Consider the following 230,686-nt stretch of genomic DNA (forward strand, 5'->3'; position numbering starts at 1 on the left):
TGCTCCGCCCGCTGCTGACCCATCGCCCCCGGCACCTGCTCCGCGTGCCGGTCGAGTGGCTGATGCGCGCGTCGGTGGTGAGCCGCGCCATCTGGACGATCATCGATCGCTTCATCTTCGACGTCACGCGCCCGTACGTCGATGAGCTCATGGGCTACATGTTCTTCATGGACGGCAACGTCCTGGCGAAGCGCATCGCGCAGGGCTTCGGGATGCGCATGTTCACGGTGCAGCAGTCCTTCATGATCCCGTACGACGCGGGCGCCCGGGAGGAGAGCCTGCGCCGGCTCGCCGACTTCCTGCGCACGATCGAGGAGATCGCGGCCCGGGACGGGATCCCGCCGCTCATGTTCGACGTGCTCCACATCCAGGGAGATCGGTTTCTCCTCTCCGCCAACCACGGGACCGACGGGTTCGCTGTGACGCTCGCGTTCGAGGCCTGGGATGAAGACAGCGTGTGCCGTATCCGCCTGCGGCTCAGCGAGCTGAGCGCGCACACGCTCGAGCTCGGCGGCCGGGTCTACCTGGTGAAGAACGTCTACGCGACACCGGAGCAGATCGAGGCGATGTACGCGCACGCGCTCCCGGAGTTCGTCCGTCTGAAGCAGCTCGCCGATCCGGACGGGCTCCTGCGCAACGAGTTCCTCGAGCGGGTGTTCCCCGCGCACTTCCGTCCGGCGCCACGGCTCGCCCGCCGGTGAGCACGGCGCGCCGGGATCGCGGGCGTCTTCCCCGATTTCCGGTCCTCTCGGGCGCGCGCCGATGTCCCGGGCTCACGGGGGTGTGGAGCGCGGAGGCGCAGCGCGCGCGGAGATGCAGAGATGACGAAGATCGTTCTCCGCGCCCGCCGCGCTCCGGCCCTCGCAGCGCGCTGACGACGGTCCGGACAGCGGGCGGAGATCGCTGGTGGAGATCTTGCACCACCTTGCGCCGATCGGAGTGCGGGGGCCATGCAAAGCGGTCAGCAGCGAGAACAACCTGTCCGAGCGCGCGGCGCGCACGGGTGGGCACGGCGGCTATCGGGCGTGCTCACCCCGCTGGTGCCGCTGGCGTTCGCCGCGTGCCGCGGCGATTGCTCGCGCGCCGAGGCCACGCAGCAAGGAGCCGACGCCGCGCAGCAGGGCGCCGAGGCCGCGCAGCGGCGCGTCCACGCGCCGGCAAGCCCGGCGCAGACAGCGACTGCAGAGGAGCGGCCGGGGCCCGCGCCGACGATGACGTCCATCCCTGCGCCGTGGTACCTCACGGTCCAGCCGACCTCGGGTCCTGGCGTGAGGATCGCGACCATGGATGTCCGCAGCTTCACGGCCCCGCTGCTGGAGCCGGGCGACGTCATCCTCGCGGTCGACGGGCGGCCCGTCCACTCGATGGCAGCGCTGGAGGGTTACCTGACCGCCTGCGCGCCCGGAGATATGGTGGTGCTCACCGTGCTGCGCAACGAGACCACCATCAACTACGCGATGCTCCAGGTGCCGGCCGGCGATCCGCGGCCGACCCCGCCGGCCGGCGCCGCGGAGCGCGCCGGGAGAGCAGACGGCGGCTGACCGCGCTCGCGACGGCCGCCGCCCGGGCGCCCCCTCATCGCGGTCGAGCTGCGAGCCCGCGGCCAGGCTTCTTCGCGCCGCCCCGCTTCCCGATCAGGAACTCGAACGCCTTGTCGACCTGATCATCGGTCATCGCGTGCCCCGCGCGCGGCTTGCCGAGCGCCTTCGAGGGCCATTTCAGCCTGCGGAGCATCCTGGCGAGCGCGACCTGATCCCCGTGCGCCGGGTCCTTGCCGCCCCAGCCCACGAAGAGGGGCACGCGCGCCCGGGTCTGCGCGCCCGCGCGCTCGAGATAGCGCGCGCCGGATCCGCCGGCGAACGCCGCGTAGCCGTCGACCGGCAGCCGCCCGCGCATCGCCAGCGACGTCGCGTAGTACGCCCCGTTCGAGAAGCCGAACACGAGCACCCGCTCGAAGCGCCCGCCCGCGCGCCGCTCGAGCTCCGCGCGCGCGGCGTCCCACGCGGCGAGCAGCGCGTCCTCGTGGGATGCCTGCGCGGCCGTGGCTGTGGGCCAGCACCACCAGTCTTCCATCGTCCTTGGCCCGATCCCTCGGCGTCCGCGCGGCATCATCACGACGACGCCGTGCCGGGCGCCGGCGCGCGCCGCGCCCCGCTGCTGCGCCCACTGCCACCCGGAATCGGGCTGAACGACGCCGTGCAGGAAGATCATCAGCACGCGCGGGCCAGGCGCTTCCTTGGCCGGCAAGAAGGCGCACACCTCGCCGGGCAGCGACGCGAGCTCCGGCGCGCACCACCCCGCTGCTGCCGGCGCGGCCTGCGGGGGCGCCGGCGCGTCCGCTGCCAGCGGCGCGGCCTGCGGGGGCGCCGGCGCGTCCGCTGCCAGCGGCGCGGGCGCGGATGCGCCGGCCGGGCGCGCGCTGGCCTCGTCGCCCTCGGCCGAAGCGGGCGCGCCCGCGGCCAGGAGCGCGGCCAGGGACAGCACCATCGCGATCGAGCGCATGAGCGCGCAGTACCATTTCCGCGCTGCCGCCGGAAAGCGCGGGCATGCCCCATGTGCGCGCCTCTCGCGGCTCGCGCCCGCGCGTCGAGCGCTCGCGTCCAGCACGAGGGCCTGACGCGGGCCCCCGCGCCGTCAGAGCTGCATCTCGATGCCTGCGCCCGACGCGCCCAGCCACGGCCTCACGCTTCCCGTCTCCGGCGCGCTCGGCGCTGGCTGGTTGAGCAGGAGGTACAGCCCGACACCCACTGTCGCGAGACCGACGCCGCCGAGGACATCACCGACGATCCCCTTCGCGCGCGCGGCGCTCGCGTCCGCGCCCGCGCTCGTGCGCGCGGCGCTCGCCTGCTTCACGCCGGAGATGCCGAGCACCGCGCCCCCGGCGAACAACGCGCCGCCCACGCCCATGACGACGATCGGGAGCGTCCGGCTCGGCGAAGCGTCGGAGGGATCGGCCACGGGAGGCAGACCGCCGGCCGCCGAGGCGTGCGCGGCCACCGCCGTGCGAGGCGCCAGCGCGATCGGGACCTCGACCGAGCCGCCCGCGTCGACGGTGAACCGAGCCGAGGCGGCGCGGTACCCCGGAGCGCTCGCCACGACCTCGTGATCTCCCGGGTCCAGCTCGACGACGTGCCCGGGCCCCCCGCGCGCCGGTTTGCCGTCGACGACAAGCGTGAGCCCCTCCACGTTGCCGGGCCTGACGGCGATCGTCGCCCGGCCGACGCGCGCCTCGAGCGCGGCGACCGCGTCCCGCGCCGGCCCGACGTAGGGCGCGGTCGCCGGCGTGGACGGCTCGGCGAGGAACGCGCGGAAGCAGGCGAGCGCACCGGCGAGCTGCCCCAGCTCCTTTTGCGCGACGCCGAGGCTGTACCGCGTGAGGGGCGCCGGCTTGATCTCGAGCGACCGGGAGTACAGCGCCCGCGCTTCCTCCCAGCGCCCCTGTCGGGCCAGCTTCGCCCCCTGGACGAACAGCACGCGCGCCGACTCCACATCGCCCGGGCCCTGCGCGGACGCGGACGACGGGGCCGCGGCCGCGAGCAACGCCACGACGAGGAAGGCGCCAAGCCGCCTGGATCGAGCAGGAGAGCGGGCCATCACTGACATTCTCCCTGCTGGCAATGCGTGCGGTCCAGGCACCGGTTGCCGCAAGCTCCGCAGTGGTTGTCGTTGCTCCACAGGTTCGTCTCGCAATGGTGCGCGGCGTCCCCGTCGCAATCGGCGAAATGACCATGACAGACCGCCCCGCCGCCAGCGCCGCTGCTCCCGCCTCCGCCCTCGTCGCCGCTCCCGCTGCCCGGGCCGCCGGGGCCGCTCCCGCTGCCCGGGCCGCCGGGGCCGCTCCCGCTGCCCGGGCCGCCGGGGCCGCTCCCGCCGCCTGGACCGCCGTCGCCGCTCCCGCCGCCCGGACCGCCGTCGCCGCTCCCGCCGCCTGGGCCGCCGTCGCCGCTCCCGCTGCTGGTCGCGCTCCCGCTGCCACCGCTGCTCGCGCTGCTGGTCGCGCTCCCGCCGCCGGCGCCGCTCCCGCTGCTGGTCGCGCTCCCGCTGCCACCGCTGCTCGCGCTGCTGGTCGCGCCCTCGCCACCGCCGCTGCTCGCGCCCTCGCCACCGCTGCTCACGCTGCTGGTCGCGCCCTCGCCACCGCCGCTGCTCGCGCTCTCGCCACCGCTGCTCGCGCTGCTGCTGGCGCTCTCATCCCCGCCGCTTCCGACGCTGATCCGGTGGAGATCGCCGCCGCCGCTCCCGTCGCCTGTGTCGCCGACGCCCTCGGCGTCCTCCGTCTCGTCGGGCTTGTCGGACAGCTCGGCGCCGATCAGCGCGGAGCAGCCTCCCGGCCCGAGCGCCGCCGCGGCGAGCGCGGCCACGAGGAGCAGCAGGTCGCCACGGCCGCGAAGGGAGCGAAACGTCACCCGAGAATTGCGCATGACCACCTCAGAAATCCGGCGTCGCCGGGAGCGGCATCGACGTTGTTCGGGGCCTCGAACGCGACGGCGGCTCGCCGGGCCGGGCCGTCGGCTCGGTGCGGGGAGCGGGCGCCCTGACGCGCTGGACGGGCGCCTCGACCGGTTGAGCAAGCGGCTCGGCCCCCTCGGCGGGCGGGTCGTCGTCCCACGGATAGGGCTCCTCGTCCCCCGGATCGGGCGCCGCGAGCGGTGACGCGGGCCGCGCGGCGCGCGGCGTGAGCGGCTCGTCCCCCGGCGCGCTCCTCACGACCGTGCCAGAGGCTGCCGCGCGCGGGGCCCCCGTGTCCGCAGAAGCGATGTCCGCATCGGGCGCCGCCGGGGCCGCCGCCCTGGGGGCCAGCGCGGCGCCCGGATGGACAGCGGGGACACCGGCTGCCGCCACCTGCTCCGCGGCGCCGGCGCTTCTGCCCCGCGCGTTCAGCCCCATCACGACGACCACCGGCGCGACGAACGCGGCGAGGACCCCGATCAGGAGCGCCTTCTGCAGCCGCAGCGCGGGCGAGAAGCCGAGCGACCTGCCGTTCGGCGCCTCCGCCATCACGACCGTGCCGCCCCGACGCCCGCCAGGCGTGACCGCCGGCGCGGGGGACGCCAGCAGCGTCCCCCGCGCGCCGGCCCGGCGCTGCGCCGCCGGCAGACCGGAGACGGCGCTGGCCCTCGTGACGCCCGGCGCAGGCCGCTCCGCCGTGCCCGGCGACTCCGCCCCTCGCGCGAGCCACTGGTGCTCGAGCGACGTGCCCGCCGCATCCGCCGTGATCCCGCGCTCGACAGCCCAGGACGCCAGCGCGCGGCCGAGGGCGCGCATGGTGGGCCACCGCTCGGCGGGCGACTTGGCGAGCCCTCGCCGGAGGATCGCCCAGAGCGCCTCGTCGCCCGCGCCGAGCTGCGTCGTCGGCACCGGCTCCTTGCTGAAGATCGCCGAGATCACCGCGCTGAGCGTCTCGCCGCTGAACGGCCGCCGCCCGGTGATGAGCTCGTAAAGCACCACGCTGAACGCCCAGACGTCGGTCTGCTCGCCGACCTCGGGCTGCCCGTCGGCCTGCTCCGGCGACATGTACTCCGGGCTGCCGACGATCATCCCTCGCTGGGTGATCGAGGGGCTCGCCGCGTTGGCGAGCTTGGCGATGCCGAAGTCGACCACCTTGGGGACATGGCCGCCCGCGCCGTCGGGCACGACGAGGATGTTCGCGGGCTTGATGTCGCGATGGACGATGCTCTGCGCATGCGCGGCCGCGAGGGCGCACGCGACAGGCAAGAGCATCTGGACCGCCTGCCCCACCGGCATCGGGCCGTTCGCGTCCAGCCAGTTCGAGAGCGACGTGCCCTCGAGCAGCTCCATCACCAGGAACGGCTCGCCCGAGTCGGTCTCGCCGAAGTCGAACACGCGCACGATCGCCGGGTGGCCGAGCCGCGCCGTCGCGCGCGCCTCGCGGAGCAGCCGCTCGGCGGCGTGCGCGTCGAACTGCTCCTCGTGGAGCACCTTGATCGCCACGTCGACGTCGAGCCACAGGCTGCGCGCCCTCCACACGGTGCCCATGCCGCCCGCGCCCAGCCGGCCCACGATCTGGTACTTGCCAGCGAGGACCTCGCCCACGGCGCGCTCCTTCCGCGGCAACCCGCGGACGCACGACGAGACACCGCCGGTGCTCGCATCGCCTCTCCTGGCGAACGATCTGCTGTGTCCGGGGTCCTGAGGCTCGTGCTTCATGGGTCGTCCATCCCGAAAGCAAGCAACGAACCACCGCCCATCGCCCGGCCAGCGCCGGCCCCCGCGCGGCAAAACACGGGGCTCACGCCCCATCGCGGCCGGGACCTCTGGCGAGCTCGGCGCTCTTCCGCCCGGTCTCACGGCCGCAATGGAAAGAGCCGTTACTCCCGGAGGAGAATCGTCCACGCGCATCGGTCACGCTGAGGCAATTCGCAACAAGCGATTTCGAAGGAGCAAGGCGCGCTCCGCGGCTGTGGCCGGAGCGCCCCTCTCCCCGTTCCACGACGTGACAGGCGGCGATCCTCGTCAGGAGGATCCTCATCGCTTCAGGTCCGCGCTAGACTCGCCAGCAACGTGGTGCCCACTGCACCCAGGACAACCCTGGACGACTCCTTCGGTGCGGCCTCGGAACGCCTGCGTTCCAGGAGGCCGATGCCCGGGCTGGTGCTCGTCTTCTCCGTGGACAGCCCCCGCTGCGATGTCCTCCCGCTGAAGGACGGCGAGCTCGAGCTCGGGCGCGGCGAGGTCGGAGGCGTCCCCCTCGACGACCTGAAGATGTCGCGCAGGCACGCGCGCGTGCGCTGGCGCCAGGGCCAGTGGGAGGTCGAGGACCTTGACAGCCGTAACGGAACGTCGCTCGACGGCGCGCCGCTGACAGGCGCGCGCGCGGGCAGCGAGCTGCGGATCGTGCGCACGGGCTCGTCGGTGTTCGTGATCCAGGCCGATGTGGAGCCGTTCCGGGCGGGGATCTCGAGGACCGGGGGCACGATCCTCGGGCCGACGCTCGCGCGCGCGTGGGACGCGATCGACCGCGCGGCGCGCTCGGGGACGGTGCTGCACATCACCGGCGAGAGCGGGACCGGCAAGGAGCACGCGGCGCGGGCCTTCCACGCCCTCGGCCCGCGGCGCGGGGGGCCGTTCGTCGCCGTGAACTGCGCCGCCATCCCCGACGGCCTGGCCGAGCGGCTGCTCTTCGGCGCGCGCAAGGGCGCGTACTCGGGCTCCGCGGCGGACGCCGAGGGGTACGTGCAGGCCGCCCAGGGTGGGGTGCTCTTCCTCGACGAGGTGGCCGAGCTCGATCTCGGGGTGCAAGCGAAGCTCCTGCGGGCGCTGGAGGCGCGGGAGGTGCTCCCCCTCGGCGCGTCGCGGCCCATCCCGGTGGATTTCGCGATGGTGTCCGCGACCCACAAGGACCTGCGCGCGCAGGTGGCCGCAGGGAAGCTCCGCGAGGATCTCTTCTTCCGCATCGCGCAGCCGGCGGTCCGCATCCCGCGGCTGTACGAGCGGCCGGAGGAGATCCCGTGGATCGTGGACGCGACGCTGCGCAGCGCAGGCGCGGCCGTCGAGCGCGGCGCGGAGAGCGCGAGCGCGCCGCCGGTGGCCCACGCGTCGTTGATCGAGGCGTGCCTGCTGCGCGCGTGGCCCGGCAACGTGCGGGAGCTGATGGCGGAGATCCGCGCGGCGGCGCAGGAGGCGCAGCTCGCGAAGAGCCACGTGGTCCAGGCGCGGCACCTGTCGCCCTCGGCGGGGCACGCCTTCGCCCCGGCGCGGTCGAGCGCGCCGGAGCAGCCTGCGGCCGGCACGACGGCGACGGATCGCGGCTCGCTGCCGCCGGCGAGCGCGCAGCACGGCGAGCGCGCGGCGCGGCGCGCGGCGTCGCTGCCCGCGGACGAGGTGATCGAGGAGGCGCTGCGCCGCGAGGAGGGGAACGTGGCGCGCACGGCCCGGGCGCTGGGCGTGCACCGCACGCAGCTCCGCCGCTGGCTCGGGCGGCGCTCGGCGAGCGACGAGCCCGCCGAGGACGACGACGCCGAGGGGTGAGGCCCGGCCGCCCGGAGCGGCGCGGCCTCAGGGCTCCAGGCCTCAGGGCTCCAGGATCACCACCGCGGCCTGCCGGGTCAGGACGGTGGCCGAGTGTCCGGCGTGCAGCGTGAACGCGCCGGGCTCGACCTGCCAGCCGCCCGACGCCCAGTGCGCGAAGGCCCGGGGCGCGACGGGAATGACGACGTCGACCGCCTGCTCGGGCTCGGCCTCGACGGCGGCGAAGCCGGCCAGCCAGAGCACGGGGCGCTCGACCTCGGAGCCGGGCCGCGACAGGTACAGCTGGACCACGTGACGCCCGCGGCGGGGCCCCGTGTTGCGCACGCGCACCCGCGCCTCGACGGGCGCGCCGGCCGCGACGCTCGCCGGGGCGTCGATGTCGAGGATCTCCCAGCGCGTGTAGCCCAGGCCGTGCCCGAACGGGTACGCCGGGGCGACGCCGGCGCGGGCCCAGGCCCGGTAGCCGATGTGCAGGCCCTCGGCGTAGACGAGCTTGCCGTGCTCGGGCTTCGTCGACAGCACGGGCACGTCCTCCTGCCGCGACGGCCACGTGGTCGGCAGGCGGCCGCCGGGCTCCGCGGCGCCGAGCAGCACGTCGGCGACGGCGTTGCCCATCTCCTGGCCCGGGAACCACGCGAGGAGCACCGAGTCCACCTCGTCGCGCCAGGGCATGGTCACCGGGCCGCCGGAGTTCACCACCACGATGGTGCGGCGGCTCACGGCCGCGATCGCGCTGACCAGCTCGTCCTGGCGGCCGGGGAGCGCGAGCGAGCTCCTGTCGAAGCCCTCGCTCTCGATCGCCTCCGTGGTGCCGACGACAACGATCGCGACGTCGGAGGCGCGCGCGAGCGCGACGGCGCGCGCCAGCTCCTCGTCGTCGGGCAGCGCGGGGATCTCGACGCCGAGCGAGAACGCCACAGCGAACGTGTCGGGGGCGACAGCGTGCGTGAGGGCGAGGTCGATCTCCTGGCCCGCGGCGAGGGTCAGCTCGGCCGCCCGCTGCGGCGGGGCGAGGAGCATCGCGGCCATGTCGTCCTTGTCCGGCGCGACAGTCTCCTCGAAGAGGACCTGCCCGCCCGCTGTGAGCCGGTAGGCGCCCACGCCGGCCACGCCGATGCTGTAGCGGCCCGCCTCGGCGGCGCGGAACCGCGCCGTCACCTCGATGGTCGCGGCCCGGTTCGCGCGGAAGTCGCCGATGAACGTGAGCTTCCCGACGGCCCGGTGCTCCTCGTGGAAGGCGTCGCCGCTCGCGTCGAGGAGGCGCACGTGCACGCCGTGCTCGCCGGTCACGGGGTCGGTCACCTGGTCGCCGGCCACGGGCACCAGGCCCTCGAGGCTGCGGGCGCCGAGCGCGTGGCGCACCTCGACGCGCTGGCCCAGCGCGGCGCGCAGGCCCTCGAGCGGCGAGACGGCGTAGTGCGGGTGCACGCTGGCGCTGCCGCCGCCCTGGATCCGCCCCTGCGCGGCGTTGGGGCCGATGACGGCCACGCGCTGCAGGGTGGACGCGTCGAGGGGGAGCGCGTCGCCCTGGTTGCGCACGAGCACCATGCTGGCCGCGGCGACCTCGCGGGCGAGCCGGGCGGCCGCGTCGGCGGGGAGCTGCGCGGGGGCGGGGGCGGCCGGCGCGACCCCCTCGAGCGCGCCGACGCGCGCGGCGAGGCGCAGCAGGCGGCGGACCTTCTCGTCGATGGCCTCCTCGGGCACCTCGCCGCTGCGGACGGCGGCGACAAGCGCGTCGCCCCACGGTCCGATCGGGCCTGGCATGGCGAGGTCCATCCGCGCGCGCGCCGCGGCCGCGGTGGAGCGGGTCGCGGTCCAGTCCGAGACCACGACGCCGTCGAAGCCCCACGCGTCGTCGAGCGGCGAGGCGAGCAAGGGGCTCTCGGTCATGGTCGCGCCGTTGACCGCGTTGTAGGCGGCCATGACGAGCCACGCGCGCGCGTCGACGATCGCCCGCTCGAAGGGCGCGAGGTAGAGCTCGCGCAGCGTCCGCTGGTCGATCCGGACGTCGACGGTGAAGCGCTCGGTCTCCGAGTCGTTGCCGACGTAGTGCTTGGGGGTGGCGCCGACGCCGTGGGCCTGCAGCCCGCGGACGTAGGCAGCGCCGATCCGGCCGGTCAGCAGCGGGTCCTCGGAGAAGCACTCGAAGTGCCTGCCGCCGAGCGGGCTGCGGTGCAGGTTGATCGTCGGCCCGAGGACGACGTCGACGCCCTTGCGCCGCGCCTCCGCGGCCAGCAGGGCGCCGACGCGCTCGATCAGGGCCTCGTCCCACGTGGCCGCGAGGGCGGTGGGGGAAGGGAGGCTCACGGAGGGATCGCGCTCGTCCCACTGCTCGCCGCGCACGCCGACAGGGCCGTCCGAGACAACGATGCGGCGCAGGCCGATGGCGGGCTCGGGGTGCGTGCTCCAGACGTCGGCGCCCGTCAGCAGGCGGACCTTCTGCTCGAGCGACAGCGCGGCGAGGGCCTCCTCCACGCGCCGTTCCACGGCCTCGGGCTGGTGTTCGATCCGGTTCCCATGAAGAGCAGCGTGCGAGTCGGCGGCCATGAACCCTCCTGAAGCGCGGACGCCGCCCCCCGAGGCGGCGAGCCAGAACGGTACGTACGACGTCGAGGAAACACCAGGTTCACAGGAGAGCCGCGATCGCGCTGTGTGAGCGAGCGCCCACGCGCAGGCGCTGAGCTCGCCGGGCGCGAGCAGCGCGCTCACGGGCAAGCGCAGACGCCGCCGTGGTGCGAGCAGCAACCCCGCTTCACGCGGGTGCACGTCGGCGAGAGCGTGCCGTCGCAGCAGCAGACGCGGCCCTCGGACGCCGGCCGCTGTGGCTCCTGCGCGCCCGATCGGCCGCCGGGCGGCGCGGAGGCGGGCGTCTCGGCGGCCTCCCGGGCGCGCTGCTCCTCGCCGGCCCTCGCGGCCTCGCGCTCCGCGGCGGCCCTCGCGGCCTCGCGCTCCGCGGCCTCTCCGGCCTGCTGCTGCGCCGCGATCTGCGCCTGCCGCGCCTCGCGCTGCTGCCGGTGGCGGGCGACGAGGGCCCTCGACGCGCGCAGGTCGGCGTCGGCCGCCTCGCACGCCGACACACACCGGTCGGCGCGGGCCTGCGCGTCGAGCTCGAGCACGAGGCAGTCGGGCTCGCTCCGGCAGCCGCGCGCCAGCCGGCTGCGGAATCCGTCGTCGTGGAGGGCCCCGTCGCCGTGATGGCAGCCGGCCGCGAGGGCGACGAGGGGAAGCCAGGCGACGGCGAAGCGGATCACGAGGCCATTCTCCCGCCGCGCGCCGGGGCACGTCGAGCCCCAGCGCGCGGAAGACGGGAGACGTGGGAGGGACGACGCGGCTTCGTTGCGCGGCGCCGGCGACGGCGCAAGGCTAGCGGGCCCCCTCGCCGCGAGGCATCGGATGAGCCTGTCGACAGTTCTCCGCGTACTCGGCCGTGCAGACGGCGAGGTCCACAGCGCGTACCGCATCGGGTCGCGCGTATACGGCACCGCGACCGCGACGTCCGACGAGGATTTCGTCGCCGTCCTCGCGCGCCGCGACGCGACGCAGGACCTCGCGTTCGCGCCCGGCGTCAACGTGGTCGTCCACGGGCTCGACGCCTTCCGCGGCGCCCTCGCCGATCACAGCGTCTTCGCGCTCGAGTGCCTGTTCCTCCCGCCGGAGCACCGGATCAAGGAGGCGAGGCCGCCGTTCCCGTTCAAGCTCGACAGGAAGAAGCTCGCCGCGTCGGCCGCGGGCCGCTCGGCGTCCGACTTCAAGAAGGCCGGCGCCCGCTTCGACGAGGCGCCGGAGGCCTCGAAGAAGAAGCTCTTCCACGCGATCCGGGTGCCGCTCTTCGCTGTCCAGATCGCCGAGGCGGGGGCCATCCACGACTACGGCGCGGCGAGCCCGATCTGGCGCGAGATCGTCGCGGACGAGCGCATCGACTGGGAGGATTACCGCACGACCTACGGCCCGCTCCGCGAGCGCCTCTGCGACAGGCTCGCGGCGCTGGCCTCACGGCGATAGGCCCTGTGCCGGCGCCGGGGCGAGCCGCTGCGCCCGGATCTCCTGGTGCATCCAGTGCTCGTCCGTCTGCACGTGCCCGCGCCGCACCCACTTGGCGAGGCACCGCTGGAACGAGGCGTCCGGGAACTCGCGCGCGACCCGCGCCACGACCCCCTCGCGGGGGCCGCCGAACGCGGACGGCTCGCGCGCGAGCGCGCTCGTCAGCGCCTCGAGCTCGCGCTCGCTCGCGACGACGCCCCGGAACAGGACAGGCACCGTGGGGAGCGACAGATCCTTCGCCTGGGCGACGACCATGTCCCATTCCCAGAAGAGCCCCCGCGCGTCGTCGCGCACGCCGAAGACAAGCGAATAGCCCGGCAGCGCGTCGTATTCGATGGAGTGGACCGCGTAGCAATATTCGCAGAAGAGCGACATGCCCTCCGAGAGGAGGTGAGCGATGCTCGCGTGCGTGGCCTTCGCGAGATCGAAGCTCGGGTGGGACGGAGGGCCCGAGTGCGAGCGCGAGAAGACGCTCTTCCGCGTGTAGGTGAGGTTGCTCCCGTCGCACTTCTCGGTGATGACGATCTCGACGCCGAGCAGCCCCGACACGTCCGCCATCCGCTTGTCGTCGGACGTGCCGCCGGGCGACCATGGCAGGTGGAACGAGCGAGGGTATTTGGCGGACATGGCGGCGCCAGCGTAGCACCGCCGCCCCGGACCGGACATGCTACGTTCCCGCGCCGCGCGCCGTCGGAGACGGCCCGCGCTCGCCAGGGGGTGTTCGTCATGTCCTCGTCATCGCTGCTCGACCTCCTCACGCCCGATCCGGCGCGTGTCCCCTGGGATGCTCTCCAGGTCTTCGACTGGGTGCGTGCGCTCGAGGCCTGCCCGCAGGACCCGATCCACCACGCGGAGGGCAACGTGTGGATTCACACCCGCATGGTGCTGGAGACGCTCCTCGGGCTGCCCGCGTGGCAGGCGCTGCCCGCGGAGGAGCAGCGCGCCGTGTACCTCGCGTGCCTGCTGCACGACGTGGCCAAGCCGGCGACCACCCGCGAGGAGGACGGGCGGATCACGGCGAAGGGCCACTCGCGCGCGGGGGAGCTCCTCGCGCGCCGGCTGCTCTGGGAGCTCGGCGCGCCGTTCGCGCTGCGCGAGCAGGTGTGCGCGCTCGTGCGCTACCACCAGATCCCCTTTTACCTCATCGAGCGCGACGACGCGCGGCGCGTCGCCGCCGAGGTCAGCCTCCACGCGCGCTGCGACCTGCTCGCGCTCGTGGCCGAGGCCGATATCCGCGGTCGCGTCTGCGCGGACATGGCCCGCGTCGTCGACAACATCGAGCTCTTCCGCGAGTTCTGCCGCGAGGAGGGGTGTTACACGGCGCCGCGCTCCTTCGCGTCGGCTCACACGCGCTTCGTGTACTTCCGGTCCGACCCCGCCAGCGGGCGGCACCCGGACGTGGAGGTGTACGACGACACGCGCGCCGAGGTCGTGGTGATGAGCGGGCTCCCGGGCGCCGGGAAGGACACGTATGTTCGCGAGCACCTCGCGGGCTGGCCGGTCGTCTCCCTGGACGCGCTGCGGAGCGAGCTCGAGATCGATCCGACCGACACGCAGGGGCAGGTGGTCCAGGCCGCGCGCGAGCGGGCGAAGGAGCACCTCCGGCGCGGCGAGCGGTTCGTGTGGAACGCGACGAACCTGTCGCGGCAGCGGCGCGGGCCCTTGCTGCAGATGGTGGCCGACTACGGCGCGAGGATCCGCGTCGTGTACGTGGAGGCGCCGGCGGCGGTCCTGTTCGCGCAGAACCGCGCGCGCGAGGCGGCGGTGCCGGAGGCGGTGATCCGGCGGATGAGCGAGCGGTGGGAGATCCCGGCGAGGACCGAGGCGCACGAGGTGGTGCTGGCGGTGCGCGGGGCGGGGTAGAGCGCTGGATCCGAGCTGACCGGCCCTCGGAGGGGGCCTGCCGCGATGCGTGGAGACGAGCACGTCGTGGTGGCGCGACGCAGCCTCGACCGCTCGCCCAGGTTGGTTTTCCCTGACGGAGAAGGATTTGAACCACAGAGGGCACAGAGGGCACAGAGGGCACAGAGGGAGAATTGTTGATTCTCTCCTCTTGCCCTCTGTGCCTCTGTGGGTCCCTCTCTCATGAACCAGGGATGAACCTGGGCGGCGCGGGACTAGCCGGTGGACCCGCCGTCGATACGCGCTTCGCTCCGCCGCGCAAGGATCTGATCCACGGTCTCCGCGACAGAGAGGCCCGATGTATCCAGCCAGAGGCCCAGCCGCGGCGTCTCCGCGCGCAATACACGGTCGAAATCGAGGACCGCGGAGGGGTCTCGATAGCCGCGCTTCGCTCGGCCCGCCTCGCGCGCCGCGACAACGGCTGGGTCCGGGCAGAGGACGACGACGTGCAGAGGACGAGGCGCGTAGTGCTGCACCACCTCGGCCAGCGAGGGTCCAAGGATGATGTCCTGGTGCACGACGGTGAACCCGGCCTGAAAATAGAGCTCGCCCGCCGCCGCCGCGATGCTGTAGCGGAGCCGCAACTGCCGCTCCGCCTCCTCGGAGAGCTCGAAGCCCATCTCGGCGCGTCCGCCCGCGATCATGCGGCGGAACACGTCACCCCGCAAATGCACGCTCCTCGGCAGGCGCTCGGCCAGCGCCTGGGCAACCGTCGACTTTCCAGCAGCCATGAGGCCCGTGATCAGGAAGATCGCGGGAGATTCAGGCAAGCTCACATACGCCGTCACGATGGCCGATCCTCCCGCGTATCCCGGAGCGCTGCTCCGCTACCTCCGACCGAACCCCGGCGCCAGCATCGCCGCCCACCGCGCCGGGCTCTTGATCTTCTCCCGCGCCATCACGGCGTCCGCCACGAGCAGCCGCTGCAGCCCCTTCTCCCCGCCGAGCAGCTCGCCGGCCTGGCGCCGCGCCGCGGCCGCGTAGAGCGACATGTCCGCCTCGTCGAACCCGGCCGCCGACGCCTCGAGCTGCGCGATCGCCGCGTCCCTGTCGCCCCGCAGCGCGGCCGCGCCGGCGCGGATCAGCGGCACGAACGGGTCCGACCACGACGTCTTCTCCCGGGCGAGCGCGGCGGCGTCCCTGAGCGCCGCCTGGAGGAGCGGCTCGGGGTCGACAGCGCCCTCGGCCGCGGCGAGCGCCGTGCTCGCGCGCTCCACGTGCGCCATCACGCGGCTGTTCTGCATCATCAGCAGCATCGAGCCCTCGAGCGCCGGCCACGCCGCCGTGAGCCGCTTCAGCGCGGCGCCGGCGCGGCCGGCGTACCGGTCGGCGTAGGTCTCGCCGAGCAGCCCCACGAAATGCTCGAGGTGGAACCCCGAGGTCGTCCACCGCGACAGCGCCCCCGCGATCGCGCCCCGCGCGCCCGCCACGTCGTCCGCCGCGAGCGCCACCCACGCGGCCTGCGCGCCGAAGATCGCCACCGCGTAGCGATCGCCCCGCTGCTCGGCGCCCCGGAGCACCGCCGGCATCGTCCGCCCGAGCGCGCCGATCTGCCCGCGGTAGTACCGCACCCACGACGCCATGAGCTGCGTCGTCACGAGCTCCCAAGCGACGCCGGCGCAGCGATCGCGCAGCAGCTCGTCCGCCTTCTCGTACCACGCGGCCGCCTCCTTCCAGCGCCCGGCCGTGAACGCCTCGAGCATGCCGGAGACCATCATCGACAGGCCGAGCAGGTGCGGGCTGTCGAGCCGCTCGGCCAGCGCGCGCACCGCCGCGACGAGCTCCTCCGCGCGCGCCCGGTTCGGCGACCCCATCATGCACGCGGACGAGGCCTCGAACGCGAGCGCGCGGCCGACGCGGTACGGCTCGCCGGCGCGCAGCGCGAGCAGGAGGGCGCGCGCCGAGAACTCGGCCGCGCGGACCATGTCGACGCCGGAGAGCCCCACCGTCACCGTCCAGCACGCGTCGATGCGCGCGAGGTCCTCCGGGCGCACCTCCCGCTCGGGCCGCTCGCGGAACCGCAGGCCCCGCAGGCGCAGCTCGGCGCGGTGCAGCAGCAGCGACACCAGCGCGCGCCGCGGCGTCTCCGGGAGCGGCAGGCCGACCGCCTTCAGCACCGCGCGGATCAGCTCGAGCCCCTCGTCGATGTGCCCGCTCCGCAGGTACTGCTCCGCGGCGCGGCGGCGGAGCTCGAGCCCGGGCCCGCTCTCCGCCCCCTCCGCGGCCGCCGCGTAGAGCGCCGCGGCCGCCGCGCCCTCGCCCGCGTTGACGAGCGCGTCGGCGCACAGGACCTCGAGCGCGCGCCGCTCCGCCTCGGGGAGCCCCGCCTCGCGCGAGAGCAGGCCGAGCGCGCGCTCGTAGAGCCGCGCGGCGCGCTCGAACGCGAGCGCCTCGGCCGCCTGCTCGGCCGCGCGCGCCGCGAACCGCCCCGCCCTCGCCGGCTCACCCGCGCCGAGCCAGTGCCGCGCCAGCGTCTCCGCGTCCGCCGTCCCGAGCGCCTCGAGCGCCCGGCCGAGCCGCCGGTGCCGCGCCGCGAGCTGCTCCGGGGCGAGCCGGCCGACCACGGGCGCGCGCACGAGGTCGTGCGACACCTCGACGAGCTCGCCCTCTCCGGCCGGCCGCGCGGCGATCAGGTCCTCCGCGAGCAGCAGCGCGAGCGCCGGCGCGCGCTCCTCGTCGTCGAGCTTCGCCGCGCGCGCGGCGACCGCCGCCTCGATCGGCTCCCGGGCGACGGCGATCACCTCGAGCAGCCGGCGCGCCAGCTCCGGAAGGCGGTGGAGCCGCGCCTCCAGCGCCCTGGCGAGCGCGGCGTCGCCCCGCGCGGCGCCCTCCCCCGCCGGCTCCTGCGCGTCGCGCGCGAGCTCGCCGAGCAGCCGCGGATCGCCCCGCGACGCGCGCGCGACGGCGTCCGCCCGCGCCCGCGTGCCTTCGCCGCGCGCGAAGAGGAGCGCGAGCGCGAGCTCCTCGGCCTCGATCGGCGACAGCGGACCGACCGCGATCTCGCGCAGCGCGCCGTCCCGGTGCTGCCGCTCGACGCGCTCCGGCGCGCCGGGCGCGGCCTCGCCCTCCCCGGCGGCGCGGTGATCCAGCCCCATCCCGTCGAGCAGCGCGCGGAGCGGCGCGCTCGCGGCGACGTCCTCGGTCCGGTAGCTGCCGAGGAACATCATCGCGGGCGCGTCGGGCGGCCGCGTGACCTCGAGCAGGAGCGCCGCGCTGTCGATGTCGCTCCACTGGAGGTCCTCGATCGCCACGATGAGCGGGCGGCGCTCGGCGATGCGCCAGAGGAGCTGCCGGAGCGCGGCGAAGCTGCGCCGCCGCAGCTCCTGGGCGTCGGGCGCCTCGCTCACGCGCGGCGCCGCGGCCACGGCGGGCACGCGCCCGAGCGCCGGGAAGAGCCGGGCGAGCGCGCGGACGTCGCGCGGCAGGAGGCGCGCCGCCTCGTCGGCCGGGATGCGCCGGAGGTGGCGGCTCAGCGCCTCCATGAGCTCCCCGAGCGCGTTGTAGGACTCGGTCGCGCCGAGGGCGCAGCGCCCGCGCAGGACCACCGGCCCCTTGTCGCGGCGGAGCCCCATCAGGAAGTGGTGGATGAGCGCGCTCTTGCCCATGCCCGCGCCGCCGTGCACGAGCACCGAGACGGGCCGCTCCACGAAGAGCGACTCCGCGGCGCGGTGCAGGGCGCGCAGGTGCGGGCGGCGGCCGATGAAGTGCTCGATCGTCGGCGGCGCGACCGGGGGCAGCGCGCTCTCCGGAGCGCCCGGCCCGGCGTCGCTCGGGTCCTCCGCTCCGCGCCCCCCGCCCTGCGCCACGGTCACTTCTTGCTCAGGAACGCATCCATCGCCCGCCGGTGCTCGGGGCCGTTCCACTGCTCGACGAACGCCTCCCGCTCGACCTCGACGGCCGCGGCGCGCAGCGCCTCGCGCACCCGGCGCAGCGACCGCTTCATCGCGGCGACCGAGGCGCGCGGGCTGTCGGCGATGCGGTTCACCTGCGCGATCGCGCGGCTCCGCGCCGCGCCCGTCGGGACGACCTCGCTCACGAGGCCGATCCGGAGCGCCTCGGCGGCGTCGATCCGCTCCGCCGTCAGCAGCAGCCGCGCCGCCTCGAGCGGGCCCACCCGCTCGCAGAGCCGCGTCAGGCCGCCCCAGGCCGGCGACAGCCCCATCTTGACGTGGCGGAACGAGAGCCCCGCGTGCTCCTCGACGATGACGAAATCGCAGAGCAGGAGCAGCTCGCAGCCGCCGCCCAGCACGTCGCCCTGGACCGCCGCGACGATCGGCACCTCGCTCTCCTCCAGGGCCGCGAGGCCCTCGAACATCGCGAGGATCTCGCCGCCCGCCGCGCCGCCGCTGGCGAGCGCGTGGAGCTCGCGGATGTCGCCGCCCGCCACGAAGACGTCGCCGCCCGCCGCGATCACGACGCCGCGCACGCGCGGATCGGCGCCCGCGAGGCGGATCGCCTCGCCGAGGCGCCTCGCGAACGCGCTGTCGATGGCGTTCCTGCGCTCGGGGCGATCGATGGTGAGGACGACCGCGTCGCCGGCCGCCTCGACCCCGAGGGTCATGAGACAGCCCTCCGGGCGCCCCTCCCGTTCGTGAGGATCGCCGGCTTCCGGCGGCCCGCGCCCGCCCCGTTCTCCGCCGCGCGGCTGAGCCGCCGCGGGACGGGCATGCGCTCGTCGTGGATCACCTCGGCGATCCGCGCCTCGAGCGTGCGGCGGCTCAGCCCGCGCTGCTCCTCCGCGTACCGCTCGGCGTAGCTGATGATCGCGCCCGCGACGTCGACGCCGCTCGCGCGCTCGATGCCCTCCAGCCCGGGCGAGCTGTTGATCTCGAGGATCTTCGGCCCGGAGCGCGCCTCGAGCATGTCGACGCCGGCGACCTCGAGGCCCATCGCCTTCGCGGCGCGGATCGCGACGCTGCGGTAGAGGCGCGGCAGCTTCACCCGGTCGCCCTTGCCGCCGCGGTGCAGGTTCGAGCGGAACTCGCCCGGCTTGGCGACCCGGCGCATCGACGCGACAACGCGGCCGCCGACGACGATGACCCGGATGTCGCGCCCCTTCGACTCGCGCACGTACTCCTGGAGCACGATGTCCTGGCCCATGGCCCAGAACGTCTCGAGCAGCGCGTGCACCGCGTGCGGCGTCTCGGCGAGCATCGTGCCGATGCCCTGGGTCCCCTGCTGCAGCTTCACGATCGCGGGGCAGCCGCCGACGAGCGAGAGCGCCGCCTCGACGCCGGCCGGGTTCCGGGCGCACACGGTGATCGGCACGTTGAGCTTGCGACGCGTGAGGAGCTGGAGCGCGCGCAGCTTGTCGCGGCTCCGCGCGATCGAGACGGCGCCGTTCAGGACGGGGACGCCCATGAGATCGAACTGCCGGACGACGGCGAGGCCGTAGTTCGTGATGCTGGCGCCGATGCGCGGGATCACGATGTCGAAGCGGGGCACCGCCGAGCCACCGACGAGCAACGAGGGGCGACCGCGCGACACGACGATCTGGAAATCGAGCGGATCGATGACGCTGACTTCGTGGCCGCGCGCGCGCCCCGCGAGCACGATGCGGCTCGTCGAGTAGAGGGACGCGTTGCGCGACAGGACGAGGAATCGCATGTGGCCGGGAGGCTAGCAGAGCCCGCAGACTGCGTGGATGGGTCGCGCGTCGATCGACGTTCTGGCGACGTTCTGCCGACGTTCTGCTCGCCGCCGCCCAGCCGGCGCTGCGCTTACGCGGCGGCGCTCGCGGTCGTGCGCCGCGCCATGTGCCCGCCTTTCCAGGGGCGCGCTCGACGGGGGCGGAAGCGCGGGAAGGCGCGGCGCTTGCGCTGAAAAACGTTTCGTGTACGAATTATTTTCATTCTGGCGGCGAGGAGGGGTTCGCGATGTGGCAGCCGTTCACGGAGGAACATCAGCAGTTCAGGAAGACGGTGCGGGCCTTCGCAGAGAAGGAGCTCGCTCCTCATGTGGAGGAGTGGGAGGCGGAGGAGTGCTTCCCGAGCTGGGTGTTCAAGCGCGCCGGCGAGCTCGGGATCCTGGGCGCGCACTTCCCGGAGGAGCACGGCGGCGCCGGGCTCGACTACTGGTTCTCGGCGGCGAAGGCCGAGGAGCTCGTGCGCTCCACGATGGCGGGCGTCTCGATGGGGCTGCTCGTGCAGAGCGACATGGCGACGCCGGTGATCAGCGACATCGGCACGAAGGAGCAGATCGAGGAGTTCCTCAGGCCTGCGCTCGCGGGCGACAAGATCGCCGCGCTCGGCGTCTCCGAGCCGGCGGCCGGCAGCGACGTGGCCGGCATCCGGACGACCGCGCGCAAGGACGGCGACGACTACGTGCTGAGCGGGCAGAAGACGTTCATCACGAACGGGACGCGCGCCGACTTCGTGACGCTGCTCGCCAAGACCTCGCCGGACAAGGGGGCCCACGGCTGCTCGTTCTTCCTCGTGCCGACGGCGCTCCAGGGCTTCAGCGTCGCGAAGAAGCTGAGGAAGATCGGCAACAAGTCCTCGGACACGGCGGAGCTCTTCCTGGACGACGTGCGGGTGCCGCGGCGCTACCTGCTCGGCGAGCCGGACCAGGGCTTCGCGTACCTGATGCAGAACTTCCAGACCGAGCGGCTCGTCGCCGCGGTGGGCGCGATCGCGAGCTCGTTCATGACGCTCGACAACACGGTCGAGTACGGGCGCGAGCGGGTGGCGTTCGGCAAGCCGATCATCAAGCGCGAGTCGTGGCAGCACAAGTTCGTGGACCTGTACACGCGCTGCGAGGCGGCGCGCGCCTTCGTCTACAAGTGCGTCGACCACTACAACGACGAGCGGTACGTGCGGAAGGTGCCGATCAGCTTCGACACGGTGAAGCTCATCTCGATGGCGAAGATCCTGGCCGGCGACGTGGCGAACGACGTGGTGGACACCTGCCTGCAGTTCCACGGCGGCTGGGGCTACATCGAGGACTTCCCCATCGCGCGCGCCTGGCGCGATCAGCGGCTCCTGCGCATCGGCGGCGGGACGACCGAGACGATGAAGTACTACCTGGCGAAGCTGATGAACTTCTGAAGGCCCCCCGCGGCCGGCAGCGCCTCGCCGGCGCGGCGCCACAGCCCGCGCCGGCGAGGCGCGGAGCCCCGCCGGCGAGGCCAGGACCGGAAACCAACCGTCGACTGAAAAAAAATAGAGACAAGCGGCGCGAGGGGCTGTAGATATCCCGCTCCCAACGACCGGGGCTGTAGCTCAGCTGGGAGAGCGCATGACTGGCAGTCATGAGGTCAGGGGTTCGATCCCCCTCAGCTCCACAAATAGGACCGAAGGACTCCCTCGGGAGTCCGGCACGCCGCGCCCGCCCGCCGGCGTGCTCCTTCAGAACGCGCCGAGGTAACGCGGCGGCAGACCCACCCGCGGGTCGACGTGGAAGGCGCCAGCGTGCACGAGCGCGCGGCTGCCCCCGCCGGCGCCCACGTCGAAGCGGTGCACGACGCCGCCTTCGGTCTCGGCGTCCGCGACGAGGCACCGCCCGCACGCGGCGGCGCAGCGCACCTCGCCGAGGGAAAACGGGAGCTCCTTCGAGCGCAGCAGGACGCGGGGCGCGCCGCCGGAGAGGTCGGCCGCCGTCAGGGTGTCGTGGACCGGGCGCACGCCGCCGATCGCGTCGTGCCCGAGCGTCGTGAGGAGGACCGTGTCCTCGGACGCGAACGCGACGGAGAAGCCGGGCGACCCCTCGCCGAGCTCGGCGGCGGTCCAGCGCCGCTCCTCGACGAGGCCGCCCTCGCCGCGGGCCAGGATCACGACCCCCGCCTCGGCCAGGTTGGCGGTGGCGTCGCCGCCGAACGACCCGGAGCACACGACCGCGAGCCGCGCGCCGCTCGGGGACACGGCGAGCCCCGCGCAGCCGTGCAGCCCGTCGAGGAGGGTGACCGCCTTGATCGCGTCGTCGCGCGCGTCGATCTCGACGAGGCGCGACGCGGCCGTCTCCAGGAACGAGAGCGTGGACGCCGTGAGCAGCACGTAGAGGCTGTCCTCGACCAGCGCCGCCCGGCTCGGCCGCGGGTGGAACTCCGGGTCCTCCCCGGCCATCGCGGGCGCGAGGTCGACGCGGCCGACGAGGGCGCGGGCCTCGGGATCGACGACGAGCACGTCGCTGCCGCCGTCGAGCGGCTGGGCGCCCGGGGCGAGGTTCGGCTCGAGGCGCGGGACGTACGCCTTCACGGGCGAGACCTCGATGTAGTCCTGCGGGTTCGCGGTGAAGCCGGTCGCCACCGAGAGCTGCCCGGTCACCTCGCCGCGCCGCGCGTCCAGCCAGGTGAGCGCCGAGGCGGAGCGATCGACCAGCGCGAGGCGGCCGCCGCGCAGCGGCATCGTCGACGCTGTCACGTCGCCCGAGAGCGGCGCCGAGAGCACGAGGGGCGCCGAGGCCGACGACGCGATCGACGCGGACAGGACCGCGCCGTCCCAGCTCAGCAGGCCGACGCTCGTGGACTGGTAGTCGCTGCTGATCACGACGGCGCCGATCCCGCACGGCCCCTCGGGCGCGTCGGTGCCGCCCGTGTCCTCGGGCGGCGCCGGCGCGTTGCACCCGAGCAGCGCGCCGGCCGCGCCCGCGACCAGGGCCGTCCACGGCGGGGACCAGCGCGCGGGCCGGCGAGGGCCCCGATCGAACGACGACGTCATCACCCTCATCACCACCACACCTCCATGGCCGCGTGGACGCTCCGTCCGGGGAGCGGGAAGCCGACCGCATCGAGCATGCGCGCGCCCGTGGCGTTCTCCACCGCGAGGCGCGCCGACAGGCGCCCGTCGAGCGCTAGCACGGCGAGGTCCACGTCGACCGCCGCCTGCTCCGGTAGCACGAGGAGCCCCGCGCTGTCGGCGACGCGCGAGGACCTGTAGAGCAGCCGCGCGCCCAGCGAGGCGCGGCCGCCGCCGAGCCACGCGGGCTCCGCGTACACCTCGAGGGACGGCGCCGCGACGAGGCGCGACTGGAAGGGCAGGAGATCACTCACGATTCCGCGATCCGGCGACGCGTCCCGCGGGTCGAGCGCGGTGAGCGTCAGCGCCGCGCGCACGTGGTCGAGCGCCGAGGCCGAGGCCGTGAGCTCGAGCCCGAGCACGCGCGCGCCCCGTACGTTGTACGGCCGCACGGCGCCGATGCCCGCGCGGCGGTACGCGACGAGCGCCGACGCGAGGCGCGCGAAGCCGAGGAGCTCGAGGGAGGCCTCGGCCCGCGCGCGCGGCAGCGCGGCGGACGCGCGCGCCCCGAGCTCGGCGGTGACGCCCTGCTCGGGCTCGAGCTCCGGGTTGCCGCGCACGATCGGCGAGATGCCGTGGAGCTCGCCGAGCGCCGGGACGCGCACGTAGCGGCCGACGTTGGCGAAGAGCGCGGCGCCGTCCGCGAGGCGCAGCCGCGCGCCGAGGCGGCCGCTCGGCTCGACGAGCCCGCGCGCGCCGCCGTCGCCGTCGACGCGCGTCGCGTGGTGCTCCACGGCGCCGAGCGCGTAGCCTTCCAGCCAGGGGGCCGGCGCGAGCGACGCGCTCGCCGACGCGCGGGACGTCGCGCGGAGGGCGCGGAGCGGCGGCGCGCTCGCCTGGTCGATGCCGAGGCGCTCGACCTCGACCGCCGCGGAGGCCGACACGGTCACCCCCGCGGCGACGCGGAGGCGGACGGTGCCCTGCTCCGCCGCGCGCTCGCCGGCGCTCGCGACGAGCGGCGAGGGCAGGCCGTGCCGCATCAGGGGGTCGCGGAGGATCTGGCGCGTGAGGATCGCCGAGCTCTTGAGCTCGAGGCGGCACCGCTCGACGCCGCCTGCGCGCGGGCCGGCGCAGGGGACCACGGCGGCGACCGCGCCGAGCCAGCGCTGCACGCGGGATCGCGCGGCGCCCGCGGGGCTCGCGGGCGCCGCGGCCCTCGCCGAGAGGTCGCTCAGGCCCTGATCGCGCGCGAAGCCGTTGAACAGGGCGGTGACCCCGCCGCCGCGCGGCAGCCGGTAGCGGGCGACGCTCCAGAGATCGTAGGCCTCGAAGTCGGCGTTCTGCCGGATCCGGGTGCTGTCGTCCGCGGCGTTGAGCCCCGTGTCCCCGTCGTCGAGGTACGGGTAATCGTTGTCGGCCGCGCGCCGGCCGAGCGCGAGCAGGACGCTGGCGCGCTCGTCGCCGAGGCTCGCCGAGGCCGACGCGGAGCGCTCGCCGAAGCTGCCCGCGCCGAGCCCCGCGCCAACGCGGGGGCCGCGCGGCAGCGCTGGCTCGAAGAAGATGGCGCCGCCGATCCCGAGGCGGTCGGCGTCGGCGGGCGCGTTGCCCCGGTAGACCTCGACCCGGTGGAGCATCCAGAGCGGCACGAGCGAGAGGTCGGCCGTCCCCGTGACGTCGTCGTTGAGCCGCACGCCCGCGAGGTAGACCGGGGTCTCGGCGCTGCTCGCGCCGCGGATCGAGGCGGTCGCGAGGTCGGCGCCGGCGCCGGTCCGGACGACCTGCAGGCCGGGGACGCGCCCCAGCACCGAGGAGGCCGTCGCGCCGGGGGCGCGGAGCTCGTCGCCGCGGATCACGTAGGACGCCGCGGTGGGATCGCGCGCGGCGGCCGTCGCGGTGCGCTCGCCCTGGACGCGGACCTCGATCGCCGGCCGGCGCGCCGCGGGGGCCTCCTCCGGCGCGGCGGGCTCCGGCGCGGCCCCCTCCGGCCCGCCCTGCAGCCCGGCGGCTCGCGGCCCGGCCGCCCTCGGCGCGTCCTCCGGCGTGGCGCTCCCGGCGCGGGCGCCGCGGCCCGCCTCCTCGGCCCGCGCGCGCGGCGCGAGGCCCGCGGCCACGAGCGCCGCGCAGGCGAGCGCCCCCGCGCGCCTCACGGACACAGCGCGTGGACGATGCCCACCGCGTCGAGGTCGAAGACGTCGGGCGTGCCGGCGCGGTCGGTGATGCGTACGTAGCGGGCCAGCGGGACCCCGACGTCGGCCAGATCGAACGGATCGCCCCCGGCCGACGACGGATCGAGCGGGTCGACGTCGTTCTCCCCGGGGTTCGCGTGCACGGGGTGCCACCCGGCGCAGCCGTCGTAGGGGTAGCGTTCCGCGGCGCAGGGGAAGGCCGACCACGCGAGGCCGTCCTCGCTCACCTCGACAGCGGCCAGCTCGGCGAAGACGCTCTCGGCGTCGTCGCCGCGCTCGAAGGCGTTCTCGAACACCAGGAAGTCGGCGCCGGGCCCGTCGACGATCGCGTTGCCCTCGAAGGCCACGACGATCGACCCCCCGTCGCCCAGCGAGAGCACGTCGAGCGAGCCGCCGCAGCATCCACCGCCTCGCGGCGGGCCGAGGACGACGTCCGGGAACCTGTCCTCACCGAACCCCTGCCGTGCCCCGAGGCAGGCGGACACCACGCGCGTCGCGAACCGCGCGCCCGGCCCGGCGCACGACGCCGCGCCGTCGCCGGCAGCTCCGCCGTGGCCGCCCGAGAGGCACGAGCCGCCCGCGCCCTCCGCGGCGGAGGGCTCACCGGAGCCGCCGTCATCCCGGGGCGCGTCGACGCCCCCGCACCCGGACAGGGCAGCGGCGGCGGCGCCGAGGCAGACGGACCAGACGAAGAGGACACGCAGCGACATCCTGACCCCTGTTCGAGCGAGCTCGCGCGCCGCGGGGGCATCCCGCCTCGGCGGCGCTCGGTCTGTCCCGGGGGGGACGCCATGTCCCCTCGTCCCGCGAGGGACCTCTTCGGCCGGACGGGCGGCTATCACGGCCTACCGACACGGTCAACGCGCTTCCCCGGCCTGGCGCGCGGGAGTAGAGAACGCGGACATGGCTTCTCCGCCTCCCTGGGTGTTCCCGGAGCTCGACGCGAGCGCGGCGGACGCGGCGCGCGCGCGGCAGGACACGCTGACCAAGCCGCGCGGCAGCCTCGGCGCGCTCGAGGAGCTCGCCGTCGCGCTCGCCGGCATCCAGGGCGGTCCGCCCGCGAGCCGGCCGGCGGCGGCGGTGCTGTTCGCCGCCGATCACCCCGTCGTCCGGCACGGCGTCTCGGCGTACCCGGCCGAGGTCACCGCGGCGATGGTCGCGAACTTCGCGCGCGGCGGCGCGGCCGCCAGCGTGCTCTGCCGGCACCTCGGGGTCGAGCTGCGGGTCGTCGACGTCGGCGTCGCCCACCCGTACGAGCGCGTCGATCGCGACGCTGCCGGCGCGCACGCACGGCTGCGGCGCGATCCGGTCGCCGACGACCCCATCTTCGACCTGCGGGTCGAGGACGCGCTCCCGGAGGCGGTCTACGAGCGCGCGCTCCGCGCCGGCGCCGCCGAGATCGACGCGCTCGGGGGCGACACGCGCGTCGTCCTCCTCGGCGAGATGGGCATCGGCAACACCACCGCGGCCGCCGCCATGACGGCGCTGCTCCTCGGGCTCGCCCCCGAGGACGTCGTCGGGGCGGGCACCGGCGTCGCGGGCGACGCGCTGTCGCGGAAGATCGAGGTCGTGCGCGACGCTGTCCGCCGCGTCCAGAGCGCCGACCCGCGCCGCGTGGTGCGGGCGGTCGGCGGGAAGGAGATCGCCGCGCTCGTAGGCGCCGCGGCGCGGGCGATCGAGCGGCGGATGGCGGTGCTCGTCGACGGCTTCATCGTCTCGGCGGCCGCGCTCGCGCTCGTCCGGATGGCCCCGCGGGCGCGGGCGGGCATGCTCTTCGCCCACCGCTCCGCCGAGCGCGGCCACGCCAGCATCCTCGCGGCCCTCGACGCCCGCCCGCTGCTCGACCTCGGGATGCGCCTTGGCGAGGCGAGCGCCGCCCTGGCCGCGCTGCCGCTCCTCGACGCCGCGTGCGCCCTCCACGCCGGCATGGCGACGTTCGCGAGCGCGGGCGTGCCCGATCGCGCCTCGCCCGGGCCCTCATGACGATGCCGCCGGTCCTGCGCGGCGCCCGGGCAGCGACGACCTTCCTCACGCGCGTCCCGGTCGGCGGCTTCCCTTACGCCGAGTCGGACTGGCGCTGGGCCTCGGCCTGGTTCCCGTTCGTGGGCGCCATCCTCGGCGCCGTCCAGGCCGCGGCGTGGCTTCTCGTCGACCGGGGCGGCGCGCTCGTCGCGGCCAGCGTCACCGTCGCGCTGGGCCTGCTCCTCACCGGGGCGTTCCACGAGGACGGCCTCGCGGACACGGCCGACGCGCTCGGCGGGGCCTTCGACAGGGCGCGCATGTTCGAGATCCTGAAGGACAGCCGCATCGGCTCGTTCGGCGCCGCGGCGCTGATCGTGGTCCTCGTGCTGCGCATCGCGCTGCTCGCGCGGCTCGACGCCGCGGCGCCTGTCGCGCTGGTGCTGACGCAGTGCCTCTCGCGCACCCCGCCGATCTGGCTGATGGTCGCGCTGCCCTACGTCACCCAGGGCGGCTCGCGCAGCCGGCCTGTCGCGCAGGCAGCGCTGCCGCAGGCGCTCCTCGGCTCGGCCTGGCCGGCGCTCGCGCTCGCCGCCGCGCACGCCGCCGGGGCCGTCTCGGCCGCCGAGGCGGCGGCCATGGTCGGCGCGGCGGCCTCCGCCTCGGCGATCTGCGGCCTCCGCTTCCGCGCGCGGGCCGGCGGGATCACCGGCGACTTCCTCGGCGCGACGCAGCAGATCGCCGAGTGCGCGGCGCTGCTCGCCCTCGCGATCGCGCGGGGCGGCTGAGCCGGGGGCGCCGCGCGTGGATCCCCTCCCCTGCGGCCTCATCGCGTTCCGCCACGCCCCCGTCCCGCTCTCCGGCGTGTGCTACGGCCGCCTCGACGTCGCGGCGGAGCTCTCCCCCGAGGGCGCCGCGACTACGATCGAGCGCGCGCTCCGCGACCTCGCCCTCCGCCCCGGCGTGGTCTGGTCGTCGCCGCTCTCCCGCTGCGCGCTCCCCGCGGTCGAGCTCGCGGCGCGCCTCGGGGCGCCGCATGCGGTCGACGAGCGCCTCGTCGAGATCGCCTATGGCGCCTGGGAGGGGCGCGCCTGGTCCGACATCGAGCGCGACGATCCGATCGCGTATGCCGCGTGGCTCGACGGCTGGGAGCGCGCCGGCCCGCCGGGGGGCGAGTCGGCGATCGAGGTCGAGGCCCGGGTGCGATCGTTCTGGTGCGCGCTCTCTCCGGCGTGCGGGGCGTCCCCGCACCTCCTGGTCGCGCACGCGGGCGTGCTGCGGGCGCTCCGCGTCGTGGCCTGCGGCGCGTCGTGGCTCGAGGCGATGAGCGCGCCTGCCCCACACCTTGCGGCCGAGCGCTTCCCTCTGCCGGCGTCCGCCGTCTCGCTGGAAGCCCGCTAGTCGCCCATTCCGCGCATCAGAAATCCTGGCAGGACCGTTCCGCGGGGGCGAACCGTCGCGATCCGTCGGATCCTCCGGGGTTTTGCAACCACGATCGCGAGCGCGTCGGCAAGAGCCAGCTCAAGTTCAGCCACGGGGTGGCGAAGCGCGTGATCGAGCGCGGGGAGGCGGTGCTCACCGTGGAGGCTCTCTCGGACGAGCGCTTCCGCAGGAGCACGTCCGTCCACGGCCTGCGGCTGCGGTCGATCGTGTGCGTGCCGATCCGCGCGCACGACGCGGTGCTGGGCTCGGGTCGGACCGGAGCGTCGCCGTGGCCGACGTCCGGGTTGTGTGCTCGACGGACCGGGACCTGCGAGAGGAGGTCGCCCGCGGGCGGTTCCGCGAGGACCTCTACTATCGCGTCAGCGTCACCGAGATCCGCCTGCCGCCGCTACGCGGTCGCCCGGACGACATCCCCGCGATCGCGCAGGCGCTCCTGGAGAAGCTCGCGGCGCGCCAGGGCCGCCCGGCGTTCCGGCTGTCGCGGGGCGCGCTCCGGCGGCTCACGTCCTACGGCTGGCCCGGCAACGTGAGGCAGCTCGAGAACGTCCTGTCGCGCGCGCGTGCTCGCGCCCGACCGATCTCGACCCACCGCCGGATCGAGGAGGAGCGGATCCGCGCCGCGCTGGAGCTCGCCCACTGGAACGTGTGCGAGGTCCCGAGGGCGCTCGGCATCCCGAGGACGACGCGCTACCGCAAGCTCGCGCGCTACGGGCTGCTGCGCCGCGCGTGAGCGGTGAGGCGTGGAGGCGGCTCTGCGTCGCCCTGCAGGGGGCGAATTCGCCCGCCTTGGATGAGCTCCCGCTCGGAGCTCACGAGAGCAGGCGCCGCATCTCGCCAGAATCCTCGATCCACCCGCTCCCGTCGGGTGAGAGGATCTTGATGTAATCCAGCAGGTCGTTGAGCGACTTCGCCTGCTTCGACGTGAAGCCGAGATTATAGCCCTTGTAGGCGTCGAGCACCCTGCGGACGCCGCTGTCGGACGACAGGTTCCCGGGGTCCCCGAAGCCCTCCCGATGCAGGGCGACCACGTTGACGTCATGCTGCACACCTTGCTCCTGATGCGCCTTGATCGTGAAGCTGGGCAGGATGTCCTGGGTGAATTCGAACAAGACGACCACATCACTGGACGACGAGACATCGACGTTGGAGAAACCCCTCACCTTGACCAATGAGGTGGAGACCCAGAGGCGATGGTAGTTGCCGCTGTTGTATTTGAAGTACTCCTGAAAATCGTACTTCGCCGAGCCGCCGATCTTGACCGCCTTCTTCAGCTCCGCCAGTCCGGTTCGTCGGTAGTAGGTCGTCGTGCGGCCTTGATGGATGTTCCCCTTGTAGTTCTCGACAAAGAGCGAGGTGTCGTCCAGATTGCTCGAGCTCGCCTGAACCGTGCTCGGCGTCCCGGCGTCGCGCCGCCCTCCCGCTCCCACACCCGGCACACACGACGCCGCCGTCCAATCGCGCAGCGTGACCGTCGCCGGATGTGATGAGGGCACCACGGCATCGGGCAGTGTGTGCGGCGCCTTCGGCTGCGCCACCGTCGCCGGATGCGGCGGAGTCGAACGAGCCCCTCCAAACGGCCGCTTCGGCTGCACCACCGTGGCCGGGTGAGGCGGCCTCGAAGGAGCCCCTCCAGACAGCCGCTTCGGCTGCGCCACCGTCGCCGGATGCAGCGACCGCGTCCTCTGCGGCTCGTTGGGCTTTTTCGGCGGGCTCGGCGGCATGATCATCGAAGGATCGGCCCCATGCTCCCGGAGCGCCAAATTTTTGGCTGTTCCCCGCCCCACCGGCGGCACCTCTGCTGTTGCCCGCAATCCGGCTACTGCGGCAGATAGATAGAAGCGATCAAGATACGCTAACAGCGGTTCGCCAGGGCGGCGGATCACGCCTACATCCTTTGCCTCGCCGTACATTCTCCACATGTCTGCATGATGGCGCTCCGGCCGCTCTCCGGGGGGCTTCTGGCATCCGTCCCATTCCAGCCCGCATGTCTCACACGTGTCGAGCGACGGGTCGATCTCGATAAGCTCGGCGGCAAACCGCTGGCTCGGTCTGCGCGCGCACGGCTCGACGTCGGGCACGAGCTCGGCTGGTTGCCTCTGAAATTCCACGTGAACACCAGCAGATCGCGCACGAGCGAGGGCTACGCCGCGCCCTCGCGAACCGCAAGCGCGCACCGCGAGCAACGAACCAGGGACGGACTCGGACGACGACGTGCTGGCCCCTCACCTCGCGCCCGAGCGCTTCCCGCTCCCCGCGCCCGCCCTTTCGCTGGCGGCCCCTTGAGGGGCGCGTACCCTCGTCGAGCATGACCCCGCACGAAGAGCTCGCGCTCCTGCTGCGTCCGGCGGCCGGAGGCCTCTACCTCGTCTCGACCGGGCGCGCCCAGCAGCTCGAGGTCCAGCGGCGGCTCTACGGCGCCACGACCCAGGACGAGGTCGCCGCCCGGTTCCGCGCGTCGCTCGACCGGATCGCCGGCGCGCGCGCCATCCTGCTCGGCATCCCCTCCGACGTCGGCGCGGGGTTCCTCCGCGGGTCCAACATGGGCCCGCAGGCGATCCGGACCGCGCTCCTCGACGCCTTCCCGGACTTCCCCGAGCGGGCGCGCGACGTCGGCCTCGTCGACATCGGCGACGTGTTCGTCGTGCCGCAGCTCCTGCACGACGACATGCTCTCGGAGGGCCAGAAGGCCGCGTCGCGCCGCGCCCTCTACCCTGGCGTGCCCGAGCCGGCGGCGTCCCGGCTGCCCGTCGCCCCGCTCTCCATCGCCGAGCGCGCGCTGGATCTCGTCTTCTCGATCAACCCGCGCGTGGCGCCGATCGTGCTCGGCGGCGATCACTCCACGGCCCTCCCCGTCGCTCGCGCGCTCGCCCGCGTACGCAGCGCGCAGCAGAGGCCGTGGGGCATCGTGCAGCCCGACGCGCACACCGATCTCCTCGAGGAGCGGCTCGGGGTCGCGTACTGCTTTGCCACCTGGTCGTACCACGCGAACGAGCTGGTCGGTCGTGGCGGCCGGCTGACCCAGGTGGGGGTCCGCGCCTCGCAGAGGCCGCGCGAGCACTGGGAGAGCCGCTACGGCGTGCGGCAGTTCTGGGCGGCCGAGTGCCGCGCCGATCCCGCGGCGGCGCTCGACGCCATCGTCGCCCACGTGAAGAGCACCGGCGTCGAGGGCGTGTACTTCTCGAACGACATCGACGGCACGGACGCCGCGTACGCCGACGCCACCGGGACCCCGGAGCCGGACGGCCTCACGCCCGACTTCGTTGTCGCGCTGATCCGCCGCCTCGGCCGCGAGGTCGGCCTGATCGGCGGCGACGTCATGGAGGTCGCGCCGGCGCTCCAGCCCACGCCGGAGAGCTCGGCGCGCACGCTCGCGCTCGCTGTGCGCTACCTGCGCGAGACGATCGAGGCCACGCTCGGCCGCGCGCTCGCCTGACGCTCGAGGAGACGCTCGGGGCGGGGCGAGGCGCTCCGGGCTCGGCGCGAGGTGCTCACGGCTCGGACCCCTTCGCCGCGGGCAGGCTGGCGTCCCTGGCCCAGTCGCTCCACGACCCCTCGTAGAGGATCGCGTCCGCGCGGCCGATCGTCGCCAGCGCGAGCAGGTCGTGGCAGGCGGTGACGCCGGAGCCGCAGTAGCAGACCACGGTGGTCGCCTCGAGCGCGCCGATGTCGCGGTAACGCCGCTCGAGCTCCGCGCGCTCGCGGAAAGGCCCGGAAGGCGCGCGGAGGTTCTCCGCGAACGGCGCGGAGCGCGCCCCGGGGATGTGGCCCGGGCGCGCGTCGACGGGCTCTGTCTGCCCCTCGTAGCGCTCGCGGGCGCGCGCATCGAGGATCACCGCCGCGGGATCGCGGCGCAGCCGGTCGACCGCCGCCTTGTCGGCGACCGGCGCGCCCCCGGCGGCGAGCTCCATCCGCGGCGCCTCTGCGACGGCGGGCGCGTCGGTCGAGAGCGGGTGCCCCGCCGCGGCCCACGCCTGGAGCCCGCCGTCGAGCACGCGCCCGCCCGGGTGGCCGAAGTAGCGCAGCAGCCACCAGAGCCGCGCCGCGATGGCGCCGCCCGCGTCGTCGTAGCCGACGACAAGCGTCTCGGGGCCGACCCCGATCCTGGCAAGCGCGCCCGCGAACGCCGCCGCGTCGGGCAGCGGGTGGCGCCCTGGCCCTCCCTGCGCCGGGGCGGAGAGGTCGGCGTCGACGTCGAGGTGCACGGCGCCCGGGATGTGCCCGCGGGCGTACTCCTCGGCGCCGCGGCGACCGCTGAGGTACCAGCGGCAGTCGACCACGCGGACGCGGGGGTCGGCGGCGTGCGCCGCGAGCCAGGGGACGTCGACAAGCGGGCCCGTGGGCACGGAGAGGGGATCGCGCATGCGAGGGAGGGTAGCAGCGCGCGGCTGTCGGCGGATTCCCGGCGCGTCCGGGGCTCGTTGCGGCTCGTCCTCTCCCGGATCGCGTCCTGCTTCTGCCACTCCCCCGGGGCGCCCCACGTCGGCGCGTTCGGCGCCAGCATGCCCCGTCCCGCCACGGTCAGCAGGCCACGCCCCTCTCCCCCTGCCTCCCCCTCCGCGCCTGGCCCGCGCCTCCCTGGCGACGCGACCCTGCTCGGTTCGCACACGCCGACGCGCTCGCCTACAGTCCGCCGTCGCGCGCGATCCGCCCCGAGCCCCACGGGAGGCACCCCTTTGAGCCCCATCCTCTCCCTCTGCGACGGCTACCGACTCGACCTCTCCGACTACGCGCGCACCGGCCTGCGCGTCGGCATCTGGGCCTCGTCCGGCCGGGGCAAGAGCTTCGGCGTCGGGGTGCTCTGCGAGGAGCTGCTCGCGGCCGGCATCCCCGTCGTCGCGATCGACCCCGAGGGTGAGCTCTACACGCTGCGGGAGCGCTTCCGCCTGCTCGTCCTCGGCGGCGCCCACGCGGACCTGCCGCTGCCGTCCGGCGAGCGCGCGGCGGCGCTCGCGCTCGCGCGGGTGCTCGACGAGGGGCTCGGCCTCGTCGTCGACCTCTCCGATCAGCCGACGAACCGCGCCCAGCAGGAGGCCGCGCTCCCGTTCCTCGAGCGGCTCTGGGTCCTCCTGTCCGAGCGCCGCGCGCCCGCGGCCCTCGTGGTCGAGGAGGTGCACATCTTCGCGCCCCAGTCCGGCGCGTCGCTCACCTCGGACATCCTGCACCGCTTCGCCAAGCAGGGCCGCAAGCGCGGCGTCCTCCTCGCCGTCGCCAGCCAGCGCACGCAGGCCGTCTCGAAGGAGCTCATGAGCCAGCTCAACTTCCCGGCGATCGGCGGGTTCGAGATCGAGCGCGACTACGACGCGGTGAAGGCGCTCGTCGACGGCCACACGTTCGAGGAGTTCCGCGCCCTCCCGGCCGGCGAGTTCTTCCTGCCCGCCGCCGGGCGCTTCGCGCGCTGGCGCGCCCGCCACACCGCCCATGGCGGCGACGCCCCGAGCTGGACCGGCGAGGCCGCCGGCCCGCCGCGCGCCGCGGACTCGAAGCTGAGCACGCTGATCGACGAGCTGCGCGAGGCGCTCGCGGACGAGATCGCGGGCGCGAAGGCGCCCGATCCGAGCGCCGCGCTGCGCGCCGAGATCCGCCGCCTCCGTCAGCAGCTCGAGCAGGCCGACGAGGCGCGCAGGGCCGCCGAGGCCGAGGCCGAGCGGCTGCGCGTCGCGCTGCAGGTGGCCGGCGTCGTCAAGGTCGTCATCCAGAGCGAGATCGTGGCGCGCGTCGGCCAGCCCGACGCCGCGCGCCCGCCGGCGGCGCTCGCCCCCGCCGCGCCGCGGGCCCCCGCCCCGGCGGCGCCCGCGCCCGCGCCGATCGGCGCGGCCGTGAAGGTCGTCGCGCGGCCGGCCTCCCCGTCGCTCCGGGATCTCGCGCTGCCGGCCGGGGCGGTGCTCGAGGCGCGCGGCGTCAAGCAGATGGTGAACGCCGCGAGGAGCCACGCGCGGCGGCGCTCACCCCGGTCGGTGACGCACGTCGCCCTGGCCGCGAAGCTGCTCGCCGGCGGCGCGGCGCTCACCGCGGAGGAGCTCGCCGCGCGCGGCGGCTCCCGCAGCCAGGTCGAGATCCGGCGCGCCGTGCACGCGCTCGCCGGGCTCGCCCGCGCGGGCTTCGCGCTGGTCCAGGGCGGCCGCCACGCGCTGAACGAGGCGGCCGTGCTCCGCGCGATCCAGCTCGGCTGATACGGCCTAGCAGCCGGCCACGAACACCAGCCGGACCGTCGCGAGCGTCCCCAGCACGAGCAGCCCCGCGTAGAAGATCCGCCGCTTGCGCCGCATCTGCTCGGGGCTGAGCCCGGTGTCGCCCGGCTCCTCGACGGGCGCCGCCCCCGCGCCGGCGCCCGCCGCCGGCAGCATGCCGGCCGCGAGCGCCGCGCCGGCCGCGCCGGCCGCTGACGGCTTGCCGGCCTTGGGCCCCGCCTCGCCTTCGGCCTCGGCCGCGACGTGCCTCCGCAGGAGCTCTCCTTCCGGCGTGAGCGGCGTCGCGAGCGCGCGCGGGCGCGGCGGCGCGTCGTCCGGGCCGTCGAAATCGAGGTAGTTCACCGACAGCGAGCCCGGGGCCGCGCCGGACGGCCGCGGCGCGCCGCTCCGGCGCGCGGGAGGCGCGCTCCGCCGCGGCTCGGGCGACGACGGACGGCCCGAGGGGCGGTCGGCCGACACGCCGCCCGCCGGTGCCCCCTTCCACGAAAGACCCGGCGAGCTCAGCCCCGGTCCGCTCGCGGGGGGGATCGACGGCGCCGCGTGGCAGCCCGAGCCGCTCGTGGAGCGCGCCTTCGCCAGGTAGCTCTCGATGAGCTCCTTCAGCTCGCGCCGCGCCTCCTGCTCGGCGTCCGGGCCCATCCCGAGGAGGACCTGCTCCAGCGCGTCCGCCAGCGCGCCCGCGCTCGCGGTCCGCTTGTCGACGGAGAACTCGGTCGCCGCGTCGAGCGCGTCCGCGAGCGGCGCGCTCAGCTCGGGCAGCAGCGTCCGCGCGCGGGGGATGGGCGTCGACGCGACCCGCAGGATGAGCTGCGTCTGCGTCTCGGCCTTGCGCACGCGGCTGCCGAGCAGCGTCTCCAGGAGCGTGATCCCCAGCGAGAACACGTCCGCGCGCCCGTCGAACGGCTCGCCGCGCGCCTGCTCCGGCGGCATGTACGGGAGCTTCCCCTTGAACACGCCGCTGTCGGCCTGCTCGCCCCCGCCGCCGGGGACGCGCGCGACCCCGAAATCGGTCAGGCACACGCGGCCGTCCCGCGCGATCAGGATGTTGGAGGGCGAGACGTCGCGATGGACAACCGCGTAGCGCCGCCCGTCCTCCTCGCACAGCGTGTGCACGGCCTCGAGCGCCCTCGCCATCTCCCGGCCGATGTACGCCACGACGCGCGGCGGGAACGCGCCCACCTTCCTGAGCACGCGATCGATGGCCGGGCCGTCGACGTAGTCGAGCGCGAGGTACACCGAGCCCTCGAAGCTCCCGAGCTCGATCAGCCGGACCACGTTCGGGTGGTCGAGCCGCGCGATCACCTGCGCCTCGGCGAAGAACGACTCGCGCGCGTACGCGCCGAGCTCGGACCTCGGCGCCAGCCGCTTCAGCGCGACGAGGCGCCTCGCCTCGAGCGGCCCGTCCTCCTCGGCGAGCCACACCTCCCCCATCGCGCCCTTGCCCAGCATCCGGATGAGCCGGTACTTGCCGGCGAACAGCTCCCGCTGCGGATCGGGCTCGGCGCTCTTGGGGTGGGGGCGTGAGGCGGCCATCTCGTGGGTCTGCGGCGCTCGACCTCGACGACCGTCGAGGCTAGCCCTCCTGCGGCGGGTGGAGAGGGTGCAGGGGAGGCATGCCCGATCCTATCGCCGCCCGCGCGCCGCAGGAATCACCGCGTCCATGCCCGGCGCAGATTCGTCCCGCGCCGGCGCCCACCCCAGCGCACCTGCGGGCGCGCCGCTCACTCCTGCGTGTGCTCCTCGCGGATCGGCTCCCGCATGGTCGTCGCCGGGAACCACTCGAAAAAGCGGTGGATGAGCAGCCGCCGCTCCGGCTCGATGTACTCGAACACGGCGCCCCGGTCGTTGATCTCCCAGAACTCGTTGCTCGTCACGGCCAGGAGCTCCGCCCGGATCGAGCGCAGCCGGTCGGGCCGCTCGTCGCGCATGTCGCGGTAGATCTTGCGCGCGAGCGCCTCCTCGCCCCGCTGCAGGTAGTACGTGGCCAGCTTGACCTGCGCCTTGCGGACGCCGCGGAGCGAGCGCTCCTGCTGGTCGAGCTCGGCCTCCTTGTCCACCTCGAGGAAGATCCGGAGCAGCTCGTCCCGGGCCGGCGCGTGGACGTCGTACGCGCGCTCGTTGAGCACGCACAGGTCGAACGCGACAGTCTCGGTGAGGAACGCGAGGCCCATCGCGTGCGCCGTCTGCGCGTAGTACTTGAAATAGTGGGCGATCTCGAGGACCTGATCCCCCCACCCCGCCTTGAGCAGCTCCTCCGCGAGGTAGCGGTACTGGTTCAGGTTGTTGTAGGCCGCGGCGATGTCCTTCGCGTTGAGCGCCCGGCGCATGTAGGTGTTGAAGAACTTCACCACCACCGCGACGGCCGCCTGGTCGCCGGCGGCGATCGCCGTCTGCCCGATGTAGCGGGTGTCGATCGCGATGCGCGTGATGAGGTCGGGCATCGCGGTGAGCGCCTCGCGGTAGACCATCAGGAACTGGCGGAGCGCCTTGTATTCGAGCCAGGTCCGCGTGGTCGAGAGCTTGCCGAGCGCCTCGGCGTTCATGCTCACGAAGTCGGTGTCCTTGGCGAGGCGGTCGCGGATCTGGAACCAGCGCTCGTCGAGCGTCGCCTTGTGGGGCAGGTACGCGACGACGAGCTCCGACAGCGAGTCGACAGTCTTCGACGCGATCCCCTTGTCCTTCTGGTCGATCGCGTTGAGCGCCACGTCGGCGAGCTGCTCCAGCGCCGAGAGCGCCATCACCCGCCGCTCGTCGATCGCGTCCTCGCCCTCCCCGCCCGCGGGGCGCAGCGCCTGCTCGACGCCGCTCCGCTTGATCCGCCCGACCACGTTGTCGGGCTCGACGAAGTCGAACACGTACCCGAAGTAGGGCGCCATCATGAGCAGGCTCGCGGTGAGCAGCCCCATGGTGACGAGCACGCCGTAGTACGGGACGAACCCGGGATCGGGCGGGCTGTCGCCGCGGATCGAGAAGTTGATCCACAGCGAGAACACCGCGCTGACGACGAAGAAGCCCATCACGAGCATGTTCGTCCGGTCGCGGAAGAACATCTCGGTGATCCGCGGCGTGTACCGGTTCGCCGCGAGCTGCACGATGATGGAGGCGACCGTGATCACGATGCCGAGGATCGCGGCGATCACCTCGCCGATGCCGCCCATGATGTGCTCGGCGTCGCCCGGCGACATGCGCGCGAACACCTCCCAGAACGGCAGCCCCGTGTCCCCGCGCCGCGCGAGCTCGAGCAGGTAGACGCCGGCCAGCGTCGCCATGCTGACGCCGAGCGGATACGTCATCGGCCGCAGCCAGATGCGGACCAAGGCCGCGCCCCTGCGGCGCTGCCCGTCGCCGTCGGCGTCGGCGGCGGTCCGCCCCAGGCTCATGAGGTACTCGCCTGTCGATCGACGCGCCTGACCGCGCGCTTGATCACCACGCAATGGATCCCCCCGCCTGCTCACGCGCTCGCCCCGCCAGGCGGCAGCCCGCCTATTTCTTCTCCGGGGGGCTGTCGAGATCTTCCGCGAGGTAGCTGAGGATCACCTCGTCCAGCGACTTCTCGCTGATCAGGTCCTCACCGAAGATCGAAGCGCCCTCCGCGGGCCGGTTGGTGGCGAAGATGCTGGCCGGGCGCGAGGCCGCGTAGCGCCCGGAGCCGGGGCCGCCCGCGTAGTGCTCGACGGCGACAGTGGCTGCGGGCGGCGCCACGGGCTGCTCCGGGTGGACGTTGCTGTACACCCCGGCGCCCGAGGACGCGGACTCCGTCCGCCGCCCGATCACGGACGCAGGCGGCGGGGGGAGGTCCTGGATCTGCTGGAAGAACGGCGTCTGCGCCTCGGCCGCGGCGCGCTCGAGCGCGTCGAGATCGAGATCGATCGACGGCTGCTCGTGCTTGATCTCCGGGGGCGCCGGGCGCACGGCCCTGCTGCCGGCGAGCGGGCTGGCCTGGCGCCCGCCGCCGACGTTGCCGAGCCCCTGGAGCGCTGCCGGATCCAGATCGAGCCGCGGGCGCGAGCTGGCCGACGCGGGCGCCGGCTCGGCGGCCGGGGCGCGCGGCGGCGCGGCGGCGACGGGCGCGGCGGCCGGCCTGGCCGCCTGCGCGGCGGGCCTCGGCGGCGGCGTCGGCGCCGGGGCGGGCGTCGCGGCGGGCCTTGGCCGCGGGGCCTCGGGCGTGAGGGGCCGCGACGGCGGGGGCACCTTCGGCGCCACCTCGGGCGACGACGGCGCCGGCGGCCGCGCCGGCTTGCTCTGCTCGGCGGCGGGCGGCGCCGCGGCGGCCGCCGACACGGGCGGGGCGGCCGAGTCGTCGAAGAGGTAGTCGAAGTGGCCGTCGCGCAGGGCGATGAACATCGCCTTGTGTTGCTCCTTCATCATCCCGCGCACCGTATCGGCGAGCGTCGCCTGACCGATGTGCTCGGCGTACGACGTCTTCGTCGTCTTCAGGATGCGGCCGCCGTCGGCGAAGAGGTGCGTGATGATGTGAGGATGGCGAATGCCCGAGTCCTCGGTCTGTATGTGGAACAACCGCCCCTTGTGCCGGACGTTGTTGTTGAAGCCGAGCAAGGGCGACGGGGCTTTCACGACAGGCAATCCGAGGGTGGGGAGGTGAGGAGATCGCGCCAGAGCGGAGCGCTCGCCACGGCCGAGACTATCACAGCGCGGCGCGCCCGGAACGATTCGCATCGCGCGTCGTCTCTTCGCCCAGCCCAGCGTCCACGCTGGTCGACGGCCGGGCCGCGCGGGTCCGCGCAGGGTTCACGCCGGGGGCGCACGTCGGAGCCGGCCGGCCGCCGGCCGCGGGCCCGTCATTTCAGGGCAGACAGCGCTCCAGGTCGTCCGCATTGCCTGCCTGGAGGGCGCACGCGACCTCCGCCTGCGTGAGGTCGGCTTCGCAGCGGACGAACCCGCGCTCGCCGGCCGCCTCCCGCGCCAGCGCCTGCCGCTCGGCGACCAGGGACGCGGCGGGCTCAGGCGTGGCCGCGCGCAGGACGAGCTCGACGTAGCGATCGAGGAGCGCGGCGCACGCGTCCGGAGAAGGACGCGGGGCCAGACCGCGGAGCACGACGCGCCCGGCGACCACGCCGACAACGAGCAGCACGACCGCCAGCGTCGCCACGACGTCGGCGCGCGTCGCCGGGCGCGTCACTCCAGGCATCGATCGACCTGCTCCGGGGTCGTCGCCTGCCGGACGCACGCCATCGCCGAGTCCGTGATCCGCCGCCCCACGCACCTGTCGATGAGGTCCTTGCGGGCGTCCCGCACCGCCGCGATGCGCTCCTCGACGATCTTCGGATCCACGATGTTCTGGGCCCGGAGCTCGATCTCCGCGCTCCGATCGAAGATGGCCTCGCACTCCTCGCGGCCCGCCGGGTGCCCGCACCCCGCCGCGAGCGGCAGCCCGACGAGCAAGGCGAGGAACGACGCGAGCCCGAGGGCCGAGCCCCGATCCCGGCGGCCGGAGACAGTGGAGACGGAATGCCGCCTCCTTTGAAGCGAACTGAAGCCAGGGCGGCGACGCATGGCCGCGACGATGGCGCCATGCCTGTCAGGGCGCAACTGTCAGGGCGAGTCGGGGCGGGACCGTGTTCACCGGCCAGGGCGCAACCGTCAGGGGCCAGCCGCGCCCCCCGGCCGGCCGAGCCTGAGTCAAGCCTGGAAAGCTCGCGTCTTGCTGGAACGCCTGTCCAGGTCTGTTAGGATTGCTTTCTGTGCGCAAGGCGAGCGAGCACGGTGACAGCGTGGGCGGCGCTCGAACCGTCCGTGGGGGCTCCGGCGGTGCGTCGCGGCGCACGAAGCCGGGGGCCGTTGCTGGCAGCGGGGGCGAGGTGGGCCTGGAGGACGTCCCACGAAAGAAGCGGCCCAGCAGCGCGCCGCGGCGGCGGACGCCGGCGGCGGCGCTGACGGCCGAGGAGATGCTGCGGCGCGCGCTCGGCGCGGAGACGCCGCGCTCGCGCGCGCTGTGGGCGCGGCGAGGCCTGTCGCTCCGGGGGCCGCTCGACAGGACGACGCAGGCGATGCTGCTGCGGCAGCTCTACCTCGCGTACTTCGAGACGCGCCGCTTCGAGCGGGCGTCCGAGGTGGCCGAGCAGATCGTGGCGCTCGGCGTGCTGAGCGACGTCGCCCACCAGGACGCCGCGCGGGCGAAGCAGGCGCGCGGCGACATCGAGGGGGCGGTGGGCCACCTCCGGCTCGCGGCGCGCACGGGGCCGGCGAGCCGCCGGGCGTTCCACTGGTGGACGCTGGGCAGCGTGTACCACCTGGCGCGCCGGTACGACGACGCGATCGGCGCGCTCACGCGGGCCGCGCGCTGGGGCACGCGGGACAAGCCGCTTTACCAGGGGCACCTCGCCGTCGTGCAGTGCGAGAGCGGCAGGATGGTGGAGGGGCTCGGCGCGCTGATCGACAGGCTCTCCGAGGTCCCGGCGGGCCAGGGATACGGCCGGTTCGTGCTGGGGCAGATGGCTTACTTCGACCGTCGCTGGGACGAGGCCAAGAAATACCTGGAAGCCTTCGTACAGCGGAGCACCTCGGGCAGGGCGGCGGTCGCCATCGCGCTCGGCGGGGAAATCGAGGCGGCGCGTCGGACGCTGGCGGCGATGGCGAAGCGCTGACGGCGGTCCGAACGGAAGACGGGAGGGAGCGCGCCGCACGAGGGCGATCGCTTTGCTATAGAACCTCCGTCATGACCGCTTCGACTCGTCTCCAGGGGAGCGCCGGCGCCGCGCCGGCGGGTCTTCAGCGCGCCGCTCGCGGCGCGCGCGGTACGCTCGGCGCGTCGGATCGCGCGCTTGTCGCGCTGATCGCGCTCGCGGTGCTCGCGTCCCCGGGGCTCGCGCTGGCCGCCGACGAGCCGGATCTGTTCACCCGCGGCCTCCAGGCCGGCCCGCTCTTCGCGGGGCTCGCCGCGCTCGCGGGCGGCCTGCTCACGTGCCTCACGCCGTGCGTCTACCCGATGATCGCCATCACGGTGAGCATCTTCGGGGCGCGGGAGGCGAAGTCCCGGCGCGAGGCGATGCTGCTCTCGACGAGCTTCGTGCTCGGCATCGTCGTGCTCTTCACGGCGATGCTCGTGATCGCGGCGCTCACCGGGAGCCTGTTCGGCAGCGTGCTGGCGAACCGGTGGGTCATCGTCGGCATCGCGATGGTGTTCATCGCGCTCTCGCTGTCCATGTTCGGCGCCTTCGACATGACGCTGCCCGACACGCTGATGCAGCGGCTCTCGCAGGTCGGCGGCATCGGCTACGGCGGCGCGTTCCTGCTCGGGCTGGTGAGCGGCCTTGTCGCCGCGCCGTGCACCGGGCCCGTCCTCACCGGCATCATCCTGTGGATCGGCAAGACCCAGAGCATCGGCCTCGGCGCGCTGGTCGGCGCCACGTTCTCGATCGGGCTCGGCCTGCCGTTCTGGCTGGTCGGCACGTTCGCTGTCGCGCTCCCGAAGGGCGGCAAGTGGATGCTCGGGGTGAAGTCGTTCTTCGGGATCGTGATGCTGATCGTCGCGCTCTATTTCCTGAAGACGACGTTCCCGGCGCTGTCGTCGCTCGCGCGGCCCACGCCGCAGTTCATGGCGGTGATGGCGGGCCTCGTGGCGCTCGGCCTCGCGCTCGGCGCGGTGCACCTGTCCTGGGACGACGGCGGCCTCGGGGTGAAGGTCCGCAAGGGGCTCGGGATCGCGCTCACGGTCGCCTGCGGCTTCCTGCTCGTCGCGAGCCTGGACCTGCCGCGCCTCGCCTCGCCCGTCCCGGCGGCGGTGGCCGGCGAGGCCGCGCCGCGGCAGCTCACGTGGCTGCACGAGGAGCCGGTGGCCGTCGCGAAGGCGAAGGCGGAGAAGCGGCCGCTGCTCGTGGATTTCACCGCGGAGTGGTGCGGCGCCTGCAAGCAGCTCGACAAGGACACCTTCTCGGATCCCCGCGTGATGGCCAAGGCGGGGCACTTCGTCGCGGTGAAGGTCGACGCGACGGACGACGAGGATCCGCAGGTCGACGCGGTGAAGGGCAAGTACCGGGTCGTCGGCCTGCCCACGGTGGTGATCTACGACTCCACCGGGGCCGAACGGAAGCGCTTCAACGACTTCGTCGGCCCGGACGTGTTCCTGGCCGCGCTCGAGGGCATCGAGTAGCGCCGCGGCCATGCGCCCCTCCCTGCCCGCCGCCCTCGCGCGCGGCTTCCTCTGCGCCCTCGGTCTCCTGCTGGTCGTCTCCGGCTGCAGCGTCGGGGCCCCGCCGACCGGCACCGTGGTTGTCGGGGTGACGAGCGAGCTGCTCCCGGGGGTCGACATCGACCGGATGCGCGTGGTCCTGCGCGCGGCGGGCGAGCTCGTGCGCGACGACGTGATGACGCACCGGAGCGGGCAGCTCTTCTTCCCCCGGGAGTTCGCCTTCAAGGACCTCGACGACATGACGGCGGTGGAGGTCTCGCTGGAGGCGTTCGGGGCCGAGGACCCGGACAGGCCGGTGCTCGTCCGCACCGCCATGACCCAGGTGATCGGCGGCCGCACGACGCTGCTGGAGCTGCGCCTCGAGCGGGAGTGCGTCGTCGCGCCCGGGGCCGCCACGTGCCCGGCGCCGCAGACCTGCGTCGCCGGCGGCTGCAGCGCTCCCTTCGTGGATCCCCGGCAGCTCGACCCGTACGACCCCTCGTGGAAGGCGGACGCGGAGCCGGACCTCTGCAAGCCGGGAGGCGCCGGGGCGCCGGTGGTTGTCGTCGGCGAGGGGCAGGCCGACTACTTCCCGCTCGAGGAGCTCGACGAGGTCCAGGTGGAGGCGGGGCCGCAGGGCGGGTACCACATCTTCATCGCCACCCGGGTCAAGAACCTCCGCCGGTCCGGCTCGACCACCGTGGTGAGCGGCGTCGTGCCCGAGCTCGACTACGAGATCGAGCCGCTCAGGGTGATCTTCACCCTGGACCAGGACGAGGGCGGCTTCTGCAAGCTCTCGGGGCTGCGGTTCCGGCTGGACGGGGAGCGGGAGATCGAGGAGCTGCTCGGCAAGGTCGTGGACGTCGAGGTGACCGTCACCGATGCCGACGGGGACACCGGGACCGGCAAGCGCAAGGTGACGCTCTCGCAGACAATCCTGTAGCCGGGGTCACTCGCGCGCGGCGCGCCAGCGCGTCATCCAGCCGCCGGTGAGCAGATCGAGCGACGCCTCGGCTTCGAGCGCCTCCAGCGTCGCGGCGCGGTGCTCCTCGGGGCTCCGGCCCGGGTCGGCAGCGAGCGCGACGGCGCGCTGCCACGCGAAGAGCAGCTCGATCACGCGCGCCGTGAGCTTCGTTTGCAGCTCGGTGCGCTCGCGGCGGAGGCGCTCCAGGGCGATCTCCTCATCGACGAAGACCAGGCGGTCGAGCCGCCAGGTCGCGCGCGCCTCGAGCCAGAGGCTCGTGCCGCCGGAGGCCGTCCTGCGCGCCGGGTCGTACTCGGTGGGCGCCAGGTTCTCCGCCTCGTCGACGAGGCGCGAGACGCGGAGCCGGAGCTCCGGGAGCAGCGACGACGTCCGGGCGCGCGAGGCGAGCGCGTCGATGCGCGCCCCGGGGTCGAGCAGGCGCGCCTGCCGCAGCGCCGCCTCGACGGCCGCGCGCGCCATCGCCGGCGTCACCCGGACCGGCAGCGGGAGCTGCGGCTCCGCCTCGGCGGGCGGCGCGGGAGGCGCCTCGGGGAGCTCGAGCGCCGGCGCGGCGCGGGGCGCGCCCGGGGCCTCGGCGGCAGGCTTCAGCCGGGGCGCTTCCGGCTCGGCGACGGCGGGGGAAGGCGGCGCGCGCGGGCGATCGGACGTCCGCTCGAGGGGGATGCTCGCGAGCAGCATGCCGCTGACGGAGCGCTCGCCGCGCTCGAGCCGAGCGACCCCGAGCTGGACCGCGATCCAGAGCGGCTGCGCGCGCCCCGGGGACGCAGCCCAGAGCTCGTGGGGCGCGGTGTCGAGGCGGTCCATGCGCGCGTCGAGCGCGGTGGGCTCGTCGTCGGAGGGGAGGTCCGCGCGCGCCTGCGGCGCGGGCAGGGCGCACGCGAGCGCGCCGAGGAGGAAGAGGGCGGAGCGGTGGAGGGATCGGTGGTTCGTTCGCACGCGAGCTGGGTCGACCGCCGCGCGCCGCCAGTTGCGTGCGGCGCGCTGCGCGGTTCGCTCAGCGGCCCCCGGACGGCGCGCGCGCCCCGGTGGCGAAGCTTCGCCAGAGCCCGGTTCCGCCGCCCAGGGGGCGTGCCCATCCCGCGCCCGAGCGCAGCTCGCTGCCGCCGCCCACGCCTCGCAGCTCGCTGCCGCCGCCCACGCCTCGCAGCTCGCTGCCGCCGCCCACGCCTCGCAGCTCGCTGCCGCCGCCCAGGGACCGAGCCCCCTCGGCGCCGATGCGCCGGAGCGCCTCGCTCGCGTGGGGCGGACCGCCGGGCCCGAGCCCGGGGCCGGCGCCCCCGCCGCCCCGCCGACCGAGCTCGCTGGCCCCGCCGCGGGTCGCCGCGACAGCGTGCGCGATCGCCTCCGGGGTGGGCACCGTCCCCGAGGGGAAGCGGGGTGGGCCCTCGCTGGTCCCGCCGCGGGTCGCCGCGACAGCGCGCGCGATCGCCTCCGGGGTCGGCGCCGTCCCCGAGGGGAAGCGGGGAGGCTCCGCGCTCGGGGAGAGGCGCCCCGTCCCCGCGGCGCCGCCCGGCGCGCCGTGGCTGGTCGTGCCCACGTCGACAGCGGGGCCCTGGAGCGGCGCCCATGCGGCGGTCTCGGGTGCGGCGCCGTGGGGCGAGGCCGATGCGGTGGCCTCGGTGCGCGCGTCGCCCGCCTCGAACGCGACCGCCTCCGCCGATGCGCCGGGACTCGCGGAGGGCGCAGCCGCCGCCTCGTCGCGGCTCGCCGCCGGCGTGGCAGCGTGCGGAGCGGCGTCGCGGCCCCGGGCCGGCGCGGCGGCCTCGGCGACAACGTCGCCACGCGCGACGGACGCAGCCGCCTCCGCAGCGACGTCGTCGCCGCTCGCGGCCGGCGCGCTCGAAGGCGGCGCAGGCGCGATCGGCGGCGCTGCGTGCGGCGCCGCTCCTGCCACGGCGGCAGGCGTCCCGCCCCCGCCGCTGACCCCCGAAGGTTCCTCGGACACCGTGACAACGTCGAGCGCACCGGACGCCGGGGAGCACACATCGCCGGCGGCCCCCTCGACGTGCGGCTCCGGATCGCTCGCGGCGATGAGGCTGCCCGACGGGATCTCGTCCGGCAGCGCCGCGGGCCCGGAAGCAACGGGCTCTGCTGGAGACGGCCTCGGCGCGACCGGCAGCGCGCGTGGCGCGGCGACCTCGAGGCCCACCGCGAAGGGCTCGAACACGTCGCCAGCGAGCCAGCCTGTGCACATCCGGAGGTGCGCGCCGGCCGGGATGTCGCGCACGAACATGTCCCCGAAGAGCGCGTCGATCGCGAGGTCGCGCTGCTCGACCACGGGCCTCTCCCAGCTCGGGAGCACCGCGACCACGCGGACCACGAGCTGCCCATCCGACCGACGCGCGCGCGCTCGCGCGAGCGTCCTGGGGCGCACCTCCCAGTAGAGGTAGAGCGTCTCCGGATCGACGGCGAGGCCGACGATCTCGTCGACGTCGTACCGCGCCGGCATCTCCGCCCGCTCGTCCTGCACGATGGCCGCGAGGCTCAGCGCCGCGCCCGCGCGGCTGTCCTCCGCGACCGGCGATGCCTGCGCCGGAGCCTCCGCGGGCGGCAGGTCTCGCGGCGACGGCACCGGAGCGACGGCGGGCGCTTCGGAGACCGCCTCGGGCTCTCCGGCCTGCCCGTCGGCGGCCGGGGCCTCGACCAGCGCGACAGGGCCGGGTGCCTCCGCGCCCGCGACGTCGGCGGCCTCCGGAGCAGCGCCTTTCGTGGCCTCCGCGCCCGCGGCCTCTGCGTCTGCGATCTCCTCCGCGGCCTCTGCGTCGGCGATCTCCTCCGCGGCCTCTGCGTCGGCGATCTCCTCCGCGGCCTCTGCGTCGGCGATCTCCTCCGCGCCGACGTCCTCGTCCGTCTCCTCCTCGTCCTCCTCGTCCGTCTCCTCCTCGTCCTTCGCCCCCGCCGCGCCCGTCCCCTCCTCTTGTTCGCGCTGCGCCTTCTCGATCAGCCGCGCGCGGAGCTGCCGCGCCTCCTCGTGCTGCGGCGCGCGCGCCAGGATCTCGTCGAGCACCGCGATGGCGCGGGCCGTGTGCCCCTGCGAGGCGTAGATCTCGGCCAGCGTCGTCGTGGGCAGCGGCGTCGGCGCGGGCGGCGGCCACTGCTCGGGCGGGGGCTCGCCGCGCAGCGCGCGCGCGGTCTCCGGCATGTGCAGGCCGCGCTCGACCACGCGCGAGAGCAGATCCCGCGCCCGCCCGAGGAAGCCGCGCAGGCGCGCCCGCTCCGGCTCGCTCTGCGCGGCGCGCGCCAGGATCTCGTCGACGAGCTCGGCCTTCGTGAGCACGCGCGGCCGCGGCACCCCGAGCCCCTCGGCGCGCGCTATCAGCTCCTCCCGCGTCAGCCCGTCGAGCTCCCGGCGCTCCATCGCCGTGGACGCTACCACATCCGACGCGCGACCACCGTCGCGCGCCGCCGGGCGCCGCTCAGCGAAACGCGCCCTCCGCCGCCGGATCCTCGACGAGCGACGCGAGCCGCGCGCGCGCGGCCTCGGCGTCGCGCGCGATCTGCTCCTTGAGCTCCGGGAGCCCGGAGAACCGCCGCTCCTCGCGCAGCCGGGCGATCAAGTGCACGCGCAGCGAGGCGCCGTAGAGATCCTCGTCGACGCCGAAGAGGTGCACCTCGAGGTTCGGCCGCGCCTGCTTCGACGCGTCGACCGTCGGCCGCACGCCGAGGTTCGCCACGCCGCGGGCGAGCGCGATCGCGCGGCCCGACGGGGTCACCCGATCGACGAGCGTCGCGTAGACGCCGAACGGCGGGAGCGCCTCCGCGATCTCGTCGATGTTGCACGTGGGGAAGCCGATCGTCCGGCCCCGCTTGGCCCCCTGCGCGACGACGCCGGACAGCATGTGCGGGCGGGACAGCATGTGCTCGGCCGCGCCGAGGTCCCCGCGCGCGATGGCCGCGCGGACGCGGGTGCTCGACCACGCCCCCTCGGCGTCGCCGACGAGCGGGTGCGACCGCGTCTCGAAGCCGAGATCCTCCCCGAGGCGCCCCAATGTCGTGAAGTCCCCGGCGCGCCCGTGGCCGAACCGGAAGTTGGCGCCGACGAGCACCACGCGCGCGGCGAGCCGGTCGAGCAGCACGCGCCGCACGAACTCCTCCGGCGTCTGCGCCGCGAACGCGCGGTCGAACGTCACCACGTCGACCCGGATCGCCGGCTGCACGCGGCGGATCAGCTCGATCTTGCGCGGCAGCGCCGTCAGCGTCGGCGGCGGGGTGCGGCCAAGGACGCTCGCCGGGTGCGGCGCGAACGTCAGCGCCACCGGATCGAGCCCCCGCCGCTCCGCGTCGAGCGCCGCGTCGGCGAGCAGCGCCTGGTGTCCCCGGTGAACGCCGTCGAAGTTGCCGATGATGACGAGGCTGCCCCGCGGCTCGACCGCGGCGCGCCCACCCTGCCCGCCCGCGGCGGCAGCGAGATGCTCCACAGCCGCTACCTAACCCGAAGCCACGCCGAACGAAAAGCGGTGGGAAGCGAGCCGGGAAAGAAGCCGCGGGCACGATACGCCCGTACAGCCGAGCGTCCGGTGGACGGAGTCGCTTGACGGCCCCATGCCAGGCTGATAGAGCCGCGCTCCCGCAAATGGGCTGGAGGCGCGCCGTGTTCAAGAGAGTCAGTATCTTCTCCGGCAACGCCAATCTCGCGCTGACCCAGGAAATCTGTCAGGTCCTCGAGCAACCGATGGGGAAGTCGCGCGTGTCGCGCTTCTCGGACGGCGAGACGTTCTGCGTCATCCAGGAGAACGTCAGGGGCGTCGACACCTATGTCGTGCAGCCCACCTGCTCGCCGGTGAACGACAGCGTGATGGAGCTCCTGATCATGGTCGACGCGCTCCGCCGCGCCTCGGCCGGCTCGATCACGGCGGTCATCCCGTACTACGGCTACGCCCGCCAGGACCGGAAGGTCGCGCCGCGGACGCCGATCACCTCGAAGCTCGTCGCCGACCTCATCGTCGCCGCCGGGGTGAACCGGATCGTCGCGCTCGACCTGCACGCCGGGCAGATCCAGGGCTTCTTCAACATCCCGTTCGACCACCTGTTCGCGATGCCGGCGCTGCTCGACCACCACCTCCGCGAGAACTACGGCAAGGACGTCGTCATCGTCTCGCCGGACGCCGGCGGCGTGGAGCGGGCCCGCGCCTACTCGAAGCGCCTCCAGGGCACGCTCGCGATCATCGACAAGCGCCGCGAGCGCGCGAACGAGAGCGAGGTCATGAACATCATCGGCGAGGTGGCCGGCAAGAACTGCCTCATCCTCGACGACCTCATCGACACCGCCGGCACCCTGGTCAACGCCGCCAACGCCCTGATGAAGCAGGGCGCGAAGAGCGTCGCCGCCTGCGCGACGCACCCGGTCCTGTCCGGCCCGGCGGTCGAGCGCATCAAGGAGTCGCCCCTCACCGAGGTGGTTGTGACGAACTCGATCCCGCTCACCGAGGAGGCGAGGGCCTCCGGCAAGTTCAAGGTCGTCTCGGTGGCGCGGCTGCTCGCCGAGGCGATCCGCCGCATCCACCACTCGGACTCGGTGAGCTCGCTCTTCGTCTGACCGGCCGAGCGCGCCCGGCGGCCGCCTTGGGCCTCCGGGGTGACAGGTGCGCAGGCGACGCAGGTCGCCCCCGCGCCCCTGCCACAAAACGCGCCCACCGGCGACGAAGACTCGACTTTCTCTTCTCCGTTTTGCTATAGCGCCGCACCCTACGCCGGAGCGGACCGCGCGTCGCGAACCCCCCGGGTCACTTCTGGAGCCGTCGTCATGGAGATCATCAAGCTCAACGCCACGAGGCGCGAGGAGAGCGGCAAGAGCGCGTCGAGCCGCCTGCGCCGCGCCGGACAGATTCCCGCCATCGCCTACGGGCGCGAGCTCGCGCCGATTTCGGTCGCCGTCTCGCCGAAGGCGCTCCTTCAGGTGCTCGGCTCCGACCACGGCAAGAACTCCGTGGTCGAGCTGGCCGTCGAGAACGGCGAGACGCTCACCGTCATGGTGCGCGATTACGACTACCACCCGGTCTCGCGGGAGCTCGTCCACGCCGACTTCATCCAGGTGAAGCTCGACCAGCCCGTCGACGTCCACATCCCGTTCCGCTGCGTCGGCAAGCCGAAGGGCGTGGTCACCGGCGGCGTCCTCCAGCAGATCTTCCGCACCATCCCGGTGCGCTGCCTGCCGGAGAAGATCCCGTCGTTCATCGAGATCGACGTGACCGAGCTCGACATGGGCGAGTCGTACAAGGCCAGCGGGCTGAACCTCCCCGAGGGGGTGAAGACGCTGCTCGCCGACGAGCAGACCATCGCCGTGATCAACGCGCCCGAGAAGGCCGGCGCCGAGGAAGAGGCGAAGCCGGCTGCCGGCGCGCCCGCCGCGGCGGCTGCTCCGGCCGCTGGTGGGGCCGCTCCCGCGAAGGGCGGCGCCGCTCCGGCCGGCGACAAGAAGGACAAGAAGTAAACCCGGGAGCGGGCCGCGCGGCGAGACGCGAGCGGCCCGCTTCGCGGCGAGACGCGCGCGGCCCGCGTTGCCTGCCCGCGCGCGGCGCCCCGTCCTCGTTCCTTTCAGGACTCAGCAGAACCCGCCCGTCATGCTGCTCGTGGTCGGCCTGGGAAACCCGGGCAAGGAATACGCCGCTCACCGGCACAACGTCGGCTTCATGGCCGTCGACGCGCTGGCCGAGGAGGTCCGGGCCGACCCGTTTCGCGAGAAATTCTCGGGCGTGCACGCGAAGGCGGAGATCGCCGGCCAGCCGGCGATCCTGCTCAAGCCCATGACCTACATGAACGAGTCGGGGCGGAGCGTTCAGCCGGCCATGGCCTTCTTCAAGATCGCGCCGTCCGGGCTGATCGTGCTCCACGACGAGCTCGATCTGCCCTTCGGCACGGTCCGCCTGAAGGTCGGCGGCGGCCACGCGGGGCACAACGGGCTGCGCTCGATCATCGCGCACTGCGGGACGGGGAACTTCGGGCGCGTCCGCCTCGGGATCGGCCGGCCGCCCGCCGGCTTCCGGGGCGAGGTCGCGGACTACGTCCTGTCGGGGTTCGACGCCGTCGAGCGCGCGGGGCTGCCCGACTGCTTGAAGCAAGCTGTCCAAAGTGTGCTAGAAGTCGCCGCCCGCGGCTTCGACGCCGCGATGAATGTTCGAAACACCCGGCCGAAGCCGGGCAAGAGGCAGAAGGGCGAAGGGGACGGGTCGACAGACCCAGCCCCGGCCGCGAAGGGAGAGAGGGGACCCCTCCCCCCGACGCAGAAGCCCTGATCCTCGACGGAGTCAGCGTGTCGCGCGCGCCGGTGCGTCGCTCGACACGCTGCTCCTTTCCTCGCTCCGGGGCGCCGCCCCGGGGCCGTTGTCCGAGAGGGAAGACGGAATGAGCCGACAGGTAACGGCGCCCGGGCGCGCCAGAGAGTACGAGACGATTTACATCCTGCGACCCGACATCGACGCCGACGGCGCCGAGCGGATCGGGTCGCGCCTCGCCGAGGTCGTCGGCCGCGAGTCCGGCCGGCTGACCAAGGTCGAGACGTGGGGGCGCCGCCGCCTCGCCTACGACATCGCCAAGCACCGCCGCGGCGTGTACGTGTACCTGAAGTACCTCGGGGGCGGGAAGGTCGTCTCCGAGATCGAGCGCAACCTGCGCCTGTTCGACGGCGTGCTGAAGTACCAGACGGTGCTCGTGCGCAACGACGTCGAGGCCGAGGGCGTCACGATCGCCGACGAGGACGTGAAGTTCGAGCGCCTGGAGCTCACGCCGCTGGAGGACGACCGCGACGACTCGCGCGAGCGTCAGCTCGGCCTGATCGAGCCGGAGCGCCGCGTCGACCGGAGCTCCGAGGCCGCCCCGCCGGATCTCGAGGACGGCGAAGAGGCCGAGGCTGAAGGCGCGACCGACGAGGAGGAGAGCTGAGCAATGAACGGCCGCAACAACGACATGGGCCGCAACGGCGGCGGTGATTACGACGATCGCGACTTCGGTCGCACGCCCGACCTGAACGCGGACGCCCCCGGGCGCCGCCGCACGGGCCGGAAGCGCGTTTGCCGCTACTGCGCGGACAAGGCGCTGGTCATCGACTACAAGGACCCGCAGGCGCTCAAGTACTTCATCTCGGAGCGCGGCAAGGTCGTCCCGCGCCGCATCAGCGGCAACTGCGCGCGCCACCAGCGCAAGGTGACCCTCTCGATCAAGCGCGCGCGCAACATCGCGCTCTTGCCGTTCACCGTGACGGCGTAGGAGGTCGATCATGGCAACCCACATCCATGTGGTCCTCACCGAGGACCTCCACAACGTCGGCAAGAGCGGCGAGCTCGTGAAGGTTCGCCCGGGCTTCGCGCGCAACTACCTCATCCCGCGCGGCCTCGCGGTGGGCGCCACCGCCGAGAACGTGTCCCGGATCGAGCACGAGAAGCGGGTCGCCGAGTCGCGCGCCGCCAAGACGCGCTCCGAGGCGGAGCAGCTCGCGGGCAAGCTCAGCCAGGTCAAGCTCACGATCAGCCGCCCTGTCGGCGAGGGCGACAAGCTGTACGGCTCGGTCACCGCGCGCGACATCGAGGAGGCGCTCGCCGCGCAGGGCTTCAGCGTGGACCGGCGCCGCATCGAGACCGACACGATCAAGTCGCTCGGCGCCCACGCCGTCACGATCCGCCTCGCCCCGTCCATCACGGCGTCGGTCGAGGTCACGGTCGCCGCCAAGTAGCCGCCCGGAAGCGCGGGCGAGCCCGCGCTTCCACCCGTCCCCCAAGCGCGGGCTCGCCCGCGCTTCCACCCCGTCCCCCCAAGCGCGGGCTCGCCCGCGCTTCCACCTCATCCCCGCTTTCGCCTCACCCACGCCCGCGCGACGTCGTGCCCCCGCGCCACGGCGCGCAGCATGAGCGTCGCGTCCGCCCACGCCGCTCGCTCTTGCCACACGAGGCTCGCCAGCATCCCGGCGCAGAACGCGTCGCCCGCGCCCGTCGGATCGAGCGGACGCACAGGGCGCGGCGCGACCGAGCGCTCGCCGCCCGGGCCGAGCACGAGCGTCGCCCGCGCGCCGTCGGTGACGACGAGCGTCGCGTCCGGGCGCAGGCGGTCGCGGAGCGCGCACGCCGTCGTCCCCAGCACATGGAGATCGCCGGCGCTGCACTTCACGAGATCGGCCTCGCCGAGGAGCCGGAACCAGCCGCGCACGCCGGCGCCTGGCTCGCCCGCGGCGCGCTCGGCGCGCGGCCACATCCGCGGGCGCGCGTTCGCGTCGACCGAGATGGCGCACCCCTCGCGCCGCGCGCTCGCGGCCGCCCGCACGACCGCGCCGACCGCCCCGCGCGCCGGCGCGATCCCGGTGAAGTGCACGACCCGGGTCTGCCATCGCGCCGGCATCGCCGCGGCGAGCGCGCGCGCCTCGATGTCGCCTTGCCTGTACCCGAGGAAACGCGCCTCGCCTCGCTCGATCGCGACGAACAGGAGGCCGGTGCGCGCCGCGCCCAGGGCAAGCCGGCTCACGTCGACGCCGGCCGCGGCGACCTCATCCCTCAGCCCGCGCCCCAGCGCGTCGTCGCCCACCGGGGCGCACAGCCCCGACGGCACGCCGAGCCGGGCGAGCGCCGTCGCTGTGTTCACCGCGCCGCCGCCGGGAACGCGGCGCAGCAATTTCGCCTGCTCCAGCGGAACGCCCTCCGGCGCGATCAGGTCCCACAGCGCTTCACCAACGCAGACCACCTCGGCGGGTTCAATCCTTGTTTGACGCGTTTTGTGATCCACAATGGCGGCTCCCGTGATGGTTCATGGCCGGGCGCAAGGCGCCATCGCAGCTCAGTCAAGCGCGAAGGGAAATGGCGACGAGACCGGGGTTGCGCGATTTCCATGCCTCGCCGCCCGCGGCGCCTCGCCTGGACGCGCGGCGTCTCCGCCGCGATTGGAGGGGCGCCCCATGAACGTGGAGCCTGCATTGGGATGGCCACCGCACGAACGCTCACTGCGATGCAAACAGAAACCCTTCTCAGGGCTGCCCATGTTCTGATAGACGGAAATCGACCCTGCACCCGACGCCCCGAAGGACCGTTGCGCCTTCGGGGCGTCGCCCATTTCGGCTCCTGTGGAAAAGCTCGGGGCGGGATGGGGGGAATCGGTGGGGAGGAGATGCACGGATGATGAGAATGATGGAGCGCCGCGGCCAGCGGCCTCAGAGGGTCGAGCCCCCCATCGTCGCCGGGCGTGTGCCGCCGCACGACCTCGACGCCGAGGCGGCGGTGCTCTCCGCCATCCTGCTGCACCGCGACGCGCTCGATCGGGTGCTCGAGATCCTGAAGGCGGAGCATTTTTACAGCGAAGCGAACAGCCGCATCTACGAGGGCGCGCAGGAGCTCGCGGCCGCCGGCACGCCGATCGACATCGTGTCGGTCGCGTCCTGGCTGCGCGACCGGGAGCGCCTTGCCCAGGTCGGCGGCGCGGCGTACCTGGCCCAGCTCGCGGACGCGACGCCGGCGGTCGCCCACGTCGGCGCACACGCGCGGGTCGTGTACGAGAAGTGGCGCGTACGCCAGCTCATCGCGACGTGCCAGCGCGTCGCGGCCGAGGGGTACGGCGACGTCGGCGTCGTGCAGGAGTTCATCGACGGCGCGGAGCAGTCCGTCTACCAGCTCGCGCGCACGCCGCAGGGCACGTCGACGCAGCCGATCGCCCAGGTGCTCAAGGCCGCGTTCGAGCAGATCACAGCGGCCGCCGAGCGCGGCGACAGGATCACGGGCATCTCGACGGGGTACGAGAAGCTCGACGCGAAGACGGCCGGCTTGCACGACGGCGACCTGACGATCGTCGCGGCGCGCCCCGGCATGGGCAAGACGTCGTTCGTCCTCAACCTCGCCGTGAACGTCGCGTCGCCGCGCACGGTGAGCTCGCCCGGCCCCGACGACGCGAGGCACGGCGTGGAGCGGCACGACCCCGGCTTCGGCGCGGCCGTCTTCTCGCTCGAGATGCCGCGCGAGCAGCTCGCGACACGTATGGTCTGCAGCGAGGGCCGCGTCGATGTCGGCAAGCTCCGCCAGGGCTTCCTGCAGCCCGACGACTGGCGCCGCCTGACCGAGGCGGCGTCCTTCCTGTCGACCTTGCCGATCTGGATCGACGACACGCCGGCGATCTCGCTCCTCGAGCTGCGGGCCAAGGTGCGGCGCATCCAGGCCGAGTACGACCGGGCGCCGAGCGACGGCCACCCGGGGCGGCGCGTGGGGCTCGTCGTCATCGACTACCTGCAGCTCATGAAGGGGCGGGACGGCGTGAACAGCCGCGAGCAGGAGATCAGCGAGATCTCCCGCGGGCTGAAGCAGCTCGCGAAGGAGCTCAAGCTGGCGGTCATCGCGCTGTCGCAGCTCAACCGCGCGGTCGAGACCCGGACCACCAAGGACAAGCGCCCTCAGCTCTCCGACCTCCGCGAGTCGGGCGCGATCGAGCAGGACGCCGACAACATCATCTTCATCTACCGCGACGAGTACTACAACGCGGAGACCACCAACCAGAAGGGCATCGCGGAGCTCATCGTCGCCAAGCAGCGCAACGGGCCGACGGGCAAGGTGCTGACGCGGTTCACCTCGTCGTGCACCCGGTTCGACAATCTCGCGCCCGGCGACTACCCGGAGCTGATGGACGACGAGTAGGGGGCGCCGCCTGCGCCTCCCCGCGCCCGCGCGCTCCGGACCCAAGCCGCGCGGCGCTCGCGCATCGGAACAGCACCGATGATCCGCCCGCCCGAGAGGCCGCCCCGTCCCACCGCCGTCCCGGCGCGCGCGCGTCGCCCCTCGAGCCGCGCCGGCCTCGCCGCGCTGGCGCTCGCCTGCGCGACGTGCGCGCCGCCCGCGCAGAACGGCAGCGTCGTCGTGTCGTCCGGCGCGGCCGAGCGCCTCGGTATGCTGTGCCGGTGGGGGCACGGCGGCGCGGAGCAGGGCGCGCTCTGCCCGAGGGCCGAGGGCGCGGCGCGGCCCGCGCGCGTCCGGCGGATCGCGGGGCCCGCGGACGCGCTCTCCGGGCCGCTCGCGGCGGGGCGGCCCGGCGACCACGTGCTCGAGAACGACGAGATCGCCGTCGTCGTCGAGCAGCTCGGCCCCGGGGCGGGGCTCGCCGAGAGCGGCGGCCACGTCATCGACGCGGCGGACGCGCGGGCGCGGCGCGACGAGCTCGGGCAGATCGTCGCGCGGCTCGGCGCCCCGGCGCGGCAGGCTGTCTACAGCGAGCTCGCGACGGGCGCCGGCGAGGGCGGCGCCGCCTGGATCGAGGTGCGCGGGCGCGGCGGCGCGGGCGGCGCGCTCTCGGTCACGACCCGCTACACGCTCGGGCCGCGCGATCGGGCGCTCGTGATCGCGACGTCGATCCGGAACGACGGCAGCGCGCCGATCGAGGGGCTCGACCTCGGCGACGTCGTCCACTGGGGCGCGGCGGCGCCGATCGCGCTGGCCAGCGCGCCAGCGTCGCGCGGCGAGCGCGAGGCGCCCTACGTGGCCGGCGTGGGGACGGGCGTCGCGTACGCGCTCGCCGCGGCGGACGGCGCGCCGCTCCGCGCGCGCAGCGGCGCCGGCTTCAGCGACGCGACGTTCGCCCGGCCCGCCGCGCTGCCGCCCGGCGGTCGGGTCGAGTACCAGCGGATCCTCGCTGTCGCGCCGCGCGGCGATCCGCTCGCCGTCGCGACGGAGCTCTTCTTCCTCGGCGGCGGCGCGCCCGGCGGCGTCGCGCTCGAGCTCGTGGACGCCCGCGGCGCGCCGCTCCCGTCGCTCGCCGGCAAGGTGACGCTGACGCCGGTCGCCGAGGGCGGCGCCGCGCCGGCGGCCGGGGCGATCGACCTGTGGCTGCGGGCGACCGCCGGCGGCGGACCGCTCGGCGCCGAGGCGCCGCCGGGGCTCTACGAGGTCGGCTTCGAGGGGAGCGGCCGCCGCGCGCTCGGGAGCGCTCGCGTGAGGATCCGGGCCGGCGAGGTCGCCCCGGCGCGGCTCGCGCTCTCCGGCGCCGGCCGGCTCGCGCTGTCGGTGCGCGAGCGCGTCGGGCCGGCGCCCGCCGCGGGCACGGCGCTCCCCGGGCGGCCCACGCCGGCGAAGATCAGCCTCTTCGACGCCAGGACCGGCAGGGCGGCGGCCCCGCCGCTGTTCACGCTGTCCGGCGACCTCGAGATCCCGCTGCCCCCGGGGCAGCTCCGGGTCGTCGCCTCGCGCGGGCCGGAGTTCTCGATCGCCGAGGCGGCGGTCGACATCGTCGAGGGCGGCGAGGCGCGGATCGAGCTCGCGATCGCGCGGGTTGTCGACACGTCGGGGTACGTCGCCTGCGACCTCCGGCAGCACACAGCGCGGAGCGCCGACGCGGGCGTGTCCGCGGCCGCTCGGGTCGCCTCGAACGCGGTGGAGGGCGTCGAGTGCGCGGTGGCGAGCGAGCACCACCTCGTCGCGGACCTCGCGCCGGCCGTGGCCGAGCTCAAGCTGGAGGGGCGGCTGCGGCTGATCCCGGGCGACGAGCTCACGAGCGCCCGCGGCGGCGCGGGGCTCGGGAGCGTCAGCGTGTTCCCGCTCGACGCGGCCGCGCCGGCCGGGGGCGCCCTGCGGTGGGGCGACCAGACGGCGGAAGCGCTCCTCGGCGAGGTGCGCGCGTTGCCGGGCGAGCGGGTCCTCCAGGTGAGCCGCGCGAGCGGCGGCGGCTCGCCCCTGCACGCGCTCGAGGCGCCGCGCGGCGCGTCCGGGCAGGGTCCGGACCTCGCCGCGCTCGTCGGGGACGGCGCGGGCGCCGACGCCCTCGAGGTCTGGACCGGGCGCGAGATCGCCGCGCGCGACAGCGCCCTCGAGGAGCTCTGGGGGCTGCTCCGCGCGTCGCGCCCGGTCACGCCGACGGCGACCAGCGACACGCACGGGCTCCTCGGCGCGGAGCCGGGCTACCCGCGCACGTACGTCGGCGTGGCCGGCGACGATCCGGGCCGCCTCGACGTGGCCGACCTCGTCGCGGGCCTGCGGCGGCGGCGCGACGTGGTGATCACGAACGGCCCGTTCGTGACGATGCGCCTCGGCGAGGCGCGCCAGGGCGGCGTCGCCTCCGCGCGGCGCGGCGCCCGCCGCGAGGAGCTGTCGCTCTCGATCCGGGTCGAGCGCGCCCCGTGGGTCGACGCGAGCGAGCTCCACGTGCTCGTCGGCGGCGTCGCGCATGGCGCGCCGATCCCCCTGGAAGGCGCGCGCACCACCCCCGCGGGGGCGCTCGTGGACGAGATCGCGATCCCCGTCATCCTCGGAGGCGGCCGGAAGCCGAACCACGTTGACGCTGCCGGCGAGCGCCGCCCCGGGAAGAGCGCGCCCCGGGCGCTCTTCCTCGCCGAGGACACCTTCGTTGTCGCGATCGTCCGGGGGCACCGCCCCCTCGAGCCTGTGCTCGCCGGCGAGCCGCACGAGATCCTCCCGTTCGCGATGACGGCGCCGCTCTGGATCGACGCTGACGGCGACGGCCGTTCCCTCGGCCGCGCCGCAGCGCCGTGAGCGCCGCGGGCTCCTTGGCGCCCGGCCCGAACAGCGAGAGTTACCGGGGGTCGGCTCAGCTCACGATCTCGCCGTCCGCCGCGCCCGCCTCCTCTTCTTCACCGACCGCCGGCTGCCCCGGCTCCCCCACGCTCGGCCCCTCGGCCGCGGGCGCCCCGCCATACCGCTTTCCCGCCCGCTCCGAGGCCTTGAGCACGGGCCCGCGGATCGTCTCGATCGCCTCGGCGGGCGCGTCGGAGAGCTCCAGGTTGGAGAGCACCGCGGACACGACCCGGAACCACTGGCTGCGCGCCGCCGCGACCGTCGCCTTCGTCACCGGCGCCGTCTTCTCCTTGGCGGCGAGCTCGTCCCGCCGGTGCTCGATCGCCTCGAGCTCCTTGCCCGTCTTGATCCACCGCTGCGTCGTGTGGAGCAGCGTCGTCTTCCCGGGCGCCGGGATCCCCTTCAGGAGCTCGCCTATCGACGGCTCCTCGTCGAGGAGCCGGGCGACGCGCGCTGTATTGCCCGCCTCCGCGGTCGGCGACGCCTTGATGATGTTGAGGCCGCTCGGGAACAGCTTCGGCTGCACCTTGTCGCAGGCCGCGGCGCGCTCCCTTTCCGGAGGATCCGCGCCGAGGCAATGCGCGCGGTGCGCGTCGATGCCCCAGCAAACGGCCCTGGCGAGGTGATCGTGGCGCTCGTCGACGCGCCCGAGCTCGTCGTTCAAGGCGCTCATCGCGGCCGACGACCCTGCCTTGCTCGGGCGCACAGCGAGCACGGACTCATGGGCCGCGACGACCTTCGGGTGCAGGCCGGCGATCTCGGGGATCGAGAGGAACAGCCGCTTCCGTTGCGCGTTCTCGACCCACGGGGACACCAGCGCGACCATCTCTTCGATCATCAGGTGTTTCAACATCGCAATAGACCTCCTTGACCGGGGTACAGCGTGTCCGGCCAGGAGACGGCGACGCGTCAGAGCCCGTCAAGCGGCCCGCCGGTTTGCGACGGCTCGAGACCAACCCGGCCCGTCGAAAAGATGCTGTTCCGGAGGTCGCGATCAACGCCGACGCTCGTCACGAGCCCAAGGCGAGGTCGCGACCGATCGCGGGGGATCTTTTCAGGCCGCGACGAGGTCCCGATCAAAAGAAATGGATCTTTTCATACAAATCGAGAGGTCGCGACCTCTCTGCCGGCTCCTGGAGAGCCTCCGCGTTGGGTCGAGACCCCGCGGGGGGCGTCGCAGGGACGGGCCGGGGAGGTGGAGACCGCTCGGCGGCGTCGCCCCGCCCATCGAGCGAGCAGCGCACGGGCAGCCGCGATCTCCGCCGCGGAGGGCGCAGTGCCTGCCACGGCCCGCGCCTCGAGGATCGAGATCGCTACATTTGCACGTTGGGGCGCGCTCCGAGCCGCTGCAGGCGCGCCCCCGAAGGGCCCTCCACGACGACCCAGGGGGCCGCCGGGTCGTACGCCGTGACCCCCCACATCGGCAGCGGCGGCCCTTGAGCGATTTCAGCAAGACCGTGTCGCTTTATTTCATCGCCGACAGCCGTCAGCCTATAGCGAGCTTCCAGCATAGGTGGTCTGTCCGTCCTGTAGGGCACACTCTCCAGCGCGGCCTCCGCCCCACGGTGCTCGGCCCACTGGCGCAGCCGCATGGCGATAAAGAAATCGCCGATGCGTGCTCCCCAACCATTACGCAGCTCTTCGCCAGCCGATGAACGGTGCATGAATACGTCAGCGGGCGTCAGCCAGTCTTTGCCTAGACACGCGAACAAGAGCTGGTCAACCCAAGACAGGGTGAGCGCGTTACCGTCCATGCGAGGAAAGAATGCGGCTTGGTGGGTGCCCAGCTCTACGAGCTCCTTCCGCGCACGATCTGCGCGCCTCCCCTCGGTGGACAGGATCGGAGACCGACCGGATAGCTTTCGCCATGAGCGCGCCATGTGCTGGACGCGCGTCCGAGATAGAGCGCGCGCGTCGTCCAGACCGCGGCGCGCGTCGGCCGGCTTCACGCGGATGAATCCACGGCTAAACCCGTCCTCCGGCGCATCTCCCAGGACGACAATGTCGAGGTCCGGGTGCTCGGGCCGATAGCGGAGCCTCCACGCGCAGAGCGCCCACAGCATCAGCCTATCCCTCCACAACCCGGACGTCCACAGGACGATTCGTCCGACGCGATTTCACCGCGCTGATAACATCATCGAACGACGAACAAAAACGTGCACGTTCTCGACCGCGAAGGCTCCAATAATCGCACCGCTGCTCACGATGGTCTTCGGGATCGGACGCACACGGCCCCTCCAGCACGTTATCGCGCATGAGGCGCACGGGAAGGCGAAGCCCGCGCCGGACCGCTCTCCGAATGTCCTCATTTGTAGTGACGTGAATAGCCATTGGGACCTCAGAACAATCCGCCATGTCGCGGCGACGATGATGCCGCCGGCACCGTTCTCGCCGTCACGCCGGAGGTAGCAGTGTCCGACATCGATGGACGCCCTGCATCCTCATGGGCTCTTGCGTGAACGTCAATGCGGAAAGCCGGCGACTCGGTCGCAAGTCCATCTTCAACCGTCCCGCGCGTGCGCTGGCGCGTCCGGGATCTCCGCCGCGCTGGGGTTCGTCAGCCAGCGAGTCCGCAAACGGTCCTCGCCCCAGCGACCCGCTGCGCCGCGACGGTTCCGCTCGACCACGGCGACACCCCCTGCTCGCCGGCGCATGCTCCGCGCCCCCCCCCCCGCATGCTCCGCGCCCCCCGCGGCGAGCTCGCCCCGCCGCCCCCCGCGTCGGTTTTCGTTTGCCTCCCGCGCGCCCGGGCAACATGGACGGCGGCGCATGCAAACCGAGCGGCTCGCCGCGGACGCGGCCTCCATCGCACGGGCTGCCGAGATCCTCCGGCGCGGAGGGCTCGTCGCCTTCCCCACCGAGACGGTGTACGGGCTCGGCGCGCGCGCGGACGACGGGCGCGCGGCGCGCGGCATCTTCGAGGCCAAGGGAAGGCCGCCCGGCAACCCGCTGATCGTCCACGTCCCCGACGTCGCCTCCGCCCGCGCGCTCGCGGCGAGCTGGCCCGACGACGCCGAGCGGCTCGCCCAGGCGATGTGGCCAGGGCCCCTCACGCTGATCGTCGCGCGCCGCCCCGACCGCGTCGCCGACGAGGTGACCGCCGGCGGACCCACCGTGGCGATCCGCGTGCCCGTGCACCCGGTCGCGCGCGCCCTGCTCGACGCCGTCGGCCTGCCGATCGCCGCCCCGAGCGCCAACCGCTCCACCGCGATCTCGCCGACCGCCGCCGAGCACGTCGAGAAGAGCCTCGGCGGGCGCATCGACGCGATCGTCGACGGCGGGCCGACAGCCGTGGGCATCGAGTCGACGATCGTCGACGTCTCGCGCTCGCCCGCGCGGCTGCTTCGCCCGGGGCACGTGGCGGCCGAGGCGATCGCCGCCCTCGTGCCGCTCCAGACCTCCGCCGGCCTGATCACCGCCCCGGGCGAGCGCGCGCCGTCCCCGGGGACGCACGCGCGCCACTACGCCCCGCGCGCGCGCGTCGCGCTGGTCCCCGCGGCCGCCGTCCGCGACGAGGTCGCGCGCGCCGCGCAGGCCGGGTCGCGCGCCGGCGCCGTCGAGCGCGGCAGCCGCACCGCGCCCGGGCCGCACGCCGAGCTCCTCCCCGCAGATCCCGCCGGCTACGCGGCGGCGCTCTACGCCGCGCTGCACCGCCTCGAGGACGCCGGCTGCGACGTGATCGTCATCGCCGCCGTCCCCGAGGATCCGGCCTGGGACGCCGTGCGCGACCGGCTGGCGCGCGCGTCGGCGCCCGCCTGAACGGCTGGCGCGCGCGTCGGCGCCCGCCTGAGGAGCGCCGCGACGGGCGCCGCAAAGGGGGCCCGGCCAGGTCCGAGGTGTGTTTTCATCCCCCGCGCGGGCGGTTTGTGGCAAACCAGGGTCGCCCGCCCGCCGGGTGAGCCACCTTCCCCCCGTCCGGTTCGTCCGCCCCGTCGATCCCATGCCGGCACCGTTCCGCGCCGCCCTCCAGAGCCTCGCCGCCGCCCTCGGCCTCGCCGCCGCGCTCGTCGTCGCCCCGCCGGGCGCCGACGCGAGCCTGCTCGACGAGCCGCCGAGGCGCGCGACCTTCAACCTGGACGAGACGGTCGCGCCGGAGCTGCCGCTCCTCCGCGCCTTCCGCAACGCCGCCGTGGAGCGCCCCGGTCCCCTCCGGCTCTACATGAGCAGCGCCTACGGCAAGTGGCAGCAGCAGCCGTGGTGGCAGCTCGCCTGGGGCGGCGCGCGGCCGGACGCCGGGGACATGCTCGGCGAGCGCGGGCTCGCCGGCGCCGTCCCCGGGACCTCTGTCTTCGCGAACGCGTACGCCCCCTTCTCGCCGTTCTCGCCGTTCGAGCCGCCCGCCCCGCTCCACCTCGATCCGGCCACGCCGGCGTGGCTCCGCCAGCTCGATCCGATCGCCAGCCCGCCGCTCCTCGCGACAACGGGGCCGAGCCTCTCGTCGAACGGCTTCGACCTGATCTGGGACCCGCCGAAGAAGCTGCCGCCCGACTGGCGCTGCCGCCGCGGGCCGGTCCACTTCGCCCGGTACGGCGGCCAGCACGACGCCTTCGAGCTGGTGCGCTGCGACGGCTCCGTCGCGCCCGGCGCGCTCGATCGCCTGTCGATCATGGCCCGCCCGCCCGACGCGCCGGACCCGGGCGAGGTGCTCCCCGACGAGCCGGACGCCGACACATGGCAGCGGGCGCACGAGTGGGTGCCCCAGGTCCGCCTCGTCCACCCGCGCCTGCTCTGGCTCCTCCAGCAGATCGCCGACGCCTTCCCGCGCCGCGGGATCCACATCTTCAGCGGGTACAGGCCGCGCCCGCCCGGCGACGGGCCGGCGGCGCGCGGCAAGGGCTCGGGCGGCCACCACAGCCAGCACGCCGAGGGGCGCGCCATGGACGTCCTCGTCAGGGGGGTGCCCAACGCGGCGCTGTTCCAGTTCTGTCGCACGCTCGACGACGTCGGCTGCGGGTTCTACCCGAACAGCAAGTTCGTTCACGTCGACGTGCGCCGCCCCGGCGCCGGGAAGGTCTTCTGGATCGACATCTCCAGGCCCGGCGAGCCGTCGGAATACGTCGACTCCTGGCCCGGCGTCGTCGAGAGCGGAGCGCCCTCGTCGGGGACGCGCGGGGCGTCCTCCGGCGTACACGCCCCGCGCTGACGTCGCCTGCCCGCAGGCGCCCTCGCACCTCGTCGTAGCTCGCGGTCACCAGGCACGCTGCGACGCGCCCCTGCGCGACGGAGCGCGCCGCACCGCGCCCCCTGCGCGACGGAGCGCGCCGCACCGCGCCCCTGCGGGGACAGGGCGCGCGCGGCGCGGCGGGGCGCGGTGCCGTTCCGGATGGAGGACGCTCCAGGGCGCCGCGAGCTTGCAGTTCTGGGATCGGTGTTAAGCTTGGCTTCCCCCTGGGCGCGCGGCGCAAGACGAGGGCGGAGCTCGGCGAGCCGAGCGCTGCTCGCGCACCTCCGGCGGCCATGGCCGCCCCGCGATCGACCCGGAGAAAAAGGTGCGAAATGGGCGAGATGCGGACAGGGATGGTTGAAAAGATCGCGGCGATGCAGGACTTCGCGCTCTACCGCGATCTCGCGTGGGAGGGCTCGTTCGAAGAGTACCTCCAGGTCGTTCGCCAGAACCCGCAGGTGACGCGCAACGCGTTCCAGCGGGCGTATGACATGATCATCCGCTACGGCATCGAGGAGTACACGGACAACAAGAAGAAGCTCATCCGGTACAACTTCTTCAAGGACGAGATGCACGGCGGCGCCGACGCCGTGTACGGGCTCGACATCCCGCTGATGCGGCTTGTCCATGTGCTCCGGGCGGCCTCGGAGGGGTTCGGGCCGGAGAAGCGCGTCATCCTGCTGCACGGCCCGGTCGGCTCGTCGAAGTCGACGATCGCCCGGCTCCTCAAGAAGGGCATCGAGCACTACTCGACCACGCCCGACGGCGCGCTCTACACGTTCGACTGGGTCAACCTCGACGACGTCGGCATGGCCGGGACGGAGAGCGCCCGCTTCAAGTGCCCGATGCACGAGGAGCCGCTGCGCCTCATCCCGCCGTCCTGGCGCGACCGCGCGTTCCGCGAGCTCGGCCTGTCGAGCCCGCAGTTCCAGGTCCGCACCGAGGGCGACCTCGACCCGGCGTGCCGCTTCATCTTCAACCGCCTCATGGACAAGTACGGCGGCGACTGGTCGAAGGTGATGCAGCACGTGCGCGTGCGCCGCCTCGTGCTCAGCGAGAAGGACCGCGTCGGCATCGGCACCTTCCAGCCGAAGGACGAGAAGAACCAGGACTCGACCGAGCTCACCGGCGACATCAACTACCGCAAGATCGCCGAGTACGGCTCGGACTCGGACCCGCGCGCCTTCAACTTCGACGGCGAGTTCAACATCGCGAACCGCGGCATCGTCGAGTTCATCGAGGTCCTGAAGCTCGACGTCGCCTTCCTCTACGACCTGCTCGGCGCGTCGCAGGAGCACAAGATCAAGCCGAAGAAGTTCGCCCAGACGGACGTCGACGAGGTGATCATCGGCCACACGAACGAGGCCGAGTACAAGAAGCTCCTGAACAACGAGTTCATGGAGGCGCTCCGCGACCGCACGATCAAGATCGACATCCCGTACATCACGAAGGTGTCGGAGGAGATCCGGATCTACGAGAAGGACTTCAACAAGGAGAAGATCCGCGGCAAGCACATCGCCCCGCACACGCTCGAGGTCGCCGCGATGTGGGCCGCGCTCACCCGGCTCGAGGACCCGAAGAAGCACAACCTCTCGCTCGTCCAGAAGATGAAGCTCTACGACGGCAAGGTCCTGCCCGGCTACACGCAGGACACCGTGAAGGAGCTCCGCAAGGAGGCGTCGCGCGAGGGCATGGAGGGCATCAGCCCCCGCTACGTGCAGGACAAGATCTCGAACGCGCTCGTCAACGACCTCGGCGAGGGGACGATCAACCCCTTCATGGTCATGAGCGAGCTCGAGAAGGGCCTCCGCCACCACTCGCTCATCACGAACGAGGAGCAGCGCAAGCGGTTCACCGAGTGCATCGGCATGGTGAAGCGCGAGTACGAGGACATCGTCAAGAACGAGGTCCAGCGGGCGATCAGCGCCGACGAGGACGCGATCCAGAAGCTCGCCGCGAACTACATCGACTCCATCAAGGCCTACACCCTGAAGGAGAAGGTGAAGGACCGCTTCACCCGCGAGGACATCGAGCCGGACGAGCGGCTCATGCGCTCGATCGAGGAGAAGATCGACATCCCCGAGAACCGCAAGGACGACTTCCGCCGCGAGATCATGAACTACATCGGCGCGCTCGCGGTCGACGGCAAGAAGTTCGAGTGGCACACGAACGACCGGCTCCGCCGCGCCCTCGAGCTGAAGCTGTTCGAGGACCAGAAGGACGCGATCAAGCTCCAGACCCTCGTGTCGAGCGTCATCGACAAGGAGACGCAGGAGAAGATTGACATCATCAAGACCCGGATGATCAAGTACTTCGGGTACAACGAGGTCTCGGCGCGCGACGTGCTCGACTACGTCGCCAGCATCTACGCGCGCGGCGACACGAAGTAGCCGGCCCCAGGGCGCGGCCTCGCGCCGCGCCCGTTCGTCAGAGCGCGGCGCGGCCTCGCGCCGCGCCCGCCGCTCACCCCCGCGTCAGCCTTCCCGCCTGAGCCGCGCGATCTCGCGCTCCAGCGAGGCCACCGTCCGCTTGAGGTCGCGGACCTCCTCGGCGGTCGCCAGGCCCATCGCCTTGGCGAACGTCTCCTTCTGCTCCGCCGTGAACGAGGAGACCCGGCCCGGCACGCTCATCGCCGTCATGAACAGCCGCATGAAGCGCTCGTCCTGCATCAGCTTCGCCACGTTCGGGTTCGCGGCGAGCTTCATCCCCTCGGATACCAGTTTGTCCTTCAACGCCATGCGCGCAGCCTAGCCGACTTCGGCGCGGCCGCGTCAGCCCACCTCGACCAGCACCGCGGTGATGTTGTCCCGTCCCCCGCGGCGATTCGCGAGCTCGATGAAGAGGTCGACCGCCGTGTCGCCGCCCTTCGAGGCGATGCTCGCGATCTCCTCCTCGGCGTGCAGGTACCCGTGCAGCCCGTCGGAGCAGAGCAGGTATCGATCGCCCTCCTCCACCGCGACGATCGAGGTGTCTACCTCGACATAGTCCCTGTTGCCGACCGCGCGCGTGATCACGTTGCGGTGAGGCGAGCTCTTCGCCTCGTCCGGCGAGATGAGCCCATTCTTGATCTGCCAGGCGATGAGCGTGTGATCCTCGGTCATCTGCACCGCGGTCCCGTTGCGGACCTGGTAGATGCGGCTGTCGCCCACCTGGCCGGTCACGAGCGCGCCGCCGACGACGAGCGCCGCGCTGATGGTCGTGCCCATGCCGCTCTTGTCGCGGTCGAGCTCGGCGATGGCGAAGACCATGTACGTCGCCGCCTGGATCGCGCCCTCGAGGATGCGCAGCACCGCGCGCGCCTTGGGCTGCGTCAGCGGCTCGTCGGGGTCGCCGATGGCGGGCAGGCCCCGCTTCACCATGCCGTAGATCGTCTCGACCGCCTCGGCGCTCGCCACCTCGCCGGCGGCGTGTCCGCCCATGCCGTCCGCGACGATGTAGAGGCGGAGCTCGTCGTCCCGGAAGAAAGCATCCTCATTGGCGCGCCGGTGGCGCCCGACGTCGGTGCGCCCAAATGATTGGATCCTCATCGAGCTTGCCCGGTCCTTCGATCGCCGCCCGTGGGGAGAGCCCCGAGTCGTCGGCGCGACTGTCGCACGATAAACTCCTTCAACGGGGCCTGTCGAGTGGGCGACGGCTCGGTTAGGATGGGCAGGCCAGCCATGGCACGAAGCTTCTCCGCGACCTGTGGGCCGGATGGCCTTGTCCACCACCTGGCCGACCTGCGCAGCGCCGTCCCGTCGGCCTCGGGCGGCGTGGTCTTCGTCTCCGGCCAGCTCGCCCAGCGCGCCTCGAGCGTCGCCGAGCTCGTCCGGAGCACCTGGCGCGGCATCCCCGCCTGCGTCGTGCCGGCCGCGGGCGTGCTCAGCGAGCGCGGCGAGATCGAGGGGGACACCGGCGCGAGCGGCGTGCTCTGGGCCGGCGGGCGGGTCACGCCGTTCGCGCTGCCCGAGCGCGCCGAGGACCCGGGCCGCCTCCTGCGCGAGACGCTCGCCCGCACCATCGGCCACCGCGCCGCGACGGCCATCCTGTTCGCCCGCCCCGGGGCGCTCGCGCCCGGGATGCTCGATGGGCTTGGCTCCTGCGCGCCGGGCGCGTGCCTGTTCGGCGCCGGGACGGCGTCCGGCGCCGCCCTCGGCGTGACGCCGCAGGGCGAGCTGATCGAGGGCGCCGTGACGGGCCTCGCGATCACCGGGTTCGCCCCGCCGATCGTCGACGCCTCGCCCGCCGCCAGGCTGCTCTCCGCCTTCCACCCCGTCGAGGAGGTGAGCGGCGGCGTCGTGCTGCGCGCCGGCGGGCGCTCGGCGCTCGACCTGCTCTCCGCCGCGACCGCGACGCTCGGCGAGCAGGCCAGCGCGCAGCCGCTCGTCCTCGCCGCGCTGGCCGATCCGCCGCGCGGCGACGAGGCCGATCCGGCGGCGCTCGGTCGCGCACATTCCGCGCCCCCCGTACGCTACGCGCTGCGGCCGATCCGCGGGATCGATCCGTCGCGGCGCGGGCTCCTGCTCGACGACGCGCGGCCCGGCGTGCGCCTCGCCTTCGCCGTGCGCGACGCCGCCGCCGGCCGCGCCGGGCTCGACGGGATCGCGCGGCAGGTGTCCCGGAGCGCGCTCGGGTCGGCCCCCCGCTTCGCGCTCTACCTGAGCTGCGCCGGGCGCGGCCAGGGGCTGTACGGCGTGCCCGACGTGGAGTCGCGCATCCTGCGCCAGCGCTTCGCCGACCTGCCGATCGCCGGCATGCACTCGAGCTTCGAGATCGCCCCCTGGGCGCCGGGCGAGATCAAGCTCGCCCTCTACACCGGCGTGCTCGCGCTCTTCCGCGCGCCGAGCTGACGGCCCGGCGCGCCACCGGGGGCGTCAGCGCTCGTGGTACACCGCGACGACGGCGGCGGCGCGCCGCTCCACCTCGGCCAGGATGGCCCTGAAGCGGGGGTCGCCGCGCAGGGGATCGAGGACGGGGCAGCGATCGAGCCAGCTCAGATCGAAGAGGCCGTCGGCCAGCGAGCGCTCGAGCGCGGCCAGCGCGAGCTCCGTGTTGCCGAGGAAGGCGGCGAACTCGGCCTGGACCTGCCACAGGAACGACGTGCGGCGCAGCGCCGCGACCGGCGGCGCGCCCGCGCCCGGCGGCGCGACCTGGATGTCGATGAGCCGGCCGTCGAGGACCTCGGCGGCGATCTGCGCGAACGGCGGGGAGATGCCCGGGAACGCCTCGCTCACGCGCCTCTTCGCGAGCTCCTCGACCACCCTCGGGTCCCGCTGCCAGAGCGCGCGGCGGATGTGGAGGACGGCGCGGCCCGAGCCGCTGCCCGTCGGCGGGAGCACCCTGATCACGTCGTCGGCCTCCGGCCACCTGCCGAGGAGCGCGTACGCGCGCGCCAGCGCGTACGCCGCGAGCGCCACGTCCGGGTCGCGCGCGAGCGCTGACCGCGCGCGCCGCACCCCCTCCTCGAAGGCGTCGCACTCGAGCAGGATGGTGCCGATGAGGCCCTCGGCCTCGGCGTGCCCGGAGCGCGTCGCGAGCGCGGCCCTGAGCTCCCGCATCGCGCCGACCACATCGAGGCGCTGGAACTTCACCGAGGCCATCGCGAGCCGCGCGTCCGGGAGCCCGGGCGCCGCGGCGGCGGCCCGCGCCGCCGCCTGGATGGCGAGGTCGCCGCCCTGGTCCGTGAAGAACCAGAAGCGCGAGCGCGCGAGCGCGTAGGACGACAGGATCATCGGGTCGTCGGGCTCGCGCGCGAGCGCCTGCTCGAAGAGCGCGATCGCGCGCTCCTGGTGCTCCGGCCAGAACCGCCGGTACTCGTGGCGGCCGCGCAGGAACAGGTCGAGCGCGATCGGATCGCTCGGCGCCGCGCGGCTCGGGGCCGATCCGGCGAGGGTCAGCGCCTCCGCGACCGCCTCGGCCACCTCGTCGTTGATCCGCAGCACCTCGGCCTCGGGGCGGTCGAAGCGCTTCGCCCAGAGCTGGAACCCGTCGGTCACGCAGAGCAGCCGCGCGCTGATCCGCACCGTGCCGTCGCGCCGCCGCACCGAGCCGCCGACGACCACCTGCACCCCGAGCTCGCGCCCGATCTCGCGCGGATCGGGATCGCTCCCCTGCCACCGCGCCATCGCGACGCGCGGCCGCACCCGCAGGCCCGGGGTCATCGAGAGCGTGTCGATGAGATCGTCGGTCAGCTCCTCGGCCAGGTATGCGTCGGCGGGGGAGCCCTGGTTCGTGAACGGGAGGACCGCGACGCTCTTGCCGGCGTCGCCCGTCCCGGAGATCGACCCCGAGATCGGCAGCCGCTCGTTCGGCGGCGTGATCGCCGGGGAGACGACGGTGGCCGGGCGCGTGAGCGAGGCGAGCTCCTGCGCGACCATCTCGACCGACGCGTACCTGTCGCTCCGCTCGCGCGCCATGCAGCGGAGCACGACGCGCACGAGCGCGTCGGGCAGGTCGGCGCGCCGGTGCCGCGGGTCGGGGGCGTCGGCGATGAGCCGCGCGGCGGCGACCGCGAGCGGCGCGTCGCCCTGCCACGCGCGCTCGCCTGTGAGCATCTCGTAGAGCATCGCCCCGAGCGCGTAGAGGTCGGCGCGCGCGTCGACGTCGGCCGCGCCCTGCACCTGCTCGGGCGCCATGTAGGCCGGCGTCCCGAGGACGGCGCCCAGCGTCTTGCCCGCCTCGCCTTCGAGCGCGAGCGCGCGCGCGATCCCGAAGTCGGTCAGGATCACGCGCCCGTCGCGCCCGAGCAGCACGTTGTCCGGCTTGAGATCGCGGTGGATGACGCCGGCCCGGTGCGCGGCCCCGAGCCCCGCGCAGACGCTCTCCACGATGTCGATGGCGCGGCTCACGCCGAGCCGCCGCTCGCGCGCGAGGAGCCCGGCGAGCGCCTCGCCGTCGACGAACTCCATCGTCAGGAACCGGTCGCCTTCGTGCTCGCCGATGTCGAAGACCCGCGCGACGTTCGGGTGCGTCACCTTGCGCGCGAGCCGCACCTCGCGCCGGAACCGCTCGATCACCTCGGGGGCGCCGCTGAGCTCGCGGCGCAGCACCTTGACCGCGACGACCTCCTCGAGCTCCAGGTCGCGCGCGCGGTACACGCTCCCCATGCCGCCGATGCCGACCAGCCCGAGGAGCTCGTACCGGCCGGCGAGGACCTGCCGCGGGCCGGTCGCCGCCGCGTCCCTGGGCTCGGACACCGCGCGGGTGCCGCTCGCCGAGAACGAGAGGTCTTGAAGCGTGTCGTCCTTGAAGCTCTGCGGCATAGGGGAATCCCGGGCGACCGTTGCCCCTCAACTACCCCGAGAGGCTAGCGCAGGATCGGCGGGGCGAGCACCCGTCGTCGCGGGAGGTCCGGCGCGGAGGTGCTAGTCTCCGCCGCCCATGGCAGAGGCGTCGAGCGCCATCGCGGTGGAGTCGCTCTCCAAGACGTACCAGGTCCACGAGCGCGCGGCCGGCTTCGCGGCCACGGTGCGCTCGGTCTTCCGGCGCCGCTACCGGGTCGTCCACGCGGTCGAGGACCTCTCGTTCTCGATCGCGCCCGGCGAGCGCGTCGGCTTCCTGGGCCCGAACGGCGCCGGCAAGACGACGACGCTGAAGGTGCTCGCCGGGCTCCTCCACCCGTCGGGCGGGCGGGTCCGGGTCGCGGGCTTCGTGCCGCAGCACCGCGAGGCCGACTTCCTGAAGCGGATCACCCTCGTGATGGGCCAGAAGCAGCAGCTCCTCTGGGACCTGCCGCCCGCCGAGACCTTCGCCCTGAACCGCGCCATCTACGGGATCGGCGACGCGGAGTTCCGGCAGACGATGGGTGAGCTGGAAGACCTGCTCGGGATCGCCGCGATCGCCACGAAGCCGACGCGGCAGCTCTCGCTCGGCGAGCGCATGAAGTGCGAGCTCGCGGCCGCGCTGCTGCACCGGCCGGAGGTCCTGTTCCTCGACGAGCCGACGATCGGGCTCGACGTCGCGATGCAGCTCAGCGTCCGCGAGTTCGTCCGCCGCTACAACGAGCAGCGGCGGGCCACTGTCGTGCTCACGTCTCATTACATGGACGACGTCGCGGCGCTCTGCCCGCGCGTCATCGTCATTGACAAGGGCAAGCTGCGTTACGATGGCGACCTCGCCTCGCTCGTGCGCAGCGTGCGCCCGCACAAGCGGATCGCGTTGCGCCTCGGCGGCGCCGTCGACCGGGCGATCCTCGAGCGGGTCGGGGCGGTCGTCCTTCTCGAGCCGGGCCGCGCCGTGCTGCAGGTGCGCCAGGAAGCGCTGCGCGAGGCGATGTCGTGGCTGCTCAGCCAGACCGACATCGCGGATCTCACCGTCGAGGACCCTCCCCTGGAGGAGGTGATGCGCGAGCTCTTCGCGGGCGAGCAGCCCGCGGGCGAGCAGCCTGCAGGCGAGCCGGCGAGCGCCGCGGGCGAGCCGGCCCGCGCCGCGGACGGGGGCGCGTCGTGAGCGCGCTGTCCGGGGCGATCCGGGCGTTTCCGACGCTGCTCCGCGTCGGGGTCGCGGCCGCGATCGCGTACAGGGCCGAGATGCTGATCTGGATGCTCACGACGACGATGCCGCTCGTGAGCCTCGCGCTCTGGTCGGCGGTGGCCGAGGCCGCGCCTGTCGGCCGCTTCGGGGCGAGCGACTTCACCGCGTACTTCCTGGCGATCCTCATCGTCCGCCAGATGACAGGGTCGTGGCTCGTCTGGGAGATGAACATGGAGATCAAGAGTGGCGCCCTCTCCCAGCGCCTGCTCAAGCCGATCCACCCGCTCATCGCCTACGCCGCCGACAACCTCGCCGCGCTCCCGCTGCGGGCGCTGCTCTGCTTGCCCATCGCTGTCGTCGCGCTCCTCGTGACCTCGGGCGAGCGGTTCCACCCGACGGCCTTCGAGCTCGGGATCTGGGCGGCCTCGCTCGTCGGCGCCTGGGCGATCAACTTCTTCACGATGGCGCTGATCGGCTCGCTCGCGTTCGTGATCGAGAGCTCGACCGCCGTGTTCGACATCTACCTCGCGGCCTTCATGGTCTTCGCCGGCTACCTCGTCCCGATCGAGCTGTTCCCCCCGTGGCTCGGCGACGTCGCGCGGGTCCTGCCGTTCCGGTACAGCCTCGCCTTCCCGGTCGAGCTGATCACGGGCCTGCTCGACCCGGGCCGCGCGCTCGCCGAGCTCGGCGTGCAGTGGGCCTTCGCGGCCGGCACCGCCGCCGCGGCGATCGTCGCGTGGCGCGCGGGGGTCCGGCGGTTCTCGGCGTTCGGCGGGTGAGCGGCGTGCGTTACCTCCGGTTGCTCGCGACGCAGCTCCGGGTGTCGATCGCGCTCGGGATGCAGTACCGGTGGGACTTCCTGCTCGGCGCCGTGATGACGGTGGTCTGGACGCTCGTCGGGCTCGTCCCGCTCCACATCGCGCTCGTCGGCCGAGGGCCCATCGAGGGCTGGACGTACGACAGGGCGCTCGTCGTCGTCGGGTGGTTCACGCTGCTCAAGGGCGTCCTCGAGGGGGCCGTGAACCCGTCGCTCATCAGCGTGGTCGACCAGATCAGGAAAGGCACGCTCGACTTCACGCTGCTCAAGCCGGCTGACGCGCAGTTCCTCGTCTCCACGGCCCGCTTCGAGATCCGCAAGGTCGTGGACGGCCTCGCCGCGGCGGCCATCTTCGTCTACGCCTTCACGCGGATCGGCCGCGCCCCAGCGCCCGCCGACGTCGCGCTCTCGCTCGGCCTGCTCGTGACGGCGACGCTGGTTCTCTACTCGATCTGCATCCTCGTGATCTCGGCCGCGTTCTGGGTCGTGCGCCTCGACAACCTGGCGTATCTGTTCAACTCCCTCTTCGATTTCGCGCGCTGGCCGGTCACGCTCTTCAAGGGCTTCTGGCGCGTCGCCTTCACCGTCGTCGTCCCGCTCGCGCTGATGACCACCTACCCGGCGCAGGCGCTGCTCGGCACCCTCGCCCCGCGCACGGCCGCCGCCGCGGCGCTGGGCGCGCTCGCGTTCGGCGCCGTGGCCCGCGCGGTGTGGAAACGGGCGATAGGGCGGTATACGTCGGCGTCGAGCTGAGCGGCGCGGGGGCTTCCGACGGGCAGCGCCGCGCGTTAGGCTCGCGATCTTGACCTCCGCCGCGAGGAGGGAGAGCGAGCATCTCAGAAGGAGACATGGTGAACAACGGAGGGCTCACGCTCGAGGACCTGGGCCGGAGCGTCGTCGATCTCGTGGTGACGGAGGACCTGATCCGCCGCCGGGCGACAGCCCTCTTCCCCGCCGCGCGCCGCGAAGAGCGGGAGCTCAAGGTCCTCGGGAAGGTGTCGCGCCTCACGCTCGATGTGCAGCCCGGCGAGGCGGCGGTGACGCGCGGCACGAGCGGCGCGTTCGACGTCGCGATCGCGCACGCGCTGACGGTCCGGGTCGAGACGGCGGGCGAGGCCGAGGCCGCGGTGCACCAGCTCGGCGCGACGGTCACGCTGCGCGTCACGCCGAGGCCGTGCGCGCCGCTCGGGATCTTCCTCGACGTCGCGGAGCCGGCCGCGGAGTCGATCCTGTTCGCCGAGCCGCAGGCCGGCGCGAGCGACTTCCTGCGCGGCCGCATCGAGGAGGAGGTCCGGAGAGAGCTCCTCCGCCTGGTGCGCGCCCGGCTCGCCGAGAGCCACGCCGAGCGCACCGTCGATCTGGAGGGGCCGCTCGCGCGCGCGCTCGGGGTCGCCGGCGACGCCGAGCGCGCGCGCGACGCGCCCCCGCCGAGCCGCCTGCGCGGGGCCGGCGTCCAGGCCGGCGGCGCCGCGACGCAGCCGGGCGCGCTGGCCAGCGAGCTGGACGCGCAGCTCCGGGCCCTGGGGGACGCCATGCCGCTCCAGGTGTGGAGCGCGCGCCCGGACGGCAAGCTGGACTTCGTGAACCGAGTCGTCCTCGACTACTCCGACCGCACGGAGGCGCAGATCCTCGGCGAGGGGTGGCTCGCGATGGTGCACCCGGACGACGTCGAGAAGACGGTCGCGGCGTGGACCCGGAGCCTGGAGACGGGGGAGCCGTACTACACGGAGTTCCGCCTGCTGCGCGCGAGCGACCAGACGTACCGGGAGCACGTGGTCAGGGCGCTGCCGCAGCGCGACCGGGCGGGGAGCATCGTCCGGTGGCTCGGGGGCACCACCGACGTGGCCGACGCGCGCAAGGTCGAGGCCGCCCTGCGGCGGAGCGAGGCGCGCTACAGGCTCTTCGCGGAGGCGTCGAACGAGGGGATCTGGTTCTGGAACATCCGCGAGGACACGGTCGAGTGGAGCGACCGCCTGCTCGAGCTGGTGGGCGTCCGCCGCGAGGCGTGGGGCGAGACGTTCATGAGCTTCTTCGAGCGCGTGCACCCCGACGACCGGGGCGCCCTCCAGGCCGCGCTCAAGGCGCACCTGGAGCAGCGGCGGCCGTTCAGGGTCGAGTACCGGCTACGGCACGAGGACGGGTCGTACCGCGACGTGTTCACCCGCGGCATGGCCGACTGGGACGACAAGGGGGTGCCGTTCCAGATGGCCGGCGGCGCGACCGACATCACCGAGCGCAAGCGGCACGAGGCCATGCTGCAGGAGCGGCTCGAGATCATCGAGCAGCAGCAGGAGGCGATCCGGGCGCTGTCGACGCCGATCATCGAGGTCTGGAAGGGGGTCCTGACCATGCCGGTGCTCGGCGTGCTCGACGAGCAGCGCTCCCAGCAGATGATGGAGGTGCTGCTCGAGGCCGTGGCGCGGACCCGCTGCCGTCACGCGATCATCGATCTGACCGGGGTGAGCGCCGTGGACGCGGCCACGGCCGATCACGTGCTGCGGCTCATCGACGCTGTCGCGATGCTCGGCGCGCAGGGAATCGTTGTCGGCATCCGGCCCGAGGTGGCGCAGACGGTGGTGTCGCTGGGGCTCGATCTGTCGAACATCAAGACGCTCTCGAACCTGCGGGAGGGGCTCCGCTTCGCCATGCAGTCGAGCGGGATGTCCGTCCGGCGGCGGCGCAGGCGGCGGGCGCGCCGCGAGGACGCGGACGACGCGCCGGCGCCGCCCTCGGAGCGCGAGGGGTGATCGCGCGCCGGCGGAGGTGAGCGGGCCCGGGGCTCAGCTCAGCCACGCCTCGGACCGCAGCCGCTCGACGAGAAAATCGACGAAGGCGCGCACCCTCGCCGCCGCGCGCGGGCCCTCGGGGTGGACGACGTGGACGGGGACCGGCGGCGGCTCGAATGCCGGGAGCACGATCCGGAGGCGGCCGGCGCGCAGCTCCGGGCCGACCTGGTAGGAGAGCACCCGCGTGAGCCCCCGCCCGGCCACGGCCGCCGCGATGGCGACGTCGGCTGTGTTGACGAGCAGCTGCGACGGCGGGAGGACCTTCTCGACCCGCGCGCCCGACGAGAACGCCCACTCCACGGGCGAGGCCGCCTGCGAGAAGGCGATCGTGTCGAGCTGCGCCAGGTCGGCCGGGGTCTCGGGCGCGCCGCGCGCGGCGAGGTAGTCCGGCGAGGCGCAGACCACCAGCCGGACCGAGCCGACGCGGATCGCGGTCAGCGACGAGTCCGGCAGGTGGGCGATCCGGACCGCGACGTCGAGCCCCTCGTCGAGCATGTCGACGACGCGGTCGACGAGCAGCGTCCGCGCCGACACGCGCGGATGGCGCGCCAGGAAGTCGAGGACGACAGGCGCGACGAACATCCGCCCGAACATCACGGGCGCCGTCACCCCGATCTGCCCCCGCAGCTCGGCGTGGGACCCGGCCGCCGACGCCTCGGCCTCCTCGATCTCGCCGAGGATCCGCTTGCAGTCCGTGAGGAACCGGGCGCCCGCCTCGGTCAGGCGGACGATGCGCGTGGTGCGGTGCAGGAGCCGCGTGCCGATCCGCTCCTCGAGCGCGGCGATGGCGCGCGTCACCGCCGGCGGCGACATCGACAGGCGCCGCGCCGCGGGCGCGAAGCCCTCCTCCTCGGCGACGGCGATGAACACGCGCAGGGTGTCCAGGCGATCCATCCGATTATTTCATTTCCTGGAATAGTTCATTGTCAAGGACGGGCATTCCCGTCGGCCACAGCAACGATCATGGTTCGTTGGCGAGCGAGGGGGGCACGCGCTGTCTGTGCCGCCTCGCCCTGACCCTCCCGCCGAAAGGACACGTCGATGACCACTCCTGCCAGCCCTATCCGCCTTTACCGACACCCGCTCTCGGGGCACTCGCACCGCGTGGAGCTGTTCCTGTCGCTCTTGCGGCTCCCGTTCGAGCTCGTCGACGTCGACCTCAGGAACGGCGCCCAGAGGTCGCCCGAGTTCCTCCGCAAGAACCCGTTCGGTCAGGTGCCGGTGATCGAGGACGGCGACGTGACGCTGGCCGACAGCAACGCGATCCTCGTCTATCTGGCCCTGCGGTACGACCCGTCGGGGCGCTGGCTCCCGCGCGATCCCGTGGCGGCGGCGCACGTGGAGCGGTGGCTGTCGGTCGCCGCGGGGCGGCTGTTCGCGGGGCCCGGGACGGCGCGCCTCGCGCACGTGTTCGGCCTCAAGGTGGATCGCGAGCAGGCGAAGGGGATCGCGGTCCAGCTCCTCACCGTGCTCGATCAGCACCTGGCGACGCAGCGCTTCCTGGCCGGCGACGCGCCGACGATCGCGGACGTCGCGATCTACACCTACACGGCGCACGCGCCGGAGGGCGGCGTGTCGCTCGACCCCCATGACAACGTGCGCGCGTGGCTCGCCCGCGTGGAGGATCTGCCCGGCTTCGTGCCCATGCAGCGGACGCCGGCCCCGGCGGGGGCGTGAGGGTGACGCCCCTGCCTGGCTGGCCCGGTGACGGCTCGCCCTATCACCCGGGCGAGATGGCCGTGCAGACACGGGCCGGCGCGCGGGAGCGGGCCGAGAGGGCCGGGCGCCGGGTCATCCGGGACTTCATGCCCGACCAGCACCGCGAGCTGTTCGCGAAGCTGCCGTTCCTGCTCGTCGGGGGCCTCGACGCGCAGCGCCGGCCGTGGGCCACGATCCTCGCGGGGCAGCCGGGGTTCATCGCGTCGCCGGATCCGCGGACCCTGGCGGTGAGCGCGCGCCCCGGGCCCGGCGACCCGCTGGGCGCGCACCTCGTGGCCGGCGCGCCCGTCGGGCTGCTCGGCATCCAGCTCGAGACCCGCCGTCGGAACCGGATGAACGGCACGATCGTCGAGGCCGGCGACGGCGGGCTCGTCGTCGAGGTCGGGCAGAGCTTCGGCAACTGCGCGCAGTACATCCAGGCGCGAGAGCCGGTGTTCGCGAGGGCGCCGGAGGCGGCCGTCACGCCGCGCCCGGCACAGGCGGAGGGGCCGGCCCTGTCCGACGGCGCGGCGGCGCTGATCCGCCGCGCGGACACGTTCTTCATCGCGACAGCCGCGCCGGCCGCGCGCGGCGGCGACGCGATCGAGGGGGCCGACGTCTCCCACCGGGGCGGCAGGCCCGGCTTCGTGCGCGTCGCCGAGGAGGACGGCCATACCGTCCTGACCTCCCCGGATTTCACCGGCAACTCCGCGTTCAACACGCTCGGCAACCTGGCGCTGAACCCGCGCGCCGGGCTGCTCTTCGTCGACTTCGCGTCCGGCGGGCTGCTGTCGCTCACCGGAGAGGCCGAGGTCGTCTGGGACGGCCCGGAGCTCTCGGCCTTCGCCGGCGCCCAGCGGCTCCTGCGGTTCCGCGTGGCCGAGGGCGTCTGGATCGAGGACGCTGTGCCGCTGCGCTGGTCGGCGCCGGTGGTGGCGCCGCAGCTCGCGGCGACCGGGACCTGGGAGGACGTGGAGCGCGCGACGGCGGCATGAGCCGCGGCCCCCCGGGCCATGGCGCTCGGCACCTGGCGGGCCGCCCGGCCCCCGCCCTGCGCCCCGCGCGCGCCGCCCAGGGGAGTTTTGCCCCACCCGGGGAGCTCCGGGGCGCCCTGATATCGACGCGCGCCGCGCCGCGGCCCCTTGAGAACGCGCACGCGTCCTGCATGCTCCCCCAACCACCTCCATGCGGCTCGCCAGCAAGCTCACCGTCGCCCTCGTCCTCGTCATGTGCGCCGTGCTGAGCCTCTACGGCTACCTCTCGGTGCGGCGCGAGCGGGCGCTGTTCGAGGCGGACATGCGGCGCGACGAGCACCTCATCGGCAGCGCCCTGAGCGTGGCGATGGTCGAGATCTGGCACCGGGATGGGATGGACGAGGCGCTCCGCGTGCTCAGCAAGGCGAGCGAGCGCCAGGACGGCGTGAGCTTCCGCTGGGTGTGGCTCGACGCGCCGGCCGGCGACCGCTTCGCGCCCGCGCTGCCCGCCGCCGAGATCGCCGAGCTCTCCGGGGGGGCCGAGGTGTTCCGCCTCCAGCGCGAGGGCGACAGGAGCGGGCGGTTCTACACGTACGCGCCCGTCGCCGTGGACCCGGCGCGCGTCGGCGCCATCGAGATCTCCGAGTCGCTCGGGGAGGAGGAGTCCTACGTCCAGGCGAGCGTGGTCAACACGGTCACCACGATCCTCGCCCTCGCGGCGCTGAGCGGCCTGCTGGCGATGATCTTCGGGCAGCTCCTCGTCGGGCAGCCGACGCAGCGGCTTGTCGACAAGACCCGGCGCATCGGCAAGGGCGACCTCGGCGGCCCGCTGCTCCTGCCGCAGCGCGACGAGCTCGGGGAGCTCGCCCGCGAGATCAACGCGATGTGCGATCACCTCGCCGAGGCGCGCGAGCGCGCCGCCCGGGAGGCGTCCGCGCGCATCGCCGCGATGGAGCAGCTCCGGCACGCCGACCGGCTCGGCATCGTGGGCAAGCTCGCCTCGGGGCTCGCGCACGAGCTCGGCACGCCGCTCAACGTTGTCGGCGGCCGCGCCAAGATGATCGCCCGCGGCCTGCCGCCGGAGGAGGCGGCGGACAGCGCGCGCATCATCGCCGAGCAGGCGGACCGGATGACGAAGATCATCCGGCAGCTCCTCGACTTCGCGCGCCGCCGGGTCGCGCAGAAGGCGCCGCACGATCTCGCGCACATCGCGCGCCAGACGCTGCAGCTCCTCGATCCCCTCGCCCGCAAGCGCGGCGTGGCGCTGCGCCTCGACGACGTGGGCCCGGCGCCGGCGCGCGCCGAGGTGGACGCCGGGCAGATGCAGCAGGTGCTCACGAACCTCGTCATCAACGGCATGCAGTCGATGAAGCGGGGCGGCGAGCTCATCGTGCGCGTCGAGCGGGCGCGCGCGTGCCCTCCGGCCGATCACGGCGGCGCCGAGGGCGAGCACCTCGCCGTCCGGGTGATCGACGCCGGCGACGGGATCGAGCCCGCCAACGTCCACCGCATCTTCGAGCCGTTCTTCACCACGAAGGACGTCGGCGAGGGCACCGGCCTCGGGCTGAGCGTCTCGTACGGCATCGTGCGCGAGCACGGCGGCTGGATCGACGTGGAGAGCCAGCTCGGCGAGGGCTCGACGTTCACTGTGTACCTCGCCCCGAGCGGCGAGGAGGCCGCGCGGCCGGCGGCCAAGGGCGAGGGCGCGCCCGCGGCGGAGCGAGGCGGCGCGGCCGGGGCGGCGGCGTGGCCGCGGGCGAGCGTCATGGTGCGCGGGGAGAGCGAGGAATCATGGGCAGGCGAGCGCTGATCATCGACGACGACGAGGCCATGTGCGCGTGGCTCGCGGCGGACCTCCGCACGCGCGGCGTGGGGGCGACAACGCGCACGTCGCCTGTCGAGGCGCTCGCGTTGCTCGAGGAGGACGAGGGCTTCGACGTCATCCTGACCGACCTGAACATGCGCGGCATGAACGGGATCGAGGTCTGCGGCCGGGCGGCCGAGATCCGGCCGGACGTGCCCGTCGTGGTGATCACAGCGTTCGGCAGCATCGAGACGGCGGTGGAGGCGATCCGCGCGGGCGCGTACGACTACGTGACCAAGCCGGTCGACATCGAGACGCTGGCGCTCGCGCTGGAGCGGGCGATCGCGCACCACGCGCTCAAGGCCGAGGTGCGGCGGCTGCGCCGCGCGGTGGCCGGGCCGGGGGCGTTCCCGGACCTGGTCGGCCGGAGCACAGCGATGCGGCGGGTGCAGGACATGATCGAGCGCATCGCCGACGCGGAGGCGACGGTGCTCATCACCGGCGAGAGCGGGACGGGCAAGGAGGTGGTCGCGCGGGCGCTGCACGAGCGGAGCCGGCGCAAGGGGGGGCCGTTCGTGGCGATCAACTGCGCGGCCGTGCCGGAGTCGCTGATCGAGAGCGAGCTGTTCGGCCACGTGCGGGGGGCCTTCACCGACGCGCGGGTGGCGCGCCCCGGGCTGTTCGTCGAGGCGAACGGCGGGACGCTGCTGCTCGACGAGATCGGGGAGCTGCCGCTCGGGATGCAGCCGAAGCTGCTGCGCGCGCTGCAGGAGCGCCGGGTGCGCCCGGTGGGCGGCAACGCCGAGGTGGCCTTCGACGCGCGCATCGTGGCCGCGACCAACCGCGACCTCGACGCGGCGGTGGAGGAGCGGCGGTTCCGGGAGGACCTGTACTACCGCATCAACGTGCTCCACGTGGATCTGCCGCCGGTGCGGGCGCGCGGGAGCGACGTGCTGCTGCTGGCGCAGCGGTTCGTGGAGGACTGCGCGGCGCGCTCGGGCAAGGAGGTGGTGGGCCTCTCGCCGGCGGCGGCCGAGCGGCTGCTCGCGTACTCGTGGCCGGGCAACGTGCGGGAGATCCAGAACTGCGTGGAGCGGGCGGTGGCGCTCACGCGGTACCAGGAGATCACGGTGGACGACCTGCCGGCGAAGATCCGGGAGCACCGCCCGTCGCATGTCATCGTGGCGGCGGACGATCCGTCGGAGCTCGTGCCGCTCGAGGAGGTGGAGCGCCGGTATATCCTGCGGGTGCTCGAGGCGGCGGGCGGCAACAAGACGCTGGCGGCCAGGATCCTGGGGCTCGACCGGAAGACGCTGCACCGCAAGCTGGAGCGGTGGGAGCCGGCGGCCGCGGGCGCGGCGAAGGGCGGCTGAGGGCGAGGAGGAATACCCCGGGCGGGGAATGGCGCCCCGACATGGGTCGGCCCTGGCCCCCAACCTCGGTCGGTTCCGGCCTCGGGGACGGCACGATGCCTGCATTGGGACCTCCCAAAGGAGAAAGCCCGATGCCAGCCGAGCAGTTACGCGACCTTACCTCGTTCCACGATGCGCCCCCTGGACCGGTGCCGAGCGCTCAGCTCGGCGCGTCGCCCGTTCGCGTGCTGCTCGCCGAGGACGACCGCGAGCTGCGGCTCCTGCTCGCCACCGTCCTCCGCCGCGACGGCTACGAGGTCCTGGAGGCGCGCGACGGCAACCACCTCCTCGAGATCATGGGCGCGTCGCTGGCGTCCAGGGGCGGCGCGCCGCTCGACATCGTGGTGAGCGACATCCGCATGCCCGGCAAGAGCGGCCTCGAGCTCCTGGCCGGCCTGCGCCGGGACGACTGGTCCATGCCCGTGGTCCTCATCACCGCGTTCGGCGACCCGGAGACCCACGCGGAGGCCTACCGCCTGGGCGCCGACGCGGTGCTCGACAAGCCGCTCGACCTCGACGATCTGCGCGTCGTGGTCCATTCCCTCGTCGCGATGCGCCGCTGACGCGCCGCGCGGCAGCGCGCTCCCTCGCGCCGCCGCGCCCGCCCGACCTCGCTCGGCCAGGGTGACGGCGCGCGGCCATGAAGCGGGCATTGTGGCTCCGATACGCGTCGTTCCATCGATGCCCTCGACGCTCACGCCGCGTCGACCGGCAGCCGGCGCGGCTCCCCCGCGCGCTGCGCCTTCAGCCGCTCCCGCCGCATCTTGTGCCAGGCGAGGATCCCCGCGTCCGCGCGCACGAAGCGGCACGCGCTCGGGTCCGCGTGGCGCGGCTCCGACGACGCGAGCATCCGCGCGTCGCCCGGCTGGATCAGCAGGAACTCCAGCGCGAGCCCGAGCCAGGCGAGCGCGCGGCCGACAACCGGCACCGGCACGTAGTACCGCCCCACGATCGCCGTCCGCTCCGCGTCGATCGGCGCGCACCCGACAACGCCCACCATGCGCCCGCCCATCGTCAGGCGCAGCACCCCAGGAAACCGCAGCTCTATCGTAAATTTCCACCCTCGACGCCCGTCCCACGGCCTCCCGTCGTCGTGGCGGAGCACCCCTTCGGCGTGGATCGTGTCGCCCTCCGCGCGGACATCGAACGGGTCGAGCAGCGCGCCGACGCCGACGGCCCACGGGCGGTGCGCGAACGGCAGGTGGTGCACGTCGAGCATGCCCTCCATCGCGCGCTCGAACGGCACGTCCCACTCCATCGTGGCCGTATGGGCGTGCCGCTCGTCGGGCGGCAGGCCGTCGAACCAGGGCAGCGGCGGCAGCTCGGCGGGCCGCTCGCCCCAGTAGAGCCACACGAGCCCCCGGTGCTCGCGCACCTCGTAGCGCGTCAGCGCGAGCGTGATGCCGCCGCCGCCCGCGCCGGCCACCCTCGCCACGCCCGCCGCCCCCGTGGCCTCGCGGCCCTCGCACGGGATCGCGACGCAGCGCCCGTCCCCGGCGTACCGGAAGCCGTGGTACGGGCACTCGATCGCCCCGTCGACGACGCGCCCGAGGCCGAGATCCGCGCCGCGGTGCGGGCAGCGCGCCCGCGCCGCGACGAGCGCGCCGCGCTCGTCGCGGAACAACACGATGCGCGTCCCGAAGCGCTCGACGGTGACCGGCCGCTTGCCCACGGTGGACCCGTCCGCGATGATGTACCAGGCGCCCTCGACGAACGCGCCGCGCCCTTCCTCGATGCTGTCCCTTCGCATGTCGCTCCTCCGATTGCCTGCAATCCTGGGGATTGCTCGGCTGGACAGCAGTGACAGCGCGCGCCACAAGGGCTGACATGCGGCGCCAGGCGACCCGGGCGCCGGAGCGCGCGCCGACGATCTGGGCCCGCCTCGCCGGGCAGCTCGCGGACCACGCCGCGCAGCGCGGGGCCGATCGCGCGGCGCTGCTCGACGCCGCGGGCCTCTCGACCGCGGCGCTCGACGACCCCGACGCCCGCGTGCCGCTCGCGGCGTTCTACGCGCTCCTCGAGGACGCCGTGGCGGCGATCCGCGATCCGCACCTCGGCCTGGACTTCGCGGCCCGCTTCCACCCGGAGCAGCTCGAAGCGCTCGGCTTCCTGGCGATGAGCAGCCCGAACCTCGGCGAGGCGCTCGGCCGGATGCTCCGCTACCAGCAGCTCTGGAGCGAGGGGGAGCGCTACACGCTCGAGCTCCGCGGGGGGCGCGCGCACCTCGGCTTCACGCCGTTCGGGCCCGATCGGCCGGCCCACGGCCAGGTGGCGGAGATGTTCGCGTTCGACGTGCTCGTGAACGGCGGGCGCATGAGCGGCGCCCCGATCGAGGCGGCCGCGGTGAGCTTCCGCCACGCGGCAGCGGGGGATCCGGAGGAGAAGGCGCGGCGGCTCGGCGCGCCGGTGCGGTTCGAGGCGCCGCAGACCGAGCTGGTCCTGCCGGCGGAGGTGCTGGCCCGGCCGCTGCCGCAGGCGAACGACGCGCTCGCCGCCTTCCTCGAGCGCCAGGTGGGCGCCCTCGCGGCGCGCCTGCCGGGCGCGGCGCCGTCGGGGCGGGCGCTCGCGGACCGCGTGCGGGCGCTCCTCGCCGAGCGGCTGCGCGAGGGGGCCGACCTGGGCGCGCTCGCGGCGCGCCTGCGGATGAGCCCGCGCACGCTGCAGCGCCGGCTCGGCGACGAGGGGACGTCGCTGCACGCGCTGCTCGACGAGGTCCGGCGCGGCCGCGCGGCGGCGCTCCTGGAGGCGGGCATGGCGATCGGGGAGGTGGCGTACCTGCTCGGCTACTCGGAGCCGAGCGCGTTCCACCGGGCGTTCCGGCGCTGGACGGGCGAGACGCCGGAGGCGTTCCGCGCCCGGGCCAGGGGCGCCGCGCCGCGCTGAGCGCCCCTGTCGGGGCTCAGGGCGAGGTCCGGACGAGCAGCAGCTCCTCGAGCGTCGCGGTCAGCTCGTCGACCCGCACCGGCTTCGTCAGGTAGCGGTAGAACCCGGCCTCCTCGGCGCGGCGGGTGTCCCGCGGCATCGCGGCCGCGCTGAGCGCGATGACCGGGATGGCGCGGGTCTCCGGCCACCCCTGCAGATGGCGCTGCGCCTCGTAGCCGCTCATGCCGGGAAGGTTGATGTCCATGATCACGACGTGAGGCCGCCGCGCCCGCGCGAGCTCGATGCCGATCTCGGCGTTCGGCGCCGTGATCAGGTCGATCCGGTCGAACTCCGAGATGAGCGCCTCCATGAACGCGATGTTCGACGGGTTGTCCTCCACGTAGAGCACCGCGTAGCGCGCGCCGCCGGCCTCCGCGAGCGGCGACGCCTCGGCGCGCTCGCTCGGCTGCCCCGCCACCTCTTCCGGCCTCACCTCGTGCGCGGGCAGCTCGATCCAGAACTCCGACCCCTCCCCCGGCGCGCTGCGGAAGCCGACGCCGCCGTCCATCATCTCCGCCAGCCGCTTCGTGATCGCGAGCCCGATCCCCGTCCCCTCGATCGGCCCCGTCTCCTGGCCGGCGCGCTGGAAGGGCTGAAAGATCTTCGCGTGCTGCTCGCGCGCGATGCCCATGCCGTCGTCCGCCACGCAGATCCGCACGCGCCCGCCCGCCGTCACCGACACGGCGAACGTCGCGCGCCCGCCCTTCCGGCCGTACTTGATCGCGTTCGACCCGTAGTTCATGAGGATCTGCGAGAACCGCGTCCTGTCCGCCATCACCTCCGGGATGTCCACGGGGACGGGCGTCATGGCGAGCTCGACGCCCGCGCGCTGGGCCATCGGGTCCAGCGTCGCCTTCACCTCGGCGAGCACCTCGGGGACGCTCACGGGCTCGAGCGAGACCGCCACCCGCCCGGCCTCGATGCGCGAGAGGTCCAGCACGTCGTCGATGAGCTTGAGCAGGTGCTCGCCGCCCTTCAGGACGTACTCGATCCGCTCCGTCTGGCGCTCGGTGAGCGGCGTCTTCCTGTCGCGCTGGAGGAGCTGCGCGAAGCCCAGGATCGCGTTGAGCGGCGTGCGCAGCTCGTGGCTCATCGAGGCGAGGAACTCGCTCTTCGCGCTGCTGGCGGCCTCGGCGAGCGCGCGCGCCTTGCGGAGCTCCTCCGCGCGCTGCACGTCGCCGGTCATGTCCCAGATCGTGCACACGGTCGCCCCCTCGGCCGTGCGGCGCTCGGTCACGCGCAGGCTGCGCCCGTCGCTCGAGCCGAGATCCAGCGCGCTGCTCGGGCTCGCGTGGTAGGCGAGCATCCTCGCGCGGAGCGCGGCCGCCGGCTCGCCGTCGAGCGTGAAGAGCCCCGCGGCGAGGCCCTCGTCGAGGAGCTCGACGTAGCTCCGCCCGACGACGGGGCCGCTCCCCCGCCCGCCGAGCCACTGCCGGTACGCGCTGTTGCAGAGCGCGAGCCGATCCTCCGCGTCGAACACGGCGAACGCGCCCTGGGCGCTCTCCACCGCGCTCCGCAGGAGATCGCTGGAGCGCTGCGCCACGGCCTCCAGGCGCTTGCGCTCGCTGATGTCGCGGATCGCGCTCGAGACGAGCGTGCCCCCCGCGGTCTCCAGCGGGCTGAGGCTGATCTCGATCGGGAACTCGCCGCCGTCCTTCCGCCGCCCGAACAGCTCCAGCCCCGATCCCATCGGGCGCGCCTTGGGCGCGCCCGTGAACGTCGAGCGGTGGCCCACGTGAGAGCGCTGGAACCGCTCCGGGAGCAGGACCTCGACCAGCCTGCCGAGGAGCTCGCCGCGCCCGTAGCCGAACATCCGCTCGGTCTGGACGTTGACGAACACGATGCGCCCCCGCTCGTCGACGACCACCATGGCGTCGGGCGCCGCGTCGATGAGCTGGCGGAACTTCTCGTCGTCGAGCTGCGGCGCGCCGAGCCCGTCCTGCGCCGGCTCCCGCGATGACGCCCGCTCGCCGGGGGATCGTTCATTCGTCATCGGGGAGCCTCACACAGAAGATCGCGCCGGGCGCGTTGTCCTCGATCCAGATGCGGCCGCCGTGCGCCTCGACAGCCATCTTGCAGAACGCGAGGCCGAGGCCGCGGCCGGCCCGGTGGAGGTCCTCCGCGTCGCCGCCGAGCTGGGTGAAGCGATCGAACACCCGCGCGCGCAGCTCGGCGGGCACGCCCTGCCCCGCGTCCGCCACGCGGATCTCGACCGCGGCGCCGTCCTTCACGGCGCTCAAGACCACCGCCGTCCCGACAGGGGCGTGGTGGATCGCGTTCTCCAGGAGGTTCTCGACGGTGCGGCGGAGCAGGTCCGGGTCGGCCCGGACCGCGGGCGCCTCGACGGCCTCGCGCAGCGCGATCGACCGGGAGCTCGCGCGCAGCTCGAGCGCGGCGAACACCTCGAGGACGAGCGCGCGCAGGTCGACGCGCGCGCGCTCGGGGGCGAGCCGCCCCTCCTCGCTCTTGCTGATGTCGAGCAGGTTGTAGATGAGCCGCAGGAGCGACCGCGCCTGGTCGCGGATGTGCCGGGCGGAGTCGCGCGCCGGCTCCGGGAGCGCGCGGTCCCGCAGCAGGAACTGCGCGTGCAGATCCATGCTGCTCACCGGGTTCTTCAGATCGTGCACGACGAACGCCGTGAGCTGCTCCTTCTGGAGCTGGAGGCGCATGAGCGCGTCCCGCTGCTGCCTGACCAGCTCGACGTGCTCGCGCAGCTCCGCCCCGAGCCGGCGCAGCCGGAGCGCGGCCTGCACCCGGACGAGGAGCTCCGACGGGCGCACGGGCTTCGTCAGGAAATCGTCGCCGCCGGCGCGCAGCGCGCTGTCGAACGTGTCGACGTCGCGGAGCGCGGTCAGGAACACGATCGGCGTGCCCGCGCCGCCGGGCAGCGCGCGGATCCGGGCGCACACGGCGAAGCCGTCCATGCCCGGCATCCGCACGTCGAGCAGCACGCAGTCCGGGCTACAGCGCTCGAACTCCCGGATCGCCTCCTCGCCCGACGTGGCGAGCACGACCTCGTAGCCGTCGTCCTCGAGCGTCGCCCGGGCCAGGGCGCGGTTCTGCTCGTTGTCATCGACGACGAGCACCCTGGATCGCACCCCCTGCTGCTCCATGCGCGCTCGGCTCCGGCAGCAGAGTACACGAGGGTCGGCGACCCCACCATACGCCGCGACGCGCGCCGGCGTCGATCGCGGCGAGGCGCCTCTGGCGGCGCTGAAAACAGCGACGGCCGGGGCGAGCGCTCGCAGCGCTCCGCCCCGGCCGGCCCTCGTCATCGCGCGCGGATCCCGCGTGGATCCGGCTCGATCACGCGCGCCCGGCAGCGGCCCGCGCCGCCGCCAGGCCCGCGCTCACTGGCGGGGAGCGATCTCCAGCTTGGCCATCACGTTGGCGCTGGCCGTGAGGCTCGCGTCGATGTTCTCGACCGCCTGCGTGATCGCGTTGGTGGCCGGGATGATGCAGGCCCCCGCCTTCATGCTGCCGGTGACCGCGCCCTCGAGGGTGCCCGCGGCCTCGACCACCGCCTCGGCGTTGGCGAGGAGGAGCTTGCCGCGCGCCTGCGCGACGACAAGGAGCCGCGGCAGGTTCGCCTGGAGCGTCGAGATCACCGCGTCGGCGTCGGCCGCGCCCGCGATGCTGACCGCGGGCTCCTTGCAGCTCGCCCGCGCGCTCGCGCTCGCCTCGCAGGAGCCGCTGCACTCCGCGCTCCCCTGGCACTCGGCCGACGGCGGCTTGAGCTGGGCCTTGCACTTCGGCGCCTTGAACTGGACGTCGCACGAGCCCGAGCAGTCGGCGTTGCACTGCACCTGCGCGTCGGCCGCGAGCTCGCACGAGCCGCGGCACTGGCCCGTACAGGTGCCCTCGCACTGACCGCGGCAGTCGCCGCCCTCGGTCGTCGCCGAGCAATCGCCGTCGCACGCGCCTTCGCAGGTGCCCTGGCACGTGCCCTCGCAGTTGACGGCGAGGTTGGCCGAGCCCTCGCACGAGCCGGTGCACTGCCCCTCGCACCGGCCCGAGAGCTCGCCGGGATCGCAGCGCGCGACGATCTCCGCCGGGGTGAGCTGGCACTCGACGTTGGCGCTGCACCGCGCCTCGCAGTTCGCCTGCACGCTCGCGTCGACCGTGCAGCTCGGCGGCTGGAAGGAGATCGACAGATCGGCCGTCGCGTCCCCGAGCTGGTCGATCGCGAGCTCGCACCACGCCGACGCCCGCTCGCTCGGCTTGGTCGCCGTGATCGTCGCCGCGTCCGCGCCGAGATCCAGCGCGATCGCCTGACAGGCGGCGCTCACGTCGGCCACCATGGCGCCCGCGGCGCCGGTGAAATCCGACACGGACTGCATGAACGCACCGTAATTGAGCTCGGCTTCGCCCTCGAGCCCCCACTCGACCGTGGCGAGATCGGCGCCCGGCGTGAAGTCGCGACAACAGAGGTCATTCTGCAGCTCCGACGCCTTGTCACACCCCATCACCGGAAGGACGGAGAGCCCCGCCAGCGCCAGAGAGAATGTCGCGATTCGCCACGTCACACGGATGTTCATCAGGAAACTCCTTGGTTCTTTGTCGGGAGCGCCGCTGGCGACCGGATCGCCACGGAGAGCGGCGACGGCCATGAGGGCGCCGCGCTCCTTGCGAAATCGGCGGCCACCGCCGAAGCAGGGCGACAATAACTCATAAAGCGCCCCGGCTGACAAGGGCCACTCTGCGGAATTGTTACCGCGATCAACACCACCCTAGGGCGCGGCCCGTCAGCGAGGCCGCAATGCACGACGAGATCTGTTGTTGGCTGTCTCGGCGCCGTGCGCCACGCCCGGATGCGGGCGTCGCGATCGCCGCGCCGTCCAAGCAACGATGGCGACGCGCCATGACACGGCACGTCGTGGGCTCACACAGCCATCATCGAATAACCGTTGCAGAGCTCGCCCGGGCCGTAGGACAATGGCCCGGTGAAGACGCTCGGCCCCCCGCTCGCCCGACTCGCCCGGTTAGCCCGGCTCGCCCGGTTAGCCCGGCTCGCCCGACTCGCCCGGTTCCCTCTCGCGCTCGCGCTCACCGCGGGTTGCGGCTCGTCCGACGACGAGCCCGCGACGGGCGGCCAGGCGGGCGAGCCGCCCCGGATGAGCGGGATGACATGGGCCCACAACCGGGCGCGCGCCGCGGTCGAGCCGCCCTCCGACCCGCCGCTGCCCGGGCTCTCGTGGTCGCCCGAGATCGCGGCGGCGGCGCAGGCCTACGCCGAACGGTGCGAGTTCAGCCATAGCGAGAGCAACTACGGAGAGAACCTCTACGCGTCGAGCGGCGCGTCGACGCCGGAGGACGTCGTGGCCGCCTGGGTCGACGAGGCGGCGAACTACGACCTCGCGACCAACGCCTGCAGCTCGACGTGCGGCCATTACACGCAGGTGGTGTGGGCCGACTCCGCGCGGCTCGGCTGCGGGGTCGCCGATTGCACGGACGGCTCGCCGTTCGGCGGCGGCTCCTGGCAGATCTGGGTGTGCAACTACGATCCTCCCGGCAACTTCGTCAACGAGCGCCCCTACTGAGCCGCGCCCCGGCGGCGATGACCGCGCAGGCGGCGCCGGCGGCGATGGCCCGCGCGCCGCCCTCCGGTCCTCCCCGCCCCTCGCCCGCTCTGGTATCGCAGCCGCGATGGACTTCGGATGGACCCCCGCCCAGCGCGCCGTCCACGACCGCATGCGCGCCCTCGGCGCCGAGGCCGACGCCGCGGCCCCTGACGATCGCATGCGCGTCCTCGCCCGGGGCGGCGCCCTCGGCCTGCCCATCGCCCGCGATCTCGGCGGCGAGGGCCTCGACCTCGTGACGACGGCGCTCGCCTACGAGGGCCTCGGCGCGACGCTGCGCGACGGCGGCGTGCTGCTCGCCGCGGGGGCGCACCTCTTCGGCGTGGCGCTCCTGCTCGCCCGGGTGGGCACCCCGGCGCAGCAGCGCGCGTGGCTGCCGCGGATGGCCACCGGCGGCTGCATGGCCACTGTCGCGGCGACCGAGGCCGGCGCCGGCTCGGACGTCGCGTCGGTGCAGGCCAGGGCCGACCGCACCGCCGCCGGCTACCGGGTCACCGGCGAGAAGCGGTACGTGACCTGGGCCGACCGGGCCGACGTCTACTTCACTGTCGCGCGCGACGGCGGCGGCGCCGGCGGGGCGCCCGCGCGCGGCCTCACGGCGCTGCTCGTGCCCCGCGCCGGCGCGGCGGACGCCGGCGCCGCCGCCGCGGACACGGCCGACGCAGCGGGCGTCCGCGTCGGCGCGCCGCTCGCGACGGCGGGCCTCCGCGGCGCGCGGCTCGCGCCCGTGTCGTTCCGCGGCTGCGAGGTCGGCCCCGACGCGCTCCTCGGCCGCGCCGGCGCCGGCCTCGCCGTCTTCCAGATCGCGATGACCTACGAGCGCGCGCTGATCCTCGCCTTCCGGCTCGGCGCCATGGAGCGCGCCCTCGGCGAGGCCGTCCGCTTCGCCCGCGAGCGCGAGATCGGCGGCCAGGCGATCGCGCGCCACCAGGCCGTCGCGCACCGCGCCGCGCAGATGAAGCTGCGGCTGGAGACGTCGCGGCTGCTCGTCTACCGCGCCGCCTGGGAGCTCGATCAGGGCCGGCGCGGCCAGGCCGAGGCAGCGCTGGCCAAGTGGCACGCGGCGGACTCGGCCGTTCTGTTCGCGCTGGACGATCTCTGGCTGCGCGGCGGCGCCGGCTACCTCGAGGAGAGCGGCCTGCCGTCGGCCGTGGACGACGCGCTGGGCGGCAGCATCCACTCGGGGACGTCCGACGTGCTCGCCACGGTCGTCGCGCGGTGGCTCGGGCTCTAGCCGCTGCCGCGCGCGGCCGCGCCGGGCCCGCGCCGGCCGCCATGGCAGGCGCATCGTGAGGCCGGCACTAGCCAACCCAGGCCAGCGCCTTTACCAAAGGGAGGGCCCCGCGCGCCGGCCGAGGGTCGCCGGCGCGCCGCGCCCCGTCCGCCAGCCCCACCAGGGGGGCCCAACCAGGAGCGATATGACCGAAGCGACCGACAATCCCCTGCTCTCTCTCGGCTTCGAGATCCCGTTCGATCGCATCCGGAGCGAGCACGTCGAGCCCGCGGTGCGCGCGCTGCTCGAGGACGCCCGCGCCCGGCTCGACGCCCTCGTCGCGGCGCCCGGCCCCCGCACCTACGAGAGCACCCTCGGCGCGCTCGAGGCCGTCACCGACCGGCTCGATCGCGCCATGAACGTCATCTCGCACCTCGAGTCGACGTCCACGACCCCCGCGCTGCGCGCCGCCTACAACGCCATCCAGCCGGAGGTCAGCGAGTTCCTGAGCGGCATCGCCCTGAACGAGGGCGTCTACGGCGCGCTCAAGGCGTACGCCGCCACGCCCGAGGCCGAGGCGCTGACAGGCCCGCGCCGCCGGTTCCTCAAGAAGACCCTCGACGACTTCCGCCGGAGCGGCTCCGAGCTCGACCCTGCCGGCAAGAAGCGCCTCTCCGAGATCGACGTCGAGCTCGCGACGATCACGCTGCGCTTCTCCCAGAACGTCCTCGACGCGACGAACGCCTTCGAGCTCGTGATCGAGGACCCGGCGCGCCTCGCCGGCCTGCCGCCGAGCGCCGTCGAGGCGGCCCGCCAGAGCGCGCAGGACCGGGGCCTCCAGGGCTACCGCTTCACGCTGCAGGCGCCGAGCTACATCCCCGTGCTCACGTACCTCGACGACGCCGCGATCCGCGAGCGCTTCTACCGCGCGTACAACACGCGGGCGACCGAGGGCGAGCACGACAACCGCCCGCTCATCCGCCGCATCCTCGAGCTCCGCTGCGAGAAGGCGAAGCTGCTCGGCTACGCGACCTTCGCCGATCTGGTCCTCGAGGATCGCATGGCGAAGACGGGCGGCGAGGCGCGCCGCTTCGTCGAGACGCTGCGGGCGCGCACCGAGCCGGTGTTCGAGCGCGAGAAGGAGGAGCTCGCCGCCTTCCGCCGCGAGATCGAGGGCGCCGGCGCGCCGCCGATCGCGCCGTGGGACGTCTCGTACTACGCCGAGAAGCTGCGCCGCGCCCGCTACGACTTCGACGACGAGGCGCTCCGCCCGTATTTCCCGCTCGATCGCGTCGTCTCCGGCCTGTTCGAGATCGCCCACCGCCTCTATGGCGTGCGCATCGCGCCGTGGCAGGACGCCCCCACGTGGCACCCGAGCGCCCGCGCCTACAAGCTCATCGAGGCGGACGGCGCCCAGAGCGCCGCCTTCTACCTCGACTTCCTCCCGCGCGAGCAGAAGCGCGACGGCGCCTGGATGCACGGGCTCGTCACGGGCGCGCCGCGCGAGGACGGGCGCGCGGACGGCGAGGACGCGCGCCACCTCGAGGTCCTGGCGGGCAGCTTCACCCCGCCTGTCGGCGGCCGCCCCGCGCTCTTGAACCACCGCGAGGTCGAGACGCTGTTCCACGAGTTCGGCCACATGATGCACCACGCCTCGAGCCGGGTGCCGATCCGGAGCCTCGCCGGCACCAACGTCGCCTGGGACTTCGTCGAGCTGCCCTCGCAGATCATGGAGAACTGGTGCTGGGAGCGTGAGGCGCTCGACCTGTTCGCGCGCCACCACGAGACGGGCGCGCCCATCCCGGACGACCTGCTCCAGCGGATGCGCGCGGCCCGCACGTTCCGCGCGGGCGCCACGACGATGCGGCAGCTCGGCTTCGCCGAGATCGATCTCACGCTCCACATGGACTGGGGCCCCGGCCGCGGCGATGTCGTCGAGCTCGCCCGCGAGGTCCAGTCGCGCTACTCGCCGGTCCCGCTGCCCGAGGGCTACGCCATGATCGCCGGCTTCTCGCACCTCTTCTCGAGCCCGGTGGGCTACGCCGCCGGCTACTACTCGTACAAGTGGGCCGAGGTGCTGGACGCCGACGCCTTCTCCCGCTTCCAGGAGGAGGGCCTGTTCAGCCGCAAGGTCGGCGACGCGTTCCGGAGCCAGATCCTCGCGCTCGGCGACACCCTGGACCCGATGGACCTCTACAGGAACTTCCGCGGCCGCGAGCCCACCCTCGACGCCCTGCTCCAGCGCAGCGGCCTCGCCTGAGCCCCGGGGCGGCCGCCCGGTCCGCCCTGCGCCCCTCTCCTCGCCAGCGTGTGGCGTGATGGCAATCCTTGCCGTGTCTCTGCCCTTCAGCGCTGGCAACCGTTGCCAGGACGGCAAGGCTTGCCATGCGCTCGCCGGTCCCGCGGGCGCGCTCGATGGCGCGGCAGCCGCTCGTGCGCCGCCGCTCTCGTCGCAGAGGCCCTCGCGCGGCCGGGCGGCATGCACGTTGCGATAGCGCCCTGCCAGCCGGACCACCGCGGCGTGGAACAGCCCGGCATCTCAAGGAGACCATCGAATGCGACGTTCACGTTTCATGATGACGACCTCGTGCGCGCTCGTGCTCGCAGCCTGCGCACAGGGGACCGACACGGAGGAGCAGATCGTCGATGAGGCGGCGCAGGCCCTCGTGACCCCGGCGTCGGTGCTCGGCTTCGAGAGCACCGCCGACTGGACGGCCTCCGGCGCCGTGAAGAGCGCGAGCGTGGATCACTCCCAGGGCAGCTCCGCGCTCGCCCTGCGGAACTTCAGCTTCGTCGAGCTCCAGTCCGCGCCGCTGACCACCGTGTCGGGCGTGACCTCGACGATCGCCTTCGACCTGAAGGCGCCTGTGTCGCCCGCCTTCGGCAACGCGCAGCTCGTCGTGAACATCCCGTCCCGGGGCGTGCACACCGTCTGGCTGGGCCAGGTGAACCTCGCGGGGCTGCCCGCAGGCACGTTCAGCCCGATCTCGTTCAACCTGCCGCAGAACGTCGTCGACGCCCTGAGTCAGACCTACAGCGACCTGACGTTCAAGATCGTCCTGAATGTCCCGTACACGACGACCGATTACGTGGTCGACAACCTCCGCTTCGTGGGCGGCGCGCCGTCCGGCCATTCCAAGGTGGAGCTGCGCGTCTCCGACGCGGACGACCGGCTCGTCCTCTGGGTGAACGGCCTGCAGCGGAGGATGTTCAACGACGGCGATCCGAGCATCGGCCAGCGCATCGACGTGAGCGACTGGTTCGGGAGCGGCGACAACGATCTCCGGATCCAGAGCATCAACACCGGAGGACCGGTGAGCTATGGCGTCGAGGTCTGGGTCGACGACCAGCTCGTCGTCAACGCGACGTGCCCCGCGACCCTGTGCAACGGCCAGGAGGTCCGGCAGGGGATCGTGGCGGATCGGACGTTCTCCGTGGACACCCCGAACCGGCCCGCGCTCCAGCCTGTCACCGTGACGGCGACGAGCCCGCAGCCCGGCAAGGTGTACGTGAACGACGTCTTCACGGGGCACACAACGCCGGCCACGCTCTCGCTGCCGCCGGGCGACTACACCATCGGCGTCGGCCTCGGCACCGAGTCGCCGCCGTACGACTACACGGGCTCTTACCGGGAGCAGAGCGTGACCGTCGGCGCGTCACCCGTGGGCGTCGACATCACCGCGAACGCGCCGCTCGGGATCCAGGAGGACACGCGCATCGGGATCCTGCCGATCCGGACGAGCGTCAACTACAGCGCGTCGCTCGGCGGAGCGGACCCGTCGAACCTCGGCGTGCTCTCCGAGGACGACATCGAGCGGCTCTTGACGCAGGCGAGGGCGACAAGCGCTCGATGGCTGGAGCCGCTGTCGTACGGGCTCGCCAAGTGGACAGTCGATGTCCTGCCCCCTGTCGAGGACGTGCCGATCTACGAGCCGAACCACGATGGGTGGGACACCGGGCGCTTCCAGAGCGAGCACCCGACCGCGCACCTGCTCTCGGACTACGACATGATCGTGCTTTTCATCCCGCAGCACCGGGCCGACGGCTCCCTGGTGGACGACGAGAGCAACCTCGCGTGGGCCTGGGACGACAGGTACCTCGCGATCCCCACCACCTACACCGGCGCGGGGATCGGCGTCCCGAACGCCGGGCTCCTCCACGAGGTGATGCACAACTACGAGGGGTACAACCGGAACGTGCTGGGCTCGTACAACGGGATTCACGGGCTGCACGGCTCCTCGAACCACGGTTATTACGACGGTTCCAACGGCGAGCACGACTTCGTGTACTTCTATCGCCACTTCCTCCGCGGTCAGGTCGCCGAGGTCGAGGCCATGCGGCCCGACAGCGATTGGCCGCCCATCGGGCCGACCTTCGGGAGCCTCTACCTCGGTGTCTTCCCGGTCCTGCGCCACGGCTTCGACGTGCGGTGACGTGGCGCGGTCCGCCCCCCGGACCTGACCCCTCTCGACGGCCGTAGGCCCGAGGAGATCCCTCCTCGGGCCTGGCCCCCCTGGAGTGGAGCCCCGACGGGCCCCCCGGGAGTCACCCGCTCACTTGATCGAGAAGTTGCACGCCGAGAGCGGCGCCGCTCCCCCGACCATCGTCCAGTTGTCGATCGACCGGATGCCCGCCGCGACCTGCTCGGGCCTGAACGCGTACCTGTACGCGAGCTGCACCTCCTGGCCGTTCTTCGGGCGGATGTACACCGCGTACCGCTTCGACCCCGGCTCGACCACCATCCGGACGGTGTACGTCGTGCCCGCTGTGTACCGGAACGCCGTCATCGCCTGGTAGCTCGACCCGTTCAGCACGCGGACGTTGCCCTGCCGATCGAACACGACGCTCGCCGCGAGCTCGCTCGCCTGGTCCGCGGCGCCCTTCGACACCCCGATCCTGCCGTCGATGTTCGACGCGGTCGGCGTCACGTCCCAGGTCGCCGTGAAGGTCCCCCACTGGGTCGGCAGGGGCGTGTTCGCCCACTCGCCCGGGTCCACCGACGGGCACGACGCGTCCGGCGTTTGTGTCGTCGGCTCGGTCGGCTCCTCGGGCTCGGCCGGCGCCGTCGGCTGGGTCGCCGCCGCCACCCCCGAGCCGAACTCGAAGGCGCCGATGTCGACCGCGCCCACGGCCGTCCGCGCCAGCGCGGTGCCCGGGGCCGCGAGCGCCGCCTTCGGCGGGTGGAAGAGCGGCAGCGCGAGCGGCGCCCTGATCTCGCGCCCGGCGATCCCCTGGATCTGGCTGACGCCCGCGTTCCGGAGGGGGCTCGTCGAGAGCAGCGACACGTCGCGGTTGGCGAGGCTCGTGAAGCCGGGATCCCCGCTCACCTTCAGCGTCCCCGTGAAGCCGGAGGGCACCACCGTGTCCTTGGGAACGGCGTTGTTGACGCCCTTGATGATCGGCCTGCCCGTCGCCCACTCCGCGTCATCGCGGAACACATCGATGCTCCCGCCCCCGACGCGGTGGAAGACGTTGTTGTGCAGCTCGACGCTCTCGACGCCGAAGTGCATGTGGATCGCCGCCTTCGACCCCTGCGCCAGCAGGAAGGTGTTGTTCACGAACCGATACCGCCCGTTCGTCTCGCCCGTGCCGTCGCCGCCGACGCGCACAACGTACTGCGTGCGCGTCTTGCGGAAGACGTTGCCGACAACGTCGGAGTCCTCCCGCGCGAGGCTCGGATCCTGCCCGTCGGGCCCGATGAGCTCGAGCTCCTTCCAGTACCCGCCCTCGATCCAGTTGTGATAGATCTCGTTCCGCTCCGCGCGGCTCTTCACCGCGTTGCCGCCGTTCGCGTCGTGGATGTAGCTGTGCTGCATCCGGAACACCGCGCCGGGATACTTGGACTCGTCCGTCGCGATGTAGATCGGGTGCTTCGTCTCCCCGGCGCCGCACCTGTACACTTCCACGTACTCGAGGGTCAGCGAGCCCGAGTCGCTGTCCGCGCCGAGGATGCCGTGCGCGGGGCAGTCGTGGACGACGGTGTCGCGGATCGTGAGGTCGTGGCCGTGGGTGAAGATGCAGCGGGACGTGCCGCCCGTGACCTCGAACCCCTCCATCACGATGTGGTTCGCGTTGAGCTGGATGGTGTTGGCGCCGCCCTTCAGCAGCGGCCGCTTCCCGTTGGCCCGGACGCCGCGGATGGTGACCTTCGCGTTCGCCGTACCGCCCTTCTTGAGCCAGATGTCGCCCGGGTACGTCGCGTTGCCGTCGACCTCGACAACGTCGCCCGGCGCCAGCCGGCTCGCCACGTCGGCGAGGGTCTTGTAGGTCCGCGTCGGGCCGACTCGGTATGTCGTCCCTGCAGCTTGCTCCTCCGCGTCGAGGTCCTCCTCGGTCACGTCCACGTCGAGCGGCGCGCAGCCGAGGCCGACGATCGATACCGCCGCGATGGAGGCGATGAACTTACCGGCGGCAAACGACCGCGACCCAAAGCCCTGAGAAATCGAATGCATGGCTTTTTCTCCCCCGGCGTCGTCGACCCCTGCGTTGAACAGGACCGTTACGGCCGAAGGCAACAGGGGGCAGAAGAGGAGCCTCCCGCTGTTTGCCTTCACGCCGCGAACCATCGGTGCAGACCATTCAGCAACCGAAGGGGCGGATACCGGCGCTCTCGTGAGACAACTTATTCCTGGAACGGCACGAAGGGTCAAGACGAAATGCTTTCGCAAACCAAACGATCGGCCAATTAGGTCGCACACCCGAGCTGCTTTTCACATCAAGGTTGCAAAAATTCGATGCAAAACTGCAATGCGCAGTTCGCCCGCTCCTGTGGGGAAGGTGGTTGGACGTGGTCGCTCGCTCGCTGTCACCAGGCCAAAATCCCGCGGAAATGTTGGGCAAAGCCCATCGCTGTCGCGTTCTCCAGGCCAATTGACGACCTTCACCCACCAGCCCCTGCATGCTCGAGCTCGGTGACGACATCGACGATCGCGCGGAGGCGGCATCCTTCGCTCGGTACACGCACCGTTACAGCCATCGGCCACGGTCGGAGCGCGTGGAGTTCGGCGATCTCGGCCCGCGCCTCGATCGACCTCGAAGAGCAGCGGCAAGGCGCCCTGACGGCGCGCTCGACACGGGCGTCTCACGCGCGGCGCGGAGCCCGCGAGGTGCTGGCGACAGCGAGGTTCGAGGCGCGCGCGTCCAGGTCAATCGTCCTGTTGAAGAGGGCCGAGGCGCTCTCTCGGCGACGTGCTGTCGCCCGCGCGCTCCTCGGTGTTGCTGCGCCTTCGATCACGGCCCCTGTCGTGTCGTGCCGTCCACGACGCGTGCAATGGCTCCCTCCGCGAGAGCGGCGTCGCGTGCGACCATTTCACTCCTGGACGGCTGTGTGGGCTCGCGAGCGAGGCCCGGGCGAAGCACGTGTCGCCGGGTTCGACGAGGAGGTCCGCCGCATCCACGGGACGGGCGCGCCGTGCGCCGTGCGCCGGCGACGAAGAACCTGAATCCAGGCTTCGACGGAAAAACTGAACGGGTTGTCAGGAATCCGGAAATGAACGACACGAACCCGGCAGCGGATTCAAGCTCTTTCCGGGATTCCCGACTTCCTGTTCAATCCAGGGGACAGCGTCGATTCACTCGAGCGCTCGACGAGGCGCGGCAGACTCCGCTGTAGCCGCCGGATTCTGCTGTAGATCCGAGCATTTCGCCGCGTCTCCGCGCGTCGGCGTCTCCCTGGCTCGCGCGGTGTTCCTGGGGGTCCGCGGCGCCGCGCGCCGGCTCAGCGTCGTCCCTTGAAGCCCATCATCTGCTGGACGACGGCCTCGCTCTCCTCGGCGATGGCGCCCTCCTGGGCCGCGCGATCGGCGCAGTCCTCGCAGACCTTCTTCTTCTTGGTTCCGACCTTGATCGTCTTGAGCTCGTCGACCTCGCTGTCGCACTCGCGGCACGTGGGCATCGCCAGACCTTCCTTTCGCCGCCCAGCATATCGCACGGCGCCGAGATCGTGCTGGCCCGCGGCGTCCCGACCGCGGGGCTCGCCTGCCCGATGTTTGGCCAGGGCGCGCCGCGCGGCTTAAGCTCGGGACCGGCACGACGTGCCCCAGGAGGAACGCATGGATCGAAGGCAGGGCGCGCGCGCGCAGGTCGACTTCCCCGTCTCGGCGCTCGTCGACGGCCACAGGCACCGGTGCCGCGCCATCGATCTGTCGCCCACCGGCATGATCGTCGAGCGCGCGCCCGCGCTCGCGGGCCGGGCGCTGCCCGCCGTCACCCCGTTCGAGCTCGATCTCGGGGTCGGGCGCCCCATCCGCCTGCGCGCCCGCCCTGTGTGGGACCGCGACAACCTGCTCGCCGTCCGGTTCGTCGTCATGAGCGACGCCGACCGGCTCACCATCGCCGAGCACCTCGACGACAAGGCCCGCCGCCGCGAGCCGCTCCACTGAGCGAGCCGCGCCGCGCCGCGGGACGCCCCCGCGGCCGAGGCGCCGCCCCCGACGCAGTGCGCGGCTGCAAGGGTGAAATCGCAGGAGTGCAACGTCGGGGGATGCGCCCGGGACATCGAGGCGAAATTGCCCTGCGTCCCTGTCTTCCCGCGGTGGCACGCGAGCTGCAAACTCCCTGAGCAGCGTTGCTGGTGCGGCCTCTCCCCCCCCGGGCCCCGGCGACGCTTTTTCTTTTTGTCGCGCCGCCTAGGTCGACGCCTTCCGCCGGCGCGCGGCGGCGATCGAGGCCCGCGGGATGTTGGCCGCGGAGCGGCGGAGCTCGTCGAGCGCGTGCTCGGGGAGGCGCGGCGCGGTGTGGCCAGCGCGCGGCGCCTCGGCGGGGCGCGGCTCCTCGGCGCGCGGCGCCTCGGCGGGGCGCGGCTCCTCGGCGCGCGGCTCGGCGGGGGCGGTCGTCCGGATGCCCAGGTACGGCCAGAGGCTCTCGCGGATCGCGGACGGCAGGACGTTCTCCAGGTACTCGAGCGCCGTCCCGCGGAGGTGGGCGTCGTCGGCGTGGAGCGCGCGGTAGGCGATCTCGAGCGGCTCGCGCTCGAGGCAGAGCGAGAGCACGCGGAAGACGTGCTCCAGGCTGCGGCTCGTCCGCTCGATGAGCAGGCGCACGGCCGGGGGCGCCTCGCCCGGGGGGGCCGCGTTCGGGGGCTGGGCGTCCCACACCCGGCGGTCGATCTCGATCTCGCGCGTCGCGGCCTCGATCACGTCCTCGCGCCGGAGCTGGATCGGCGCGCGCTGCTGCAGGAGCCTCGCGAGCGCGACGCCGCACTGGTAGCGCACCTCGAAGCGCTCGTCGGCGAGGCCGAGCATCAGCCCGTCGGCGGCGCGCTGGGTGGGGCAGGCCTGGAGCACGCGCGGGATGCGCCGCCGGACGGCGACGCTCACGGACGGGTCGAGGAGCACGTCGAGGAGCTGGCCCGTCGCGCGCTGGGCGACGCTGCGGAGCGCGCGGATCGCCTCCGCGTTGAGCCCCTCCCGCTCGAGGAGCGGGATCGCGTGGGGGACGAGCGAGAGGTCCAGCTCCCCAGCGAGCGCCCGGCGGATGCGACCGGCGTCGCCGGAGCGGAGATCGGCCGTGGCCGCGAGCACCGGGTCGGCAGCGAGCGCCGCCGACGCGGCCCGCGCCGAGAGCGGCCCGTCGGCGAGCCTGCCGTCCCCCGCCGGCGCGCGCGGGCCGTCGCCGGGCGCCCCGACCGAGACCGGCGCGCGGGCCGAGATCGGCGCGCGGGCCGAGATCGGCGGACCGGCGTACGATGTACGCTCGCCGTCCGGGCCCGGGGCGCGCCCGGCGTCGGGCCGCGCGCCCGTGCCCTTGCGGAGCGCCGCGAGCTCGGCGAGGACCTTGTCCCGGCTGAGCGCGTCGACGGTGCCGCTCAGGGTGCGGCGGGTCGTCGCGTCGACGACGTTCGCGGGGTCGAGCGAGACGGCGCCGGAGCGCAGGCTGCCCTCGAGGGCGGCGACGTAGCCCCGGTGCAGCCGCGGCGTGAAGAGCAGGGTGACCCCCGCGGCGGCCGTGCCGAGGCCGAGCAGGAGGGGCAGCGACGCGCCCGGCGCGAGCACGAGCAGGGCCATGGCGAGGCCGCTGCCCGCCGCGGTGCCGATGCGGTCGAAGCCGACGTCGATGAGCGTCTTGATCGACCGCTTCTGGTCCGGGGGCAGCGGCGTGTAGAGCAGCTCGTAGCCCGAGCGGAAGAGCGAGTTCCGGAGCACCGCCTCGGTGCCGCGGACGATGGAGGCGGCCCAGAGCCGCGGGGCGATCACGAGGGAGAGGGAGCTCGTGAGGACGGCCACCGGGAGGATGCCGATGGTGGCGGCGAGCCCGAGCCTGTCGAGCGAGAAGGTGGCGGCGAGCGACTGCACGAGGAAGGACAGCACGCTCACCGAGAGGTGGAAGAGGGCGAAGAACGAGAGCAGCTCGTTGCGGTCGCGCATCGCGGCGGCGGCCTCGGCGCTGAGGGCCACGTCGAAGAGGGCGCCGCTCACGGCGCCGAGCCCGACGAGCACGGCGAGGTCGCGCAGGTGGCCGCTGTCGCGAAGCGCCCCGAGCCCCGCGGGGCCGGCGCTCGCGCCCGCGTCGGCGCGCGCCTCCTCGCCGGCGGGGCCGGCGCCGGCGGCGCTGGCGGACGGGGAGAGCGGGAGGTGCCGGCCGAGCAGGTAGGTGGTCCCGGCGCTCAGCGCGCTCGCCGCGGCGAGGGCGAGGAGCATGGTCGGGGCGTCCATGAGGTGGCTGGCGCGCCACGCGAAGAGGCCGCCGACCACGCCGCCGAGCGTCCCGCCGCCCGCGATGCGCCCCATGGAGCGACGGGCTGTGTGGGGATCGAAGCGCTCGTTGACGAGCGACCAGAAGGCGGAGATGAGGGTCGCGCCGAAGACGGCGATGTGCAGGTAGAAGACGAGGGCGGCGGCGCCGGGCGCGCGCAGGGCGAGGCCCCACTCCAGGACGAGGAGGGCGGAGCTCGCGCCGAAGAGGGCGGGGACGACGCGCGCGGGGGAGAGCCGGAGGAGGGCGCGCGAGATGAGGAGGACGGCGGCGAACGACAGCGCCGCGCCGGCGGCCATGACCTTGGGGACGTCGTCGGCGCCGAAGCTGGAGAGGAAGAGGGCGTCGCGGGTGGCCCGGCCGGCGACCTGCTGGGCGATCATGGCGCCGGACGCGATCGCCGCGATGAGGGCGGACCTGTCGCTCGCGCTCTCCCCTTCCACCTGTTCTCCGGGCATCCTAGGCGGGCTCGGCCTCGAGCACGCGGGCGTCGGTCACGATGGTGCCGAGCGGGACGTCGCCCTCGGTGGTCGGCACCTCGGCGATGAGCTGGAAGTCGAACGCGACGCCGACGGTGCGGGCCGGCGGGGAGAAGCGCGGCAGCGTGCTGTCGTAGTAGCCGGCGCCGTAGCCGATCCGGTGCCCCCTGGGGTCGATCTGGAGGGCGGGCACGACGATGACGTCGAGCGCCGCGGCCTCCTCGTCGGCGGGGTCGGGCTCGCGGAAGCCGAGGCCGCGCTCCTCCATGGCCTCGGGATCGGCGACGAAGCGGAAGGTCATGACGCGCGACTCGGGGTCGATGGCGGGGTACGCCACCCGGACGCCGCGGCCGCGGAGGAGCGGGTCGAGCTCCCGGAGGTCGACCTCGTTGCGGTCCTCGATCGGGTAGAAGAGCGCGACGTGACGGGCGGCGGCGAGGGCCGGCAGCTCGGCGAGGGCGCGCTGGATGCGGCGCGACCGCTCGAGGAGGGCGCCCGGGGGGATGGAGCTGCGGAGCGCCCTGGCGCGCTTGCGCAGCTCGGCCTTCGCGCGGTGACGCAGTGCGGCTTCGGCGTCGGGGTCCATGGCTCGGTCGATCCTCCGGCGGGCATCCTAGTCTCGCGCGTCGGAAATCCAGCCAGGGATTCCTGAGGCGCGCTGCAAGGCGGGCGGGGAGCGGACGCCAGGCGGGGAGCGGATGCCGGGCGGGGAGCGGATGCCGGGCGGGGAGCGGATGCCGGGCGGGGAGCGGATGCCGGGCGGGGAGCGGATGCCGGGTGCGAGGCGGCGGGGGCGCCGGGCGCGAGGCGGCGCGGGGGCGCGCCCGGGGGGTCACGGGCGAGCTCGGCGGCGCCGGTCGTGCCGCGGCGCCTGGATCCTGGGGCGGCCGGGAGGCCACGATTCGACGGTGGATCTCGGGGTGCCTGCCGGAGTAGAAGCTCGACGCGGGAGGCGAGCAATGTTCTGGGACGATTTCAAGAAGTTCGCGATTCGTGGCAACGTCGTCGACATGGCGGTCGGCGTCGTGATCGGCGCGGCGTTCGGCAACATCGTCAAGTCGCTCGTCGACCACCTGATCATGCCGCCGATAGGCCTGTTGACGGGCGGCATCGATTTCAGCCGGCACTACATCGTCCTGAAGGCGCCGACCGGGCCCGGTCCCCACACGACCATCGACGAGATGACGAAGGCCGGCGCGGTCCTCCTCCAGTACGGCCAGGTGATCAACAACCTGGTGAGCTTCTTCATCGTCGCCTTCTGCGTGTTCCTGCTGATGCAGCTCATGGGCAAGCTCCAGAGGAAGCACGAGGAGGCGGCGACGACGAAGGAGTGCCCCGAGTGCGCGATGACCATCCCCATCAAGGCGGTGCGCTGCGGGCACTGCACGGCGGCGCTGAAGACCGCGTAGCGCGCGGGGCGGCGCGAGGCGACCAGACCAGGCCGCCCCGGCCGTAGCCATAGGTCACCACCTCCGCGTCGGAGCCAGGGAAGTTCATCGACAGCAGGCGCCCGAACGCGTGCGCCTCGTCGTCTGGCTTCCTCGCCCTCGATGACCCGCGAGAGCACGTCGTACGCGAACACCGTCGGGTGCTTCAGCGGCACGTCAACGAACGCCGTCGCCGCGCCCGCACCTGATTCAGCCCTGGCCATTCGTGATGAACCGCCCGTCCCGCAGCGTCAGGTGCTGGTCGTGGTAGGCCGTCTCCTCCTCGCCGCTGATGTGGTGCAGGTGCACCCGCCGCTCGCCGTCTCCATCGTAGAGCACGCGCGACTTCTCTTGCCCGTTCTGCAGCACCCGGCTGACACGGTTCTCCTCGTTCCACTGCGTCACGCGCGTGCCCGAGCCCGGGTACGTCCAGCCGGTCTGGTTGCCGCTCGCGTCGTAGCTGATCACCCGTGACCACGGCCCCGACTCCGCCACGAGCTGCTCATCGATCTGCCTGGGCGCGTGCGGCTGCAGGCCCGTGCACCTGTAACGCCGATCGGTACGTCTGCTCCCGGATCGGCTGCTCCTCGCACCAGTCCCCCTCGCACCGGTCCGCGTCCGTATCCGGCACGCAACGATAGCTACCCTGATCCTTGACAAGGATCTTACCAATCTCGTCGTAATCAAACGACACCCGTTACCGGAACTTCTGCCGACGTGCGGCCACACAACCAGATACAGCTGCTGATATCGAACCGCCTACCCAAACCAGACAACAAGCCGCACACCGTCAACCCCAAATCTATCTGCGAGGCACCCCATGAGCTTCATCAATAGACCAAACTCTGTGCCGGCGATCGCATCTGCTCTGCGCAGCACAGGCCTACGAAACACACGGTCTCCACTTCGTACTTCCAGCTCGGTCTCCAGAGCCTCGCGCACCCAGTCGTGCTCCAGCTTGTTCAGCCACTTTGTAACAAATTTTTCTTTACCATCGCCATACACAACATACTCGCTGATCCTGTAATCCCTCGAGACCGCACGCTCATCCCAGTCAATGCAAGCGAGCTCACTGTAGAGAACCCAGCTCGGCCAACTCTCATCATCAAGATAAGTGGAAACTTTTTGCTTCAAGTTTTCACTACAGTCCCCAGGAACTCCCCGACCAGCAAACAGCGGAACAAAGTCCGCATAATTATCCACACCAAACAAACATCCGTTCAGATCGTAGTGCTGCAGGAGCAAACTACTGACATTGATGACATCATACCATTCGTCTTCGATTCGAAATTCGACCGCACCATAGATCTGAGCCATAAGTCACCGCTCCGGAATCTTGAACACGTTTTCTGCCCCAATCCTCTTTGCAGTAAAATCAATCACCGACTGTGGAGTGTCGGCGGAAAATATGCTCGCACCCCGACCTTGCGTTCTCCTGAAGCTGCAGCGTGTTGATACAGCTTGATCACACGCGCCAGATTGCTCAGGTTTTCTCCCTTCTTGGGGCCTCCGACCATCACCAGATCCCCGTTGCCGGCCACAACATCAATGTCCGTATGCCCCAAATTGGGTGCCTGGATTTCGTCGCCAGAAACCTTTCCCCCGGTAAGTTCAGCAACTTTCGATTCACGAGCAGCACCGACTGCCCGACGCGCTGCCCCTCCCCTAGCCTGAGCCCCCGCGTTGCTCCCGCCGCTCTTGGGAGCCGCCTGCGCCGGCTTCGCCGCCTGCGGCGGCTGCGCCGGCTGCGCGGCTTGCGGCGGCTGTGACGGCGCCACCGTGGGTTGCACCGGCGGCCGCGGCCCCTGTTGCGGCTGCGCGGTCCATCGGAACAGCATCCGCCGCATGACGTTGCCAATGCCGCGCGAAGCCGTACCGGTCGCAGCCGCTGCGGAGCCGGCCCCCGTCCGCCGCAGCATCTGCTCCTGGTGAAACTTCGCGCCCTCCGGCCCGTTGAAGCAGCCCGGGTGCCGGCAACCATTCATCCCCGGCGGGAAGTTCCGGTGCGCCCCTTGCGAGCTCCGCCCATCCGGATCGACAAGGTTCACCGGGTTGTTCAGCGTGTAGCTGTACAGCCCCAGGTTCCCCGGGTTGAACACCCCCCCACCCGGCCCGCCCTGCATGTACTCGTCCAGGATCGGATCCGGGCTGAGCCACACGCTCATCCGCGGGTCGTAGTACCGCGCCCCGAAGTAATAGAGCCCCGTCGCCTGGTCGAGCTCCTTCCCGGTGAACACATACGCCCGCCGCAGCTCGTACCGCGAGTCCGACGCGTCGATCCACAGCTCCCCGCTCGGGAAGTACTCGTCCCGCTGCGTCAGCGTCTGCTCGTTGTTCGTCGCGAAGCTCGTGCTGCCCAGGTGGTCCGGATGGTAGTAGATCGTCGGCGGGTCACGGAACCAGTCCGGATCCATCTTGCTCGCGATCCGCGTCTGCCCCGCGTAAATGTGCTTCGTGATGAACCGCCCGTCCCGCAGCGTCAGGTGCTGGTCGTGGTAGGCCGTCTCCTCCTCGCCGCTCACGTGGTGCAGGTGCACCCGCCGCTCGCCGTCTCCATCGTAGAGCGCGCGCGACAGCTCCTGCCCGTTCTGCAGCACCCGGGAGACGCGGTTCTCCTCGTTCCACTCGGTGACGCGCGTGCCCGAGCCCGGATAGGTCCAGCCGGTCTGGTTGCCGCTCGCGTCGTAGCTGATCACCCGTGACCACGGCCTCGACTCCGCCACGAGCTGCTCGTCGATCTGCCTGGGCGCGTGCGGCTGCGGACCCGTGTACCTGTACACCGACCGGTACGTCTGCTCCCGGATCGGCTGCTCCTCGCACCAGTCCCCCTCGCACCGGTCCGCGTCCGTATCCGGCACGTAGCGGTAGCTGCCCTGATCCTTGACAAGGATGTTGCCAATCTCGTCGTAGTCGAACGACACCCGGTACCGGAACTGCCAGTCGTTCCAGTCCTGGTACGTCCCGCTGGCCAGCACGAGCTGGTACAGGTCGTCGTACCCGTAGTCGTGCGTCGTCGGCCCGACCCGCACCGACCCCGGCATGTTCACGTCGTACGGCGCCTCGTTCCGCACCTGCTCCAGGTTGCCCGCCGCGTCGTAGTCGTAGCGCATCTGCAGGAACGGCCTCGCCGGCAGCCCGCGCTCCACGAGGAACCGGTCGCGGTGATCGGCGTTGATCTGCTCCAGCCGACGCGACTTGTCATAGTACCTGTACGACGTCGCGATCCCGTTGCCGTGCACCACCCGCACCCGCTGCTCGAACTCGTCGTACCCGATGTGCAGCAGGTACTGCGTCACCGCCGGCTCGTCCGGGTGCTGAGGATTCGTCTGCGTGTTCGTCCCGACAGCCGACCGGACCAGGCCGCCACGGTCGTAGCCATAGGTCACCACCTCCGCGCCGGAGCCGGGGAACTTCATCGACAGCAGGCGCCCGAACGCGTCGACGTCGTACTCCATGGTCGCCTGGTACGGCCCCCGGTGCGGCTCGCGCAGCCGGGGGAACTCGGTCGTCAGCGTCTTGACGTTCCCGAGCCGATCATACGCAAATGTCCTCGTCCCGGCCTCGCTCCGCTCCTCCTCCAGCCGGCCGGCGCGGTTGCCGTGCTCGTCGCCCGCCTCGCCCGGCTCGCCGTATACGTACGTCACGTCCGGCGAATCCGGGTAGTCCACGCGCCTCAGCCGGTTGTAATCGTACTCGTACCGGATCAGCTTGCTCGCGCCTTCCGCCGCCAGCTTCGCCGTCTGCCGCGCCCCGAGGTTGCCCGACAGATCGTAACGCCACTCCGTGCGACCCATGTCCGGGCTCGTGAGCGCCACCATGCGGCCCACTGTGTCGTACTCCGCCGTCGTGACATGGCCGAGCGGGTCGGTCACGCGCACCAGCTCGCCTACCGGGTTGTACGCGTACCGCGTCACCAGTGTCGTCCACGTCTCCGACTCGTGCAGCCGATTGCGCTCCTCGACCGCCACGATCGCGTTGTCCACGTCCTGGTACGCCTTCCGCACCTTCTCGTTCGGATCGGTCTCCGTCGCCACGAACATCGCCACGCGGTCGAGCACCTCGATGTCGTAGGTCGTCGTCGTCGTCACCTCGCCGGCCTCGTCGTCCGGCTCTCTCGCCTCGATGACGCGCGAGAGCACGTCGTACGCGAACACCGTCGGGTGCTTCAGCGGCACGTCCACGAACGCCGTCGCCGCCCCCGTGTCGAACACCGGCTGGCCCTGGTACGCGATCCGGCCGCGCTCGTCGAAGACGACCCGCCCGCTCACCGACATGCCGACGATCGGGGCCGCAGCCGGCCCCTGATCCTTCTCCAGGTCCTTCTTCGTCTGGATCACCCGATCGAGCCCGTCGATGAACGTCACCGTATCGATCGGATCCCCGGGGTGTTGCACGTCCTTGTGCCGCGTGCGCGCCCACGCCGGGACAGCGGCGCTCGCCCCCGGCTGGAGCGCATACTCGAAGGAGATCGTCGCCTCCGCCGCCGCGACCGGATCGTTCGGGCCGAACACCGCGCTCAGCCGGCCGAACGCGTCGTACTCGTAGCGCACCTCATGGCCATTGACGTCCTGGACCGCGCTGACGGCGCCATAGCGGTAGTCCGATGACGCCCCCGAGAAATAACCGAACGAGTCGTCGACCCGCTCGAGGTACGTCTCCGCGACGTCCTCGTACTCGTACGTGAGCGTGAACCCCCGCGGGTCGATCGCCGTTTCCAGGTTGCCGTACGCGTCGGGGAAGAACTGCCAGGTCGGGTTCGTCGCGTCGTCCCCGGTGTACGGCGCGCCCGTCACGGGATCCTTGCCGCCGATCACGGTGCTCGTGATGGACTCCAACGCCCCGGTCGCCTCGTCGTACATCGCCGTGCGCTTCCGCAGCAGCCTGCCGGCGCTGTCGCGCGCCTCGACGCTGTCCGCGCGAACGATGTACGGCCCGTCGTACGTCACGTGGTGGATCGTCGTCGTGACATCGTCGGCCAGCGTGCCTGGCTCGCCGTGCTCCGTCAGCCCGATCAGGTTGCCGCGATCGTCCCAGTCGCGCCCCTCGCTCGTCTGCTTGCCAGGCGCGCTCGGGTCCGTCGTCTTGCCCTCGTACCACGACGTCGTCCGCAGCTCTTCCCGGGGGAAGAACGTTCCCGTCAGCGTCGGCTGCGCCCCGGGCTCACGGTACGCAATCTGCTGCCGGCTGAACAGCCGCCCCTCGGCGTCCTGCTCGATCACCTCGGCCACGAGCCCGCGCCGGTAATAGTCCTGGTTGTGGTACCGCGTGACGATCTGCGAGTCGTCCTCGCGCGTCGCCGTCACCTGCGCGAAGCCGTAGTCCTCGCGCTCCGCGCGGTCGTAGAACCCGCTCTGGTGGTAATCGAACGTGTGGACATAGGCGGGCGTACCCATGCCGTCGTCCACCTCGACCCGTGACAGCACCCACTTGCTGCCGGGCATGTCCACGCTCAGCTCGCCCGGGTCGCTCGCATGGGCCACCTTGTTGCCTTCACGCTCATAGTCCAGCGCGAAGCTGCCGCCAAGCGGCCGTACAACGCGCGCGAGGCGGTTGGTCTTGCCCGTCAGGTTCAGCCGCGCCCGCAGCGCCGCGTCGCTCTCGCGCAGCATGCCGTCGCTCAGCTTCAGCACGTGATCGACCGTCCCGTCGCCGTCCAGGTCGTCCCATCCGAGCTCGCTCCGCCCACCGTTCAACCCGAGCTGCGCCGCGATCTCCAGGACGATACACACGTACGGCGTCGTGATCTTGATCGGCACCCCGTAACCGGCGTTGAACGCCGTCGTCTCCGAGAAGGCCAGCGCGTCGTTGCTGCCGTTGATCTCCTTCGTGAAGTCCTTCTCCAGCGGGACGCCCCACGGCAGGCCGCCGCTCGCCGCCGGCGCGCTCCACTTCTCCTCCGGTCCGAAGCCGTCCCCGAGGTTCAGCCGGACCCGATAGTAGTCCTGTCCTGGCTGCTTGCTCACCCGGTCGGGAGCAATCCAGAAAGGAAATGGCAATTACAAACCGAGACGGGCGAGGTGGAGATGCCGTGAAATGCTCCAGGACCGCCGGATTCAAAGCACGATTCCAGCGTCGCCGCTCCTGCGCCCGGTCCGATCAACGATTGAAATCTGGCTACTCGGTTGACGACAGTCCCGCGGCCGTGCTGCGTTCCGACAATCACCCTCAGCCCGCCCTCTCTGCCGCTGGTGCGGCGCGGGGGCGGGCGACCACGCGATCCACATACGATTCACGGAGGTGACCTTGCGCAATCTCACGATAGGGGACCTGAAGCTGGCCTTGCGCGATCTGCTCGACGAGAGGGCCGACGAGCTGCGCCTGTCCGCGACTGGCAAGCTGTACGAGCGGCGGCTCAGGGCGAAGCAGAAGGAGATCGACGCGATCCCCGACGCCGCGGGCACGCAGGCGCCGCTCGCCAGGGAGCTCTCCGAGGCCGACGTCCGGCACGACGGCCTCGGGGCGGCTATCTTCTTCTTCTGCAAGGCCGTCGAGGCGCACCCCGCCTTGCCGGCGCCGCTCAAGGAGGCGGCGGCGACCGCGCAGCAGACGTTCGTCCCGAAGCTCGAGGTGCTCCGCGCCCCCTACGCGGACGAGGCATCGGCGGCGCTCGACAACCGGCCCGAGCTGACCCGGCTCAAGGCCGAGCTGAAGTCCGCCGCCACCCCCGGCGGGGGAACCCTGCACGACTGGGTCAAGGCGTTCATCGCCGCGGGAGACGACATCGACAGGCTCCTGCGCAGGCGCGCCACGCTCCTCGCGACGGGCGAGAACGCCGCGGCGACAGGCCCGCTCCGCGGCGCGGTGGTCGGGCTGCTGGGGCGCTTCCGGGAGGCGCTCCGGGACGAAATCCAGGAAGAGGGCAGCGCGCTGCCCGCCGACCACGAGGCGCGGCTGTTCGCCTACATCGACAAGCTGAACGCCGACCGCGATCGGGGCGCTCGCGGGCGCGCGGCGACGGAGCAGGGCCCGACGACGGCCCCCACCCCGCCCGTCGCCCCCGCCTCGCCCGTTGCCCCCGCCCCACCGGCGCCGGCTGAGCCCATGGTGCTCAGCGCCCCGGATCTGTAGTCAGCGCCACGTGCTCGACCTGCCCGGGGCGTGCTCGACCACGCCCCCGGGGTTGTCGCCACATGCCCGCCGCCTGCCCGGCCACGCCCTCGCCCATGTCCCGACATCCCCACCGCCTGCCCGGCCACGCCCCCGCTCATGTCCCGACATCCCCACCGCGTGCCCGGCCACGCTCCCGCCCATCTCGCGACATCCCCGCCGCCTGCCCGGCCACGCCCCCGCCCATGTCGCGACATCCCCGCCGCCTGCCCGGCCACGCCCCCACCCCTATCGCCACATCCCCGCCGCCTCCCCCGCCACGCCCCCGCCCATGTCCCGCCCCGCCCACGCCGCCCCGCTCCTCCCCCCGCGCCGATCCGCTCACCCCCCCGCGAGCAGCCGCGCGATCTCCCCGCGCTGCCGCCGCGCCGCGCGCGCCAGCGAGAGCTGCCCCGCGGCCCGGTGCAGGTTGTGCGCGACCCGCGTCGGGAACCGCGCGGCGTCCCAGCCGAAGTACCGGTCCTCGAACGCGTCCCGGCAGAAGCGCGCCGCGAGCTCCAGCGCGATCCGCTCCACCGCGTCCGCGAGCGCCTCGCGCTCCTCCGCGCTGAACGGCCGCACCTCGCGGTAGCCGGCCACCGCGGCGGCGAAGACCTCGAGGTCGAAGCGCGCCTCGGTCGCGTCCTCCCCGGCCGGGTTGCACCACGACCGCCACGCGTCGCCGAGCTCCACGTCGAGCGACTGCAGCGCCAGCGTGTCGAGGTCGAGCAGGCAGATCCCCTCCCCCGCCTCCGAGAAGCGCAGGTTCGAGATCTTGAGATCGCCGTGGCAGTGCCGCGCCGGCAGGTCGAGCCGCCCCTGCCACGTGCGGAACGCGTCGAGGATCGCGTCCGCCAGCCGCCGCCCCTCGCCCCCCGTGGCCACGCCGTCCAGCCGCTCCATGTGCAGCGCCGTGTCGTGCGCGCCGGCGCGGACGTGGCGGTACGCGTGCTCGAGATCGTCCACCGCCCGGTGGAAGCGCGCGGCGAGGGCGCCCGCGGCGCGGGCGAGCGCGGGCGAGCCGACCCGGTGGTGCGTGCGGCCAGGGACGAAGTCCATCGCCCGCCACACAGCGCCCGCGCCGTCCCGCGCGAAGAGCGCGCCGTCGTCCGCGCGCAGCAGCCGCGGCGTCGGGACGCCGCGGCTCGCCAGGTGCGCGGTCACCGCCTCGATGTCGTCGTGGACCGGCGGGGCGAAGATCGGGCTCACCCGCTGCACCACGAACCGCGGCGGCTCGCCGGCCACGCCGGCCACCCACGTTCCGTTGATGAGCCCCTCGTCCTCGCAGCGGCGCACCGAGAGGCCGCGCAGCGGCGCCCACACGTCCGGGATCATCGGGGCCGGAGGCTACCTGCCCTCCGTCCCGGGCCGCAAGGAAACCTCCTTCGCCCCCGCCGCGGCCCGCCGGCGCACAACCCACTGCGACCCGAGCCAGGCGACGACGCCGGCGCCGAGGCCGAGCCACGCGGCCGCTCCCACCGGCGCGCCGACCCGCTCCACGAGCACGGCGCCCCCGAGCGACGTGGCGCACAGGCCGACCGTGAGCACCAGGTTGTCGATCGCCGAGAGCCGCCCGACGAAGCGGTCCGGCGAGAGCCGCTGGATCTCCGCGCTCGACAGCACCCAGTTCGCGCCGCTGCCCAGGCCCCACACGAGCGCGATCCCGAGCAGCGCCGCCCAGTGCCGGGTCACCGCGAACGCCGCGATCGACGCGAACGTCACCCAGGCGGCCCCTGTCGCGGCGAGCTCGCCCCGGAGGCCGCGGCGCACGAGCGCGACGCCGAGCAGCGGGCCGACCCCCGTCCCCGCGCCCCGGACGCACTGGAGCACCCCCAGCGTGAGCGCGCCCGTGCCCGCGAAGGCGAGCTGCGTCGCGAGCACGTTGAGCAGCAGGAGCGCCCCGCCGTTCGCCAGGTGGACCGGCGTCTTCGCGAGCACGGCGTCGAGCAGCGGCGGCCGCTCCCAGGCGTGCTTCCAGGCGAGCACCATGTCGCCGCGCACCGACGCGAGCGCGGCGACCGCGCCGCCCTCCGCCGGCCGCCCCTCGGCGACCATCCGCGGCAGCCCCCACAGGAACACGACCGACAGCCCGAACGACGCCGCGTCCAGCGCGAGCGCAGCCGCCGGGCCGAGCGCCGCGATCAGGCCGCCGAACGCCATGCCGACCGCGAACATCACGCTCCACGTCGCCGACGCGATCGCGTTCGCCTCGAGCAGCTCGTCCTCCTCGACCACGTGCCGCAGCACAGCGCTCTGGGCCGGCAGCCGCAGCGCGCCCACCGACGCGCGCGCGAACACGAGCACCTGCACCGCCGGCACGCTGCCGAGGACGGCGGCGACCAGCATGCCCACCGTGAGCGCGCCCTGCGCCGCGCTGGTCCCGATCAGCAGCCACCGGCGATCGAGCCGGTCCGCCAGCACGCCCGCCACCGGCGCGAACAGCGCGTTCGGCAGGTGATGCCCCACCATGACGAGCGCGAGCGCCACGACGCCGCCCCCCTCGCCGCCCAGCGCGAGCAGGCTCACGGCGACGAAGCTCATCCAGTCGCCGAGCAGCGAGACGATCTCGCTCAGCCAGACGCGACGGAAATGGGGGCGGCGACGGAGCAAGCCCGGACGGGGCTCCGGCCGACGATCGCCGGCCAGCGTCGAGGGGACATGCACGTGGAAGCTCCTTGGGCTGGACGCGCGCTACCCGGGCAGCGCGGCCGCGGCCGCCCGCCAGGAGCCCCGCGCAGGTTCTCCCGCGTCGAGATCGAGCGCGGTCGAATGTCTCCCCGCCGACAACGTAGAGGACAGATCGTGCCTGCCGCTGTTCATCCAGGGCACACCGTGGTAATCGCGCTCTGCTTCATGCGGATCTGCGCCATCATTCCCGCCTACCAGGCGGAGCGCAACGTTGGGGACGTCACACGCGAGGCGCTGCGGGTCGACGGGCTGGCTGGCGCGGTCTTCGTCGTGGACGACGGGTCGACCGACAGGACGGCCGAGCTGGCGCGCGCGGCCGGCGCCACGGTGCTGAGCCACCCGGAGAACCTCGGCAAGGGCGCCGCCCTGCGCACCGGGATGGAGTTCGCCCTCGCCTCGGGCTTCGACGTGGCGGTCACCGTGGACGCGGACGGCCAGCACCCGCCGGACGAAGCGCGGCGCCTCGTCGAGGCCGACGCCGACCCCGAGGCGCTCGTGCTCGGCATCCGGGATCTCGCCTCGGCCGGCGCGCCGCGCGCGAACCAGATCTCGAACCGCATCTCGAACTTCTTCCTCTCGCTCTTCGCCGGCCGCCCCTTCGCCGACACCCAGTGCGGCCTGCGCCGCTACCCGCTCCGGCGGACGCTCTCGCTCGACGCGCGCGACGAGGGCTACGCCTTCGAGGCGGAGATCCTCCTGCGCGCCGTCGCCGCCGGCGTCCGCATCGTCGAGGTGTCGATCCGGGTCATCTACCCGCCCGAGGACGAGCGGCTCACGCACTTCGACAGCGTGCGCGATCCGGCGAGGATCGTGCGCCGGGTGGTGACGACCCTCGCGCTCACGCGCGGGCTCCGCCACGTGCCCGCCGCCCCGGCGCCGTCCCCGGCCGCGCGCCGCCCCGCCGCGGCGAGCGCGATCGCCGCCGAGATCGACCCCCGCCCGTCGCAGCCGACGACGGCGTCGCCCTGATGTGAAGCGAGCATTTCGGGACGAGCGGTCGAGAGCGCGCTCGCCCGCGTCGGAGACGCTGTCGAGCGAGCATTCTGGAACGAACGAGCGCTCCAGAACGGCCGAGCACCGCGCCGGAACGAACCGCCCCAATTACTACGAGTCTCGGCGCCGGCTCACGGCTGGCGGCACCGGCTCACGGCCGTGGCGCGCCACGTAGTGGCCGAGGGTTTGAAGAGCCGGCGGCAGGCCGAGGAGGAACGCCGCCGGCGATCAGAGGAAGCCTGGATATGCGGGATGAGATCGCACCTCTCCACCGGGGAGCTCACGCCTCGCGGCGAGCGGGCGCGGTGATGCCGCGGGCGTCAGGGCGAGTAAACCTCGGCGCTCGACAGCCACACGACGTCCCCGAGGATGATGTCCACGGCGAGGCCGCCCACGGCCAGCACTCTGCCGTCCCCGAGCAGGACAGCGGCGTGGGCAAAGCGCTCCTCGTTCATGGAGTTAACCGTGGTCCAGGCGTTCGATACCGGATCGTAGATCATGGCCGACGCCAGGCTGATGATCCCATTGGGGGGGCTGGAGGTCCGGCCGCCTGTCACCAGCACCCTGTCGTCATCGAGCAGCGTCGCGGCGTGCAAGGAGCGGCCGACGCTGATGGATGGACCGGATGTCCAGGTGTTGGACGACGGGTCATAGATCTCGGTGCTCGCCAGATAATTGGTGGGGCTGCCTTCGTCGCCGCCGACGACAAGCACGTTGCCGTTGCTCAGCAGCGTCGCCGTATGATACATTCGCGCGTCGCTCATCGAGGGCACCGAGGACCAGCTATCCGTCACCGGATCGTACATCTCGGCGGTCGCCACTGAACCTGTGGTGGAGAACCCTCCCGTGACCAGCACCTTGCCGTTCCCGAGCAGCGTTGCGGTATGGCCAAAGCGCGCGGCGCTCATCGACGCCATTGCCGTCCAGGTGTTGCTCGTCGGATCATACAGCGTCGTGGTCGCCAGGCTGTTGAACGCGCCGGCCGGCCTTCCCCCGATGAGCAGCACCGTCCCGTCGGAGAGCAGCGTCGCGGTGTGCTCGTACCGGGAGATGGTTGACGAGCCCACGGACGACCACGTATCGGTCGCGGGATCGTACAGCTCGGCGTTCTTCGCCACGGTCGTGCTGTAACCTCCCGCGACCAGCACCTTGTTGTTCCCGAGCAGCGTGATGGTGTGGTACAGGTGGCTTCCTGACGTCGTAGCGGCCGATGTCCAGGTGTCCGTCGCCGGGTCGTACAGGTCGACGGTCACGTTCAGCGCGTCGTCGGAGCCCACGGCCAGCACCCGGCCGTCATGGAGCAACGTTGCAGAGCGCCAGGCGTGAGCGTTGGCCATGGACGCCGTCGGCACCCACAGCGTGGCCGCCGGGTCGTAGACCTCGGCGCTCGCGATGTCGATGGCTAGCGGCAAGGGTATGTACCGACGACCGCCCGTGATCAGCACCCTGCCGTTGCCAAGCAGCGTGGCGGCATGCATGGTGCGCTGGGAGCTCATCGCCTGGATCCCGGTCCAGGTGTTGGTCACCGGGTCGTAGACGTCGACGGTCGCGGTCGCCGTGTTCGTCGCGACGGTTCCGCCCGTCACGAGCACCTTGCCGTCCTGAAGCACCGTCGCGGTGTGCAGTCGGCGGGTGGTGCTCATCGACGGGGCCGCCGTCCAGGCGAGCGTTGCCGGGTCGAAGATCTCGGCGCTCGACAGCTCGAGAGAAACCGAGTTGTAGCCGCCCGTCACGAGCACATTGCCGCTCTGGAGCAGCGTCGCGGTGTGAGAGGACCGTTCGGTGCCCATGGCCCCGACCGACGACCACGAGTCGGTGCCCGGATCGTAGATGGCGGAGCTCGTCAGGTACGTGCCGTTATTTCCGCCGGTCACGAGTACCCTGCCGTCCGCGAGCAACGTCGCGGTGTGCCCGGAGCGGCTCGCGCTCAGCGACGCGGCCGCCGACCAGCTGTCCGTCGCCGGATCGTAGAGCTCGGCGCTGCTCAGGGAACCTGGGCGCCGCCCGCCGGTCACGAGCACCCTGCCGTCCACGAGCAACGTCGCGGTGTGCCCGGAGCGGCGCGTGCCCAGCGACGCGGCCGATGACCAGCTGTTCGTCGCCGGATCGTAGAGCTCGGCGCTCGCGTACGTAGTTAAGCCCAGAGCGATTCCTCCACCCACGACGAGCACCTTGCCGGAGCTCAGCCGTGTCGCCGTGTGGTCTTGGCGGGCAGTGGCGAGCGCCCCGGCAGATGACCAGGTGTTGGTGGACGGGTTGTAGAGCTCTGCGCTCGCCAGGAGAGTGCCGTTGTCTCCCCCCACGACAAGCACCTTGCCGTCCTGAAGCAGCGTCGCAGTGTGGTTGTGGCGCGCCGCGCTCATCGTGCCCGCCGGCGCCCACACCGGGTCGACCAGCGCAGGCTCGCCGCCCGCGTCGGCCCACAGCTCGAGGGTGGCCCCGCGCGCCTCCAGGCGCGCTGGGATCGGCCGCCCGCCGCGCGCGAACGCGGCCGGCGCCGTCACGCGCAGCCGCGCCACACCGGTGTCGTCGACGACCTCGACCGCGTCGCCTTGCTGCCTCAGCGTCGCGCCCTCGACCTCCCACGCCGCTGCGGGCGCGCCTGCCCTCGCGACGCCCGCGTCGAGCAGCAGCCACTCCTCGTAGCCTTCGTCGATCGCAGACCAGAACGACGTGCCGCCCTTGCGCCGATACGCCACCGCGCGCTCCGCGATGGCGCCGTCACCCTCGGCGTCGATCTCCTGCACGCGCGCCTCGAAGCCACCGGGCAGATGAAACCGGATCTCTCCCTCGCCGCGCGCCGGAAGCGCGGCGTGCAGCCCGCCGCGACGCTGGAGCGAGGCCGCGATATCGGCCTCTCGGCTTAGGTCGCCGGTCGAGGCGAGCGCGAAGCCGCCTTCGACGGCAACGAAGGCCTCGCTGGTTTTGAGGACCAGCGGCGCCTGGTCAGGGAATAGACGCCTCAGGTCGTCGCCTGCCGGCGGCTCGGGTCCGAGCGCGCAGCCGACGCCGCTCGCGAAGAGCGCTCCGCCGAAGAGCAAGGTAGATAAGATGAATAACCATCGTTGAAATGGAAAATAGGAAGGCATCGTGGATCTCCTCATGAGCCGTCGGTCCGCCGAGGCGGTCGCCTCGCATCTGTACGCGGCCCCCTACGCAGCACGCGCGCGAGCCATGTTCGCGCATGCACAATCGTTTGCGTCAATACTTTTATAATCAATTTTCAAGATTTCATCGGCGCTGCCCAGCGCATCAATGACGTTCTCCTGCTCCACCGTGGCGAACAGTCAGCGTGCGTGTTCGGACCGGGACTCGAGTACGAAGGTGACCCGCCACGTAGGAGATTGACCTCACGCGGAGAAAGCTCACCACGATCGATTCGAGCGAGAAGCTCTGGCATGGGGCGACGAGCCACGTCGGCGCGTCGCAAGAGGGGTTCCGCCACGTACGATGCACGGGCCCGGCGACCCGAGCCGCCTGGTAAGCCGCCGGCGTCCCCGAGCTCCCCGCGGGGACGCCATCACCTGGGGCGAGCGCGGCGAACCGGCCGCCGCCGGGCGGCCGCGACGGTCGACCCGGTCCGCAAGCGCGCGAACCACGGGTGCGAACCACGCGATCGGCAGGCAAGCTCACGCGGCGGACAGATCGGCAGCCGCTGTTCATCCAGGGCACACCGTGGTAATCGCGCTCTGCTTCATGCGGATCTGCGCCATCATTCCCGCCTATCAGGCAGAGCGCAGCGTCGGGGACGTCACGCGTGAGGCGCTCCGCGTCGACGGGCTCGCAGGATCGGTCCTCGTCGTGGACGACGGGTCGACCGACAGGACGGCCGAGCTGGCGCGCGCGGCCGGCGCCACGGTGCTGAGCCACCCGGAGAACCTGGGCAAGGGCGCCGCCCTGCGCACCGGGATGGAGTTCGCCCTCGCCTCGGGCTTCGACGTGGCGGTCACCGTGGACGCGGACGGCCAGCACCCGCCGGACGAAGCGCGGCGCCTCATCAAGGCCGACGCCGACCCCGAGGCGCTCGTGCTCGGCATCCGGGATCTCGCCTCGGCCGGCGCGCCGCGCGCGAACCAGATCTCGAACCGCATCTCGAACTTCTTCCTCTCGCTCTTCGCCGGCCGCCCCTTCGCCGACACCCAGTGCGGCCTGCGCCGCTACCCGCTCCGGCGGACGCTCTCGCTCGACGCGCGCGACGAGGGCTACGCCTTCGAAGCGGAGATCCTCCTGCGCGCCGTCGCCGCCGGCGTCCGCATCGTCGAGGTGCCGATCCGGGTCATCTACCCGCCCGAGGACGAGCGGCTCACGCACTTCGACAGCGTGCGCGATCCGGCGAGGATCGTGCGCCGGGTGGTGACGACCCTCGCGCTCACGCGCGGGCTCCGCCACGTCTCCGCCGCGCCGGCGCCGCTCCAGGACGCGCGCCGCCCCGCCGCGGCGAGCGCGATCGTCGCCGAGATCGACCCCCGCCCGTCGCAGCCGACGACGGCGTCACCCTGATCTGGAAAGGGAGGACGCGTGACGGCCTTCGCCCGCCACCGGCGCAAGCTCATCGCGGCCGCCGCGCTCCTCGCCGCGCCCGTCCTCGCGCACCTCGGCATCGCCGCCGCCACGCGCATCGAACCGCCGCCGATCGCCGCGGCCTCCGGCGAGCCCACGGCCGGACCGGCGGGCCTGCGCGTGCTCGGCCCCGCCTACGCGCGCCGCCGCGGCCGGATCCTCGAGGCGCGCCTCGCCGGATCGCCCGAGGAGATCGGCCACCAGCACGGCCGGCTCTTCTACCCGGAGATGGTCCGGAACGAGGGCACCCTCTACGAGCAGTTCCAGCGCTACGTGCCCGTCGCCCCGCTGCGGTGGCTCCTCATGGACCTCTCGCGCCTCCAGTTCCGCGGCGTCGACGAGGGCATGGCCGAGGGCGCGCGCCGCGAGATCGCCGCGCAGGCCCGCGCCTTCTCGCCCGACCCGTTCGACGGCGTCCTCCCCACGTACCACCGCTTCGTCTTCCTTCAGTCGCTCTACGACATCGCGCTCTCGTTCGAGCACTCCCCGCTCATCGGCTGCACGAGCTTCGCGCTCACCGGGACGGCGTCGGCGGGCGGGCACGCGGTGCTCGCCCGCAACTTCGACTTCGAGGCCGGGCCCGTCTTCGACGAGGGCAAGGCGGTGTTCCTCGTCCACGAGCAGGGCAAGATCCCGTACGCCTCGGTGGCCTGGCCCGGCCTCGTCGGCGCGGTCACCGGCATGAACGCCGCGGGCCTCGCGCTCGTCGTCCACGGGGGGCGGGCCGGCGCGCCGCGCGCGGCCGGCGAGCCCGTCGTCCACACGATGCGCGAGGTGCTCGGCCGCGCCGACGGCGTCGACGCGGCGCTCGCGATCCTCGAGGCGCGCGCGCCGATGGTCTCCCACCTCGTGATGCTCGTCGACGCGGCGGGCGAGGTCGCGATCGCCGAGCGGGCGCCCGGCGCGCCGCTCCACGCGCGCCGCGGCCGCGGGAAGGTGCCGCTCACCAACCACTTCGAGGGGCCGCTCGCCGGCGACCCGCGCAACCGGCGCGTCGAGGCCGAGACCTCGACCCACGCGCGGCGCCGCCGCCTCGACGAGCGGCTCGCGGCCCTGCCCGAGGGCGCCACGATCGAGGCCGCCGTCGACGTCCTGCGCGACAGGCGCGGGCCCGGCGGCGCGCCGCTGCCGCTCGGCGACCGGCGCGCGATCGACGCGCTCATCGCGACCCACGCCGTCGTCATGGACGCCACAGCGCGCGTGCTCTGGGTGAGCGAGGGCCCGCACCTCGCCGGCCGCTTCCTGCGCTTCGACCTCGCGCGGCTGCTCGATCCGGCCTTCGACCCCGCCCGCGACACAGCCGAGCCCGAGGCCCTGCCCGAGGACCCGCTGCTCACGCGCGGCGACTACGCCGCCTGGGAGCGCGCCGGCTCGCCCCACCCCGGCGGCGAGCAGGGAAGCGACGCGGTCGGTCCTTCCTCTTCGGATGGCGAGCGCGACCGTGACACTCCTTAAATAAACAAACAAATAAATTAACGATGCGGAACCGCGAGCGCCGCCGCCGCAGGCGCTGGTCCGCGCGATCCAGGCGCGCGGCCGTTTCGCCCGGGGTTCACCGACCGCGCTCGCCCACGCCCGTACATCGGCGGTAGGACACCTCTCGTCCGGGGCGCCCTTACCGCGAGATTGCCTAGCGAGAACTTCCGTCCGACAATGCGATCCGGGGCGCAAGGGTCGGCGCATCGGAGCGGCGACCGGGTCGACCGGACCATGACGGACATCAACCTGATCAACACCACCCTCGATCAACGGTACCTCATCCTCGGGCTGCTCGGAGAGGGCGGGATGGGGGCAGTCTACGAGGCACGGCACCTCGGGACCGGTCGTCGCGTCGCCGTCAAGGTGATCACGAGCAAGCTCGCGCAGGACGAGGCGGTCATGGCCCGCTTCGAGCGCGAGGCCAGGGCGGCGGGCGCCATCGACAGCGAGCACATCGCCAGCGTGCTCGACAGCGGGAGGGACCGGGCGACCGGCTTGCCCTTCCTCGTGATGGAGCTGCTCTCCGGCGAGGACGTCGACCAGCTCCTCCGGCGCCTCGGTCCCCTGCCGCCCGAGCTCGCGCTCTGCATCGTGGCCCAGGCGTGCATGGGCCTCATCCGGGCGCACGACGCGCGCGTCCTCCACCGCGACATCAAGCCCGCCAACCTGTTCCTGGCCCGGCGCGACGGGGGGGAGCTCTCGGTCAAGCTGCTCGACTTCGGGGTCGCCAAGATCCAGGCGGACGACAGCTTCGAGAAGCACCAGGAGCTCACGGCCACGAGCAACCTGATCGGCTCGCCCATCTACATGTCGCCGGAGCAGGCGCGCAACATGAAGGACGTCGACGGCCGGACCGACCTCTGGTCGCTCGGCATCGTCCTCTTCAAGATGCTCGCCGGGCGCACCCCCTACCGGAACTCCCGCGGGCTCGGCGAGCTGATCGTCGCCATCTGCTCGGTGCCGGCGCCGCCCATCCAGAGCCTGGCGCCCTGGGTGCCGTACGAGGTCGGCGAGATCGTGCACCGCGCGCTCCAGATCGACAGGAACCTGCGCTTCCAGAGCGCGGCGGAGATGCTCGACGCGGTCCGGACGCTGCTGCCGTACGGCGCCTCGATCCGCGAGGACATGCTGGAGCCGCTGCCCGACTCGGTGCAGGCCGACGCCCCGCCGCCGTCGCGGGCGAACCCCGAGGCCCCGACGCGGCGGCCGCCGACGCCCGCGGGCACGGCCGTGAACTGGCCCGAGCCCGGCGACCTCGCGACGCGGCGGCCGCCGACGCCCGTGGCCACGCCCCGGAGCTGGCAGGACTACGGCGACCCCGGGTCGCGGCGGCCGCCGACGCCCGTGGCCACGCCCCGGAGCTGGCAGGAGCGCAGCATGCAGTACTCGCAGAGCGGCGCCCCGGTCCGCACGTCGGAGCCGAGGCTCGACGGCCCGCCGCCGTCGATGACGGGCGCCGGCACCTCGGTGCCGTTCCAGCGGACGATCATCGTGGCGGGCGAGGCGGCCCACGCCGCGCCGCGCCCCCGCAGCAAGGCGGCCCCGCTCGTGGCGGCGGCGGCGCTCGTCGCCGCGACCGGCGCCGGCGTGGGCGCGTGGCTCGTGCAGAAGACGACGGCGGCCGCGCCGTCCCCGGTGCCCGGCGCCGCCCCGGCCGCCCCGCAGGCGACCCCTGTCGGCGCCGCGCCCGGCGCGACGGCCGCGCCCGGCGCGGCCGAGCCGGCCGTGCAGATCGATCCGGAGCGGCTCGGGAGCTTCAACCCGCTGCCGGCGCTCATCACCTCGTCGACCAACCCGCTCACGGACGAGAAGGTCAGCCTCGGCCGGATGCTCTTCTACGACAACCGGCTCTCGAAGAACCACGACCTCTCGTGCAACTCGTGCCACCCGCTCGACCGCTACGGGGCGGACGGCGCGAAGGTGTCGATCGGGCACGCCCACCAGAGCGGCCGGCGCAACACGCCGAGCGTCTACAACTCCGCGGGGTTCTTCTCGCTGATGTGGGACGGGCGCTTCGACAGCGTCGAGGAGCAGGCCAACGGGCCGATGATGAACCCGAGCGAGATGGCGATGACGCCGGTGCGGCTCGAGGCGACGCTGCGCTCGATCCCCGACTACGTGAAGGCGTTCGGCCGGGCGTTCCCGAACGACCCGTGGCCGGTGACCGTCATCAACACAGCGAAGGCGCTCGGCGCGTTCGAGCGCAAGCTGTTCACGCGCGGGCGGTGGGACCTGTTCCTGGAGGGGGAGCCGGACGCCCTCACCAACGCCGAGAAGGAGGGCTTCAACGCCTTCGTCGAGGTCGGCTGTGTGACGTGCCACTTCGGCCCGCACGTGGGGGCGACGATGTTCCAGAAGCTCGGCCTGGTGAGGTCGTGGCCCGACACGATGGACCGCGGCGTCTTCGAGATCACGAAGAAGCAGGCCGATTTCATGGTCTTCCGGGTGCCGACGCTCCGCAACGTGGCCATGACGGCGCCGTACTTCCACGACGGGTCGGTCTCCTCGCTGCCCGAGGCGGTGCGGCTCATGGCGAAGCACCAGCTCGGCAAGGACCTGACCCACACGCAGGTCGATCAGATCGTTGTCTGGCTCAAGTCCCTGACGGGCGAGCTCCCGACGGAGTACATCGCGAAGCCGGAGCTCCCCGAGAGCGGGCCCAACACGCCGAAGCCGGTGGCGGACTGAGCGCGGCCGCCCGGCCGCGCCCGCGCGCCTCCCTCGCCTGGCCAACCTGGCGATCTACCAGGCGTGAAGCAAAGCGCGGCCCGCCCGTCTGGGGTAAGAGGACGACGATGCAGCGACGATCTTTCCTGATGGGCCTGGCGGCGTGCGGCGGCGCGCTCTCCGTCGCCGGCCGCGCCCGCGCCGACGCCGTCGGCGACGCGCTGGCCGAGATCACGCGGGCGCGCGCGTCGGTGAAGACGCTCGTTGCGCCGTTCACGCAGGAGCGGAGCATCGGCCTGCTCGCGACGGCGGTGAAGAGCGACGGGGAGATGACGCTGGTCCTGCCGGACCGCCTCCGCTGGGAGCTGAAGCCGCCGGACGCGATCACCTACTGGATCGCGCCCGAGGGGTTCGGCTTCGCCACGCCGAAGGGCGCGGCGGGCGCGGGGCGGGGCGCGGCGGGGCGCTTCGGCGCGGTGCTGTCGGACCTGCTGGTGCTGCTCGGCGGCGATCTCGAGCGGCTGAGGGCGCGCTACGAGCTGTCGATCCCGAGCCGCGAGGGCGGGATCACGCTGGCCGCGCGCCCGCGGGTCGAGGAGGTCGCGAAGCACGTGCGCAGCCTCGAGATGGCCTCGGGGCCGGAGCTCTGGTCGGTGCGGCGGGTCGTGATCGAGGAGAAGAACGGCGACCGGAGCGTCATCGCGTTCGGCAAGGTGGCGCGGGACGTGGCGGTCGACCCGGCGCGGATGAGGGCGCCGAAGCAGGGTTGAGCGGGCGCGCCGGCGAGGGAGGCGGGCGACACTGTCGGGGCGCGCGGCGCCTGTTCGGGGGAGGCGGGGGCGCCTGTTCCTCGGGCGCGAGGCTGGTTCCCCTCGCCGCGATCTCGACTATGACGCCGGGCATGCGACGCCTCCTGCTCCCCCTCCCCGCCCTGACGCTCGCCGCTGCCTGCTCCGGCGCTCCCCCGGAGCCGGCTCAGCCGCCGTCCCCCCCGCGCGCGCACGACGATCGCCCGCCCGCGGCCGCGCCGTCCGCGACCGGGACCGCGGGCGCGGCGCCCCCGGCCGCGGAGCCCGGCGCGCCCGCCGCCGAGCCCGGGACGCCGGGCGGGGCGAGCGCCGCCGCCGAGGAGCAGGCGTGCCCGGCCGACATGAAGCTCGTCGAGGGCGAGTACTGCACCGAGGTCGAGCATAGCTGTCTCCGGAGCTGGTACGACAAGTCGAACAAGAAGACCGTCTGCGAGGAGTTCGCGCCCACCCCTGGCCGCTGCACCGGCGAGAAGGTGAAGAAGCGGTATTGCATCGACACGTACGAGTGGCCGAACAAGAAGGGGGAGCGGCCCGAGGTGATGAACCGGTTCCACCAGGCGCAGGTCAAGTGCGCCGCCGCGGGCAAGCGCCTCTGCACCGAGTCGGAGTGGACGCTCGCCTGCGAGGGCCCCGAGATCAAGCCGTTCCCTTACGGGTACTCGCGCGACGCGACGAAGTGCAACGGCGATCACCTCTGGGACGATCCCGACATGAAGAAGGTGGCGAAGCGCGATCCGGCCGAGCTGGCCCGCCTCTGGAAGGGGGTGCGGAGCGGGTCGCAGGCGCAGTGCATCAGCGATTACGGGGTCGCCGACCTGCCCGCGAACACCGATGAGGTGGTGGCGAGCGAGACGACGGGCGGCTGGCGCGGCAAGTTCGACAGCGTCCACACGGGGGGCCCCTGGTACAAGGGCGTGCGCAACCAGTGCCGCCCGAAGATCTACACGCACGACGAGGGTTTTTATTACTACTTCCTGAGCTTCCGCTGCTGCGCCGAGCCCGACGACAAGACCACCGACCCGCGGACGCCGCGCCAGATCCAGGAGGGGTGGAGCATGGACCGGGTCGAGCGGCTCGCGCAGTTCACTGTCGAGCAGATGCGCGGGAAGCTCGAGCTCAAGCAACAGGGCAAGTGCGAGTGCCGAGCGACGGACATCCTGTGCAAGACGATGTGCGGGACGCTGCTCGGGCCCAATGCGGTGGACGCGACGCCGGGGGGCGGCGCGCCGGCGGCGTCGACGAGCGGCGAGAAGCGGTGATAGAACCGAGGGCACGATGGGCGACGATCCGGATCAGGTTGAGCTCGTTGCGGAAAACCAGCGCCTGAGGCAGCGCATCCAGGGGCTGGAGCAGGCCGAGGAGGAGCGGGATCGCCTCCGGGAGGCGCTGCGCCGGAGCGAAGAGCATGTGCGCCTCTTCATGACCTACACGCCGGCCGCGTTCGCCATGTTCGATCGGGACATGCGCTACGTCATGGCCAGTCAGCGCTACGGGGCGGATTTCGGCCTGGATGCTCGGGATCTCATCGGCCGGAGCCATTATGAGGTGTTCCCCGACGTCCCCGAGCACTGGAAGGCGATCCACCAGCGCTGCCTCGCAGGGGCCTCGGAAGGGAATGACGAGGAGCCCTTTCCGCGGAGCGATGGGCACGTGGAATGGGGGATGTGGAAGATCTTCCCGTGGCACACGGCGACCGGGGAGATCGGCGGGATCATGCTGTTCACGGAGGTGATCACCAAGCGAAAGCAGCTCGAGGACAAGCTCCGGATGCAGGCGAAGACGCTCCTGGAGCTGTCGGCGCCCATCGTCCCCCTCAGCCAGGGCGTCCTCGTGCTGCCGCTGGTGGGCGCGCTGGACGCGGCGCGGGCGCAGCAGATGATGGAGAACCTGCTGGGCAAGGTGGTCGAGCGGCAGGCGCGGGTGGCGATCATCGACGTGACGGGCGTGCCGCACATCGACACGACCTCGGCGAGCGCTCTGCTGCAGGTGGCGCGGGCGGTGCGGCTGCTCGGGGCGCAGGTCGTCTTGACAGGGATCCGGCCCGAGGTGGCGCAGGCGATCGTGGGGTTGGATATCGAGCTTGCGGGGGTCGTTACGCGGAGGGATCTGCAGAGCGGGATTGCGTTCGCGATGACGGTGAATCCGGGGGGGGTGGGGATGTAGGGGGGTGAGGGCGGGGACGGGGGGAGCGGGGAGCGGGGACGCGGGGACGCGGGGACGCGGGGACGCGGGGACGAATGAACGCGCACGCGCACGCGCACGAGCACGCGGAGGACAGACGCGGATCGGGGACGGGGGACGGGGGATGGGAGACGGGAGACGGGAGACGGGGGGCGGGAGACGGGGGGCGGGGGTTATACGTCGAGGTCTTTCCACCTCTTTGACCGCTGCGTGAAGATCAGCATTCCCACCAGCGACGCGACCCCTATCGCTGCAAACGCGTACCATATCTCGTAGGGACGATACGTTTCCCAGAGCAGCTGCGTGGCATCGACCGCGTCGAGGTTCAGCACCTCCTGCAGCTTCCTGAACGCCTCCTGCCGCGAGACCCCGACCGCCTCGGGAAGCGAGGACACGTCGCCGTTCCACCCCTTCCCATGCTCGGTCTTCTCGGCGAGGTACCGGAGGGCCAGCGTGGCCTTCTCGCCCCGGGTGCCGTACAGGATCCCCGCGAGCTGCGCCCCGACGGCAGGGCCGATCGCCGCCGGGATGTTGATGTACCCCAGGTACAACGCCTTCTTCCCGGGGGGCGCGATGAGCGCGAAATACTCGCTCTTCTTGGGGCCGGTCAGCATCTCGCCGATGGAGAAGAGGAGGATGCCGAGGAAGAGCACGTAAAGTGAGCTCGTCGTCCCGGAGACGATGATCCCGCCGATCGCGACGAGGATGCCCAGCGACATCGCCGAGAGCACCTTCATCCTCGCCACGAGGTACGAGAACGGCACGAGCAAGAGGACGATGCACACCGCGTTCAGGTTGAGCACGTTCTCCTGCTTGAGCTGGACCCCGCGCGCGTCGCCCGCGTTGAGCCACGAGGCCGGGAGCCAGGGGTTGTTCCGCACGAACGAGGTGCTGCTGATCCAGTCCGTGTAGAAGTTCGGCATCAGATCCCAGAGCTGGTACATCATCAGCCAGAACCCCGAGAGCAGCAGGATCACGGTGATGAGCCGCGCGTCCCAGATGTTCTTGATCGTGTCCCTGAAGACCTTCCACGCGTCCGAGGTCTTGTCGGCGCCGGAGTCGACCTCCTTGTACGTGAACAGCATCAGGAAATTCAGCGAGATGATCGCGGCGCAGCCGTAAAACACCCACGGCCAGCCCTTGCCGTGGAGATAGCCGGCCAGCGGCGGGCCGATCGCGGCGCCCACGTTCACGAGCCAGTAGAAGAGACCCCAGCCCACCGAGGAGTTGGACTTGTCCATCGACTGGGCCAGCGTGCCCTGGATCCCCGGCTTGAAGAGCGCCGTCCCCGTCGCCAGGACGACCACGCCGAGCAGGAAGCCGGTGAAGCTCCGCTGCGTCGCCATCAGCAGATAACCGATGATCTTGAGCCAGACGGTGATGAAGATGGTGCGCTTGTAGCCGTATCGATCGGCGTAACCCCCCGTGATCATCGGCAGCAGCGACTGGATGAGGGCCCAGACCATGTAGATGGTGCCCTTGTCCCGCTGGCTGAAATGCAGGCCCCCGGGCTCGTCGGCCTGCGCAATGTAGATGGGCATCACGACCCGCACGCCGTAGTAGGCAAGTCGCTCCCACATCTCCATGGTGCAGCCCATCCAGAAGGAGCGCGGAAGGCTCCTGATGGTCTGAGCAAAAGAGAGCTTCGGCGGCCCCTCGACAGCGGGCTCGCTCACGGCTGCGTTCGTCATTTCATGCTCCTCGCGCGCCCGCGCCCCCGGGCGAGCCCTCGTACCACACCGAATGCGGCGCACATATCAGGATCATGGGCGCAGCAAGCCGCAGGCTGTCGCGGGCACAGGAGATCGCGTGCCCGGACCGCCGCAAGCGAGCTCCCGCCGCCCCCGCGCCGGGTCAACCACGCAAGATCACGCGGGGCAGTGCCCCGGATCACGGGTCGCCGCGCCAGCCGACCGTGGCCGGCGCGGCCGGACATGATGGAAGGACGAGGAGATGGGCGAGCTCATCGGTGGAGCGCGGCCGCGGACAGAGAGCCGTGGACAGCGGAGGATCCGAATGGCACCTAGAGTCCATGGACAACCGAAGATCAGATCGCAGGTGGGCCCGGCTCGGGGTGGCTCAGGTGCTCCTGGTCGGCTCGGGCGCGCTGGCCTCGTGCTCGCCCAAGCGCGCGGAGATCACACCGCAGCCAGCGCCCACCGACAAGATCCTCACCGGCGCCGATGCGCTGGGCGACTGGACCACGGACGCACCGGGCGTGAAGCGCAAGATCACCGTCGCCGATCTGCCCGCGCCCAACGAGGATGAGTCGGTGGTCAACCGGCCGAGCAAGGCAGATCGTCAACCGGGGATGTTCCCCAAAGTCCCGTCGGGGTTCACCGTCACCGAGCTCGCCACGGGGCTGGAGGAGGAGCCGCGCGTCGTGCAGGTGGCGCCGAACGGTGACGTGTTCGTGGCCGAGAGCGGGGGGGACCGGGTGCAGGTGCTCCGGGACACGGACGGCGATGGGAAGGCCGACCTCCGCAGCATCTACGCCGAGGATCTCAAGAGCCCCTTCGGCATCGCCTTCTATCCGGCCGACACCGATGCGCCGACGCACGTCTACGTCGCGAACACCGACAGCGTGGTGCGGTTCCCTTACAAGGCGGGCGACACAAAGGCCAGCGGGCCGGCCGAGACGCTGGTCGATAACATCCCCTCTGGCAAGGAGGCGGTGGGCGGCGGCGGCCACTGGACCCGCGATATCGTCTTCAGCAAGGACAGCCAGCGGATGTTCGTTTCCGTGGGCTCCCGCTCCAACGTCGACGACGACGAGTCCGAGAACCGCCGCGCCTGCATCCTGGCGTTCACGCCCGACGGCAAGAACGAGACGCTCTATGCGTCCGGCATCCGCAATCCGGTCGGCCTGGCCATCGAGCCGGCGACAGGCGCGCTCTGGACCAGCGTGAACGAGCGCGACGAGCTGGGCGACAACCTGGTCCCCGACTACGTGACGCGCGTGCAAGAGGGCGGCTTCTACGGCTGGCCCTGGTACTACCTCGGCCCGAACCAGGACCCGCGCCACGAGGGCAAGCACCCCGAGCTGAAGGACAAGGTGATCGTGCCGGACGTGCTGATCCAGTCGCACTCGGCGTCCCTGGACCTCTGCTTCTACACGGGCCAGCAGTTCCCTGCCGACTACCAGGGCCACATCTTCGCCGCGGAGCACGGCTCGTGGAACCGCTCGCGGCGCACCGGATACAAGGTGATCCGCATCCCGGTCAAGGACGGCAAGGCGGCGGGCTACTACGAGGACTTCATGACCGGCTTCGTCACGAGCACCGGCGACGTGTGGGGACGTCCGGTCGGCGTCGCCGTGGCCAAGGACGGCGCGCTGCTGGTGACCGACGACCAGAGCAACACAGTGTGGCGCATCGCCTACGGGAAGTGAGATTCCCCTGCCCCCACGACCTCTAGAGCGACAAACGGGTTGAAACCCCGAGAAAACGAACCACAGAGGCACAGAGGGCACAGAGGAAGAGAAAAGAAAGATAATTTATTCTCTCTTCCTCCTCTGTGCCCTCTGTGCCTCTGTGGTTCAAATCTCTTCATTCCTGGGTGTTTCAAGCTGATCGGCGCTCTAGCTCGCTCCTTCGGCCCAGCCGGTACGTCCTCACCGGCGCTCCCCGGACGATCCGGTCGTGCTCGCTCCAGCGCGCCGCCTCCCCCTCGGCGAGGCGCCGGGCGGCGCGATCGGCGAGCCGCTCGGCGATGCGCTCCACCCCGCGGCGGACGTTCGCGCGCTGCGAGCGCTCGTCGGCGACGCGCACCGTGATGCCGCTCGGCCGATGGTGGACCCGCACCGCCGATTGGGTCTTGTTCACGTGCTGCCCTCCCGGCCCGCTCGCACGGCAGGCCGAGATCTCGAGCTCGCGCAGGTCCACGCCGGCGCCCGCCCCGGCGCCCGTCTCGGCGGGGTGCACCGCCACCCCCGCGAACCACCGCTTGCGCGCCGCCCGCCCCCGCTCCGCGCTCCTCTCGACCAGCGCGTGCGTCCCGACCTCGCCCTCGAGGCAGCGCCGCGCGTCGCCCTCCACCAGGATCTCGACCGAGGCCGGCGCGCCCTCGTCGCCGTGCACCGTGACGTCGATCACCGCGAGCCCGCGCTCCTCGCAGAGCGCCTCCATGCGCTCGGCCAGCCGCGCAACGAACCGCCGCACCTCGATCGGCCCCCGGCCCGCGCTGATCTGCACCCAGGACCGGCTCATCGCTTCACCGTGAGCACCGGCACGAGCGGCGCGACGACGGTCGCCAGGCCGGCCTCCACCAGGCTCTCGACAACCGGCTCGATCGGCTTGTACGCGTCCGGGTGCTCCTCGAGCAGCAGCGCCGGGTCGTCGCACACGACGCGGCCGCCGAGCTCGGTGCGGGCGAGCTCGCGCCGCCGGTACCTGGCCGCGATCTTCTCGCGCGCCTCGCCGCGCCCCATCTTGCGCCCCGCGCCGTGCGCGACAGAGCGCAGCCCCGCCTCCGCGTCGCGCGAGCGCATCACCCACGACGGCGTCCCGCGCGAGCCGAGCACGATCGTGAGATCGTCGCCCCGGGCGGGCGCGGCCCCCTTCCTGTGCACCCACGCCGGCTCGCCGCCCACCGCCTCGCGCGCGACGTCGTTGTGGAGGATGTCGAACCCGCCCGCGATCTTCGACGCCCGCGTGGCGCCGAGCGCGCGCAGCATCCGGTAGGCGAGCAGGAACCGGTTCGCCTGCGCGAAGCGGCACGCGCCCGCCAGCTCGCCGAGGTACGGCTCGGCCGCGCCCCCCTCGAGCACCGCGCCGCCCCAGCGCTCCCCGAGCGCGCCGCCGAGCCCGCGCGATCCCGAGTGCGCCAGGACCACGAGATCGCCGGCGGATAGGCCGACCGCCGCCGCCGACGCCGGGTCCCGCAGGGCGCCGGCGCGGGCGATCTCGACGAAGTGGTTCCCGCCGCCCACCGAGCCGAGCGCGCCCTCGTAGCCCGCGCTGTACGGCGCGGGATCGCCGCTCGGACGCAGGCCGTCCTCCGGCTCCGCCGCCGCGAGCCGCGCGAGCGCCTCGGGCGCGCCGTCGAGCTCCGCGAGGCCGCGCGCGCCGAGGCGCCAGACCCGATCGAACACCTCCGCCGGGTCGCAGCCGGCGAGCGGGTCGTCCTCCATCGCCTCCCGGGCGCGCCGCTCGAGGACGTCCGGCGCCACGCGGCCGATCGACGTCGCGACGAGCCGCACGCCGCAGCCGGCGTCGCCGCCGATGAGCTGCGGGACGACGCGGTCCGCGAACGCGAACGCCGCGCCGACAGGGATGCCCCGGCCCGCGTGCAGGTCCGGCATGCCCACGGCGCGGACGCAGCCGGGGAGCGCGGCGATGCGCGCGAACTGCTGGACGGCGTTGCCCTCGAGCCAGACATCGTCGCGGGCGATGACGCGGGCGTGGGCGGGAAGAACGACGCTGTCGGCGGGCGCTTTCATGAGGATCTCCGTGGCCCGCGGCGCGGGCGAACGCCGGGGAGACTTGCGGATCCCGTGCCAGCGCGCGATCCCGCGCCCGCGCCGGCAGAACGCTTCAACATGGTGCGCTGTGCACCATGTAATATGGTGCACGGCGCACCAACGCTGGTGTACGGTGCACCGGTGAATCGCCTCCTGCTCACCTGGTCGGACGCGGGCACGCTCGGGCCGGCGCCGGCGCACCAGGGCCGGCGGCCGGAGGGCGATCGCGGGCCCGTGCTGCGGCTGCTCGACCAGGAGGAGAGCCGCTACGACGCGATCGTGGTCCTCACCATCCCGGCGGGCGAGGCGCCGTCGCGGGCGCTCGTCGAGCGGGCGCGGGGGCGCGCGCCGCGCGTCGAGCTCCGCGTGGTCGACGTCGACGATCCGTCGGATTACGCGAAGCTCTTCCGCGCGCTCGGGCCGCTGGCGGCGAAGCTCAAGCGCGCCTTCCCCCCGGCGGCCTGGGCGACGGACGTGCTGCTCTCGGCCGGCACGCCGCAGGCGCAGACGCTCTGGGTCATCCTGGTGCAGGCGGGGCTCCTGCCGGCGCGCATGCTCCAGGTGATCCCGGCGGCGTTCGTGCCGCGGCCGCACCCGCGCGCCGTGCGCGAGGTCCGGCTCGACATCGAGGGGTTCCCCGAGATCCGCGCGCTGCGCGAGGAGGTCGTGCGCCTGCGGGCCGAGGCGCGCACCCGCGACGCGGTGCTCGTGGGCGAGAGCGAGCCGATGCGCCTCCTCCGCGCCCGGATCGCCCGGGTCGCCGCGACCGACGTGCCCGTGCTGATCCTCGGCGAGACAGGGACCGGCAAGGAGCTCGCGGCCAGGGCGATCCACGAGCACAGCCCGCGCGGGCGGGGGCCGTTCATCGCGGAGAACTGCGGGGTCTTCGCCGAGGGCGTGCTCGCGAGCGAGCTGTTCGGCCACGAGGCAGGCGCCTTCACCGGGGCCGCCGGGCGGCGGCGCGGCGTCTTCGAGCAGGCGCACGGCGGCACGCTGTTCCTCGACGAGATCGGCGAGCTGTCGCCCCGGGTGCAGGCGTCGCTGCTGCGCGTGCTCCAGGACGGGGCGCTGCGCCGGGTGGGCGGCGAGGCGACGATCGAGCTCGACGTGCGCGTCGTCGCGGCCACGCACCGCGATCTCGCGGCCATGGTCGCGCAGGGGACGTTCCGCGAGGATCTGTATTACCGGCTCCGCGGCGCGACCATCGAGGTCCCGCCGCTCCGCGCCCGGGCGGGAGATATCGAGATCCTCGTCGACGCGTTCCTCGACGAGGTGGGGGCGCGGCGCAAGGGGCGCGGGCTCAAGGTGAGCCGCGAGGCGATGCGGCGCCTCCACCAGCACCCCTGGCCGGGCAACGTGCGCGAGCTGCGCGCGGAGGTGCTGAGGTGGGGCGTCTTCTGCGATCACGCGGTCGACGTGGGCGACCTCGCGCCGGAGATCGCGGCGGCGCCCGGGACAGCGGGCGGCGGCGCGGGCGGGGCCGTGTGGCCGGCGGAGCCGGGGGCCGGCGGCGACGAGGTCGCGCCGCTCGCGGACGCGGTGGCGTCGGCCGAGCGCGCGGCGATCGGGCGCGCGCTCCGGGTGCATCGGGGCAACATCTCCCGCGCGGCGCGCGCGCTCGCCATCGACAGGAACACGCTCAAGCGCAAGATGGCCGCGTATGGCCTCCGCGGCGACGGGGCGGCCTGATGTCTCCACGCTGTCGTGCGGGCGCTTGTCCGGCCGGGCGCCTCCCGCACCAAAGCAGCGTGTCTTCACGGGGCCAATCGCTCGACGACGTGCTGTTCCAGCCACCGCGTCGCGCGACGAAACCGCCGCGGTGGCTCGCTTCCATCCTACCAAGGAGCGTTCATGCGACTGTCAGTATCTTCGGCACATTGCGTCCTCGCCCTCGTCACCGGGCTCACGGGCATGCTCGGGTGCTCGGACGATCCTGGTCCCGGCAGCAGCGCGCCCGATGCGGGCGCGCCCAGCGATCCCGACGCGGGCGCGCCCGACGGCAGCCCGCCCTCCTCCGCGACGTTCGGCCCGCTCGGCGATCGGCCGGATCTGCCCGTCGACGGGCGGCTCACCATCGACGGCCTGCTCTCTGCCGTCGATGTCGTCCAGGACAGGGACGGTAGGCCCCATATCTATGCCGAAAACCTCGTGGACGCGATGCGCGTCGAAGGGTATCTGACGGCGCGCGACCGCGCGCTTCAGCTCGAGATATTGCGGCGCACCGCCGAGGGGAGGCTCGCAGAGCTCTTCGGCGACCTCGATCCCACCACCATCGATCAGGACATCGCTCTCCGCCATGTCGGGCTCGGTCGGATCGCCAGGGCCCAGTACGACGCGCTCCCCGAGGGGGAGCTCCGACAGATGCTCGACGCGTACGCGGACGGGGTGACCCAGGTGTTCAGGAAGATCCGCTCCGGGGACATCCTCCTCCCCGAAGGCGCGACGGGGATACCCGCCAAGGCGTTCACCGACTGGAGCGGCGTCGACTCGCTCGTGATCAGCCGCTTCCAGAGCTACCTCCTGTCGTTCGACGCCGAGCTGGACATCACCATGCAGCAGCTCTTCGACGCCGCCCGGACGACGTTCGCGTCGAGCAGCGCCGATCCGCTCGCGCAGAAGCGCGCCGGCTTCGAGCGGGACTTCCTGAGGTTCGCCCCCGCCGAGCCCGCGGTGACCAGCAGCGGCTACCCCGCCTCCCCGGCGCGGGAGAAGGCGCAGAAGGCGGAGGACAAGGCGGCGAAGAGAGCGCCTCGCGCGCGACGACCGGGCCGCGCCGCGCCGGGGCGCGCGAAGCTCATCTCGTCGCTGACCGGCTACCTGAGCGCGGTCCAGCGCGCCAGGAGCAAGGTCGCCCCGGAGGGCTTCGGCTCGAACAACTGGGCCATCCACGCGAGCCGGAGCGCGACGGGGCACGCGCTCGTGGCCAGCGATCCCCACCTGTCGCTGAGCGCGCCGGCCGTCTGGTATGCCGTCTCGATCCATGTCGCCGCGCCCGAGGGCAAGGACGCGAGCCGCGATGTTCACGTCGGGGGCGTCACCTTCCCCGGGATTCCGGGGATCATCCTGGGCCACAACGAGCACGTCGGGTGGGGAGCGACTGTCGCGATGTACGATGTCACCGATGTCTATGCCGAGAAGCTCACGCCCGACGGCAAGGCCGTGCTCTTCAAGGGCAATCCAGTGCCCCTCCAGACGGTCGAGGAGGTCATCGCGATCGCTGGCAGGGAGCCCTATACCTACCGTGTCCCGATCGTGCCCCATCACGGCCCGCTCCTGCCGACAATCGTCGACCATGCGGTGGTGGATCCGGACCCGGCCGTGGGGGCGCTCAGCGTCCGCTGGACGGGGCTGGAGCCGACGAAGGAGCTGGAGGCCATCTTCGGCCTGCTGCGCGCTCGCTCGGTCGATGATGCGCAGGAGTCGCTCTCGAAATTCAGCGTCGGCGCGCAGAACTGGGTGATGGGCGACGCCGCGGGCGACATCCTCTGGACGACGCACGCGGCGATCCCGACGCGGTCTCGTGAGGCGTTCGCCTGGGACGCGGCCACCTATACGGGCGTCCTCCCCTGCATGGTGCTCCCCGGCGACGGGACCGCGGAGTGGACCGGGACGCTCCCCGAGCACCTCATCCCCCGGGCGAAGAACCCGCCGGCGGGATACATCGCCACGGCGAACAACGACCCCATCGGGGACTCCCTGGACAACGATCCATCGAACGGCGCGCTCCCCGACGGCACCCCCATGTACCTGGGTTGCAGCTTCGACATCGGGTTTCGCGAGGGCCGCATCCAGGAGCGGATCGATGCCCACGAGGGACCTCTGTCGCCGGAGGATTGCGCGGCGATCCAGGGCGACATCAAGTCGGCGCTCGGCGCGAGGCTCGTGCCTCACCTCCTCCGCGCCATGGCCCGCGCCGGCGAGGAACGCGCGACGCCCGGCACGCACCCCGATCTGACCGCGATCGTCGCGGACGCCGCCTACGACCCGCAGCGCCTCACCGCCCTGCAGGCGCTCCTCGACGGCTGGGGCAAGGAGGCGGACTACAAGGCGGCCGCCGGCATCGATCTCGATACCGCCATGCCGCTCGCGGACGAGGGCGATGGCCCCGGCGCGATCGACGCCCGCGCCTCGGAGGCGACCCTGGTCTTCAACCTCTGGCTCGTCCGGGTGGTGCGCCGGGTGCTGGGCGACGAGCTCGGCCAGATGGGCTTCTCGTCGTTCTCCCGGGAGCTGTCGGCGAAGGCGCTCCTCCACCTGTTCTCCGCCGATCGGGAGCAGCTCGCCACCTTCGATCCGGCCGTGCAGGACAGCGCGCTGTGGGACGACATGGGCACGCCAGCCGTCGAGTCCAGGGACGAGCGCGTGCTGCGCGCCCTGATCGACGCCGTCGCCTGGCTCGATCGACAGAGCGGCTCCGGCGCTGCGGCGCCCCGCTGGGGCGCCTTTCACACGGTCACCTTCGACGCGCTCGTCCCCCTCTTCAGCAGCCACAGCATCCCTCCGCCGAGCGATCCCCTCTGGAGCGGCGGCTTTCCGCGCGGCGGCGACCAGTTCGCGGTGGACTCCTCGGATTACCGCCTCTCGTGGGCGCTCGACGAGTCACCGGATTTCCGGTACGTCCACGGCCCGTCGCAACGGCTCGTCGTGGAGCTCGACCCGGCGGGGCCGAAGGCGTGGAACGCCATCCCCGGAGGCAATGTCTGGGACGCCGAAAGCCCACATTTCCGCGATCAGGCGGAGCTCTGGCGAAAGAACCAGACGCACCTGGTGCCGTTCCTGCTCCCCGACGTGATCCAGGCGAAGGAGTCGCGCACGGTGGTCGAGGCGCCGTAGCCGGCGCGTCCTTCCGAGGCCCGCCCCGGGCCGGCATCTGTCACGTGACGACGGATCGCCCCCCTCAGGAGGTATGGACCCAACCCCGGCCCAACCGCCGAGCCCTGGGCCCGGAGAACTCGCGACGGTCGATCCATCGCCTCGAGCCGCCGTGGTTGCGTCGCTCGCCGGCCCCCTGAGCCGAGCCGTCGCCCTCGGGGACGCGGCGGCAGCCTGGGTCGTGCACGAGGCGATCGGTCAGCTGCTCGGGCTGCCGGTGGCACCGGAGCGGTGAGCAAGCTTGGGCCGAACGTCGAGCCCGCCGCTCGCGTCGACTCGCTGCCGGAGCCTTGCCGCTCGCCAGTGCCCGCAGGCTCTACTGGGCAAGCGTGGCGGCTATCGACCGTGGGCCGAGCTCTTGCGCCGCACATTGGCGCTCGATGTCCTCGAGTGCCCAGCTTGCAAGGGGCGGGTCACGGGCAGCTTCCGGCGTGTCCTGCGTCCCAGCCGAGCGAGGCTGTCGCTCCGACGACCAGCCAGGGGGCCCACCTGTAGCCATGGCGGAGCGACGAGCCCTCGATGAAGCCGAGCAGGGAGTCCGCCGCGAGCGCGGCGCTCACGACGTGGGCGCCGTGCGGCGTCGTCGCCTTCGAGACCACGTCCATCAGCGCGGCGCTCCAGGCGCTCGCGCTCTCCCTGCCCAGCGTGATCGCGAACGCGTGAGCCCTGGCGGCGAGCCCGCCATGGAACGAACTCGGCCACGAGGCAAGGATGGGCCCGAACTTCGGGACATGCGCGACCGCGGGCTCGCGGAGCTCGTCCCCATTGACATCACGCGTGTCGAGGACGGCAGTTGGCGCGACGTGTACGGAGCTCGGGCCGTGGCCTGCGACGTCCCGGCCGGCTGCGCGGCCTTGCCTCGCTAGCGCCTGACCGCTCCGGCGGCAGCCGTGGCCGCCAGCGTGTATAATCATGGTGTTCGCCGATGATCTCTTGATCAGGGCAGAATCCGCGCGAGGCATTCCTGCAAGTGGGGTACACATGGCCGTCGGGCAGCAGCAAGCGAGTCAGCAAAGCCTGTTCACCGATGATTTTTTCTACTTCATCCTGAGGCTTCGAAAATCACGTATCCAGTCCGTGGTGGCCCGCGTGCGGCGCATGTATCCAGACGAGTCGCCGGAGCAGCAGGCGCGCCGGCTGATCGCATCGACCAAGGCGATCTCTTTCGCCGCGGGCGGCGTCGTCCATGTGCCCTCCATCATCCCTGGGTTCGGCATCGTGTACGAAGGCGTGGGGTTCGTCGCCGGCACATCCATCCTTACCAGGATGCACCTTTACCTGGTTCTCGAGATAGCGCTGCTCTTCGGGAAGGACATCGACGAATCCGAGCGCGTCAAGGAGCTCGCGGCCGTGGTGGCGGCTTGTGCCGCCAGCGTCGCCGCGCCGGTGGCCGTCCTCGCGGTGAGCTTGAACCCGGCCTTCGCCGTGGCGACGGGGGCGCTCGCCGCGACGGCCGTCTCCCGGGCGATCGGGGAATCGGCGATCCGCCGCTACCAGCGCTCGACGGCGCCCGAGGCGGCTGTCCCCGCGCCCGCGAAGGGATAGCCGAGGAGGAGCTCGCCCGGGCGCGCGAGCTCGCGTACGCGCGGGAGCTCACCGAGAAGCGGACGCTCATCGAGCACCAGCGCGCCGCGATGCGGGCGCTGTCCATGCCCATCCTCGAGGTCTGGAGCCGGGTCCTCTGCGTCCCGGTGATCGGCTCCGTCGACGAGGAGCGGTGCGCGCACCTGATGATGGAGCGGCTCCTCGCCGCCGTGACGGCCAGGCGCGCGCGCGCCGTGGTCATCGACGTCACCGGGCTCGACCGGATGGAGGCGAGCGCGCTCGCGCTGTTCCTGCGCGTGGCGACGTCGGTGAGGCTGCTCGGCAGCGCCTGCGTCCTCGCCGGCATCGGCCTGGAGGTCGCCCGGGATCTCGTGCAGGAGGGCGTGCCGTGCGGCGACGTCGCGACGTGCCGCCGCCTGCACGACGCGCTGCGGGCGCTGCTCCCCGCCGCGCGCCGGTGATCCACAGCGGCCCGCGCGCCCGCGCGCGGCTCACTCGACGGCGGAGGGCATCGAGGAGATCACGTGAGGCCGCCCCGAGCTCTCACAGCGGCTCGATGCTCAGAAGATCGCCCGCCAGGTGATACACGCGGTAGTGGGCGCCGTGCGTCGTGAGCTCCCACGCTTTCTGCGAGACGACGAAGGCGACTCCGCCGATCACGTAGCGCCACTGGCTCGGCATGCCGCCGCGGCCGTCGACGTGCACCTTCTGGAGCGGCCCCTGGGCGACCAGCGCGGGGCTCTGGGCGTACGCCTTGCGCCTCGCGCTGACCTTCCAGAACGTCGACAGCGCGCCGATACCGAGCAACCCGCCCAGCACGACGCCGCCCCCGCCGAGCGCGTAGAGCCCGTTCATGTCGATGTCGGAGATCGGCTTCGCGTAATCGTCGTGGAGGTAGAGCGCACCTCCGACCCCCCCGGCGGCGACGAGCAACCCCAGCAGGAGCAAGAACACCCCACCGCCGATGCCGGAGCGCTTGCCGCGCTTGACCTGCGCCGGATGAACGCGCCCTCGCCGGTTCATGTCGAGCGCTTCGAGCGTGAAGCCGTGGGCCGCTCCGAGGTCTCGGAGGTACGCCTGCCGCGGGTCGGAGGGCGAGGCCATCATGCGAGCCTCGAGTGACCCAGGGCGACCAGGGCGTCGATGGGGGCTTCGAGCTCGGCGGGCTTCAGCGGCTGACCGCCGTAGGAGAGACAGAGCTCGCCGTTGTCGTAAGAGAGCCCGACCTGATTCATGGGCAGCTTGAGCAACGCCGCCTGCACCGCCGAGTTCATGAGCGCACGAGAGAGGGCGGGCGCGTCGCTCCTGAGCGAAATCATGCGATCGAAGCTCGGGTCGCCCGTCGGCACCAGGTGGTGCTGCGGGCCCCCCGCGCCGCGCGTGACCTGGAGCGAGAAGCGATACGGCGCCGGATACAACGAGCGCGCATAGAAGGCCGTGGAGGTGGTTCTGGTGTTGCCCACCATGCTCCAGGTGGAGATGACCCGGAGCGGCACGTTCTGCACGGCGCCGGTGAGGGACTTGACGCGGCGCTGTGACGTCATCGCGTTGCCCTCGTTCTGCTGATCGAAGGTCAGCCCGTACCTCGTCGCACAGTTCGGCCAGACCGCGTCCGTCGCGCGCGAGAGCTTGATCGCGCCCGCCACGATCGCGACCAGGACGAGGGCGCCCGCCCCGAGCCCCAACCACTGGAGAAGTTCGTACGTGCTCATCTCGTGTTCGCCATCTCAGCAGGAGACTACTCGCCTTTGGAGAGGCGCGACAACGGGCCGCTCTCGCACCGCGAATTTTCCGTTGACTGAATTTTACATCGGGACTGTTCCACCGGGGGGCGAATCGCCGCGATCCGTCGCTACCCGAGGGATTCTGGGAGGGCGTGACGACGGATCGCACCCCCTCGGGAGGCATCGGCCCGACCGGGGCCCAACCGCGGAGGCCTGCGCCTGGGGAGCTTGCCCTGACCGACCCGTCGCCTCGAGCGGCCGTGGTCGCCTCGCTCGCCACCGGCGCGCAGCAGGCGTGTGCCGGGGTGGCGGGCGCGAGGGCGTACGCGGCGATCTACCACGCGCCGCGATGGCGCCTGGCAACGCCATGGCGGACCTGCGGACGCCACAAGGAGCGGTGAGGACAAGGAGCGGCGAAGGGGCTCCTGCATGTAACAGTCAATCGCCAATCGTATTCGCGCCGCTCGCGAGGCGAAGCCGCTCACTCATCGCGAGCCCTCCGCGCCTGCGAGGGCGCCCGGCGTGGTCCCGAGGCCCAGGGGTGCCCCGAGCCCCGCTCCGAGCTTCAGCCGTTCGGGCCGCGGCGGCTCGACCGGCCGAGGCGACACGGGCGCGGCGCGATGTGCCGGCGGGGACGGCGGCGGCGGGCTCCCGTACTTCGCACGATACCGACGGCTACGGCATTGCAATTGCGAACGGATCCGCATATCGGTGCACTATTGGGAGTGCCATGTGCGCCTAGCGTCTGGCGTCGCGGAGGGTTAGGGCGGCCGCGGGGTGTCCAGGCGACCGTGGGCTCTCAAGGGATCAAGTCTTCTTGGGAAGGGACAAGAATCATGAACCACCGAGCTCGGGTTACCCTCTCCGCGCTGATTGCGGCTGTCTCGCTGGGCGTCGGAGGACCAGCCTCTGCCGACGTGACCATCTGGGGAAGCGTATCGCCTCAGAATCCAGCGGACCCATGGGACCTCGGACTGGACCGGCTCCGCGTGGGAACCGGCGCGGTCGAGGTGACCGATGGCGGGACGTTGATCAGCCCCGGCGCAACCCTGTGGGCGAGCTACGATCCCGGCCTCATCTTGATCGACGGGTATGGCTCGACCTGGATCAACAACGGATCCATCGAGATCGGCGACGATCTCGAGAGTCGGATCGTCATCCGGAACGGCGCCGAGGCGATCACAGATGATCTCGTGGTGGGCATCAGGGGCGATCGGTACCATGGCCGCGTGCTCGTCGAGGGGTACGACGCCACCCTGACGAGCAGGACGACGGCCTACATCGGCACGATGGGACATGGAACCTTAGAGCTCAGGCAAGGAGCGAGCTTCTTCTCACACGACGTCTACTTCGGTGGCATCTTCGGCCCCAGCTGCGGGACCTGCACGGGCGAAGCAATCATCACGGGCACCGCGACGAGGTGGGTGAGCACGGGAGAGTTCGTCCTGGGCCTGAGGAGCCGCGGCTTGCTGGACATCCGGAGCGGCCAGCTCTCCACCGTGAACGCGCGCATCGGCGGCGATGACCTCATGAGCAGCCGCGCGAGCGTGCGCGGTTGGGGCGGCACGTGGACCAACCAGGGCCTCCTTCAGGTGGGATCGAACCACGGATACGGCGCGCTCACCGTCGGCGCTTATGGGACCCTGATCACGGACGATGCCGAGATCCGCTCGGAGCTCGGAGGGGGCTTCGTCAAGGTGAACGACGTCTATGCGTCATGGCTGAACAGCGGCGATGTCTCGATCTTCGCCTCTCTGTCGCAGTCTCCGTCGCTCCTGATCGACAAGGGCGCCTCCGTGAGGATCGGCGGCCTCCTCCGGACAGCGCTGTTGTTCAACGGCTATCCCTATCTGGGGCCCTCCGTGCGACTCGCGAAGGGCGACCTCGTGGCAGGCGCGATCGAGGTCGATGCGGGCGACTTCGACTTCGCCGGCGGGCGCCTCGAGACCGGCAGCTTCGTGGGCGATCTCGCCAACACGCAGGCCGGCGAGCTCTCCGTCGGCGAGGTTCACCCTTCGACCGTCATCGCCGGCAGCTACAGCCAGGGGTCGGGCGCCGCCCTCAGCATCACGGTCGCAGCTTCGAGCTCCTCGCCGCTCCTCCATGTGGATGGGGAGGTCAATCTCGACGGGGCGCTGGAGGTCCTGCCGGCCGCCGGGTCCGCGTCGTTCCAGGCAGGGGACACCATCGTTCTGCTCAGCTGGAGCGGTGACCTCACGGGGACGTTCGCTGCCGTGAATATCGCCTTGCCGCTCGCCCCAGGGCTCGCCTGGGACACTTCCGCGCTGTACACGACCGGCGAGATCACCGTCGTGACCGCAACCTGAGCGCCACTGGCTTTCCTGACCACGAACGATCCTGGCTCGAATGAACCTGATGGTTCAGCTCGAGTCGTGCCGCGCGCTTCATCCTCCGGGTCGGCGATCCCGCCGATGCAGTACGCAGACAGCGAGCGACCAGGACTGACGCGTATGCGGTGAAGTTTCCCCGTGTAGCGGTGCAGAGCAGGTACGTGGATCTCTGTCGCCCCGATCTCCGCCAATGTACAGGTTCCGCGCCGCATCCAGCTCGTCGACGCCGCAGACGGGCCCGAACCAGTAATCGCTCTGTGGCCAGCTCACGATCGTGACGTCGCTCGGCTCGAATCCCGCCTCGAACACGGTGATCGCCTGCTGGGCCCTCGGATCCGCGTGCTCGGCGGCGTGCGGCTCCCCCGTCTCCGCCCACGACTCTGGCCCGAGCACGTGCTCCACGCCCGCGATCGCGAGGAGCTGAAGCCCGGTCGAACGCGGACCACCCGCCCGTTGGGTAGCGCGATCTCGATCGGCTCCGGCGCGCTCGCGTACGACAAGCCGTTGTGCGCTGCGCTCGATGGCTTCACCTTGCACGCAGCGACGCGCGCCGGTGCGCACCATGCCGCGGCGAGGGAAGCGCTGCTGCGCTACGTGCTGCGACCCCCGATCGCAAAGGAGCGCGTCGAGCCGCAGCAGGACGGCCTGGTGCGGCTCTCGCTCGAGCGCGCCTTCGCTGACGGGACTGTCGCGGTGGACATGGATCCGCTCTCGCTCCTGTGCCGCCTCTTGTAATATAGCGCCTCGCCCTCCTCGAACAGCATGCCCAACGCGCACGCGCAACGAGGTTAAACCACCCGGTTCGATGCCCGGCACAGGCGCGCCGGCGACCGCGCCGAGGGAGCGTGGCTGGACGACGAAGGACGTTCCGGAAGCAGCATGTCCGAAGCGGAGGATAGCCGACCCGGCGGTCGTCCGTGAGGGCGCAGCACCGGCGCAGAACCGCCGCCGCTCGCCGCCTTATTCCCGCCGCCGCGTCGCCCGCGGTGAAGGGCTCGCGGTATCACCGTCCCACCGTACCGCCACGCTGCACGCGCTGGTTGACATAGAGAACCTTGCGCGAACCGCGTCCCTCTGGAAAGTGGCACTGTATCAGCGACTTATCCATGCATCGAGAAGGCTCGGCGTGGCGACCCGCCCGGGTTGCTATGAGCCAACGAAGATGCACGCCGAGCACCTTGAAGGTGCGCCGGCGCGAGCAGGAGCATGTGCAGCGCGGGCGCGTGGATAGCTCTTCGTCGCGGGCGCTCACTCGCCCGGGAAGAGCTCCTCGGCCGTCATGTACTTCGCCCCGAGCGCGCGCGCGAACTCCCTGTCGCTTTCCATGTCGCCGACCATGACCAGGTGCTCGCGCGCGAGCTTATGGCGCTGGATCAGCGATATCCCGAGCCCCGGCAGGGGCTTGCGGCAGAAGCAGCCGACCGGAAACGCCGGGTGCGGGCAGTACACGGCCTCGGCCACGGGCAGGCCGAGGAGCTCGATCGTCCGCGAGAACGCGGCCACGACAGCCTCTTCGGTCACCGATCCTTTCGAGATGCCGCTCTGGTTTGACACGAAGAAGAGCGTGTATCCGTCGTTGACCCAGCGCTCCAGGACCGCGCGCCGACCGGGCAGGAGCTCGACGTCGTCGGGGTCGCGCGGGTAGATCTCGCCGCTCTTCGTCTTTCGCAGCGTGCCGTCGACGTCGAGGAGCAGGCCCTTGCCCGTGAAGAGCGGATCAACGCGCCGGGCGAACGGGATCTCCTCGACCACCGAGAACCCCTCATCCACGTGCGGCGCCTCGAAATTCGCGGCCCACCGCGAGAGCGCCTGCGGCGGCGGCAGGTTGGGATCCTCTTTGCCGAGCGCTTTCATGTCCTCCGGCCCGAGCAGCTTGCCGTGGCGCTCGAGGACGCGCAGGACGACGTTCGCGTAGGCCTCGTTGATGGGCGTGGCCAGGTACCGGCACCGGACCGGCACGCCGTGCGCGTGCGCGATCCGGAGCACCGCATAGCGCGACGCGCGCGTCCCGTACGTGTTGTCGAGGACCACCCGCGTTTGTCCCGAAGAGAGCAGCTCTCCGAGCTTCTTGACCACGCCATCGAGCGTGCCGCCGAGCTCATCGCGGTTCAGGCGCGCGTACCCTTTGGCCGTGTAGCGGGCGACCTCCGACGATTTCCCTGCCCCTTGAATTCCCATGACCACGACCACCTCGGGCGCATCGCCGGGGCCTTGTCCGGGCTCGAGCTTGCGCAGGCCGACGGGGACCACGGGGGGCGCGACCGAGGCCAGCACATCGGCCGTTGGCGCAAAGCTGGTCTTCGAGAGGTCGGCTCGATCGCGCGCGCCAAAGGGGACCCGGAGCGCGCGCAAGCAGGACTCGACGCTCTCCCGCTTGGTCGCCCCGAACAGCGGAAGGACTGGGGGGCCGAGATCGAGCAGGGCCGCGAGGGCCGCCTCCTGGGGCGTGACGCTGTGCCGCGCGGCGATGGGCTTGATCGCGCGGTTCTTGAGGAGGCTATCGACCTTGGCGTGACCGCCGAGCGGCCGGTGGGCGAGGAACGGGATGCCCATTTGCTTGGCGAGCTCGCAGAGGCCTCGGGCGGCGCTGCCGCGATCGAGGACGCTCAGCTCCTCCTGGATGGCCCGCACCGGAAAGTGCCGCTCGGCCTGGCGGACCTCTGCGATGGAGGTGTTGCTGAGGCCGAGGTGCTCGACAAGGCCCTCTTTCTGGAGCTCGGCGAGGGCGGCGAGGCTCTCTTCGAGGGGGGTCTTGGGGTCGGTCACGTGGAGGAGGAGCATGAAAATCCGCGGGACGCCGAGCGCCTTCAGGCTGCCCTCGACAGTGCGGCGCAGGTGGTCGTGGCTGCCGTTTGGGACCCATCGCCCTTTGGGTCGGGTGAGGCCCGCCTTGGTGATGACGCGCACGTCGTCGCGCGGGCCGGACCACGCGTCGAGCGCCTTGCGCACGAGGCGCTCTCCATAGTGGACCTCGCGGTCGGTGAGGCAGTAGGAGTCGGCGGTGTCGAGGAGGCGTATGCCTTGATCGAGGGCAACGTGGATGACGGCGGTCGCGTCCTCTTCTGAGGGGCGCCCCTCCGTGGTCAGCCGGAGCAGGCCGAGGCCGAGGGGAACGTCGAGGGGGCCTAGGACACCGTAGGGCGAGGGGGCGGGAGTCACGGAAACACTGACGTAGCCAGGTCCGCGGCTCGATGCAAGCGCCAGGGCCATTTTCGATGGGACCGAGAGGACCCGAGGATCGCCGCGCGCGGGCGATACCCCCGCCCGGGACAAGCACGCACAACACCCCGACGGCGCGTGAGGCTGTCGGTGTGGAAGCCTGGACCAGGGTAGAACAGGCCGTCCCGGCAGAGGACGGGATACGCGCGGCGCGGTCCAACGGCGGTATCCTACACGAGCTGATCGCGGTGGCGGTTCTCTCGAACATGGCCCCGCGACCCGGCGGCCTCCGTGCCAGCATGCAGGAGCCGTTTCGCCGCTCCTTCTCACCGCTCCTTGTGGCGTCCGTACTTCCGCCACGGCGTCGCCAGGCATCATCGCGTCGAGAGGTTGATCGCCCGCGCACGCCCTCGCGCTTGCCTCCCCGGCACAGGCCTGCTGGTTGCCGACAGCAATTGGCGAGGCCGAAGCTTGCTCACCCCTCTGGTGCGACCGGCAGCCCGAGCAGCCGACCGAGCGCCTCGTGAACGACCCGGGCCCCCACCTCGTCCCCGAGGGCGACGGCGCGGCTCAGGGTGCTGGCGAGCGAGGCGACTACCGCAGCTCGACGTGACGGCTCGATCACGGCGAGCTCCACAGGCCCGGGGCTTGGCCCTTGGGCCCGGTTGGGCTCATGCCTCGCGAGGGGGTGCGATCCGTCGTCACGCCCTCCCCGGATCCCCGGGGATGTGACGGGTCGCGACGGTTCGCACCCGCGGAAGAGTCCCGCCAGAGAAACCGGTCGATAATGGGCGGTCGTGGGAAGCAGTAGCAATTCCCATGGGTTCCGCCTGTTTCGCCGCCGAGGGCGGCTCCGGTGTGGCCCAACGCGGGGCCCAACGCGGCGCCTGTAGCCGTCGCGTCGCCCCGTGCGGCTGGCCGGCATGGTCATCGACCGCGCCGGGTGCTTGGCCGTGCAGCGCGCGGGACGGCGAGCCTGCCTCCAGTCCCGCGGACGTGGGAGCGCCTCCACCTGAAGGGCCGCCCTTGCCGTTCAGCTAGGGGATCGCCTCGTCCAGAGGCGCGAAGTCCCCCAAGCCGATCTCAGCGACCTTGCGCGCCGCGCGCTTGTCGTGGTGGATCTGACGGCTCGACTTATGCACGGTCCGATCGGAGATCTACGTCTCCGTGCGGCCGTTCGCGAGCTTGATTGTAATGAAAGTCGCACGGGTGTCATGCAAGCGGATGTTGAGCCTCGAATGAGTGGCCTCGAAGAGCTCAGGCCGATCGATTCCGGCGCGACGCAGGTGATTTCGAAAGTTCTGCGCCCCCTTGCACCCCGGCAGTGGGCCGTTCGGCCCAATGAAGACGCGCTGCTTCGGTGGAGATATAGCAGAATAGGCTCGAAGCGCGCGCACGACATCGGGGTAGAGCGCACAGGCCCGCGGGTCATCCGTCGTATTCTCGTCGAGCACCACGGCGCCGCGCTCGAGATCGAGATCGGACGGTTCTAGCCTTCCAGCCTCGTCTGCCCGCATTCCCTCGCGGAACAGGAAGCCATAATAGATCCGATAGGACAGTGGATTCACCTGGCGCTGGGCAACCTCAGTACTCACACCGCCGCATCGCTCATCAAGGCCTTCGGGACCGAGCGGGGCCACGCGCTCGCCTCGCGTTTCGCGTTTCACCACACGCCCAAGCACGCGAGCTGGCTCAACGCCGCGGAGATCGAAGCCAGCCTCGTGTCCAGGGAATGCCTCGATCGCAACCGCATCCCAACCCTCGCGGAGCTCCGGGGTCGCGTCCGGCAGTGGGCTGCAGCTGCGGATCGAGCTCGCCGCAACATCAACTGGAAGTTCACCGTCGGCGACGCCGAGCGAATCTTCGGGTCCGACTGGTTCAACAGAATCGTGTCAGAGCACTAGCCCCAAAACGACAAGAACGACGCCGTGCACTTCGTCGCCGCCAGGCCAGGGCGCCGCTCCAGCCGAGAACAACGCCGAACTTCAACTTCATCGTCTTCATGCTCGCAGGTCGCTTGTGCTCTTCGAGCGCTGCGACATCCGCGCGGGACGGCGGCTCGAGCTCCGGCCTCGACAGCTCACATCAGCGAGCGGCCAAGCTCTGGCGAAGCCCCACCTCGACACCCTGCACATTAAGCTCGACGTCGCGAAGGCCAAGCTCCACGAGATCGCCGAGACGACCGACGATAAGTGGGACGAGGTGAAGCAGGGCGCCGACCACGTCTGAAGCGACGTCGAGGGGCGCGTACGACGCCTCAAGAAGCCCAGGAAGGAGGGCTGACCATGTCGTGGTTCACAGCATGGCTCGGTTACGGCCTCGGCCGGGGAGCGGCCAAGGCCATCTTCGGCGAAGACAAACCGGAGGCAGCGCGCCCGCCGATCCGCGAGCAGACCGAGGCGGAGATCCGCGCCGACGAGGTGCGTTACGACGAGGAAGCGCAGCGGCTCGACACGGAGGACAAGGCGGCGAAGAGACGCGGCTCCGGCTGAGGACGAGCGCCCGCTCGACCAGGCGCGACCCGCATAGGTCGGATCTGAGCGACACCGGCCGGAACCGCATTACGCTTCGTGTCATGGAGCTGCACCACACCACGATCCACGGGCACGACATCGCCTTCCGCCGGGAAGGCCGGGGCCCGCTCATGGTGCTCATCCATGGCATGGTCGGGAGCTCGGCGACGTGGCGGCACGTGATCCCCGCGCTCGCCCGGCGGTTCACCGTCGTCGCGCCGGATTTGCTGGGCCACGGCGCCTCCGCCAAGCCGCGGACCGACTACTCGCTCGGCGCGTATGCGAGCAGCATCCGCGACCTCATGGCGGCTCTCGGACACGACCGCGGCACGCTCGTCGGGCACTCATTCGGCGGCGGCGTCGCCATGCAGACGGTCTACCAGTTCCCCGAGTGCTGCGAGCGGCTCGTCCTCGTCGGCAGCGGCGGCCTCGGGATCGAGGTGAACGCGCTCCTGCGGGCGCTGAGCCTGCCTGGGGCCGAGCTGGCGCTGCCGATTGGCTGCTGGCCGCTCTCCCGCGCGCTCGTCCGCTTCGCTCTCCACCCGGAGCGCTTCCTCGCGCGCGCCGCCGTGCGCTTACTGGAGCGGCGCGGCCGGCGACCCGGCCCGGTGCTCGTCGAGTTCGTCAACGCCTATTCATCGCTCGCGGACGCGGACGCCCGGCGCGCGTTCGTCCAGACCCTGCGCTCGGTGATCGACCGCGCCGGCCAGCGCGTGAGCGCGCACGACCGGCTGTACCTGACGGCGGAGGTGCCGACGCTGATCGTGTGGGGGACCAACGACCCGGTGATTCCCGTCGCCCACGCCCGCGACGCGCACGCATCGATGCCGGGCAGCCGTCTCGATCTTTTCGACGCCGTCGGGCACTACCCGCATTGCGAGGATCCGGAGAAATTCGTGCGCGTGCTCGAGGGGTTCGTGGACACGACGGAGCCGGCGCGGGTCTCCGCGCAGCGGTGGCGCGAGCTCCTCACGCGCGGGCGCGCGGCGTGACGTCGACGCGCCTTCGCTGGCCATGTCGGGGCGCGATCACACGACGCGCGACACTGACAGTATATCCGTACCCGTTCCGCGAAACGAGGTCCTCGGCCGCGCCCGTACGCGATCGACGGGCGCGCCGAGGCAACAACGCCCCTCGCTGCACCCCCGGGTCGCCGAGGTTGAAGTTCCGCGTCACGCACGCGACGAGCTGTCGGTCCGTCGGATGATCGACCGTCTCGAGCCCGCGATCCTCTCCTCGGCTCGACACGGGCGCTGTCGCGGTCGTGCGATCGGCTGGAGAAGCACGCCGCCGAGGTGGATCGGCAGAGAGCCGGCTCCGTCGCGCGGCTGCACGAGAGGGAGCTACGGGAGGAGGACGCGGAGGGGCGGTTCCGGATGCAGAAGAGGAGCCCATGGAGCCCCGAGGTGGGAGGCATCGATGCGTCGGCTGCACATCTTGAAGCTGGCGGGATGGAAGCGGCGGTTTTCACGCGCCGGCGCTTGGTCGAAGGACGTGCTCGTCTGCCTGGATCGCACGAGGGTCCTCGGCCTCGCCGCCGAGACGGCGTTCTGGCTATTTCTCTCGCTCGTGCCGCTCGCCGCTGTCGCGGGTCTCCTTGCCGGGCGCTTCTCGACGAACAACTGGAGCGCAGTCGTGCAGCTGTTGAGCCCGCTCCCGGCAGCGGCCCGCCAGCTCGTCAGCGCCGAGCTGATCAACCTCGCCACTTGGAACGAGGGTTCGGTGGGCGTCGGGAGCACAGCGGTCTTCATCTGGCTCGCCTCGAGCGGCGTGCACTCGATCTTCGACTCCCTCGAGATCGGGACCGGGATCGCGCGTCCCTGGTGGAAGAAGCGCCTGCTCGCCATCGGCATGTGCATCGCCCTGCCGGTCGCGGTTGCTCTCCTCGCGTCCCTGGGCCCCGCGCTCCAAGGCGCGATGGGTGGGCTCGGGCGGTGGATCCCGCCGCCGCGGGCGACCGAAGCCCCGACCCTGGCGAGCCGCCTTCTCCGCTTCTGCGTCAGCGCGGGAATCGTCCTCGCGTCCGTCTGTGCCCTGTACCGGGTCGGCATCCCGCCCCGGGCCCGGCGTGGCGTGCCGATCCTCCCCGGTGCGCTGCTCGCCGTCGCGCTCGAGATCCTGTTCGGCTTCGCCTATGCGTTCTACATCGCCAAAGCGGGAGATGGCGGCGCCTACCTGGCGGGGCTCGCGGTGATCGGCGTGACCATGATCGGCCTGTACTTGTTCACGGCAGCGCTCCTCGTGGGGGCGGTGGTGAACCGGAAGCTTGCGCGCGGCGTCGAGACCTGCCCCGGGGCGGCAGCCAGGAGCAGGATGGACGATTGAGCGTCGATCTCGCCACCTCGATCACCTCCGAGCCTCGCCCTCCGTGCGCCTCCCCTTCATCTCTGCCACGTAGATCCGCAGCGTCGAGATCGCCAGCGCCATCACCAGCGGCCCGAGCAAGAGCCCGATCAGCCCGAACGTCTCCACCCCACCGAACAGCGCGCCGAACGTGAAGAGCGCTGGCATGCTCGAGCCCCGGCCCACGAGCCGCGGGCGGATCACGTAGTCGGAGACGCCCCCCACCACCAGCGCCCCCCACGCGAGCTCGACGATCCCCATGGCGATGTGGTGCGTGAGGATCAGGTACACGCCCGCCGGCACCCAGACGAGCAGCGTGCCGACCGCGGGGACCAGCGAGGCCACCGCCGTCGCGGCGCCGAAGAACGCCGCCTCGGGCACCCCCGTGATGAGGTAACCGATCGTCGCGAGAAACCCCTGCGCGATTCCGGTGAGCACGGTGCCGAGGAGCGTCGTCCGGCCGACGACCCGGAACTCGTCGAGCAACGCGCGGGTGTGGCGTGGGTGCAGCGGGAGCACGTCTTCCGCGCGGCGCGCGAGCGAGGTCCAGTGCCGAAGGACGAAGTAGGTGGTCATCGACACGAAGAAGAAGCCGAGCAGCGCGCTGAAGCTGGCCGAGGCGACGAACGCCGCGATGCCGGCGGCGCGGGCGGCGAGCTCGGCCGCGGCGTCGCGCAGCCGGGCGGGAAGATCGTCGGCGCGGAGCCCGAGCGGTTCGAGGCGCCGGGTCCACTCGACGACGCGCTCCCGGGCCGGGGCCCCGGGGGAGAGCGCGGCGATGAGCGCCCCCGCCAGCACCACGCCCCGGCCTACGAGCAGCGATGAGATCCCGGCCAGCACCGCGACGATCACGATCGACGACAGCCCGACCGCGATCGCCGCCGCCACCGCGGGTCGACGCCCGCGCGCCCGCATCCGCTCGTAGAACGGCTGCATCGTGAAGGCGTTGAGCGTGCCGAGGAGGATGCCGATCCCCACCGGGTGGGTGATCCACACCATGGCCGCGACCGCGGCGATCGCCAGCACCGCGAGCGCCCTTCGCTCCCGCGCGGGCTCCGGAGAGGCCGCCGGCAGGACCGCGGTGGGAGGCGGCGCCGGCGCGCGCATTTCCGAGGACGGGGGCGGCGCCGAAGCGTCGGGCGGGAGGGGGTCGGCCATCACGTAGGCCTCCGCGGTTCGAGGCGAGGTCCGATCTCCGCGCAGGTGGAGAATGCCGCGATCTCCTGCCCGGTGTTGGGGCTACTTGCCCCGGTGTTGGGGCTACTTGCGCTGGAGGACTGGCGCTTGGGTCTCCGGGCGGGCCGCAGCGTCATGATCGCCGGAGGGGGTATTTAGTCGTCCGGCCGATCTCAGTGGCCGTCCTCGGGAAGCGTTTGCTGCAGCTTGCCCAGTGGCGTCGGGGGCGCAGGAGGCGAGGGCTCTCATCCGCTCTGCTCCCCTGTGTGGAGCCGGCGGGTCGGGGGGCGTGTTTCTGCTTGGGGTCGCTCTCGCTCTCCTCCTCGGACATGCGGCACCTCCGCGCGCTCGACGTGGTGATCGTCGTCGTGGTTCGTGCCTCGTCAAGACGCCCGAGGCCCTCCGCTGCACGCGGTGAAGCTCAGGTTCGAGCGTCGCGCACGACAGCTGTCGGACGAGCTCGCCACCCTGCCCGTTACCACGAGCATCGAGGACGTCGTGCGGACGATGCGCGAGCACGGCTGCCGGCGTGTCCCCTCGTCGACGACGATAACGGACACGCACACCGAGCAAGGAAGGCGCATCGCAGTCTTCCCGCGCATGCAACGGTCGCCGCGGCAGGGCCGGTCGGCGAAGTGAATGCCCGGCTCAGCGATCCGCCGAGCGCAGCGACGGGAGGTGTCGTCATGAATACCCGTTCAAAGCCGTACTCCTGGCATCTACCCACCCTCGAAGGAGCGCTGGATCCGCCGCGGACAATGGCACCATCGCGGTGTTACATTGTTTATCGCTGGCCGGACCCGCGTCGAACCCTACCGGCTAGCCTCTGCCCGCCGGCCTCTCTTCGCGATCCATCAGGGAGAGCCGGGTGCATAACGAAAGGTGCATGCCCGGTTCGGAAGGGGGCGCCCGGAGACCTACCGGCGAGAGCCGGCAAGGCGCCGGGCGCCCACCTTACGCGACCAGGAGGTCCTGACCGCACTCATCGCAATGGAACCGTAGAAATCCATGCGCGAAGACTCGGCAGCGCAGGTAACCGCGAAACGCCTGCACTACGTACCGAGGTAGCGACCGCTCGTAGGTTTCGCGCGCGTGCGCGAGGAACGATTGGAGATTCTCTCGACCAGCCCATGAAGGACCGTCTCGTCGGGGCGATGGGGCGCGTACCCCGCCGGAAACTTCGCCCACGGCGCAAGATGCACCGCACCCGGTCCAGCAGAAGCAACGGAGGCGCCGCTTGAAGCCAACATGGCTCCGCAACCCGGCGGCATCCGTGCCAACATGCAGGAGCCCCTTCGCCGCTCCTTTTCTCACCGCTCCCTGTGGCGTCCGCAGTTCCGCCAAGGCGTCGCCAGGCATCATCGCGGCGAGAGGTCGATCGCCGCGTACGCCCTCGCGCTTGCCTCCCCGGCACAGGCCTGCTGCTTGCCGATAGCACTTTGCCGGAGGTCTCCGGGGCGCTTCGGCGCGCAACCACTGCGCGCGGGCGATCTCAGCAGAGCCCGCGGGTGCTGGCGAGCGGCAAGGCTCCGGCAGCGAGTCCACGCGAGCGGCGAGCTCGACGTTCGGCCCAAGCTTGCTCACCGCTCCGGTGCCACCGGCAGCCCGAACAGGCGGCCGATCGCCTCGTGAACGACCCGGGCCGCCACCTCATCCCCGAGGGCGACGGCGCGGCTCAGGGTGCTGGCGAGCGAGGCGATCACGGCCGCCCGAGGCGACGGAGCGATCACAGCGAGCTCCCCAGGCCCGGGGCTTGACCATTGGGCCCGGGTTGGGCCCATGCCGTCCGAGGGGGTGCGATCCGTCGTCACGCCCTCCCAAATTGCCCGGGGATGTGACGGATCGCGACGGTTCGCCCCCGCGGGACAGTCCCGCCAGGATTTCTGACAGGCGGGACCAGAAACTAGAGGACCCGCAGGAACGCCGTGAGGTCGGCCTTCTCCTGCGCGGTCAGCTTGGTGCCGAGCACGAGGTTGAAGAACTCCACGGTGTCCTCCAGCGTGAGCAGGCGCCCGTCGTGCAGGTAGGGCGGGCTGTCCTTGATGCCGCGGAGCGGGAAGGTCTTGATGGGGCCGTCGGCGGTGGCCATCCGGCCGTTGATGAGCTCGGGCTTGAAGAAGCGCTCTGCCCGCAGGTTGTGCATCAGGTTGTCGGTGTAGTACGGCGCCACATGGCACGTCCCGCACCGGCCCTTGCCGTGGAAGACCTGCTCGCCGCGGAGCTCCTCCGGGGTGGCCTTCGCGGGGTCGAGGCGCCCGTCCACGGCGAGCTTCGGCGCCGGGGGGAAGTCGAGGATCTCCTGGAACTCGGACATCGCGTGCACCTGGTGCCCGCGGTCGAGGATGTTGATACCCTTCTTGACGGCGATGACGATATCGCCGTCGAAATACGCCGCCCGCTGCTCGAACTCGGTGAAGTCCTCGACGGTCTTCAGCGCGCGCTGCGAGCCGAAGAGGCGCTGGATGTTGACGCCGCGGAGCGTCGGGGTGTCGACCCGGTGCCGGAACTCCTGCGGCCGGGTGTCGCCCACGAGGTGAAACGCGTTGTTCGTGTGCCCGTTCGCGTGGCAATCGAAGCAGGCGACGCCGAGGCTCGCCCGCTCCGAGCGCCGGTCCGCGGTGGCGTTGAACTGCATCTGCGGGAACGGCGTGACGAGCAGCCGGAGCCCCTCGAGCTGCTTCGGCGTCAGGATGCCGTTGAAGATCTCGTAGAAGTTGTCGATCGTGACGAGCTGCCCCCTGGAGACGTCGCCGAGGTCGGGCCGCGTTGTCAGGTAGATCGGCGCCGGGAACTCGGAGATGACGTGATCCGGCAGGTCGAAGTCGAGATCGAAGCGCGTGAGGTCACGCGCCGTCTGGCGCTTCAGCTCGTCGATGTGGAACTTCGGAAAGACCATTCCCCCTTCGGGGTGGTTCGCGTGCGGCAGCGGCAGGAAGCCCCTCGGCCAGAGCCCCTGCTCCCGGATCGCGTCGGGCGTGAGCGCGGCCAGCCCTTCCCACGTCGTGCCCTTCGGGAGCTTCACGCGGACGCCGGCCTGGACAGGCTTGCCGCGCGACATGGTGACGCCCTGCGCCGGGCGGTTCGAGAGGTCGTACCGCTCGTCGAGCAGGGTCTGATGGCGCTTCATCACCGCGGGCTTCTCGGCCTTCATCCGGGCGACCACGGCGGCGAACGGCTCCTTGTCCTCCACCGGCAAGTAGCTCGTGCGCGGCGTGTCGGGGCCGGGCGGAGGGTCCGCGTTCATCGGCGCCCTCGGCCCGGCCGGCGCGATCGTTCCGGCCGCAGCGGGCGGGGCCTCGCGCGGGCCGGTGGGATCTTCGGGCGCCGCGCCCGGCGTCGAGGCGCAATGCACGAGGCCGAGCGAGAGCGCCGCGGTGCACGCGACAAGGCACGACACATCCATCTTCTTCACAGGCATAAAAGCGCTCCTTCCCGAGGGAACGATCGATGTGGAACGAACGATCGCGCGCACCGACGCTCCAGCGCGCCTGTCCGGCCCACGCAGCATGACGGCTCGCCAGGCACGGAGGCCAGGCACCATGAGCCGGTCCGTCCATAGGCGGCTCCTGTGCCAAGGTCGCGTCCGCCAGGAGCGCGTTCCGGACGAAGCGCGGAGCCGAGCGCCCGGCGCGGGAAACCCGTCTGTTCTTGCTCTACCTGGCAGACGCCGGGCCAGGGCCATCGGCTCCGGGTGCGGGAAGGAATGTAGCAAATTGCCACGCGTGTGGCAGAGGCGCTCAGAACGATCCGCCAGCTCAACGTGGATGACGAGCAACTGCGACGGCCTGGGCGGCTACCCTCCGTCGCGCGCGCGCCTCGCCGGAGCGATGCGGACGAAGGGCTCCTTGACGTCGCGCACGTCGAAGAAGAACACCCGATCCCAGCAGGGCACCTGCTCGCGCTCCGACAGGTCGAACACCTCACCCCGGGACAGGCTGCCGACGAGCTTCGCGCTCGACTGGCCCCTCAGGCTCCACCGGAACTCGTACGGAAGGAGGACGCTGGGATCGCTGAACATGCCGCGCCGCGCGGAGAAGCTCCGCTGCGCGGCCTCGGAGAGGTCCTGTGCGTGAAGCAGGTTCGGGGCGACGATATAGGTCATCGCCAGGCCCTCCTCGAGGAGCAGCCGGTTGATGAGCCGACCTCCCGAGATGACATACCCGAGCACGCGACCGTAAGCGTCGCTCGGCTGCTCGTCCGTCTGGATCTCGACCTCGGCGCCCGCGGGGAGCAGCTCGGACAGCCGCGCGGCGGCCATCTCGGCCCAGTAGCCCTGCGAGGCGCCGAGGAAGTGCGTCTCCGGCGTGTCGATCGAGAGCATGCGGATAGCGTGGTCCACGCCCCGCTCGTCGCATACGTGGAGCGTGTCCCCGTCGACCGTCCTCACCACCGTCGCGGGAAAGCGCGGGCCCGGCAGATCCGGCGCCCTGCGGAACCTCCGCCTCCGAGCGACAAGGGATACATAGCCGATGAACCTCCGGAATCCCGGAAGCAGTCCTGTCATCGCCCCCTCCTTGGATGGATAAACCCCCAGAAACCGCCGTTCGTCAGGGCGATCGGACTCCACTCCTGCCCAGGCGGCCTGTTCCATGACGCTATAGAGCGCGCCCAGGCCTGATGAAAGCGCTCGACCGCCCTGACCGGGGGTACGCGGGGTGGCCTGAGTCAACCGGCGGATGGAAGGGAGAGGGAGAGAAAACGCCAGGAGCGCCACGCGCCGTCCGCGCTTTCCCGTTACGATGGCCGTCGCGATCGCTTCGGTAGATCGTCGCGGGGCACGGGACGTCTGCGGGTGACCCCGCGCTGGGCTCCGGGGACGAGAGCCGCCGCGGCGAGGAGGTCCTGGATGTCGTCGCTTGAACACGAAGAGCCGGCCGGAGCGCCGGAACCGGAACGGGAACGCGCAGCCGCGGCGGAAGGCGAGGCGGCGCGGCGCAGGCGCAGCCTCCGCCTGCGGCTCGCGGCCGGGGCGCTCGCGCTCGCGGCGGCCGTGACCGCGCTCGTCCTGACCCGGGAAACACCGCCCGCGAAGGCCAGCGCCATCGGCGCGCGGCTGGAGCTCTCCTCGGGAGACGTCACGCTGACGGAGAGCGCGCAGGACGACAGGCGGTCGACGGTTGTGTCCGGCATCCCGATCCCGGTCGGGGCCGAGCTCGCGACCGGAAAGGGAGCGCGGGCGCTCGTGCGGCTCGCCGACGGCTCGGCGGTGTTCCTCCGCGCAGACTCGGAGATCGCGCTCGGCGCGGGCGGGCTCTCGCTCGCCCAGGGCGAGGTGTGGCTCGACGCGCCGCCGTCCGAGCGCGGCGAGCTCTCGCACACGCTCGGGGACGTCAGGGTCTCGGCGGCGGACGCGGGCCTGTCGATGAGGCGCTCGGGCAAGGAGGTGAGCGTGTACGTGGCGCGCGGGCTCGCCTTGGTCACGGCGCCCGGGGGGCGCGTCGAGGTGCACGCCGGGGAGCAGGCGACAGTCGCCGGAGACGCCGCGCCGAAGGTCGCGCCGCTCGCCTACTGGGAGGACTGGACCGGCGGCATGGGCGACCACCGGCCGCTCGCGGGCGAGGGCAGCGGCGCCGGCCGGATCTACGGCGTCGACCTGCAGGGCGCCCCGGGGGCGCAGGCGCGCACGCTCGAGATCAGCCGGCAGGTCGTGCGCGCGGTCGTGCGCGACGGCATCGCCGAGACCGAGGTGGACCAGACCTTCTCGAACCCGGGCGGGCGGCAGGTCGAGGGCTGGTACTGGTTCACCGTGCCCGAGCGGGCGCTCGTGAGCTCGTTCGCCGTGGAGACCGACGGCGTGCTCGTCGAGGGGGAGGTGATCGAGCGGAGAGAGGCGGCGCAGCGGTACCAGACCGCCGTGCAGACCGGCCACGAGCCGGCGCTTCTCGAGTGGGTCGATGGGCACAGCTACCGCGCCCGCATCTTCCCGGTGCCCGCGAGCGGCTCCCGGCGCGTCGTGCTGCGGTACGTGGAGATGCTCGGCGCGCCGGCCGGCAAGCTCGCCTACGTGTACCCGATGCGCTCGAGCGATCCGGTCCAGATCGGCGAGTTCTCGCTCTCCGTCGACCTGGGCCAGGCCGGCCAGGGCATGCAGATCGCGACGCTCGCGGACGCCGTGATCGAGGACGGCGGGCGGCGCGTGAGCATGCGGCGGAGCGGCTACGAGCCGCGCGCGGACTTCCAGCTCGAGGCCTCCGTGAAGGCGAAGGCGTCGCCGCTGCGCGTGTCGCGCTTCGCCGCGGGCGAGGACCGCGCCGACTACGTGATGGCCCGGTACGTGCCCGACGTGGACTGGACCGAGCTGAAGGAGCTGCCCGCGGACCTCGTCGTCGTTGTGGACACGTCGGCGTCGGCCGACGAGCCGTCGCGGCAGCAGAAGGCGTCGGCGGCCGAGGCGATCCTGCGGGCGATGTCGCCGTCGGACCGCTTCGCGCTGATCGCGCTCGACGCGGCGCCCGCTGTCCTGCACCCGAGGGACGGGCTGGCCGAGGCGTCGGAGCAGGAGATCTCCGCCGCGCTCACGCGGCTGGCCGAGCACGCGACAGGGGGCGCGACCGACCTCGGCGCCCTGTTCGAGTCGGCGCTCGGGCGCGTGCACGGCAAGGAGCAGCCGGCGGTCATCTACATCGGCGACGGGCTCGCGACGAGCGGCGAGGTGACGGGCGCGCGCCTGTCGGAGCGGCTCCGCCGGTCGCTCTCGGCCTCGCGCGCGCGCTTCTTCACCGTCGGCGTCGGCGAGAACGCGAACCACGCGCTGCTGCGCGAGCTCGCGCGCGCCGGGGGCGGGCAGGCGTTCCGGATCGACGAGGCCGAGGGCTCGACGTCCGAGGTGCTGCGCCTCGCCAGCGCGATCAAGACGGCGACGATCACCGATCTGGCGATCGACCTCGGCGCCGGGCTCGACGAGCCGATGCTCACCGCGAGCGGCAAGGTGTCGCGCGGCGAGGAGGTCGTGCTGCTCGCGCGCACGCACCACGCGCTGCCCGCGAAGGCGATCGTGAGGGGGCGGCTCGCCGGGAAGGAGTACGCGCGCGAGCACCCGATCGAGATCGATCGGGGCGTCGGGGCGGCGCTGGTGCCGCGCTTCTGGGCGGCCGAGAAGATGCGGCGGCTGCTCGCGGACGGCGACGACATCGAGGCGCACCGGGGCAAGGTGGTCGAGCTCGGGCTCGAGTACGGGCTGATCACGCCGTTCACGAGCACGCTGGCGCTCGAGAGCGAGCAGGCCTACGCGAACCAGGGGATCCGGCGGCGGCGCTCGCCGCTCCGGGGCGAGCGGCTGACGGCGCTGACGCCCGAGCGAGAGCGCGAGCTCGCGGCGCTGCTCGCGCCGCCGTCGATGGCTGTCGCCGCCGGCTGCTCGAGGAGCGAGCCGAGCGCGGCGAGCGATGAGGAGGGCTCGAACAAGGAAGGCGGCCACGGCATGAGGAAGCAGGCGCCGGCCGCGGAGCCGCCCGCGATGCCGGCGCAGGCCGAGGCGCGGGCGCCGGGCGCCGCGGCGGACCTCGCCCCGCCCGCCCCCGCGCCGCCCTCCCCGGCCGCCGCGCCCGCCGCGACGGCCACGGCCCCGGCCGACGAGGCGGAGCTGGAGGACGCGCGGCAGGAGCGCGCGGTGGCTGCCCCTCGGTCGGAGCGCGCGCCCCGGAAGGCCGCGGAGGGCGGCGGGCCGACGGCGTCCGGCGCGTTCGGCGCGGATCGACTCAAGGGCGCGCCGCGCGGCGGCGGCGGTCCGCCCGAGCCGGCCGCGGCCGCCGCGAGGCCGGGCGCGGCGGACGGGGCGGCGGCCGCGCGGAGGGCTGCCCAGGCGTGGGCGCCCAGGCCCCGGCCCGTGGTGATGTCGCCGTGCAGCGACACAGCGCGGCGCCCGCTCGCCGAGCGGCTCGTCGTGTGGTCGAAGCGCCTCGCGCGCGCCACGACGGCCGAGCAGCTCATCGCGCGCTACGAGGGCGCGCTGTCGACGTGCGAGCTGCCGGACTGGCGCGCGAAGGCCGCGCTCCTCTCGCTGCTCCAGGCGAAGGTGACAACCGAGGGCGGCGCCGAGGCGCTGCTCGTTCGCTTCGCCGACGAGCCCGAGGCGCAGCGGTTCATCGCGCGCGGGCTGATGCGGCGGACCGTCGATCCCGCGATCGCCGCGGCGGTGCGGCGCACGCTCTTCGGGGGCGCCGATCCGAGGGCGCGCTGGACGCTCGTCGACGAGCGCCTCGCGGCGCTGTCGACGGTGGACGAGCGGCTCGCGCTGGTGCGCCAGATGCTCACCGAGCGGCCCGACGACCCGGAGGGGGAGATCCGGCGGGTGCGCCTGCTCGCGGAGGCGGGCCGGAAGGACGAGGCGCTCGCCTACGGGCGGCGGCTCCGCGACCGCGGCATCATGAGCCCCGGGCTCGCGCTGGAGCTCGGCGACGTGCTCGCCGCGAGCGGCTTCGAGCCGGACGCGCTCCGCACGTACTCGGAGATCGTCGAGTTCGATCCGACGAGCCCCGCGTCGCGCGAGATGCTCGGCGACGTGTACCTCCGGCACGGCTGGTACGCGGCCGCGTACCGGCAGTACACGACGCTCACGGACCTCGCGCCGGCCGAGCCCCGGGGCTGGCTGCGGCTCGCCGCGGCGGCCGCGGGCAGCGGGCGCGTCGACGAGGCGCTGCGCATCCAGCGCAAGGTCGCCACGGCCGAGGGCACGCCGGGGGCGGACGATCCGCGCGCGTGGGCGCGCCTGCTGTCGGCGGCGCGCATCGGCCGGCTGCTCGCCGAGGGCGGCGCGCCGGCCGACGCCGAGAGCCTCGCCCGCAAGCTGAAGGAGCTCCAGCTCTTCAGCGGCCCCGGGGCGCTCCGCGTCGTGCTCTGGGAGGACCACGCCGCGGAGCTCGCCCTGGCGGCGCGGGACGGCGAGGTGGACGCGGCGCTCGGCGACGGCGTGTTCGCGCCGGCGGTCGGGCTCGCGGCGGTGCAGCTCCCCGCGCCCGAGCTCGCGCGCCTCGAGTGGCGCGTGCGGTTCCGCAGCGATCCGCCGCGGCGGGACGTGCGCTTCGTGGTGACGACGATCGTGTGGGACGGGGCGTCGTTCCGCGTGACGAGCGCGCCGGGGGTGGTCCGCGCGGGGGAACAGGGCGCCGCGCTGGCGAGCGTCGCGGCGCCATGAGCGGCGCCCCGGCGTCGCGCGATCGCCGGTGAAAGGACGGCGGGAGACCGCTGCGACGATGGAATCGAAGCGTGGGAGGGTGCCTGAACGTAATGGACATCTTGACGCGCGGCGGGGCCGGCAGCCTCCCCGGTTGCCGTGCCATCGGCTAGACTTGGATCGTGGTTCAGGCCCTCCCTGCCGGTTACCGCTTCGATCCCGCGGATCCGCGCGCTCCGACGAGCGATCAGTGGGCGCGGATGACCCCGGCCGAGCGCGCGCGGGTCGTGGACATGCTGCCCGCCGAGGTCCCGCTGGAGCTCATGCCGCCCGAGGGGGACGCGCACCGCAAGGCCAAGCGCGACGCGCTCGACGCCCTCGACGGCTTCTTCCGCCGCGTCGGCCGCAAGATCTACCTCTCGTCCGAGCTCGCCGTCTTCTATCCCGGCGAGCCGCGGTTCGCGCCCGACCTGCTCGCCGTCGTCGACGTCGAGCCTCACGAGCGCATGCGGTGGGTGGTCGACAACGAGGGCAAGGGGCTCGACCTCGTGATCGAGGTCCACGTGGCCGGCAGCCGCGCCAAGGATCACCAGGTCAACGTCGAGCGGTATGCCCGGCTCGGCGTCCGCGAGTACTTCCTGTTCGACCGCTCCCGCCTGCGCCTGCACGCGTACAGGCTGCCCGCGGCCCCGGAGGGTGACGCCTCCCCGCCGCGCGCATACCAGCGGATCGTGCCTCAGGCTGGGCGGTTTGCCTCCGAGGTGCTCGGCCTCGATCTCCTGCTCGACGGCCCCCGCCTCCGCTTCTTCGCGGGCAACGCGCCCCTCGAGGACGCAGACGAGATGATCACCCGCCTCGGCGGCATGCTCGATCAGGTCATCGCGCATCAGGAGGAAGCGCAGCGCATCGCCGAGGAGCTCGCCGCCGAGCTCGACAGAGAACGGCGCCTGCGCGAGGAGGAGCAGCGCCTGCGCGAGGAAGAGCAGCGCCTGCGCGAGGAAGAGCAGCGCCTGCGCGAGGAAGAGCAGCGCCTGCGCGAGGAGACCGAGCGGCAGCTCGCGCAGGCCCGCGCGGAGCTCGAGCGGCTCAAGGCCCGCTGAGCGCGCCCCGGCGGGCCCCCGCCTCGGCGGTCACTGCTCCTTCAGCTTCGCGGCCAGGAACCGCCGCACCTTCTCCCAGGCGTCCGCCGCGGCCTTCGTGTCGTACCGCTCCCCCGACGGGTTCGCGAAGGCGTGATCGGCGTCGTACCGGAGCACTTCGTGCTCCACGCCCGCCTCGTGCAGCGCCTTGTCGAACTCGTTGACGACCTGGGGCGGGATGCCCTCGTCCCGGTTGCCGAAGACGCCGAGCACCGGCGCCTTGATCGCCTTGAGCTTCTCCGCGTCGGTGACGAGCCGGCCGTAGTAGAGGACCGCAGCGTCGAGCTCGGGCTCGTTCATGGCGAGCTTGAGCGACCAGGCGCCGCCGAAGCACCACCCGATCGAGCCGGTCCGCTGGGCCGAGACGCGCGCGTCGGTCGTGAGGAAGCGGTGCGCGGCGCGCACCGTCTCGATCCCCTTCGCCTCGTCGACCGCCTTCATGGCCGTCATCGCGTCGTCCGGCGTGGTCGCGACCTTGCCGCCGTACAGGTCCACGGCGATCGCGGCGTAGCCGTCCTCGGCGAGGCGGTCGGTCCAGTGCTTGATGTGCTCGTTCAGGCCCCACCACTCGTGGATGACAACGACGCCCGGGATGGGCGGCTTCGCGTCCCGCGGCAGGCTCAGGTACGCCTTCGTCCCGGCCACCTCGATCGACTGCCCGCGCGCGGGCGGCGCCTTGTCCGCCCGGAGCTGGTGGAGCGCCTTGAAGTCCTCCTCCGAGAGCAGGCCGGTCGGGCCGTCCGCGGCGCCGGACGGCGCGGGCGCCGGGGCGGCGGCGCCGGAGGGCGGCTCGGCGCGGGGAGCCGGAGACGAGCCAGAGCAGGCGGCGGTCGCCACGGCAAGCGCGAGCGGCGCTGCCAGGCGGAGGCGGCGAGGGCAGAGCTTCATGGCCGCGCACCCTACCAGCACGGGGCGGCGCGCCGGAAGCCTCCCCGCGGCGGCGCGCCGCCCGCCTAGGTCGCCACGCGCAGGCCGAGCTGACTCGACGAGACGCTCCGACGGACGGCGGAGGCCAGCGTGTCCGCCGAGAACGGCTTCGCGACGAACGCGTGCGCGCCGAGCCGGAACGCGCGCTCGCGCTCGCGCGCCGAGGACATCGTCGAGACGACGATGAGCGCGACGTCGCGGTGGTGCCGGCTCTGACGGATGAAGCGGATGAGCTCCAGCCCGTCGATGTCCGGCAGGTTGATGTCGATGATCACGGCGCCGTACGCGCCCCTGTGCATCAGCCGGAGCGCAGCGAACCCGCTCGCCGTCTCGGCGATCTCCACCGCCGGCCCGAGCTCCTTCGACCCCTCGAGCGCCGCCCGCATGTGCGTTCGCATCGCGGCGGAGTCATCGATGAGGAGGATGCGGGTCATGCGGGGTCCTGTCGGAGAGTTTGGGAGCGACTCCTACAACAGAAACCGCAGAACTTGAAGTGGATACCAATTTTCCGACGTGTCCACAAATATACGTCCACATAAAATAAATACGCCCGCGCAGTAACATGGGACGGCGCTGCCGGAGGGTGAACGCCTCCCCGGCTGTTCCCGGCGCGACCCTCCGGGCCCCGTTCCCGCCCCTCCCCCGACCTCGCGCCGGCGCGGTCGATGTGCCGGACGCTCACGCGTACCCGCTTTCCCCGGCCCGCGAGCCCTGGTCTGGCTCGCCCGCGCTCCCCGCGGCAGCCCCCGAGGCTCGACCTGCCCCGTTCCCCGCCGCTCGCGCAGCCGCGATCTGCGCCGCCGGGCGCCCCCCGCGTCCGGGAAAGCGACCTCTTCGGCCCCTTTTCGAGCTCCTGGCGTGATCAAATCGCCTCCGTCCGGGAATTCGTCTGGGCTGGGCCACACGGGAGACGATTGTGCGCGCAGGCGTATTGCAATTTTTCGTCACGACTGTCGGACCGGTCCTCGCGAGCGGCAGCGGCGGCGTCTCCCGTGAGGACGATGAGCGGCAGGGCGGCGGCGGACCCGGCCCCGCGAGCGGGTCCAGGAGCCACGGCAGCGCCGCGGTCGCCGGGGAAGGTCTTCGAGCACCTCGACCCCAGGGCCCACCTCGGCCGGGTCACCGACGACAACAGCCATGGAGTGACGACCCGCCGCGAGAGGGACGAGATCCTCGCCTTCGCGGAGAGGTCCCTGCTCGTCAAGGAGGGTTCGGCGGACAGCTCGACGAGAGCTCCACCCGCCGGCCATCTCCTGGCCTTCCCCGCGGAGGGCCATAGACGAGATACGCGCTGCTCCCTCCCACTGACCAGCATCGTTCCGCGCTCGATCGGGCGAAGTGAAATCCTTACTGGACACTCGATCCCTCTCGCCCCCTCGACGCTGAGCCGACTTGATCTCAGCATCACACAATTCAACTTCTTCGGTCGACCCAAGATCCAAAACTCTGTTTGACAATAAAACCGTGCGACGGTATCCCCATTGACGGCCCCAGCGCACAGCGACTGCGTCCGGTAGTACGTCGCGCGAGTCTTTCTTAGGGATGGCAGTCCCTCATGTCCCTGGAGCACCGTCGTTCCTTGAACAGCGGGAGCGTCGGTCCGTTGCCAGGCAGCTCCGGCGGCCCGTGCCCTCGCCGTATCCCCGGCCCCCGCGCGTTCATCGCTCCTCGTGACGGCGTGCGATGCGGAGATCGTGGATCCCTCCGATGGAGCCAGCGAGACGGCGCCGCCGGGCGGCGTGGGCATCCCGGCCGATCGGCTCGAGCTCATTCGTCGGTGGAACTTGGATGGGGCGCCGATCCCCGCCCAGCCTGATCAGAGCAATTCACGGTCGTGGCATGACTTATCCAAGGAGATCTTTGTATGGCTGAGAAGAAGGGACCCCTGGCTCGTGATCTGCTCGGTTGGGTCCTCGACCGGCGGCAGATCCTCATCAAGCTCGGGGCGTTCGCCATCACCGCGCCCGCGCTCACGTCCTGCGGAGAGGACGACGCGACCGACGACCCGGGCTCCAGCAGCGCCGGAGGTACCGGCGGCGGCGGAGGAGGCCTGGGCACGACGACCAGCAGCAGCGCAGGCACCACCAGCACGAGCAGCACCAGCTCGGGTATCGGCGGCGCCGGTGTGGGCGGCGCGGAGGGCGACGACTCGCTGGACCTGGATCCCTCGATCTTCGAGGACGCCGTCAGGTGCGCCTTGACCACCACGGACATCGAGGGGCCCTTCTTCATCGACGACAGCGAGATCCCGAACGACATCAGCCTGTTCCGCAGCGATCTCCGGGACGGTCATCCCGGCTGCGAGTTCCAGTTCTATTTCCGCCTGCTGGACGCCCAGAACAACTGCGAGCCCATCCCGGACGCCGAGATCTACATCTGGCACTGCGATGCGGATGGCTATTACAGCGGCTTCGACGGCCAGGACCCCTCCACGCCGTACAGCGGCCCGGGCGAGCGCACGGTCGAGAACGACGAGCGGTTCTGCCGCGGCGTCCAGCTCACCGACCGCAACGGGGTCGCCGGCTTCAGGACGATCTGGCCGGGGTGGTACGCGGGGCGCCCCGTCCACGTTCACCTGGTCGCGCGCATCAACGGGGCCACGACCCGGCTGATCACCACGCAGTTCTACTTCGAGGCCGACTTCAGCCGGCAGATCTACGAGAACGAGCCGGCGTACACGGCGCGCTCGACGAACATCCCGGCGTCGAGCCTCAACCCCCCGGGGTTCGGCGACCCTGCGATGCCCACCATGTCGTACACCCCCGGGCTCGTCATCGGTAAGCTCAACGTCATCGTCAACGGCAACGGCTGAGCGCACCGGCGCGAGACATCCTGGAAATACGGGTCGCGCCCCTGCTCGCGACAGCGCCGGCGCGGGGCGCCGCGATGGAGAGCAGGGGCGGACAACCTCCCGGCCGGGCGCCAGACTGCTGTAGGGAGGTCCCATGAGCGACGCGGATCGGCTGGATCCCGGGAGCATGGCGCGCGCGTTCCGCGAGGCGCGGCGCCGCGGGATGGATGTGGAGCCTGCGGTCCTGTTCCACGACCTCGGGCGCATGCGGGCGCGCATCGGGCGGCTCGGCGCGGCGTTCCCGCCGGGCGCCCTCCACGCGGTGGCGATCAAGGCGAACCCGCTCGTGGAGGTCCTCCGCGCGGCGGTCGACTGCGGCGCGGGGCTCGAGGCGGCCTCGATCGAGGAGGTGAAGCTCGCGGCGGCCGCCGGGTGCCCCCCCGGCCGCATCGTCTACGACTCCCCCGCGAAGACGCGCGACGACATCGCGGAGGCCCTCCGCCTGGGCGTGCGGATCAACGCCGACAACCTCGATGAGCTCGAGCGCATCGACGCGCTCGTCGGGCACGACGGGGCGGGCGGCCGCATCGGGCTGCGGATCAACCCGCAGGTCGGGGCGTCCAGCATCGCCCTCACCAGCGTCGCGGATCGGCGCTCCAGGTTCGGGGTCCCGCTCGAGCAGGCCGACGCCGTGCGCGCCGCCTTCGCGCGGTACCGGTGGCTCGCCGGCCTGCACGTGCACGTCGGCTCGCAGGGGTGCGCGCTGTCGCAGCTCGTCGACGGGATCCGCCGCGTCGAGGCGCTGCGCCAGGAGATCCGCCGCGCGCTCGGGCCGGGCGCCGCCCGCACCATGGATATCGGCGGCGGGCTGCCGGTCGCCTACCGGAGCACCGACCGGCCGCCGCTGCTCGAGGACTACGCGGCCGCGCTGCGCCTGGAGGCGCCGACGCTCTTCGAGGAGGGGACCACGCTGATCACCGAGCTCGGGCGCTGGGTCCAGGCGGGCTGCGGCTTCGCCGTCTCGCGCGTGGAGTACGTGAAGGAGGACTCGGCCGGGCGCACGGCGATCCTGCACCTCGGGGCCGACTTCCTGCTGCGCCGCGCCTATCACCCGGCCGACTGGCACCACGATTTCGTGGCGCTCGACGCGGATGCCGCGCCCAAGGAGGGGCCGCTCTCGCCGTGCACCCTCGGCGGCCCCCTGTGCTTCGGCGGCGACGTGCTGGCCCGCGACCTGCCGTTCCCGGCGCTGTCGCCCGGGGATCTCGTGCTCGTCCGCGACACGGGGGCTTACACGCTGAGCATGTGGTCCCGCCACTGCAGCCGCGGCATCCCCGCGGTGCTCGGCGTGGACGGCGACGAGCTCCGCGTCCTGCGCGAGCGCGAGCGGCCCGAGGACGTCGTGGCGTTCTGGAGCCGCGGCCGCGGCCAGCCATGAGGCCGCCGCGGGGCGTTCACGCGGCTGTTTCCCACGAACGCCAGCCTGTGAGAGCGTGGATCGGCGAGCGCTTCGACGTGGAGGAGCAGGGATGAGGTGGACTGGAGCTTCCGGGGTCGTGGGGCGGTGCGCACGGGCGTGGCGGGTGACGCTTGTCGGCGCCGCGCTGATCGTGCCGCCGATCGCCGGCGCGGGCTGCGGCGACGACGCAACGAGCCCCGTCGGGGGGACCGGCGGCGCCGCCGGCACCGCCTCGGGTGGCGGCACCGGCGGCGCCACAGGCACGGGCGGCCAGGGCGGCGACGGCGGCTCGGGCGCCGCCGGCACGGGCGGCCAGGGCGGCGACGGCGGCTCGGGCGGCAGCGACACAGTGAGCGTGCAGATCCTCGCCTTCAACGACTTCCACGGCAACCTGGAGCCCCCGGCGGGCAGCAGCGGCAGGATCACGCTGCCCGACACGACGCAGGTGGACGCGGGCGGCGTCGCCTACTTCGCGTCGCGCGTCGCCGCGCTCCGCGCCACGAACCCGAACACCGTGGTGGTGTCGGCCGGAGACCTCATCGGCGCGAGCCCGCTCGTGTCGGCGCTCTTCCACGACGAGCCGACGATCGAGGCCATGAACCTCCTCGGCCTCGACATCAACGGCGTCGGCAACCACGAGTTCGACAAGGGCACCGCGGAGCTCCTCCGCATGCAGCACGGCGGGTGCAGCCCGGTCGACGGCTGCGCGGACGGCACCTTCTTCGGAGGCGCGAGCTTCCAGTTCCTCGCCGCCAACGTCGTCGTGGACACGACGACCGGCAGGACGCTCTTCCCGCGCTACGACGTCCGCGAGTTCGACGGCGTGAAGATCGCCTTCATCGGCATGACGCTCGAGGGCACGCCGTCGATCGTGACGCCCATCGGCGTCGCGGGGCTCTCGTTCATGGACGAGGTCGACACGGTGAACGCCATCGTCCCGGAGCTCCAGGCGCAGGGAATCGAGGCCATCGTGGTGGTGCTCCACGAGGGAGGGCTCCCCAGCGGCCATTTCAACGAGTGCCCGGGCCTCTCTGGCCCCCTCGTCGAGATCGCCACGAACATGGACCCCGCCGTGGACGTCATCGTCAGCGGGCACACGCACCAGGCGTACAACTGCATCCTCGACGACAAGGTCGTGACGAGCGCGGCGTCGTTCGGCCGGCTGGTCACCGACATCGATCTGGAGATCAGCCGGACCACGGGCGAGGTGACGGCGAAGACGGCGAACAACGTCGTCGTGGCGCGCGAGGACGCCGACGCGGGGGTGGACGCCCTGGTGACGCGCTACAGGGACCTCGCGGCGCCGCTGGCCAACGTGCAGATCGGCACGATCACAGCGACGCTCGATCGCGCTGTACCGCCCATGAGCTCGGGGCTGTTCGCGCTGGGCGCCGTCATCGCCGACGCCCAGCGCGCCGCCACGCGCGACGCGCGCACCGGCGGGGCCGAGATCGCCTTCATGAACCCGGGCGGCGTCCGCGCAGACCTCGGCTACGCGGCGTCGCCGGCCGAGCCCATGGACGGGGTGGTGACGTTCGGCGAGGCGTTCACGGTGCAGCCGTTCGGCAACAGCCTTGTCGTGATGACCCTGACGGGCGCGCAGATCCATACGCTGCTGGAGCAGCAGTTCCGGGTCGGCGCGATGGGAACGCCGCAGAGCGTGATCCTGCAGGTCTCGGACGGCTTCACCTACACCTACAGCCAGAGCGCGCCTGTCGACTCGAAGGTCGACATCTCCTCGATCCGGATCAACGGCGCCCCGCTCGAGCCGACGCGGACGTACAGGGTGACGGTGAACAGCTTCCTGGCGTCGGGCGGCGACGGCTTCACCGTGCTCAACGAGGGGACCGACCGCCTCGGCGGCGCCCTGGATCTCGACGCCCTGCGGGACTACTTCGCGGCGAACTCGCCCGTCTCGCCGCCCCCGCTCGACCGGATCACGATCGTGCCCTGAGCGGAGGCTCGCCTCCGGCGTGCCCGGAGCGGTGCTCGGTTGCTTCGGGGAAGAAGAGAGATTTGAACCACAGAGGCACAGAGGGCACAGAGGGAGAGAAAGAGAGGGAGAGAGAACAGCTCATCATCTCTCTTCTCTTTCTCTCTCTTCCTCTGTGCCCTCTGTGCCTCTGTGGTTAATTTCTTCTCTTCCTAATCGCTCACGGTGTCACCGCGCTACGGCCGCGGAGGCCATACCATCCGCTGTGCCGCGACCGCGGGCGAGCGGTGGATGACAGGGGACGACGCGAAGGACGCGGCCGCCGGGCCGCCGCCGGCCGCGGCGCGCTTCGGCCACCAGTCCATGCTGAGGTGGATGTGGTGATGGTGATACGGCCACCCGGAGCCGTAGGCCATCCGGTCCGAGAAGCTCGCGAGCTCGGCGTCGGTGATCCTCCGCGGATCGCGCGCCGGAAGGGCGTTCAGCCTGGCCGCCGTCTTCGAGAGGAACGGCGCGAGGATCTTGTCCACGCCGATGACGCGCGTGCGGGGCGAGCGGAACAGCCTGGCCATGAAGAACGCCTGGCGCTCGAGATCGACGATGTGATTCCGCTTCGCCGCCGAGGAGCAGTACCCGTCCTCGTGCTTCGACCCGTCTCCGCAGATGATCTCTCCGTCGTTCGAGCCGTCCGTCTGGAAATACGCGATGTCGATATTGCCGCCCTGATCGTGCGTCGACTCGGGGTGGCGCGGATCGCCGATGTCGTACCCGGGCGTGACGCCGTCGATCTGGCAGACGTCGATCAGCGAGAGCGGCGTCGTGCCGGGGAACGCGCCCAGCGTCTCCGACAGCGCGTCGCGGACGAGCATGATGAGCTCGCGCCGAGCAAAACGGTAGTTGCTGAAGGTCTCCCAGACATACCCGCCGCCGACGACCGAGTCGTCAGGGTCGGGGAACGGGAACGGCAAGAGCCCGCTGCCGCCGTCGCCGAAGCCGGCGCAGTCGTCGAACGAGAAGCCGGCGCTCACGCAGCTCGGGCCGTCGACGTAAGGATACGAGGTCACGTCCAGCCGGTAGGTGTTCTGCGCGCCCTCGTGGCCGACGACCCGGACGAGGTACTCGGCGCCGCCTCGCTCGGAGTAGAACCCGTACGCCTCGATGTCCGTCTCCTGATCACGGTACGAGTACGGGTACTGCTCGCCGTAGCGCGACCCGAGCAGGCGGCCCTCGCCGTCATAGGCCACCAGATCGAGGTCCCCGGCGGGGTCGCTGAGCTGGATGCCCACGCGGACGATCGTCCCCTCCGGCACCACGATCCTGAACCAGTCCTCGTCCCCCTCGCACACGGTGAGCCCCTCCGTGACGCCCGCGGGCGCGCTCACCGCGGCTCCCGGAGCATCGTTGGGCTCGAGCACGTCACCCCCGGATTCGCAGGCGGACACGTCCTTGCGGCACACGCCGTCGTCGCACCGCTCGCCCTCCGGACACCACCCGGAGGGGACGTCCGGTGAGCACGCGACGTCGTCGGACACGCACAGCTCCCCGAGGCAGGTCGTGCCCGCCGGGCAGGTCGCGGCGGCGTCGCAGCCCGCGAAGCAGGCAGGGCTGCTCGCGCCGTCGACGACGTGACAGACGTAGCCAGGCCGGCAGTCGAGATCGCTGCCGCAGGTGTTCATGCACACGGGCGCGCCGCCCGCCGCCGCCGGGAAGCAGCCCGCCTCCGGGCCGCACTCGTCGTCGCTCGCGCAGTCGAACGCGAGGCAATAGCCCTCGACCCAGCCGTTCGGCTCCGCCGTGCTCGCGTCGCTGTAGCAGGTCGCGCCGCGCAGCGAGCACGCCTCCGCCGTCTCGCAGGCCGCGCCCACGTCCCCGGCGCCCACCGAGTCCTCCGCGCACGCCACGCCGCAGGCCGGGTTGCACCCCTCCCCGCGCCGCGGGGAGCAAAGGCCATGACGGCTCTCCACGCCCTCGCAGGTCGCGGGATCGTAGACGGGATAACACACCCCCGTGTCCGTCAGGATATCCGTGTTGAAGCAGCGGGATCCGGGCGCGCACCCCTCTTCGCTGTTCGGCGCCGCACACAGCCCCTCCGCGCGCTGCATGCAGATGCCGAGCACGCAGAGGGCCCCCGCGCCGTCGCAGTCCGCGTCACAGCCGCAGCTCGCCCCGATCGGCTTGACCTTCGGGCCCGCCGCGTCGCCGCGCAGGACGCTGTCGACCGGTAACGCCGCCAGCCAGGGGCCGTGATCACACCCTTCCAGAGAGCCCATGAGCGCCGGCACAACCACGAAGAGCCATCGCCATCGTCGTTCCATGTCACCTTGCCTGTCGAGGGGTGCGAGACCGCACGCGGCGAGCGTTCTAGTCCCAGGCGAGGACCGGTTGGCGATCGAAAGGAGCAGAGGGTCACGCAGGATACCCCGCGCGATCATATTTCCACCTTCTCAGCGGCGTTGTTCGACGCGCACGGTGGGGGTGCCTACTCGACGAGAGGCCGGCTCACGTCCACCGCGACGCGCTCGTTGCGATCACCATCGCGCAGCCTCGTCACGAGGTGACGCCCCTGGCCGAGCGGGGCGCCTACTCGTACTTCTGGCTGACGCGGAACGAGCCGAGCGAGCGCACGCCTGTCGCGTGCTGCTGGAGGAGCGCGAGCGCTTCCTGGAAGGCTGGCTCGCTGGTGCTGCCCTCGCACTCGACGAGGAAGAGGTACTCCTCCGGGCTGTCCGGCAGCGCGCGCGAGACGATGCGCGTGAGGTTGATATGGTGTCTGCCGAGCGCGGACAGCGCCGAGACAAGGGCCCCGGGGCGGTGGTCCAGCCCGAACAGGAGCAGCGTCCGCCCGCCCGAGGTCGGCGGCTCCTCGGCCCTGCCGACGATGAAGAAGCGCGTGATGTTCTCGCCCTTCACCCCGAGCTTCGGCACGAGGACCTCGAGCTTGTAGATCGCCGCCGCGCCCTTGTTGCCGATCGCCCAGGCCTCGCCGTCCTGCGCCGCGCGCTCGACGGCCTCGGCGGTGCTCTCCGCCTCGAGGATCTGCGCGTCAGGGTAGCTCTGGCGCAGCCAGTCGCCGCAGTGCTTGAGCGGGACGAAGTGAGAATAGATGCGCTTCGGCGTCACGCCCCTCCTGCCGAGGAGCGACAGCGTGACGTGCAGCGAGAGCTCCTCGCACACGACCAGCGCCGCGCCGGTGCCCTCGCGGCGGATGAGCTGATCGACTGTGTCGTAGATCGGGCCGCCCACCGCGTTCTCGATCGGCACGACGCCGTAGGTCGCCGCGCCGGCGGCCACGGCGTCGAACACCTCCGAGATGGTGCGCCGGGGCGCGAGGTCCGCGCTCTGCCCGAACCGCCGGGAAGCGACCTCGTGGCTGAACGTCCCGGGCCGCCCGAAGTAGGCGACCAGCGGGCGCGGCGCCGCGGCCTCCCCCGCGCCGCCCGCCGCCGCGGCCGCCGCCTCGTCGCGGCGCGCCGCCCCCGGATCCCCCGCGTCAGTCGACATGGGCGGTGACCGCCTCGCCAGGGCCCCTGCGGACCAGCGGGGCGCCGATCCGCCGGGAGGCCGGCGTCCTTCGAAGGAGCGTGTGCATCGAGCGCGGCCTGTCTACCGGCGCGATGCGGTGGCGTCCAGCGGGGAAAGCGGCCGCGTCCGCGCGGGCGAGCCCCTCCCCGGCGCGCCGCGAACGGCAGCGCCCGAGGCGCCCGCGGCCAGCACCGGGAGAGGAACGATCGTTACATCGCCAGCACGATCGTCGAACGACGCTTTCTCCCACGATTCAGCCTTGATGCGCGCAACACGCGCTGTCGAGGACACAGCCGACACCGACCACCTTTGACTACATTATCTCACTCACAAGGCTGAATTCCGCCTGGGATCGCTTCGGCCACGTTTTGCAAGTTTCGTTTCTTGTGATAACGATCGTTACGCGATGCCGGGCACGGGGCATGGAAGCGACGGTGCACAGCCGCCGAACAACAGGGAAAAGGCTTTTTGGCGGATCTTCAACAAGAAAACGATCGTGCTCGTGCGGCGCTGGCTGCGCCTGCTGGGGGTGCCGCGCCGGGATCGCCGGGACGTCGCCCAGAACGTGATGCTCGCGGCGCACGAGAGCTTCGGGAACTACGATCCGGCGCGCGGGCCGCCTGACCGCTGGCTGAACAGGATCGCTGTCCACACCGCGTCCCACTACGCCGAGCGCGCGCGGCGCCGGGTGGAGGAGCCGCTGCCGGACGACTTCGACGCGGAGCTCGAGGAGCCATCGGCAGAGGAGCAGATCATCTCGGAGTGCGATCGCCTGTTTGCGCTCTCGGTGCTCCGGGAGATCGACGGAGAGCTCGGCGCGGTCCTCATGGCGCACGACATCGAGGGCGTCCCGATGGCGGACTTCGCGAGCCAGTCGGGAATCCCGCTCTCGACGGCCTACAAGCGGCGGACGCGGGCGCTCAGCGCCTTTCAGCTCCTCGCCGCGCAGCGGCTCGCGTCGATGGACGGGGCCGAGGTCCGGAACGGCGCCCGCCCGGCGGCGGTATCCAGTGGCCCGCCGGCGCTCGTCTTGCTGTCCTCGCTGTCCGCGCGCCCGTGAGCGCCCAGCGGATCATCGCACGGGGCGCCGGCTCGACGACGAGGGCGCCCCGCTCCGCGGCCCGCGCTCGTCCGGCCGCGGCCGGGAGCGCGGCCGCGCGCGATCCGGATCATCGTTGATGAGCGCGAGGATGGCCTGCTTCTTCGGCGAGTCTTCCGGCTCGATCAGGAGGAAGAGGAGCGCCTCCTGGAGCGCCTCGGGCGCGCGGTCGAAGCGATCGGCGACGACCGCGGAGACCGGGCTCCGCCCGTCGCCGGGAAGGAGGAGTCGAGCATCGCAGTTGAGCCCCTGTGCGATGAGCGCCAGCGCCCCGAGCCCGAGGTCGCGCTCGCCGCGCTCGACCTGCCGCAGGTAGGTCGCAGAGAGGCGCGCCTTCTCGGCGAATTCGGCGTAGCTGAGCCCGTGCAGCAGCCGGAGCACGCGAATGGCCCGGCCGACCTCCCTGGGAAGCGTATCGCCCATGACCGGCGCAGCCTATCAACTCCCGCCGCGGCCAGAAAAGGACGATCGCACCTTTCTCTCGGCGTCGCGCGGCGCCGCGCGGGCGCGCGCTCACGCCGGTGCGCGTTACTTACTATAACTGATTCAGCTCCTCCACGAGCGCCCGGGAGTGCGAGTTCTCGCGCTTTCTGGAACGCCATGTTGGTACGGAAGGACGCGCGGGGCGCGCCGGGCCGCGTGTGGCGCGGCGTCGGCTCGCGTCCGAGCCGCGCTCGGTCTGGGCCCTTGCAACCGCGCAACGCTTTTGCCATTGCTGGCGAGCCATGTACCTCGACGTGCGCTGTCTCGATGGCGTGTCTCGGCCCCTGGAGCCACGGCGGGGGCGTCGATGATCCGTCTGGAGCTCTCAGGAGAGCACACCCGGCTGCACTCGTCCCTGTGCAGCCAGTGCCCGCAAGGCCCCGCGGGCTGCTGCGTCAGCCCGCCAGAGCTCGACTGGACCGACATCGGCCGCATCGTCTCCCTGGGCGGTCGCGGCTGGCTGCTCGAGCAGATCGCCGCCGGCAACCTGCTCCCCGTGAGCCGCGGGCTCGAGCTCCGGCGCGTGCGGAGACGAGAGGATCGCGCGGCCCCGCGGCGCTCGAAGTGCGTCTATCACGGCCCGCGCGGCTGCACCGTCCCCGCCGAGCGGCGGGCCGCGACATGCAACTACTTCCTCTGCGAGGACGCCTTCGCCGAGCGCGCGGACGGCCAGGCAGATCCGGCCTCCGGCGCGGGTCGCCGGGCGCACGCCCTGCTCCGGGAGGTCTACGGCCGCTGGGACCGCGAGCTCACCGGGGCGGTCGCCGGCCGACCGGAAGGGCCGTCGTGGGACGCGGCGTTCCTCGACTGGCTGGGCGCGGAGTTCGAGCGGCTCTCGAGCGCGGGCGAGCTCGCGGCGCTCGCCGCGCCCGGCTAGCGCGCCCCGCGACGCCGGTCACAGCATCGCGACGGGATCCACGTCGATGATCACGCGCGCGTTCCGGTCGAGGCCGTCCCGCAGGAGCCCGGCCAGCGCCGCGAGCGTCCCCCGGAGCGGGCCGCGCTCGCGGGCGCGGAGGAGCACCCGGAACCGGTACCTCCCCCGCAGGCGCGCGATCGGCGCCGCCGACGGCCCGAGCACCTCGACGCGCCGCGCGAGCCCCTCCGGGCAGGTGCGGGCGTGGGCCGCCAGCTTCGCCGCGGCGCCGCGGCCCACGTCCTCGTCGACGGCGTCGACCCGGAGCAGCGCGAGGCGCGTGGCCGGCGGATAGCCCACCTCCTCGCGATCGCGGATCTCCCGCTCGAGGAAGCCGGGCACGTCGTGCGCCGCGGCGAACGCGATCGCCGGGTGCTCGGGGTTGCGCGTCTGGATGAGCACCCGGCCCGGGCGATCGCGCCGGCCCGCGCGCCCCGCCACCTGCACGAGGAGCTGGAAGCCGCGCTCCGCCGCGCGGAAATCGGGCAGCCCCAGCGCGGCGTCGGCGTTCACCACGCCGACCAGGGTCACGTTGGGCAGGTCGTGCCCCTTGGTGACCATCTGCGTGCCGACCAGGATGTCGATCTTGCCCTCGCGCATGCGCGCGAGGATCGCCTGCGACCTGTCCTTGCCCGCGACGTCGCGGTCGAGGCGCGCCACGCGCGCCTCCGGGAACGACGCGGCGATCGTCGCCTCGAGCCGCTCGGTGCCGAGGCCCTCCAGCAGCAGCGACCGCGAGCCGCACGCCGCGCAGCGATCCGGCAGCGGCCCCGCGTAGTCGCAGTAATGGCAGCGCAGCCGCCCCCCCTGCGGCCGCTCGTCGAGCGAGCCCGCCGCGGGCGCGCCGGCCGCCGGCGGCGCCGCTGTCGCCCCGGCCGGCGGAGGCGCGACCGCGCCCGCCGCGATCGACCCGGCCGGCGCGTCGCGGCGCCGGCCGCGGTGGTACGTCAGCGCGACCGAGCAGGCGTCGCACGTCGTCAGCGTCCCGCACGAGCCGCAGACGACGCTCGGCGCGAAGCCGCGGCGGTTCAGAAACAGGATCGCCTGCTCCTTCGCCGCGAGCGTCCGCTCGAGCGCGCGGTGCAGCGGCAGGGAGATCAGCGGATCGCCCGAGGGGCCGGCGCCAAAACGACGGAGATCGACGAGCGTGACCTCGGGGAGGCTGGCCTCGCGGTGCGCGCGGTCCGGCAGGCGCAGCTCGGTGAGCTTGCCGCGGCGCACGAGCGCGACCGACTCGATCGAGGGCGTCGCGGAGCCGAGGACGCACACGGCGCCGGCGCGGTGGGCGCGGAGCAGCGCCATGTCGCGCGCGTTGTAGCGCACGCCCTCCTCCTGCTTGAACGAGCCGTCGTGCTCCTCGTCGACGAGGATGAGGCCGAGGTCCGGCACCGGCGCGAACAGGGCGGAGCGCGCCCCGATGGCGACGCGCACGTTGCCGCCGTGCAGGCTCGACCACATCGCGTGGCGGTCGGCGTCGCTGAGGCCGCTGTGCAGCACGGCGAGCGCATCGCCGAAGCGGGCGCGGAAGCGCGCGACGAGCTGCGGGGTGAGGGCAATCTCCGGCACCATCACGAGGGCGCCGCGGCCCCGCTCGAGGCAGCTCTTGATGGCGCGCAGGTACACCTCCGTCTTGCCGGAGCCGGTCACGCCGAAGAGGAGGAACGCGCTCGGCCCGGCGGGCCGCGGCTCGCGCGGGGCGCCGGCGCGCGGCTCCCCTTCCCCGGCGGTCACCGCGAGCGCCGCGAGCGCCGCGTCGATGCGCTCGGCGGCCTCGGCCTGCGCCGCGTTGAGCTCGGGGGGCACGTCGCGCGCCTCGGCGAGGCGGAAGAACGGGTCGCGCGGCGGCTCGCGCTCGTCGAGGGCGACGAGGCCCCGCTCGGCGAGCTTCTTGAGGGCGCTGCGCGCGTTGCCGAAGCGCTCCTCGAGCCGCGCGACCGGCTGCTCGCCGCCCGCGCGGAGCACCGCGAGCAGGGCGGCGGCCTGCCCGCGGAGCGTGCCGGGCTCCTCGATCGCGTCCGTCGCCCGCGCGAAGGCGACCTTGCGGCCGCCCACCTGCTTGGCCCGGCCGAGGTCGAGGACGCCGTCGAGCTCCCCCTGGGCCTTGAGCGCCCGCACCTGCTCGCGCTCGATCGCCGGCAGCGCCAGGCGGAGCACCTCGCCGATCGGCGCGAAGTAGTAGGCGGCGAGCTCTTGCAGGAACGAGAGCAGCTCGGCCGGCAGCGCCGGGCGCGCGTCGACGAGCGCCGTGAGCGGCTTGATCCTGGACGGATCGATCGCCGTGCTGCGCTCGCTCACGGAGAGCACGACGCCGAGCAGCTTGCGCCGGTGGAACTCGCAGAGCACCCGCGCCCCCGGCCGCACCTCGGCGGCGAGCGCGGCGGGGACCTCGTAGGTGAAGGCCTGCGAGAGCGGGACGGGCACCGCGACGTCGGCGAGGAGGGGCATTCGCTCCGGGAGGGCCGCGCTCGGCGCGGCACGGGCGAGATACCAGAGAACGCCGCGCGGGACGAGGAACGACGAGGAACGCTAGGTGCGCTCGCGCCGGCGCGCCTCGCTGCGCGGGATAGAGCGGCAAAAAAAAGCGCCGCCGGGGCCTCGGGGGGGGGAAGGCCGCGCCGGCAGCGCTGCCAGGACAGAGAGCACCGTCCGTGCCATCCGTGATGTTCGCGATCGGAACGTATTTCGCTCCAGATGCGGTGTTCCTTGGTTTCGAATCTGAAATCTCGGCATCCCCACCCTTGCAGAAGCGAAGTGCGCCGCCCTTGTCAGCGCGCGCCGCGCGGCGATGGGAGCGCCCGGGCCGCTCGCGCTGGGTCCGCTGATTGCTCCTGCGTCAGGTGAGGTTCACCCGCTGGACGTCGGCGGCGCGGGCGCAAGGAGCTGTGAATGTGCGCGAGCGACTCGCGCCTTCGAGGAGGGAACATGATCGGAACCGCAGTCTTGGGAGGCATCGAAGAGCAGGACTGGATCGACCGGATCGCGAACCCGCTGCAGCGCGGCATCCAGTCCGTCCTGAGGCGAGCGCCCACGGTGGCCAAGGTGCTCCACGGCAAGTTCCTCGGGCACCCGTTGCACCCGGTGCTGGTGACCATCCCCATCGGCGCCTGGTCGTGCGCGCTGGTGCTCGACTTCGCCGGCATCGGCCGGCGCAAGCTCCACCGGGGAGCGGACGCGAGCGCGGCGATCGGCCTCGCCGGGGCGGCGGCGGCGGCGGTCGCCGGGCTCGCCGACTGGAGCACCACGCTCGGGTCGGCGAAGCGGGTCGGCTTCGTCCACGGCGCCATGAACCTGGCGATCGCCGGCCTGTACGGCGCCTCGCTGGCCTCGCGGGCGGTCGGGCTGCGGTCCCTCGGGATCGCGCTCTCGACAGCGGGGTTCGGCCTCGCGGGCGCGAGCGGCTGGCTCGGCGGCGAGCTCATCTATCACTACGGCGTGGGCGTCGGCAACGACGCGTGCGAGCGAAGGTCGGAGACGCAGATCCCCGTGCCGGAAGCGCCGATCGCCGAGCCCTCGTGAGGGGTCGGCTAGCGCGCCGCGAGGTAACAGCCGGCGATGCAGAGCGCGACGAGGACGAACAGCAGCGCGCAGTGAAGCAGCAGCGGCGCGAGCGCGCGCTGCGGCGGGAGCGCGACAGGGCGCTGCGCCCTGGCCCACGGTGACGGCGGCGCGGCCGCGGACCTCGCGGCGGGCCTCGCGCGCGGCGCGCGGGCCGCCAGGGGCGCCGGCGCGGCCGCCGCCGCCATCGCGCCCGGCGTGGCGGCCGCTGTCGCGACCGGCTCGAGCACCGCGGGCGGACCGAGCTCCAGCGCCCGCACCGCGCGCTCGCGCGCCCGGCGGGCGGCGACCATCTCCGCGCCGAAGTTGTCGCGCAGCCACGCGCCGAAGCGCAGCGGGCTCGCTGTCAGCTCGGCCGCCGCCGCGTACGCGGCGACGTCCCGCAGCATCGCCGCCGCGCTCGGGTAGCGATCGTCGGGCGCCACCGCGAGCGCCCGCGCCACGATCGCGTGGAGCGCCTCCTCCTCCGGGAGCCCGCGCTCCACGAGCGGCGGGATCTCCGCGCGCCGGGCGAGATCGAGCAGCTCGCCGCGCGCCTCCTCCTTCGAGAGCGACGCGCCGGGGCCCGCGCTGTACATCCGCCGGCCGGCGAGCAGCTCCCAGAGCAGGACGCCGGTCGTGAAGAGGTCGGACCGCGCGTCGAGCGGCTCGCCGCGGGCCTGCTCCGGGCTCATGTAGCCGGCCTTGCCCTGCAGCGCCTCGTCCAGCGCCCCCCCGCTGCGCTCGTGCGCGCGGGCGATGCCGAAGTCGCAGAGCTTGATCTCGCCCTCGAAGCTCAGCAGCACGTTCGACGGCGAGACGTCGCGGTGCACGACGCCCTTGCGGTGGGCGTAGGCGAGCGCCTGCAGCGCCTCGACGACGATCAGCAGCGAGAACGCGACCGGGAGCTTCACCTTCTGGCGCGCGCAGCGGCGGAGCAGCTCGCGCAGGTCGAAGCCCTCGACGTACTCCATGGCGATGAACAGCGCGCCGTCCTCGCGGCCGAGGTCCTCGACCTGCACGATGGACGCGTGCCGCAGCCCCGCGGCGAGCCGGGCCTCGCTCGCGAGCATCTCCACGAAGCGCGGGTCGTGCGCGAACCTCGGGGCGACCTCCTTGATGGCGACGAGGCGCGCGGCGCCGAGGTCGGTGCGCACCCGCGCCAGGTAGAGGTCGGCCATCCCTCCCTGGCCGATGTGGTCGAACAGCGTGTAGCGGCCCAGTCGGCACGGCAGCATCCGCCCGATCCCCCGCTCCCGCGCCGCCCGACCCCCGCCGGAGGGCGACCCGCAGCGGGCGGGCTCGTCGCGGCCGGGGCCGAGGGCGAGCGGCGGCAGGCCAGAAGGCGGGTACGGGAGGGTGCCTCCGCGACGCACATCGAGGCGATCGATCTGCACGCGCCCTCGTCGCAGACTTCGCCGGGACGGGCCAACTAAGCAGCCGCCCGACCCCCGGCCCGGACGGCCCCCGGCTCGCGCGGCGCCGGCGCGCCGAGCGCGTGCAGCGCGCGCGGCGACGGGCTACATCCGGCGCATGACGTTCAGCGCAGGCTGGGGCCCGTCGTTCGCCGGGTCGTTCATCCGCATCGTCGACGACAGGGGGCGCAAGCACGAGTGGCGGACCCCGCCCCGGCGCATCGTCTCGCTCGTCCCGAGCGACACCTACTCGCTCGTCCGGCTCGGCGCGGGCGACCGCCTCGTCGGCCGCACCCGCTACTGCGTCGCGCCCGCGGAGGGCGTCGACGACATCGAGCCCGTCGGCGGCACCAAGGACGCCGACGTCGACCGGATCGTCGCGCTCGACCCCGAGGTCGTCGTCGCGAACCAGGAGGAGAACAGCAAGCGCGACATCGAGCGCCTCGACGCGGCGGGCCTCCGGGTGCTCGTCTCGTTCCCGAGGCGCGTCGCGGACGGCGTCGCGCACCTCGCCCGGCTGGCGCGCCTGCTCGGCCACTCCGCGGCGCCCGCGCGCCCCGCGGCGGCGGCGGCGGAGGACGGCGCCCCGGGGGCGGCCGCGCGCGAGCTTGTCGCGACCGCCTACCGCGCCCACGCCGCGGCCGAGGCGCGGCGCCGCGAGCGCCCGCCGGTCCGCGCCTTCATCCCGATCTGGATGGACCCGCTGATGACCGTGCACGGCGACACGTTCATCTCCGACATGCTCGACCTCGCCGGCGCGCAGAACGTCTTCGAGGATCGGCCGCGGCGCTACCCGCTCGCCGCCGACCTGGGCAAGGCGCCGGCGCTCCCGCCCGAGCGCGTCCAGGGCCGCGACCTCCGCTACCCCCGCGTGACCCTCGAGGAGGTGATCGCCAGCGCCCCGGACATCGTGCTGCTGCCCGACGAGCCGCACGCCTTCACCGACGCCGACGCGGCAATATTTCGCTCCCTCGATATCCCCGCCGCCCGGCGCGGCCACGTGATCCGGTGCGATGGCAAGGACCTCATGTGGTATGGGGCGAGGGCGCTCGAGGGGCTCAGTCGGCTCCGCGAGCTCATCGACGCCGCCCGTCCCTGATGCATCGCCATCGTCTGTTCAGGGGGTCCGCGGCCGCATTCGAGCGCCGCGCCGCCGGCGCAAGCCCCTCCTCGCCACGCCGCAGTTGGGGTAGGACCGTACGATGACGTGGACACGGGAGACATTGCGGGCAGAGATCATCCAGCTCCTGGAAGGACACACGGCCGGCGAGGTGAAGATCGAGGAGTCGAGCCATCTGGTCGCCGACCTCAGCCTCGACTCGCTGGGGGTGATGGAGATCGTCGCGGACATGGAGGATAAGTTCGACCTCTCCATCCCCGACGACATGTTGCGCGAGGTCGACACGGTCGCCGACGTCGTCAAGGCCATCGAGCTCCGGCTCAAGAACGAAGGAAGGCTCTCGGGATGACGTCTGTTTGGAAAGCGCGGACGGTCGCACAGGCGATCGAGGACGCAGCGGCGAGCACGAAGACGGGCTATCGCTTCATCGAGGAGTCGAGCGAGAACGAGCCGTTCTTCACGCACGGCGGCGTCGAGCGGGCGAGCGCGCGCCTCGGCGGCGCGCTCCAGGCGCTCGGGCTCCAGAAGGGCGATCGCGTCGCGTTGATCCTGCCGGACAACGCCGACTTCATCTTCGCCTTCCTGGGCGCGATCCGCGCCGGCGTCGTCCCGGTGCCCATCTACCCGCCGACCGGCCTCGGCAAGCTGACCGGCTACCTCGAGAACACCCTGCACATCGTCGCGAAGAGCGGCGCCAAGGTCCTGCTCACGACCGCCGAGATCAAGCGCATGCTCGGCACGATCCAGGCGCAGGCGCCGGAGCTCCAGCAGGTCGTGGCGGTGGAGGGCATCCGCGGCTCCCGCGAGGAGCTCAGGCCCGTGAAGGTCGAGCTCGACGACGTGTGCTTCCTCCAGTTCACGAGCGGCTCGACGTCGCGCCCGAAGGGCGTGGTGCTCACGCACGCGAACCTGGCGGCGAACGTGCGGGCGATCGTGGAGCTCGGCCTCGGGGTGCGCGGGTCGGTGGACACCGGCGTGTCGTGGCTGCCGCTCTACCACGACATGGGGCTCATCGGCTTCGTGATCGCGCCGCTCTACTACGTCAACACGGTGTCATTCCTGCCTCCGCTGCTGTTCCTGAAGCGGCCGGTGCGCTGGCTGGAGACGATCACGCGCCACCGGGGCAACGTGTCGTTCGGCCCGAACTTCGCCTATGCGCTCTGCGTGAAGCGGATCCGGGAGCAGGACATGGCGGGGCTGGATCTCTCGACGTGGCGGGTGGCCGGCTGCGGCGCCGAGCCGATCCGGGCGGACAACCTGCGCGCGTTCGCGGAGAAGTTCGCGCCGGTCGGGTTCGACGAGAAGGCGTTCGTCTGCTCGTACGGGATGGCCGAGAGCACGCTGGCTGTGTCGTTCAGCGCGCTCGGGACCGGGCTGCAGACCGACTCGGTCGACGGCGAGACGCTCTGGAAGGAGGGCAAGGCGGTGCCCGTCCCGGCCGACAGCGACGGCGCGTCGGCGCTCGTGCAGTGCGGGTCGGCGTTCGAGGGGCACGAGATCGCTGTGTTCGCGTCGGACGACGCGGAGAGCGCGCGCCCGCTCGGCGATCGCGAGGTCGGGGAGCTCAGGCTGCGGGGCCCGAGCGTGATGCCCGGGTACTTCAATGATCCGGACATGACGAAGGAGGCGTTCGCGGGCGGGTGGCTGCGGACGGGGGACCTCGGGTATCTGGCGGAGGGCAAGGTCTATATCTGCGGGCGCTCGAAGGAGGTCATCATCGTCAACGGGCGCAACTACTACCCGCAGGACCTCGAGTGGGAGGCGAGCCGCGTCTCCGGGGTGCGGAAGGGCAACGTCATCGCGTTCGGGACGATGAAGCCGCACAACGACCGCGAGCGGGTGGTGATCGCCTTCGAGACGGGGGCGTCGGACGAGCAGGAGAAGCAGGCGCTGAAGGGCGAGGTGCGCCGCGTTGTGCAGCAGGCCATGGGGCTCACCGTCGACGACGTGGTGGCCGTCGGGATGGGCGTGCTGCCGAAGACGTCGAGCGGGAAGCTCCAGCGGAGCAAGACGCGGGAGCTCTACGAGAACGGGGAGCTCCTGATCCGCAGCTCGTCGCGCGACGGGGACCGGCTGGACGCGGCCAAGGAGTTCGCCAAGAGCCAGATCAACTACTTCCGCCACGCGATCTTCCGCGGGCGCGGGGGGTGATCCGGGCGGGGGGGTCCGGGACGCAGGGGCTGCCGGGGGGGCAGCGAGCGCCAGCGGCGCGCGCGAAGGCGTAGCCGCTGGTGCGGGGGGCCGTTATCGTCGGCGGCCGGAGGGCGATCCATGCCTGCCTGGCTCAATCAGCTTCTGCCGATCCTTCTGCTGCTCGCGGCCATCGCGGTCGTCATGCGGCGGCTGCCGAAGATCGACCTCGGACACTCGGCTGAGTTCCGGCGGAGGCGGTTCTTCAACTGGTTTCCGCTCGGGCTCACCTACGCCTTCCTCTACATGGGGCGGTACAACTTCTCCGCCAACGCGTCGGCGCTCGACGCGATGCACCTCGTCAGCAAGCAGGAGTTCGGGAACATCGACGGCTGGGGCTCGGCCGTCTACGGGGTCGCCTTCCTGCTGAACGGGCCGCTCACCGACCGGTGGGGCGGGCGCGTCACCATCCTCCTCGCCGCGGGCGGGTCCGCGCTCATGAACGCGCTCATGGGCACGGCGGTCCGCTTCGCCCAGGAGGGGCAGCTCGGGCACGACGCGGCCATCACCGCGATGACGGTGCTGTTCGCGGGCAACATGTACTTCCAGAGCTTCGGCGCCGTATCCATCGTCAAGGTGAACGCGCCGTGGTTCCACGTCCGCGAGCGCGGGATGCTCGGCGGCGTCTTCGGTATCCTGATCTCGCTGGGGCTCTATTTCGCGTACGACTGGAGCCGGTTCATCGCGAAGGTCCTGCCGATGCCGTGGGTCTTCCACGTCCCCGCCCTGCTGCTGCTCGGGTTCGCGGCGCTCGACTTCTTCGTCATCCGCGACACGCCGGGCCACGCCGGATTCAAGGACTTCGACACGGCCGACGCCTCGTCGGGCGACACGGGCGAGCAGCTCGGCCCCGTCGAGGTCGCGAGGCGCATGTTCTCGCAAAAGGTCATCTGGATCATCGTCGCCATCGAGTTCTGCAGCGGCTTCCTCCGCAACGCGGTGATGAAGTGGTACCTCATCTTCGCGGACAAGACGGGGCTCAAGGGCTTCGTGTCGACGCACTGGGGCGTGCTCCTCTGCATCGCCGGCATCCTCGGCGGCGTCTTCGCCGGCTTCATCTCCGATCACGTCTTCGAGTCGCGCCGCGGACCGGTGGCCTCGGTGCTGTACGGGGGCCTCGTGCTCGGCGCGGTGATCGTCCTCTTCACGCTGAGCCTCCCCATCGCGGGGTGGACCGTCGTGTTCATGTCCCTCTGCGTCATCGGCGTCCACGGCATGCTCTCCGGGACCGCGAGCATGGACTTCGGCGGAAAGAAGAACGCCGGCGTCGCGACCGGCATCATCGACGGCTTCGTCTACCTGGGCACGGCAGCGCAGTCGTTCCTCTACGCGAGCATCCTGCCCTCGGGCGACGCGGCGAAGGACCCGGCAAACTGGATGCCATGGCCCGTCGCCATGCTCCCCGTCGCCCTCGTCGGCTTCGCGCTGGCGACCCGCGTCTGGAACGCGAGGCCGCAGCGGCACGTCGCGGCGCACTGACGCGCAGCGCAGCAGCCAGGGTGGCGCCTGAGCCGCGCCGTCGCCCCCGAAGAGACAAATTGGCGTGAAGGGCCGCTCCCCCTGGAGGCATCAACCTGTCGAAGGGATCACTTCGGACAGCAGGTGCCAATTGCTCGTGGAGCTCAACGGACGGCCAGCTCGCTCCCCCGAAGGTGGGACAATCCCCCACCTGCTCGAGGATCTCGTGCTCCCTGCGGACATCTCTGCCCCGTCCGGCCCAGGGCGCCTGGCTCCCCGGAACGTGCTGCTCACGGGGGCGACCGGCTTCATCGGCGCCCAGCTGCTGCACGACCTGCTGGGGCTCCGCGACGTACGCGTGTTCTGCCTCATCCGCAGCGCCAGCGCGCCGGAGGCCGTGCGCCGGGTGCAGGCCAACCTGAGGCACCACGGGCTGTGGGACGAGTCCCTCGTGCCCCGGATCGTCCCTGTCGTGGGCGACCTGAGCCAGCCGGGGCTCGGCCTCCCGCCGGAGGTGCTCGACGGGCTGGCGCAGACCCTCGACACCCTCGTGCACAGCGGCGCGCTGGTGAACCTGCTGAACGATTACGAGGCCCATCGCGCCGTGAACGTGGCAGGCACCGTCGAGCTCCTCCGGCTCGCCAGCCGCGGGCGGCCCAAGAGCCTTCATCACCTCTCGACGCTCAGCGTCTTTCCCGAGTCCGCCCGCGCGCGCGCCGCGGGCAAGATCCCCGAGGACGCGGAGCCGTCGGAGGCGTCGCTCCCGACCGACGGCTACAGCCAGTCCAAGTGGGTGGCCGAGAGGCTCCTTTCTCAGGGCCGCAGTCGAGGCATCCCCGTCACGCTCTACCGGCTCGGCGAGGTCATGCCGCACTCGGGCAAGGGCACCCCGAACCCGCGAGGGCTCGCCGACGTGCTGCTGCAGGCCTGCCTCCGGCTGGGCCTGTCCTTCGAGAGCTCCATCCGGCTCGACTACACGCCGGTGGACCACGTGAGCCGCTTCGTCGTCGAGGTGCTGCGCAGCAACAGCGCGCGAGGCGGCTGCTTCCACGTGCTCCAGCCGGAGAGCATCTCCTTCGACGACATCCTGGCGACCTTCGCGCGGCGCGGGCTCGGCTTGCGCAAGGTGCCCTACGCCGAGTTCTGGCAGGCGCTGACGGAGAGGGTCGCGCGCTATCCGACAGAGAAGGGCCTGGCGAGCCTGGTGGCGCTCTTGCCCGTGCCGCTCGGCGCGGGGGACGACCCCGGGGACAGGCGCGCCGAGGACGCGCTCGCGGCGCTGTTCACGGACGCGACGCGCCACTACGCCCTGGAGAGGACCACGCAGGCGCTGAACGACATGGCCCTCCGCTGGCCGCCTGTCGACGCGCGCGTCCTCGGGGCGCGCGCGGAGCACCACCTCGCGGCGCTGCGCCGAGGGCTCGCTGGACAACCCTCCCCTCGGGCGGCAAGGCGTGCGAGGAGCGCCGCCGCGAGGTAGGCGCGTCGCGTCCAGGCGCCCCGAGGGCGCATGGACGCTCCGGTCCACGACACCCCGGCTCGACGGGCTCGAGCTCGCAGAGGCGCTCCCGAGCGACCGGCGGGCGGCTCTGCCGCTACAGGATGATCGGCTCGCAGTTCGTGTACTTGAGCGTCGAGATCATGAAGCTCGATCCACCGCTGCGGCGCTCCGCGAAGAAGATGTCGAGCGGGTATTCCTTGCCGACCTCGAGGCCGAGCTCGTCGGCCATCGCGTCGAGATCGAGGGTGTCGAACATCTGGCCGTGGACCCCGCCAAGATCCATCACCAGCTGGTTGTTGATGAACACCCAGATGTCGTCGTCGCCGCCGAAGGTGAAGTCGTCCCCGCCCCTGTACCTGAAGCTCATGTGGAGCTCGAACGTGAAACCGTAATTGTGGTCCCTGCCCTGATTGCCCCAGCCTTTGCCGTCGATGGGGAAGAACTCCCTGCTGGTGAAGAGGCGAAACACGTCATCGCTCACGTTGAGGGGGACGGTGAACCGGATCGCGTCGTTGACCCCCGGGACGTCCCGGAACCATTGATCGAAGTACTCGGGCCCGACGGTGAACTCCGTCGCACCCTCATGGGCGTACACCGGCTTCTGGTCAGGGCCGAGCACGCGCTCGACGATGCCTGTCAAGCCCACGCCCTCGAAGCGCTCGAAGTCCGGGTGCCCGCCGGGCGTGCCGTGCGCCTTGAAGTCGCGCACCACCCCTTCGAGCCGCGGCGCGCAGCCGGCTTGCCCGCCGCTCGAGGAGGACGCGTCCTCGGTCGATCCGCCGGCCGGCGGGAGGTCGCCGCCCAGGCCCGTCCCGGAGGAGCCGCCGCCCGTCCCGGAGGCGTCGCTCGTCCTGCCGATGAACTCGGGGATCGCGGTGCATCCGGCGAGCGCGAGCGCCGAGAGGAGGACGGCCAGCGCTGGCGGAGAGCCCTGGAAGAAAGATGCCGTCTGCGGGGCCATGTTCATCGAGATCGCCTCCTGCTCGGTGGATGCGCCATGCTCGCTCTTCCTTTGCTCAATCGTCCACGGCCGCGCTGGCGCTATATAGCAGGTCGGGTCGACTCGCGCCCGCGTGCCCACCCGGGCGCCTGGAGGATGTCAGTCCATGAGCATCGCTTCCGAGGCGCCGCCGGGCGCAGAGGCCCTGTTCAACAGCCGTGTGTTCCTGCGAGATCGTTACGAGATCCAGGTGCTACGAGCCGCCCTGAGGGGACGGTCGCCGCTCGGCGAACGAGGTCGTCACCACCTGTCCTCGACCGCCTCCACCCTCACCTCGCACGCCTCGTCCCCCCGGAGCGGCGACTTCGTCTCTTGCACCCGGAACCGCGTCCCCAGCTTGAACAGCGCGCCGTACGTCTCCGCGTCGATCGGCCGATCGGTCCCGAAATCCACCCGGTGCAGGAGCTGCATGATCGCGACCGCCGTCCCCTGTTGAAACAGGAGCCGACCCCGCGCCGTGGGGCCGTGCTTCATCGCGTAATACGCGCTCTCGTGCGTCATCGGCGCGCGCAGCACAAGCACCCGGCCCGGCTGGAACTCCGGCGCTGAGAGCGCCCCCCAGCCGAGCGCGCGGGCGAGCCCGAGGAGCTGCTCCAGGCGCTCGTGCTGGTCCCGGCCCACCGGGCCGCACGCCGCCTCGAACGACGCGGACGCGAGCATCCCCCCGAGCAGGTGGAACGCGCCCGTCTGCGCCGCCTCCCGCACGAGCGCCTCGAACACCGGGACCAGCTCCGGAGACCGCCGCTCGATGAGGTGCACCGTGTCGAACGTCTTCTGATGCACGTACCCCACCGGCAAGAGCGCCAGGTTCACGCCGTACGCGGAGATGAGGCCGCGCTCGTCGGCCCGGAGCGCCCCGAGCTCCTCGAGCATCGCGATCCCCGTGCGCCGCGCCCGCGCCGCGGCGCCGCCCTCGAACGCCCAGCTCACCCGCGCCGACTCGACCACCTTGCGCGTCAGCGCCTCGCCGAAGCGCGGCCGCTCCGACCGCCGCGTGAGCAGGAACGTGCAGACAGCGTCGCCCCGCGCGACGCACGTCACCTCGTCCGCGTCGAGCCGCCCCCAGTCGGAAGGGAACGCGAGGCTCGCCGCCGCCGCGCAGTAGCCGGACGCGAACGCGTCCATGACCATCCGGTTCTGGATCCGGCCGCCGTACTTCGCGAGGAAGCTCGTCCCGTGGAAGAGCGACGCGGCGTGCACCGCGCCGCCCTCCGCGCTGAGCTCGAACTGGAGCCGCCCCTGCCCCATCGCGGCGAACAGATCGGCCGCCAGCTCGAGCTTCTCCCGCGGCGAGGCGCCGTGGCGCTCGGCGTACAGGGGGCCGAGCAGCGCGTGCGCCGCCTCGAACGCGGCCTGCCGGCGCACACCGCGGCTCTCCCCGCCCAGCGCGTCGAAGATCGTCTGCTCCAGGAAGAGCGCGAAGTGGTGCGAGTGCGCGATCACGAGCTGATCCGCCACGTGGAGCAGGCAGTGCGGCTCGATCGGGCCGAGCAGATCGTCCAGCGGGCCCTCGACGCGGCCCCGCAGGCCTTGCCGGAGCGCCGTCACAGGAGCCTCCGCAGCGCGGCGCGCTCCAGGCCGAGGATGTCCGCCGCCGCCGTCTCGATGAGCACCACCGCCTCCGCGCCGAGCTCGTCCGGGTGCTCCAGCGCGAGCGGCGTCAGCCCGGCGCGCAGCGCGAGCCGCAGCCGCGCGACGTGCGGCTCCGGCGCGCGGGACTCGAGCAGCGCGAGCAGCCGCTCGGTCCGCGCGACCTCGGCCGACGGCGGCTCGACCGGCGGCGGCGCCCCGCTGCTCCGGCGCGACGGGATGCTGCTGGACGAGCCCCGCGGCGGCGCCGAGCGCGCGACCCCGCGCACGAGATCGTCCACCGTGTCGGCGCTGAGCGGATCCTCGAAGAGCCCCGGCGGGTCGCTCAGCATCTCCTCGGGCGGCTCCTCGAGCGGCAGCTCGGGCGCGAGCGTCGCGGCGAGCCGCTGCGCCACGAGCCGCGCCATGCCGAGCGGCATCGTGCCGTCGAACAGGCTCGCGACGACGCACGCGCGGACGCGCCGCAGGAGCACCGTCCTGCCGCTCAGCTCCAGGGTGACCACCGGGTCCGGCAGCTCGTCGGCGCGGCCCTGCGATCCGGGCGGCTTGCTCGACGCGCGCGCGCCGCGGCCGCGGCCCGACCGGGCCTGCGCCTCGCGCTCCGGGACGAGCCGCTGGGCGGCGAGCTGGCTCCCGAGGTACGCGTCGCGGAGCCCGGCGGCCACGTCCGCGGGCGAGAGCGGCGCGCCCTCGCGGACGAACACGGCGTGGACGCGCGCGTCGCTGAGGTGGAACACAACGATCGCATCGAGGCCGGCGACGCCGTAGCCGATGCTGTCGAGCGCGATCGGGGCGAGCGGATCGTCGTCGTCCAGCGCGCCCGCGATCGCCGTGAGCCCACGATCGAGCGAGGGCTCGCCGTGGTCCGCGCTCATCCGACGACCCCGATCGCGGCGTCGAGCGCGTGCTGGCACGCGATCCGCACGGCGTGCGCCTCGCGCGGCATGAGCGGGCTCGGGCGCATCAGGCCGACGATGTACGCGGCGGAGCGCACCTGGAACCCGATGAGCTGGAAGAACGGCCCGTCGCCGGCGCAGAGCTCGAAGCGCTGCGACGGGGCGCCGGGCAGCGCCGCCACGAGCGAGCCGATCGCCGACGCGATGAGGCCCGAGGCGGCGAGCCTCGCCTCCGTGTCGCGGATCGCGCCGGCGAACGGGAGCCCGGCGGCGTCCGCGAGGAACACGTCCGTCGCGCCGGTCGCCTCGGCGATCCACTCGATCACCCGCTCGCAGCGCGCGACAGGCCCGGCGGCGGAGAGGTCCGGGAAGCGCGGCGCGCGGCCCGCCGCGAGCGCGGCAATCGCGTCGTCGAGCCGCTCCGCGCGCCGCCCGGACACCGCCACGTACGAGGCCGACGAGGCGGGCGACGGCAGGTCGAGCGCCGCGCCGTGCCGCGAGTCGACGTCGTCGGCCGAGGGGGGCAGCGCGCTCCGGAGGCCGATCTCGCCGCTCGCGCCCGCGCTCGACAGGGGCAAGAGATCGCTCGACGGCGCGAGCTCCTCGAACGCCGGCGACAGCGGCGACATCGGCGGCGAGGAGATCGGCTCCGGCTCCGGCCGCGTGGGCGGCGGCCGCGACTCGAACGACACGAGCGGCGCGGCCGCGGGCGCGATCGACGGCGCCCGCGCCTTGCGGGGCCTCGGCCGCTTGACGAGCGCCGCGGCGGTGGCGACGGCGCCGTCGATGTCAAAGGAGGAGCGAGATCGGGCCATCGTCATCGTCCGGCGAGGTGGGCTCCAGGCGAACGAGCACGTCGTTCGCGAGCTGATCGAAGACCCGCGCGAGCGGCGGTGGCCGCTTCTGCATCAGCAGGAGCGGCGCCCCGCGGAGTGACGCCTCGAGGAACGCGCCGTCGCGCGGGATGACCGTGTCGAGGATGATCCCGTCGGGGAACCTGGTCCAGAGCGCCTCGGCGACGTCGAGCGACGCCGGCGCCTGTCGGTCGAACATCGACAGCACCATGCCGATGAGCGACAGGCGCGGGTTCTTCTCGGCGCGGATGCGGTCGATCACAGCGAGGAGCTGGCCGACCGAGCGGAGCGCCAGCGGCTCGGCCTGGAGCGGCATGAGCGCGTGCGTCGCCACCTCGAGCGCCCGCGTCGTGACCTTGCCGAGCCCCGCGGGGCAGTCGACGACGACGACGTCGAAGTCCGGCGCGAGCCGCGCGAGCACGCTGGGGAGCACGGGGGCGCGGGCGAGCGCGTCCTCGAAGCCCGCGACGGTCGTGGGGTCGACGCGGCCGACCGTGAGCACCTGGAGCTGCGGATCGCGCGTCCGGAGCAGCACCGACTCGAGGCGCTCGGCGCCCGTGAGCAGCTCCGCGATGCCCGCGCGCGCGCGGTCGGCGAGGCCCAGCGACAGCCCGAGGCTCCCCTGCGCGTCGACCTCGAGGATCAGCACGCGATGGCCGGCGCGCGCGAGGGCGAGCCCCAGGTTGAGGGAAATCGTGGTCTTTCCCACGCCGCCCTTCTGGCTCGCGACCGCAATGACGTACATGGGCTCCCTGACGGCGCACACCCCGGCGCCCGGGGCGCATCCTAACAGGACGGGCGCCGCAGGAAACCAGTGCCGCGCTCGGCGCCCCGCGGCGGGACGCCGAAGCGCAGGGCTACAGCAGCGAGATCCGCTTCATCAGCGTGCCGCACAGGTTGCTCTGCGGGTTGCGCTCGCGCTCGATGGTGAGGCCGGCGCGGAAGATCTTGTCGGCGCTATCGAGGTTGCCGAGCACCACGTGGCACAGCCCGAGGAGCTCGTGGTCGCCGGGATCGCCGTGGATCGAGACGAGCTCCGTCAGGGCGGGCACCGCGGCGCGGTGGGCCTCGATCATCGCGTCGGTCGGCGTCGACGGGACGCCCTTGGCGAGGATCATGAGCCGCAGCACCTGCCGCTGGTCCTCGGGCCGGTGCTTGAGAAACTCGGGCTTCTGAAAGAGATCGCGGTACCCCCGGTAGGCGGCGTCGAGATCGCCGCTACGCGCAAGGGTGACGATGGACTTGACCGCCTGGACGAGCGCCTCATTGGCCATGACGAGACGATACACGGGCCCGCGCCGCGCGGGGAAGACGCCGCTGCGCCGCCGCGACGCCAGCGCTTCCGTCGCCGGCGAGCGAGGGCGCTGCGCTTGCGGCGCCGCTGTGCGCCGTGGTAGTCGCGTGGGGCTCTCTCACCCATGCGCGCGTCTGGAGCAGAAGCAGGGACAGCGAGGCCTCGCGCCGGCGCGCGGCGCACGTCCGCTCTGGAGGGCGCCGCAGAGTTCGCCGCTCGTGCATCGAAGCGATCTGCCGTGTCGAGGAGCCGCTGGGTGTTCGCCTGCTGTCTGTGGACCAGCGCCGTCGTCGCGCTCGCCGCGCCGTCGGCGCTCGCGCAGCCCGGCGCGGCCGCGCCGCCGCAGATCCTCGAGCACGTCGACCCGGTGTACCCGCCCGAGCGGCTCGCCGAGGGCGTCGACACGACGGTCACGCTGTTCGTCACGGTCGAGAAGGACGGCGCTGTCAGCGACGCGGCCGTCGCCGAGTCGGGCGGCGCGGGGTTCGACGAGGCCGCCCTGAACGCCGCGCGGCGGTGGCGCTTCTCTCCGGCCATGCGCGACGGCGCGCCGGTGCGGGCGCGGATCCGCGTGCCGTTCCACTTCGCGCCGGGCCCGCACGAGGCGCCGCCCGAGCCGGCGCCGGCGACGCCCGAGCAGCCGGCGGCGTCCCCGGCGCCCGCGCCCGCGCCCGAGGCGCCGAGGCCCGTTGAGTTCGCCGGGGGCGTCGCGGGCCCGCACGCGGTGGCCGAGCCCGGCAAGCCGATCGAGATCCACGTGCAGGGCCGCCCGAACCCGCCCCGGCGCGCGTCGAGCGATTTCCGGATCGGCCGCGCCGCGCTCTCCGCCGCGCCGCACGCGACCGCGGCCGACCTCCTGCGCACCGCGCCCGGCGTGCACGTGGCGCACCCCGAGGGCGAGGCGGTCGCGCAGCGCATCTTCCTCCGCGGCTTCGACGCGGAGCACGGCCAGGACGTCGAGCTCCGGGTCGGGCCGATCCCGCTGAACCAGCGCTCGCACGTGCACGGCCAGGGCTACGGGGACCTCAACGTGATCATCCCGGAGGTCGTGCGGTCGCTCCGCGTCGTCGAGGGCGTGTACGACCCGCAGCAGGGCGATTTCGCTGTCGCGGGCAGCGCGTACTTCGACCTCGGCGTGGAGGATCGCGGGCTCCTGCTCAAGGGGACGCTCGGCTCGTTCGGCGCGCGGCGGCTGCTCGCGATCTGGGCGCCGGAGGCGCAGTCGGAGGACACGTTCGGGGCCGCCGCGGTGCGCGCGACCGACGGCTTCGGCGACGGCACGCGGGGGGCGATCTCGGGCGCCGCGGTCGGCCAGTACAGGATGCCGCTGCCGGACGAGTACTCGCTGCTGATCCACGTCGCGGCCCACGGCAGCCGCGCGAACCTCGCGGGCGTGCTCCGGCGGGACGACATCGAGGCGGGGCGCGTCGGCTTCCACGACGCGTACCGCGACCCGTCGGCCCGCTCGCAGTCGGCCGCGTCGACCCGGCTCCAGGTGGCGCTGTCCGCGGAGCGGGCGGACGACGACGGGTCCCAGAAGAGCGCGTGGCTCTGGGCGATGACGTCCGGGTACCGGAGCCGGATGAACTTCACCGGCTACACGCAGCGCTCGCGCGAGCGGCCCACCTGGGCCGGCCGGGGCGATCTCATCGAGCAGTCGAACGAGGACGCCGCGCTCGGCGGGGGGCTCGCCTACCGCACGCCGCGCGCCCCGCTCGCGTCGTGGCTCCACGGCCAGGTGGCCGTCGGGGCCGAGGTGCAGACCGACGGCATCGAGCAGGCGCAGAGCCTCCTCCAGCCGCCGCAGAACGAGACATGGGACCGGCGCGTCGACGCGTCGATCCGGCTGACCGGGATCGGCGTGCACGGCGACGCGCTGCTCGAGCTGTCGCGCTGGGCGCGCCTGCGCGGCGGCGCCCGCGCGGACGTGCTCGTCTTCGACGTGGACGACCGCCTCGGCAACTTCATCCCGGCGTTCCAGAAGGAGACGCACATCCAGGGGTTCCGGCGCACGGCGGCGGGCGTGGCGTTCGGCCCGCGGGCCACGCTGGAGGTCGATCCGCTGCCCGCGCTGCGCCTCTCCGCCGCGTACGGCCACGGCTACCGCTCCCCGCAGGCGCGGCAGCTCGAGGAGGGCGAGAACGCGCCGTTCGCGACAGTGAAGAGCTACGAGGTCGGCGCGACGGTGCGCCCCGGCGGGGGCCTCAGCGCGACGGCGGCCGCCTACGAGACGCGCCTCTCCTACGATCTCGCGTTCGACGCGGCCGAGGGCGGGCTCGCGCGCATCGGCCCGACGACGCGCCGCGGGGTCGTCGTCTACCTGCAGGCGTCGCCGAGCCCGGCGCTGACCGCGGGCGTCAGCGCGACCCTGGCCCACGCCACGCTGGACGCGCCGCCCCCGCCGACGCCCGAGAGCCCGACGCCGCCGTACGTCGAGGGGCAGCAGCTCCCGTTCGTGCCGCCCGTCGTGGTGCGCGCCGATCTGTCGGTGAAGCGGCCGCTCGCCACGATCGCGGGCCGTCCGATCGAGGGGCGGCTCGGCTACGGCGCGACGTTCCTCTCGGCGCGGCCGCTGCCCTACGCGCAGAGCGCCGCGCCGGTCCTCGTGATGGACGCCTCGCTGTCGCTCCGGCGGAGCCTGCGGGCGGGCGGCGACCCCGCGCAGGAGGGCCCGTGGATCGAGGTCGGCGTGGAGGCGCAGAACCTGCTCGACGCGGAGCACGCGGACACCGAGTACTCGTTCGTCTCGAACTGGCAGACAACGCCGGTGCCCTCGGCGCTTCCGGCCCGGCACATCAGCGCGGGGCCGCCGCTCACGGTCCTCGGCAACGTGACCCTCTCGCTATGAACGATCGCCGCGCTCGTCACGATGGCCAGGGCCGCCCCGCCGCGCGCGGCCTGCTCGCGCTCGCGCTCGCGTTCTCCGTGGCGCCGCCGGCGCTCCTCGGCTGCGCCGGCACCGGCCAGCCGGAGGTCTCGTACCTCGCGTACGCCGAGGCCGCGCCGCCCGGGGAGATCGCGGCCGGCGGCTGGACGGTCGCGCTCGACGAGGCGGCGGTGGCGTTCGGACCGGTCCAGTTCTGCGCGGCCGCGTCCGGCTCGGCGACGCTGTGCAGCACCGCGATCGCCGAGCTGCTCTCGATCGCGCAGGTCGATCTGCTCGCCCCGGAGCCGCAGCCGCTCGGTCGGGTCCGCGGCTTCGAGGGGGAGATCCGGAGCGCGTCGTTCGACTACGGCATCCACTGGTTCCTGACCGAGTCGGCGCCGGCGCGATCACCCGCGGCGCCCGGGGGGCGCTCGGCCCACCTGCGCGGGCGCGCGACGCGGGGCGACGACGTGCTCGAGTTCGTGGCCGACGTCGACGCGGTGCCGCAGTTCCAGGGGCAGCGCGCCGTCCCGAGCGTCGCGGCCGCGGCGATCGTCGGCGCCGAGCCGGTGCGCCTCGCCGTCCGCTTCGACGTGGGCGCGTGGCTCGCGCGGGTCGATTTCGACGCGGTGCTCGAGGGCGCCGGGGGCGAGGGCGGGACGACCGAGGCGGTGATCGCGCCGGGGTCGCGCGCGCACAACGCGCTGGTGATCGCCATGACGGCGCAGAGCCCGCCGGAGTTCGTCTGGTCGGAGGCGCCGTGAGGGGGCGCCGCGGCGCGGTCGCCGGCGCGACCGCGCGTGGGCCTGCGTCCGGCCCGCGCGACGGGCGGCGCGCCGGTGCGCGCTCGTCCGGAGTCTTCGACGACAGAGGAGCCAGAATCATGGGAGCGAGAGAGACAGGGGTGCTGGTCGCGGCGTGCGCGCTCGCGCTTGTCGCGGGGTGCGGCGGTGAGGACGGCGCGGGGTCCGGGACAGGCACCGTGCAGATCTTCGTCGAGCCGGAGGACTCCATCCCCGAGGGGCTCGAGCCGGGCACGGGGGAGGAGAACATCGCGGACGGCTGGCGGGTCACGTACGACAGGTTCCTCGTGACGGTCGGCAACGTGCGCGCGGCGCGCTCGGACGCGCAGGAGACGCTGAACGATCCCTCGGTGTTCGTGCTCGACCTCAAGAACGCGCCGGCCACGAGGTACGTGATCGCGGAGTTCGAGGGCGTGAGCGCGGTGCGCTGGGACCGCTTCGGGTTCGACCTCCCGAACGCGCGGGAGGGGGTGAAGTCGCTGTCGCCCACCTCGGAGGGCGACGTGGCGATGATGGTCGAGAACGGCTACTCGGTGTTCTTCGAGGGGTCGATCGAGAAGGAGGGCGGCGAGTCGTGCCCGCGCGGCGAGGCGTGCGTCCCCGCGGAGAAAGTGCGCTTCAGCTGGGGTCTCTCGGCCGGGACGTCGTTCGACGACTGCGCGACCGAGGACGAGCTGACCGGGTTCAGCGTGCCGACCGGCGGCACGATCGCGGTGAAGCCGACCATCCACGGCGATCACTGGTTCTTCAACAACATCACGGCGGGCGCGGAGATCACGAAGCGCCATGCGCAGTACATCGCCGACAGCGACATCGACGGCGACGGCGAGACGACGATCGAGGAGCTCAAGGAGGTGAAGGTCGCCGAGGTCTTCGGCGAGGACTACAACCTCGGCGGCGCGCTCGGGGTGATCGAGACGGCGTACGACTACGTCGTCGCGCAGGCGCGCACGCTCGGCGATTTCCAGGGCGACGGCGAGTGCCCGACGCGCGCGGTGCTGCCGTGACGGGCTGAGGGCGGGTGGCCGCGCCGGTCATGACGGCCGGCCCGGCGCGCCGCATCAGAGGCGGTAGACGCCTTGGCTCTTGTGCTTGATGACGGCCAGCACGCCTCGATCCGTCCATCGATCAACTTGCTCGTGCGCCTTCCATATTCCGCCTCCGCGGGACTCGCGATCCTCGGTGCCGTCCTGGCATCGGCCTGCCGGCGCCGGTGGCGGCGACACGAGACGTTGCGCCTCACAGCGCCTCCCCTCCTGGACCCAATCGGAGATCCTGAAGGCCAGGGCCTTGCCCCCTGATCGTCTCGCTGACGGTACGGGACAGCCATACGGACAATCTTGCCGTGTCGGATCAGGTGAGTGCCCATGGAGACGACTGGCACGGGTTTCCGGCTGTTCCTCGACGCCCCGACGCTCACCTACCGCGCCTCGTGCTCGCGCCAGAACGCGATCGCCTCGTCCAGGTAAATCTCCCTCGCGCCGTGGCCGACCGGGTGCTCGGCGACGCGCACGGGCCAGCCCGCGCCGCGCAGCACGCCGGCGAGGGCGCGGGCCGAGCGGCCCACCGTGTCGTGGGAGCCGAAGCCGATGTAGAACGGCCGGGGCTCGAGCGTCGCGAGCTCGGGCGTCGCCTGGCCTCCCCCGCCGGACATGGCGCCATAGCCGTCGGCGACGACGCCGCCGCGCAGCGCGAGCGCCGCGGCGAAGAACGCGCCCGACGACGAGCCGGCGACGTACACGCGCGCGAACGGCGCGCCGGCGATCTCCTCGAGCCTCCGCCGCTTCTCCGCGAACGTCGCCGCGAACGCCGCGGCGTGCTTCTCGTACGCGGGGCCGCCCGTCGGCCAGCCCCACCAGCGCGCGTACCCCTTCGGCGCGAGGCCGACCTTGCCGCGCGGCATCAGCGCGGCGACGCCCGCGCGCCGGGAAGCGCGCGACACGACCGTCTCGAAGTTGGTCTTCTGCTGGCTGTCCTTCCCCGGCGGGACGATCCCGTGGAGGTAGATGAGCAACGCGCGGGTCGGCGCGTCGGGCAGCACGTAGCAGGTCTCCTCGTCGAGCGCGTCGACCCCGTCGATGCACCAGTCCGTCTCGACCCGCGGCGGGCGCGCTCGAGGCCACGGCGCCTGCTCGGGCTGCGCGCTCGCCGCTGCAGGGACGACCGGGGGCGGCGGCGGCGCCGGGGCGGGCTCCGCCCGCGCGGGCACGGCCCCGTCGTGCGCCAGCGCAGGCCTGCTCCTCGGCGCGTCCGCCGCGCTGTTGCACGCGCAGGGGACGACCACGAGCGCGGCGAAGAGCCGCGCGATCCGCCCGCCGGACGCCGCGCCGTTCATCGAACCTCGAGGCGACGCTCCGGCCGGCCCATCACCCCGCCCGCGCGTCGCTCACCGCGATCAGCGCCCCGAGCGCCGCCGCGCACACGGTCTCGGTGCGCAGCGTCAGCGTGCCGAGGCGCGCGCGCTCGAACCCGAGCGCCGCGCACACGCCGAGCTCCTCCGGCGTGAAGCCGCCCTCCGGACCGACGGCGAACGCCGCCTCCATGCCCGGCGTGAGCGCCGCGAGCCGCGCGCCGAGCGGCGTCTCCGCGTACGGGTCCAGGCACATCCCCAGCGCGCCCCCGCCGGTCGACGGCGCCGCCCGCGCCTCCGCGAGCGCCGCCGCGAGGCTCATCGGCGCGTCCACCCGCGGCGCGTCCCCGCGGCCGCACTGGCGCGCCGCCTCCACCGCGATCCGGCGCCAGCGCTGGACCCTGTCCTCCACGGGCCGCGCCACGCTGCGCGCCGAGATCGCCGGGATGATCCGCGTCGCCCCGAGCTCTGTCGCGTCGCGCACCACCGCGTCCATCTTGTCGCCCTTGCCGACCGCCTGGATCCACGTCACCCGCCGCCCGGGCCGCAGCGCCGCCGGGCGGGGCGCCTCGATCCGCGCCTCCGCGCTGCGCCGGCCGATCGACTCGAGCGTCGCGTCCGCCTCGACCCCGAGCTCCGGATCGAAAACGACGAAGCGGTCCCCCTCGCGCAGGCGGTGCACCCGCACCACGTAGCTCGCCGCCTCCGGCGGCAGCGCGATCACGCCGGCCGCGATCGATCCGAGCGGCACCCGCAAGAGCCCCGGGCCGCTCATCCCGGCGAGGGCGCCGCGCCGCCCGGCACAGGAGCGCGGAACAGGAGCGCCACCCACCCCTCGCCGCCCGCGTCGCCCCGCCCCGCCGGCCGCGCCGCGCCCCGCTCGCCGCGCGGCGACGCAGGATCCGGGCGGGTCGCGACGTGCTCGAGCGGCAGCGCTGTGTACCGCGCCACCAGGTCGTCGCGCTCGCTCTCGAGGATGCCCGACAGGATCAGCCGGCCGCCCGGCTCGAGCACGCGCGCGAGCTCCGGCGCCAGCGGCCGGAGCACCCGCGCCTCGATGTTCGCGACGACCCACGGGAACCGCCGCGTCACCGCCTCGACAACGCCGGCGCTCGCGTCGACGCGGCCCTCGAGGCCGTTGCGCGCCGCGTTCTCGCGGACCACCTCGATCACGTCGTCGTCGTTGTCGATCGCCACCGCCCGCTCCGCGCCGAGCAGCAGCGCGACCAGCGCGAGGATGCCGCTGCCCGTGCCCACGTCGAGGATCTCGCGGCCGCGGAGCTCCGCGGCGTGCTCGTCGAGGAGCTCCGCGACGAGCGCGGTCGTCGCGTGGAGGCCCGTGCCGAACGCCCTCCCCGGCTCGAGCAGGAGCGCCCGCTCGCCCTCGCCGCGCGGCGCGTGCGGGGCCCACGGCGGCACGACCGTGATCGTGGGCGTCAGCGCGAACGGCGCGAAGTGCTCCTTCCACGCGTCGCGCCACGCGTCGCCCACCACCTCCTCGAGCCGCGCGACGCGCGGCGGATCGAGCTCCGCGAGGGTCGCGATCGCGGCGTTCGCCTCGTCGTGATCCTCGAAGCTCGCGACGAGCGTCACCTGGCCGGAGAGGGCGCCGCGCACGAGCGTCTGCTCGTCGCGCTGCTCCACGCCGGTGGCGCCCAGCTCGAAGAGCGCGGCGGCGATCTCGTCGGCCTCCGGCTCGGGTACATCGACTGCGACGAACGGGTATCGAGGCTCCACGTGGCTTGCTCCGTGACGGGCCGCCGGCCTGAAGAGCGGCGGCGGCGCGGGCGGGAGCCTAACGAAGATCCCGCGCGGCGGGGCCGCCGATCGCGCGGAACCGCTGGAGGAACCGGAGCATTTCGGCGCTCCACCGCCGTTGCTCCCCCCGAGTTACGCCGCGCTAACGTCCCACGTAGCGGCGCCGCGACGGGACCGAGACGAGCACCTCGCCGCGCGACGCCGGCGGGGGCACGCGCTCGCCGTCGTGGAGCACCATCGCCGTGAGGCGGCCGCCGTACACGGCGCCCGTGTCGATCCCGGTCGCCCACGCGTGCATCTGCGGCTCGCTCCGCGCGTTGTGCCCGAACACAACGTGCGGCGGGCCCTGGTAGGTCTGGCCCCACAGCGTCTTGCCCCCGCGGCGCTCGACCGGCTCGCCGTAGCGGCCGAGGCAGCGCACGTACATCAACGTGTGCGGGTCCTGCCGCTCGATCGGCAACCCGGGGATCAGGCCCGCATGCACGACGCGCAGCCCGTGCTCCGGCAGATCCAGCCAGTACGGCAGCGTCTCGAGCCAGGCCCAGTCGCGCTTGCGGAGCTGCTGCGCGGTCTCCTTCGAGAGCTCGCCCAGCGGCTCGCCGCGCGGATCGCTGCGCCCCGCGCGCCAGCGGAGCAGCCGGTCCTCGTGGTTGCCCCGCACCGAGATCGCGCCGAGCTCCCGGAGCAGGTCGAGCGTTCCGCACGGATCCGGACCGCGCACGATCATATCGCCGACCATGACGACCCGGTCGCCCGGCGCGAAGCCGACGTGCTCGATCAGCCGCGCCAGCTCATCCCGGCAGCCGTGAACGTCACCGATGATGATCGTGCGCGGCATCTCACACCCAAGGTAGCAGGGACGCCCGGTCCAGGGGGCCCCGAGGCCCCGACCTCCCGCGCGCAGCACGACAGCGCGGCCCCCCCCGCCCGGCGAACGCCCGCCGCTCCCGGGCGCCCCGAGCAGCGGTTTTCCCTGAAATTCCGGACACCTGGACGCGCATCGCCGCCAGGCGACCGGGCTCATCGGCGCCGGAGACGCTGTCGCCGCGCGGGCGCGCGGCGACAGGGGCTCCAGTCAGGAACGTTACGGGGAGTCGATCTTGGCGCGCTTCGGGATCACCACGATCCCACCCTCGCTGACGAACCACTTCTTGCGGTCCTCCTCGAGGTTGAAGCCGATCTCGGCGCCCGCGGGGATCTCGACGTCCTTGTCGATGATGCAGCGGCGGAGCTTGACGTGGCGCCCGATCTTCACGTCCTCGAACAGCACGCACTCCTCGATGTGGCTGAACGAGTTCACGCGCACCCGGTTCGAGAGCACGCTCCGGTGGATCCGGCCGCCGGAGATGATGCACCCGAGCGAGACGAGGCTGTCCGTCGCGATGCCGACGCGCGCGTTCGCCTCGTCGCGGAACACGAACTTGGCGGGCGGGTCGTGGCTGATGCCCGTCCGGATCGGCCAGCGCGGGTTGTAGAAATTGAACGCCGGCTGGATGCTGACCAGATCCATCTGCGCCGCCCAGTACGCGTCGATCGTCCCGATGTCGCGCCAGTAGCCCGCGCCCTCGTCCTCGCCGGGGACGAGGTTCTCGTGGAAATCGTAGACGTAGACGCGGCTGCCGCTCTGGACCATCCGCGGGATGATGTCGCGCCCGAAGTCGTGCGCGCTGTCCTCCGTCGCGGCGTCCTGCTCGAGGACGTCGAGCAGCGCCGGGGTCTTGAAGATGTAGTTGCCCATCGAGGCGAGGCACATGCCCGGCCTGCCCGGCATGCTCGGCGGATCCTGCACCTTCTCGTGGAAGGCGAGGATGCGCCCCGCCTCGTCGCACTCGATGACGCCGAAGGAGCGGGCCTCCTCCTTCGTCACCGGGATGGCCGCCACCGTCACCTCGGCGTCGCGCGACAGGTGCTCGTGCAGCATCTGGCGCACGTCCATCTTGTAGACGTGATCGCCGCCGAAGATGCAGAGGTGCTCGGGCGACTCGTCCGTGATGACGTGCTGGGTCTGGTAGACGGCGTCCGCCGACCCCTTGAACCAGCTCTTGCCCGTGCGCTGCTGCGCCGGGACGGTCTCGATGAAGCTGTCGAGCATCGGCGACAGGCGCCAGGCTCGGGCGATGTGCTCGTCTAGCGACGCGCTCTTGTACTGCGTGAGGATCTTGATTCGGTGCAGGCCGGAGTTGACGAAGTTCGAGAGGACGATGTCGATGATCCGGTAGCGGCCTCCGAACGGCACGGCTGGCTTCGCCCGATCGTGCGTGAGGGGGCCGAGCCGACGGCCTTCACCGCCAGCGAGGATCATCACCAAAACCTTCGACGCTTCGAAAGCGGCGCGCAGGGTCGTCTCGCGCATGGGACGCAGAGGGTACTCGATCGGTGTTGCCAGCGCGAAGAGCGGAAACGCGCCCTCCGCGCATTCGAGGCGATCCGGGGCGCCGGGAGCGCCGCGCGGAGGCCAGCGGCACCGCGCCGGCGAGCGCCGCGCCCCGCGATCGGGCTCCTCCCGCGCGGCCTCTCGCCGCGGCGCGGCGGCGGGCGCTGTCGGCCAGGTCGCCGCTCGCCGCTTGCTGAAGCGCAGGGGACGTTTCCGTTTCTCTTTACGATCCGCTCGCGGCCGTGTTAGCCGTTTTCGCCGCCACGCGCGCATGCGAGAGGCGCCTGATCCGCGCGCGGCGCACCGCTGTCCGAGGGCTACTCCAGCGCTGGATCTTTCCTGCTGGCGCGCCCGTCACGTTGACCTTTGGAGATGCCATGAACGTCCGATTCGGTCGAACCCTCGCCGCCGCTGTCCTCCTCGTCGCGGGCACTTCAGGGTGCGGAACGGACGAGCAGCCGTACCAGCCCAAGCCTGCGTTCAGCGGCCGCAAGCCGAACCTCCCCGCGGTGCCGACGCTGCCCGCGAAGAACAAGAAGCAAGGCGACGCCTACACGGTCTGGGGCGTCACGCACGATCTCCGGAGCCGCGTCCACTTCGAGGACGTCAACGGCAAGAAGCTCTCGATCATCGGCTACATCGTCAAGACGAACCTCGCGGACGCGCCGACCTGCGCCGTGCACAAGACCGGCAAGGCCGACCCGCCGGACTGCAAGGCGCCGGTCCCGAGCTTCGCGATCGCCGACGAGAAGGGCGAGACGAAGGACGTGATCGAGGTGATGGGCTGGGCCTCGAACTTCGCGCAGATCTACAGCATGATCGAGGCGATCGACAAAGCCCCGCGCGGCAAGGAGGGCGAGGCCAAGCTCACGGACGAGTTCTGGGGCCAGGAGATGCCGAACCCGATCCCGGCCGTCGGCGCGAAGGTGAAGGTCACCGGCACCTACGGCGTGACGTTCACGAAGTCGACGGGCGGCGCGGCCGCCAACCCGAAGTACGGCATCATGTCGGTCGAGCAGATCGAGTACCTCGAGCCGCCGACCGAGAAGGCCACCCTCCCCGGCATGAAGCGGCGCCCCTGACGCCCCCGCGCGCGGCGGCCCGCGGAGGGCCGCCGCGTCACGTGAGGTTCACGTGAGGATCGGCCGGATCCCGCTGCTCGGCTCGGTCGCCGCCGACTCGAAGATCGCGTCGATGATCAGCCGGCGCGCCGCATCGTCGCCCGCCTCCCAGCGGTCGAGGCGCACAAGCGAGGCGGGCGCCTGGCGGATCACCGCGTCGAACGACTCCGCGTCGAAGCGGTACAGCTCCTCCGCGACGACGATGGCGTAGGGCTGCGACGCGGCGATCGTCGGCCGGAGCGAGCGCAGATCACACTCGCGCACAGCGACCCCGAGCCGGGCCCCTACCTCCCGGCACACGGCGACGAACTCGGCAGGACAGCCTGCCACGATCACGAGAGGGATGGGCGGAGCGCTCGGGACCACGGCCTTGCGCGGCTTCGTACCGTCCTCCATACGCGGCTCAGGGTAGGCCATGACCGGAGTACGCCGGCAAGGGAATTGTTTCGCCGAGCACCACGGCGCGCGGCGCGGCGCGGGCACCTGCTGCGCTCAGCGCACCCCGGCGCTCGGCTGGACGTGCCACCCGCGGCCCTCCTCCGCGCCGACGAAGCGGATCCGCCCGGACCGCTCCATGTCGTCGACCAGCTCCTCCGCCTCGAGCTGCGAGATGTCGATACGGCCGCAGAGCACGTCCCGGAACTGCGTCTTGCCCTGCACGTAGTCGGCGTCGATCAGCGGGCCGAGCGTGGCCACGAGGATCTCGGCCGCCAGGTCCAGCGCCAGCACGGGCGTGAACACGGCGTCGTCTGTCGTCCGGACGCTCTCGTCCGTCGTCTGGACCGCCGCGTCGCCCATCGCGACGCTCTCGTCCTCGGTGATGATGGTGCCGTACTCGATGGTGCTCGGATCGTCCGTCATTCCTCCACCTCGCCCACGCTCCAACCGGGCCCGGAGACCGCGCCCGCGTCAGGCTCTCTCCCACGCCCATGGGGCGCGGGAGCGCCAGGCGGAAGCCGGTCCCGCGAACGCGCCGCCGGAGAAGTCGCGCCTGGCCTCGATTTCAGGCAGCAACCGGCGGAGAGATCAGGGAAGCTACCCGCCGGGGGGACCCCGATCCCCGAGGTCATGATGTCGTCCCCCGAGGACTCCCACGCACGCCCCAGCCGCATGGGGATCGCGCGCACCCCGCTCCCCCGCGCGCAGGGGCTGATCGCGTTCCAGCTCGTCGGCCGGGTGCTCCTCCACGCGATCCTCGTCGGCGTGGCGGCCGGCATCGTCGGCTCGCTCTTCTTCGCCGCCCTCGAGCTCGCCGAGCACGAGCTCCTCCTCTCGCTCACCGGCTACGTGCCGCTCCGCGCGAAGGGCGAGTCGGTGTTCCGGGGCGCGTACTCCGGGCCGTTCCGGCCCTGGCTCGTCTGCATCCTGCCCGCGCTCGGCGCCCTCGTGGGCGGGCTGCTCACGGCGAGGCTCGCGCCGGAGACGCGCGGCGGCGGCAGCGACGCCTTCATCGCCGCGTTCCACCACAACGCCGGCAACATGCGCAGGCGCGTGCCGGTGGTGAAGGCGCTCGCCGCCATCTTCACCCTCGGCAGCGGCGGCTCCGGCGGGCGCGAGGGGCCGACAATGCAGATCGGCGGCGCGATCGGCTCGATCATCGGGCGCGCCCTGCGCGTGGGCGCGCGCGAGCGGCGGATCCTGCTCATCGCGGGCGCGGCCGCGGGCATGTCCGCCGTGTTCCGGACGCCGCTCGGGGCCGCGCTCCTCGCCGTCGAGGTGCTGCACCGCGACGACTTCGAGGCCGACGCGCTCGTCCCGTCCATCCTCGCGAGCGTCGTCTCGTACTCCGTCTTCATCTATTTCTTCGGCGAGTCGACCCTGTTCGCGCACGCGCCGCGCTACCCGTTCATCCCGGGCCACCTCCCCCTCTACGCCGCGCTCGCGCTCGTCGTCTCGCTGGTGGCCACCGTGTTCCTCCGGACGATGCACGCCGTGGAGCACGCGGTGCACCAGATCCGGCTGCCGATCTGGGCGAAGCCGGCGCTCGGCGGCCTCGCGCTCGGCGCGCTCGTGACGCCGCTGCTCATGCTCCTCGGGCCGCGCTTCGACCGGCCGGGGCAGGGCTTCGGGATGCTCGGCGCGGGCTACGGGGCGGCCCAGATCGCGATCACCGGCGCCTCGTGGATGCCGAGCGGGTGGACGGCCGTGCAGCTCCTGCTCGTGGTGCTCGCCACGAAGATCGTCGCGACGTCGCTCACCGTGGGCTCGGGCGGCTGCGCGGGCGACTTCGGCCCGTCGCTCGTGCTCGGCGCGCTCACGGGCGGGGCCTTCGGGCGCGCGGCGGAGCTGCTCCTCAACGACCCGCGCATCGATCCCGGCGCCTTCGCGCTCGTCGGGATGGGCACGTTCTACGGCGGCATCGCGCACGTGCCGATCGCCTCGCTCGTCATGGTCTGCGAGCTCGCCGGCAGCTACGACCTCCTGGTGCCGCTCATGCTGTGCGAGGGCATCGCCTTCGTCGCGCTCCGGCACAGCACCCTGTACCGCGCCCAGGTCGCGACGAAGCGCGAGTCCCCGGCGCACCGGGACGAGCTCATCGTCGACGTGCTCCGCAGCATCCGCGTCGCCGACATCGTCATCCGCAGCCGCCCGTTCGTGTCGTTCGACCCGCGGACGCCCGCCGCGAGCGTCGTCGAGCGCATCGCGGCCTGCGAGTGGCAGGACACGTTCCCCGTGCTCTCCGACGACGGCAAGGTCATCGGCACCATCGACGCCGAGATCCTCCGCGCCGCGGCGATGAGCCCCGAGCTCTCGGGGCTCGCGATCGCGCACGACATGATGGCGATCCCCGCCTCGGTCAGCGAGACGGAGGACCTGCACGGCGCGCTGCGGGTGCTGCTGGAGCACGGCGTGCGCGAGCTGCTGGTCACCGACGCCGACGGCAAGATCGTCGGCATCCTCGACGAGTCCGACGTCACCCGCGCTTACCACGAGGCGACCGAGCAGCTCGAAGGCGTGGCGCCGTAGGCGCCGCGCCCGCTGGCCCCCGCGCGGCGCGACGCTCGAAAAAAGCAAGCTTTCGGCGCCCGCGCGCCCGTCCACGAACGCCCGTGCTTCACGAATGCACGCGCGCGGCTGTCCCGGTCACGCGTCGCGCGGCCCGCCGGTCGACCGCATGAACGGGCGCGGGGATCGAGCGCGCGGCCGTCGCCCGGTTTCGGGAGTCTCCTGAGGTACCAATCTTGGATTCCACGCAGCGACGGAACGAGAGGTGTGGGGGATACTCTGGTTCATCCCTGGAATTCGGTCCGGAGAGCGCGCAGGGGAGAGGTTCATGCTGGTCGATACGCTCGGAGGTCGGACGGTGCGGCGCAACGCAGAGGTACGAACACGCTCGAGCGCGCCGAACAGCCGCGCCAAGCTGGTGGTGGTCGTCGACGACGAGCCAAGCATCCAGGAGGTCGTGAGCATGATCCTGGAGAGCGAGGGCGGCTACGAGGTGCGCTGCGTATCGAACGGCGAGGAGGCGCTCGCGCTCCTCGACCAGATCGCGCCGCCGGATCTGCTCGTCGTCGACATCATGATGCCGGTGATGGACGGCTGGGGCCTGCTCACGGCGCTCCGGCACAACGAGAAGACGGCGCGTATACCGGTTATTGTTTCATCCGCGTCTTCAAAACATGACGCGACGAGCCTCGGTGTCGCTCGCGTGCTCCCGAAGCCCATCGACTACGACGCGTTTCTGGCCGCTGTCGACGAGCTCACCCGCTGCCGCGAGCGTCAGGCCCTCGACGCCGAGTGACGCCGCCGCTCACCGCCACGGGCCCATGGACCTCGAGGGCCTCAAGGCGGTAGCTTCGCTCCAGTGTTGTTAGAGACCCCGGGTGCCGGCCTCTTCGCCGGCTACACACCAGTCCCCGGCGCCTACGACGAGCTGTTCGGTCCAGACGGCGCCCCTCGACCCGAGTTTCTGCGCACGGCGACGCTCCTCGGCGCGTTCGCGCCGGACGAGTTCGCGCGCGCGCAGCAGCTCGCGGAGCTCGCCCTGCTCAACCAGGGCGTCACGTTCTCGGTCTACGCGGATCAGCGCGGCGCGGAGAAGATCTTCCCGCTCTGCCTCATCCCCCGGATGCTCTCCGCCGCGGACTGGGCCCACATGGAGCGGGGCCTCGAGCAGCGGGTGCGCGCGCTCGGCCTGTTCCTCGACGACATCTACGGCGAGCAGCGCATCCTCCAGCACGAGCGCGTCCCCCGCGATCTCGTGCTCGGCTCGGGGCAGTACCTGAAGCAGGCCCACGGCCTGCGGCCCCCGGGCGGCGTGCGCATCCACATCGCGGGCGTCGACGTCATCCGCGACCCGACCGGCACCTTCCGCGTGCTCGAGGACAACCTCCGCACGCCGTCCGGCGTCTCCTACGTCCTCGAGAACCGCCTCATCAGCAAGCGCGTGCTGCCGCACCTGCTCGACAAGGGGCGCGTCCAGCGGGTCGACCATTACCCGGCCCGGCTCGCCGAGACGCTGCGCTCGGTCTCGCCCGTGGCCCCGGGCGCCACGAGCGCCGTCGTGCTCACGCCGGGGCCGTACAACTCAGCGTATTTCGAGCACAGCTTCCTCGCGCGCACGATGGGGCTCGAGCTCGTGCAGGCCCCCGACCTCTTCGTCGATCAGGACCAGGTCTTCGTCCGGACGACGCGCGGCCCGCGCCGGGTCCACGTGATCTACCGCCGCATCGACGAGGCGTTCCTCGACCCCGAGGCCTTCCGGCCCGACAGCCTGCTCGGCGTGCGCGGCCTGATGCGCGCCTACGCCGCCGGCAACGTCGCGCTCGCGAACGCGCCCGGCAACGGCGTGGCCGACGACAAGGCCGTGTACCCGTTCGTGCCGGAGATGATCCGCTATTACCTCGGCGAGGAGCCGATCCTCGAGCAGGTCCCCACTTACCTCTGCATGCGCGACGACGACCGCCGCTACGTGATCGAGCACCTCGACGAGCTGGTCGTCAAGGCGGTGGACGAGGCCGGCGGCTACGGCATGCTCATGGGGCCGCAGTCGACAGCGGCGCAGCGCGAGGAGTTCCGCACGCGCATCGAGGCGACGCCGCGCCGCTACATCGCGCAGCACCGGGTCGAGCTCTCGACGAGCCCCACGTGGGACCCCGCCGTCAGGGCCGCTGTCCCGCGCCGGCTCGACCTCCGCCCCTACGTGCTCACCGGCCGCGACGGCTCGTGGGCGCTGCCCGGCGGGCTCACGCGCGTCGCGCTCGTGGCCGGCTCCTACGTCGTCAACTCAAGCCAGGGCGGGGGCTCGAAGGACACGTGGGTCCTGAACAGCCCCTCCGACGGCGCGCAGCGGGTCCCGTCGGTCGGCGCCGCGGACCCGGCCCCCGGGGCCGCGAGCAACGACCGCAACGACCGCAACGACCGCAACGACCCACCAAGCGCGCCGCCCCCGTCCGACCCCCCGGAGGCGCTGTGATCTCCCGCGTCGCTGACCATTGCTTCTGGCTCGGCCGCTACCTCGAGCGGACCGAGAGCGTGGCCCGGATCCTCGCCGTCACGCAGAACCTCGCGCTCGACGCCGAGCTCCCGGCGCACCAGTGCTGGATGCCTGTCGTCATCGTGGCCGGGCAGAAGGAGCACTTCATCGCCCAGCACGGCGAGGAGGCCGCGGCCGACGGCGAGCTCGTGCAGCGCTACATGAGCGTCGACGACGACAACCCGACGAGCCTCTGCCGGTCGAGCTCCGCGGCGCGCTGGAACGCGCGGTCGATCCGCGAGGTCGTCAGCCTCGAGGCGTGGGAGACCACCAACGAGCTCCACCTCTGGATCAACAGCGAGCAGGCGCGCGAGGAGTTCAGGTCGAGCCGCTACGCCTTCTACCGGCGCGTCCGGCACCTCACGCAGCTCTGCCTCGGGCTCACCCAGAGCACGATGCTCCACGACACGCCGCTCGACTTCATCTGGCTCGGCGTGCTGCTCGAGCGCGTCGGGCAGACGGCGCGCACGCTCGACGTCCACCACCACGCCCTCACCCACCTGGCGCCGCCGCTCTCGGAGCGGAACGGCCAGGCCCAGGGCGCGGTGCGCCGGCGGCACCGCGTCGTCGAGACGGCGCTCTGGCTCTCGCTGCTCCGCGCCTGCTCGGGGTTCGAGCCGTTCATGAAGCTGAACCAGGGTCAGGTGACCCCGCAGGCGGTCGCACAGTTCCTCCTCTACGAGCCGCGCTTCCCGCGCTCGATCCGGCACTGCGTGCACGCGGCGTTCGCGCGGCTCTGCGAGATCCGCCCGCCGGAGAGCGCGACGCTCCCCGGGGGCGCGTGCCTGGAGCGGCTGCACCTGCTGCACCAGTGGGTCGCCGACAGGGCGGCCGAGCCGTTCGATTCCCTCTCGGTGCACGCGGCGCTCACGCACGTGGTCGACGAGACATCGACGATCTGCGACGGTATTGGCCGCGAGCTGCTCGGTTACGGGCCGCCCGACAGCCATCCACCCGCGACGAGCCAGTAGCCGGACCCGCCAGATCCCTCCATGCCGAACCTCCTCGCGATGTCGTTCGAGGGCGAGCTCGCCCCGTGCTTCGATCTCACCTGCCTGCGCCCCGGGGGCAGGCTGCCGGACGGCTGGGGCATCGGCTACTACCCGGGGGGCGAGCCGAGCGCCACGGTGCTCAAGGAGCCGGCGCCGCCGCAGGGGAGCATCCGCAGCGAGCTCGTGAAGGCGTGGGAGCACCTCGAGTCGTCGCTGCTGGTGCTGCACATCCGCACGGCGACGTGGGGGAGCATCAACGACGCGAACACGCAGCCGTTCAGCCGGAGCTGGGGCGGGCGCGACTGGCTGTTCGCGCACAGCGGCAGCCTGGTCGACCGGATCGAGGTCGACCCGAAGTCGCTCTTCCAGCCCGTGGGCTCGACGGACACGGAGCTCATCCTGTGCGAGCTCCTGCGCTGGATGGCGTCCGAGGACCTGCGGAGCATCGGCGACATCGATCCGCGGGTGCTGCGCGACTGGTTCGACGAGATGAACGAGCACGGCCCGCTCACCTCGGTCCTGTCCGACGGCCGGGACCTCGTCGTCTACGCGGACCGGGATCGCGAGGGGGACGCGTTCCTCTGGGAGGTGCTGCCGCCGTACGAGCGCCTCGCGTTCGGGGACGACGACCTCGAGGTCGATCTCACCAAGCGGGGCGTCAAGAGCCGCAAGGGCGTCATCGTCTCGTCGGAGGAGCTCAAGGTCCACGCCGGCGCGCAGCCGGCGACGTGGACGCGCGTGTCGCCGGGCCACCTCGTGGTGCTGCGCCAGGGCGCGCTCCGGGCCACCGCGTCGCCGAGCACCGACAGGCGCAGGTCGTCGCCCTCGACGCCGCCGACGTCGTCGCGCCCGGTCCGCCGGCCGACGCACGCCTCGATTCGCCGCTTCCAGGTGGTGCACCGCACGGCGTACCGCTACGCGACAGCGGTGGAGCGCAGCACGCACCTCTTGCGGCTGACGCCCGCGCACGACCGGCTGCAGACGGTGCTGCACAACGAGATCGACATCTCGGTCGAGGGCAAGCAGCGCGAGTACGACGACGTCTTCGGCAACCGCGCGCGGCGGGTGCTGCTCGAGACGCCGTTCAAGGAGCTCGTCATCGAGTCGAGGTCGCAGGTGGAGCTGCTCGACACCGATCCGCTGAGCTTCCGCCCGCTGCGCGCCCGGTCGACGATCCCGCTCGTGTGGATGCCCTGGCAGCGCCAGGTCTTGCAGCCGTTCCTCCTGCCGCCGGAGCTCGCGGAGAGCGAGCTCGCGGAGCTCAGCGAGTACGCGATGACCTTCGTGGAGCGGAACGACTACGACCTGCTCGACACGCTGCTCGACCTGAACGCGTCGATCTTCCAGGAGTACGAGTACAAGCAGGGGGCGACCAACCTGTCCACGACGGCGTTCGACGTGTACGCGAACCGCCGCGGCGTGTGCCAGGACTTCACGAACCTGTTCATCTGCCTGACGCGGCTGCTCGGCGTGCCGTCGCGCTACGTGTGCGGGTACATCTACACGGGGCCGAAGCACGAGAACCAGCGGCAGAGCGAGGCGTCGCACGCCTGGGTCCAGGTGTACCTGCCGGAGATCGGGTGGAAGGGCTTCGATCCGACGAACGGGATCCTGACGCAGACCGATCACATCCGCGTGGCGGTCGGCCGCAACTACGTGGACGCGACGCCGACCTCGGGCACCATCTTCGTGGGGGGCGGGGCAGAGCGCCTCGAGGTCGACGTGCGGGTCGAGCCGATCGACTGAGCGGGAGGGCCGCTCAGGGCCGCGTGGCGATCCAGTAGAGGAGCGCCGTGCGGCTGAGCCCGTTGTCGAGCTCGGTCAGCGCCTGCGCCTCCTCCCAGGCCGCCTCCTTGTCGATGACCGCGTGCGCCGCGGTCAGGAAGGCCTTCCAGGGCTCCTCCGCCTGCTCCGCGGCGTCCGACATCGCCGGCCACGCGTCCTGGATCCACTCCTTGGAGAGGAGCGACTCCGAGATGGGCGTGATCGGGAGCATCTGGATGCCATAGACGTACTCGGGATTGGCCCCGAACCAGGTGGAGAAGTCGGCCTTGGTCGACCAGAGGACGCCGACGGCGCCGTTGTCCTTGAACGGCACGTCATAGATGGTGCTGTTCGACGTGATCTGCCAGTAGGTCTGCGCGGAGGCCGTCTCCACCGCGAGGAGCAGCCGGCCGATGTTCATCACGTCTTCGTCGCCGAGCGCCTCACCGAGGAGCTTCATGCTGTACCAGGCGTTGACGGCCTCGGACGTGGACTCCTGGTTGCGGCCGTCCGCGAACGGGAACAGCCCGGAGGCCCAGGAGTGGCCCCGGAACCAGTCCATGTTGCGGAACGGCGTGAAATGCTCGTCCTTGGTGCTCGGGTTCGCGATGTCGCGGACGAGCCACAGCACCTTGTCGGCGTAGCTGTCGCGCCAGTTCTCATCGCCCTTCGCCAGCACGGCCGCCGCATAGAGGAAGTAGCCGTAGTGGAAGTGGTGATCGTTGTAATACGCCTGGCCGAAGTCGGCGGTCTCGTCCTCCAGGCCCTTCGTCGTCACGATGCCGCCCCAGGTCGAGTCGTAGACGAAGGGGTTCTCGTTCGTGCCGTTGAGCCACGGGTTGATGAGCGACTTGAGCCGCGCCCTGAGCTCCTCGGCGAGGTCCGCCTTGCCGACAACCTCGGCGATCTGCGCGAGGCGCGCGAGCTTCGCGAGCTCCTTGCCCCCGAAATAGGGGTCTGAGCCGACGACATTCGCGTCGGGCGTGAACCCCCGCTCGTCCTCGAGCGCCTCGACGATGGCCTCTCCCCACTGGTCCGAGACGCGGCGCGGCGCGTCCCAGCCGATCGCGCTGAGCGGGTACACGAGCTCCCACTCCGCCCCGGAGACGGCCTTCATGTCGCCGATCACGGTCGGGTACGAGAGGTCCGCCGTCGTCGCCTTCTCGAGGCGCTCGAGGTGGTGCGGCAGGGCCATGGTGAGGAGATCGCCCTCGCCCTTCGTCTTCCAGACGAAGCGCAGCGAGGCGGTGTCCTCGATGATCGACGCCTTGATGTCGCCGCCGACCGGGATGACGCCGGCGTGCTCGTCGAGCACGGCCGCGGCGTTCGGCCCGGGCACGATCGCCACGCGGAGCGACCCCACGTAGGGCTCCGCCGCGTTCATCACGATGGCGTCCCACTCGAGGGTGATGGCGGGAGACGCATAGAGGACCCACGTCTGGCCGTTGTTGAGCGAGATCTCGAATCGATCGCCCGTGACCTTGGTGGGGCTCGTGGAGTCGCCGTTCACCGCGGTGAACGCCACGCCGTCGCCGGCGCGCACGGAGGGGGTGAGCCCGTCGTACATGGCCGTCACGTACGGCATCCCGTACACGATGGGCGCCGCCATGGTGCCGCCCTGCGCCGCCCATTCCACGGTGACCGAGAGGAGGTCGGACGACCGGACGGCGTGGCCCGTGACCGCCTGGCGCACGGTGAGGCCGAGCTGCGACGCGTCGGCCGACGTGACGGACGTGCTGTTCACCGTGATGGCCGGCCGGGAGATCGACAGCCCCTGTCCGAGCGCCTTGAGGTCGTAGGGCGCGGCGTTGATCCGCTGGTCGCCGTCGCCGAGCGCGAAGTTCATCCAGGTGGCGTTCGTGGGGAGCGGGGTGTCCAGCTCGCTCAGGACGTCGCCCGGCTCGAGCGGGTGCGGCGCCTCCGTGAAGCCCGGCTCCGCCCCCGGCAGCGGCCTGTCACGGTCGAGCTCCCACACCTTGATCTCCTCGCCGCCGGCGCCGCCGGCGCCGCCGCCGCCGCCGGCCCCGCCGCCGCCCTCGTTGTGGGGCACCGGGGGCGGCGGGGGGTCGTCCCCGCCGCAGGCGACGATCGCGCCGAGGCAACTCAGCAGGGTAAACGTCCTTACCATCGGATGCTTTAGAATCATGATCTGGCTCCCTCGCTCCAGCGCTCATCGCTCCACCTGACGTGAGGCGAGTCGAGGGATGAGCCCTGGTGTCGTGGTAATTTCATCGATCTACAAGAAACGGTGCAAGATTCTTTCACGAAGCGCGGGGCCCGTCCAGCCCGGAGGACGCGCAGGCGGTCGCGCGGGATGCCCTCGCGACGGCCTCAATCAGGCGATCGCCGCGCGCGTTCACGAGTACGCCGTGAGTCGGCTGCGTGGTTGTCCGCCCGTCCGGGCGGCCGTTATCGGGGCTTGGCAACGGGCTTTGCCGGCGCCTTCACCGCGCCTCTCTTCGCAGGCGCCTTGGCCGCGGTCTTCGCGGGCTCGGGCGCGCCGCCGCCGCGCACGAGCGCGAGCACCGCGTCCGCGTGGCCGTCGACCTTCACGCCGCTGAAGATGTGCTTCACCGTGCGGTCGGGGCCGATGATGAAGGTGCTCCGGATCGTGCCCATCACCTTCTTGCCATACATCGTCTTCTCGCCGTAGGCGCTGTAGGCCTCGTGCGCGGTGAGATCCGGATCGCTGAGCAGCGTCACCCCGAGATCGTATTTGGCCCTGAACTTCCGGTGGCGCTCGACCGAGTCGCGCGAGACGCCGAGCACCACGGCGCCGGCCTCGGTGAACGCGTGGAGGGCCTCGGAGAACGCCTGCGCCTCCCGCGTGCAGCCGGGCGTGTCGTCCTTTGGATAGAAGTAGAGGACGACCGTCTTGCCCGGAAAATCGGCGAGGCTCACCGTCTCGCCGCCGTCGCTCTCGAGAGAGAAATCCGGGGCACGATCGCCTGCATTCAACATCGCTCGCTCGCTCCTTGTCCGTCCGGAGGCGAGGAGGACTGCCCCCCTCCCCCCGCGGGGCGAGCACGATACACGGGCCGTCGCCGGCGCACCACAAGGCGTCGGCCTGGCGCGCGGGCCCGAGCCGGCGAGTCGACCCCCCCGGCCCCGGCAGGGCGGCGAGCACTCAGGGCCAGCCCGGATCCGGCTCGGGCGGGGCATGAATCCCGTCCCAGAGCGCCCGCACGGCGTGGGCGGGCCACGCGTCCCTGAGCCGCGGCCGCCCTGCGACGCCGCGCGCGGCGTCGCAGGGCAGCCGCGAGCCGTCGTGCGGGTGCCGCCGCGCCCAGTCGTACATCGCGTCGCGCGTCGCGCGGTCGGCCATGGCCTCGAAGATCCGCATCCCGGCGCGGATGCGCCGCCCGAGGATCGCGAAGCCGCCGACCTGGATCGACGCCTGCGTGCACGGCAGCACGACAGGGGCCTCCTGCCCGAGCGCCTCGGCGAGCGCGACGAGCGCCCGCGCGGTCGGGAACCGGGGGTGGTGCACGACGCGGCGCTCGATGAAGTTCTGCTCGTTCGTCACGAGGTCTCGCACGAGCGCGCGCTCGAGGGCGTGGTGCGGCTGGCCGGCCCGCCGCGCGCCCTCGTGCCGGGCCCACGCCTCGCGGACGAAACGCGAGCACCGGCCGGGCGCGAGATCGGCGCTCCGGCCGAGCAGGTGGTGGAGCACATGATACCAGGCGTCGAAGAAGATGAGGTGATTGGCGCGCTCCAGGAAGAGGAAGAGCTCTCGCAGCGCGGCCGGGGCGATCACGCCGTCGCCGCGGTCGAGGACGACCGCGACGTCGGTCATCAGGGCGCCCGCGTTGCGCGACACGAGGTGCGCCATGAGCAGCCAGGGCAGATCCGGCGGATGGGCGCGGGTGAGCGCATAGAGCTCGAGGTAGCTCTCCGTGCGGGTCACATTGTCGAGGTTTCGCTCGTCGAGCTCGGCGAGCAGCGCCGTGAGGCGCGCCACGCCGGCGCGGCCCGGCGCTTCCGAGCACACCGTCTCAGCCATGCCAGGGCGGCTTTGCACGAGCCCGGCCATGGAGAATTCAAGGCTTTCCGCGTTCTCTCCGCGCGCCCTGTGAAACGGCGCGAGCTGTCGTGAACTGTGAGGGACCGCGCAGGCGGCGGGGCGTCCTGGGCCGGCTTGCCCCCACAGGTCAACCGAGGTACCAAAGGCACATTCGTGAGACGCCCTCGACGGCGTCATCGAATGAGACGGCGCCGGCGCCGCTGGAGGAAATCATGACCCTACCCGTCCCCGTGTACATCGTCGCAGCGGCCCGGACGCCGATCGGCGCGTTCCAGGGCGCGCTCTCCCCCTTGCCCGCCCCGCGGCTGGGCGAGGTCGCCATCCGGGCGGCCCTTGAGCGGGCCAAGCTCTCTCCGGACGCCATCGAGGAGGTCTTCCTGGGCAACGTCCTCTCCGCGGGCGTCGGGCAGGCCCCCGCCCGGCAGGCCGCCATCTACGCCGGCATCCCGAGCAAGGTCCCGGCGACAACGGTGAGCAAGGTCTGCGGCTCGGGGCTCCAGGCCGTCATCTTCGGCGCCAAGACGGTGGCGCTCGGCGACGCGGACGTGGTGGTCGCCGGCGGCATGGAGTCGATGTCGAACGTGCCCTACTACCTGCCGCAGGCGCGCACCGGCTACCGCATGGGCGACGGCAAGCTCGTGGACGGCATGATCCATGACGGCCTCTGGGACCCGTACGGCAACTTCCACATGGGCACCGCGGGCGAGGCGTGCGCCAGGGAGCACGGCTTCTCGCGCGAGGCGCAGGACGAGTATGCGAGGGAGAGCTTCCGCCGGGCGCTCGCCGCGCAGCGCGAGGGGCTCTTCGCCGCGGAGATCGCGCCGGTCTCCGTCCCGCAGAAGAAGGGCGACGCCGTTGTCGTGAGGGACGACGAGGGGCCGCCGGCCGGCAAGCCCGAGAAGTTCGCGTCGCTGAAGCCCGCGTTCCAGAAGGACGGGACGATCACCGCGGCCAACGCCTCGTCGATCAACGACGGCGCGAGCGCGCTCGTCCTGGCGAGCGAGCGGGCGGTCAAGGAGCACAAGCTGACGCCGCTCGCGCGGATCGTCGGCTACGGCGGCGCCGCGCAGGCGCCCGAGTGGTTCACGACGGCGCCGGCCGCGGCGATCGCGAACACGACGAAGAAGCTCGGGCTCACCGCGGACACGATCGACCTGTTCGAGGTGAACGAGGCGTTCGCGGTGGTGGCGCTCGCCGTGAACAAGCTCGCCGGGATCGACGCCCAGAAGGTGAACGTCCGCGGCGGCGCGGTCGCGCTCGGCCACCCGATCGGCGCGAGCGGCGCCCGCATCCTGACCACGCTGCTCTTCGCGATGAAGGACCGGAACGCGAAGCGCGGCCTGGCGACGCTCTGCATCGGCGGCGGCGAGGCGCTGGCCGTCGTCGTCGAGCGGTGATCCGGCCGCGACGTGTCGCGCTCCGCGCGGGTGACGTGCGCGACGTCGAGGCCTTCGCCGCGCGCACGCCGACCTTGCCCCCCGCCACGCACACGAACAGCTACGCGCTCGGCGGCCGCGAGGTGCTGCTCGTCGAGCCGGCCACGCCGTACGAGGACGAGCGCCGCGAGTGGCTCGCGTGGGCGCGCGGCTTCGCCGCCCAGGGGCGGACGATCGCGGCGATCGCGGTGACCCACCACCACGCCGACCACGTCGGGGGCGCGCGCTTCTTCGCGGCCGAGCTCGGCGTGCCGGTCTGGGCCCACGCCGAGGCGGCCCCGCGCCTGCCCGGCGTGCCGATCGCGCGCCGGCTGGCCGACGGCGACGTCGTGCGGCTCGGCGGGCCGGAGCCGATGGAGATCCGCGTGCTCCACACGCCGGGGCACGCGCCCGATCACCTCTGCTTCCTCGACGAGGCGCAAGGCGCCCTGGTCTGCGGCGACATGGTGGCCGGCGTGGGGACGATCCTGATCGACCCACGGGAGGGCGACATGGCGGTGTACCTGGCGCAGCTCGAGCGGCTCGCGGCGCTCGGCGCCCGGGTCGTGCTGCCCGCGCACGGCGCGCCGATCGAGGAGCCCGAGGCGCTGTTCCGGCGGTATGTCGCGCACCGGATGGGAAGGGAGCAGCGGGTGCTCGAGGCGCTCGAGGGGGCCGGCGAGGGGGGCGCGGCGCTCGAGGGGCTCCTGCCGGTCGCCTATGCGGACACGGCGCCGGCGATCTGGCCGCTCGCGCGGCTGAGCCTGGAGGCGCACCTCGTGAAGCTGGAGCGCGAGGGGCGCGCTGCGCGGCGCGAGGATCGATGGCGGCGGGCGTCGGGGAACGACGCCTGACCTTCCTGCGCGCAGGCTCCGCGTTTCGCCCGCTGCGCCGCTTCCGCGTCTTCCCTGCCGTCCGACGTCTCGCCGGGCGCCAGGGGCCTCGACGTCGACGCGGGCTTCGGCTTCGTGGGTGCGGCGCGCGCTCCCTCTGGCCGGCTGCAGGCGCCGTGTCGGCCCGTCTGGAGCCGCGGCGCCGCAGGACTACAGGCCCGTGTGAGCCCCGGTGATCCAGACGGTCGCGTGGGAGTCGTCGGACTGCTTGGCCCAGGTGCGAACGCGGTACTTGGCCGTCGCGACCTGCTGCGCAGTCCCGTAGTTCTCGTGGTAGTAGAGGAACGCCGGGGTCGAGCAGTGCCCGCGGCCGGTGATCGGGTTGTCCCAGACCCACGCGCCCGCCTGCTCCTTGTACGTGAGCTGCACGAACTGGCCCGTGGCCGAGTCCCAGCGCTGCACGCGCGTCGCCATCCTGGTGTTCGCGCAGTCGCTCATCGCCTGCGACGCGCCGCTCCACGAGGTGGAAGAGGAAGACCAGAAGGACGGCTGCACGGTGAAGCTGTACGTCTCCGGGATCTGGTGCTGGTAATAGCTGGGCACAGGGAAGTCCACGATCGTCGTCGCGCGATCTTGCCCGCTGGCCGGACAGATGCTGTCAATCCACTGGTAGGAGCGGGTGTACGACTCGCTTGCTCCGACCTCGGTGAGCTGCGCGCTGGTGAAGTTCGGGAGGGTCCCCGTCGCGCACGGGTCAGGGTTTCCCCCGAGCGCCTCGGCGCCCTCCGCCGTGTCTTCATCTCCGAGGCTGCCGTCATCGGCCACCACGCAGCCCGTGACCATCGAGAAGGTGATGAGACCGAGACCGACATGATATGCAGCAATCTTCATGGTGCGACTCCCTGGGTAGGCCGGCCTCTCCGGCCGCGCCCGTGCCCGACCAAGGAGCAGGGAGCATGCCCACGACGATCCGCTGCGCGTCCCCGAGCGTTCGACGCGCTCGCGGCGCAAACTCGCGATGCGGGCCCTGGAGCCGGCCGCCGCTCGCCCCGGCGATGGAGGCTGCAGCCTCCTCCATCGCCAGGGCGACGGAGGCTCGCGCCTCCACCCCGGCGAGGCCCCTGATCCCGTGGACGTGGACGAGAGCGGGCGCGGCCCGCCGTCGCCAACAGGTTGACGCGTGGAACCCCGCGACCTCGACCGCTTCACCGAACAGCACGTGAAGGGAGCACGGAGAGGGGCATCTCGACGTATGCCTGCTTCGGTGAGCGTCCTGGCGCGCACGGCCCCGTCGCGGTTGACGCCGAGGATCAACGCCGGCTACGCTGCCTACCCGCGATGAACCGGGGAGGGACAGGCGGGGAACGCGGATGGGTTGGCGAGCGGAACACCAGATCTTGACCGACGCGGGCGTCACGGTTGCGCCCGGTTTGACGGAAGCCGAGCTCGACCGAGCCGAGTCCGTCATCGGCGCCAGGTTTCCGCCGGATCTGCGCTCCTTCCTTTCGGAAGGCCTCCCGGTCGGCGGGCGCTTTCCCGACTGGCGGGGGCCAGACTCGACGGATATCCGTCGGCAGCTCGACTGGCCATTCGAAGGCATGGCGTTCGATATCGGCAACAACGCGTTCTGGTTGGACGCGTGGGGCGCTCGGCCCTCGGAGCTGCAGGAGGCGATACGGATCGCGCGGGCCATCGTCGCGGAGGCGCCCCGCCTGATTCCGATCGCGGGACACCGCTACATTCCGGCGGAGCCAGCGCTCGCCGGAAACCCCATATTTTCAGTCTACCAGACCGACATCATTTACTACGGCAGCGAGCTGGCAACGTACCTGCGGCACGAATTTCATCGGATACCTCACGTCGACGCCGTCCGCGAAGGAACGCGCAGGATCCGGTTCTGGAGCGAGCTTGTGGATGCCAACGAATAGCGGACCGCCCAGCATGGCGTTGCGGCGAAGGGGCTTGTCGCGCCGGCCTCGCCGTCGCGCTGGCGCTCGCAACGGAACGCCGGCGCCTTGAGCAGGCGCATGGCCCCGACGTTGGCTGCAGAAGTGTCGCGCCTCCATGAGGCAGCGTGGAGGGATCCAGCGCAGTGGACGTCCGCGCTCGACCGGGCTGAGCGCCTGCTGCGTGCACACCTCGAAGCGGAACCGGACTGCATCGATGCCTTGACGTCGCTCGGCGCCGTGCTGTCCGACGCGGGGCGGCACAGCGAGGCGCTGACAGAGCTGCGACGTGCCGAGCGACTCGGGTCCGCCGACGCGAACACGTACCACAACCTGGCCGTCGCCATGATGAACACGAGCGAGCGCGGCAAAGCACGCGATTACTTCAAGCAGGCCGCTCTGCTCCAAGCGGGGGCAAGCACCCTGCAGGCCTACTTCGATCCGCACGGACATTGACGGGAGCGCATCGGACCGCGCCCTGCGAAGCCGCAACAGCCCGCGAAGGCGGACGGCGTGCTTCGGCGATCGGTACCCAGAAGCGGCCTTCAGAAGCGCAGGCCCAGATCGAGCGCTGCCGCCGCGTAGACGTTGCTCTCGTCGACGACCTCGTACAGCTGGACAGAGCTGCCACCCGGCAGATCGTCGATGCGGGCCGCGAGCTGGAAGGCGTACCCGGCGCTCACGCTGCCGTCGACGTAGAAGCTGCTGAAAGGCAAGCCATACCCCGCCTCGATGTGCGGCACGCCGTAGAACGAGCGCGCCACCGTGCGCTCCGCCGGGAGCTCGACGTTGGTGCGCAAGAGCTCGGCCGCGACGCCCAGGTGCAGGCCGCGCTGCGCGGGCTGAAGGTAATAGCGCCCGCGCAGCGCGACCCCATAGCTGAAAGCGAACGACCACTCCTCCTCGAGGAACAACGCGCGGCTCAGCAGACCCCAGTGGAAGACGCGCGCGCTCGCGCCCACCGTCCAGCGCTCACCGCCGAGCTCCGCGCCCACGCGCGGGCCGAACAACAAGAACCCCGCAGGGTCCACGAACGCCGAGCCGAGCACCGCGCGCTCGGGTTGGGTGAGACATGCTCCCCCTCTGTGCCAACGTCCAGGCAACCTGCGAGCTCCGCGGTCGGAGCACGCTACGGACCGACGTAGCGGTAGACGCGGAGCCAGTCGTACTCGGCGCGCGTGGGGGCGGTGCTGCTGTCGACGGGGCCTGCCCAATCTGGCGCCCCGGAAGCCCAGATCGTCAAGAGGATGTTCTGAGGGAGGACCATGCGTTCCATTTCCTCGGTGGCGGTGTGCATGAGCGCTCCGTCGACGTAGAAGCGCGCCTCACCGGGCACCCATTCGATGGCGTAGGTGTGAAAGCCCGCTGCGGGGTTGAAGTCCAGAGTCACGAGCTCGGGGAACTGGAGGTGGCCGGTGGCTGGATCAGCGGGCGGGATGTTCACCATGTGGTTGAACTGAACGCGATCGTGGTTTTTGCCCAAGAACTCGATGTCGAGCTCGTTCCAGTCGTCGGGGGGCCATGGGGTGTAAATGAGCACCAGAGAAGAGACGACCGCGGAGCCCTGCGCAAACCGAGCTGACGCCTCAATTTTCCCGTAGGTCAGCTTCTCGCGAGAGCGCATTTCCACGCCGCGGAAGGGCTTGCTGGTATCGTTGGCTGCCGTCAGCGAAAGGCGCAGGATGCCGTCGCTCACAGCAGCGTTCTCGCCGGTAAACTGCGCGAGATTGCCGTCCCAGCTGTGGGTCATCAGCTCCCAGCGCGTGAGATCGACGGTGTCGAACGGATCTTCCCAGGCGAGCGCGAAGCTGCCATCCCCGGCGCCACCTCCAGCGGCGCCGCCCGTGCCGCTCGCCGTTGCGCCGATCGTCCCACCGGAGCTTGCGCCGCCCATACCTGCGCCGCCCATACCTGCGCCGCCGGTACCGCCGGCGCCACCGGTCGTGGATATCTCTGGCGGCATGCCGCCAGCGCCACCGGTCATGGGGCCGGCGGCAGCCCCACTCGTCGCCGTGCTGGGGGGAGCTCCACCGGCGGCGGGGGAGGAGTTCGGATCCGGCGAGTCGTTGGAGCATCCCGAAAAGGCCAGGAGCGCGAGCAAGGCGAGGGCTGATCGACTTCGCATGCCGAGCGAATACTCAGCCGCCGCACGGCGAGCATCAAGGTTTGTGCGTTTTCGCAGCCTGAACGCCGATCGCGGGGCAGCGGTGCCGGAGACGATGGGCGTGCGTGCGCGAGCTACCCGGGATCTCGGCGATCGTGCTGCGCGCTCAACGGTTCCAGCCTGTCGGCGAGTAGCTTCCGGGTGCCTGGGTCGAGGAGCGCGCTGGGCGCCATGCCCAGCAACTCTCTGATCACCTGGTGACAGCGCGAGTAGCTGCCGAACCCGGCTTCGAGCGCCGCATGCGTCAAGTGGCTACAGCCCTGTTCGAGCAGCTCGAGGAGCCTCAGCGTTTGCAGCCGGTTCTTGTACTCCGTCAAAGACAGGCCCTGGTCGCGGCGAAACTTGCGGCTCACATCGCCGCGGTTGCTGGCCAGGCGTCGGGTCAGCTCGTCGCGGCGGAGGCTCGGCGCATCGGCCAGCAGGGCCGCAGCACGGTGGCCAAGGCTCATCTGCGGAGGCGGTGTCATCTGGGCCAGCACCGCAAACAAGTCGAGCAGCCGTCCTTCGACAGCCGGGTTGTCGCGGCTGCTGGGCACCTGGGCCATGGCGTCTGCACAAGCCAGCAAGGCGGCCCCGTCAAGGCGCTGCTGAGGCCGAGAGAAGCTCGGCGCGCAGCCGTGCTCCCGCGCGAACGCATCGATCAGCTCGGGCCGGAACCCTACCACGTAGAGCTCGATGTCTGGGCTCGCGTCTTCGAGATAGTGATCCAGCCCGGGCGGATACCAGAACAGCGCTCCGCGGCCCATCAGGACGCGACGATGCCCCACGCGGAAGACGGCGGTTCCCCGGACGACGAGATTGAACTCCGGCTCGTCGTGAAAATGGGCTGGTCGCCTGTAGGCGGGATGATATCGCCAGGCCTGGGCGCGCCGACCTTCGGGCATGGGGAACGACTGCCACAGCAGGTTCACGGTAAGTCCAAGGATAGTGCAGCCTGGTCAGGGAAGCACTGCGCCGAAGGCGTGCAGCGGCCCGTCCGGGCAGCCGGGGACCTTCAAACGCACATTCCTGGATGTGCTTCGAGGAGCGGGGGCCAGGACAAACGATCCGCTCGGGGACCGCCTCGAGAGCGTCGATGGCGGCCGAGGCGCCGCGGGCCGGGCGGCCTGCGGGAACGCCTGCTCGTCGTCTTCAGCGGCATCGACATGGGCGCCGAGGGCGCGCTCGACGAGCTCGGTGAGCTCCGGAACGCTCGGCCTGGCGCCCGTGGCGCTCTCAGGGGCATCGTCCGGTGCCGGGGCAGGCAGTCCAGGCGATGTGGAAAGGGACGTCGCCTGTGTAACTGGGGCGCAGCTGCCCCTCGAAGCGCTCGGGAGAGCCTTCTGGCGACGCCGTCCCTTCGAAGCTGTAGTCGGCGGGCATCTCGAGCATCGGCCACGGGAGATGAAAGCTGAACCGCACCGTGTCGCCCGACACGCTGCCGTCCGTCACTGCTCCGCAGTTCGTGTTCGGCACGTCCACGGAAATTTCAGGCCCGCAGACAGTCCCGCTCAGCGCCCCGTCCGCTGCCTGGGTCAGCTGCGCCTCGAAGGGATCCTCGAACTCCGAGCTGGTCCAGCGCCCGGACACGCCGAGCGCCGCAGCCTCCCCCGTGTCCGGAACGGAGTCGCCGCCCGCCGCGCCGTCGAGACCGGCCTCGGCCCCGCTGGGGGTGTCGGGATCAACGCGGCCGCAGGACGACGCGAGCGCCGAGAGACAGCAGGCGAGGAGCATGGTGGTGGTATGCAAGGTAATCTTCATGGGCGCAGTCTAGGCCTCACGGCGCGACCGCGCCACGGACGCGCGCCGCCCGCACCAACTCCCCGTCGAACGCAACCCGGAGTAACGCGCGTGACGCATCGCGGCGTTCACGAGCGCTCGCCCGCGGCGAGCGCGCAGCTCGCCCCGGCAGTGAACCTCGTCCAGTGAGCGCTCGATGCACACCGCGAGCATGCGAGCGAAGCCGATCTCGCCGACGTCCAGCCCTGGACAATCAGGTCCGGAGACGTACGTGAAGGACGGGCTCAGCGCAGCCCCGTCGTGACGACATACCGCGTCTTGCCCGACTCCGGATCCACGCAGTCCTTGTAGTACTGCCCGGGCGGGTGGAGCTTGCTGCAGTGAGCCTGGCAGTCTCCGACGATCTCGATCATCCCGCAGGCCTCGAGATCCCCGTCTTCGTCGACGTGCCCCGCCGCGCAGTCGCGCAGCACCGCGCGCGACAGCTCGACGCTCGCCCCCGTGTAGCAGGCGCGCAGGTACGGCGTCTCCGCGAAGAGATCCCCCCAGAACGCCCCCTCGACATGAGGGTACGCCTCCCGCTCCTCGCGCCCGACCTCGTGGCGCAGCGGGGCCTGGTGAGAGCGCATCGAGATGACGACCGACACGCCATAACGGTTCGTGCGCGCCGCCAGGCAGGCAGAGACGATCTGCTTGCCGCCCGGATCGAGCGGGCCCCTGCCCCACGCGTCGGCGAGGCCGAGCTCCCCGCGATACACCTCGTCGTGGGTCCTGCCAGCGGCGTCGGTCCAGGAGAAGCTGAAGCGCTGTGACTCGTCGAGCGCGCAGCTCACCATGTATTTCACGAGCGTCCGGAAGAGCTCTCCCCCCTCGCCCGGATCCTTGAGCGTCAACGCCGCCTCACGGCTGAGCGCGTTGGCGCTCAGCGCATTGGCGCTCAGCGCGTTGGCGCTCAGCGCGTTGGCGCTCAGCGCGTTGGCGCTCAGCGCGTTTCCGCTCACAAGCTCGTCAGCGCTCGAGAGGAGACCGTCAGTCTCCGCATCGAGCGCGAGCTCGGGCGCCATGCAGCCGGTGGTCGCGAGAAGGACGCCTGCGCATCCAAGCATACTCCTGGTTTTCACGTGATGAGACCTCGGTAGCGAGCCAAGAGGAGCGCTCGCGCTCCTCGATCACAGCACGCCCTCCGGCGCTTCGCTCAGGGCGACCGCTGCCGGGAACTCTCCACGTCTATGGACAGGGTACGGCCAATCACCTGTTCTGTCAGCCATTAATTGCACGTCCCGTGCGGATTCACCCGTGGGACAGCGGCGCTCTGCTCTGACCCGTTCCGACCTGTTCCGACCCACTGCGCCGCGAGCTCCAGTGTGCGGGCGTTGTCGGGGACGTGGGAGAGAAAGCGCCTGCGCCACTCGGCGTCACGGACGCTGGCCGCCCGCTCGAGCAGCTTGTCGCGCGCCGAGGCGATGGCCACGGAGGCCCTGCCAGGCTCGCCGTTCGCCGCGAGCGCTTCGGCATACACCAGCCGGATCATCGACTCGCCCTCTTCCAGCCCGCCGAGCGAGTCGAGCGCGGCCAGGGCCTCGCCGGCGGCCGCGAGCGCCTCGCCCGCGCGCCCGAGCCCGAGCAGCGCCCGCGCGCGCAGCGCCGTGGCCGCGACGCGCAGCGGCGACGCGCTCTCCAGCGCCTCGGCGAGGCGCGCCTCGCGCTCCGCGGCGCCGAAATCGCCGGCCAGCAGGGCGATCTTCGCCAGGTACGAGCGCGACACCACCTCGGCGCGCGGGTCGCCGAGCCGCTGGCTCGACGCGAGCGCCGCCTCCTCGACCGCCCGCGCCTCCGCGAGCCGACCGCGGTAGGCGAGGACCTGCCCCAGGCTGGCCTGCGCCGCCGCCGCCACCTCGTGGAGGCCCATCCGCTCGGCGGCCTCCAGCACGGAGCGGAGCGCCATCTCGGCGCCGTCGAAATCGCCGAGCTCCCCGTACGAATAGCCCAGGTTCGCCCGGGTGATGCACGCGTTGCGCCGGTCGCCGACCTGCTCGAACGCCGCCAGCGCGGCCTCCAGGCCGGTGACGCAGGCGCCGGGGTCGCCCCCGCTCATGGCGCGGAAGGCGCGCGCCTGGTGGAGCGCCGCCACCACCTCGGCGCCCGTCGCAGACCCGTCGTCGAGGGCGCGCTCCACCGTCGCGATCAGCGCGTCGACGACGGCGAGGCGGCCGGTGAAGGCCAGCGTCGAGGCGCCCATGGAGAGACAGGTGCACTTCGCGCTCTCGGCGCCTCGCGCGGCAGGCAGGACGGCCGCCGTGCCCGTCCACCGCTCCACCCCTTCGAAATCGCCCAGCTTTCCCATGGCGGCGACCACCTGCGCGACGGCCGTGAACCACGGCGCCGAGCCGCGCGCGAGGTGCCGGGCCGCCTCCGTCCCCCGCTCCTCGGCGAGCGCGAGGTCGCCGCGCCACACGTGGGCCTCGGCCTGGACGAGCCGCAGCGCCCCCACCACGGCGGGCTCCGGGGCGCGCGCGAGCCCGCGCTCGGCCCGCGCTATCGCGGCGCCGAGGTCGTTGCCCTCCAGCGCGTGCTGCGCGGCGCGCAGGTACGCCGCCGCGGCGCGCGCCGGCACGACGCCGCGCTCGAAGTGCTCCGCGAGCGTCATCGCGTCGGGCTCGCCCGCGCCCTCCAGCCAGGCGCCCGCCAGGGCGTGGCCGAGCCGCCGGTCCGCCTCGGTCAGCATGCCGTACGCCGCCTCGCGCACCAGCGCGTGCCGGAAGCGGTACTCGACCTCGCCCCGCAGCCGCCCCGGGCCGCGCCGGTGGATCACCTCGCGCCGCTCCAGCTCCGACAGCCACCGCGTCACCCCCGCCCCGCCCAGCAGCGCGCTCACCCCGCTCGGCCAGAACGCCTGGCCGAACACGCTCGCCGCCCGCAGCACGCGCCGCGCCTCCGCGTCGAGCGCCTCGATGCGCGCCTGCACCATCGCGAGCACCGTCTCCGGCAGGTCCGCCCCGTGGCCGGCCGCCACCGCCCGCACCTGCTCTTCGAGGTAGAACGGGTTACCGTCGGCCCGGTCCACCAGCGTCGCCACGAGCTCCGCGCTCGCCTCGTCGCCGAGCGCCGCGCGCACCAGCCGCTCGCTCGCCCGGCGCGTGAGCGGCGGCAGCATCATCTGGTTGCCGAAGCGGCCCTGCGCGAGCGCGGGAAACATGTCGTGCACCTCGGGGCGGCCCAGGCCGAGCACGAGGAACGGCAGGTCCTTCAGGCTCCGGAGCGCCGCCTCCACCATCGTCACCGTGGGCAGGTCGCCCCACTGCAGGTCCTCGAGGATCAGCAGCACCGGCTGCTTCGCGCACTCGGCGCGGATGAACTCCTCCCACGACAGCCGGAGCTGATCGCCCATCAGCAGGCGGTTGCGCCGCGCCGCGCCGACCTGGATGTCGTCGTCAGGGAACGGCGCGCCCACGAGCTCGCCGAGGAAGGCGCTGACGCGCCCCACGTCGAGCTCCCGGTGGCGCTCGACCCGCGCCCGCACCTTGCGCCGCCGCTCCTCGAGCGGCTCGCCGTCGACGATGCCCATCGCGCTGCGCAGCGCGCGCGACAGGAGCCCGAACGCCGAGCCGGAGCTCATCGGGTCGCCCTGGCCGACCCACACCTCGACGCCGCCGCCCCCGGCGTCGCGCGCGGTCCGCGCGCCGTTCGCGTCGTTCGCGTCATTCGCGCCGCGCGCCGCGACGGAGGACACCTTCTCGAGGAACTCCTGTCGCAGCCGCGATTTGCCCATCCCCGCGGCGGCGACGACCAGCAGCGCGCCCGAGGTCGACTCCTCGATGCTCCGCTCGAGCTCCGCGCTCAGCACCGCGAGCTCCCGCTCCCGCCCCACGCACGCCATCGGCTTGCCGAGCAGCGCCGGCGCGGTCGCCACCTTGAGGTCGTCCCGCGCCCCGTGCAGGAACCGCGCGCCGCCCTCGCAGCTCGTCTCGAACCGGCCGCCGAGCAGCCCCGCCGTCACCTCGTCGATCCGGGCCGCGGCCGCGGGGGCCGGCTCGCCGCGCGCCGGCAGGAGCTGCACCGCCCGATCGATGAGCTCGCCCATCGGGATGCGCGACGTGAGCTCCGCCCGCCCGGTCACAAGCGCCACCGGCGCGCCCCCGAGCAGCGCGCGCAGCGCGAGCGCGCAGCGGGCGGCCTGCGCCGCGAGATCGGTGGCCGCCTCGGCGCTCGTCAGCACGAGCAGCGGCGACCTCGCGTCGATGAGCTCGAGCTGCCCCTGGTAGCGCGCCGCGAGCGCGCGCAGCTCGTCGGTCCGCTCGAGCGCGCGCGCCTGCTCCTCCTCCTGCGAGCGCGTCTCCTCCTCGGGCGCCGAGCGCTCGTGCGCGAGCACGAGGCACGTGACGCGCCGCTCGCTGCTCGTGAGCTCCAGGACGCGCACCGGCGCGGCGGCCGCGCCCCCGTCCGCCGCGCCGACGCCGCGCACAGCGATCGCGCCGAGCGCCTCGGCGACGGCCGCGCCGTCGCGGGGCCGCTCGCCCGGCGGCTTCGCGAGCATCCTGGCGACGAGCGCGTCGAGCTCCTCGGACAGCTCGGGGCGCAGCTCGCGGAGGCGCGGCGGCTCGTCGAGCAGCACCTTGACCAGCACGGCGAGCGCCCCCGCGCCCTGGAACGCGGCGCGCCCGGTGAGGCACTTGAACAGCACGCAGCCGAGCGCGAACACGTCGGCGCGGGCGTCGACGCTCCGCTCGCCGCGCGCCTGCTCGGGCGCCATGTACTCCGGGGTCCCGAGGACGGTGCCCGGCATCGTGATCTGCTGGTCGATCCGGAAGCGCGCGATCCCGAAGTCGAGCACCATCACCCGATCGAGCCGCCCCTCGACGAGCAGCAGGTTGCTCGGCTTGAGATCGCGGTGGACGACGCCCTGCCGGTGGATGGCGCCGAGCGTCCCCGCTACCTGCGCGACGACATCGACGCTCTCGGCCGGGGTGAGCCCCCGCTCGGCCATGCGCTCGGCGAGCGTCTCGCCGGAGAGCCACTCCATGACGAGATACGGCTTGCCGTCCGCGGTGACGCCGTGATCGATGTAGCGCACGACGCCGGGGACGCGCAGGGCCGAGAGCGCCTGCACCTCGCAGGAGAAGCGCCCGAGCTCGGTCTTGCCGGCGCGGCGAAGCACCTTGAGAGCCACTGTGTCGCCGGTGCGCCTGTCGCGCGCGCGGTAGACGTGCCCCATCCCGCCGGAGCCCGCGAGGGCCTCGATCTCGAACCGCTCGCCGACGATCTCTCCCGCGCGCATCAACCGCCGTGGCTCCAGCGATATCACGCGCGCGGCCCTCCAGGTCCGGATCCGGTCCCGGGATGGTGCGCCGATTCACCTCATCGCAGGTGCGGCCGGGTCCTTCGCGCGATGCGATGCGTCGCGGGTGACGTGGATCGAAGAGCGCACGCCCGGAGAGGAACGGCGCGCCGCGTTCGCCGTGCCCGTACAACGACGATGTCGCGCCGGCCCGCTTCGTGTGCAGGCTCACCAGGCGACGCGCCGAGCCGGCGCGGTCAGCGCCGATGCGGTGCGAGCACCCACAGCGGTTACCGGCCTCTCCCACTGGACACGTCAAGCGTCACGGTGATGACGATGCTTCCCTTCTTGTGTCCCTCGTCGACATACCGGTGAGCCTCGGCCGTCTGTTCCAATGGATAGCGCCTATCGATGACCGGCCTCAACCTCCCCACCTCGATCAGCCCTCGGATGAAGTTCAGCCCTTCGGTCTTCTCGATCGACATCGCAGAAGTCGCCCTCTTGCCGCCCGCCATCGACGTCCACGACCGCTGCAGGAGCAGCGGCGCCGTGAAGACGGTGGAGAGATACACACCATTCTTCGCCAGCGAGCCCTCGCAGCGCGAGAACGAGCTCTTGGCCACGGTATCGAAGATGATGTCGTAGACCTCTCCCCCGCGAGATCGAGCCCCTGTACGCCCCCGTGGTTCAGCTCCCTCCCCCACGGCGGTCATCCACGAAGCGCGTCCCGCTCTCGAGCGGCGTGAGCATCCTCGCGCTGGCCTCCGCGGTCGCCCGACGGCGCGCTGCCGCCGCTCGCCGGGACGCCCTCCCCGCCCGCGGCGTCCCCGTAGACCCCGGCGCCATCCCGGAACATGAGCCCCGCGGGGGAGCGCGGCGCTCACGTCTCGGTCGTCGCGAGCCCGCTCCTTCTGGGAGACCCCGGCGCGCGTCGAGCAAGCGCGCCGCCCCGGGCGGGTCCACCGAGCCCACCGGGCTCGCCGGAGGAACGCCCATGAACGCACTCCCACCCACCTCCACTGTGTTCCTCGCCACACGCGCGGTGCCCGGGAGCGGATGCCGCTTTGCGTCATCCACGCCTGCCGGGAGCCACCGCACCTCGACACGGGTCCTCGCCTCCGATGGCCTGGTGCTCAACGTCGGGGGCGCGGCGCAGGGGTCCAGTCGGGTCCTGCTCGGCGCGGCGTTGCTCCTCGGCGTGATCCTCGTGATCACGCGGCTCGGCTGCACCGGGACGATCGCGCTCGCCGCCCACGTGGAGAGAAATTTCCGCGCGTGTTGCACGCCCGCCGGAGACGATGAAAAAAAAGGAGGCTCGAATGAAGTTTCTCCCCCCGACCTCGTCTGCGCCTGGGTGGTGTTCGCGAGCGCGTTCAATGCTCAAGGTGGCAGTTGACAACCCCCCGAGGAGCTGCGATGTCTCTCGCTGAGCTTGCCCTTTCCTACAGGAGACGTCGGATGTCGATGAGCAAGTTGATGAGTGTCGTGCTGATGGGCGTCGGCATTGGGTTTGCTGGGGCCGCGTGGGCAGCGGGCGGGACGACGGACGTCCCCTCGTCCGTCGCCGAGAAGAAGGATTTCGGCTGCGGTGCAAAAGGACAGAAGCCCTGTCCGATGCAGGGCTGGATGAAGACGGTCATGCAGTCGGCGACCAACAGCGGCGACGGCGCGAAGATCGCGGAGGCGCTGGAGTACGTGGCCACCAAGCCGCCGCCGGGGATGGCCAAGTGGGTCGCGATCTCGAAGGAGGGCGCGGAGAAGGCCAAGAAGGGCGATATCGACGGCGCCAAGGCGAGCTGCAAGAGCTGCCACGACATGTACAAGAAGCAGTACAAGGAAGAGCTCCGCGCCAACGCCTTCTGATCGGCTCCGTTCCGGGGCGTTGCTCGCCTTCCCTCTACTTCGCTCTCCTTCCCTCTCCTTCCCTCATCCCTCACGTCATCCTCCGCGCTCCGAGCGCGCGTCCACCCGGCGGCCCTGGACCTGAGCGTCTGGGCGCGCCGGTCGGCCTGCGCCGGGCCCGGCCGTGCGGCTGCCGTCGCGCAGGCGCGGCGCACCGCCGGGGCCCGGCCCCGGCGCGCGTGGAGCTCCGCCAGGGCAAGCACGGGGCCCGGCCGCGCAGGCACATCGCTCCAGCGCTGGCACACCTCTCCAGCGCTGGCGCGGCGCCCCGCTTTCGGCAGCGCCCCTTCGCTCAGCAGCCGTTCTTGCCGGCGGCGGCGCAGATCTCCTGCGGCGCGAGCGTCCGGCCGAAGAGGCGGAGGCTGTCGATCAGCCCGTGAAACTCGTCCTGGTCGGTCGGCTCTTCCGAGCCGATGTGGATCGGCTGCTCTCCGTCAGCGAGCACCGGCCCGCAGGGGCTCCTGTCGACCTCGACGCCGTTCACATAGAGGCTCTGCGTCTGGCCGTCCGACAGACAGGCGATGTGCGTCCACTCCCCAGGTACGATGGAGTGAGGCACGTTGCGCTCGACCCCCATGGTGCAGCGGATCTGGCCGCCCGGCACCAGGAAGAGGGAGGGCTTCCCGCCGCTGTCGATCACCGTGAATCGCTCCTTCTCCGGGAGGGAAGCCGGGTT

At 72.6% G+C, this 230,686-nt stretch carries 181 protein-coding genes, 1 tRNA gene and 1 pseudogene (2 of these 183 only partly in view); 93 read left to right on the plus strand and 90 right to left on the minus strand.

Annotation, left to right across the window (positions count from 1 at the left end; translation table 11 throughout):
- Both WMF42_RS34165 and WMF42_RS34170 read left to right on the plus strand, forming a co-directional pair.
- On the plus strand, positions 1–701 hold the 3' portion of the coding sequence (locus tag WMF42_RS34165; RefSeq protein WP_437687131.1) for an FAD-binding oxidoreductase. It extends 904 nt beyond the left edge of the window; the window shows 701 of its 1,605 coding nt (coding positions 905–1,605); the start codon falls outside the window, past its left edge; the stop codon is at positions 699–701.
- Positions 702–1,025: 324 nt separating this feature from the next.
- Complete coding sequence (locus WMF42_RS34170; RefSeq protein WP_437687133.1) at positions 1,026–1,541, plus strand: PDZ domain-containing protein; 516 nt, start codon at positions 1,026–1,028, stop codon at positions 1,539–1,541.
- Between the two features lie 34 nt (positions 1,542–1,575).
- Here WMF42_RS34170 and WMF42_RS34175 read toward each other — a convergent pair whose 3' ends face one another.
- The 4 genes from WMF42_RS34175 to WMF42_RS34190 all read right to left on the minus strand — a co-directional run bounded on the left by WMF42_RS34175 (position 1,576) and on the right by WMF42_RS34190 (position 6,054).
- Complete coding sequence (locus tag WMF42_RS34175; RefSeq protein WP_437687135.1) at positions 1,576–2,502, minus strand: alpha/beta hydrolase; 927 nt, start codon at positions 2,500–2,502, stop codon at positions 1,576–1,578.
- Between the two features lie 132 nt (positions 2,503–2,634).
- Positions 2,635–3,594, minus strand: a complete 960-nt coding sequence (locus WMF42_RS34180; RefSeq protein ID WP_437687137.1) for a PEGA domain-containing protein — start codon at positions 3,592–3,594, stop codon at positions 2,635–2,637.
- Positions 3,594–4,421, minus strand: a complete 828-nt coding sequence (locus WMF42_RS34185; protein ID WP_437687139.1) for a hypothetical protein — start codon at positions 4,419–4,421, stop codon at positions 3,594–3,596. Before WMF42_RS34185 ends, WMF42_RS34180 begins: the two co-directional genes overlap by 1 nt.
- A gap of 7 nt (positions 4,422–4,428) precedes the next feature.
- Positions 4,429–6,054, minus strand: a complete 1,626-nt coding sequence (locus WMF42_RS34190) for a protein kinase domain-containing protein (protein WP_437687141.1) — start codon at positions 6,052–6,054, stop codon at positions 4,429–4,431.
- 546 nt (positions 6,055–6,600) lie between these two features.
- On the opposite strand from WMF42_RS34190, the gene WMF42_RS34195 reads away from it, so the two are divergent.
- Positions 6,601–7,989, plus strand: a complete 1,389-nt coding sequence (locus tag WMF42_RS34195) for a sigma 54-interacting transcriptional regulator (RefSeq protein ID WP_061611387.1) — start codon at positions 6,601–6,603, stop codon at positions 7,987–7,989.
- Between the two features lie 42 nt (positions 7,990–8,031).
- On the opposite strand, the gene WMF42_RS34200 is transcribed toward WMF42_RS34195, so the two are convergent.
- Entirely contained in the window at positions 8,032–10,536 is a 2,505-nt protein-coding gene (locus WMF42_RS34200) for a beta-glucosidase family protein (RefSeq protein WP_061611386.1), read from the minus strand.
- 158 nt (positions 10,537–10,694) lie between these two features.
- A complete protein-coding gene (locus tag WMF42_RS34205; RefSeq protein ID WP_437687144.1) occupies positions 10,695–11,240 on the minus strand; it encodes a hypothetical protein in 546 nt (181 codons plus the stop codon).
- A 142-nt stretch (positions 11,241–11,382) separates the two neighbouring features.
- Between WMF42_RS34205 and WMF42_RS34210 the strand changes: the two genes are divergently transcribed.
- Positions 11,383–11,991 (plus strand): hypothetical protein, encoded by a 609-nt coding sequence (locus WMF42_RS34210; RefSeq protein WP_437687146.1) that lies wholly within the window; start codon positions 11,383–11,385, stop codon positions 11,989–11,991.
- Here WMF42_RS34210 and WMF42_RS34215 read toward each other — a convergent pair.
- Complete coding sequence (locus WMF42_RS34215) at positions 11,980–12,657, minus strand: RNA ligase family protein (protein ID WP_437687148.1); 678 nt, start codon at positions 12,655–12,657, stop codon at positions 11,980–11,982. The genes WMF42_RS34210 and WMF42_RS34215 overlap by 12 nt on opposite strands.
- Positions 12,658–12,756: 99 nt before the next feature.
- On the opposite strand from WMF42_RS34215, the gene WMF42_RS34220 reads away from it, so the two are divergent.
- Positions 12,757–13,893: an AAA family ATPase gene (locus WMF42_RS34220; protein WP_437687150.1), complete on the plus strand. Its 1,137-nt coding sequence runs from the start codon at positions 12,757–12,759 to the stop codon at positions 13,891–13,893.
- A gap of 254 nt (positions 13,894–14,147) precedes the next feature.
- Here WMF42_RS34220 and WMF42_RS34225 read toward each other — a convergent pair whose 3' ends face one another.
- From WMF42_RS34225 to WMF42_RS34240, 4 genes are read right to left on the minus strand one after another with little or no spacing between them, the layout of a single operon-like run.
- Positions 14,148–14,720, minus strand: a complete 573-nt coding sequence (locus WMF42_RS34225; protein ID WP_081426876.1) for an AAA family ATPase — start codon at positions 14,718–14,720, stop codon at positions 14,148–14,150.
- Positions 14,721–14,759: 39 nt separating this feature from the next.
- Complete coding sequence (locus WMF42_RS34230) at positions 14,760–17,738, minus strand: AAA family ATPase (protein ID WP_437687152.1); 2,979 nt, start codon at positions 17,736–17,738, stop codon at positions 14,760–14,762.
- Between the two features lie 2 nt (positions 17,739–17,740).
- A complete protein-coding gene (locus tag WMF42_RS34235; protein ID WP_437687154.1) occupies positions 17,741–18,493 on the minus strand; it encodes an enoyl-CoA hydratase/isomerase family protein in 753 nt (250 codons plus the stop codon).
- Positions 18,490–19,539, minus strand: coding sequence for a RimK family alpha-L-glutamate ligase (locus WMF42_RS34240; protein WP_434042827.1), 1,050 nt, complete (start codon positions 19,537–19,539; stop codon positions 18,490–18,492). Before WMF42_RS34240 ends, WMF42_RS34235 begins: the two co-directional genes overlap by 4 nt.
- Positions 19,540–19,808: 269 nt before the next feature.
- Here WMF42_RS34240 and WMF42_RS34245 point away from each other — a divergent pair, with 269 nt between their 5' ends.
- Positions 19,809–20,978, plus strand: coding sequence for an acyl-CoA dehydrogenase family protein (locus WMF42_RS34245; RefSeq protein ID WP_061610166.1), 1,170 nt, complete (start codon positions 19,809–19,811; stop codon positions 20,976–20,978).
- A gap of 163 nt (positions 20,979–21,141) precedes the next feature.
- A tRNA-Ala gene (locus WMF42_RS34250) sits at positions 21,142–21,214 on the plus strand.
- 64 nt (positions 21,215–21,278) lie between these two features.
- Here WMF42_RS34250 and WMF42_RS34255 read toward each other — a convergent pair.
- The 3 genes from WMF42_RS34255 to WMF42_RS34265 are packed head-to-tail and all read right to left on the minus strand — an operon-like array spanning position 21,279 to position 25,500.
- Complete coding sequence (locus WMF42_RS34255; RefSeq protein ID WP_437687157.1) at positions 21,279–22,595, minus strand: hypothetical protein; 1,317 nt, start codon at positions 22,593–22,595, stop codon at positions 21,279–21,281.
- Positions 22,595–24,751, minus strand: a complete 2,157-nt coding sequence (locus WMF42_RS34260; RefSeq protein ID WP_437687159.1) for a TonB-dependent receptor — start codon at positions 24,749–24,751, stop codon at positions 22,595–22,597. Before WMF42_RS34260 ends, WMF42_RS34255 begins: the two co-directional genes overlap by 1 nt.
- On the minus strand, positions 24,748–25,500 hold the full coding sequence (locus WMF42_RS34265; RefSeq protein WP_437687161.1) for a hypothetical protein: 753 nt from the start codon (positions 25,498–25,500) through the stop codon (positions 24,748–24,750). The genes WMF42_RS34260 and WMF42_RS34265 overlap by 4 nt, the downstream gene beginning before the upstream one ends.
- A 193-nt stretch (positions 25,501–25,693) precedes the next feature.
- On the opposite strand from WMF42_RS34265, the gene cobT reads away from it, so the two are divergent.
- The 4 genes from cobT to WMF42_RS34285 all read left to right on the plus strand — a co-directional run bounded on the left by cobT (position 25,694) and on the right by WMF42_RS34285 (position 28,922).
- Positions 25,694–26,773 (plus strand): nicotinate-nucleotide--dimethylbenzimidazole phosphoribosyltransferase, encoded by a 1,080-nt coding sequence (gene cobT / locus WMF42_RS34270; RefSeq protein WP_437687163.1) that lies wholly within the window; start codon positions 25,694–25,696, stop codon positions 26,771–26,773.
- Positions 26,770–27,537 carry an adenosylcobinamide-GDP ribazoletransferase gene (locus tag WMF42_RS34275; protein ID WP_437687165.1) on the plus strand — a complete coding sequence of 256 codons (768 nt, stop codon included), beginning with the start codon at positions 26,770–26,772 and terminating at the stop codon, positions 27,535–27,537. Before cobT ends, WMF42_RS34275 begins: the two co-directional genes overlap by 4 nt.
- Positions 27,538–27,553: 16 nt before the next feature.
- Positions 27,554–28,150, plus strand: a complete 597-nt coding sequence (locus tag WMF42_RS34280; RefSeq protein ID WP_437687167.1) for a histidine phosphatase family protein — start codon at positions 27,554–27,556, stop codon at positions 28,148–28,150.
- Positions 28,151–28,400: 250 nt separating this feature from the next.
- Complete coding sequence (locus WMF42_RS34285) at positions 28,401–28,922, plus strand: sigma 54-interacting transcriptional regulator (protein WP_437687169.1); 522 nt, start codon at positions 28,401–28,403, stop codon at positions 28,920–28,922.
- A 79-nt stretch (positions 28,923–29,001) separates the two neighbouring features.
- Here the strand turns inward: WMF42_RS34285 and WMF42_RS34290 are convergent, their stop codons facing one another.
- Positions 29,002–30,270, minus strand: coding sequence for a hypothetical protein (locus WMF42_RS34290; RefSeq protein WP_437687171.1), 1,269 nt, complete (start codon positions 30,268–30,270; stop codon positions 29,002–29,004).
- 227 nt (positions 30,271–30,497) lie between these two features.
- On the opposite strand from WMF42_RS34290, the gene WMF42_RS34295 reads away from it, so the two are divergent.
- Complete coding sequence (locus WMF42_RS34295) at positions 30,498–31,625, plus strand: arginase family protein (RefSeq protein WP_437687173.1); 1,128 nt, start codon at positions 30,498–30,500, stop codon at positions 31,623–31,625.
- Between the two features lie 55 nt (positions 31,626–31,680).
- On the opposite strand, the gene WMF42_RS34300 is transcribed toward WMF42_RS34295, so the two are convergent.
- Positions 31,681–32,553, minus strand: a complete 873-nt coding sequence (locus WMF42_RS34300) for a sulfurtransferase (protein ID WP_061612662.1) — start codon at positions 32,551–32,553, stop codon at positions 31,681–31,683.
- 312 nt (positions 32,554–32,865) lie between these two features.
- Between WMF42_RS34300 and WMF42_RS34305 the strand changes: the two genes are divergently transcribed.
- The gene (locus tag WMF42_RS34305) at positions 32,866–34,362 is read left to right on the plus strand and encodes a helicase HerA domain-containing protein (protein WP_437687175.1); all 1,497 of its coding nucleotides are present in this window, start codon (positions 32,866–32,868) and stop codon (positions 34,360–34,362) included.
- 6 nt (positions 34,363–34,368) lie between these two features.
- Here WMF42_RS34305 and WMF42_RS34310 read toward each other — a convergent pair whose 3' ends face one another.
- The 5 genes from WMF42_RS34310 to WMF42_RS34330 form a co-directional block, all read right to left on the minus strand.
- On the minus strand, positions 34,369–35,913 hold the full coding sequence (locus WMF42_RS34310; protein ID WP_437687180.1) for a serine/threonine protein kinase: 1,545 nt from the start codon (positions 35,911–35,913) through the stop codon (positions 34,369–34,371).
- A 188-nt stretch (positions 35,914–36,101) separates the two neighbouring features.
- A complete protein-coding gene (locus WMF42_RS34315) occupies positions 36,102–37,760 on the minus strand; it encodes a DUF2254 family protein (protein ID WP_233562552.1) in 1,659 nt (552 codons plus the stop codon).
- Between the two features lie 103 nt (positions 37,761–37,863).
- Positions 37,864–38,955: a hypothetical protein gene (locus WMF42_RS34320; RefSeq protein WP_437687182.1), complete on the minus strand. Its 1,092-nt coding sequence runs from the start codon at positions 38,953–38,955 to the stop codon at positions 37,864–37,866.
- Positions 38,956–39,184: 229 nt separating this feature from the next.
- Positions 39,185–39,529: a hypothetical protein gene (locus WMF42_RS34325; RefSeq protein WP_155798195.1), complete on the minus strand. Its 345-nt coding sequence runs from the start codon at positions 39,527–39,529 to the stop codon at positions 39,185–39,187.
- A complete protein-coding gene (locus tag WMF42_RS34330) occupies positions 39,517–39,894 on the minus strand; it encodes a hypothetical protein (RefSeq protein ID WP_155798196.1) in 378 nt (125 codons plus the stop codon). The genes WMF42_RS34325 and WMF42_RS34330 overlap by 13 nt, the downstream gene beginning before the upstream one ends.
- Before the next feature lie 188 nt (positions 39,895–40,082).
- Here WMF42_RS34330 and WMF42_RS34335 point away from each other — a divergent pair, with 188 nt between their 5' ends.
- From WMF42_RS34335 to WMF42_RS34345, 3 genes are all read left to right on the plus strand, one after another.
- Positions 40,083–40,985 (plus strand): tetratricopeptide repeat protein, encoded by a 903-nt coding sequence (locus WMF42_RS34335; RefSeq protein ID WP_233561267.1) that lies wholly within the window; start codon positions 40,083–40,085, stop codon positions 40,983–40,985.
- A gap of 71 nt (positions 40,986–41,056) precedes the next feature.
- A complete protein-coding gene (locus WMF42_RS34340) occupies positions 41,057–42,490 on the plus strand; it encodes a protein-disulfide reductase DsbD family protein (RefSeq protein WP_061607037.1) in 1,434 nt (477 codons plus the stop codon).
- Positions 42,491–42,500: 10 nt separating this feature from the next.
- Positions 42,501–43,451 carry a hypothetical protein gene (locus WMF42_RS34345; protein WP_061607038.1) on the plus strand — a complete coding sequence of 317 codons (951 nt, stop codon included), beginning with the start codon at positions 42,501–42,503 and terminating at the stop codon, positions 43,449–43,451.
- Between the two features lie 6 nt (positions 43,452–43,457).
- On the opposite strand, the gene WMF42_RS34350 is transcribed toward WMF42_RS34345, so the two are convergent.
- The 3 genes from WMF42_RS34350 to ribF are packed head-to-tail and all read right to left on the minus strand — an operon-like array spanning position 43,458 to position 47,911.
- Positions 43,458–44,429, minus strand: a complete 972-nt coding sequence (locus WMF42_RS34350) for a hypothetical protein (protein ID WP_061607039.1) — start codon at positions 44,427–44,429, stop codon at positions 43,458–43,460.
- Positions 44,430–44,487: 58 nt separating this feature from the next.
- A complete protein-coding gene (locus WMF42_RS34355; RefSeq protein ID WP_437687186.1) occupies positions 44,488–46,851 on the minus strand; it encodes a DUF4912 domain-containing protein in 2,364 nt (787 codons plus the stop codon).
- Between the two features lie 58 nt (positions 46,852–46,909).
- A complete protein-coding gene (gene ribF / locus WMF42_RS34360) occupies positions 46,910–47,911 on the minus strand; it encodes a riboflavin biosynthesis protein RibF (protein WP_061611039.1) in 1,002 nt (333 codons plus the stop codon).
- A gap of 173 nt (positions 47,912–48,084) precedes the next feature.
- On the opposite strand from ribF, the gene WMF42_RS34365 reads away from it, so the two are divergent.
- The 6 genes from WMF42_RS34365 (at position 48,085) to rplI (ending at position 52,158) form a co-directional block, all read left to right on the plus strand.
- The gene (locus WMF42_RS34365; protein WP_061611048.1) at positions 48,085–49,029 is read left to right on the plus strand and encodes a ribose-phosphate pyrophosphokinase; all 945 of its coding nucleotides are present in this window, start codon (positions 48,085–48,087) and stop codon (positions 49,027–49,029) included.
- A gap of 207 nt (positions 49,030–49,236) precedes the next feature.
- Positions 49,237–49,923 (plus strand): 50S ribosomal protein L25/general stress protein Ctc, encoded by a 687-nt coding sequence (locus WMF42_RS34370; RefSeq protein ID WP_061611040.1) that lies wholly within the window; start codon positions 49,237–49,239, stop codon positions 49,921–49,923.
- A gap of 130 nt (positions 49,924–50,053) precedes the next feature.
- Entirely contained in the window at positions 50,054–50,725 is a 672-nt protein-coding gene (gene pth, locus WMF42_RS34375) for an aminoacyl-tRNA hydrolase (RefSeq protein WP_061611041.1), read from the plus strand.
- 109 nt (positions 50,726–50,834) lie between these two features.
- The gene (rpsF, locus tag WMF42_RS34380; RefSeq protein WP_061611042.1) at positions 50,835–51,371 is read left to right on the plus strand and encodes a 30S ribosomal protein S6; all 537 of its coding nucleotides are present in this window, start codon (positions 50,835–50,837) and stop codon (positions 51,369–51,371) included.
- A 3-nt stretch (positions 51,372–51,374) separates the two neighbouring features.
- Positions 51,375–51,695: a 30S ribosomal protein S18 gene (gene rpsR / locus WMF42_RS34385; protein ID WP_061611043.1), complete on the plus strand. Its 321-nt coding sequence runs from the start codon at positions 51,375–51,377 to the stop codon at positions 51,693–51,695.
- Positions 51,696–51,705: 10 nt separating this feature from the next.
- On the plus strand, positions 51,706–52,158 hold the full coding sequence (gene rplI / locus WMF42_RS34390; RefSeq protein WP_061611044.1) for a 50S ribosomal protein L9: 453 nt from the start codon (positions 51,706–51,708) through the stop codon (positions 52,156–52,158).
- Positions 52,159–52,265: 107 nt separating this feature from the next.
- Here the strand turns inward: rplI and WMF42_RS34395 are convergent, their stop codons facing one another.
- The gene (locus WMF42_RS34395; protein WP_437687190.1) at positions 52,266–53,156 is read right to left on the minus strand and encodes a PfkB family carbohydrate kinase; all 891 of its coding nucleotides are present in this window, start codon (positions 53,154–53,156) and stop codon (positions 52,266–52,268) included.
- 428 nt (positions 53,157–53,584) lie between these two features.
- Here WMF42_RS34395 and dnaB point away from each other — a divergent pair, with 428 nt between their 5' ends.
- Both dnaB and WMF42_RS34405 read left to right on the plus strand, forming a co-directional pair.
- A complete protein-coding gene (gene dnaB, locus WMF42_RS34400; RefSeq protein ID WP_061611046.1) occupies positions 53,585–55,087 on the plus strand; it encodes a replicative DNA helicase in 1,503 nt (500 codons plus the stop codon).
- Between the two features lie 78 nt (positions 55,088–55,165).
- Positions 55,166–57,928 carry a hypothetical protein gene (locus tag WMF42_RS34405; RefSeq protein ID WP_437687191.1) on the plus strand — a complete coding sequence of 921 codons (2,763 nt, stop codon included), beginning with the start codon at positions 55,166–55,168 and terminating at the stop codon, positions 57,926–57,928.
- Between the two features lie 55 nt (positions 57,929–57,983).
- On the opposite strand, the gene WMF42_RS34410 is transcribed toward WMF42_RS34405, so the two are convergent.
- Both WMF42_RS34410 and WMF42_RS34415 read right to left on the minus strand, forming a co-directional pair.
- On the minus strand, positions 57,984–58,808 hold the full coding sequence (locus WMF42_RS34410) for a hypothetical protein (protein WP_437687193.1): 825 nt from the start codon (positions 58,806–58,808) through the stop codon (positions 57,984–57,986).
- Positions 58,809–59,283: 475 nt separating this feature from the next.
- Complete coding sequence (locus WMF42_RS34415) at positions 59,284–60,033, minus strand: hypothetical protein (protein ID WP_437687195.1); 750 nt, start codon at positions 60,031–60,033, stop codon at positions 59,284–59,286.
- A gap of 706 nt (positions 60,034–60,739) precedes the next feature.
- Here WMF42_RS34415 and WMF42_RS34420 point away from each other — a divergent pair.
- From WMF42_RS34420 to WMF42_RS34430, 3 genes are all read left to right on the plus strand, one after another.
- Complete coding sequence (locus WMF42_RS34420) at positions 60,740–61,729, plus strand: L-threonylcarbamoyladenylate synthase (protein ID WP_437687197.1); 990 nt, start codon at positions 60,740–60,742, stop codon at positions 61,727–61,729.
- A 181-nt stretch (positions 61,730–61,910) separates the two neighbouring features.
- Positions 61,911–63,113 (plus strand): YcbK family protein, encoded by a 1,203-nt coding sequence (locus WMF42_RS34425; RefSeq protein ID WP_437687199.1) that lies wholly within the window; start codon positions 61,911–61,913, stop codon positions 63,111–63,113.
- 353 nt (positions 63,114–63,466) lie between these two features.
- Entirely contained in the window at positions 63,467–65,524 is a 2,058-nt protein-coding gene (locus tag WMF42_RS34430) for a PrkA family serine protein kinase (protein WP_061607278.1), read from the plus strand.
- A gap of 84 nt (positions 65,525–65,608) precedes the next feature.
- Here WMF42_RS34430 and WMF42_RS34435 read toward each other — a convergent pair whose 3' ends face one another.
- Positions 65,609–65,872 (minus strand): hypothetical protein, encoded by a 264-nt coding sequence (locus WMF42_RS34435; RefSeq protein ID WP_061607276.1) that lies wholly within the window; start codon positions 65,870–65,872, stop codon positions 65,609–65,611.
- 33 nt (positions 65,873–65,905) lie between these two features.
- The gene (locus tag WMF42_RS34440; RefSeq protein WP_061607275.1) at positions 65,906–66,661 is read right to left on the minus strand and encodes a PP2C family protein-serine/threonine phosphatase; all 756 of its coding nucleotides are present in this window, start codon (positions 66,659–66,661) and stop codon (positions 65,906–65,908) included.
- Positions 66,662–66,793: 132 nt separating this feature from the next.
- Between WMF42_RS34440 and WMF42_RS34445 the strand changes: the two genes are divergently transcribed.
- Positions 66,794–67,963 (plus strand): FIST C-terminal domain-containing protein, encoded by a 1,170-nt coding sequence (locus WMF42_RS34445; RefSeq protein WP_437687202.1) that lies wholly within the window; start codon positions 66,794–66,796, stop codon positions 67,961–67,963.
- Between the two features lie 24 nt (positions 67,964–67,987).
- Here WMF42_RS34445 and WMF42_RS34450 read toward each other — a convergent pair whose 3' ends face one another.
- Positions 67,988–70,375: a protein kinase domain-containing protein gene (locus WMF42_RS34450; protein ID WP_437687204.1), complete on the minus strand. Its 2,388-nt coding sequence runs from the start codon at positions 70,373–70,375 to the stop codon at positions 67,988–67,990.
- Positions 70,376–70,634: 259 nt separating this feature from the next.
- On the opposite strand from WMF42_RS34450, the pseudogene WMF42_RS34455 reads away from it, so the two are divergent.
- From WMF42_RS34455 to WMF42_RS34470, 4 genes and pseudogenes are all read left to right on the plus strand, one after another.
- A pseudogene (locus WMF42_RS34455) lies at positions 70,635–71,561 on the plus strand (ABC transporter ATP-binding protein); the annotation flags it as partial.
- Positions 71,558–72,364 (plus strand): ABC transporter permease, encoded by an 807-nt coding sequence (locus WMF42_RS34460; RefSeq protein WP_061607271.1) that lies wholly within the window; start codon positions 71,558–71,560, stop codon positions 72,362–72,364. The pseudogene WMF42_RS34455 and the gene WMF42_RS34460, both read left to right, overlap by 4 nt.
- 5 nt (positions 72,365–72,369) lie before the next feature.
- Positions 72,370–73,155 carry an ABC transporter permease gene (locus WMF42_RS34465; protein ID WP_199693592.1) on the plus strand — a complete coding sequence of 262 codons (786 nt, stop codon included), beginning with the start codon at positions 72,370–72,372 and terminating at the stop codon, positions 73,153–73,155.
- A 95-nt stretch (positions 73,156–73,250) separates the two neighbouring features.
- Positions 73,251–75,149: a PAS domain-containing protein gene (locus WMF42_RS34470; protein WP_437687207.1), complete on the plus strand. Its 1,899-nt coding sequence runs from the start codon at positions 73,251–73,253 to the stop codon at positions 75,147–75,149.
- A 33-nt stretch (positions 75,150–75,182) separates the two neighbouring features.
- Here WMF42_RS34470 and WMF42_RS34475 read toward each other — a convergent pair whose 3' ends face one another.
- Entirely contained in the window at positions 75,183–76,082 is a 900-nt protein-coding gene (locus WMF42_RS34475; RefSeq protein ID WP_437687209.1) for a LysR family transcriptional regulator, read from the minus strand.
- Between the two features lie 147 nt (positions 76,083–76,229).
- Between WMF42_RS34475 and WMF42_RS34480 the strand changes: the two genes are divergently transcribed.
- The 5 genes from WMF42_RS34480 to WMF42_RS34500 all read left to right on the plus strand — a co-directional run bounded on the left by WMF42_RS34480 (position 76,230) and on the right by WMF42_RS34500 (position 81,639).
- On the plus strand, positions 76,230–76,865 hold the full coding sequence (locus WMF42_RS34480; RefSeq protein WP_434042864.1) for a glutathione S-transferase family protein: 636 nt from the start codon (positions 76,230–76,232) through the stop codon (positions 76,863–76,865).
- A gap of 56 nt (positions 76,866–76,921) precedes the next feature.
- The gene (locus WMF42_RS34485) at positions 76,922–77,881 is read left to right on the plus strand and encodes a pyridoxamine 5'-phosphate oxidase family protein (RefSeq protein WP_437687212.1); all 960 of its coding nucleotides are present in this window, start codon (positions 76,922–76,924) and stop codon (positions 77,879–77,881) included.
- Positions 77,882–78,071: 190 nt separating this feature from the next.
- Positions 78,072–79,670, plus strand: a complete 1,599-nt coding sequence (locus WMF42_RS34490; protein WP_437687214.1) for a sensor histidine kinase — start codon at positions 78,072–78,074, stop codon at positions 79,668–79,670.
- Positions 79,652–81,037, plus strand: a complete 1,386-nt coding sequence (locus WMF42_RS34495; protein ID WP_061607269.1) for a sigma-54-dependent transcriptional regulator — start codon at positions 79,652–79,654, stop codon at positions 81,035–81,037. The genes WMF42_RS34490 and WMF42_RS34495 overlap by 19 nt, the downstream gene beginning before the upstream one ends.
- A gap of 188 nt (positions 81,038–81,225) precedes the next feature.
- Complete coding sequence (locus tag WMF42_RS34500; protein ID WP_437687216.1) at positions 81,226–81,639, plus strand: response regulator; 414 nt, start codon at positions 81,226–81,228, stop codon at positions 81,637–81,639.
- 131 nt (positions 81,640–81,770) lie between these two features.
- On the opposite strand, the gene WMF42_RS34505 is transcribed toward WMF42_RS34500, so the two are convergent.
- On the minus strand, positions 81,771–82,826 hold the full coding sequence (locus WMF42_RS34505) for a Rieske 2Fe-2S domain-containing protein (RefSeq protein ID WP_437687218.1): 1,056 nt from the start codon (positions 82,824–82,826) through the stop codon (positions 81,771–81,773).
- Between the two features lie 77 nt (positions 82,827–82,903).
- Between WMF42_RS34505 and WMF42_RS34510 the strand changes: the two genes are divergently transcribed.
- Positions 82,904–83,959 (plus strand): AraC family transcriptional regulator, encoded by a 1,056-nt coding sequence (locus WMF42_RS34510; RefSeq protein WP_061607266.1) that lies wholly within the window; start codon positions 82,904–82,906, stop codon positions 83,957–83,959.
- A 16-nt stretch (positions 83,960–83,975) separates the two neighbouring features.
- Here the strand turns inward: WMF42_RS34510 and WMF42_RS34515 are convergent, their stop codons facing one another.
- The 3 genes from WMF42_RS34515 to WMF42_RS34525 all read right to left on the minus strand — a co-directional run bounded on the left by WMF42_RS34515 (position 83,976) and on the right by WMF42_RS34525 (position 88,536).
- On the minus strand, positions 83,976–85,991 hold the full coding sequence (locus tag WMF42_RS34515) for a PAS domain S-box protein (RefSeq protein WP_437687220.1): 2,016 nt from the start codon (positions 85,989–85,991) through the stop codon (positions 83,976–83,978).
- The gene (locus WMF42_RS34520; protein WP_437687222.1) at positions 85,981–87,111 is read right to left on the minus strand and encodes a hybrid sensor histidine kinase/response regulator; all 1,131 of its coding nucleotides are present in this window, start codon (positions 87,109–87,111) and stop codon (positions 85,981–85,983) included. The genes WMF42_RS34515 and WMF42_RS34520 overlap by 11 nt, the downstream gene beginning before the upstream one ends.
- 237 nt (positions 87,112–87,348) lie before the next feature.
- Positions 87,349–88,536 carry a hypothetical protein gene (locus tag WMF42_RS34525; protein ID WP_437687224.1) on the minus strand — a complete coding sequence of 396 codons (1,188 nt, stop codon included), beginning with the start codon at positions 88,534–88,536 and terminating at the stop codon, positions 87,349–87,351.
- Positions 88,537–88,941: 405 nt separating this feature from the next.
- Between WMF42_RS34525 and WMF42_RS34530 the strand changes: the two genes are divergently transcribed.
- The 4 genes from WMF42_RS34530 to WMF42_RS34545 all read left to right on the plus strand — a co-directional run bounded on the left by WMF42_RS34530 (position 88,942) and on the right by WMF42_RS34545 (position 95,223).
- Positions 88,942–89,538: a CAP domain-containing protein gene (locus WMF42_RS34530; RefSeq protein WP_061607262.1), complete on the plus strand. Its 597-nt coding sequence runs from the start codon at positions 88,942–88,944 to the stop codon at positions 89,536–89,538.
- Between the two features lie 106 nt (positions 89,539–89,644).
- The gene (locus WMF42_RS34535) at positions 89,645–90,811 is read left to right on the plus strand and encodes an acyl-CoA dehydrogenase family protein (protein WP_437687226.1); all 1,167 of its coding nucleotides are present in this window, start codon (positions 89,645–89,647) and stop codon (positions 90,809–90,811) included.
- A 184-nt stretch (positions 90,812–90,995) separates the two neighbouring features.
- Positions 90,996–93,050 carry a M3 family metallopeptidase gene (locus WMF42_RS34540; RefSeq protein WP_061612870.1) on the plus strand — a complete coding sequence of 685 codons (2,055 nt, stop codon included), beginning with the start codon at positions 90,996–90,998 and terminating at the stop codon, positions 93,048–93,050.
- Positions 93,051–93,345: 295 nt separating this feature from the next.
- A complete protein-coding gene (locus tag WMF42_RS34545; RefSeq protein WP_437687229.1) occupies positions 93,346–95,223 on the plus strand; it encodes a hypothetical protein in 1,878 nt (625 codons plus the stop codon).
- Between the two features lie 120 nt (positions 95,224–95,343).
- On the opposite strand, the gene WMF42_RS34550 is transcribed toward WMF42_RS34545, so the two are convergent.
- Together WMF42_RS34550 and WMF42_RS34555 are read right to left on the minus strand one after the other, a co-directional pair.
- Positions 95,344–97,242: a hypothetical protein gene (locus WMF42_RS34550; RefSeq protein WP_437687231.1), complete on the minus strand. Its 1,899-nt coding sequence runs from the start codon at positions 97,240–97,242 to the stop codon at positions 95,344–95,346.
- A gap of 1,265 nt (positions 97,243–98,507) precedes the next feature.
- Positions 98,508–98,684 (minus strand): hypothetical protein, encoded by a 177-nt coding sequence (locus tag WMF42_RS34555; protein WP_020740062.1) that lies wholly within the window; start codon positions 98,682–98,684, stop codon positions 98,508–98,510.
- A 157-nt stretch (positions 98,685–98,841) separates the two neighbouring features.
- On the opposite strand from WMF42_RS34555, the gene WMF42_RS34560 reads away from it, so the two are divergent.
- Positions 98,842–99,171: a PilZ domain-containing protein gene (locus WMF42_RS34560; protein WP_061612867.1), complete on the plus strand. Its 330-nt coding sequence runs from the start codon at positions 98,842–98,844 to the stop codon at positions 99,169–99,171.
- A gap of 246 nt (positions 99,172–99,417) precedes the next feature.
- Here WMF42_RS34560 and WMF42_RS34565 read toward each other — a convergent pair whose 3' ends face one another.
- Both WMF42_RS34565 and WMF42_RS34570 read right to left on the minus strand, forming a co-directional pair.
- On the minus strand, positions 99,418–101,925 hold the full coding sequence (locus WMF42_RS34565) for a hypothetical protein (RefSeq protein WP_437687233.1): 2,508 nt from the start codon (positions 101,923–101,925) through the stop codon (positions 99,418–99,420).
- A 16-nt stretch (positions 101,926–101,941) separates the two neighbouring features.
- Positions 101,942–102,547 carry a 5-formyltetrahydrofolate cyclo-ligase gene (locus tag WMF42_RS34570; protein WP_437687235.1) on the minus strand — a complete coding sequence of 202 codons (606 nt, stop codon included), beginning with the start codon at positions 102,545–102,547 and terminating at the stop codon, positions 101,942–101,944.
- A gap of 373 nt (positions 102,548–102,920) precedes the next feature.
- Between WMF42_RS34570 and mscL the strand changes: the two genes are divergently transcribed.
- Positions 102,921–103,370: a large conductance mechanosensitive channel protein MscL gene (gene mscL, locus WMF42_RS34575; protein WP_437687237.1), complete on the plus strand. Its 450-nt coding sequence runs from the start codon at positions 102,921–102,923 to the stop codon at positions 103,368–103,370.
- A 228-nt stretch (positions 103,371–103,598) separates the two neighbouring features.
- Here mscL and WMF42_RS34580 read toward each other — a convergent pair whose 3' ends face one another.
- The 3 genes from WMF42_RS34580 to WMF42_RS34590 all read right to left on the minus strand — a co-directional run bounded on the left by WMF42_RS34580 (position 103,599) and on the right by WMF42_RS34590 (position 109,351).
- Positions 103,599–103,883 (minus strand): hypothetical protein, encoded by a 285-nt coding sequence (locus tag WMF42_RS34580; RefSeq protein WP_437286168.1) that lies wholly within the window; start codon positions 103,881–103,883, stop codon positions 103,599–103,601.
- Positions 103,884–104,147: 264 nt separating this feature from the next.
- Positions 104,148–104,705, minus strand: coding sequence for a hypothetical protein (locus WMF42_RS34585; RefSeq protein ID WP_437687239.1), 558 nt, complete (start codon positions 104,703–104,705; stop codon positions 104,148–104,150).
- 62 nt (positions 104,706–104,767) lie between these two features.
- The gene (locus tag WMF42_RS34590; protein WP_437687241.1) at positions 104,768–109,351 is read right to left on the minus strand and encodes a toxin TcdB middle/N-terminal domain-containing protein; all 4,584 of its coding nucleotides are present in this window, start codon (positions 109,349–109,351) and stop codon (positions 104,768–104,770) included.
- A gap of 274 nt (positions 109,352–109,625) precedes the next feature.
- Here WMF42_RS34590 and WMF42_RS34595 point away from each other — a divergent pair, with 274 nt between their 5' ends.
- Complete coding sequence (locus WMF42_RS34595; protein WP_437687243.1) at positions 109,626–110,456, plus strand: hypothetical protein; 831 nt, start codon at positions 109,626–109,628, stop codon at positions 110,454–110,456.
- Between the two features lie 360 nt (positions 110,457–110,816).
- Here WMF42_RS34595 and WMF42_RS34600 read toward each other — a convergent pair whose 3' ends face one another.
- Together WMF42_RS34600 and WMF42_RS34605 are read right to left on the minus strand one after the other, a co-directional pair.
- Complete coding sequence (locus WMF42_RS34600) at positions 110,817–111,809, minus strand: phosphotransferase enzyme family protein (RefSeq protein WP_437687244.1); 993 nt, start codon at positions 111,807–111,809, stop codon at positions 110,817–110,819.
- 12 nt (positions 111,810–111,821) lie between these two features.
- On the minus strand, positions 111,822–113,138 hold the full coding sequence (locus WMF42_RS34605) for an MFS transporter (protein WP_233561984.1): 1,317 nt from the start codon (positions 113,136–113,138) through the stop codon (positions 111,822–111,824).
- Between the two features lie 168 nt (positions 113,139–113,306).
- Between WMF42_RS34605 and WMF42_RS34610 the strand changes: the two genes are divergently transcribed.
- Positions 113,307–114,131, plus strand: a complete 825-nt coding sequence (locus tag WMF42_RS34610; RefSeq protein ID WP_437687246.1) for a glycosyltransferase family 2 protein — start codon at positions 113,307–113,309, stop codon at positions 114,129–114,131.
- 344 nt (positions 114,132–114,475) lie between these two features.
- On the opposite strand, the gene WMF42_RS34615 is transcribed toward WMF42_RS34610, so the two are convergent.
- On the minus strand, positions 114,476–117,244 hold the full coding sequence (locus WMF42_RS34615; protein ID WP_437687248.1) for a kelch repeat-containing protein: 2,769 nt from the start codon (positions 117,242–117,244) through the stop codon (positions 114,476–114,478).
- Between the two features lie 63 nt (positions 117,245–117,307).
- Complete coding sequence (locus WMF42_RS34620) at positions 117,308–117,430, minus strand: hypothetical protein (protein WP_437687250.1); 123 nt, start codon at positions 117,428–117,430, stop codon at positions 117,308–117,310.
- Positions 117,431–117,830: 400 nt separating this feature from the next.
- Here WMF42_RS34620 and WMF42_RS34625 point away from each other — a divergent pair, with 400 nt between their 5' ends.
- From WMF42_RS34625 to WMF42_RS34650, 6 genes are all read left to right on the plus strand, one after another.
- Positions 117,831–118,655, plus strand: coding sequence for a glycosyltransferase family 2 protein (locus WMF42_RS34625; protein ID WP_437687252.1), 825 nt, complete (start codon positions 117,831–117,833; stop codon positions 118,653–118,655).
- An 18-nt stretch (positions 118,656–118,673) separates the two neighbouring features.
- Positions 118,674–120,170, plus strand: a complete 1,497-nt coding sequence (locus WMF42_RS34630; protein ID WP_437687254.1) for a C45 family autoproteolytic acyltransferase/hydolase — start codon at positions 118,674–118,676, stop codon at positions 120,168–120,170.
- 255 nt (positions 120,171–120,425) lie between these two features.
- Complete coding sequence (locus WMF42_RS34635; protein WP_437687256.1) at positions 120,426–122,882, plus strand: cytochrome c peroxidase; 2,457 nt, start codon at positions 120,426–120,428, stop codon at positions 122,880–122,882.
- Positions 122,883–122,989: 107 nt separating this feature from the next.
- Positions 122,990–123,631: a LolA family protein gene (locus WMF42_RS34640; protein WP_061605353.1), complete on the plus strand. Its 642-nt coding sequence runs from the start codon at positions 122,990–122,992 to the stop codon at positions 123,629–123,631.
- Positions 123,632–123,762: 131 nt separating this feature from the next.
- Positions 123,763–124,929 carry an SUMF1/EgtB/PvdO family nonheme iron enzyme gene (locus WMF42_RS34645; RefSeq protein WP_437687259.1) on the plus strand — a complete coding sequence of 389 codons (1,167 nt, stop codon included), beginning with the start codon at positions 123,763–123,765 and terminating at the stop codon, positions 124,927–124,929.
- Positions 124,930–124,945: 16 nt separating this feature from the next.
- Complete coding sequence (locus WMF42_RS34650) at positions 124,946–125,833, plus strand: STAS domain-containing protein (protein ID WP_061605345.1); 888 nt, start codon at positions 124,946–124,948, stop codon at positions 125,831–125,833.
- Between the two features lie 191 nt (positions 125,834–126,024).
- On the opposite strand, the gene WMF42_RS34655 is transcribed toward WMF42_RS34650, so the two are convergent.
- Positions 126,025–127,542 (minus strand): MFS transporter, encoded by a 1,518-nt coding sequence (locus WMF42_RS34655; protein ID WP_437687261.1) that lies wholly within the window; start codon positions 127,540–127,542, stop codon positions 126,025–126,027.
- 341 nt (positions 127,543–127,883) lie between these two features.
- Between WMF42_RS34655 and WMF42_RS34660 the strand changes: the two genes are divergently transcribed.
- On the plus strand, positions 127,884–129,242 hold the full coding sequence (locus WMF42_RS34660; protein WP_437687263.1) for a PQQ-dependent sugar dehydrogenase: 1,359 nt from the start codon (positions 127,884–127,886) through the stop codon (positions 129,240–129,242).
- Positions 129,243–129,414: 172 nt separating this feature from the next.
- Here the strand turns inward: WMF42_RS34660 and WMF42_RS34665 are convergent, their stop codons facing one another.
- Both WMF42_RS34665 and WMF42_RS34670 read right to left on the minus strand, forming a co-directional pair.
- Positions 129,415–130,059, minus strand: a complete 645-nt coding sequence (locus tag WMF42_RS34665) for a peptide chain release factor-like protein (RefSeq protein WP_061605731.1) — start codon at positions 130,057–130,059, stop codon at positions 129,415–129,417.
- On the minus strand, positions 130,056–131,291 hold the full coding sequence (locus WMF42_RS34670; RefSeq protein WP_437687265.1) for an RtcB family protein: 1,236 nt from the start codon (positions 131,289–131,291) through the stop codon (positions 130,056–130,058). Before WMF42_RS34670 ends, WMF42_RS34665 begins: the two co-directional genes overlap by 4 nt.
- A 162-nt stretch (positions 131,292–131,453) precedes the next feature.
- Between WMF42_RS34670 and WMF42_RS34675 the strand changes: the two genes are divergently transcribed.
- Together WMF42_RS34675 and WMF42_RS34680 are read left to right on the plus strand one after the other, a co-directional pair.
- Positions 131,454–133,001, plus strand: coding sequence for a sigma-54 interaction domain-containing protein (locus WMF42_RS34675; protein WP_437687267.1), 1,548 nt, complete (start codon positions 131,454–131,456; stop codon positions 132,999–133,001).
- A gap of 162 nt (positions 133,002–133,163) precedes the next feature.
- Positions 133,164–136,145, plus strand: a complete 2,982-nt coding sequence (locus tag WMF42_RS34680) for a penicillin acylase family protein (protein WP_437687269.1) — start codon at positions 133,164–133,166, stop codon at positions 136,143–136,145.
- A gap of 452 nt (positions 136,146–136,597) precedes the next feature.
- Here the strand turns inward: WMF42_RS34680 and WMF42_RS34685 are convergent, their stop codons facing one another.
- Positions 136,598–137,167: a DUF2127 domain-containing protein gene (locus WMF42_RS34685; protein ID WP_437687271.1), complete on the minus strand. Its 570-nt coding sequence runs from the start codon at positions 137,165–137,167 to the stop codon at positions 136,598–136,600.
- On the opposite strand from WMF42_RS34685, the gene WMF42_RS34690 reads away from it, so the two are divergent.
- Together WMF42_RS34690 and WMF42_RS34695 are read left to right on the plus strand one after the other, a co-directional pair.
- The gene (locus WMF42_RS34690) at positions 137,166–137,729 is read left to right on the plus strand and encodes a hypothetical protein (protein ID WP_061605726.1); all 564 of its coding nucleotides are present in this window, start codon (positions 137,166–137,168) and stop codon (positions 137,727–137,729) included. The two genes, WMF42_RS34685 and WMF42_RS34690, sit on opposite strands and share 2 nt — an antisense overlap.
- Before the next feature lie 104 nt (positions 137,730–137,833).
- On the plus strand, positions 137,834–138,190 hold the full coding sequence (locus tag WMF42_RS34695; RefSeq protein WP_437687273.1) for an STAS domain-containing protein: 357 nt from the start codon (positions 137,834–137,836) through the stop codon (positions 138,188–138,190).
- 82 nt (positions 138,191–138,272) lie between these two features.
- Here WMF42_RS34695 and WMF42_RS34700 read toward each other — a convergent pair whose 3' ends face one another.
- Entirely contained in the window at positions 138,273–138,836 is a 564-nt protein-coding gene (locus WMF42_RS34700; protein ID WP_155797994.1) for a hypothetical protein, read from the minus strand.
- On the minus strand, positions 138,833–139,441 hold the full coding sequence (locus WMF42_RS34705; protein ID WP_437687275.1) for a hypothetical protein: 609 nt from the start codon (positions 139,439–139,441) through the stop codon (positions 138,833–138,835). Before WMF42_RS34705 ends, WMF42_RS34700 begins: the two co-directional genes overlap by 4 nt.
- Positions 139,442–140,289: 848 nt before the next feature.
- Here WMF42_RS34705 and WMF42_RS34710 point away from each other — a divergent pair.
- A complete protein-coding gene (locus WMF42_RS34710) occupies positions 140,290–141,780 on the plus strand; it encodes a hypothetical protein (RefSeq protein WP_437687276.1) in 1,491 nt (496 codons plus the stop codon).
- A 477-nt stretch (positions 141,781–142,257) separates the two neighbouring features.
- Positions 142,258–142,539: a transposase gene (locus tag WMF42_RS34715; protein WP_061610446.1), complete on the plus strand. Its 282-nt coding sequence runs from the start codon at positions 142,258–142,260 to the stop codon at positions 142,537–142,539.
- A gap of 513 nt (positions 142,540–143,052) precedes the next feature.
- On the opposite strand, the gene WMF42_RS34720 is transcribed toward WMF42_RS34715, so the two are convergent.
- Positions 143,053–144,963, minus strand: a complete 1,911-nt coding sequence (locus WMF42_RS34720) for an aldo/keto reductase (protein ID WP_437687278.1) — start codon at positions 144,961–144,963, stop codon at positions 143,053–143,055.
- 442 nt (positions 144,964–145,405) lie between these two features.
- Here WMF42_RS34720 and WMF42_RS34725 point away from each other — a divergent pair, with 442 nt between their 5' ends.
- A complete protein-coding gene (locus WMF42_RS34725) occupies positions 145,406–145,576 on the plus strand; it encodes a hypothetical protein (protein WP_199693900.1) in 171 nt (56 codons plus the stop codon).
- 544 nt (positions 145,577–146,120) lie between these two features.
- Here WMF42_RS34725 and WMF42_RS34730 read toward each other — a convergent pair.
- Entirely contained in the window at positions 146,121–146,603 is a 483-nt protein-coding gene (locus WMF42_RS34730) for a tyrosine-type recombinase/integrase (RefSeq protein WP_437687281.1), read from the minus strand.
- Between WMF42_RS34730 and WMF42_RS34735 the strand changes: the two genes are divergently transcribed.
- From WMF42_RS34735 to WMF42_RS34755, 5 genes are all read left to right on the plus strand, one after another.
- Positions 146,538–146,867 (plus strand): transposase, encoded by a 330-nt coding sequence (locus WMF42_RS34735; RefSeq protein ID WP_437694379.1) that lies wholly within the window; start codon positions 146,538–146,540, stop codon positions 146,865–146,867. The genes WMF42_RS34730 and WMF42_RS34735 overlap by 66 nt on opposite strands.
- 115 nt (positions 146,868–146,982) lie before the next feature.
- Positions 146,983–147,192, plus strand: coding sequence for a hypothetical protein (locus WMF42_RS34740; protein WP_437687283.1), 210 nt, complete (start codon positions 146,983–146,985; stop codon positions 147,190–147,192).
- A gap of 56 nt (positions 147,193–147,248) precedes the next feature.
- Positions 147,249–147,455 carry a hypothetical protein gene (locus WMF42_RS34745; protein WP_437687285.1) on the plus strand — a complete coding sequence of 69 codons (207 nt, stop codon included), beginning with the start codon at positions 147,249–147,251 and terminating at the stop codon, positions 147,453–147,455.
- An 83-nt stretch (positions 147,456–147,538) separates the two neighbouring features.
- The gene (locus WMF42_RS34750; protein ID WP_437687287.1) at positions 147,539–148,468 is read left to right on the plus strand and encodes an alpha/beta fold hydrolase; all 930 of its coding nucleotides are present in this window, start codon (positions 147,539–147,541) and stop codon (positions 148,466–148,468) included.
- 427 nt (positions 148,469–148,895) lie between these two features.
- Entirely contained in the window at positions 148,896–149,801 is a 906-nt protein-coding gene (locus tag WMF42_RS34755; protein WP_437687289.1) for a YihY/virulence factor BrkB family protein, read from the plus strand.
- A 21-nt stretch (positions 149,802–149,822) separates the two neighbouring features.
- On the opposite strand, the gene WMF42_RS34760 is transcribed toward WMF42_RS34755, so the two are convergent.
- From WMF42_RS34760 to WMF42_RS34775, 4 genes are all read right to left on the minus strand, one after another.
- The gene (locus tag WMF42_RS34760; protein WP_437687291.1) at positions 149,823–150,977 is read right to left on the minus strand and encodes an AI-2E family transporter; all 1,155 of its coding nucleotides are present in this window, start codon (positions 150,975–150,977) and stop codon (positions 149,823–149,825) included.
- 1,598 nt (positions 150,978–152,575) lie between these two features.
- Positions 152,576–152,725: a hypothetical protein gene (locus tag WMF42_RS34765; protein WP_437687293.1), complete on the minus strand. Its 150-nt coding sequence runs from the start codon at positions 152,723–152,725 to the stop codon at positions 152,576–152,578.
- Positions 152,726–152,898: 173 nt separating this feature from the next.
- Entirely contained in the window at positions 152,899–154,239 is a 1,341-nt protein-coding gene (locus WMF42_RS34770) for a hypothetical protein (protein WP_061610449.1), read from the minus strand.
- Between the two features lie 549 nt (positions 154,240–154,788).
- Positions 154,789–155,499 carry a thermonuclease family protein gene (locus WMF42_RS34775; protein WP_081426766.1) on the minus strand — a complete coding sequence of 237 codons (711 nt, stop codon included), beginning with the start codon at positions 155,497–155,499 and terminating at the stop codon, positions 154,789–154,791.
- A 342-nt stretch (positions 155,500–155,841) separates the two neighbouring features.
- Here WMF42_RS34775 and WMF42_RS34780 point away from each other — a divergent pair, with 342 nt between their 5' ends.
- The gene (locus WMF42_RS34780; RefSeq protein WP_437687296.1) at positions 155,842–160,128 is read left to right on the plus strand and encodes a VIT domain-containing protein; all 4,287 of its coding nucleotides are present in this window, start codon (positions 155,842–155,844) and stop codon (positions 160,126–160,128) included.
- 161 nt (positions 160,129–160,289) lie between these two features.
- A complete protein-coding gene (locus tag WMF42_RS34785; RefSeq protein ID WP_437687298.1) occupies positions 160,290–161,207 on the plus strand; it encodes a Uma2 family endonuclease in 918 nt (305 codons plus the stop codon).
- Positions 161,208–161,237: 30 nt separating this feature from the next.
- Here WMF42_RS34785 and WMF42_RS34790 read toward each other — a convergent pair whose 3' ends face one another.
- Positions 161,238–162,134, minus strand: coding sequence for a dienelactone hydrolase family protein (locus tag WMF42_RS34790; RefSeq protein WP_061608740.1), 897 nt, complete (start codon positions 162,132–162,134; stop codon positions 161,238–161,240).
- A 65-nt stretch (positions 162,135–162,199) separates the two neighbouring features.
- The gene (locus tag WMF42_RS34795) at positions 162,200–162,607 is read right to left on the minus strand and encodes a response regulator (RefSeq protein WP_061608741.1); all 408 of its coding nucleotides are present in this window, start codon (positions 162,605–162,607) and stop codon (positions 162,200–162,202) included.
- Positions 162,608–164,037: 1,430 nt separating this feature from the next.
- Between WMF42_RS34795 and WMF42_RS34800 the strand changes: the two genes are divergently transcribed.
- From WMF42_RS34800 to WMF42_RS34810, 3 genes are all read left to right on the plus strand, one after another.
- Positions 164,038–164,985: a protocatechuate 3,4-dioxygenase gene (locus tag WMF42_RS34800; protein WP_437687300.1), complete on the plus strand. Its 948-nt coding sequence runs from the start codon at positions 164,038–164,040 to the stop codon at positions 164,983–164,985.
- Between the two features lie 133 nt (positions 164,986–165,118).
- Positions 165,119–166,402: a diaminopimelate decarboxylase gene (locus WMF42_RS34805; RefSeq protein WP_437687302.1), complete on the plus strand. Its 1,284-nt coding sequence runs from the start codon at positions 165,119–165,121 to the stop codon at positions 166,400–166,402.
- A gap of 91 nt (positions 166,403–166,493) precedes the next feature.
- Positions 166,494–168,377, plus strand: coding sequence for a bifunctional metallophosphatase/5'-nucleotidase (locus WMF42_RS34810; protein ID WP_437687304.1), 1,884 nt, complete (start codon positions 166,494–166,496; stop codon positions 168,375–168,377).
- 215 nt (positions 168,378–168,592) lie between these two features.
- On the opposite strand, the gene WMF42_RS34815 is transcribed toward WMF42_RS34810, so the two are convergent.
- Both WMF42_RS34815 and WMF42_RS34820 read right to left on the minus strand, forming a co-directional pair.
- Complete coding sequence (locus WMF42_RS34815) at positions 168,593–170,671, minus strand: PPC domain-containing protein (protein ID WP_155798445.1); 2,079 nt, start codon at positions 170,669–170,671, stop codon at positions 168,593–168,595.
- A 265-nt stretch (positions 170,672–170,936) separates the two neighbouring features.
- Positions 170,937–171,857, minus strand: coding sequence for a prephenate dehydratase (locus tag WMF42_RS34820; protein WP_061608745.1), 921 nt, complete (start codon positions 171,855–171,857; stop codon positions 170,937–170,939).
- 427 nt (positions 171,858–172,284) lie between these two features.
- Between WMF42_RS34820 and WMF42_RS34825 the strand changes: the two genes are divergently transcribed.
- Entirely contained in the window at positions 172,285–172,938 is a 654-nt protein-coding gene (locus WMF42_RS34825) for an RNA polymerase sigma factor (RefSeq protein WP_437687306.1), read from the plus strand.
- 12 nt (positions 172,939–172,950) lie between these two features.
- Here the strand turns inward: WMF42_RS34825 and WMF42_RS34830 are convergent, their stop codons facing one another.
- Positions 172,951–173,400 (minus strand): helix-turn-helix domain-containing protein, encoded by a 450-nt coding sequence (locus WMF42_RS34830; RefSeq protein ID WP_061608747.1) that lies wholly within the window; start codon positions 173,398–173,400, stop codon positions 172,951–172,953.
- A gap of 367 nt (positions 173,401–173,767) precedes the next feature.
- Here WMF42_RS34830 and WMF42_RS34835 point away from each other — a divergent pair, with 367 nt between their 5' ends.
- Positions 173,768–174,337: a hypothetical protein gene (locus WMF42_RS34835; protein WP_061608748.1), complete on the plus strand. Its 570-nt coding sequence runs from the start codon at positions 173,768–173,770 to the stop codon at positions 174,335–174,337.
- 18 nt (positions 174,338–174,355) lie between these two features.
- Here the strand turns inward: WMF42_RS34835 and priA are convergent, their stop codons facing one another.
- Positions 174,356–176,821: a replication restart helicase PriA gene (gene priA / locus WMF42_RS34840; RefSeq protein WP_437687309.1), complete on the minus strand. Its 2,466-nt coding sequence runs from the start codon at positions 176,819–176,821 to the stop codon at positions 174,356–174,358.
- Between the two features lie 477 nt (positions 176,822–177,298).
- Between priA and WMF42_RS34845 the strand changes: the two genes are divergently transcribed.
- Positions 177,299–177,892 (plus strand): DUF2231 domain-containing protein, encoded by a 594-nt coding sequence (locus tag WMF42_RS34845; protein WP_437687311.1) that lies wholly within the window; start codon positions 177,299–177,301, stop codon positions 177,890–177,892.
- A gap of 8 nt (positions 177,893–177,900) precedes the next feature.
- On the opposite strand, the gene WMF42_RS34850 is transcribed toward WMF42_RS34845, so the two are convergent.
- On the minus strand, positions 177,901–179,307 hold the full coding sequence (locus tag WMF42_RS34850; protein ID WP_437687313.1) for a serine/threonine-protein kinase: 1,407 nt from the start codon (positions 179,305–179,307) through the stop codon (positions 177,901–177,903).
- Positions 179,308–179,443: 136 nt separating this feature from the next.
- Between WMF42_RS34850 and WMF42_RS34855 the strand changes: the two genes are divergently transcribed.
- The 5 genes from WMF42_RS34855 to WMF42_RS34875 all read left to right on the plus strand — a co-directional run bounded on the left by WMF42_RS34855 (position 179,444) and on the right by WMF42_RS34875 (position 185,573).
- The gene (locus WMF42_RS34855) at positions 179,444–180,424 is read left to right on the plus strand and encodes a helical backbone metal receptor (RefSeq protein WP_437687315.1); all 981 of its coding nucleotides are present in this window, start codon (positions 179,444–179,446) and stop codon (positions 180,422–180,424) included.
- 103 nt (positions 180,425–180,527) lie between these two features.
- Positions 180,528–180,794: an acyl carrier protein gene (locus WMF42_RS34860; RefSeq protein WP_012239660.1), complete on the plus strand. Its 267-nt coding sequence runs from the start codon at positions 180,528–180,530 to the stop codon at positions 180,792–180,794.
- Positions 180,791–182,596, plus strand: a complete 1,806-nt coding sequence (locus tag WMF42_RS34865) for a fatty acyl-AMP ligase (protein WP_437687317.1) — start codon at positions 180,791–180,793, stop codon at positions 182,594–182,596. Before WMF42_RS34860 ends, WMF42_RS34865 begins: the two co-directional genes overlap by 4 nt.
- A 120-nt stretch (positions 182,597–182,716) precedes the next feature.
- On the plus strand, positions 182,717–184,114 hold the full coding sequence (locus WMF42_RS34870) for an MFS transporter (protein WP_061611604.1): 1,398 nt from the start codon (positions 182,717–182,719) through the stop codon (positions 184,112–184,114).
- A gap of 205 nt (positions 184,115–184,319) precedes the next feature.
- Positions 184,320–185,573 carry a thioester reductase domain-containing protein gene (locus tag WMF42_RS34875; RefSeq protein WP_199694100.1) on the plus strand — a complete coding sequence of 418 codons (1,254 nt, stop codon included), beginning with the start codon at positions 184,320–184,322 and terminating at the stop codon, positions 185,571–185,573.
- A 115-nt stretch (positions 185,574–185,688) separates the two neighbouring features.
- On the opposite strand, the gene WMF42_RS34880 is transcribed toward WMF42_RS34875, so the two are convergent.
- The 6 genes from WMF42_RS34880 to WMF42_RS34905 all read right to left on the minus strand — a co-directional run bounded on the left by WMF42_RS34880 (position 185,689) and on the right by WMF42_RS34905 (position 191,208).
- Positions 185,689–186,561 (minus strand): fibro-slime domain-containing protein, encoded by an 873-nt coding sequence (locus WMF42_RS34880; protein WP_437687320.1) that lies wholly within the window; start codon positions 186,559–186,561, stop codon positions 185,689–185,691.
- A gap of 273 nt (positions 186,562–186,834) precedes the next feature.
- Entirely contained in the window at positions 186,835–188,142 is a 1,308-nt protein-coding gene (locus tag WMF42_RS34885; protein WP_437687322.1) for a hypothetical protein, read from the minus strand.
- Positions 188,139–189,059 (minus strand): hypothetical protein, encoded by a 921-nt coding sequence (locus tag WMF42_RS34890; RefSeq protein WP_061611600.1) that lies wholly within the window; start codon positions 189,057–189,059, stop codon positions 188,139–188,141. The genes WMF42_RS34885 and WMF42_RS34890 overlap by 4 nt, the downstream gene beginning before the upstream one ends.
- Positions 189,056–189,895 (minus strand): hypothetical protein, encoded by an 840-nt coding sequence (locus WMF42_RS34895; protein ID WP_437687324.1) that lies wholly within the window; start codon positions 189,893–189,895, stop codon positions 189,056–189,058. Before WMF42_RS34895 ends, WMF42_RS34890 begins: the two co-directional genes overlap by 4 nt.
- Positions 189,870–190,679, minus strand: a complete 810-nt coding sequence (locus WMF42_RS34900; protein WP_061611598.1) for a ParA family protein — start codon at positions 190,677–190,679, stop codon at positions 189,870–189,872. Before WMF42_RS34900 ends, WMF42_RS34895 begins: the two co-directional genes overlap by 26 nt.
- A 112-nt stretch (positions 190,680–190,791) precedes the next feature.
- Positions 190,792–191,208, minus strand: coding sequence for a hypothetical protein (locus WMF42_RS34905; RefSeq protein WP_061611597.1), 417 nt, complete (start codon positions 191,206–191,208; stop codon positions 190,792–190,794).
- 276 nt (positions 191,209–191,484) lie between these two features.
- Between WMF42_RS34905 and WMF42_RS34910 the strand changes: the two genes are divergently transcribed.
- The 3 genes from WMF42_RS34910 to WMF42_RS34920 all read left to right on the plus strand — a co-directional run bounded on the left by WMF42_RS34910 (position 191,485) and on the right by WMF42_RS34920 (position 195,904).
- A complete protein-coding gene (locus WMF42_RS34910; protein WP_437687326.1) occupies positions 191,485–194,076 on the plus strand; it encodes a TonB family protein in 2,592 nt (863 codons plus the stop codon).
- On the plus strand, positions 194,073–194,858 hold the full coding sequence (locus WMF42_RS34915; protein ID WP_061611595.1) for a hypothetical protein: 786 nt from the start codon (positions 194,073–194,075) through the stop codon (positions 194,856–194,858). Before WMF42_RS34910 ends, WMF42_RS34915 begins: the two co-directional genes overlap by 4 nt.
- Positions 194,859–194,977: 119 nt before the next feature.
- Positions 194,978–195,904, plus strand: coding sequence for a hypothetical protein (locus tag WMF42_RS34920; RefSeq protein WP_061611594.1), 927 nt, complete (start codon positions 194,978–194,980; stop codon positions 195,902–195,904).
- 413 nt (positions 195,905–196,317) lie between these two features.
- Here WMF42_RS34920 and WMF42_RS34925 read toward each other — a convergent pair whose 3' ends face one another.
- The 5 genes from WMF42_RS34925 to glgC all read right to left on the minus strand — a co-directional run bounded on the left by WMF42_RS34925 (position 196,318) and on the right by glgC (position 201,358).
- Positions 196,318–197,232 (minus strand): hypothetical protein, encoded by a 915-nt coding sequence (locus WMF42_RS34925; protein ID WP_437687327.1) that lies wholly within the window; start codon positions 197,230–197,232, stop codon positions 196,318–196,320.
- A 31-nt stretch (positions 197,233–197,263) separates the two neighbouring features.
- The gene (locus tag WMF42_RS34930) at positions 197,264–198,022 is read right to left on the minus strand and encodes an RsmE family RNA methyltransferase (protein WP_437687329.1); all 759 of its coding nucleotides are present in this window, start codon (positions 198,020–198,022) and stop codon (positions 197,264–197,266) included.
- On the minus strand, positions 198,019–198,984 hold the full coding sequence (locus WMF42_RS34935) for a 50S ribosomal protein L11 methyltransferase (RefSeq protein WP_061611591.1): 966 nt from the start codon (positions 198,982–198,984) through the stop codon (positions 198,019–198,021). The genes WMF42_RS34930 and WMF42_RS34935 overlap by 4 nt, the downstream gene beginning before the upstream one ends.
- 163 nt (positions 198,985–199,147) lie before the next feature.
- Positions 199,148–199,843: a metallophosphoesterase gene (locus WMF42_RS34940; protein WP_061611590.1), complete on the minus strand. Its 696-nt coding sequence runs from the start codon at positions 199,841–199,843 to the stop codon at positions 199,148–199,150.
- Positions 199,844–200,089: 246 nt separating this feature from the next.
- Complete coding sequence (glgC, locus tag WMF42_RS34945) at positions 200,090–201,358, minus strand: glucose-1-phosphate adenylyltransferase (protein ID WP_061611589.1); 1,269 nt, start codon at positions 201,356–201,358, stop codon at positions 200,090–200,092.
- Positions 201,359–201,756: 398 nt separating this feature from the next.
- Here glgC and WMF42_RS34950 point away from each other — a divergent pair, with 398 nt between their 5' ends.
- The gene (locus tag WMF42_RS34950; protein WP_061611588.1) at positions 201,757–202,461 is read left to right on the plus strand and encodes a hypothetical protein; all 705 of its coding nucleotides are present in this window, start codon (positions 201,757–201,759) and stop codon (positions 202,459–202,461) included.
- A gap of 48 nt (positions 202,462–202,509) precedes the next feature.
- Here the strand turns inward: WMF42_RS34950 and WMF42_RS34955 are convergent, their stop codons facing one another.
- Together WMF42_RS34955 and WMF42_RS34960 are read right to left on the minus strand one after the other, a co-directional pair.
- Positions 202,510–202,896 (minus strand): hypothetical protein, encoded by a 387-nt coding sequence (locus WMF42_RS34955; protein WP_061611587.1) that lies wholly within the window; start codon positions 202,894–202,896, stop codon positions 202,510–202,512.
- Between the two features lie 96 nt (positions 202,897–202,992).
- Positions 202,993–203,361 (minus strand): hypothetical protein, encoded by a 369-nt coding sequence (locus WMF42_RS34960; RefSeq protein ID WP_434042950.1) that lies wholly within the window; start codon positions 203,359–203,361, stop codon positions 202,993–202,995.
- A gap of 207 nt (positions 203,362–203,568) precedes the next feature.
- On the opposite strand from WMF42_RS34960, the gene WMF42_RS34965 reads away from it, so the two are divergent.
- The 5 genes from WMF42_RS34965 (at position 203,569) to WMF42_RS34985 (ending at position 210,714) form a co-directional block, all read left to right on the plus strand.
- A complete protein-coding gene (locus WMF42_RS34965) occupies positions 203,569–205,467 on the plus strand; it encodes a chloride channel protein (protein ID WP_233562366.1) in 1,899 nt (632 codons plus the stop codon).
- 307 nt (positions 205,468–205,774) lie between these two features.
- Positions 205,775–206,242 (plus strand): response regulator, encoded by a 468-nt coding sequence (locus WMF42_RS34970; protein ID WP_061611585.1) that lies wholly within the window; start codon positions 205,775–205,777, stop codon positions 206,240–206,242.
- Positions 206,243–206,305: 63 nt separating this feature from the next.
- Complete coding sequence (locus WMF42_RS34975) at positions 206,306–207,916, plus strand: circularly permuted type 2 ATP-grasp protein (RefSeq protein ID WP_437687334.1); 1,611 nt, start codon at positions 206,306–206,308, stop codon at positions 207,914–207,916.
- The gene (locus tag WMF42_RS34980) at positions 207,913–208,947 is read left to right on the plus strand and encodes an alpha-E domain-containing protein (RefSeq protein WP_437687336.1); all 1,035 of its coding nucleotides are present in this window, start codon (positions 207,913–207,915) and stop codon (positions 208,945–208,947) included. Before WMF42_RS34975 ends, WMF42_RS34980 begins: the two co-directional genes overlap by 4 nt.
- Before the next feature lie 21 nt (positions 208,948–208,968).
- Positions 208,969–210,714, plus strand: coding sequence for a class II glutamine amidotransferase (locus tag WMF42_RS34985; protein WP_061611582.1), 1,746 nt, complete (start codon positions 208,969–208,971; stop codon positions 210,712–210,714).
- Between the two features lie 13 nt (positions 210,715–210,727).
- Here the strand turns inward: WMF42_RS34985 and WMF42_RS34990 are convergent, their stop codons facing one another.
- From WMF42_RS34990 to WMF42_RS35000, 3 genes are all read right to left on the minus strand, one after another.
- Complete coding sequence (locus WMF42_RS34990; protein ID WP_437687339.1) at positions 210,728–212,860, minus strand: glucan endo-1,3-beta-D-glucosidase; 2,133 nt, start codon at positions 212,858–212,860, stop codon at positions 210,728–210,730.
- A 281-nt stretch (positions 212,861–213,141) separates the two neighbouring features.
- The gene (locus WMF42_RS34995; RefSeq protein ID WP_061611580.1) at positions 213,142–213,693 is read right to left on the minus strand and encodes a peroxiredoxin; all 552 of its coding nucleotides are present in this window, start codon (positions 213,691–213,693) and stop codon (positions 213,142–213,144) included.
- Between the two features lie 166 nt (positions 213,694–213,859).
- Positions 213,860–214,735, minus strand: coding sequence for a DUF2515 family protein (locus WMF42_RS35000; protein ID WP_437687342.1), 876 nt, complete (start codon positions 214,733–214,735; stop codon positions 213,860–213,862).
- Positions 214,736–214,968: 233 nt separating this feature from the next.
- On the opposite strand from WMF42_RS35000, the gene WMF42_RS35005 reads away from it, so the two are divergent.
- Positions 214,969–216,153: a thiolase family protein gene (locus WMF42_RS35005; protein ID WP_437687344.1), complete on the plus strand. Its 1,185-nt coding sequence runs from the start codon at positions 214,969–214,971 to the stop codon at positions 216,151–216,153.
- Between the two features lie 35 nt (positions 216,154–216,188).
- Positions 216,189–217,025, plus strand: coding sequence for an MBL fold metallo-hydrolase (locus tag WMF42_RS35010; protein WP_437687346.1), 837 nt, complete (start codon positions 216,189–216,191; stop codon positions 217,023–217,025).
- Between the two features lie 189 nt (positions 217,026–217,214).
- Here the strand turns inward: WMF42_RS35010 and WMF42_RS35015 are convergent, their stop codons facing one another.
- Positions 217,215–217,895, minus strand: coding sequence for a hypothetical protein (locus WMF42_RS35015; RefSeq protein WP_437687348.1), 681 nt, complete (start codon positions 217,893–217,895; stop codon positions 217,215–217,217).
- A gap of 506 nt (positions 217,896–218,401) precedes the next feature.
- Between WMF42_RS35015 and WMF42_RS35020 the strand changes: the two genes are divergently transcribed.
- Complete coding sequence (locus tag WMF42_RS35020) at positions 218,402–218,932, plus strand: SMI1/KNR4 family protein (RefSeq protein ID WP_155798861.1); 531 nt, start codon at positions 218,402–218,404, stop codon at positions 218,930–218,932.
- A 99-nt stretch (positions 218,933–219,031) separates the two neighbouring features.
- Positions 219,032–219,406, plus strand: coding sequence for a UDP-N-acetylglucosamine-peptide N-acetylglucosaminyltransferase (locus tag WMF42_RS35025; protein ID WP_437687350.1), 375 nt, complete (start codon positions 219,032–219,034; stop codon positions 219,404–219,406).
- Between the two features lie 89 nt (positions 219,407–219,495).
- On the opposite strand, the gene WMF42_RS35030 is transcribed toward WMF42_RS35025, so the two are convergent.
- The 7 genes from WMF42_RS35030 to WMF42_RS35060 all read right to left on the minus strand — a co-directional run bounded on the left by WMF42_RS35030 (position 219,496) and on the right by WMF42_RS35060 (position 229,181).
- On the minus strand, positions 219,496–219,999 hold the full coding sequence (locus WMF42_RS35030) for a hypothetical protein (RefSeq protein WP_437687351.1): 504 nt from the start codon (positions 219,997–219,999) through the stop codon (positions 219,496–219,498).
- 80 nt (positions 220,000–220,079) lie between these two features.
- Positions 220,080–220,934 (minus strand): family 16 glycosylhydrolase, encoded by an 855-nt coding sequence (locus WMF42_RS35035; protein ID WP_437687353.1) that lies wholly within the window; start codon positions 220,932–220,934, stop codon positions 220,080–220,082.
- A 254-nt stretch (positions 220,935–221,188) separates the two neighbouring features.
- Positions 221,189–222,025 (minus strand): AraC family ligand binding domain-containing protein, encoded by an 837-nt coding sequence (locus WMF42_RS35040; protein WP_437687355.1) that lies wholly within the window; start codon positions 222,023–222,025, stop codon positions 221,189–221,191.
- 304 nt (positions 222,026–222,329) lie between these two features.
- Complete coding sequence (locus tag WMF42_RS35045) at positions 222,330–222,854, minus strand: hypothetical protein (RefSeq protein ID WP_061611571.1); 525 nt, start codon at positions 222,852–222,854, stop codon at positions 222,330–222,332.
- 263 nt (positions 222,855–223,117) lie between these two features.
- On the minus strand, positions 223,118–223,834 hold the full coding sequence (locus tag WMF42_RS35050; RefSeq protein WP_437687357.1) for a hypothetical protein: 717 nt from the start codon (positions 223,832–223,834) through the stop codon (positions 223,118–223,120).
- A 266-nt stretch (positions 223,835–224,100) separates the two neighbouring features.
- On the minus strand, positions 224,101–228,108 hold the full coding sequence (locus WMF42_RS35055) for a protein kinase domain-containing protein (protein ID WP_437687359.1): 4,008 nt from the start codon (positions 228,106–228,108) through the stop codon (positions 224,101–224,103).
- A gap of 290 nt (positions 228,109–228,398) precedes the next feature.
- Positions 228,399–229,181, minus strand: a complete 783-nt coding sequence (locus WMF42_RS35060; RefSeq protein ID WP_437694381.1) for a zinc-binding dehydrogenase — start codon at positions 229,179–229,181, stop codon at positions 228,399–228,401.
- On the opposite strand from WMF42_RS35060, the gene WMF42_RS35065 reads away from it, so the two are divergent.
- Positions 229,103–229,504 (plus strand): hypothetical protein, encoded by a 402-nt coding sequence (locus WMF42_RS35065; protein ID WP_437694472.1) that lies wholly within the window; start codon positions 229,103–229,105, stop codon positions 229,502–229,504. The genes WMF42_RS35060 and WMF42_RS35065 overlap by 79 nt on opposite strands.
- Positions 229,505–229,572: 68 nt before the next feature.
- Entirely contained in the window at positions 229,573–229,971 is a 399-nt protein-coding gene (locus tag WMF42_RS35070; protein ID WP_437687361.1) for a hypothetical protein, read from the plus strand.
- 331 nt (positions 229,972–230,302) lie between these two features.
- On the opposite strand, the gene WMF42_RS35075 is transcribed toward WMF42_RS35070, so the two are convergent.
- On the minus strand, positions 230,303–230,686 hold the final stretch of the coding sequence (locus WMF42_RS35075) for a LamG-like jellyroll fold domain-containing protein (protein ID WP_437687363.1). 465 nt of this gene lie beyond the right edge of the window; only the last 384 of its 849 coding nucleotides appear in the window; its start codon lies beyond the right edge, outside the window; the stop codon is at positions 230,303–230,305.

This window comes from Sorangium sp. So ce176 (assembly GCF_051519835.1).
Taxonomy (GTDB): Bacteria; Myxococcota_A; Polyangia; order Polyangiales; family Polyangiaceae; genus Sorangium; species Sorangium cellulosum_G.

What these genes read in the sequence shown, in the direction of transcription:
- WMF42_RS34175 (WP_437687135.1), bottom strand. Translation starts at nt 2,502, where the DNA reads ATGCGCTCGATCGCGATGGTGCTGTCCCTGGCCGCGCTCCTGGCCGCG.
- WMF42_RS34180 (WP_437687137.1), bottom strand. Translation starts at nt 3,594, where the DNA reads ATGGCCCGCTCTCCTGCTCGATCCAGGCGGCTTGGCGCCTTCCTCGTC.
- WMF42_RS34185 (WP_437687139.1), bottom strand. Translation starts at nt 4,421, where the DNA reads ATGCGCAATTCTCGGGTGACGTTTCGCTCCCTTCGCGGCCGTGGCGAC.
- WMF42_RS34195 (WP_061611387.1), top strand. Translation starts at nt 6,601, where the DNA reads ATGCCCGGGCTGGTGCTCGTCTTCTCCGTGGACAGCCCCCGCTGCGAT.
- WMF42_RS34200 (WP_061611386.1), bottom strand. Translation starts at nt 10,536, where the DNA reads ATGGCCGCCGACTCGCACGCTGCTCTTCATGGGAACCGGATCGAACAC.
- WMF42_RS34210 (WP_437687146.1), top strand. Translation starts at nt 11,383, where the DNA reads ATGAGCCTGTCGACAGTTCTCCGCGTACTCGGCCGTGCAGACGGCGAG.
- WMF42_RS34215 (WP_437687148.1), bottom strand. Translation starts at nt 12,657, where the DNA reads ATGTCCGCCAAATACCCTCGCTCGTTCCACCTGCCATGGTCGCCCGGC.
- WMF42_RS34220 (WP_437687150.1), top strand. Translation starts at nt 12,757, where the DNA reads ATGTCCTCGTCATCGCTGCTCGACCTCCTCACGCCCGATCCGGCGCGT.
- WMF42_RS34235 (WP_437687154.1), bottom strand. Translation starts at nt 18,493, where the DNA reads ATGACCCTCGGGGTCGAGGCGGCCGGCGACGCGGTCGTCCTCACCATC.
- WMF42_RS34240 (WP_434042827.1), bottom strand. Translation starts at nt 19,539, where the DNA reads ATGCGATTCCTCGTCCTGTCGCGCAACGCGTCCCTCTACTCGACGAGC.
- WMF42_RS34245 (WP_061610166.1), top strand. Translation starts at nt 19,809, where the DNA reads ATGTGGCAGCCGTTCACGGAGGAACATCAGCAGTTCAGGAAGACGGTG.
- WMF42_RS34255 (WP_437687157.1), bottom strand. Translation starts at nt 22,595, where the DNA reads ATGAGGGTGATGACGTCGTCGTTCGATCGGGGCCCTCGCCGGCCCGCG.
- WMF42_RS34265 (WP_437687161.1), bottom strand. Translation starts at nt 25,500, where the DNA reads ATGTCGCTGCGTGTCCTCTTCGTCTGGTCCGTCTGCCTCGGCGCCGCC.
- cobT (WP_437687163.1), top strand. Translation starts at nt 25,694, where the DNA reads ATGGCTTCTCCGCCTCCCTGGGTGTTCCCGGAGCTCGACGCGAGCGCG.
- WMF42_RS34275 (WP_437687165.1), top strand. Translation starts at nt 26,770, where the DNA reads ATGACGATGCCGCCGGTCCTGCGCGGCGCCCGGGCAGCGACGACCTTC.
- WMF42_RS34295 (WP_437687173.1), top strand. Translation starts at nt 30,498, where the DNA reads ATGACCCCGCACGAAGAGCTCGCGCTCCTGCTGCGTCCGGCGGCCGGA.
- WMF42_RS34300 (WP_061612662.1), bottom strand. Translation starts at nt 32,553, where the DNA reads ATGCGCGATCCCCTCTCCGTGCCCACGGGCCCGCTTGTCGACGTCCCC.
- WMF42_RS34310 (WP_437687180.1), bottom strand. Translation starts at nt 35,913, where the DNA reads ATGGCCGCCTCACGCCCCCACCCCAAGAGCGCCGAGCCCGATCCGCAG.
- WMF42_RS34315 (WP_233562552.1), bottom strand. Translation starts at nt 37,760, where the DNA reads ATGAGCCTGGGGCGGACCGCCGCCGACGCCGACGGCGACGGGCAGCGC.
- WMF42_RS34325 (WP_155798195.1), bottom strand. Translation starts at nt 39,529, where the DNA reads ATGCCTGGAGTGACGCGCCCGGCGACGCGCGCCGACGTCGTGGCGACG.
- WMF42_RS34330 (WP_155798196.1), bottom strand. Translation starts at nt 39,894, where the DNA reads ATGCGTCGCCGCCCTGGCTTCAGTTCGCTTCAAAGGAGGCGGCATTCC.
- WMF42_RS34340 (WP_061607037.1), top strand. Translation starts at nt 41,057, where the DNA reads ATGACCGCTTCGACTCGTCTCCAGGGGAGCGCCGGCGCCGCGCCGGCG.
- WMF42_RS34345 (WP_061607038.1), top strand. Translation starts at nt 42,501, where the DNA reads ATGCGCCCCTCCCTGCCCGCCGCCCTCGCGCGCGGCTTCCTCTGCGCC.
- WMF42_RS34355 (WP_437687186.1), bottom strand. Translation starts at nt 46,851, where the DNA reads ATGGAGCGCCGGGAGCTCGACGGGCTGACGCGGGAGGAGCTGATAGCG.
- WMF42_RS34370 (WP_061611040.1), top strand. Translation starts at nt 49,237, where the DNA reads ATGGAGATCATCAAGCTCAACGCCACGAGGCGCGAGGAGAGCGGCAAG.
- pth (WP_061611041.1), top strand. Translation starts at nt 50,054, where the DNA reads ATGCTGCTCGTGGTCGGCCTGGGAAACCCGGGCAAGGAATACGCCGCT.
- rpsF (WP_061611042.1), top strand. Translation starts at nt 50,835, where the DNA reads ATGAGCCGACAGGTAACGGCGCCCGGGCGCGCCAGAGAGTACGAGACG.
- rpsR (WP_061611043.1), top strand. Translation starts at nt 51,375, where the DNA reads ATGAACGGCCGCAACAACGACATGGGCCGCAACGGCGGCGGTGATTAC.
- rplI (WP_061611044.1), top strand. Translation starts at nt 51,706, where the DNA reads ATGGCAACCCACATCCATGTGGTCCTCACCGAGGACCTCCACAACGTC.
- dnaB (WP_061611046.1), top strand. Translation starts at nt 53,585, where the DNA reads ATGATGAGAATGATGGAGCGCCGCGGCCAGCGGCCTCAGAGGGTCGAG.
- WMF42_RS34405 (WP_437687191.1), top strand. Translation starts at nt 55,166, where the DNA reads ATGATCCGCCCGCCCGAGAGGCCGCCCCGTCCCACCGCCGTCCCGGCG.
- WMF42_RS34410 (WP_437687193.1), bottom strand. Translation starts at nt 58,808, where the DNA reads ATGATCGAAGAGATGGTCGCGCTGGTGTCCCCGTGGGTCGAGAACGCG.
- WMF42_RS34415 (WP_437687195.1), bottom strand. Translation starts at nt 60,033, where the DNA reads ATGCTGTGGGCGCTCTGCGCGTGGAGGCTCCGCTATCGGCCCGAGCAC.
- WMF42_RS34420 (WP_437687197.1), top strand. Translation starts at nt 60,740, where the DNA reads ATGCAAACCGAGCGGCTCGCCGCGGACGCGGCCTCCATCGCACGGGCT.
- WMF42_RS34425 (WP_437687199.1), top strand. Translation starts at nt 61,911, where the DNA reads ATGCCGGCACCGTTCCGCGCCGCCCTCCAGAGCCTCGCCGCCGCCCTC.
- WMF42_RS34430 (WP_061607278.1), top strand. Translation starts at nt 63,467, where the DNA reads ATGGGCGAGATGCGGACAGGGATGGTTGAAAAGATCGCGGCGATGCAG.
- WMF42_RS34435 (WP_061607276.1), bottom strand. Translation starts at nt 65,872, where the DNA reads ATGGCGTTGAAGGACAAACTGGTATCCGAGGGGATGAAGCTCGCCGCG.
- WMF42_RS34440 (WP_061607275.1), bottom strand. Translation starts at nt 66,661, where the DNA reads ATGAGGATCCAATCATTTGGGCGCACCGACGTCGGGCGCCACCGGCGC.
- WMF42_RS34445 (WP_437687202.1), top strand. Translation starts at nt 66,794, where the DNA reads ATGGCACGAAGCTTCTCCGCGACCTGTGGGCCGGATGGCCTTGTCCAC.
- WMF42_RS34450 (WP_437687204.1), bottom strand. Translation starts at nt 70,375, where the DNA reads ATGCCGCAGAGCTTCAAGGACGACACGCTTCAAGACCTCTCGTTCTCG.
- WMF42_RS34470 (WP_437687207.1), top strand. Translation starts at nt 73,251, where the DNA reads ATGGTGAACAACGGAGGGCTCACGCTCGAGGACCTGGGCCGGAGCGTC.
- WMF42_RS34475 (WP_437687209.1), bottom strand. Translation starts at nt 76,082, where the DNA reads ATGGATCGCCTGGACACCCTGCGCGTGTTCATCGCCGTCGCCGAGGAG.
- WMF42_RS34480 (WP_434042864.1), top strand. Translation starts at nt 76,230, where the DNA reads ATGACCACTCCTGCCAGCCCTATCCGCCTTTACCGACACCCGCTCTCG.
- WMF42_RS34485 (WP_437687212.1), top strand. Translation starts at nt 76,922, where the DNA reads ATGGCCGTGCAGACACGGGCCGGCGCGCGGGAGCGGGCCGAGAGGGCC.
- WMF42_RS34490 (WP_437687214.1), top strand. Translation starts at nt 78,072, where the DNA reads ATGCGGCTCGCCAGCAAGCTCACCGTCGCCCTCGTCCTCGTCATGTGC.
- WMF42_RS34495 (WP_061607269.1), top strand. Translation starts at nt 79,652, where the DNA reads ATGGGCAGGCGAGCGCTGATCATCGACGACGACGAGGCCATGTGCGCG.
- WMF42_RS34505 (WP_437687218.1), bottom strand. Translation starts at nt 82,826, where the DNA reads ATGCGAAGGGACAGCATCGAGGAAGGGCGCGGCGCGTTCGTCGAGGGC.
- WMF42_RS34510 (WP_061607266.1), top strand. Translation starts at nt 82,904, where the DNA reads ATGCGGCGCCAGGCGACCCGGGCGCCGGAGCGCGCGCCGACGATCTGG.
- WMF42_RS34515 (WP_437687220.1), bottom strand. Translation starts at nt 85,991, where the DNA reads ATGACGAATGAACGATCCCCCGGCGAGCGGGCGTCATCGCGGGAGCCG.
- WMF42_RS34520 (WP_437687222.1), bottom strand. Translation starts at nt 87,111, where the DNA reads ATGGAGCAGCAGGGGGTGCGATCCAGGGTGCTCGTCGTCGATGACAAC.
- WMF42_RS34525 (WP_437687224.1), bottom strand. Translation starts at nt 88,536, where the DNA reads ATGAACATCCGTGTGACGTGGCGAATCGCGACATTCTCTCTGGCGCTG.
- WMF42_RS34535 (WP_437687226.1), top strand. Translation starts at nt 89,645, where the DNA reads ATGGACTTCGGATGGACCCCCGCCCAGCGCGCCGTCCACGACCGCATG.
- WMF42_RS34540 (WP_061612870.1), top strand. Translation starts at nt 90,996, where the DNA reads ATGACCGAAGCGACCGACAATCCCCTGCTCTCTCTCGGCTTCGAGATC.
- WMF42_RS34545 (WP_437687229.1), top strand. Translation starts at nt 93,346, where the DNA reads ATGCGACGTTCACGTTTCATGATGACGACCTCGTGCGCGCTCGTGCTC.
- WMF42_RS34550 (WP_437687231.1), bottom strand. Translation starts at nt 97,242, where the DNA reads ATGCATTCGATTTCTCAGGGCTTTGGGTCGCGGTCGTTTGCCGCCGGT.
- WMF42_RS34555 (WP_020740062.1), bottom strand. Translation starts at nt 98,684, where the DNA reads ATGCCCACGTGCCGCGAGTGCGACAGCGAGGTCGACGAGCTCAAGACG.
- WMF42_RS34560 (WP_061612867.1), top strand. Translation starts at nt 98,842, where the DNA reads ATGGATCGAAGGCAGGGCGCGCGCGCGCAGGTCGACTTCCCCGTCTCG.
- WMF42_RS34570 (WP_437687235.1), bottom strand. Translation starts at nt 102,547, where the DNA reads ATGGACCCCGACGCCGAAGCCGCACTGCGTCACCGCGCGAAGGCCGAG.
- mscL (WP_437687237.1), top strand. Translation starts at nt 102,921, where the DNA reads ATGTTCTGGGACGATTTCAAGAAGTTCGCGATTCGTGGCAACGTCGTC.
- WMF42_RS34585 (WP_437687239.1), bottom strand. Translation starts at nt 104,705, where the DNA reads ATGGCTCAGATCTATGGTGCGGTCGAATTTCGAATCGAAGACGAATGG.
- WMF42_RS34600 (WP_437687244.1), bottom strand. Translation starts at nt 111,809, where the DNA reads ATGATCCCGGACGTGTGGGCGCCGCTGCGCGGCCTCTCGGTGCGCCGC.
- WMF42_RS34615 (WP_437687248.1), bottom strand. Translation starts at nt 117,244, where the DNA reads ATGCCTTCCTATTTTCCATTTCAACGATGGTTATTCATCTTATCTACC.
- WMF42_RS34635 (WP_437687256.1), top strand. Translation starts at nt 120,426, where the DNA reads ATGACGGACATCAACCTGATCAACACCACCCTCGATCAACGGTACCTC.
- WMF42_RS34640 (WP_061605353.1), top strand. Translation starts at nt 122,990, where the DNA reads ATGCAGCGACGATCTTTCCTGATGGGCCTGGCGGCGTGCGGCGGCGCG.
- WMF42_RS34645 (WP_437687259.1), top strand. Translation starts at nt 123,763, where the DNA reads ATGCGACGCCTCCTGCTCCCCCTCCCCGCCCTGACGCTCGCCGCTGCC.
- WMF42_RS34650 (WP_061605345.1), top strand. Translation starts at nt 124,946, where the DNA reads ATGGGCGACGATCCGGATCAGGTTGAGCTCGTTGCGGAAAACCAGCGC.
- WMF42_RS34655 (WP_437687261.1), bottom strand. Translation starts at nt 127,542, where the DNA reads ATGACGAACGCAGCCGTGAGCGAGCCCGCTGTCGAGGGGCCGCCGAAG.
- WMF42_RS34660 (WP_437687263.1), top strand. Translation starts at nt 127,884, where the DNA reads ATGGACAACCGAAGATCAGATCGCAGGTGGGCCCGGCTCGGGGTGGCT.
- WMF42_RS34665 (WP_061605731.1), bottom strand. Translation starts at nt 130,059, where the DNA reads ATGAGCCGGTCCTGGGTGCAGATCAGCGCGGGCCGGGGGCCGATCGAG.
- WMF42_RS34670 (WP_437687265.1), bottom strand. Translation starts at nt 131,291, where the DNA reads ATGAAAGCGCCCGCCGACAGCGTCGTTCTTCCCGCCCACGCCCGCGTC.
- WMF42_RS34680 (WP_437687269.1), top strand. Translation starts at nt 133,164, where the DNA reads ATGCGACTGTCAGTATCTTCGGCACATTGCGTCCTCGCCCTCGTCACC.
- WMF42_RS34690 (WP_061605726.1), top strand. Translation starts at nt 137,166, where the DNA reads ATGGCCGTCGGGCAGCAGCAAGCGAGTCAGCAAAGCCTGTTCACCGAT.
- WMF42_RS34685 (WP_437687271.1), bottom strand. Translation starts at nt 137,167, where the DNA reads ATGTGTACCCCACTTGCAGGAATGCCTCGCGCGGATTCTGCCCTGATC.
- WMF42_RS34695 (WP_437687273.1), top strand. Translation starts at nt 137,834, where the DNA reads ATGCCCATCCTCGAGGTCTGGAGCCGGGTCCTCTGCGTCCCGGTGATC.
- WMF42_RS34700 (WP_155797994.1), bottom strand. Translation starts at nt 138,836, where the DNA reads ATGATGGCCTCGCCCTCCGACCCGCGGCAGGCGTACCTCCGAGACCTC.
- WMF42_RS34705 (WP_437687275.1), bottom strand. Translation starts at nt 139,441, where the DNA reads ATGAGCACGTACGAACTTCTCCAGTGGTTGGGGCTCGGGGCGGGCGCC.
- WMF42_RS34710 (WP_437687276.1), top strand. Translation starts at nt 140,290, where the DNA reads ATGAACCACCGAGCTCGGGTTACCCTCTCCGCGCTGATTGCGGCTGTC.
- WMF42_RS34745 (WP_437687285.1), top strand. Translation starts at nt 147,249, where the DNA reads ATGTCGTGGTTCACAGCATGGCTCGGTTACGGCCTCGGCCGGGGAGCG.
- WMF42_RS34750 (WP_437687287.1), top strand. Translation starts at nt 147,539, where the DNA reads ATGGAGCTGCACCACACCACGATCCACGGGCACGACATCGCCTTCCGC.
- WMF42_RS34755 (WP_437687289.1), top strand. Translation starts at nt 148,896, where the DNA reads ATGCGTCGGCTGCACATCTTGAAGCTGGCGGGATGGAAGCGGCGGTTT.
- WMF42_RS34760 (WP_437687291.1), bottom strand. Translation starts at nt 150,977, where the DNA reads ATGGCCGACCCCCTCCCGCCCGACGCTTCGGCGCCGCCCCCGTCCTCG.
- WMF42_RS34770 (WP_061610449.1), bottom strand. Translation starts at nt 154,239, where the DNA reads ATGAACGCGGACCCTCCGCCCGGCCCCGACACGCCGCGCACGAGCTAC.
- WMF42_RS34775 (WP_081426766.1), bottom strand. Translation starts at nt 155,499, where the DNA reads ATGACAGGACTGCTTCCGGGATTCCGGAGGTTCATCGGCTATGTATCC.
- WMF42_RS34780 (WP_437687296.1), top strand. Translation starts at nt 155,842, where the DNA reads ATGTCGTCGCTTGAACACGAAGAGCCGGCCGGAGCGCCGGAACCGGAA.
- WMF42_RS34790 (WP_061608740.1), bottom strand. Translation starts at nt 162,134, where the DNA reads ATGAAGCTCTGCCCTCGCCGCCTCCGCCTGGCAGCGCCGCTCGCGCTT.
- WMF42_RS34795 (WP_061608741.1), bottom strand. Translation starts at nt 162,607, where the DNA reads ATGACCCGCATCCTCCTCATCGATGACTCCGCCGCGATGCGAACGCAC.
- WMF42_RS34800 (WP_437687300.1), top strand. Translation starts at nt 164,038, where the DNA reads ATGGCTGAGAAGAAGGGACCCCTGGCTCGTGATCTGCTCGGTTGGGTC.
- WMF42_RS34805 (WP_437687302.1), top strand. Translation starts at nt 165,119, where the DNA reads ATGAGCGACGCGGATCGGCTGGATCCCGGGAGCATGGCGCGCGCGTTC.
- WMF42_RS34810 (WP_437687304.1), top strand. Translation starts at nt 166,494, where the DNA reads ATGAGGTGGACTGGAGCTTCCGGGGTCGTGGGGCGGTGCGCACGGGCG.
- WMF42_RS34815 (WP_155798445.1), bottom strand. Translation starts at nt 170,671, where the DNA reads ATGGAACGACGATGGCGATGGCTCTTCGTGGTTGTGCCGGCGCTCATG.
- WMF42_RS34820 (WP_061608745.1), bottom strand. Translation starts at nt 171,857, where the DNA reads ATGTCGACTGACGCGGGGGATCCGGGGGCGGCGCGCCGCGACGAGGCG.
- WMF42_RS34825 (WP_437687306.1), top strand. Translation starts at nt 172,285, where the DNA reads ATGCCGGGCACGGGGCATGGAAGCGACGGTGCACAGCCGCCGAACAAC.
- WMF42_RS34830 (WP_061608747.1), bottom strand. Translation starts at nt 173,400, where the DNA reads ATGGGCGATACGCTTCCCAGGGAGGTCGGCCGGGCCATTCGCGTGCTC.
- WMF42_RS34835 (WP_061608748.1), top strand. Translation starts at nt 173,768, where the DNA reads ATGATCCGTCTGGAGCTCTCAGGAGAGCACACCCGGCTGCACTCGTCC.
- priA (WP_437687309.1), bottom strand. Translation starts at nt 176,821, where the DNA reads ATGCCCCTCCTCGCCGACGTCGCGGTGCCCGTCCCGCTCTCGCAGGCC.
- WMF42_RS34845 (WP_437687311.1), top strand. Translation starts at nt 177,299, where the DNA reads ATGATCGGAACCGCAGTCTTGGGAGGCATCGAAGAGCAGGACTGGATC.
- WMF42_RS34855 (WP_437687315.1), top strand. Translation starts at nt 179,444, where the DNA reads ATGACGTTCAGCGCAGGCTGGGGCCCGTCGTTCGCCGGGTCGTTCATC.
- WMF42_RS34860 (WP_012239660.1), top strand. Translation starts at nt 180,528, where the DNA reads ATGACGTGGACACGGGAGACATTGCGGGCAGAGATCATCCAGCTCCTG.
- WMF42_RS34865 (WP_437687317.1), top strand. Translation starts at nt 180,791, where the DNA reads ATGACGTCTGTTTGGAAAGCGCGGACGGTCGCACAGGCGATCGAGGAC.
- WMF42_RS34870 (WP_061611604.1), top strand. Translation starts at nt 182,717, where the DNA reads ATGCCTGCCTGGCTCAATCAGCTTCTGCCGATCCTTCTGCTGCTCGCG.
- WMF42_RS34880 (WP_437687320.1), bottom strand. Translation starts at nt 186,561, where the DNA reads ATGAACATGGCCCCGCAGACGGCATCTTTCTTCCAGGGCTCTCCGCCA.
- WMF42_RS34890 (WP_061611600.1), bottom strand. Translation starts at nt 189,059, where the DNA reads ATGAGCGCGGACCACGGCGAGCCCTCGCTCGATCGTGGGCTCACGGCG.
- WMF42_RS34895 (WP_437687324.1), bottom strand. Translation starts at nt 189,895, where the DNA reads ATGGCCCGATCTCGCTCCTCCTTTGACATCGACGGCGCCGTCGCCACC.
- WMF42_RS34900 (WP_061611598.1), bottom strand. Translation starts at nt 190,679, where the DNA reads ATGTACGTCATTGCGGTCGCGAGCCAGAAGGGCGGCGTGGGAAAGACC.
- WMF42_RS34905 (WP_061611597.1), bottom strand. Translation starts at nt 191,208, where the DNA reads ATGGCCAATGAGGCGCTCGTCCAGGCGGTCAAGTCCATCGTCACCCTT.
- WMF42_RS34915 (WP_061611595.1), top strand. Translation starts at nt 194,073, where the DNA reads ATGAACGATCGCCGCGCTCGTCACGATGGCCAGGGCCGCCCCGCCGCG.
- WMF42_RS34920 (WP_061611594.1), top strand. Translation starts at nt 194,978, where the DNA reads ATGGGAGCGAGAGAGACAGGGGTGCTGGTCGCGGCGTGCGCGCTCGCG.
- WMF42_RS34925 (WP_437687327.1), bottom strand. Translation starts at nt 197,232, where the DNA reads ATGAACGGCGCGGCGTCCGGCGGGCGGATCGCGCGGCTCTTCGCCGCG.
- WMF42_RS34930 (WP_437687329.1), bottom strand. Translation starts at nt 198,022, where the DNA reads ATGAGCGGCCCGGGGCTCTTGCGGGTGCCGCTCGGATCGATCGCGGCC.
- WMF42_RS34940 (WP_061611590.1), bottom strand. Translation starts at nt 199,843, where the DNA reads ATGCCGCGCACGATCATCATCGGTGACGTTCACGGCTGCCGGGATGAG.
- glgC (WP_061611589.1), bottom strand. Translation starts at nt 201,358, where the DNA reads ATGCGCGAGACGACCCTGCGCGCCGCTTTCGAAGCGTCGAAGGTTTTG.
- WMF42_RS34950 (WP_061611588.1), top strand. Translation starts at nt 201,757, where the DNA reads ATGAACGTCCGATTCGGTCGAACCCTCGCCGCCGCTGTCCTCCTCGTC.
- WMF42_RS34955 (WP_061611587.1), bottom strand. Translation starts at nt 202,896, where the DNA reads ATGGAGGACGGTACGAAGCCGCGCAAGGCCGTGGTCCCGAGCGCTCCG.
- WMF42_RS34960 (WP_434042950.1), bottom strand. Translation starts at nt 203,361, where the DNA reads ATGACGGACGATCCGAGCACCATCGAGTACGGCACCATCATCACCGAG.
- WMF42_RS34965 (WP_233562366.1), top strand. Translation starts at nt 203,569, where the DNA reads ATGATGTCGTCCCCCGAGGACTCCCACGCACGCCCCAGCCGCATGGGG.
- WMF42_RS34970 (WP_061611585.1), top strand. Translation starts at nt 205,775, where the DNA reads ATGCTGGTCGATACGCTCGGAGGTCGGACGGTGCGGCGCAACGCAGAG.
- WMF42_RS34985 (WP_061611582.1), top strand. Translation starts at nt 208,969, where the DNA reads ATGCCGAACCTCCTCGCGATGTCGTTCGAGGGCGAGCTCGCCCCGTGC.
- WMF42_RS34990 (WP_437687339.1), bottom strand. Translation starts at nt 212,860, where the DNA reads ATGGTAAGGACGTTTACCCTGCTGAGTTGCCTCGGCGCGATCGTCGCC.
- WMF42_RS34995 (WP_061611580.1), bottom strand. Translation starts at nt 213,693, where the DNA reads ATGTTGAATGCAGGCGATCGTGCCCCGGATTTCTCTCTCGAGAGCGAC.
- WMF42_RS35000 (WP_437687342.1), bottom strand. Translation starts at nt 214,735, where the DNA reads ATGGCTGAGACGGTGTGCTCGGAAGCGCCGGGCCGCGCCGGCGTGGCG.
- WMF42_RS35005 (WP_437687344.1), top strand. Translation starts at nt 214,969, where the DNA reads ATGACCCTACCCGTCCCCGTGTACATCGTCGCAGCGGCCCGGACGCCG.
- WMF42_RS35015 (WP_437687348.1), bottom strand. Translation starts at nt 217,895, where the DNA reads ATGAAGATTGCTGCATATCATGTCGGTCTCGGTCTCATCACCTTCTCG.
- WMF42_RS35025 (WP_437687350.1), top strand. Translation starts at nt 219,032, where the DNA reads ATGGCCCCGACGTTGGCTGCAGAAGTGTCGCGCCTCCATGAGGCAGCG.
- WMF42_RS35035 (WP_437687353.1), bottom strand. Translation starts at nt 220,934, where the DNA reads ATGACCGGTGGCGCTGGCGGCATGCCGCCAGAGATATCCACGACCGGT.
- WMF42_RS35045 (WP_061611571.1), bottom strand. Translation starts at nt 222,854, where the DNA reads ATGAAGATTACCTTGCATACCACCACCATGCTCCTCGCCTGCTGTCTC.
- WMF42_RS35055 (WP_437687359.1), bottom strand. Translation starts at nt 228,108, where the DNA reads ATGCGCGCGGGAGAGATCGTCGGCGAGCGGTTCGAGATCGAGGCCCTC.
- WMF42_RS35065 (WP_437694472.1), top strand. Translation starts at nt 229,103, where the DNA reads ATGAACGCACTCCCACCCACCTCCACTGTGTTCCTCGCCACACGCGCG.
- WMF42_RS35060 (WP_437694381.1), bottom strand. Translation starts at nt 229,181, where the DNA reads ATGACGCAAAGCGGCATCCGCTCCCGGGCACCGCGCGTGTGGCGAGGA.
- WMF42_RS35070 (WP_437687361.1), top strand. Translation starts at nt 229,573, where the DNA reads ATGAGCAAGTTGATGAGTGTCGTGCTGATGGGCGTCGGCATTGGGTTT.